At 48.4% G+C, this 194,371-nt stretch carries 177 protein-coding genes, 2 tRNA genes, 3 pseudogenes, 1 riboswitch and 1 other annotated feature; of the genes and pseudogenes, 36 read left to right on the top strand and 146 right to left on the bottom strand.

Annotated elements, in window-relative coordinates:
* The first annotated feature begins 16 nt into the window (after nt 1–16).
* The 3 genes from DWY89_RS07430 to DWY89_RS07420 all read left to right on the top strand — a co-directional run bounded on the left by DWY89_RS07430 (nt 17) and on the right by DWY89_RS07420 (nt 1,083).
* Nucleotides 17–89: transfer RNA gene (locus DWY89_RS07430), tRNA-Val, on the top strand.
* A gap of 18 nt (nt 90–107) precedes the next feature.
* Nucleotides 108–181, top strand: a tRNA-Met gene (locus DWY89_RS07425).
* A 236-nt stretch (nt 182–417) separates the two neighbouring features.
* A complete protein-coding gene (locus DWY89_RS07420) occupies nt 418–1,083 on the top strand; it encodes a phosphatase PAP2 family protein (RefSeq protein ID WP_117796303.1) in 666 nt (221 codons plus the stop codon).
* Nucleotides 1,084–1,486: 403 nt separating this feature from the next.
* On the opposite strand, the gene DWY89_RS07415 is transcribed toward DWY89_RS07420, so the two are convergent.
* The 14 genes from DWY89_RS07415 to DWY89_RS07355 all read right to left on the bottom strand — a co-directional run bounded on the left by DWY89_RS07415 (nt 1,487) and on the right by DWY89_RS07355 (nt 13,441).
* Complete coding sequence (locus tag DWY89_RS07415) at nt 1,487–2,506, bottom strand: glycosyltransferase family 2 protein (RefSeq protein WP_118524552.1); 1,020 nt, start codon at nt 2,504–2,506, stop codon at nt 1,487–1,489.
* 14 nt (nt 2,507–2,520) lie between these two features.
* The gene (locus DWY89_RS07410) at nt 2,521–3,114 is read right to left on the bottom strand and encodes a hypothetical protein (RefSeq protein ID WP_022359370.1); all 594 of its coding nucleotides are present in this window, start codon (nt 3,112–3,114) and stop codon (nt 2,521–2,523) included.
* Nucleotides 3,115–3,285: 171 nt separating this feature from the next.
* Nucleotides 3,286–4,566, bottom strand: coding sequence for a D-alanyl-D-alanine carboxypeptidase family protein (locus DWY89_RS07405; RefSeq protein ID WP_118524551.1), 1,281 nt, complete (start codon nt 4,564–4,566; stop codon nt 3,286–3,288).
* Nucleotides 4,567–4,635: 69 nt separating this feature from the next.
* Nucleotides 4,636–6,708, bottom strand: coding sequence for an aminopeptidase (locus DWY89_RS07400; protein WP_118524550.1), 2,073 nt, complete (start codon nt 6,706–6,708; stop codon nt 4,636–4,638).
* A 127-nt stretch (nt 6,709–6,835) separates the two neighbouring features.
* The gene (locus DWY89_RS07395) at nt 6,836–7,162 is read right to left on the bottom strand and encodes a hypothetical protein (protein ID WP_107000483.1); all 327 of its coding nucleotides are present in this window, start codon (nt 7,160–7,162) and stop codon (nt 6,836–6,838) included.
* Nucleotides 7,143–7,610 (bottom strand): VanZ family protein, encoded by a 468-nt coding sequence (locus DWY89_RS07390; RefSeq protein ID WP_107000974.1) that lies wholly within the window; start codon nt 7,608–7,610, stop codon nt 7,143–7,145. Before DWY89_RS07390 ends, DWY89_RS07395 begins: the two co-directional genes overlap by 20 nt.
* Before the next feature lie 106 nt (nt 7,611–7,716).
* On the bottom strand, nt 7,717–7,866 hold the full coding sequence (locus DWY89_RS14380; RefSeq protein ID WP_022359365.1) for a hypothetical protein: 150 nt from the start codon (nt 7,864–7,866) through the stop codon (nt 7,717–7,719).
* Nucleotides 7,867–7,940: 74 nt separating this feature from the next.
* Entirely contained in the window at nt 7,941–8,615 is a 675-nt protein-coding gene (gene pyrE / locus DWY89_RS07385; protein WP_107000484.1) for an orotate phosphoribosyltransferase, read from the bottom strand.
* Nucleotides 8,616–8,629: 14 nt separating this feature from the next.
* Nucleotides 8,630–9,535 (bottom strand): dihydroorotate dehydrogenase, encoded by a 906-nt coding sequence (locus tag DWY89_RS07380; protein ID WP_118293471.1) that lies wholly within the window; start codon nt 9,533–9,535, stop codon nt 8,630–8,632.
* Entirely contained in the window at nt 9,532–10,296 is a 765-nt protein-coding gene (locus DWY89_RS07375) for a dihydroorotate dehydrogenase electron transfer subunit (protein WP_107000486.1), read from the bottom strand. Before DWY89_RS07375 ends, DWY89_RS07380 begins: the two co-directional genes overlap by 4 nt.
* Nucleotides 10,297–10,306: 10 nt before the next feature.
* Nucleotides 10,307–11,224 (bottom strand): orotidine-5'-phosphate decarboxylase, encoded by a 918-nt coding sequence (gene pyrF / locus DWY89_RS07370; RefSeq protein ID WP_022359361.1) that lies wholly within the window; start codon nt 11,222–11,224, stop codon nt 10,307–10,309.
* Between the two features lie 276 nt (nt 11,225–11,500).
* On the bottom strand, nt 11,501–12,265 hold the full coding sequence (locus tag DWY89_RS07365) for a nitroreductase family protein (protein ID WP_333489839.1): 765 nt from the start codon (nt 12,263–12,265) through the stop codon (nt 11,501–11,503).
* 121 nt (nt 12,266–12,386) lie between these two features.
* The gene (locus tag DWY89_RS07360) at nt 12,387–13,079 is read right to left on the bottom strand and encodes an LrgB family protein (RefSeq protein WP_118524549.1); all 693 of its coding nucleotides are present in this window, start codon (nt 13,077–13,079) and stop codon (nt 12,387–12,389) included.
* Complete coding sequence (locus DWY89_RS07355; RefSeq protein WP_022359358.1) at nt 13,076–13,441, bottom strand: CidA/LrgA family protein; 366 nt, start codon at nt 13,439–13,441, stop codon at nt 13,076–13,078. Before DWY89_RS07355 ends, DWY89_RS07360 begins: the two co-directional genes overlap by 4 nt.
* 279 nt (nt 13,442–13,720) lie before the next feature.
* Between DWY89_RS07355 and DWY89_RS07350 the strand changes: the two genes are divergently transcribed.
* Nucleotides 13,721–14,602, top strand: a complete 882-nt coding sequence (locus DWY89_RS07350; protein WP_182434528.1) for a GNAT family N-acetyltransferase — start codon at nt 13,721–13,723, stop codon at nt 14,600–14,602.
* A 46-nt stretch (nt 14,603–14,648) separates the two neighbouring features.
* Here DWY89_RS07350 and DWY89_RS07345 read toward each other — a convergent pair whose 3' ends face one another.
* The 10 genes from DWY89_RS07345 to DWY89_RS07300 all read right to left on the bottom strand — a co-directional run bounded on the left by DWY89_RS07345 (nt 14,649) and on the right by DWY89_RS07300 (nt 23,825).
* Nucleotides 14,649–15,380 carry a GTP pyrophosphokinase family protein gene (locus DWY89_RS07345; RefSeq protein WP_118524547.1) on the bottom strand — a complete coding sequence of 244 codons (732 nt, stop codon included), beginning with the start codon at nt 15,378–15,380 and terminating at the stop codon, nt 14,649–14,651.
* Nucleotides 15,381–15,412: 32 nt separating this feature from the next.
* Nucleotides 15,413–16,240 carry an Mrp/NBP35 family ATP-binding protein gene (locus tag DWY89_RS07340; RefSeq protein WP_022359355.1) on the bottom strand — a complete coding sequence of 276 codons (828 nt, stop codon included), beginning with the start codon at nt 16,238–16,240 and terminating at the stop codon, nt 15,413–15,415.
* 309 nt (nt 16,241–16,549) lie between these two features.
* Nucleotides 16,550–17,134, bottom strand: coding sequence for a biotin transporter BioY (locus DWY89_RS07335; protein WP_022359354.1), 585 nt, complete (start codon nt 17,132–17,134; stop codon nt 16,550–16,552).
* A gap of 127 nt (nt 17,135–17,261) precedes the next feature.
* Complete coding sequence (locus DWY89_RS07330) at nt 17,262–17,825, bottom strand: folate family ECF transporter S component (RefSeq protein WP_118524546.1); 564 nt, start codon at nt 17,823–17,825, stop codon at nt 17,262–17,264.
* Between the two features lie 63 nt (nt 17,826–17,888).
* Nucleotides 17,889–17,993, bottom strand: a riboswitch (THF riboswitch).
* Between the two features lie 261 nt (nt 17,994–18,254).
* On the bottom strand, nt 18,255–18,689 hold the full coding sequence (locus DWY89_RS07325; RefSeq protein ID WP_118524545.1) for an acyl-CoA thioesterase: 435 nt from the start codon (nt 18,687–18,689) through the stop codon (nt 18,255–18,257).
* A gap of 128 nt (nt 18,690–18,817) precedes the next feature.
* The gene (locus tag DWY89_RS07320) at nt 18,818–19,093 is read right to left on the bottom strand and encodes an HPr family phosphocarrier protein (protein ID WP_022359351.1); all 276 of its coding nucleotides are present in this window, start codon (nt 19,091–19,093) and stop codon (nt 18,818–18,820) included.
* Between the two features lie 73 nt (nt 19,094–19,166).
* On the bottom strand, nt 19,167–21,644 hold the full coding sequence (locus DWY89_RS07315) for a homocysteine S-methyltransferase family protein (RefSeq protein WP_118524544.1): 2,478 nt from the start codon (nt 21,642–21,644) through the stop codon (nt 19,167–19,169).
* Between the two features lie 30 nt (nt 21,645–21,674).
* Nucleotides 21,675–22,328: a vitamin B12 dependent-methionine synthase activation domain-containing protein gene (locus DWY89_RS07310; RefSeq protein WP_118468134.1), complete on the bottom strand. Its 654-nt coding sequence runs from the start codon at nt 22,326–22,328 to the stop codon at nt 21,675–21,677.
* Nucleotides 22,328–23,188, bottom strand: coding sequence for a methylenetetrahydrofolate reductase [NAD(P)H] (gene metF, locus DWY89_RS07305; RefSeq protein ID WP_107000494.1), 861 nt, complete (start codon nt 23,186–23,188; stop codon nt 22,328–22,330). The genes DWY89_RS07310 and metF overlap by 1 nt, the downstream gene beginning before the upstream one ends.
* A gap of 166 nt (nt 23,189–23,354) precedes the next feature.
* Complete coding sequence (locus DWY89_RS07300) at nt 23,355–23,825, bottom strand: hypothetical protein (protein WP_118524543.1); 471 nt, start codon at nt 23,823–23,825, stop codon at nt 23,355–23,357.
* 236 nt (nt 23,826–24,061) lie between these two features.
* Here DWY89_RS07300 and DWY89_RS07295 point away from each other — a divergent pair, with 236 nt between their 5' ends.
* Nucleotides 24,062–25,084: a PTS sugar transporter subunit IIC gene (locus DWY89_RS07295; RefSeq protein WP_118524542.1), complete on the top strand. Its 1,023-nt coding sequence runs from the start codon at nt 24,062–24,064 to the stop codon at nt 25,082–25,084.
* Between the two features lie 105 nt (nt 25,085–25,189).
* Here DWY89_RS07295 and DWY89_RS07290 read toward each other — a convergent pair whose 3' ends face one another.
* The 3 genes from DWY89_RS07290 to DWY89_RS07280 all read right to left on the bottom strand — a co-directional run bounded on the left by DWY89_RS07290 (nt 25,190) and on the right by DWY89_RS07280 (nt 28,407).
* On the bottom strand, nt 25,190–26,044 hold the full coding sequence (locus DWY89_RS07290; protein ID WP_333491433.1) for a RelA/SpoT domain-containing protein: 855 nt from the start codon (nt 26,042–26,044) through the stop codon (nt 25,190–25,192).
* 10 nt (nt 26,045–26,054) lie between these two features.
* Nucleotides 26,055–27,560 (bottom strand): UDP-glucose--hexose-1-phosphate uridylyltransferase, encoded by a 1,506-nt coding sequence (gene galT, locus DWY89_RS07285; protein ID WP_118491591.1) that lies wholly within the window; start codon nt 27,558–27,560, stop codon nt 26,055–26,057.
* Between the two features lie 313 nt (nt 27,561–27,873).
* The gene (locus tag DWY89_RS07280; protein ID WP_118491593.1) at nt 27,874–28,407 is read right to left on the bottom strand and encodes a Gx transporter family protein; all 534 of its coding nucleotides are present in this window, start codon (nt 28,405–28,407) and stop codon (nt 27,874–27,876) included.
* A 287-nt stretch (nt 28,408–28,694) separates the two neighbouring features.
* Here DWY89_RS07280 and DWY89_RS07275 point away from each other — a divergent pair, with 287 nt between their 5' ends.
* Both DWY89_RS07275 and DWY89_RS07270 read left to right on the top strand, forming a co-directional pair.
* Entirely contained in the window at nt 28,695–29,720 is a 1,026-nt protein-coding gene (locus DWY89_RS07275) for an FAD:protein FMN transferase (RefSeq protein WP_118524541.1), read from the top strand.
* Complete coding sequence (locus DWY89_RS07270) at nt 29,701–30,045, top strand: NusG domain II-containing protein (RefSeq protein WP_182434526.1); 345 nt, start codon at nt 29,701–29,703, stop codon at nt 30,043–30,045. Before DWY89_RS07275 ends, DWY89_RS07270 begins: the two co-directional genes overlap by 20 nt.
* Nucleotides 30,046–30,114: 69 nt before the next feature.
* Here the strand turns inward: DWY89_RS07270 and DWY89_RS07265 are convergent, their stop codons facing one another.
* The 21 genes from DWY89_RS07265 to DWY89_RS07165 form a co-directional block, all read right to left on the bottom strand.
* Nucleotides 30,115–31,110, bottom strand: coding sequence for an aldo/keto reductase (locus tag DWY89_RS07265; RefSeq protein WP_118524539.1), 996 nt, complete (start codon nt 31,108–31,110; stop codon nt 30,115–30,117).
* Nucleotides 31,111–31,125: 15 nt separating this feature from the next.
* On the bottom strand, nt 31,126–31,986 hold the full coding sequence (locus DWY89_RS07260) for an SseB family protein (RefSeq protein WP_118524538.1): 861 nt from the start codon (nt 31,984–31,986) through the stop codon (nt 31,126–31,128).
* Between the two features lie 16 nt (nt 31,987–32,002).
* Nucleotides 32,003–32,632, bottom strand: coding sequence for a DUF3877 family protein (locus DWY89_RS07255; RefSeq protein WP_182427961.1), 630 nt, complete (start codon nt 32,630–32,632; stop codon nt 32,003–32,005).
* A 134-nt stretch (nt 32,633–32,766) separates the two neighbouring features.
* Nucleotides 32,767–33,264, bottom strand: coding sequence for a metallophosphoesterase (locus DWY89_RS07250; RefSeq protein WP_107000502.1), 498 nt, complete (start codon nt 33,262–33,264; stop codon nt 32,767–32,769).
* Nucleotides 33,264–33,863, bottom strand: coding sequence for an RdgB/HAM1 family non-canonical purine NTP pyrophosphatase (gene rdgB / locus DWY89_RS07245; protein WP_117796170.1), 600 nt, complete (start codon nt 33,861–33,863; stop codon nt 33,264–33,266). Before rdgB ends, DWY89_RS07250 begins: the two co-directional genes overlap by 1 nt.
* A 109-nt stretch (nt 33,864–33,972) precedes the next feature.
* A complete protein-coding gene (locus DWY89_RS07240; RefSeq protein ID WP_118524536.1) occupies nt 33,973–35,688 on the bottom strand; it encodes a lectin like domain-containing protein in 1,716 nt (571 codons plus the stop codon).
* On the bottom strand, nt 35,678–36,844 hold the full coding sequence (locus DWY89_RS07235) for a class I SAM-dependent RNA methyltransferase (protein WP_118524535.1): 1,167 nt from the start codon (nt 36,842–36,844) through the stop codon (nt 35,678–35,680). Before DWY89_RS07235 ends, DWY89_RS07240 begins: the two co-directional genes overlap by 11 nt.
* 141 nt (nt 36,845–36,985) lie before the next feature.
* Complete coding sequence (locus DWY89_RS07230) at nt 36,986–37,297, bottom strand: rhodanese-like domain-containing protein (RefSeq protein ID WP_022359332.1); 312 nt, start codon at nt 37,295–37,297, stop codon at nt 36,986–36,988.
* Between the two features lie 343 nt (nt 37,298–37,640).
* Entirely contained in the window at nt 37,641–37,841 is a 201-nt protein-coding gene (locus DWY89_RS07225; protein ID WP_022359331.1) for a hypothetical protein, read from the bottom strand.
* A 264-nt stretch (nt 37,842–38,105) separates the two neighbouring features.
* Nucleotides 38,106–38,825 carry a C40 family peptidase gene (locus DWY89_RS07220; protein WP_118524534.1) on the bottom strand — a complete coding sequence of 240 codons (720 nt, stop codon included), beginning with the start codon at nt 38,823–38,825 and terminating at the stop codon, nt 38,106–38,108.
* Between the two features lie 384 nt (nt 38,826–39,209).
* Nucleotides 39,210–40,967 (bottom strand): HAMP domain-containing sensor histidine kinase, encoded by a 1,758-nt coding sequence (locus DWY89_RS07215; protein ID WP_118524533.1) that lies wholly within the window; start codon nt 40,965–40,967, stop codon nt 39,210–39,212.
* Nucleotides 40,964–41,641, bottom strand: coding sequence for a response regulator transcription factor (locus tag DWY89_RS07210; RefSeq protein ID WP_118524532.1), 678 nt, complete (start codon nt 41,639–41,641; stop codon nt 40,964–40,966). Before DWY89_RS07210 ends, DWY89_RS07215 begins: the two co-directional genes overlap by 4 nt.
* A gap of 358 nt (nt 41,642–41,999) precedes the next feature.
* Nucleotides 42,000–43,808 carry an aspartate--tRNA ligase gene (aspS, locus tag DWY89_RS07205; RefSeq protein ID WP_118524531.1) on the bottom strand — a complete coding sequence of 603 codons (1,809 nt, stop codon included), beginning with the start codon at nt 43,806–43,808 and terminating at the stop codon, nt 42,000–42,002.
* A gap of 53 nt (nt 43,809–43,861) precedes the next feature.
* Nucleotides 43,862–45,124, bottom strand: a complete 1,263-nt coding sequence (hisS, locus tag DWY89_RS07200) for a histidine--tRNA ligase (protein WP_118524530.1) — start codon at nt 45,122–45,124, stop codon at nt 43,862–43,864.
* A gap of 148 nt (nt 45,125–45,272) precedes the next feature.
* Nucleotides 45,273–46,724 carry a coproporphyrinogen dehydrogenase HemZ gene (hemZ, locus tag DWY89_RS07195; protein ID WP_118524529.1) on the bottom strand — a complete coding sequence of 484 codons (1,452 nt, stop codon included), beginning with the start codon at nt 46,722–46,724 and terminating at the stop codon, nt 45,273–45,275.
* A complete protein-coding gene (locus DWY89_RS07190) occupies nt 46,721–47,365 on the bottom strand; it encodes an MBL fold metallo-hydrolase (protein WP_118524528.1) in 645 nt (214 codons plus the stop codon). The genes hemZ and DWY89_RS07190 overlap by 4 nt, the downstream gene beginning before the upstream one ends.
* Before the next feature lie 68 nt (nt 47,366–47,433).
* Nucleotides 47,434–49,719 carry a bifunctional (p)ppGpp synthetase/guanosine-3',5'-bis(diphosphate) 3'-pyrophosphohydrolase gene (locus tag DWY89_RS07185; RefSeq protein ID WP_022359323.1) on the bottom strand — a complete coding sequence of 762 codons (2,286 nt, stop codon included), beginning with the start codon at nt 49,717–49,719 and terminating at the stop codon, nt 47,434–47,436.
* 277 nt (nt 49,720–49,996) lie between these two features.
* Complete coding sequence (locus DWY89_RS07180) at nt 49,997–50,521, bottom strand: adenine phosphoribosyltransferase (protein WP_022359322.1); 525 nt, start codon at nt 50,519–50,521, stop codon at nt 49,997–49,999.
* A 32-nt stretch (nt 50,522–50,553) separates the two neighbouring features.
* Nucleotides 50,554–53,400: a YfhO family protein gene (locus DWY89_RS07175; protein WP_118524527.1), complete on the bottom strand. Its 2,847-nt coding sequence runs from the start codon at nt 53,398–53,400 to the stop codon at nt 50,554–50,556.
* Between the two features lie 96 nt (nt 53,401–53,496).
* The gene (locus tag DWY89_RS07170; RefSeq protein WP_118468332.1) at nt 53,497–53,934 is read right to left on the bottom strand and encodes a GtrA family protein; all 438 of its coding nucleotides are present in this window, start codon (nt 53,932–53,934) and stop codon (nt 53,497–53,499) included.
* Nucleotides 53,935–54,015: 81 nt separating this feature from the next.
* Entirely contained in the window at nt 54,016–55,302 is a 1,287-nt protein-coding gene (locus tag DWY89_RS07165; protein WP_022358449.1) for an aminotransferase class I/II-fold pyridoxal phosphate-dependent enzyme, read from the bottom strand.
* A gap of 437 nt (nt 55,303–55,739) precedes the next feature.
* Here DWY89_RS07165 and DWY89_RS07160 point away from each other — a divergent pair, with 437 nt between their 5' ends.
* Nucleotides 55,740–56,492 carry a polysaccharide deacetylase family protein gene (locus DWY89_RS07160; protein WP_243022794.1) on the top strand — a complete coding sequence of 251 codons (753 nt, stop codon included), beginning with the start codon at nt 55,740–55,742 and terminating at the stop codon, nt 56,490–56,492.
* A 2-nt stretch (nt 56,493–56,494) separates the two neighbouring features.
* Here DWY89_RS07160 and DWY89_RS07155 read toward each other — a convergent pair whose 3' ends face one another.
* The 12 genes from DWY89_RS07155 to DWY89_RS07100 form a co-directional block, all read right to left on the bottom strand.
* Entirely contained in the window at nt 56,495–57,595 is a 1,101-nt protein-coding gene (locus DWY89_RS07155) for a zinc ribbon domain-containing protein (RefSeq protein WP_118524526.1), read from the bottom strand.
* 107 nt (nt 57,596–57,702) lie between these two features.
* Complete coding sequence (locus tag DWY89_RS07150) at nt 57,703–58,536, bottom strand: RNA methyltransferase (protein WP_118524525.1); 834 nt, start codon at nt 58,534–58,536, stop codon at nt 57,703–57,705.
* A 407-nt stretch (nt 58,537–58,943) separates the two neighbouring features.
* A complete protein-coding gene (locus tag DWY89_RS07145) occupies nt 58,944–59,537 on the bottom strand; it encodes a cytidylate kinase-like family protein (protein WP_333491432.1) in 594 nt (197 codons plus the stop codon).
* Nucleotides 59,538–59,551: 14 nt separating this feature from the next.
* Nucleotides 59,552–60,919, bottom strand: a complete 1,368-nt coding sequence (locus DWY89_RS07140; protein WP_118523913.1) for an MATE family efflux transporter — start codon at nt 60,917–60,919, stop codon at nt 59,552–59,554.
* A 239-nt stretch (nt 60,920–61,158) separates the two neighbouring features.
* Nucleotides 61,159–62,118, bottom strand: coding sequence for a LysR family transcriptional regulator (locus tag DWY89_RS07135; protein ID WP_107000515.1), 960 nt, complete (start codon nt 62,116–62,118; stop codon nt 61,159–61,161).
* 94 nt (nt 62,119–62,212) lie between these two features.
* Complete coding sequence (gene atpC / locus DWY89_RS07130) at nt 62,213–62,626, bottom strand: ATP synthase F1 subunit epsilon (protein WP_107000516.1); 414 nt, start codon at nt 62,624–62,626, stop codon at nt 62,213–62,215.
* A 6-nt stretch (nt 62,627–62,632) separates the two neighbouring features.
* Nucleotides 62,633–64,033, bottom strand: a complete 1,401-nt coding sequence (atpD, locus tag DWY89_RS07125; protein WP_117796308.1) for a F0F1 ATP synthase subunit beta — start codon at nt 64,031–64,033, stop codon at nt 62,633–62,635.
* Between the two features lie 41 nt (nt 64,034–64,074).
* Nucleotides 64,075–64,977 (bottom strand): ATP synthase F1 subunit gamma, encoded by a 903-nt coding sequence (gene atpG, locus DWY89_RS07120; protein ID WP_118524524.1) that lies wholly within the window; start codon nt 64,975–64,977, stop codon nt 64,075–64,077.
* 14 nt (nt 64,978–64,991) lie between these two features.
* A complete protein-coding gene (atpA, locus tag DWY89_RS07115) occupies nt 64,992–67,064 on the bottom strand; it encodes a F0F1 ATP synthase subunit alpha (RefSeq protein WP_118523914.1) in 2,073 nt (690 codons plus the stop codon).
* A complete protein-coding gene (locus DWY89_RS07110) occupies nt 67,051–67,539 on the bottom strand; it encodes an ATP synthase F0 subunit B (protein WP_117796183.1) in 489 nt (162 codons plus the stop codon). The genes atpA and DWY89_RS07110 overlap by 14 nt, the downstream gene beginning before the upstream one ends.
* A gap of 31 nt (nt 67,540–67,570) precedes the next feature.
* Entirely contained in the window at nt 67,571–67,795 is a 225-nt protein-coding gene (gene atpE, locus DWY89_RS07105) for an ATP synthase F0 subunit C (protein ID WP_022359062.1), read from the bottom strand.
* 39 nt (nt 67,796–67,834) lie between these two features.
* Entirely contained in the window at nt 67,835–68,512 is a 678-nt protein-coding gene (locus DWY89_RS07100; protein WP_107000520.1) for a F0F1 ATP synthase subunit A, read from the bottom strand.
* A gap of 383 nt (nt 68,513–68,895) precedes the next feature.
* On the opposite strand from DWY89_RS07100, the gene DWY89_RS07095 reads away from it, so the two are divergent.
* Nucleotides 68,896–69,840 carry a LysR family transcriptional regulator gene (locus DWY89_RS07095; RefSeq protein WP_118491623.1) on the top strand — a complete coding sequence of 315 codons (945 nt, stop codon included), beginning with the start codon at nt 68,896–68,898 and terminating at the stop codon, nt 69,838–69,840.
* A gap of 68 nt (nt 69,841–69,908) precedes the next feature.
* Here the strand turns inward: DWY89_RS07095 and DWY89_RS07090 are convergent, their stop codons facing one another.
* Complete coding sequence (locus DWY89_RS07090; RefSeq protein ID WP_182434530.1) at nt 69,909–70,574, bottom strand: Crp/Fnr family transcriptional regulator; 666 nt, start codon at nt 70,572–70,574, stop codon at nt 69,909–69,911.
* Between the two features lie 244 nt (nt 70,575–70,818).
* On the opposite strand from DWY89_RS07090, the gene DWY89_RS07085 reads away from it, so the two are divergent.
* Nucleotides 70,819–72,765, top strand: coding sequence for a DEAD/DEAH box helicase (locus DWY89_RS07085; protein ID WP_118523916.1), 1,947 nt, complete (start codon nt 70,819–70,821; stop codon nt 72,763–72,765).
* Between the two features lie 9 nt (nt 72,766–72,774).
* Here DWY89_RS07085 and DWY89_RS07080 read toward each other — a convergent pair whose 3' ends face one another.
* On the bottom strand, nt 72,775–73,092 hold the full coding sequence (locus DWY89_RS07080; protein ID WP_182434524.1) for an EamA family transporter: 318 nt from the start codon (nt 73,090–73,092) through the stop codon (nt 72,775–72,777).
* 165 nt (nt 73,093–73,257) lie between these two features.
* Between DWY89_RS07080 and DWY89_RS07075 the strand changes: the two genes are divergently transcribed.
* A complete protein-coding gene (locus DWY89_RS07075; RefSeq protein WP_022359067.1) occupies nt 73,258–74,625 on the top strand; it encodes an NAD(P)/FAD-dependent oxidoreductase in 1,368 nt (455 codons plus the stop codon).
* 117 nt (nt 74,626–74,742) lie between these two features.
* On the opposite strand, the gene DWY89_RS07070 is transcribed toward DWY89_RS07075, so the two are convergent.
* Together DWY89_RS07070 and DWY89_RS07065 are read right to left on the bottom strand one after the other, a co-directional pair.
* A complete protein-coding gene (locus DWY89_RS07070) occupies nt 74,743–75,105 on the bottom strand; it encodes an MGMT family protein (RefSeq protein ID WP_118523918.1) in 363 nt (120 codons plus the stop codon).
* A gap of 2 nt (nt 75,106–75,107) precedes the next feature.
* Nucleotides 75,108–76,865 carry a SulP family inorganic anion transporter gene (locus DWY89_RS07065; protein WP_118524523.1) on the bottom strand — a complete coding sequence of 586 codons (1,758 nt, stop codon included), beginning with the start codon at nt 76,863–76,865 and terminating at the stop codon, nt 75,108–75,110.
* A 313-nt stretch (nt 76,866–77,178) separates the two neighbouring features.
* Nucleotides 77,179–77,433, top strand: a binding site (T-box leader).
* Nucleotides 77,434–77,546: 113 nt separating this feature from the next.
* On the opposite strand from DWY89_RS07065, the gene DWY89_RS07060 reads away from it, so the two are divergent.
* Entirely contained in the window at nt 77,547–79,283 is a 1,737-nt protein-coding gene (locus DWY89_RS07060; RefSeq protein WP_118523919.1) for a carbon starvation CstA family protein, read from the top strand.
* Between the two features lie 335 nt (nt 79,284–79,618).
* Nucleotides 79,619–80,221, top strand: coding sequence for a bifunctional phosphoserine phosphatase/homoserine phosphotransferase ThrH (gene thrH / locus DWY89_RS07055; protein WP_022359071.1), 603 nt, complete (start codon nt 79,619–79,621; stop codon nt 80,219–80,221).
* Between the two features lie 105 nt (nt 80,222–80,326).
* Here the strand turns inward: thrH and DWY89_RS07050 are convergent, their stop codons facing one another.
* From DWY89_RS07050 to DWY89_RS07025, 5 genes are all read right to left on the bottom strand, one after another.
* Nucleotides 80,327–81,352 (bottom strand): NrtA/SsuA/CpmA family ABC transporter substrate-binding protein, encoded by a 1,026-nt coding sequence (locus tag DWY89_RS07050; RefSeq protein WP_333489837.1) that lies wholly within the window; start codon nt 81,350–81,352, stop codon nt 80,327–80,329.
* A 13-nt stretch (nt 81,353–81,365) separates the two neighbouring features.
* Complete coding sequence (locus tag DWY89_RS07045) at nt 81,366–82,079, bottom strand: ABC transporter ATP-binding protein (RefSeq protein ID WP_118524522.1); 714 nt, start codon at nt 82,077–82,079, stop codon at nt 81,366–81,368.
* On the bottom strand, nt 82,066–82,881 hold the full coding sequence (locus tag DWY89_RS07040) for an ABC transporter permease (protein ID WP_243022784.1): 816 nt from the start codon (nt 82,879–82,881) through the stop codon (nt 82,066–82,068). The genes DWY89_RS07045 and DWY89_RS07040 overlap by 14 nt, the downstream gene beginning before the upstream one ends.
* A gap of 46 nt (nt 82,882–82,927) precedes the next feature.
* A complete protein-coding gene (locus tag DWY89_RS07035; protein WP_118293482.1) occupies nt 82,928–83,572 on the bottom strand; it encodes a hypothetical protein in 645 nt (214 codons plus the stop codon).
* A 445-nt stretch (nt 83,573–84,017) separates the two neighbouring features.
* Entirely contained in the window at nt 84,018–85,415 is a 1,398-nt protein-coding gene (locus tag DWY89_RS07025) for a sodium-dependent transporter (RefSeq protein WP_118524520.1), read from the bottom strand.
* 313 nt (nt 85,416–85,728) lie between these two features.
* Here DWY89_RS07025 and DWY89_RS07020 point away from each other — a divergent pair, with 313 nt between their 5' ends.
* Nucleotides 85,729–85,998 (top strand): hypothetical protein, encoded by a 270-nt coding sequence (locus DWY89_RS07020; protein WP_118524519.1) that lies wholly within the window; start codon nt 85,729–85,731, stop codon nt 85,996–85,998.
* Nucleotides 85,999–86,028: 30 nt separating this feature from the next.
* Nucleotides 86,029–87,078 carry a transglutaminase domain-containing protein gene (locus DWY89_RS07015; protein WP_118524518.1) on the top strand — a complete coding sequence of 350 codons (1,050 nt, stop codon included), beginning with the start codon at nt 86,029–86,031 and terminating at the stop codon, nt 87,076–87,078.
* A gap of 234 nt (nt 87,079–87,312) precedes the next feature.
* Here the strand turns inward: DWY89_RS07015 and yqeB are convergent, their stop codons facing one another.
* The 7 genes from yqeB to DWY89_RS06980 all read right to left on the bottom strand — a co-directional run bounded on the left by yqeB (nt 87,313) and on the right by DWY89_RS06980 (nt 92,530).
* Nucleotides 87,313–88,128 (bottom strand): selenium-dependent molybdenum cofactor biosynthesis protein YqeB, encoded by an 816-nt coding sequence (yqeB, locus tag DWY89_RS07010; RefSeq protein ID WP_118293485.1) that lies wholly within the window; start codon nt 88,126–88,128, stop codon nt 87,313–87,315.
* Nucleotides 88,129–88,242: 114 nt separating this feature from the next.
* On the bottom strand, nt 88,243–88,473 hold the full coding sequence (locus DWY89_RS07005; protein WP_118522642.1) for a DUF3343 domain-containing protein: 231 nt from the start codon (nt 88,471–88,473) through the stop codon (nt 88,243–88,245).
* 16 nt (nt 88,474–88,489) lie between these two features.
* The gene (locus DWY89_RS07000; RefSeq protein WP_118468193.1) at nt 88,490–89,629 is read right to left on the bottom strand and encodes an aminotransferase class V-fold PLP-dependent enzyme; all 1,140 of its coding nucleotides are present in this window, start codon (nt 89,627–89,629) and stop codon (nt 88,490–88,492) included.
* The gene (yedF, locus tag DWY89_RS06995; protein ID WP_022359082.1) at nt 89,626–90,243 is read right to left on the bottom strand and encodes a sulfurtransferase-like selenium metabolism protein YedF; all 618 of its coding nucleotides are present in this window, start codon (nt 90,241–90,243) and stop codon (nt 89,626–89,628) included. Before yedF ends, DWY89_RS07000 begins: the two co-directional genes overlap by 4 nt.
* Nucleotides 90,244–90,255: 12 nt before the next feature.
* Nucleotides 90,256–91,290, bottom strand: a complete 1,035-nt coding sequence (gene selD, locus DWY89_RS06990) for a selenide, water dikinase SelD (protein ID WP_118524517.1) — start codon at nt 91,288–91,290, stop codon at nt 90,256–90,258.
* Between the two features lie 5 nt (nt 91,291–91,295).
* Entirely contained in the window at nt 91,296–92,201 is a 906-nt protein-coding gene (gene yqeC, locus DWY89_RS06985) for a selenium cofactor biosynthesis protein YqeC (RefSeq protein ID WP_243022782.1), read from the bottom strand.
* Nucleotides 92,180–92,530: an arsenate reductase family protein gene (locus DWY89_RS06980; RefSeq protein ID WP_022359085.1), complete on the bottom strand. Its 351-nt coding sequence runs from the start codon at nt 92,528–92,530 to the stop codon at nt 92,180–92,182. The genes yqeC and DWY89_RS06980 overlap by 22 nt, the downstream gene beginning before the upstream one ends.
* Nucleotides 92,531–92,948: 418 nt before the next feature.
* Here DWY89_RS06980 and DWY89_RS06975 point away from each other — a divergent pair, with 418 nt between their 5' ends.
* Nucleotides 92,949–93,890, top strand: a complete 942-nt coding sequence (locus DWY89_RS06975) for an ion transporter (protein ID WP_182434522.1) — start codon at nt 92,949–92,951, stop codon at nt 93,888–93,890.
* Nucleotides 93,891–94,131: 241 nt separating this feature from the next.
* On the opposite strand, the gene pheT is transcribed toward DWY89_RS06975, so the two are convergent.
* The 13 genes from pheT to DWY89_RS06905 all read right to left on the bottom strand — a co-directional run bounded on the left by pheT (nt 94,132) and on the right by DWY89_RS06905 (nt 109,918).
* Nucleotides 94,132–96,552: a phenylalanine--tRNA ligase subunit beta gene (gene pheT, locus DWY89_RS06970; protein WP_118524516.1), complete on the bottom strand. Its 2,421-nt coding sequence runs from the start codon at nt 96,550–96,552 to the stop codon at nt 94,132–94,134.
* Nucleotides 96,553–96,572: 20 nt separating this feature from the next.
* Nucleotides 96,573–97,616, bottom strand: a complete 1,044-nt coding sequence (gene pheS, locus DWY89_RS06965; protein ID WP_022359088.1) for a phenylalanine--tRNA ligase subunit alpha — start codon at nt 97,614–97,616, stop codon at nt 96,573–96,575.
* 1,156 nt (nt 97,617–98,772) lie between these two features.
* On the bottom strand, nt 98,773–99,921 hold the full coding sequence (gene iadA / locus DWY89_RS06950) for a beta-aspartyl-peptidase (protein WP_118523943.1): 1,149 nt from the start codon (nt 99,919–99,921) through the stop codon (nt 98,773–98,775).
* An 86-nt stretch (nt 99,922–100,007) separates the two neighbouring features.
* Nucleotides 100,008–101,528, bottom strand: coding sequence for a putative basic amino acid antiporter YfcC (gene yfcC / locus DWY89_RS06945; protein ID WP_118468203.1), 1,521 nt, complete (start codon nt 101,526–101,528; stop codon nt 100,008–100,010).
* A 167-nt stretch (nt 101,529–101,695) separates the two neighbouring features.
* Nucleotides 101,696–101,818 (bottom strand): hypothetical protein, encoded by a 123-nt coding sequence (locus tag DWY89_RS14725; protein ID WP_022360385.1) that lies wholly within the window; start codon nt 101,816–101,818, stop codon nt 101,696–101,698.
* A gap of 25 nt (nt 101,819–101,843) precedes the next feature.
* Entirely contained in the window at nt 101,844–102,107 is a 264-nt protein-coding gene (locus DWY89_RS06940) for an acylphosphatase (protein WP_182426641.1), read from the bottom strand.
* Nucleotides 102,108–102,110: 3 nt separating this feature from the next.
* On the bottom strand, nt 102,111–103,085 hold the full coding sequence (locus DWY89_RS06935) for a Gfo/Idh/MocA family oxidoreductase (RefSeq protein WP_118468207.1): 975 nt from the start codon (nt 103,083–103,085) through the stop codon (nt 102,111–102,113).
* A gap of 25 nt (nt 103,086–103,110) precedes the next feature.
* On the bottom strand, nt 103,111–104,145 hold the full coding sequence (locus DWY89_RS06930) for an alcohol dehydrogenase (RefSeq protein WP_118468209.1): 1,035 nt from the start codon (nt 104,143–104,145) through the stop codon (nt 103,111–103,113).
* A gap of 21 nt (nt 104,146–104,166) precedes the next feature.
* Complete coding sequence (locus tag DWY89_RS06925) at nt 104,167–104,523, bottom strand: hypothetical protein (RefSeq protein WP_118468211.1); 357 nt, start codon at nt 104,521–104,523, stop codon at nt 104,167–104,169.
* Between the two features lie 295 nt (nt 104,524–104,818).
* Nucleotides 104,819–105,082, bottom strand: a complete 264-nt coding sequence (gene tnpB / locus DWY89_RS06920; RefSeq protein WP_227589623.1) for an IS66 family insertion sequence element accessory protein TnpB — start codon at nt 105,080–105,082, stop codon at nt 104,819–104,821.
* Between the two features lie 1,106 nt (nt 105,083–106,188).
* Nucleotides 106,189–108,135, bottom strand: coding sequence for a hypothetical protein (locus DWY89_RS06915; protein ID WP_118524514.1), 1,947 nt, complete (start codon nt 108,133–108,135; stop codon nt 106,189–106,191).
* 59 nt (nt 108,136–108,194) lie between these two features.
* On the bottom strand, nt 108,195–109,274 hold the full coding sequence (locus DWY89_RS06910; RefSeq protein WP_118524513.1) for an MBL fold metallo-hydrolase: 1,080 nt from the start codon (nt 109,272–109,274) through the stop codon (nt 108,195–108,197).
* A gap of 389 nt (nt 109,275–109,663) precedes the next feature.
* Entirely contained in the window at nt 109,664–109,918 is a 255-nt protein-coding gene (locus DWY89_RS06905) for a helicase-related protein (protein ID WP_347474715.1), read from the bottom strand.
* Nucleotides 109,919–109,997: 79 nt separating this feature from the next.
* On the opposite strand from DWY89_RS06905, the gene DWY89_RS06900 reads away from it, so the two are divergent.
* From DWY89_RS06900 to DWY89_RS06885, 4 genes are all read left to right on the top strand, one after another.
* Nucleotides 109,998–110,573 (top strand): hypothetical protein, encoded by a 576-nt coding sequence (locus DWY89_RS06900; protein WP_243022781.1) that lies wholly within the window; start codon nt 109,998–110,000, stop codon nt 110,571–110,573.
* Nucleotides 110,574–110,599: 26 nt separating this feature from the next.
* Nucleotides 110,600–110,977 carry a TnpV protein gene (locus DWY89_RS06895; RefSeq protein ID WP_009247523.1) on the top strand — a complete coding sequence of 126 codons (378 nt, stop codon included), beginning with the start codon at nt 110,600–110,602 and terminating at the stop codon, nt 110,975–110,977.
* A gap of 453 nt (nt 110,978–111,430) precedes the next feature.
* Nucleotides 111,431–112,975 carry an ATP-binding cassette domain-containing protein gene (locus DWY89_RS06890; RefSeq protein ID WP_009247522.1) on the top strand — a complete coding sequence of 515 codons (1,545 nt, stop codon included), beginning with the start codon at nt 111,431–111,433 and terminating at the stop codon, nt 112,973–112,975.
* 84 nt (nt 112,976–113,059) lie between these two features.
* Nucleotides 113,060–113,557: an aminoglycoside nucleotidyltransferase gene (locus tag DWY89_RS06885; protein WP_009247521.1), complete on the top strand. Its 498-nt coding sequence runs from the start codon at nt 113,060–113,062 to the stop codon at nt 113,555–113,557.
* 421 nt (nt 113,558–113,978) lie between these two features.
* On the opposite strand, the gene DWY89_RS06880 is transcribed toward DWY89_RS06885, so the two are convergent.
* On the bottom strand, nt 113,979–114,503 hold the full coding sequence (locus DWY89_RS06880) for a helix-turn-helix transcriptional regulator (protein WP_118468255.1): 525 nt from the start codon (nt 114,501–114,503) through the stop codon (nt 113,979–113,981).
* Between the two features lie 233 nt (nt 114,504–114,736).
* On the opposite strand from DWY89_RS06880, the gene DWY89_RS06875 reads away from it, so the two are divergent.
* Both DWY89_RS06875 and DWY89_RS06870 read left to right on the top strand, forming a co-directional pair.
* On the top strand, nt 114,737–114,919 hold the full coding sequence (locus tag DWY89_RS06875) for a transcriptional regulator (RefSeq protein ID WP_026650251.1): 183 nt from the start codon (nt 114,737–114,739) through the stop codon (nt 114,917–114,919).
* Nucleotides 114,901–115,266 (top strand): annotated as a pseudogene (locus tag DWY89_RS06870) (Arm DNA-binding domain-containing protein); the annotation flags it as partial. The gene DWY89_RS06875 and the pseudogene DWY89_RS06870, both read left to right, overlap by 19 nt.
* A 77-nt stretch (nt 115,267–115,343) precedes the next feature.
* Here DWY89_RS06870 and DWY89_RS06865 read toward each other — a convergent pair.
* From DWY89_RS06865 to DWY89_RS06845, 5 genes and pseudogenes are all read right to left on the bottom strand, one after another.
* Nucleotides 115,344–115,898, bottom strand: a pseudogene (locus tag DWY89_RS06865) (plasmid recombination protein); the annotation flags it as partial.
* A gap of 355 nt (nt 115,899–116,253) precedes the next feature.
* A complete protein-coding gene (locus DWY89_RS06860; protein WP_009247525.1) occupies nt 116,254–117,408 on the bottom strand; it encodes an AAA family ATPase in 1,155 nt (384 codons plus the stop codon).
* The gene (locus tag DWY89_RS06855; RefSeq protein ID WP_009247526.1) at nt 117,398–117,733 is read right to left on the bottom strand and encodes a hypothetical protein; all 336 of its coding nucleotides are present in this window, start codon (nt 117,731–117,733) and stop codon (nt 117,398–117,400) included. The genes DWY89_RS06860 and DWY89_RS06855 overlap by 11 nt, the downstream gene beginning before the upstream one ends.
* A complete protein-coding gene (locus tag DWY89_RS06850) occupies nt 117,723–118,814 on the bottom strand; it encodes a site-specific integrase (protein ID WP_009247527.1) in 1,092 nt (363 codons plus the stop codon). The genes DWY89_RS06855 and DWY89_RS06850 overlap by 11 nt, the downstream gene beginning before the upstream one ends.
* A complete protein-coding gene (locus tag DWY89_RS06845) occupies nt 118,815–119,003 on the bottom strand; it encodes a transcriptional regulator (protein WP_009247528.1) in 189 nt (62 codons plus the stop codon).
* Between the two features lie 448 nt (nt 119,004–119,451).
* Between DWY89_RS06845 and DWY89_RS06840 the strand changes: the two genes are divergently transcribed.
* On the top strand, nt 119,452–119,982 hold the full coding sequence (locus DWY89_RS06840) for a helix-turn-helix transcriptional regulator (RefSeq protein ID WP_009247529.1): 531 nt from the start codon (nt 119,452–119,454) through the stop codon (nt 119,980–119,982).
* A gap of 292 nt (nt 119,983–120,274) precedes the next feature.
* On the opposite strand, the gene guaA is transcribed toward DWY89_RS06840, so the two are convergent.
* The 8 genes from guaA to ftsH form a co-directional block, all read right to left on the bottom strand.
* A complete protein-coding gene (gene guaA / locus DWY89_RS06835) occupies nt 120,275–121,816 on the bottom strand; it encodes a glutamine-hydrolyzing GMP synthase (protein WP_118523874.1) in 1,542 nt (513 codons plus the stop codon).
* 668 nt (nt 121,817–122,484) lie between these two features.
* Complete coding sequence (gene uvrA, locus DWY89_RS06830) at nt 122,485–125,337, bottom strand: excinuclease ABC subunit UvrA (RefSeq protein ID WP_118472205.1); 2,853 nt, start codon at nt 125,335–125,337, stop codon at nt 122,485–122,487.
* Nucleotides 125,338–125,637: 300 nt separating this feature from the next.
* Nucleotides 125,638–126,441: a formate/nitrite transporter family protein gene (locus tag DWY89_RS06825; protein WP_182434520.1), complete on the bottom strand. Its 804-nt coding sequence runs from the start codon at nt 126,439–126,441 to the stop codon at nt 125,638–125,640.
* A gap of 329 nt (nt 126,442–126,770) precedes the next feature.
* Nucleotides 126,771–127,733, bottom strand: coding sequence for an ABC transporter permease (locus DWY89_RS06820; RefSeq protein ID WP_118524510.1), 963 nt, complete (start codon nt 127,731–127,733; stop codon nt 126,771–126,773).
* A complete protein-coding gene (locus DWY89_RS06815) occupies nt 127,730–128,806 on the bottom strand; it encodes an ABC transporter permease (protein WP_118524509.1) in 1,077 nt (358 codons plus the stop codon). Before DWY89_RS06815 ends, DWY89_RS06820 begins: the two co-directional genes overlap by 4 nt.
* Nucleotides 128,803–130,359, bottom strand: coding sequence for an ABC transporter ATP-binding protein (locus DWY89_RS06810; RefSeq protein WP_107000563.1), 1,557 nt, complete (start codon nt 130,357–130,359; stop codon nt 128,803–128,805). The genes DWY89_RS06815 and DWY89_RS06810 overlap by 4 nt, the downstream gene beginning before the upstream one ends.
* A gap of 191 nt (nt 130,360–130,550) precedes the next feature.
* Nucleotides 130,551–131,744 (bottom strand): BMP family ABC transporter substrate-binding protein, encoded by a 1,194-nt coding sequence (locus tag DWY89_RS06805; protein ID WP_107000564.1) that lies wholly within the window; start codon nt 131,742–131,744, stop codon nt 130,551–130,553.
* A gap of 428 nt (nt 131,745–132,172) precedes the next feature.
* A complete protein-coding gene (ftsH, locus tag DWY89_RS06800) occupies nt 132,173–134,050 on the bottom strand; it encodes an ATP-dependent zinc metalloprotease FtsH (protein ID WP_118468261.1) in 1,878 nt (625 codons plus the stop codon).
* Between the two features lie 260 nt (nt 134,051–134,310).
* Between ftsH and DWY89_RS06795 the strand changes: the two genes are divergently transcribed.
* Both DWY89_RS06795 and DWY89_RS06785 read left to right on the top strand, forming a co-directional pair.
* On the top strand, nt 134,311–134,811 hold the full coding sequence (locus DWY89_RS06795) for a MarR family transcriptional regulator (RefSeq protein ID WP_118524508.1): 501 nt from the start codon (nt 134,311–134,313) through the stop codon (nt 134,809–134,811).
* A gap of 202 nt (nt 134,812–135,013) precedes the next feature.
* Nucleotides 135,014–135,961 (top strand): tyrosine-type recombinase/integrase, encoded by a 948-nt coding sequence (locus DWY89_RS06785; protein ID WP_243022779.1) that lies wholly within the window; start codon nt 135,014–135,016, stop codon nt 135,959–135,961.
* A 476-nt stretch (nt 135,962–136,437) separates the two neighbouring features.
* Here DWY89_RS06785 and DWY89_RS06780 read toward each other — a convergent pair whose 3' ends face one another.
* From DWY89_RS06780 to DWY89_RS06755, 5 genes are all read right to left on the bottom strand, one after another.
* On the bottom strand, nt 136,438–137,190 hold the full coding sequence (locus DWY89_RS06780; protein ID WP_022360149.1) for an amino acid ABC transporter ATP-binding protein: 753 nt from the start codon (nt 137,188–137,190) through the stop codon (nt 136,438–136,440).
* The gene (locus tag DWY89_RS06775; protein WP_022360148.1) at nt 137,180–137,869 is read right to left on the bottom strand and encodes an amino acid ABC transporter permease; all 690 of its coding nucleotides are present in this window, start codon (nt 137,867–137,869) and stop codon (nt 137,180–137,182) included. The genes DWY89_RS06780 and DWY89_RS06775 overlap by 11 nt, the downstream gene beginning before the upstream one ends.
* A gap of 118 nt (nt 137,870–137,987) precedes the next feature.
* Complete coding sequence (locus DWY89_RS06770) at nt 137,988–138,821, bottom strand: basic amino acid ABC transporter substrate-binding protein (protein ID WP_118524506.1); 834 nt, start codon at nt 138,819–138,821, stop codon at nt 137,988–137,990.
* Between the two features lie 867 nt (nt 138,822–139,688).
* Nucleotides 139,689–140,159 carry an LURP-one-related family protein gene (locus DWY89_RS06760; RefSeq protein WP_118523041.1) on the bottom strand — a complete coding sequence of 157 codons (471 nt, stop codon included), beginning with the start codon at nt 140,157–140,159 and terminating at the stop codon, nt 139,689–139,691.
* Nucleotides 140,156–140,755, bottom strand: coding sequence for a methyltransferase domain-containing protein (locus tag DWY89_RS06755; protein WP_118523883.1), 600 nt, complete (start codon nt 140,753–140,755; stop codon nt 140,156–140,158). The genes DWY89_RS06760 and DWY89_RS06755 overlap by 4 nt, the downstream gene beginning before the upstream one ends.
* Before the next feature lie 327 nt (nt 140,756–141,082).
* Here DWY89_RS06755 and DWY89_RS06750 point away from each other — a divergent pair, with 327 nt between their 5' ends.
* Complete coding sequence (locus DWY89_RS06750; RefSeq protein WP_118524505.1) at nt 141,083–141,847, top strand: YwaF family protein; 765 nt, start codon at nt 141,083–141,085, stop codon at nt 141,845–141,847.
* 157 nt (nt 141,848–142,004) lie between these two features.
* Here DWY89_RS06750 and carB read toward each other — a convergent pair whose 3' ends face one another.
* Nucleotides 142,005–145,217 (bottom strand): carbamoyl-phosphate synthase large subunit, encoded by a 3,213-nt coding sequence (gene carB / locus DWY89_RS06745; protein ID WP_107000573.1) that lies wholly within the window; start codon nt 145,215–145,217, stop codon nt 142,005–142,007.
* 410 nt (nt 145,218–145,627) lie between these two features.
* Here carB and DWY89_RS06740 point away from each other — a divergent pair, with 410 nt between their 5' ends.
* On the top strand, nt 145,628–146,053 hold the full coding sequence (locus DWY89_RS06740) for a DUF3842 family protein (RefSeq protein ID WP_118524504.1): 426 nt from the start codon (nt 145,628–145,630) through the stop codon (nt 146,051–146,053).
* Between the two features lie 21 nt (nt 146,054–146,074).
* Here DWY89_RS06740 and DWY89_RS06735 read toward each other — a convergent pair whose 3' ends face one another.
* The 25 genes from DWY89_RS06735 to DWY89_RS06615 form a co-directional block, all read right to left on the bottom strand.
* Nucleotides 146,075–147,001, bottom strand: a complete 927-nt coding sequence (locus DWY89_RS06735; protein WP_118468282.1) for a bifunctional riboflavin kinase/FAD synthetase — start codon at nt 146,999–147,001, stop codon at nt 146,075–146,077.
* 1 nt (nt 147,002) lies between these two features.
* Nucleotides 147,003–147,980 carry a tRNA pseudouridine(55) synthase TruB gene (gene truB / locus DWY89_RS06730; RefSeq protein WP_118524560.1) on the bottom strand — a complete coding sequence of 326 codons (978 nt, stop codon included), beginning with the start codon at nt 147,978–147,980 and terminating at the stop codon, nt 147,003–147,005.
* Nucleotides 147,981–148,062: 82 nt separating this feature from the next.
* A complete protein-coding gene (locus DWY89_RS06725; RefSeq protein ID WP_118472218.1) occupies nt 148,063–149,034 on the bottom strand; it encodes a bifunctional oligoribonuclease/PAP phosphatase NrnA in 972 nt (323 codons plus the stop codon).
* On the bottom strand, nt 149,027–149,419 hold the full coding sequence (gene rbfA / locus DWY89_RS06720) for a 30S ribosome-binding factor RbfA (protein ID WP_022360140.1): 393 nt from the start codon (nt 149,417–149,419) through the stop codon (nt 149,027–149,029). The genes DWY89_RS06725 and rbfA overlap by 8 nt, the downstream gene beginning before the upstream one ends.
* A gap of 16 nt (nt 149,420–149,435) precedes the next feature.
* Nucleotides 149,436–152,300, bottom strand: coding sequence for a translation initiation factor IF-2 (infB, locus tag DWY89_RS06715; RefSeq protein WP_118524503.1), 2,865 nt, complete (start codon nt 152,298–152,300; stop codon nt 149,436–149,438).
* A 73-nt stretch (nt 152,301–152,373) separates the two neighbouring features.
* Complete coding sequence (locus DWY89_RS06710) at nt 152,374–152,682, bottom strand: ribosomal L7Ae/L30e/S12e/Gadd45 family protein (protein WP_107000578.1); 309 nt, start codon at nt 152,680–152,682, stop codon at nt 152,374–152,376.
* Nucleotides 152,669–152,944: a YlxR family protein gene (locus DWY89_RS06705; RefSeq protein ID WP_117796229.1), complete on the bottom strand. Its 276-nt coding sequence runs from the start codon at nt 152,942–152,944 to the stop codon at nt 152,669–152,671. The genes DWY89_RS06710 and DWY89_RS06705 overlap by 14 nt, the downstream gene beginning before the upstream one ends.
* Nucleotides 152,945–153,049: 105 nt before the next feature.
* On the bottom strand, nt 153,050–154,240 hold the full coding sequence (nusA, locus tag DWY89_RS06700; RefSeq protein WP_118524502.1) for a transcription termination factor NusA: 1,191 nt from the start codon (nt 154,238–154,240) through the stop codon (nt 153,050–153,052).
* 23 nt (nt 154,241–154,263) lie between these two features.
* On the bottom strand, nt 154,264–154,731 hold the full coding sequence (gene rimP, locus DWY89_RS06695) for a ribosome maturation factor RimP (protein WP_118468290.1): 468 nt from the start codon (nt 154,729–154,731) through the stop codon (nt 154,264–154,266).
* 135 nt (nt 154,732–154,866) lie between these two features.
* Nucleotides 154,867–155,523, bottom strand: coding sequence for a fructose-6-phosphate aldolase (gene fsa, locus DWY89_RS06690; protein WP_107000581.1), 657 nt, complete (start codon nt 155,521–155,523; stop codon nt 154,867–154,869).
* A 250-nt stretch (nt 155,524–155,773) separates the two neighbouring features.
* The gene (locus tag DWY89_RS06685; protein ID WP_107000582.1) at nt 155,774–156,472 is read right to left on the bottom strand and encodes an L-ribulose-5-phosphate 4-epimerase; all 699 of its coding nucleotides are present in this window, start codon (nt 156,470–156,472) and stop codon (nt 155,774–155,776) included.
* A gap of 3 nt (nt 156,473–156,475) precedes the next feature.
* Nucleotides 156,476–158,083, bottom strand: coding sequence for an FGGY-family carbohydrate kinase (locus DWY89_RS06680; protein ID WP_118524501.1), 1,608 nt, complete (start codon nt 158,081–158,083; stop codon nt 156,476–156,478).
* Between the two features lie 161 nt (nt 158,084–158,244).
* The gene (gene araA / locus DWY89_RS06675; RefSeq protein ID WP_022358939.1) at nt 158,245–159,684 is read right to left on the bottom strand and encodes an L-arabinose isomerase; all 1,440 of its coding nucleotides are present in this window, start codon (nt 159,682–159,684) and stop codon (nt 158,245–158,247) included.
* Between the two features lie 23 nt (nt 159,685–159,707).
* On the bottom strand, nt 159,708–160,820 hold the full coding sequence (locus tag DWY89_RS06670; RefSeq protein WP_118524500.1) for a GntR family transcriptional regulator: 1,113 nt from the start codon (nt 160,818–160,820) through the stop codon (nt 159,708–159,710).
* A 32-nt stretch (nt 160,821–160,852) separates the two neighbouring features.
* The gene (locus tag DWY89_RS06665; RefSeq protein ID WP_107000586.1) at nt 160,853–161,824 is read right to left on the bottom strand and encodes an ABC transporter permease; all 972 of its coding nucleotides are present in this window, start codon (nt 161,822–161,824) and stop codon (nt 160,853–160,855) included.
* Nucleotides 161,825–161,834: 10 nt separating this feature from the next.
* Nucleotides 161,835–163,334, bottom strand: coding sequence for a sugar ABC transporter ATP-binding protein (locus DWY89_RS06660; RefSeq protein WP_022358936.1), 1,500 nt, complete (start codon nt 163,332–163,334; stop codon nt 161,835–161,837).
* An 18-nt stretch (nt 163,335–163,352) separates the two neighbouring features.
* Entirely contained in the window at nt 163,353–164,324 is a 972-nt protein-coding gene (locus DWY89_RS06655) for an ABC transporter permease (protein ID WP_107000588.1), read from the bottom strand.
* Nucleotides 164,325–164,461: 137 nt separating this feature from the next.
* Entirely contained in the window at nt 164,462–165,664 is a 1,203-nt protein-coding gene (locus DWY89_RS06650; RefSeq protein ID WP_107000589.1) for a sugar ABC transporter substrate-binding protein, read from the bottom strand.
* Between the two features lie 456 nt (nt 165,665–166,120).
* Complete coding sequence (locus DWY89_RS06645) at nt 166,121–167,134, bottom strand: sugar ABC transporter permease YjfF (RefSeq protein WP_117796234.1); 1,014 nt, start codon at nt 167,132–167,134, stop codon at nt 166,121–166,123.
* A gap of 3 nt (nt 167,135–167,137) precedes the next feature.
* The gene (locus DWY89_RS06640; protein WP_118524080.1) at nt 167,138–168,196 is read right to left on the bottom strand and encodes an ABC transporter permease; all 1,059 of its coding nucleotides are present in this window, start codon (nt 168,194–168,196) and stop codon (nt 167,138–167,140) included.
* 2 nt (nt 168,197–168,198) lie between these two features.
* Complete coding sequence (locus tag DWY89_RS06635) at nt 168,199–169,713, bottom strand: sugar ABC transporter ATP-binding protein (RefSeq protein ID WP_117796236.1); 1,515 nt, start codon at nt 169,711–169,713, stop codon at nt 168,199–168,201.
* 189 nt (nt 169,714–169,902) lie between these two features.
* On the bottom strand, nt 169,903–170,961 hold the full coding sequence (locus DWY89_RS06630; protein ID WP_117796237.1) for an ABC transporter substrate-binding protein: 1,059 nt from the start codon (nt 170,959–170,961) through the stop codon (nt 169,903–169,905).
* 179 nt (nt 170,962–171,140) lie between these two features.
* Nucleotides 171,141–172,730 carry a histidine kinase gene (locus tag DWY89_RS06625; RefSeq protein WP_118524079.1) on the bottom strand — a complete coding sequence of 530 codons (1,590 nt, stop codon included), beginning with the start codon at nt 172,728–172,730 and terminating at the stop codon, nt 171,141–171,143.
* Between the two features lie 36 nt (nt 172,731–172,766).
* Nucleotides 172,767–173,882, bottom strand: coding sequence for a response regulator (locus tag DWY89_RS06620; RefSeq protein ID WP_118524078.1), 1,116 nt, complete (start codon nt 173,880–173,882; stop codon nt 172,767–172,769).
* Nucleotides 173,883–173,994: 112 nt separating this feature from the next.
* Complete coding sequence (locus DWY89_RS06615) at nt 173,995–174,828, bottom strand: carbon-nitrogen hydrolase family protein (RefSeq protein WP_118522978.1); 834 nt, start codon at nt 174,826–174,828, stop codon at nt 173,995–173,997.
* 347 nt (nt 174,829–175,175) lie between these two features.
* Between DWY89_RS06615 and DWY89_RS06610 the strand changes: the two genes are divergently transcribed.
* Together DWY89_RS06610 and DWY89_RS06605 are read left to right on the top strand one after the other, a co-directional pair.
* On the top strand, nt 175,176–175,958 hold the full coding sequence (locus DWY89_RS06610) for an ABC transporter ATP-binding protein (RefSeq protein ID WP_118491667.1): 783 nt from the start codon (nt 175,176–175,178) through the stop codon (nt 175,956–175,958).
* Nucleotides 175,948–176,760, top strand: a complete 813-nt coding sequence (locus DWY89_RS06605) for an ABC transporter permease (protein ID WP_118524077.1) — start codon at nt 175,948–175,950, stop codon at nt 176,758–176,760. Before DWY89_RS06610 ends, DWY89_RS06605 begins: the two co-directional genes overlap by 11 nt.
* 127 nt (nt 176,761–176,887) lie before the next feature.
* Here DWY89_RS06605 and DWY89_RS06600 read toward each other — a convergent pair whose 3' ends face one another.
* The gene (locus DWY89_RS06600) at nt 176,888–177,628 is read right to left on the bottom strand and encodes a YoaK family protein (RefSeq protein WP_118524499.1); all 741 of its coding nucleotides are present in this window, start codon (nt 177,626–177,628) and stop codon (nt 176,888–176,890) included.
* A 203-nt stretch (nt 177,629–177,831) separates the two neighbouring features.
* Nucleotides 177,832–179,337 (bottom strand): alanine/glycine:cation symporter family protein, encoded by a 1,506-nt coding sequence (locus tag DWY89_RS06595; RefSeq protein WP_118524498.1) that lies wholly within the window; start codon nt 179,335–179,337, stop codon nt 177,832–177,834.
* A 651-nt stretch (nt 179,338–179,988) separates the two neighbouring features.
* Between DWY89_RS06595 and DWY89_RS06590 the strand changes: the two genes are divergently transcribed.
* Together DWY89_RS06590 and DWY89_RS06585 are read left to right on the top strand one after the other, a co-directional pair.
* Entirely contained in the window at nt 179,989–180,873 is an 885-nt protein-coding gene (locus DWY89_RS06590) for a LysR family transcriptional regulator (protein WP_182431900.1), read from the top strand.
* 58 nt (nt 180,874–180,931) lie between these two features.
* Nucleotides 180,932–181,855, top strand: coding sequence for a LysR family transcriptional regulator (locus DWY89_RS06585; RefSeq protein WP_118524497.1), 924 nt, complete (start codon nt 180,932–180,934; stop codon nt 181,853–181,855).
* Nucleotides 181,856–181,938: 83 nt separating this feature from the next.
* Here the strand turns inward: DWY89_RS06585 and DWY89_RS06580 are convergent, their stop codons facing one another.
* Nucleotides 181,939–182,223, bottom strand: a complete 285-nt coding sequence (locus DWY89_RS06580) for a helix-turn-helix transcriptional regulator (protein WP_022360005.1) — start codon at nt 182,221–182,223, stop codon at nt 181,939–181,941.
* A gap of 314 nt (nt 182,224–182,537) precedes the next feature.
* On the opposite strand from DWY89_RS06580, the gene DWY89_RS06575 reads away from it, so the two are divergent.
* From DWY89_RS06575 to DWY89_RS06555, 5 genes are all read left to right on the top strand, one after another.
* Nucleotides 182,538–183,860, top strand: a complete 1,323-nt coding sequence (locus DWY89_RS06575; RefSeq protein ID WP_118524073.1) for a sodium-dependent transporter — start codon at nt 182,538–182,540, stop codon at nt 183,858–183,860.
* Nucleotides 183,861–184,415: 555 nt separating this feature from the next.
* The gene (locus tag DWY89_RS06570; protein WP_118524072.1) at nt 184,416–185,441 is read left to right on the top strand and encodes an ATP-binding cassette domain-containing protein; all 1,026 of its coding nucleotides are present in this window, start codon (nt 184,416–184,418) and stop codon (nt 185,439–185,441) included.
* Nucleotides 185,438–186,106 carry a methionine ABC transporter permease gene (locus DWY89_RS06565; RefSeq protein ID WP_107000614.1) on the top strand — a complete coding sequence of 223 codons (669 nt, stop codon included), beginning with the start codon at nt 185,438–185,440 and terminating at the stop codon, nt 186,104–186,106. Before DWY89_RS06570 ends, DWY89_RS06565 begins: the two co-directional genes overlap by 4 nt.
* Before the next feature lie 74 nt (nt 186,107–186,180).
* The gene (locus DWY89_RS06560; RefSeq protein ID WP_118524496.1) at nt 186,181–187,086 is read left to right on the top strand and encodes a MetQ/NlpA family ABC transporter substrate-binding protein; all 906 of its coding nucleotides are present in this window, start codon (nt 186,181–186,183) and stop codon (nt 187,084–187,086) included.
* A gap of 47 nt (nt 187,087–187,133) precedes the next feature.
* A complete protein-coding gene (locus DWY89_RS06555; protein ID WP_118524069.1) occupies nt 187,134–188,474 on the top strand; it encodes an amidohydrolase in 1,341 nt (446 codons plus the stop codon).
* 31 nt (nt 188,475–188,505) lie between these two features.
* On the opposite strand, the gene DWY89_RS06550 is transcribed toward DWY89_RS06555, so the two are convergent.
* From DWY89_RS06550 to DWY89_RS06505, 9 genes and pseudogenes are all read right to left on the bottom strand, one after another.
* Entirely contained in the window at nt 188,506–188,838 is a 333-nt protein-coding gene (locus tag DWY89_RS06550) for a hypothetical protein (protein WP_333490934.1), read from the bottom strand.
* On the bottom strand, nt 188,777–189,196 hold the full coding sequence (locus DWY89_RS06545; RefSeq protein ID WP_333490933.1) for a hypothetical protein: 420 nt from the start codon (nt 189,194–189,196) through the stop codon (nt 188,777–188,779). The genes DWY89_RS06550 and DWY89_RS06545 overlap by 62 nt, the downstream gene beginning before the upstream one ends.
* 55 nt (nt 189,197–189,251) lie before the next feature.
* A complete protein-coding gene (locus DWY89_RS06540) occupies nt 189,252–190,007 on the bottom strand; it encodes a TraX family protein (RefSeq protein ID WP_118524068.1) in 756 nt (251 codons plus the stop codon).
* Between the two features lie 18 nt (nt 190,008–190,025).
* On the bottom strand, nt 190,026–190,859 hold the full coding sequence (locus tag DWY89_RS06535; RefSeq protein WP_022359996.1) for a hypothetical protein: 834 nt from the start codon (nt 190,857–190,859) through the stop codon (nt 190,026–190,028).
* Nucleotides 190,860–190,967: 108 nt separating this feature from the next.
* Entirely contained in the window at nt 190,968–191,882 is a 915-nt protein-coding gene (locus DWY89_RS06530) for a hypothetical protein (RefSeq protein ID WP_243017786.1), read from the bottom strand.
* Between the two features lie 137 nt (nt 191,883–192,019).
* Nucleotides 192,020–192,451, bottom strand: coding sequence for an N-acetyltransferase (locus DWY89_RS06525; RefSeq protein WP_118524067.1), 432 nt, complete (start codon nt 192,449–192,451; stop codon nt 192,020–192,022).
* Between the two features lie 55 nt (nt 192,452–192,506).
* Nucleotides 192,507–193,097, bottom strand: a complete 591-nt coding sequence (locus DWY89_RS06520; protein ID WP_118524066.1) for a nitroreductase family protein — start codon at nt 193,095–193,097, stop codon at nt 192,507–192,509.
* 29 nt (nt 193,098–193,126) lie between these two features.
* Nucleotides 193,127–193,801 (bottom strand): DNA/RNA nuclease SfsA, encoded by a 675-nt coding sequence (gene sfsA / locus DWY89_RS06515; RefSeq protein ID WP_118472245.1) that lies wholly within the window; start codon nt 193,799–193,801, stop codon nt 193,127–193,129.
* 207 nt (nt 193,802–194,008) lie between these two features.
* Nucleotides 194,009–194,371, bottom strand: a pseudogene (locus DWY89_RS06505) (hypothetical protein); the annotation flags it as partial.

Genomic DNA, 194,371 nt, shown 5'->3' with positions numbered 1-194,371 from the left:
TTGTGCGAGTGTCAGCGGGATCTTAGCTCAGCTGGGAGAGCATCTGCCTTACAAGCAGAGGGTCACAGGTTCGAGCCCTGTAGGTCCCACTTTTCTAAATTTAATATGGCGAGATAGCTCAGTTGGCTAGAGCACGCGGTTCATACCCGCGGTGTCGAGGGTTCGAATCCCCCTCTCGCTATTGATAAAGCAGCTTGCAGTTGAGCAAGCTGTTTTTATTTTACTTAAAGTCCCTGTCCATCCATAAAATTTTTGTTTAACAAATTTCACATTCCATAACCTTTTTCTTAATATTTATAACAATCCCTATTTAGCCTTGAAGTTGGCGGGTGAGTGTGCTATAATCAGACGAACTTGGAGAGATGTTAAAATAATGTTAATTTATTTATGATAAAAAGAAAATCGAGGTTGATTGATATGAAACATTTTCTGAAGGAACTCCTGAAGAAATACGGGCATATATGGATTCTGGGATACGGATTTATCTATCTTCCGTGGTTTATGCATCTGGAAAAAACCGTGACCTCCAATTACCATATCATGCACTCATCGCTGGATGATATGATTCCGTTTAATGAATACTTCGTCATCCCATATTTACTGTGGTTCGCCTATGTGACCGCTGCGATTGCATACCTGTTCTTCAAGAACAAAGAAGAATATTACCGGTTATGTGCATTTTTATTTACCGGCATGACGCTGTCACTCTTAATCTGCACCCTGTTCCCGAATGGAACTGACCTGCGGACCGCTGTAGACCCGGACAAGAACCTCTGTTCCCGTCTGGTCTATATGCTCCACCAGGCTGACACGAACACGAATGTATTTCCAAGCATCCACGTGTACAATTCCATCGGAACCCACATCGCGGTCATGAAGAGTGAGTCTCTGAAAAAGCACAAAGTAATCCGGATTCTTTCCGGTATCCTGATGGTCGCTATCTGCATGGCAACTGTCTCGCTGAAACAGCACTCGGTTCTGGACGTCGCAGGCGCGATTCTTTTAAGCGCAGCTATCTATCCGTTAGTATATGCAGGAAGCACGCAGGAAGAGACAGAGAACGAACCGGAATATATTCGCTAAAGGATTTCTCAAGACAAGTAAACATAAGCTGGCGCCAAAGTATGACAGGTGCCAGCTTTTTTCTATTTTTACACCAAGTTTTCAGTTTTTAAAATCCTATACAAAATCTCATTCTAATTTGCACAAATGTGATCTATAACAATAATAGGATCAATCTTATATTTATAAAGTATTTTTCTTGTATTTTTCATTATATTTCCTGCCGCGGTCATTCCGAAAATTAGAGCTCCATAAATAACAGTGCATCACCTACTGAGGATTTCCCAATTATTGACCTAGCACAAAAAATCCGACCATCTGGAAACACTCGACTTTCCAGACGATCGGATCTTTTAATTTCACTTTTATGATAGATTTGATTTCGTTTTCTAATCCATATTATTTCAATTTTTATAATGGATTTCTAGTTAAACCCATAAAACTTCTGCGAAATCTTATAGCAGGCGATCGACACCTTCCGTCCGCCTTTTCCCGGCAGGTTTACGCCCTGTCCGAGGAAGCCCCAGCGCAGGCGCATATACAGCGTGAAATTCTGCTGTTTCAGATACTGCCACAGTTCTTTTTTCTTCTTCAGATTTTCCTCTGTCTCCGAGCGGATCGCCAGAATTGAAGTAACTGTCATCATGATCTCCAGATAGCGGACCATGTAGTGGCGCAGCTTTGGATTCTTGATCTTGGTCACATCGTAATATCCCAGCATCAGCTTCGTGACGAGTATCTGCTGATCAATACGGCTGATCATGACTTTTTCATTGACCGACTGATCGTCGCGTCCGATGAAATAACGGTAGAAATTCACATCCAGATAGTACATGGATTTTACGTGTGGAAGCGGCTGATATACAAAAATATTATCCACGTAGAACGTATGCTTTGGCAGTTCCAAGCCGCAGTTCCGAAGCATTTCCACACGGTAAATGACCGAATGCATCAGGATATACTGTCCCAGGCGGAAGCCTCTTGCACCGTTCCAGTCGATGAGCTGGCGTTTTGGGAGCGCCATGTTGTAGTTCATGACCTTTTTGTGTTTTGCGCCCTGTTTCTCATAAACGAAGTTGGTAATCAGCATATCCAGCGTCACATTGTCATGGACAAATTTGCGCAGCGTATCCAGAACCTCCATATATGCCTCTTCGTTGACCCAGTCATCGCTGTCCACGACCTTATAATAGACGCCCGTCGCATTGCGCAGTCCCGCATTGACGGCCTCACCGTGACCACCGTTTTCCTGATGAATCGCCCGGCAAATCCCCGGATAGTTTTTCTCATACTCATCCGCAATCTCCGCCGTATTATCTTTTGTGGAACCGTCATCCACGATCAGGATCTCCACCTCATCGCCGCCCGGCAGCAGGGATTCGATGCAGTTACGCATATATGCCGCCGAATTGTAGCACGGAATCGCTACCGACAACAGTTTCATTGGTTTATTTTCTCTCAAAACTCCAGTTCCTCCATCTCTTTGTTGACCCGATCCTCACAGGAGCGCATGGCAAGAATCGTCTGTTCCATCAGTTTGTCTAATTCCCAGCCAAGCTGATCAGCCCCGCGTCGGATCACGTCTCTGGAACATCCAGCTGCAAATTTCTTGTCCTTAAATTTCTTCTTAAGACTTGAAAGCTCCATGTCCTTGGTGCTCTTGGACGGGCGCATCTTCGCCGCCGCCCAGATAAGCCCTGTCAGCTCATCGGCTGCAAACAACACCTTTTCCATCTCATGTTCCGGAGCCACATCCACCCGTATGCCGTAGCCGTGGCTGACAACCGCATGGACTAAATCTTCCTCTGCGCCTCCGTCGCGCAGAAGCTCCGGTGCCCGCTCGCAGTGTTCTTCCGGATAAAGTTCAAAATCAATGTCATGCAGCAGTCCTGCCATGCCCCAGAATGCTTTTTCGTCCCCGTATCCCAGCTGCTCGGCATACCACTCCATGACGCCCTCCACGGTCAGTCCATGTAAAATATGAAATGGTTCTTTATTATACTTGCGAAGGAGCGCAAGCCCCTGTTCCCTGCTCAGTGATGTCTGTTTCATCCTCCGTGCCTCTCTTTCTCTTTCCACGTTTCCGTGTCCGGATCCTTGATTCTCAGTAATTCACACTATCTATAGTTATAACAAAATTAACCAGCAAAATAAAGCAGATTTTTGTAAAAGTATTGTGAACAAGTCGTTGCTGTTCACGCATACGTGCCCAGTAATAACAACTCAAACTCCCCACGTCTGCCACATTGACTGAAATTCTCTTTCAAAATAAGTTACGCATCGTCTTAAACACCACCCATAATCAATCTTCTCCACTGTTTCTGCCGCATAGATCGGATAAGCAGCCACCTGCTCGTCATTAATATAATAGGATGCCTGCCCGACCTCCTGTCCTTCATGAACCGGTGCTTCCAGCTCGGTCGGGTACTCATAACGGATGTCTGGCTTCTCGTCCGCGCGCAGAAGCATCAGAAACGTCTGTTTTTCCGATGGCAGATTCAGTGTGAGCGCCGTCGTTCCTTTCACGCCCCGCCTCACCTCCACCTCCGGAAATGTTTTCTCCCGGTCAAATATATCATACCAGTTATATGTATCAAATGCATACTGATCGAGTTTCCGCATATCCGCCCATTTGTACGTCTTGTGCGGCGGCCACCCGCAGCCGAGAAGCGCCACCGTAAATGCTTTTCCTTCTTTTTTTAACGCCGCTACATAACAGTACCCGGCTTTCCCGGTAAATCCTGTCTTGCCCGACAGCACCTCCGCGCACTGGCTTAAAAGCGCGTTGTGGTTTGCCAGGTAAAATGAACGGTTTCCCGACTCATCCTGAATCGTCCGTGATGCCGTACGGGTAATTTCCAGAAATGTTTCGTGGCACGGCGACTGGAACGCGCAGTAGCGCATGATCCGCGCCATATCCGCCGCCGAAGCGCTGTGTTCGTTTCCATCCGCATCCGCAACGTCCAGACCGTTCGGTGTCACGAAACAAACATTCTTACATCCTATCTCCCGCGCTTTCCGGTTCATTTTCTCCGCAAATTCTTCCACGCTTCCCCCGATGTGCTCCGCCACCGCCACGGCGCTGTCGTTGTGGGATTCCAGCATCAGGGAATAGAGTAGATCCGATAGGCGGTACCGCTCCCCCGCCCGCATATTGAGCTGGACATCCGGCATGGAGGCCGCTTTCTCTGATACCTCGACCCAGTCATCGGGATTTCCCTGTTCCAGTGCGAGAATGCAGGTCAGAATCTTCGTCGTGCTTGCCATCGGATAAGCGGTATCCGCATCTTTCCCCGCCAGAATACGCCCACTGTCCGCATCCATGAGAACCCAGGCGCGGGCGTGAAGGGGCTGTTGTAGAGAAGTCTCTTTCTCTCCCAGAATCTCTTTATTTTCTATGTTTTCACGAACAAAAACCGCCCCGCCGGCCGGAACCAACTGAATCATCGCCAGTATACTTCCTGCCAGCAGAACGGCTATCCATTTTCTGATTCTATCTCCCATCCGGCTGCTCCGGAATCCCTTTTCAGGAGATTATATGAGAATAAACCTGTTTTCTATGACTTTTTCTTTTTATTTTTCCAGCGGCTCATTCAGCTTCTCCGTCCCCGGCAGCGCAAACCGTCCGCCCGCGATGATCTTTACACTCGTTCCATCTGGATGAATCGCCTCGATCGTATCCAGCTCGGAGTACGGGATTGTAATGTCCGTATGGCAGCCAAAATATGCCTCCTGCGGGTTTTCTTTGCGTTTTGCTGAAATCTCATTTTCACGCGCCACCATCTCGCGTCCATCCGGGTTGAAGACCGGGCAGTCCTCCATCCAGCTGTAGCAGGTATCGCCTACCGCAAAGTGCGGTCCCATCTTCTCGGCAATCAGAATCGGGAATTTGTCGAGAATGCCGTAGCGCAGCGCTACCTCATACGCAGTTGTGTTGGTGCCAATCGCAAACTCGCCCATCGGCAGCGTCTCATGGTTTTTGAGGATCATCTGTTTCACTAACGCCTTATTTTCCTCTTCCGTCTCAAAGTTTTTGCAGGTATAGGAGACAGCGATACCATTTTCAAACCGAATTTCCAGATCTTTGAACTGAAATTCCCCGATATAGACGCTGCCGACATGCAGAAGCCCGTCTGTCCCAGCAAGCTGCGGGGAGGTAAAGACTTCTCCAACCGGAATATTTACATCCGCTACGCAGTTTTCGAAATTCGACTGTTTCGTCGGCTCAGCAAGCGTGTGAAGCTGTACGGTCAGATCGGTGCGGTTGCCGCCGCGTCCGCTAATGTGGACTTGCGATGCCTGATCCAGTTCGTTGATCATGATCTGCTGGATGTCGCGGTACAGCTCATAGTCCAGCGTATTGATGCGGATCGTCTCCTTGAAAATCGCCTCAAACTCCGATCCGATCTCCGGAAGCGGGAATGCAATGATTGTGAAGCTCGTCTCCGTTCCCGGAATATACGCGTCCACAATCTGCATCGCCTCATTGCTGTAGGATAACAGCAGTTTCTCCTGTTTTTCACTTAAAGAAAAGGCTGCTGCTGCATTGACCGGCTCAAATCCGGCCTCGCCGAAGGTTTCCACCACTGCCGGACCGGCATATACCGACGCCAGATCCTTGTATGTCTCATATGCCACCTTCAAAATAGACAGTTTCCGCTCACGAAAAGCCTTGTCCAGGTAAACCGCATTGTCGTAGCGGTGATCATACTCGTACTGGCGGTTCGCCGGTGTGCCATAGTAACCGTTCGTGCGCGCCGCCATCCGGTTCACCGTGCCGATGGAGGCGCGGGCAATGATCGGCTCCAGACCGAGTTCGCGGAAATTTTCCACTGCCATCCGGATCATGCGTTCAAATCCGATGTGGTAACGGATCTGCACCGTTTTCTTGCCCTCATAGCTGCGTCCGGTCGCCGCAAATCCCTTGCGGTAGCCTTCTGTGTAGGTATCTGCCATCCGGCGTACCGTCTCCTCCGGCAGCTCATTCATAAAACGTGCCGTCGCAAGCTCTGTCTCCGAGATATATTCGCCAAACCGGTACAGATAACGCAGATCGTTTAAATCACTGTCCATGATGATCGATTTTCCAAAATCCAGCGACGGATCCAGCGTCTCACGCCCCCGCCACGGAAGCATCCTGTCACAATAATCACTGACAAAATAGTAGAGCGGCTCGCGAAGCTCCGCCACCTCCGGAGTACCGCCCTCAAACAGGTTGTAAACCTCAATAAACAGCTCCTCCAACACCGTCACATCCACCAGACGGCTCTCATAGGCGTAAACGATCGCGCTGCGGATCTCCGTATAGAGAAATGACAGCCACGGACCATAGTTCTCTCCCAGCTCTTTTGCCGCATAGTCCGGGTTCGCAAAGCTCTTCCCATACGCCCCTGGAAGTATATCCGCATAAAGCGTCCGGTTAAATTCTGTTGCCTCTTTCTGGCTCATCGCCGCCAGCGTCCCATCCATCTGTTTCTGGAAGGTTTCTTCTATCAGCTCGATAAACTGGACGGTGCGCTCAAAAAATGCCCGGTATGGCTCACCAACCGTCGCTTCTTCTTTCATATGGCCGATGCGCTCCATCGCGAGCTCATGGCGCTCCGCAACCGCCTCATTTTCTTCTTTCAAAAGTTCCCAATATTTCATGTTCAGATATTTCCCTCCTTCTGCCATCGCCAAATTTCACTTTCAAACCACGCCCGCCGCAAAGGCTCTTACCGGCGTTCCATTGGTCCGGCATTCCAGGCAAGCCACGCATAAAAACCATTCATTCTTAGCCCCGGATGCCAATCAAAATCGTCACAATCCACCAGATGACCAGAAGCCCCGACAAAATCGTACCAATTTTCGCGAATATATAATTTTTTTCTTCTTCTTTAAAAGATTTCCATCCGTACATCAGCGACGCCACGGAAAATAATATGCTCGAAAAGCACATCGACAGCGCGCCGACCGGCGTATTGCCCTGGCTGCGGACACTGAATGCCATCCCTGCCACGCACAGCAGCAGACCGACTCCCGCCAGTCCCAGACAGAGATAGCCGTGTTCCGCCATCGGCTTGCGGATATAAGAAATCCGGTTATCTGTTTGACGTCCCATGCAGACACCTCCCAATTGCACGTGTAATCCACTGGCAGAGGTAGCCAGCAATTCCACCTAACGTATTTAAAAACATATCATCCACATCAAAACTTCCCACCTTGAATACGAGCTGAATCGTCTCGATGCTCAAAGTCAGAAGGAAGCTCAGAATCAACATCAGGTACCATTTTCCAAATCTCGGACTGATGATCGGCAGGAAAAATCCAAACGGCATGAAACACACCACGTTGCCAGCCGTATTTAACAGGAACGCTTCCGTCCCCACTATATCACGATAAATATAAAACCGTTTGATTTCCTTAAATAAAACGAGATTATAGGCATACTCCACATGCGGCGCGCGCCCGAATCCGTCCGAAAAAAACATAAAATATATAAGAAGCACCAGGTATGCGACAAAGAATATCCAGCACACCTTCTGATGCGTTTTTGTCCGTTTCCACATAATTCCCCACATAAACTGCCAGAAATGAGAAAAACCGTACACCGTCCCCGGTCATACGGTTTTTCTCTTTCGACTGGGCATATCTGCCCTGTTTCAAATCCAATTTTTAGAATGTAATATCTGATTTGCGTTTCAGTAAAAACGCACCGCTGACGATCGCCATCACACCGGCTGCCAGCCCTACCGTGATGATCACGCTTCCAATCACGATATTAATCACACCGGTTCCCTGCATCGTTTTGTAGATCTTTTCCATATCGATCCGCTCCTTCTTACACTCCGTCGCATGGCATTTCCCATTTCAAGCATGCCGCTCCGTGAACCAAATCTCTATTTTGCACCGTACTGCTCATAGTATGCGTCGATCGCTGCTTTCAGTGTATCATCGATCACGACCTTGCCCTGGCACTCCTTGTTGTACAGGCACTCTACGACATCTGACATCGATACGATCGCTGCGGTCGGGAAGCCGTACAGTTCCTTGATCTCATCCAGCGCACACTTTTCTCCCTTGCCGCGCTCCATACGGTTTAAAGATACCATCAGGCCTTTGATCTCCACATCTGCCTGGGATTTGAGGATCGGGAAGGTCTCCTCGATGGATTTACCGGAAGTGGTTACATCCTCGATGATAACGACGCGGTCGCCGTCCTTTAACTTGCTTCCCAGAAGGATGCCGGTATCGCCGTGATCCTTGACCTCTTTCCGGTTGGAGCAGTAACGTACTTCTTTGCCGTACAGCTCACTGATCGCCATCGAGGTGGCAACTGCCAGCGGGATTCCCTTGTAAGCCGGTCCAAACAGGACATCGAAATCCAGACCATAGTTGTCATGAATCGCCTTTGCGTAATACTCGCCCAGACGACGCAGCTGCGTACCGGTTACATATGCACCCGCGTTCATGAAGAACGGAGATTTACGTCCGCTCTTTAAGGTAAATTCGCCAAACTTGAGCACTTCGCTCTCTACCATGAAATTGATAAATTCCTGCTTATACTGTTCCATCATACTCTCCTATCTTACCGAACCGCACCAATCAGTTCATGTATATCTTCAATGCCATATTTTGCCATGTAGGCGTCGATGCCCTTCACGATCTCCTCCGTCGCATACGGATTATGGAAATTCGCCGTACCGACTGCCACCGCGCTTGCGCCTGCCAGAATAAATTCGATCGCATCGTCCGCATTCATGATACCGCCCATGCCGATGATCGGAAGCTTGACCGCCTGCGCCACCTGGTAAACCATGCGGACTGCCACTGGTTTCACTGCCGGGCCGGACAGACCGCCGGTACGGTTGGCTACCGCAAAAGTTCTCCGGTTGATATCGATCTTCATGCCAGTCAGTGTGTTGATCAGGGACAGCACATCCGCACCGCCTGCCTCGGCTGCTTTCGCCATCTCCGTGATGTCGGTAACATTCGGGCTGAGCTTCATGATAATCGGCTGTTTCGCATGGCGTTTTACCTCGCGGGTGATCGCCTCCACTGCTTTCGGATCCTGTCCAAATGCGATGCCGCCCTCCTTGACGTTCGGGCAGGAAATGTTGATCTCCAGCATATCGACCGGCTGGCTCGCCAGTTTTTCCACTACATCGACATAATCTTCCGTCGTTTTTCCACATACATTGACGATAATCTTCGTATCATACTGACGTAAAAACGGGATATCCCTCGATGCAAATAAATCATACCCCGGATTCTGTAAGCCGATCGCGTTGATCATGCCGCCGTACACCTCCGCAATACGCGGGGTCGGATTGCCTGGCCACGGCACATTTGCCACACCCTTGGTCACAACTGCGCCGAGCTTGTTCAGATCGACCATCTCGCCGTACTCTGCCCCTGAACCAAAGGTTCCGGATGCCGTCATGACCGGGTTTTTAAGCTCTACACCCGCAAGATTGACTGCCATCTGTCTCATAATTCTACCTCCTCGGCTAAAAATACGGGACCATCCTTGCAGATCCGCTTGTTGTGTACATTGCTGTGGTGGTCTACATCCTTCGACTGGCAGACACATGCCAGACAGGCGCCGATTCCACATGCCATCTTCTCCTCCAGGGAAATATAGCACTTGATTCCCTTTTCTGCCGCATACTCCTTGATAGCGCGCAGCATCGGGGTCGGTCCGCAGGCATAAATCACATCCGCCGTCAGGTTCTGTTCCCGGATCGCGTCCAGGACATTGCCCTTCGTGCCGACGCTTCCGTCCTCGGTCGCCACAAAGACTTCTCCATATGCCTCAAACTCATCCCGGAGGAAGAGATTTTCATCTCGGTATCCTAAAATGATCTGTTTTTCGCAGTTTAACTGTTTCGCCATCTCAAGCATCGGCGGAACACCGATACCGCCGCCGATCAGAAATACATTTTCGCCCTCCTGCGGGAAACCATTTCCCAGAGGTCCCATGATGTCGATCGGGTCTCCGGAAACATATTTGGAAAATTCATCCGTTCCTTTACCGGCAATCCGGTATACGATCCGCAGGCGTCCTTCATCCGGATCTGCCTCGCAGATACTGATCGGGCGCGGAAGAAGTCTGGAACCGTCCTGGCTGTAGACCGAGATAAACTGTCCCGGTCTTGCCTCATCCGCTATGTCCGTCACGATCCACATACTGAAAATGCCAGGTGCCAGTTCTTCCTGACTATATACAACTGCTGTCTCTTTCTTCTGTGCCATGAGCTCCTCCTTACAGTACGCGTCCGATGTCCGCAATCATATCGATGACAGCCTGTCTCGATGCGTCCGCAAAATGCTCCGGACCGAATTTGGCGTATGCGTCTTTCTTGTATGCTGCGATGATACCGCGGGAAGAATTGACGATCGCGCCCAGTCCATCCTCGTTGAAGCAGTATTTTAAGTCTTCTGCCGTACCGCCCTGTGCGCCATAACCCGGAACCAGAAAGTAAGTCTTCGGCATCAGCTTACGCAGAATCTTGCTCATCTCCGGGTAAGTTGCGCCCACAACTGCGCCTACATTACTGTAGTCGCCATCCATGGAAGCCTCCCCCCACTCAACGACCTTCTCCGCTACCAGCTCATAAAGCGGGCGGCCGTCCACCAGACGATCCTGGAACTCGCCGCTGGATGGGTTAGAAGTCTTTACCAGTACAAAGATACCGCGGTCGGATGCGTTGCACTCGTCCACAAATGGTTTCACGCCGTCGGTTCCCAGATACGGATTGACCGTCACATACTCGGTATTGAACGCGGAACAGGTCGTATTTCCAACCTTCACGCTGCCGAGATGACCGGTTGCGTAGGCAGCCGATGTGGAACCGATGTCGCCGCGCTTGATGTCTCCGATGACAATTAAGCCCTTCTGCTGGCAGTATTTGACAGTCCGGTCATACGCTTTCAGGCCTTCGATGCCAAACTGCTCATACATCGCAATCTGCGGTTTGACCGCCGGAATCAGATCAGCCGTCGCATCCACGATCGCACAGTTAAACTGCCAGATCGCCTCTGCCGCTCCTTCCAGGGTCTCTCCGAACTCCGCAAATGCTTTTTCCTTCACGTGCTCCGGAATATATCCAAGCATCGGATCCAGTCCTACACAGATCGGTGCCTTTGTCTTCTGAATCTTCTCAATCAATTTACTAACCATCACGTTCTCCTCCAGAGTATCTCTCATAAATAATCAACTTATTTTATCATAAGTGGAGGGCGCTTTCAAGGGCACGGAGCAAGGAAAAAAGGGTTTTTGCTTATGCCCTTTTGATTGCCCCAAAAGAAGCGCGCCAGCTGTCACGGCATCGGACGGCTGGCGCGCTTCTTTCTTGGGTGTATCGTTTCTTTGAATAATTGGTTTTAAAATTGCAAAATTAGTTTTTCTTGCTTAAATATGAACTATTTCAACATTTAATACAATGAATCAATGCATCTAATGCAGCGTCAACGTCGCCACATAATCTCCATTTTTGTAACTTTTAGCCGCAAAATGTTCCTCCGTCTCCGTCTGAAGTTCCATCCAGAGTTCTTCGGCGGCGAGCATAATGTGGGAGAGCATGATGCCGATGCTGAATTCGCGCATCGCATGGAAGCTCTTGCCCGGAAAGCGGGTTTTTAGGGCGAACACATAGATTCGGTCGGAATAGACGATGAAGCGCCACGGCTGGGTGTTCATCGCGGACGGTGCGAGACGCGCCGCACGGAGAATCGTCTTCATCTGCTCTCCGGCTTCTTCCTTGAAAATACAGAGTTCATTGAGCGGGAGGCGCTTTGCCAGCGGGCTTTCACGGTAGAGCTTGCCCTCCGGGTAGCCGAATGCGACCATCATCAGGCAGCGTTTGCCGCCGCGCACCTTCTGCGCCGGCTGCACGCTGCCCAAATAGCAGGTTCCAAGCCCTTTTGCCGTCATATAGAGCACCATCTGCTCCATCAGATAACCGGCATTGCGCTCGCAGCCTTCCTCCTGATCCGAATAGATCGCCAGATAGTAGGGAGCATCCACCTTCCAGAGTCCGTGGACATCGGCTTTTTTCTTTGTATTGTCGAATATCACTGCCTCAACCCGGATCCGGTCATTTAACCGGGAGGTCTTATCAAAATAGGACAGGATCTGCCCACGCAGCTTCTCCGTGACCTCCCGATCGGTGTATTTTCGAACTGAATGGCGACATCCTATCGCCTCATACAAATTCATCATACCTGCTCCCCTCCTATCTTTTTGCTGCCGTTATCATGCGCATGACCCGCAGTATCTTTTTCTCTGCCTCTCTATGTGCATTCCAATTTCTATACAAATTCCGACCATTTCAGCACCACCTTTAAATCAGTCCCGACATCAGTGGTACTACCACTACGGTCAAAAGACCGGCGACCGCAATTGACAAGCTGCTCATCGCACCCTCGATCTCGCCTAATTCCAGCGCCTTTGCCGTTCCAATCGCATGGGCTGCCGTTCCAAGTGCCAGCCCCTTCGCGATCGGCTCTTCAATTTTAAATATCTGAAACAGCCAGTCGGCTATAATATTTCCCAAAATTCCTGTAATTATAATGCTGATAACCGTCAGTGTCACGATACCGCCCGCTTCCTCGCTGACGCCCATGCCAATCGCCGTCGTAATGGACTTTGGAAGCAATGTCACATAGTGCGTATGCTCCAGCTGAAAGAAACGGCACATCACATAGATACTGCCGACACTTCCCGCTACCCCTGCCACGATTGCAGAAGCAACCGCAATCAGGTGCTGGCGCAAAAGCTCCAGCTGCTTATACAGCGGAATCGCCAGACAGACCGTCGCCGGTGTCAGAAAATAGCTCAGATACACCGCACCGCGGTTGTACTCCTTATATTCTATATGAAAAACAGATAAAAATGCAATCACAACTATAATTGCAACCAGCAGCGGATTTAAAATCGCCCAGCCGGTCTTCTTTTTCAGCCAGACGCCCAGCATATACGCGCCGACGCTGACCAGCATTCCAAAATAAAGAGAAGAATGAATCAGTCCATTCATGCTTTTGCACCCCCTTTATTCTTTCTGCGGATAATGCTCTGCGCCACGCACCCGGTCGCAACCATAACAAATACCGTCGAAATCACGGTAATCACTGTCAGCGGCACCAGGATGGACTCCGCCTCCTGCACGCTGTCAAGCAGGCCCACACCTGCCGGTATAAACATAATCGGCATCGTATCCAGGAAGAAATCTCCCACTTCCGCCACATCTTCTGTATGTAATGCTCCTGTGCAAAGCATAAGTAGAAGAATGAACAATCCGTATACGCCGGACGGAACCGGAAACGGAAGCAGATAGTTCAAAAATTCTCCCAGCATTGTGATACCAAAAATAATTGTCACTTCTTTCAAGTACTTCATGATGTCTTCGCCTTTCGTATTAATGCCTCTATTCTATCACTCTCAAATTTATAGGACAATATGAAAATTAGCATAAATTCTGTCAATTTCCTTGAATTTTTTGCGTCTTTTTTATACGATACAGGTAAGCTTTTCCGGTTTGGAAAATCCAGACATTTTCGATCCAAAAAACGTGAAGTTTTTATCCGCAAATACGTTTATCTTTATGAAAGACTTATCTTCTCAGCTGCTTTTGTAGCTGGTACACTTTGTATTGCAAGAAAGAAAGGATTAGAAGTTATGAATTTAATTCAGACAAACTCACTCTCTGCCAGACAGGCAGAACAGATCCTGGCACTGTTGAATGAATGCCAGAAGACGCAGCCGATCCACATTTCTTTTCCATTTGAAGACGGAAATTGTTTCCTGCTTCTTCTGGATGAATCAGAGACACTTGCGGCCATCATGGGAATGATCCTTCCACCGGATGGCTCTTCGGACGAGGAACCCGTCGAATGCATCGCCTTCACCCGCCCTTCCCTGCGCCGACGCGGATATTTTGCCGCACTCTTAGAAAAAGCCTGCGACATCTCCGGTGAGCACGATATTCTATTTCCGGTTGACCCGGAATCTGCTGATACGGCTGCCACGATGAAAGCCATTCACGCTGACCGCGTCGATCAGGAATATCAGATGAAATGGGACTTTGACCCGGCGGCCGAACGCTTTGACTCTCCCATGGTTGAAAAACGCCCGCTTACCTTTACCTGCACTTCTGCACCGGAAGGTGACGTCAACGAAAGTGTTGATCCCGACAGTTGCTGGGACTGCTTCCACAGCGCCGATGATCCAGATCCGGCCGTTACAATTCTGACCTATGAATTTTTAGAGACTCCGCTGGATCCGATGTGCTCTCCGGCTGCCGTGTGCATGGCACGTATGCAGCCCGTCCCGGACGTTCCCGGCACATTTCATGCCTGTTTCTACGGCTTCCGGGTCCATGACCTCTGCCGCGGACTGGGAATCGGTGAAGCTGCTTTCTGTCTGGTCTTAAACGATCTGATCACGCGCGGCTGCACCCGGATTGTTCTTCACGTCAGCAGTGACAATTATCCGGCACTCTCGATCTATAAAAAAGCAGGGTTCCGAATTACCGAAACCCTGTCCTATTTTATGTATTAAAGATATGGCAGGCGCTTCTGCCGCCAAAAGCCCCCCGATACATGATCTATTCGTTTACATCACGATATTCTTCCTGCATCGGATGTTTTTCCTCAATCTTCTGACGGATGCTTAACATCTTGCAATCCGTCTCCGCGATGACATCCGCGCACTTTTTCAGCTCCGCACCGATCTCTGCGGCTTCCTGGGCATCCAGCTGCTTTTTATACTTGAGCTGGTGATCCAGACTCGCCCAGAAATCCATGGCGATCGTGCGGATCTGGACTTCCACACGGATATTTTTCTTACTGCTTGAAAAGAATACCGGTACTTCCACGATCATGTGGTAGCTGCGGTAGCCGTTTTCCTTCGGCGCCTTGATATAATCCTTGATCGCAATGATGGTCACATCATCCTGGCGTTCCAGCATCCGGCTGATCTCGTAAATATCGTCCACAAACGAACATATCACACGGACACCCGCTATATCATCCAGGTTGGACTCCATCGATTCGATCGAAAGCGGAAGTCCGCGCCGCTGCAGTTTTTCTACAATACTCTTCGGCTTCTTCACTCTCGCCTTGATCATCTCGATCGGGTTTCTTGCATTCCGCATGGAAAGCTCATCGTTGAGCACTTCCAGCTTCGTCTTAAACTCTCGAATCGCGCAGCTGTACTGCATCATCGCTTCCTGAAACTGCCTTGCCGTCTCCCGGAATGTCTCAGGAATCTCAAATACCTGAGGCGTATTGACCGCGAAATGGCTCAGCTCGCTGTTGGGATTCTGAGCAATATTCATTTGTATTCTTCCACCTCTTCTATATAATTCTTTTATGCCTTCTCAACTGCGTCAGCCGCCGCATCCAGCCATGGGGATTCCACATACTCAACCAGCCCCTCGTCCACCTTGGACGCAATCGACGGATCGATCGGAATCTTCGCAAGCACCGGAATCTCATACTCGTCTGCCGTCTCCTCGATATGGCTTTCGCCGAACACAGAAATCTTCTTTCCGCAGTCCGGACATTCCAGATAACTCATGTTTTCAACCAGTCCCAGAATCGGGATATCCATCTTCTTCGCCATGTTGACCGCTTTTGCCACGATCATCGAAACCAGCTCCTGCGGGGAAGTCACAATGATAATACCTGCCAGCGGCAGGGACTGGAATACAGTCAGCGGCACATCACCGGTTCCCGGAGGCATATCGACAAACATATAATCAATGTCCTTCCAGAGTGCCTCGCTCCAGAACTGCTTAATCACGCCGCCCACAACCGGTCCACGCCAAATTACCGGATCCGTCTCATGCTCCAGAATCAGGTTCGAAGAAAGAATCTCTATCCCCGTCGAGGTCGTGCGCGGCAGCATCAGCTGATCCGCTGTCACACCTACCATGCCGTGAATGCCAAATGCCTTCGGGATCGACGGTCCTGTAATATCGGCATCGAGAATGCCGACGCGGTTATTTCTCGCACGCATCTTACATGCCATCAGGGATGTCACCAGGGATTTTCCGACGCCGCCCTTGCCGCTGACTACACCAATTACTTTTTTAACTGAACTCTGCGGATTTAACGGCACCCGGAAACTCTCCATCGTCCGGCTGGCACACGTTTCGCCGCAGCTTGAACAATTATGACTGCAATTCTCACTCATACATACTTCTCCTTTTTATCAGGTTGGATTCTGACAGTTCACTGGTTTTCGTTTTTGCATCCTCTCAGACGGTTTCCAAAACCAAAACCTGTAACGCCCAAACCTTCCCCTGTCGTAATCTCCGTACATCTTACCATATTTTCTGCAAAAATGATAGGGGCAAACACAACTGGCAGCGTTACAAAAGAATGTGCCGTTACTGGGCACGTATGCGTGAACAGTAACGTTTTCTATGAGACAAAAACAGACAGCCCGTTTGCTGCACTGCATTCAGACTGTCTGTCTTTTTTATATCCTATTCATTTTTCTCTACAGATACGCCTGTACCATCGGGCGCAGCCGTCTTGCCATGATCGCCGCCAGAATGCAGAGAATATAATCCGCCGGCATCTCCGGCAGGCAGTAAACCAGCACAATCGCTTTCCAGCCGATCGGCTGCAGGGTTACGAGATGGGTAATCAGATAGAAATAAACCATTCCCATTCCATAATATACCACATATCCAGCCGTCGCCGCCGTCATCAGCGCTCCCATTTTCCAGGAATTCAAACATTCACAGACCTTTCCCATGACCCACGCCGCAAGAAGAAATCCCAGCAGAAAACCAAAGGTCGGGCGCAGCAGATACGCCGGACCGCCGCCGCGTGCAAAGATCGGGACGCCCGCAAGTCCAATTAGCAAATAGACACCCACACTGGTAAATGCCCGTCTGGAGCCCAGAAGAAATGCTGCCAGCATCACGAAAAACCATTGCAAGGTGAAGTTCATGGTATCTGCGCCAGTCGGAATGACAACCTTGATAAATGCCCCCACGGCGACCAGCGCCGCAAACAGACCGCAAAGCGCCACATCCTTCGAATGTTCCCGGCTCCGCGAAACTGCTTTTTCTCTCATCTGTTTTCCTCCATCATGCATGATGCATTTTTTCATAAACGGTTCCTTTCATGGCATGCAGCCACCGTGCCCGCAGACTTTCGCTGTCCATGTATGTTTCCTTTTGCTCAAAACGAATCCTCCAGCATCACTCCGACTGGAATTTACGGATCATCCGCACAAGCCCAAGACTCTCCATCCGTTTTGCAATCAGATAAAAGAGTGCTGCATCCACCGGCCACTTGATGAGATTCTTAAGCACACGCATCGGCAGAAGCACCATCATTGCTTTTCCAGACATCATGCTAAGCCAGAGTGTGTTCAAAAATATGTTGCAGATCAGCGCCACCACCAGATCCGCCCAGAGCGCCCGGCGGAAGGTAATCGGTTTCCGATACAGAATTGTGCCATATAGCACGCCGCCCAGCATCGCATTCAGCGTAAATCCCGGGAAAAATGCCCCCGTCGGCTTTACGACATATTTGACCAGATCCAAGACTCCGCCATAGACCGCTCCAGCCACCGGACCGAAGAGGTAGTAGACAAACTGGTTGACCACACCGCCGAATCCGATTTTCAAATACGGACCAGCCTCAATCGTGAAGTATCCCAGAACAACGGAGACAGCCATCAGCATGGCGGCAGTCGTGAGTGTTTTCACGTGTTTCAGTTCCTGAAAGGATGCCTGATAACATACTGCAAATTTTTTCATAAAAAAATACCTCCTTTTCTGCAGATCTCTCGAACCACATCAGGAGATAGATTGTATCAACGATGCAGCGGGATGCGGAATACTGACCGCGAAACCCCGGAGGGTCTCTTCGTCCGGCTGACAACTCCCTGTTCAACCGGCACTTAACGCCTGTATTCCTACTCTGCGTTTCTTTTTTTATCTTTTACATCATACCACAATTTTCCCGCTTTTCAAGCACTTTATAAGCGCATCTGTCATTTCCGCACCAGGACGTTACTGTTCACGCATACGTGCCCAGTAACGGAATTTGCCGTGGCTTCGCATTTAAATACGACAAATTTCTGCTGCCACCACGTTTTCTTACGGCACTTTCGGTTCCAAAAGTGCCTACCCGTGAACAGTTACACCAAGACTCCTCTGGCAGTCCATTTTCGAACCAGTCAGCATTTACTCTTCTTTTTGGCCCTGTTCGCTGTATTCCCTAAACGCACGATCCATCTCGATATAGTTGCGTTTCAGGGAAACCGGCTTTCCGTCGCGGGTCAGGAAACAATGGCGGCTCTCGCCCACGCAGCGGATTGCGCCCGTTTCCTTGTCAAAAACCGTGTATTCCAGCGTCATGCGGATGCCGTTGTATTCCTTCATCTGAACCAGCACCTGCACCGTCTCGCCAAACCGCGCCATGCTCTTATAATCGCAGTGAACCGACAGCACCGGGCTTATGATCCCCTGTTTTTCCATGATGTCATATCCCATTCCCATCTGCTCCATCATGTCGATCCGCGCTTCCTCAAACCAGTGTAGGTAATTTGCATGGTGAATGATTCCCATCTGGTCGGTTTCATAATACTGCGCTTTGTGTTCGTAAATTTTCAGTTCCATAAAAACCCCTCTTTTCCATCTAAAAAGGGATACCTGCATAACTGCAATTTCTGCCGTTCTGCGATATCCCCCTCTGGTTCTGATATGTGTGTCACCGTCCGCACACTGTGCAGGCAATGGCTGATACCTTACTGTTCCAGTTCTTCTCCGAGTCCGCTCTCGATCGCCTCGGTAATCGTCTTCAGTGCTTCTTCCTCATCCGGTCCGTCGCAGGCAACCGTGATCTCGGTGCCGCACTTGATACCCGCTGCCATCACGTTCAGCACGCTCTTTGCCACAATATGTTTCTCCCCGCACTCAATCAGAGTCCGGCTCTTAAATTTCATCGCGGTCTGCGAAAGCACGCCAGCCGGCCGCAGGTGAAGTCCCGATGGATTAACCACTTTCACTTTCTTCGATACCATAGCTGTCCCTCCCTCGTCAATTCTTAGTTTTAATTACCCTAATTTTAGTCTAAGTAAGGCAGACTGTCAAGCGTTAGACCAGCACCTGCTGCGCATAATTAACAGACGCCATCGCATCGCGGCAATACGCATCTGCTCCGATCATATCCGCGTATTCCTGGGTCAGAACCGCGCCGCCGACCATGACTTTCGCCCACGGTGCTTCCTTGCGGAGCTGCTTGATCGTCTCCTCCATGCTCGGCACGGTGGTCGTCATCAGGGCGGACAGACCGACCAGTCTTACATGGTTCTTGATCGTCTCTTCCACGATCGCCTCCGGAGCTACGTCCTTACCTAAATCCAGCACATCATAGCTGTAATTCTCCAATAATACTTTTACGATATTTTTTCCAATGTCATGAATATCGCCCTTGACGGTCGCCAGCACGATCTTGTCCTTCTTCTCTCCTGCTTCCCCGGAGGACTCCATCTGGTTTTTGATGACCTCAAACGCCGATTTTGCCGCCTCCGCACTCATCAGAAGCTGCGGCAGAAAGACGGTGCCTGCCTCAAAACCCTTTCCGACCTTATCGAGTGCCGGGATCATGCAGGAATTGATGACGGTCAAGGAATCCATGGTCTTTAAGAGTTCCCCAGCTGCCGATGCCGCCTGCTCTTTTAAACCTCTCTCCACACTGACCGTAAGCTGATGCTCCGGACCGGATGCCTGGCTGCCAGTGTCCGCACTGCCGGAAGCTCCAGCTGCACCTGCCGCCGGGGCACCCGAACCTGCGCTGCCTGCTGCACCTGCGCCGGAAGCTCCGCCCGCACCTGCCTTTGGGATCGCCAGCCGCGCTGCCTGCTCAATATAATCGCCGCAGTGTTCATCCAGTGCTGCCAGAGCCCGGTAACTATAATAAGAACGCATCATTGCCGCCGAATTTGGATTGATGATCGCCGCGGTCAGACCGCTCTGCATCGCCATCGTAAAGAAATTGGAGTTGACAATCTCACGCTGCGGTAATCCGAAGGAAATGTTTGAAACGCCGAGAATCGTATTGCAGCCAAGTTCCTGACGGACACGGCGCACCGTCTCCAGTGTCACCAGCGCGCCGGTCGGCTCGGAGCTGATCGTCATACAGAGCGCATCGATCACGATGTCTTTTTTCTGGATGCCATACTTTTCCGCCTCCGCACAGATTTTCCGCGCGATCGCCATACGTCCGTCCGCCGTCGCCGGAATGCCTTCCTCGTCGATCGTCAGCGCAACCACCGTGCCGCCGTAATGTTTTACCAGCGGAAATACAGCGTCCATGACCTCTTGTTTGCCATTGACAGAGTTAATCAGTGCCTTTCCATTGTAAATACGCAGCGCCTGTTCCATCGCCTCTGTGTCAGTCGTATCAATCTGCAGCGGAAGCTCGGTCACCGCCTGCAATTCCTGTACGACCTCGCGCATCATCGCCACTTCATCGATCTCCGGCAGTCCCACGTTGACGTCAAGCACCGCAGCGCCATTTTCCTGCTGGGTGATCGCCTCGCGCAGGATATATTCCAGGTTGTGATCGCGCAACGCCTGTTTGAACTTTGATTTTCCGGTCGGATTGATGCGCTCGCCAATAATGACCGGATCGGTTCCCATCTCAACTACCGACGCGTAGGAAGTGATGAGAGTGTCATTTTTCGGCTCGATCGGCTTTCTCGTTCTGCCCTTACACATCTCTGCCAGCAGACGGATGTGCTCCGGGGTCGTACCACAGCAGCCCCCGACTGCCGAAACGCCCATCTCCAGCATTCCTTTCATTTCCTCGACAAATTCTGGCGGATCAATATCATATACGGTCTTTCCTCCCTCGCTTCGCGGAAGCCCCGCATTTGGATTGACAACCACCGGGATCGACGCATACCGAAGCAGTTCTTCCACAATCGGCTTCATCTGAACCGGACCTAATCCACAATTGATTCCGAGCGCATCCACGCCCAGACCTTCCAAAAGTGCCACAACGGACTTCGGTGTTCCGCCGGTTAAAAGTTTGCCTTTTCCATCGAAAATTGTGGTTGCAAAGATTGGAAGATCGGAATTTTCCTTTGCCGCCAGAACCGCTGCCTTGAGTTCATACGTGTCGCTCATCGTCTCGATCAGAATCAGATCCGCGCCGCCGCGCACGCCTGCCTTTACCACCTCGGTATAGATGGAGACCGCCTCCTCAAAGTCCAGATCGCCCATTGGCTTTAAAAGGCGTCCGGTCGGTCCCAGATCCAGCGCTACATAACCACGGCCGCAGTGTTCTACCGCTGTCCGGGCATTTTTCATCGCCGCATCCACGATCTCATCCAGATTAAACTCGGCTGTCTCATTGTATTTCAGGCGGTTCGCGCCGAATGTATTCGATAAAATAATATTTGCGCCCGCGTTCAGATAATCCTCATGGATCTTTACCAGAACCTCCGGATGCTTGATATTCCAGGTTTCCGGCAGTTCGCCCGGTTTCAGCCCGGCTCCCTGCAAAAGACTTCCCATTCCTCCGTCAAATACCAGTATTTTATCGTTCCAATCTTCCCGTATACCCATGTCAGCTTCCTCTCTGTTTTTGTTTCTTACTTATTTATCTCTCCGGTACAGGCAGTTTTTGTTTGAACAGACCTCACAGCCCTCTTTCACACAGCCCGCCGCTATCTTCGATACTCCGATGACCGCCGTCACCGACTTGGACGGCATCATCAAAAAACTTTCCGTCAATGTAATCCCCACCGTCTTTTCCGCTTCCAGTACCCGGCAGAAATCCGGCTGGCACGAAAGCGGAAGATCTCCATAACCTGGCGAAAAGCGGGGACGCAGATAGAGTCCTTCTTCTGCTGCCTCCGCTTTTAATTTGTCATTGATTTCATTGCAGTAACTCTCAATCCGTGCCGCCGCGCACGCCTGCAGGACAACCGCCCGGCTCATCGAAAGACGGCTGTATCGGCGCAGAAGCAGATCCACACCAGCACCCAGCGTCGCCGCAAAAAGGATGACCTCCTGGCAGTCCTTTAAATTGCGGCTGAGCGCCCGGCTTTTTACTTTAAAACACGTAAAATCAAGTTCTGAATCTGGCAGCAGCGTCAGCGGATATCGTCTGTAAAAGCTCCGGCAGTTGACGGACCGCTCTAATTCTTCCAGACAGTCCTCCACCAGATCTTTCGTCTGCAGATCCGGCTCCTGCTGCCCTTTAATTCCTAAATACCGATATATTTCTCTCCGATTGACTTCCGCCATTACAGAATCTCCGACAGGTTGTTCTTAATCTGCGCCGCTACATCCGGTTTATTCATCGAATATACATGGATTCCATTTACATGGTTCGCAATCAGATCGATGATCTGCTCAGTTGCATAGGCGATACCTGCCTGCTTCATCGCTGCCGGGTTATCACCAAAACGATCTACGATCGCCTTGAAGCGTGCCGGAAGGTAGGTGCCGGACATGCTGCAGATGCGCTTGATCTGACTTATGTTTGTCACCGGCATGATGCCTGCGACAACCGGAACCGTGATTCCTTTTTCTCGGATACGGTACAGGTAATTATAAAGAATATTATTGTCAAAGAACATTTGGGTCGTCACAAAATCACAGCCCGCTTCCACTTTTTCTTTCAGATGCCCGATATCCACCGTCTTGTTGACCGATTCCACATGTCCCTCCGGATAGCAGGCTGCGCCGATGCACAGCTCCGGGCAGGTCTCACGGATCTCGCGGATCAGCTGGGATGCATACTGATAATCTTTTTCTACCTTGCCGTCTTTCGGAATATCGCCGCGAAGTGCCAGGACATTCTCAATTCCGTGTGCCTGAATCTCGCGCAGGACACTGTGCACCTTCTCACGGGTCGAGGAGACGCAGGTCAGATGTGACAGCGCCGGCACCTGGCAGGTGCTCTGGATATCCGATGCGATCTGGACCGTATACTGGCTTGTGCCGCCGCCTGCTCCGTAGGTCACGCTCATAAATGACGGATTTAACTTTGCAATCTCAAGCGCTGCTTTCTCAACGGAAGCGAAGTTGCTCTCCTCCTTCGGCGGGAACACTTCAAACGAAAGCGTCGGCTGTCCTTTGGCTAAAATATCCTTAATCTTCATCGTATTTATCTCCTGTTCTCATCATTTCGTCCGGTTCTGCCCCGGACCTCTATTGCCTATGTATTCTATATGATTTTTGCTCAGTATACCATATTTCCCCAATGAACGCCAGACTTCCGGCAGCTATCTTCTGGATTGATTTTCTATATCTTGCCATAGACAAAATCTATAGCAACCAAATAAAATACATAAACATACGATACAGATAATTAATTCCAGACAAAGCAAACAAAATCAGCAAAATCACCAGCACAAGGCTCATTTTCCCCTTCTTTTTCTGATTTTTCCCTTGCTGCACCGCGCTTCGTCTCTGCGTTGTCTGATACGACATACTGTTCTGGTTCTGTGTCCGGACGGATGCCTGTCTGCCTGCGCCTGCTGCTTTCTGCGTCTGGGAATATGCCTTCGCCCGGTCCGCAAGCGTGCGGATGGCATCTGTGCCTGCCCTTGCACTCGTTTCCCACGAGGCAGATCCCGCATTGTGGTACTCACAGTCCGTCTCATGCGCCGGGTGGCGCTCATTCAGATAATAAGTTGCATTGACATAGTTAGGATTCCGGATCCACTGTTTACAAAAAGAACAATAATGACCATACTTGATCGGATGGTCGCAAATCGGACAAATTCGTCTCTGCATGAAATACCTCCCCTCGGATCGAACATACTTTTTCGAAAACACCTCGTCAATTATTTTTTATTGTACCATAACTTTTTTACTTTTTTCTATATTTTCTCTTGTATTTTCTCCATTTCGTGTTAAAATACAAACGTCCATTACACCTGTCAAGACAGGTGTAAGCCATTTATTTGACCGGAATGGCTGAAACGATTCATTCCGTTCACAATTATTTTACTCTGGGAGGTTCTATCAATATGGAACGTGTGAAAGCTTTTCTGAAACGGAAGCAGGTTGTCATCTCCGTTCAGACGTATCTCATCGATGCGCTGGGCGCGATGGCATTTGGTCTGTTTGCTTCTCTTCTGATCGGTACCATCTTCGGCACACTGGGGGAGAAGACAGGCGTTGTAATTTTTACCACGATCGCAGGCTACGCCAAGAGTGCGACCGGTGCAGCGCTCGGCGTCTCGATTGCCTACGCCTTAAAGGCACCGACGCTCGTCCTTTTCTCCGCCGCTACCGTCGGCATCGCGGGCAATGAACTCGGCGGTCCGGTCGGCGCGCTCGTTGCCACCATCATCGCAGCCGAGCTTGGAAAAATCGTCTCCAAAGAGACACCAGTTGATATTCTCGTCACCCCAGGCGTCACCATCATCTCCGGTATCCTGGCCGCACAGTTTGTCGGTCCGGGCGTCTCCGCATTCATGACCGCTTTCGGAAATCTGGTGAAGACAGCGACCGTCATGCAGCCGCTTTTCATGGGTATTCTGGTTTCTGCCCTGATCGGCATCGCCCTGACGCTTCCGATCAGCAGTGCGGCAATCTGCATCATGTTAAGCCTCGACGGTCTGGCAGGCGGTGCCGCCACCGCAGGCTGCTGCGCGCAGATGGTCGGATTTGCCGTTTTAAGCTTCTGTGAAAATAAATGGGGTGGTCTTCTGGCACAGGGACTCGGAACCTCGATGCTCCAGATGGGAAATATCGTCCGGAACCCGAAAATCTGGATTCCACCGACACTCGCCTCGATGGTCACCGGTCCGCTCTCCACGATGGTCTTCCATCTGGAAAATATTCCAGCCGGTTCCGGCATGGGAACCTGCGGTCTCGTCGGACCGATCGGCATCTACACCGCCATGCAGGGAAGTGGAAATTCGATGATGTGGCCGGGCATCCTGCTCATCTGCTTCGTGCTTCCGGCTGTTTTGACCCTGTTCTTCGGCGCACTTTGCCGGAAAGCTGGATGGATCAAGGACGGCGATTTGAAGCTGGATCTATAATTATAGCTCCATAAAACAGGCATTGAAATGCTCTTCATCCACCACTGTGTGGATAGCAAGCATTCCAATGCCTGTTTTTTGATCCAGTTATCTTTTCCCTATTCCTTATCGTTCTTCTTTCCCCAGCAGCTCCCGCATACTTGTGAGCAGCTTCGCCTCTTTGTCTTCCTTATATTCTCCGAGCAGGACCTCTTCAAACTCCTTCTCCACCTTCATCCGGCGGAAATACGAGCTCATTTCATCCGCCATGCCGGAGAGCCGGTTTAACAGGCGGGAGAAATCGCGCAGCATCACGTCGTCCTTGTGGTACGGATAAACAATGTCGTGGTCAACCTCACTCCATCCCTCCTCGAACAGCGTTCTCGCCTGAATCTCGACGTAGTAACCGCGGTATTTGATGATGTAGTGAAGGGAACGGTAGATACCGCCTGACTTGATTTCGATCACATTTTCATCGTAGATCCGGCTGTCCCCGTTTCGGCGGTATACCTTCGGACGCTCTGCAATGTAGCAGTGTGTCTCATCGTTGTCAAAATCGCGCTCACGGTCTTTTACATACTGCTCCGGGGCATTTTCAAACGCCGATGTGATGTATTCATGGAAATGACGCCAATCCTCACGGTACAGGAAGAATACACGGATACCGATAAGGTCCGTCACGTATTTCCAGTAATTATCAACTCCCAGCTGGGCAAATTTCTCCGGCTGCTCTTTTTTCTTGCGGATGATCTTCTCCAGAAGATGCCCCGGTGCCTTGGTACGGTAACGGTAGGAATGGATCCCCGCTTTTTCAATATCATACAGATACTTATCTACAAAATCCTTGCCAATCTCACGCAGCTTTCCCTCGATCGTCGCATAATGATCCGCGATCGCAGTCAATTCCTCCCAGGAAACGCCCGCCGCGTCAAAGTCTTCCTGTTCGATCCGATATTTTCTTAAAAATAAATCTCTCTCCATTATCTCCTCTTTATCGGAAGCCCACTGAGCGCAGGAACCGGGCAAATGCCTCCCTGCCTTCCGGCGTACACTTATATACGCCCGCGTCTTCCAGTACCTGCTCAAAGACAAGACCTACCTCTTTTTGCAGGATTTCGTTTATATTTTCACTTGTTATATGCTCATACTTCGGCAGGAACTCATCCACCCAGTCCGCATGCTTTTCAAGCTCCGGATTGGAACGGATATCGCCTCCGGAAAGGATCGCCTCCGCCAGATCGGCAAGCTCCTGTTTCAATCTGGACGGGAGCACCGCCAGACCCATGACCTCGATCAGACCGATATTTTCTTTCTTGATGTGATGCAGCTTCGCGTGCGGATGGTAAACACCAAGCGGATACTCATCCGTCGTGATGTTATTGCGGAGCACCAGATCCAGCTCATAGAAATCGCCATTCTTTCTGGCAATCGGCGTGATCGTGTTGTGCGGTTCTCCGTCCGTCTCAGCATAAATAAAAGCATCCTCATCCGTATAGCTGCGCCATGCACGCAACACCTTTTCACCCAGATCAATCAGGCGGTCCGGATTCTTGGAACGGGTCCGCAGAACTGACATCGGCCATTTAACGATTCCGGCTTCCACATCCTCGAAGCCTTCCATCTCAAATTTCTGTTCAATCGGCGCTTTTGCCATCGCAAACGTGTAATGTCCGCCCTGGAAATGGTCGTGACTTAAAATCGAACCGCCGACGATCGGCAGATCCGCATTGGACCCCAGGAAATAGTGCGGGAACAATTTCACAAAATCAAACAATTTGACAAACGTTGCCCGTTCGATCTTCATCGGTGTGTGCACACCGTTGAACACGATACAGTGCTCATTGTAATACACATACGGCGAATACTGGAAACCCCACTGGCTGTCATTGACCGTGATCGGGATAATGCGGTGGTTATTGCGCGCCGGATGGTTGACACGTCCGGCATAGCCTTCATTTTCCTTGCATAAGAGGCATTTCGGATAACCGCTCTGCTTTGCCAGTTTGGCTGCCGCGATTGCCTTCGGATCTTTCTCCGGCTTGGATAAATTAACCGTGATGTCCAGCTCCCCGTATTTTGTATCCGTTTTCCATTTCATATCCTTGGAAACACGGTAACGGCGGATGTAATTGGAATCCTGGCTCAATTTGTAATAATAATTGGTTGCCGCCTCCGGCGATTCCTCATACAATTTCCAGAAATGTCCAATCACCTCGCTCGGGCGCGGCATCAGGCAGTTCATCAGCTTCGTGTCGAACAGATCGCGGTACACCACGCCGTCCTCCTTCAAAACGCCCGTCTCATGTGCATAATCAAGCAGGGCATCCAACGTCTCTTCCAGTGAAATCTCCCTGCATGCGCCCTGTGGTTCTTCATATTCATCCAGTCCCAGAACCTCGAGAATCTGGTTCGTCGCGTAAATGCGATCCGACTCCTGAAGAAGCCCCGTATTGACTCCGTACTGTACTAAATTTCTGATTGCTTCATATACTGCCATACCCTATCCTCCTGACTGAAAAACAACCTTGCTGTTTCATTCTTATCCTTTTATCATTATAACTTTATCGTTACTGTTCACGCATACGTGCCCAGTAACGGAATTTGCCGTGGCTTCGCATTTAAATACGGCAAATTCCTGCTGCCACCACGTTTTCTTACGGCACTTTCGGTTCCAAAAGTGCCTACCTGTGAACAGTAACACTTTATCTGCCCATCTACCACTGCGCCACCTTATCTCATGGCATTTTCGGTTCCAAAAATGCCTGCATATGAACAGTCACTGTACATTCTCTTACTCTTGTGGCTTCCATTTACATAAATTTTGTCAAATCCAGACATTTTAAGCGGTTTACCAGGATTCCTCCGAGAAGCCCAATCAGCGCCCCCGCTGCCGTTCCGGCTGCCAGAAGCACCGGAAGATAGTAGAACAGACTCGCATTTTCCACCACCAGCGCCGCCACGATAAGCTGCCCGATGTTGTGTCCCGCACCACCCAGGATGCTGACACCGGTCACGCCGAACCAGTCCAACCGACGGAACACCACCATCAGAAGAAGGCTGACCGCAGCACCTGCCAGACTATACAGCATCATCGACAGGTTTCCAAACGTAAATCCTACCAGCACGATACGCACCAATGCAATCGCCGCTGCCGCACCGGCTCCCAGCAGATACAGGCTCACGATCGACGCCAGATTCGCCAGTCCCAGCTTGACCCCCGGAACGCCCAGGTTGAGCGGTATCAGGGTCTCGACATAGCTCAGCAGAAATGCCAGCGCTGTCATCATTCCATATAAAGCGATTTTTCCGGCTCTGGATGTGCCTGCTCGTCCTTTTTTCTGCATTTCTTCCTCCTCTGTATACCTCTATGAATATATTAGTAAAAATTTTTAGTTTTGTAAAGCGCGTAACGGTTCACAGATAGGAATTTTCTGAACTAAAAATTCCGTACGATACAGTTCTGGCGTTACTGTTCACGCATACGTGTACAGTAACGTTCTGGCTGCCGATGCGTTTAGTTTCTGGGCCGTAATCTTGACTTTCCTATCAACCTTTGTTAGAGTAGTTGCAGACATTTTTGCAAACATAGTTTCAAACCGAATTTTCGATATTTTTAAGAATGGAGCTCTTTATGAAAAAAAAGGATTTATCCGCGCTTCTGACACTTCTTGCCGTCGTATTTTTTGGCTGCGGCGCGGCGCTTCTTTTCAGCAAATCCCGCCGGGAGCCGATCAGCCGTTCCGCGTTTCTGCTGAATACATTTGTCAACATCACACTCTATGATTCGCAGGATGAAGCGATCCTTGACCACTGTGTGGACATGTGCCAGGAGTACGAAAACCGTTTCAGCAAGACGATCGAGGGCAGCGAGCTTTACAAGTTAAACCACCGCAGTGCCGACGAGACGACTTTTACCGTCTCCGACGATATGGCGGCGATGATTTCTGAAGGACTGCATTACAGTGAGGTTTCCCATGGTGCCTACGACCTGACGATCGAACCGCTCAGTTCTCTCTGGAATTTTACCAGCGACGAGCACGTGATCCCGGCGGAGGATGACATAACAGCGGCGGCAGAACGCGTCAACTGGAAAAATGTGAAACTTGACGGAAATACTTTAACCTTCCTCTCCCCGGACACGACGATTGACCTCGGCTCCATCGCCAAGGGCTACATTGCCGACCGCATGAAAGACTATCTGACCGAATCCGGCGTCGAAAGCGCCATCATCAACCTGGGCGGCAACGTACTCTGTGTCGGTGAGCGCACAAACCACCAGCCGTTCCGCATCGGGCTGCAGAAACCGTTTGCCGACTATGCAACGGTCTTTGCCGATCTGAATATTGATAACATGTCCGTTGTCTCCTCCGGCGTCTATGAGCGCCATTTTGAGAAAAACGGTGTCAATTACCATCACCTGTTAAACCCGAAAACAGGCTATCCGTACCAGAACGGACTGGTTTCCGTGACGATCGTCTCCCCGCGTTCGGTGGACGGCGATGTACTCAGCACGACCTGTTTCTCGATGGGACTGGATAAGGGCCTGGAACTCATCAATTCGATGGATGGCATTTATGCTTATTTTATCACGGATGATTATGAACTGATTTACTCGGATGGAGCGGAGGCATTTATTGATGAAATCAAAGAAAAATAGAAATGATTTTGTTTTGATTCTGGTTCTTCTAGCCGTCATACTCATCAGTTTTCTGGTTGTGCGCTTGCAGCGCCAGAAGGATGCTTTTACCGTCGATGTCAGTGTCAATGGAACAACCGTCGCCACCTACCGGCTGGATGAGGAGATAGACACCTGGATCGACGGGTATCAGGGGGGACAAAATCATCTGGTGATTCAAGATGGATGTGCCCGGATCGAAGAGGCAGACTGCCCGGACAAGCTCTGTGTGAAGCAGGGAACTGTTTCAGAGAGTGGGGAATCGCTGGTTTGCCTGCCGAATAGGGTGGTTGTGGCGGTTAAATAGATATGGTTTGCCAACACGGACGGAAACGCCCAGCGGGTACGCATAATTGCGCCGCTGGGCGTTTTCTGTTTATTTTATTCCACAAATTTGATCGATTTTAAGCAGCTCTTCCTCACTCAACGGTGCCCCATCCAACATTTTCAGATTATCTAATATCTGCTCCGGTTTGGACGCACCGATGAGAACGCTGGTTACCACAGGATCCTTCATGACCCATTTGAGCGCCATCTGGGAGAGTTTTTCGCCTCTCTGTCCAGCCATCTCGTTGAGGGCGCGGATCTGGCTGATTTTTTCTTCGGTGAGCTGGTCTTTTTTGAGAAATCTGCCGTCGGTCATGACGCGGCTGTCGGCTGGGATGCCGTACAGATAACGGTCGGTTAAGGTTCCCTGTGCAAGCGGGCTGAATGCAATCAGACCTTTCTTTTCTTTGACAGCGGCTTCTTTTAAGCCGTTGTTTTCGATCGTGCGGTCAAAGATGCTGTAGCGGTTCTGATTGATGACGAACGGGCATTTCAGATCGCGCAGGATCGCAGCGGCTTCCTGCATTTTTTGTCCATTGTAGTTGGAAAGTCCTGCATAGAGAGCTTTTCCGCTCTTAACTGCCTGATCGAGTGCTCCCATCGTCTCCTCAAGCGGCGTCTCCGGATCCATCCGGTGATGGTAGAAAATGTCTACATACGGAAGTCCCATGCGTGTAAGGCTCTGATCGAGGCTTGCGAGCAGGTATTTGCGGCTGCCCCAGTTTCCATAAGGGCCGTTCCACATCTCGTATCCGGCTTTCGTGCTGATGATCAGCTCGTCTCGATATGACATGAAATTTTCCTTTACAATCCGTCCCAGATTTTCCTCCGCACTTCCCGGCTCCGGTCCATAATTGTTGGCAAGGTCAAAGTGCGTGACGCCATTGTCAAAGGCGGTAAAACACAGCTTCCGCATTGTCTCATAGACGCCGGTGCTGCCAAAATTATGCCAGAATCCCAGCGAAACTGCCGGGAGTCTGAGTCCGCTGCTGCCGCAGCGGTTGTAGGTCATTCCATCATATCTTGTGCCTGCTGCCTGATACATATACTCTTTCCTTTCCTACTCCCGTCCAGCCTCTGCCTGAACCTCGCGGATAGCTGCGTCGATCTGTGCCTCTACGGATACCGGCTTCTGGACCGGTGCTTCCGGCTGCTTCTTTACTTTCTGTACGGTCAGCGGCATATTAACGCCCAGCGGATTGAGAACGATGCCCTTTGCCTCCTCCGGGAGTACCTGAGCCAGCTTGATCGCATCTACGACAACCGGGCGGAATTTCTTCTCACGGTTGAAACGCTGGAACTCGATCACATCCGTAAAGATCGGCTGGAAAATATCTCCGCTCTTTAATTTAACCAGCGGAATGCCATTTCCTTCCTCTGGAAGCGGCACGATATAGCGGCCCTTCGTGAAGTGCGCGCCGATCTCCTCCTGTAAATCGTTTAATTCCGGCGTAATCTCCTGATTTGGCTGACGGCGCAGATCCTGCATATAGTAAAGCATCGTCAGGTGCAGCTCCGGGTTCTCCACCCAGACTTTTCCATTCTTGCTCTCCTCCGGGTCTTTGCGTCTTACAAACTCGGTCAGCTGAATCATCTTCTGCTCCTCGCCCACGTGTACCTGGATAGCATTGACACCCATCGTGTAAAGGCTGGTATAGAAAAGCAGAAGGCTCTTTCTGTCTACCTTCGCGATTCCTACCGGAATCTGCTGCTCTGCCAGCTTCTGTGCGCCTGCCTTTGCGCCCTCTTCGTCCGTAAACAGCAGGATGGCATCATCCATTGTTTCCGGATCACAGTATACATACGGCTCTTTCGTACATCCGGAAAGAATGGCATATAAGGAATCTGCCTCTCTTAACTTCTGTGCGAAGATATCCGGCTCCTGTTCATTCGTATTTGTCTGCTTTGTCTCGTTTTCCATCCGTCTAATCTCCTTTTTATTGAATCGTCATCAATGCCTCAAAATCAGCCCGTGCAAATCGGTGGTAAATCGTGTGCCCCATCTCCTCACGGATGCAGTAATCATATGCATCGATGCTGCTGTCTGTAAAATAAATGACATAATCAAAATCCATGCCGTCCGGCATCTGCCGGCACTCATACGCGCCGAATTTTTCAAACACAGCGGTAATCTCTTCCTTTGTGCAGGCGTGCTTTTCCCGAAACAACTGGATCAGCTCCTTTAAAAACGGCGGTTCCGGCACCTGCTCATGGACATACTCTACAAAATCCGGCGGGATCGTAAAGACGATCCGATCGGCGTGGATCCGAATCTGGGTATCTCCCATTTTCTCCTTCTTCGCCTCCAGCTCATGCCGTATCTTCTTCGCCAGCTCCCGGATATCCGTCTCCTGCATCTCCAGCATCGCATTTAGGGAAGAAAGCGGATAATAAAGGCGCATCGTCTCCCTGGCATAACCAAGTTTTAGCTGCGCCTCTTTGATCTGATCCGTCATATTTTGAATTAAAGCTTCCAGTTTCATGTCATACTCCTGCCTCGGAAACGAAACCTCCGTCCCCGGCATCTTTATTGGGTCGATTGAATCATTGATAAGTACCTTTTTCACAATCTCTCTCATTATAACAATTTACCGAAAATGCGTCAATATGCGGATATTTGCTTTTTCGGTTTCTGTTCACGCATAGTTACTGGGCACGTATACGTGAACAGTGACACGCATATGTGCCCAGTAACAGACCTCTACAAATAGCAGGTCGTAAAATGCGCCTCGCCCTCGTCATCCAGATCCATGAGCATGTAGCTCGGGCGTCTGCCCTCCTGGCGCGGAAATGAAAGACTGCCCGGATTCAACACAGTCAGATCCCCGCGCCGCTCCAGATACGGCTTGTGGGTATGTCCAAACATCGCAATCTGCACGCCGCGATCCTGTGCCTCATCGATCAGGCGCTCCGTCCCAACCGATACGCTATAAAAATGACCGTGGGTCAGAAATGCGCGGTATTTTCCAATCGAAATCTCCTTCTCGCGGTCCAGATGGGAGAAAAAATCATTATTTCCCAGCACCATATAGACCTCGCAGTCCGGGTTCTGCTCCTTACACCACGACGTAATCATGTCCTCACTTCCCTCGGCGTCACCCAGATGAATGAACATGTCAAACGGTGCTTCATTCTGGATGACTTCCAGCAGATTACCATCCCGACGGTGGGTGTCGCTTGTAATTAATATTTTTTTCATCACTCGCCAAGCGCCTCCTTCAGCGCATCCTTCATCCGCTCCAGCGCCTTGCCCCGGTGGCTGATACGGTTTTTCTCCTCCATCGTGAGCTCTGCTGACGTTTTGCCGTACTCCGGCAGCCAGAGAATCGGATCATATCCAAATCCGCCGTTTCCAGCCGCTTCCTTTGCAATCTCGCCCTCCATCGCCGCTTCTGTGTGAAGCACTCTGCCATCCGGCAGCACTGCCGCGATATTGCACATAAAACGGGCGCTCCGCTCTTTTCCTTTTGCATCCTTCACGCGCTCAATCAAAATCCGGTTCTTTTCCTCATACGGTGTGTCCCCTAAATACCGCGCTGAATAAACGCCCGGCTCGCCGTTTAAATAATCTATCACCAGTCCAGAATCATCTGCCAGCACAATGCCGCCCGTCTTCTCCCAGACTGCCTTCGCCTTGATCTCTGCATTCTCGCGGAAGGTGGTTCCATTTTCCTCGATCTCGCCTTCAAATCCAGCCTCGCGCATCGTAACAATCTCACGGTTTAAATCCTTTAAAATCTCACGGATCTCTTTCAGCTTTCCCGCATTTCCCGTCGCAAATATAATTTTCTCGCTCACTTTTCCTCGCTCCTTTATCCTCAAACAGCACGGCTTTTCATATCCCGACATTCCGAATCACCGTTCTTCAAAAACAGCTTCCGCCATACTTTCACATCCGTATCAGCAATCAATTCCAGGAATCCACATTCCTCGTATACGCTTTCAAACACACATTGCAGTTTTGCTCCGTCTCCACGCGCTCCCAGGAGGAACCGCGGTAACTGATATAGCCTTCACCGTCGCTTAAATCGACCGTCAGTCCCTTATCCGGCGAACTGTACTCGATCGCCACCGGATGAATCGCTCCCGGCGTCGTGATCTCGACAATCACGGCAAACCGTTCGCCTGCCTCCAGCGTCACCGTCTTATCCAGCAAAACCGTATAATATCCGGCGTTCGCAACCTCCCCGGAAGCCACCTTTCTGCGCCGCCCGAACTGGGAGCTGCCCTCGGCGTCCGTCACGGTATATACCTGATACGATGTATTTTCCCCGGTTGCATAGAAGCCGACTGCCTCCAGCTCTTCTTTCTCCTCTGCCGTATAAATATTGGCAAAAAATGCCGATTCTTTTCCGTAACCGAGCTGCCCGACCCAGCCGCACAGATCTGCCTGGTAAATGTGGTCGTAATTATCTGCCGACTCGATTCCGGAATAGAGAATGTTGTGGATCCCAATATTTGTATCATAGTAGGATACGTAAAAATACCCATCGTCCCCAAATTCGCCGCCCCAGCTGTTGGCGCAGATAAACGCGCCATCCCCCTCCGGCGGCTGGTTAAAATTGTCTCTCGAATAGTGGTCATCCCAGCCGATGATCACAACGTCATGATTGGGCTTCTCATCGCCATTATACCAGTACGCCCCTGTCTCTTTCCGGTAATAATACGTGTCGTCGCGGTCACTGACCATCGCCGTATACAGGGAGCTCTGAACGCCTCCGTACAGATAAACCGCCCGTTTAACCGCCTCATAATCCTTCTCCGGCAACACCTGTATCTCCTGCACATGACAAGCAGGGCTTAAACCGTCAGGCGAATAGCCGTCGCCGTATGGATCCTGTTCTTCCAGCACCGGTCCCTGCCACGCCAGCAGATACGCCATCGACATCGTATACTCGCCCCCGGCATTCTGTGAAAAATGGAAGCTGTTCCGGAGGGACATATGATCCTCCGAAAAGCTGACATTCCACTCCGGCCGGACACGACTTTCCAGCGCCATCACCGATGCAAACGCCCAGCACGTTCCGAGACTCCCCTGGTTTTTAACCGCCGGTGCCCGGCCAGCCTTCCGGTAATCATAGGATTCCGGCAAAAACGTGGCTGGATCCTCTGACCCGGTCAGTTCCATTTTCCGGTTCTCTGCATCCCAATTTTCTTCATAGGAAAATACCTCCGTCACCGCCTCAAGCGGCACATACAGGATTCCATTTTCCCACTCTGGGGGTGCTGCAATCGTCTGGCTCTCCTCCCCAAGCAAAAGTTCCGGGCTTCCGACCGTCATCTCCGCATGAGTATTGCCGCGCTCCATCACAAGCCGGTTTCCATCGTAGAGAAGCGCCGCACAGGAAAGCGCCTCCGGCAGCATCCCATACGGTATCATAAACTGCCCGTCCTGCGACATTCGGAGGCTTCCAAGCTGCGGATCGACCATTGTTCCATCGACTTCCAGCGTGATCGGGCTGTCATTAATCTCCTCGGCCATCTGCTCATACCACTCCGGCTGCCACTCGGCGTTCTCCTCCGTCTTTTCCACCTGCTTCGGAATATGAATCAGACGGTTCTCGCGTACCAGAAATCCCAGCAGAAGCACCAGAAGCGCCCCATAAAAAACATTACGCTTCAACCTGATCCCCCGTTTTTCTTCTCGGCGGCTTCGGACCCATAAACTGATAATAATACGTCTTCATCATACCATTGTAGATTTTCCGGTTCTTGTCCGCTTTCCTGCCAATATAGCGCTCTGCGCCCTCATACGCGGTAATCAGGTACATCGACCAGGAATCCAGCGCCTTAAACCGTTCACCGATCGTCTTATAGAGCGCTGGAAGGTTCTTTTTCTCCTCGATACGCTCGCCGTAAGGCGGGTTTGTGATAATAAAGCCATATTTCTTCGGATGGCTCAGCTGCGCCACCGGGCGCTCCTGGAAATGAATCATGTGATCCACTCCGGCTCTCTCCGCATTTTCCCGCGCCGCCTTGATTACCTCTCCGTCAATATCGTAGCCCTGAATGTCTACCTTTACGGTATCATCCACCATCTCGGTCGCTTCATCGATCGCGTCGTACCAGCATTTCTTCGGAATCAGGTTTGTCCAGCTCTCCGACAGGAAGGAACGGTTCATGCCCGGTGCCATATTTGCCGCGATCATCGCCGCCTCGATTGGGAAAGTACCGCTTCCGCAGAACGGATCGACCAGAATCCGGTCCGCTTTCCACGGAGTCAAAAGAATCAGCGCCGCTGCCAGTGTTTCCGTGATCGGCGCCTTACTCGTCATCTGACGATAACCGCGCTTGTGCAGCGACTCGCCGCTCGTATCGATACCGACTGTCACCTGATCCTTATAGAAAAAGACGCGCAGCGGATATTCATTGCCCGTCTCCGGCATCCGGTCCAGATCGTAATATTCCTGCATATGACGGGCAATCGCCTTTTTCATAATTCTCTGGATATCTGACGGGCTGAACAGCTTACTCGAAATAGACGACGCCTTTTTAACCCAGCATTTACCGTCCTTCGGAAGATATTTCTCCCACGGAATCGCACGGGTTGCCTCAAACAGCTCGTCAAAGGTCACTGCCTTGAAGCTTCCCACTTTTAAAAGGACGCGCTCCGCCGTCCGCAGAAAAATATTCGCACGGCAGATCGCCTCCGCATCGCCGATAAAGGTTACGCGGCCATTTTCCACCTCGGTAACCTCATAGCCCAGATCCACTACTTCTTTTTTCAACACTGCTTCCAGTCCAAAATGGCAGGGAGCAATCAGTTCATATCGTTCCAATCTTTTTTCCTCTTATCTCTCTGTGGATTCATTGCCAAATCATTTCATGCAAAGAATCCTTTTATTTTCATTACAGTCTTCACCATTTTTATTCTAGTTGACTGGTCTGCATCTGTCAATGAAAAGCCGCGGCAAAAGTGTCTATCTCAGGCTGCACTGATACTTCCCCTGATAAAAGCGGTAACCGCCGCCCAGATTATAAACCTCATATCCCATCCGGTCATACCAGCCGCACACCAGAAGGCTTTCACTCCCCCGCGCACAGTAAAACAGAAGCGGACGTTCACCTGTAAGTGTCTGCCGGTTATCCTGAAGCCATAAAAATGGAATATTTTCCGCCTCGCAGAGGTGAGACACATTATATTCTTCCGGCGTCCGAAGGTCAATCAGCCGTCCCGTGTACCCTTGCTCCAGCCACGCGTCCAGATACCGCACCGGTATGGTCTGATACATCCGTCATCCCTCCTCATTTTATACAAAAACGGTTTCTGACAGAACCCGATTTCTTTTTTAACTCTATGTAATATTAATATATGCTTTGTCCGGCGGACAGGTGTCGGAGGAGATGCGGCAGCCTCTTCCATTGGCACGAAAGTACAAAAGACTGTGCCTTGACACATCCGGGTGTCTCGCGCGGTCGCTTGCGACATGTTTCTGCTTTGCGCAAGTGCACATCCTAGCGGAGCGTTTTTTGTTTCATAGGACGTAATTTCCTATGAAACGAACAAATGCCGGGAAACGGCGGATATTCCGCATTCCCGGCATTCACTATTTTTTCTCTTATCTGCCTGTCTCATCAGTCACAATCGCTGTAATCATCCTCTGTCTTGTCCTGATACTGGTTTTTAGAGCTATTCCTGGAACGGTTCTGGCTCTGGTTCTGCATGCGGTTCTGGCTCTGGTTGGAACCATAATTAGAGCTGTTCTCGGATGCATTTTTGCTGCTGTTTTTCTCGGCACTGTTATCATAGTTGCTGTAACTGTTTTTGCTTGACATAAGTCATTCCTCCTAAATTCCTGCCCTGTCAGGTTTTCTACGTGTCGGTTCCGGCTTCCTGTGAACAGCCGCTTAACCGTCACTTTCTTGTTACAGGTCTTAGTATGGAATTTTACTGCGAAAGTATGCAGGGTAATTCTTACTTTTTATGCCAGAAATAATTTTTTGTTTCATAGGACGCAATTTCCTATGAAATCAAAAAACATCTGCATCCAACCCTTTTTTCATAAAAAGGTTCCATGCAGATGTTTCGTAAATTCATTCTTAACCCAGCACGTTCACAATCTTAACCGGTGTGCGGTAGTTCCATGGGGAAGTCTTGATGCCGGTCCTTTCAGTTGAAGCATGTACCACTTTGCCGTCGCCGATATACATCGCTACATGGTTGATACCTCTTCCGCTTCCGTAGAAAATCAGGTCGCCCGGCTGCATCTGGTCAGCGCTGATTGCTGTACCCTGCTTGGACTGGGAAGCTGAAGAACGGTTCAGGCTCACACCGGCACCGTGCTGCATCACATATTTCGTAAAACCAGAACAGTCAACACCTGTGTGCGGGTCGCTGCCGCCAAATTTATAACGTCCACCTACAAACTGCAGTGCATAATTGACTAACTGCTCTCTGGTCGAGAGATTGCTCTGCTCTGCGACAAATGCATCTGCGACTGCAGCTGCTTCCTCTGCCTTGCTGAGCATAACGCTACTCTGAACCTTCAAATAGCCTTCCATCTCACCGGCCGCTACCTTGATCCAGCTGTCATCTGCCTTTCCAACTACGTCATAGGACTCGCCCTTTTCAGCCATCGCTACTACTTCTGAGTTTTCATCCTCATCCGCATAGATCGAAAGGTCTGCTGCCACGGTTGCCACCATGTCGCTTTCATAACCTGTAGACGGCCCCGCAAAAGCTGCCTGCGCGCTGCCAATGGTCAGCATTGAGCACACGCATACCATACTGAAAAGTTTCTTTGTTCTATTTAAATTCATGCTTCAAAACTCCTTAATTAGATTTTGTGATTCCCGCAGATATTGCTGAAACAAAAGAATCGAGTCCCAATCGCTGTGGTGTTATCTATCGTTCGAAATGTTACATAATTATTAAATCTTATTACATTGTTATTATATTTTCTTTTCTTTTCGTTGTCAAGGAAATGACGGATCTTTTATATTTATTTAAGATTTTAATTTCCGACAAAAAAGCGCAAAAATACAGGGAATTTCAACCATATTGGGACAAAATATTTTTGCCCCAGGCTGCCGAAATGCCCTGTATTTTCAAGTGTTTTTTATATCATCTCATATATAATGCAAATCACGATTCTGAAACATATTTCATAATTCTAAGATTCTGTCTCTGGCAAAATTTTATTTTCATTTTTCACTAGCCGTGTCCAGCGTAAACCAGAACTCCACACCGTTCTCATGGTTCTTCACACCGCACGCCTTATGGTGCATCTCCATGATCGCCTTGACGATCGAAAGCCCGATGCCGCTGCCGCCATATTCCCGCGTTCTCGCTTTATCTACCTTGTAAAACTTCGTCCAGAGGTTCGGAAGCGCTTCGTCCGGGATCGGATTTCCCGTGTTAAACACTTCCACGCAGACCTCTTTTCCATCGCGCCGGTGGTCAATCCGGATCTGAATCTTCTTCTCCCCGCCGCCCACATGATGAATCGCGTTCGTCAGATAATTGGTGATGACTTCCTCTATTTTAAATTCATCGCCCATGACGTAGACCGGTTCCTTCCCGTCAAAATCCACAGTCAGCTCATTCTGCTTAAGCAGCACACCGGAAGAAGAAATCACACTGGCAATCAGCTCCGTCAGGTCAAACCGCTCCACAGACAGCCGTTCTCCCCCAAATTCCAGCGCCGTCAAGGTCAGAAGCTGACGCACCATCCGATTCATTTTCCCAGCCTCGTCCATGATAACGCCGCAGTAATAATCGCGGTTCTCCTTGTCCTCCGCCATGCCCTCGACGAGTCCTTCCGCATAGCCCTGAATCAGCGCGATCGGCGTCTTTAACTCATGCGACACATTCGCAATGAACTCCTTACGCATCTCATCGATCTGCACTTTCTCGTCAATATCCTTTTTAAGCTGTGCATTCGCCTCTTTCAGTTCCCCGATCGTTGTCTTGAGGCGCTCCGAAAGCACATTCATGCTGTTTCCAAGCGTATCAATTTCCTCCGTCGAGCGGCGGCTTGTCTCATAGCGGGCATCAAAATCCAGGTTCGACATCTTTTCCGACAGCTCCGACAGCCGTTTGATCGGCATCGTAATGTGCCGGGTAATAAAATAAATCAGAATACTTCCCGCCAGAATTACCACGATTCCAACAAACATCAGAAACCGGTTTGAGATAGCCGCGCTCTCATGGATGCTCTCCATCGGCATCGTCATGATGAAAATGGTCGCATTATCCGAGAAAAATCCCCAGCTTTCCAGATAAAACGTCTTGCTGAGCGGGTCAAACGTCTTCTGAATCATGTAGTTGTCATATTCCCGCAATACATCCCGCTTCGCCCCCGCATGACCGACGATATAGCGCCGCACCCGCTCACGCATGACTTCCACATCCCGCGCCGAGGAGACGAGTGTCTGGTCACTCTCGCTGTCATATAAAAGCAGGGAAATATTCGATCGGTCACGCAGCTCGCGGATCACATTTGCCAGCCGGACACCGCCGCTCGAAGCTTCCTCCCCATCCAGTGCATCCGCCGATGCATCCTCCGAGTCATCCTCCAGCACCACCGTGTCACCTTCCGCATATTCACCCAGCGCATCCTGTGTCTCAGCGCCAGCCCTATCACCAGTTCCATTTTTACCAGACTGAGCCGAACCTCCATCCGCACTGTCCATATCAGAACTTCCATCTTTCGATTTCTGGTACTCTTTCCAGCCCGAATTCAGCTCCGCCTGTGCGTCCTCCAGCGAACTCTCGCCATTCCGGACCTCATCCTGGATAATCGCGTCAATCGCCCGATATCCCTTTTCCAGCGTATGAATCTTATAATTCTGGTAATATCCGGACAGAAACCAGTTATTGATACACCAGATAAGCGCGATTGCAACCGTCATCAACCCGGCAAATATGATTGTAAATTTCCATCGGACCGAACGTTTCATTCGCTTACCTCAAATTTGTAGCCCATGCCCCAGATCGTCTTGATGTACTCGCCTTTCTCGCCCAGCTTACTCCGAAGCTTCTTCACATGCGTATCGATCGTCCGCGCATCGCCGAAATAATCATAATTCCATACATTATTCAGAATTTTTTCTCTCGAAAGCGCAATTCCCTGATTCTCTGCAAAATACGTCATCAGCTCAAATTCTTTGTAGCTTAAATCCACCGGTTTTCCATCCACGCTGACCTGATGTGCCGTCTTATCAATGTGGATGCCGCCCACATCGATCACATCCTGGCTGCCGCCGTTGCTGCGGCGCAGGATCGCCTCCACACGTGCGACCAGGATCTTCGGACTGAACGGTTTGGAAATATACTCATCCACGCCCAGATTAAAGCCCTGCAGCTCGTCGCTCTCCTCGCCTCTCGCCGTCAGCATGATGATCGGCACCTGCGAATACTTGCGGATCGTCTTCACAACCTCCCAGCCGTCCATCTTCGGCATCATCACATCCAGAAGAATCAGCGCAATGTCCTTCTGCTGGAAAAACAGATCCACCGCCTCCTCGCCGTCCCCGGCTTCCAGCACCTGATACCCTTTAATCGAAAGGAAGTCCTTCACCAGCTTCCGCATCCTCGCCTCATCGTCCACGATCAGTATTTTAATCTTATCCATAAAATCTTCACCTCATTTATTTTACTCTGCCGTGTATGACAGAACCTCTTTCCACGCTGTCATATCCTGATTACATTCTCAATCTGTCTGTATTTTAGCAGATTCGGGTGGGAGATTCCATAGGTTCACAAAAGATTCATAGTTTCTACCACATATAGAAAAGAGAGTCCTTTTCCATCCTCCTGGGCTCCCCAATGCAAGCAATTTATATATTCAGTTGCCAAAGACAAATGGAACTTTTTCATCTCACACGCAAAACAGGACTGTCCGACAAAATCCAGTATTTCTCTGCATTTCTCATCCAGCCCTGTTTGCTTTCTATTTCACAGTCTTTCCAGGCTGTTCCATATCTTATATTTTATTCTTCGGTCTTCTCCGCTTCATTGTTCTCGACCACACCAATGGAAAGATCTTCAAGCTGTTTCGGATCAACCTGAGACGGTGCTTCCATCATCAGGCAGGAAGCATCTTTTACCTTCGGGAATGCGATGACGTCGCGGATGCTGTCTGCGCCGACCATCAGCATAACCATACGGTCCATACCGTAAGCCAGACCAGCGTGCGGCGGTACTCCGTATTTGAATGCGTCTAACAGGAAGCCGAACTGCTCCTGTGCTTTCTCCTTCGTGAATCCAAGAACCTCAAACATCTTCTCCTGGATGTCTGCCTGATGGATACGGACAGAACCGCCGCCCATCTCGGTACCGTTCAGGACGATATCGTATGCTTTTGCACGTACCTTGCCCGGATCGGTATCGATCAGCGGAAGATCCTCTTCCATCGGCATGGTAAATGGATGGTGCATAGCTACGTAGCGATCCTCTTCCTCTGAATATTCAAGCAGCGGGAACTCGGTTACCCACAGGAACTTGAAATCATCCTTCTTTAAGAGGTCAAGCTGTCTAGCGATCTCCAGACGTAAGTTTCCAAGTACATCAAATACAACTTTATCCTTGTCAGCTGCGAACAGAAGCAGATCGCCCGGCTTACCGCCCATAGCAGCCACCAGTGCATCCAGCTCTTCCGGCTTCATGAACTTGGAGAAGGAGCACTTGTAGGTACCGTCCTCATGGATTGCCAGATATGCAAGACCTTTTGCACCAAAGCCTTTTGCGTACTCAACCAGCGCATCTATCTTCTTTCTCGGCATAGCGCCCTGTCCTTCTGCGTTGATACCGCGGACAGAGCCGCCATTTTCCAGTGCACTCTTAAATACAACAAACTCGCAGTCTTTTACTACATCCGATACGTTTTTCAGCTCCATGCCGAAACGCAGATCCGGCTTATCTGAACCGAAACGATCCATTGCCTCGCGCCAGGTCATACGCTGGATCGGAAGCTGCAGATCGTAATTGCAGATCTCCTTGAAGAGCTTCTTTAACAGACGCTCATTGACATCCAGAACGTCCTCAACGTCAACGAAGGAAAGCTCCATATCGATCTGGGTAAACTCAGGCTGACGATCGGCTCTTAAGTCCTCGTCACGATAGCAGCGTGCCAGCTGGAAGTAGCGGTCATATCCAGAACACATCAGAAGCTGTTTTAACAGCTGCGGAGACTGCGGCAGTGCATAGAAGCTGCCCGGATGTACACGGCTCGGTACCAGGTAGTCTCTCGCGCCCTCCGGAGTACTTTTAATCAGAGTCGGAGTCTCAATCTCAAGGAAGCCTTCCTCTGCTAAGAATGCACGGGTCAGGATAGCCACGCGGCTTCTTGTCATCAGGTTTCTCTGGATATCCGGACGTCTCAGATCCAGGTAACGGTATTTCAGGCGAAGATCCTCTTTGGTCTTGGAGTTCTCCTCGATCGGGAACGGCGGTGTCTCAGACTCTGCCAGAATGCGGAGGTAATCCGCGCGGATCTCAATCGCACCTGTCTTTAAGTTTTCATTTACTGCACCGGAACGTGCCTCTACGCGTCCGGTTACAGCGATAACGAACTCGCTTCTCAGCTTTTCTGCCTTTGCAAAGCTCTCAGCGCCGCAGTCAGCTTCCTCGAAGATCAGCTGCAGGATACCGGAACGATCCCGCAGATCCACGAAAATAATGCCGCCTTTATTTCTGCTCTTCTGAACCCAGCCCATAACGGTTACTTTCTCACCGATATTGGCAGTTCCCAGCTCGGTACAGCGATGGGAACGTTTCAGTCCTGCCATAGATTCTGCCATGATAGTATTTCCTCCGTTTATTATAGTTTTATCTGAAAAATTCAAAAACTGAATCACTTCAAACTGTCTTTGTAAAATTCCACGATCTCCTCGTAGCCGTCCTTCGCCAGCTGCTCCTTCTGGAATTTCTTGTTCTTGTTCATCTGTGCGACTGCCACGCGGGTGCCGTTAGCGCGCTCTTCCTGTGCTTTCTTTAAGACGGCACGGAACTGCTCGCCGCTTAAACCTTTCTCATACAGGAATGCTTTCTTGCCGGCTGCCTCCGGTACTTTGAAACCGGAATCCATCAGGATCGTGATGATACGCTCAAAACCGATGGAAAATCCGCACGCCGGTGTATCGACGCCGGTAAATTTGCCGATCAGCTTGTCGTAACGTCCGCCGCCTGCAACGGAGCCGCCGAAGCCTTCCATGGAAACCTCAAAAATCGTTCCGGTATAGTAGCCCATGCCGCGCACCAGCGTCGGGTCAAATTCAAGACCGAATTCGATGTCTGCAACCGCTTTAACTGTCTCCATGATCGTTGCCAGATTCTCTGCCTTTGCCGGATCCATCACGCCGGAGAGCTTCTCGCCCAGCGTGCGGACGCCTGCCGCATCGTTCTGAATCTCTGCCAGAAGTCCTGTGTATTTCTCAACCGCCTCTGGCGCATAACCTTCTGCAAGCAGCTCTTCGCGGACACCGTCCAGACCGATCTTATCCATCTTATCGAGAATGATAAATACCTTATCGGTCTCATTTTCCGGGAATCCGCTGTAATCTGCCATGCCCTTTAAGATCGCACGGTCATTGACGCGGACAGTGTATGCCTTGTCCGGGCAGATGCGCTTCAGCGCCTTGGTAAGCGCCAGAATCTCCTCGATCTCAGCCAGGTTTGTCGCATCACCTAAAATATCGATATCACACTGTACAAACTGACGGAAACGCCCCTTCTGCGGACGATCGGCACGCCATACGCTTCCGACCTGCAGCGCCTTGAACGGCGCTGATAAATTAGCAGAATTGTTTGCATAATAACGGCTGAGCGGCAGAGTTAAGTCATAGCGGAGACCACCGTCTACAACATCTGCCTCTGTCTGTGCTGCCTCGACGTTCAGCTTCTCGCCTCTCTTTAAAATCTTGAAGATCAGCTTCTCATTGTCGCCGCCCTGCTTGCTGGTCAGGTTCTCAATGTGCTCCACGCACGGAGTCTCGATCGCCGAGAAGCCGTATCCGCGGTAGGTATCTTTGATGATATTCAGCACATAATCCCGGATCTCCATCTCGCCCGGAAGAATATCCTTCATGCCTGTAACTGGTTTTTTCTTTAAAGCCATGTGTCAAACTCCTTCTATGTCTTTCTGCGACCATATTTCCCGCGCAAAGAAAACTTCACTTTTCCATGCTGGAAACTGGATTTTTATGTTTCTCTGTTACAAAGTGTTTTTCTGCATCTGACACCCTGTATCTGTGAATTTTTCGTTTTTACTCTCTTCGTCCAAGCAGCTTCTCTTTCCGCCCGATCATCTCATCGATCCGGTCGATATACTGCTCAACTTCCTTGACGTTCTCCGCCCTCTCAATCCGGTTTTCTGCCGGGAAATAAACCTTGGTGGTCGTTCCCGCACCGCAGGCGGCGATCGTCTGTTTTTCTTCCATAATCAATATATTATAGAGACATTCCTTGCCCGGAACCGCATAACCGACATTTTCAAAATTGCCCGCCATATTTTTCTGGCGGTAGAGATAGTACGGTTTCAGTCCCATCTCCTCGGCATACTGCGCGGTCAGGTCAATCATCTCCTGTGTATTGACAATCTTCAGATTTCCGTAGCGCTCCTTATAGATATTCAGGCGCGCCGCGCGCTTGATCGCCAGCGAATGCACCGTCACGCTGTCCGGTCTGAGTGCCTTGATCTCCTCCATTGTCTGGCGGACATCGTCGATCGTCTCCTCCGGCAAGCCCACGATCAGGTCCATATTGATATTGTCAAATCCCAGCTCCCGCGCCAGCAGGAATTTTTCCTTCACATCCTCCACCGTATGACGGCGTCCGATGAGGTCAAGCGTCGCCTGCTTCATCGTCTGCGGATTGATGGAAATACGGGAAATGCCGTGATTCCGGAGCACCTGCAGCTTTTCGCGCGTGATACTGTCCGGACGTCCCGACTCAACGGTAAATTCAACTGCCTGTTCCACCGGGAATAATTCTTCCACCTTTGTCAGGATCTCATCCAGATCCTGCGGATTTAACGAGGTCGGTGTGCCGCCTCCAAAATAGATGGTCGAAAGCGGGCGATCCTTCATCTGCTCCGCCACATATTCCATTTCCTTAAAAAGCGCCTCTTTGTAGAGGTCCATCCGTTTTTCCCATTTCACAATCGGAAACGACGTAAACGAACAGTACAGGCAGGTCGTCGGACAGAACGGAATTCCCACATACAGGCTGTACCCATTCTCATAATCGATCGTGGACAGCAGGCGTCTCTCGCGCTCTGCCACGTCGATGCTCAGATCGATCTTTTCCTTGCTGGTGAAATACGTCTCGCACATATAGGTCTCGATCTGCTCGTCCGTCCAGCCATCATACAGCTTCGTGAGCGCAATCTTCGTCGGACGGATACCGGTAAGCGTCCCCCACGGAAGCTCTCTGCCGGTCTGGGCACTCAAAAGACGGTATAACGTCTGTTTGATCTCATTTTTCGTCTCAAAACGGTTGGAAAAATCCGGATAAATCAAAGCAAAGTGAACAGCTTCTTTCTTCACCGGCGTCACATCCAGTGAAAACGAGTTTCCGTCCCGGACTCCCCGCACAATCAGATCCGCCTCCCCGGCTTCCTCTTCCTTGTGCGTAAATGTCTCGCCCGGATAAAATGCCATCAGGAGTTCACGGATATCCTGTTCAAAGGACGCGTCATTTAACAAAATCGCTATCATGCTTCGCGCCCCCTGTATCCCGCCAGCGGATTGTACTGTTTTTCGTCGGCGATCGTCGTATATCCCATATGTCCCGGATATACATTCGTATCATCCGGCAGGTTCAGAAGGATATCTGCCACCGAATGAATCATCTGACGTCCGCTTCCAGTCGGGAAATCGATGCGTCCGTAAGAACCTTCAAATAAGGTATCTCCCGAAAACAGCACCTTCTCTGATTTTACATAATAACAACAAGAACCTTCCGTATGCCCCGGTGTATGAAGCATCTGGAACGTGTAGCCCGCTGCCTCGAACGTCTCTCCATCCTTCAAAAGCATATCCGCTTTCAGATGCAGACCGCCGCCCTGAAACTGGACGGACAGGTTCTTATCCGGATCCGCTAAGACCGCCTGCTCCTGCTCACAGGCATAGACCGGCACGCCCAGATCCCGTCTCAGCTCTTCCATCGCCGTCACATGGTCAAAATGTCCATGAGTCAGCAGAATCGCCTTTGCCTTCGCTCCGGTCTGCGCCAGTGCATCCTCGATCCGCGCCGCCTCATCGCCCGGATCAACAATCACAGCTTCCTTCGTCTCCGAATGCACCGCAATATAACAGTTCGTCTGGACCATTCCCACGATCAGCCGTTTTATCTCCATCTTTTCCTCCTAATAATATGTGAAACTTTCACAGGGTGTAAGTACCTGTGAAATATAGAGAGAACCGCTTATCCGGCAGTTCTCTCTATATCTAATACTCCTTCAATCTGTCTGAGTTTATCAGATAATTTATTTAATTCCTCAATTCCGTGAATATCGAACGTCATGACGATCGTCGCCTTGCCCTGCTTGCTTGTACGCACATTCATCGAGGTAATGTCGATCTGGCGCTCGGTAAATACCTTGGAAATATCCACAAACATGCCGATGCGGTTGTTCGCATAGATCTTGATTTCGGTGGAGTATTTCTCCGTGCCCGTCTGTGCTTCCGGCTGCTGCCACTCGGCTTCAATCAGGCGCTCACGCTCTTCCTGCGGCAGATTCATCACATTGATGCAGTCCGTCCGGTGGATCGAGATACCGCGTCCCCTTGTGACAAATCCGACGATCTCATCGCCCGGAACCGGGCTGCAGCACTTCGAAAAACGAACCGCCAGATCGTGGATTCCCTTGACAACGATACCGCTCTTCGACTTCCCGGCTGCGATCACCGGAACCTTGTTTCCATCCGACGCCATGTTATCGAGGATCGTCGTGTCAGTTACTTCCTTCTTTAACTTCTTGTTGCGCTCATCCAGCATCTTGTTGATGACCTGTCCCTCTTTGAGGGCGCCATGTCCGATCGATGCCAGAACGGAATCCCAGTCACGGTACGCATAGCGCTTCATGACTTTTTCCATATATTCCGGTTTGTTTAACTCCGAATAATTGATGTCCTTCGCCTTACAATATTTATCCAGAAGCGCACGGCCGCGCAGGATATTGTCCTCTTTCAGCTCGCTCTTGAACCACTGGTTGATCTTATTCTTCGCCTGTGTGCTCTTAACCAGTTTCAGCCAGTCGCGGCTCGGTCCCTTGGAATTCTGGGAGGTAATAATCTCGACACGGTCACCATTTTTAATGACATAATCGATGTTGACCAGTTTTCCGTTGACACGGGCACCAACCATTTTGTTGCCAACCGCACTGTGGATCGAATACGCAAAATCGATCGGGGTGGAACCGCTCGGCAGGTTCTTGACATCGCCCGTCGGGGTAAAGCAGTATACATCATCCGTAAAGAGGTCCAGATCACTCTTTAAGAGACTTAAGAACTCTTTATTATCGGACATATCCCGCTGCCATTCCAGGATCTCACGCAGCCAGGAAAGCTTTGCCTCGGCGCTGTCGATCGCCGCCTTGCTGCTGCCGCTCTCCTTATATTTCCAGTGTGCCGCGATACCATACTCAGCGGTACGGTGCATCTCATAGGTGCGGATCTGAATCTCAAACGGCTGTCCGCTGCTGCCAATCAGAGTCGTATGCAGCGACTGGTACATATTCGGTTTCGGCATGGCAATATAATCTTTAAAACGTCCCGGAATCGGTTTGTACATCTCATGGATGACACCGAGCGCCGCATAACAGTCTTTCACGCTCTCCACGATAATCCGGACCGCAAAAATATCATAGATCTGATCCAGCGTCTTGTCCTGGTTTACCATCTTTTTATAGATGCTGAAGAAATGTTTCACACGGCCGTCTACCTTGGCTTCGATGCCCGCATCGTCCATATGTTTCTTGACTTCATCCATAATCTTATGGATAAACGCCTCCCTGGTGTCCTTACGGAGTGCCAGTTTTTCGGACAATTCTTTGTAAACCTCCGGCTGGAGATATTTGAGAGACAAATCATCCAGCTCGGTCTTGATCTTGGAAATACCGAGACGATCAGCAATAGGCGCGTAGATATCCATCGTTTCACGCGCCTTTTCCTTCTGTTTTTCCGGCTTCATATATTGAAGCGTCCGCATATTGTGCAGACGGTCTGCCAGCTTAATCAGGATAACCCGGATGTCCTTCGCCATCGCTAAGAACATCTTACGCAGGTTTTCCGCCTGAATCTCTACTTTATCGATCGTCCACGAGATCTGGGTCAGCTTGGTAACGCCGTCTACTAAAAGTGCTACCTCCTCGCCAAAGATCGCCGTGATCTCCTCCTCTGTCATGACCGTATCTTCCACGACATCGTGCAGGATACCTGCCACCAGAGTCTCTTTATCCAGCTCCAGATCCGCCAGAATGATCGCCACACAGAGCGGATGAATGATATACGGTTCACCTGATTTACGCCTCTGGTCCTTGTGTGCGTCATACGCGATCTGGTACGCTTTCTCAATCATGCTGATGTCATCCGACGGATGGTACTTGCGAATGGCGGCAATCAACTCATTATACAGTACCTCCGGACTCGTAAAATCCGCCGGCGCTTCAATTTCCTGATCCAGCTTTTTTATTTTATCCAAATTTCCCATATATGCCTCCTGACCCTTCCGTAGATAACTGAAACGCCTGCCGTTCGGAATCCGGAAAGCGGTTCACGCAAATGAAATAAAATATTATATAGAATACCCCTATTATACGAATATTTGACAAAAAATGCAACGGCAAACTATTTTGTTACTGTTCACGCATACGTGCCCAGTAACGGAATTTGCCGTGGCTTCGCATTTAAATACGGCAAATTCCTGCTGTCGCCACGTTTTCTTACGGCACTTTCGGTTCCAAAAGTGCCTACCCGTGAACCGTTATCTATTTCCCCTCATAGGTAATTAGGGCATCCACCGCATATCCGTTCAGTTTTTCGCGTCCCTTTAAGCCTGCCAGCTCCATCACGCAGCAGATTTTTACAACCTCGCCGCCCATCTTCTCGATGAGCTTGACAATCGCCTCGGTCGTTCCGCCGGTTGCGATCAGGTCGTCAACGATAACTACCTTCTGTCCCGGTTTAATGGCATCCTCATGCATCTCCAGAACCGCGCTGCCATACTCCAGATCGTAGCTTACAGATACCGTCTTGCACGGCAGTTTGCCTTTCTTGCGGATCGGCACGAATCCCTTGTGCATCGCATATGCAACCGGCACGCCGAAAATAAACCCGCGGGACTCCGGACCAACCACGATATCATAATCCACACCCTCTAAGGATTTCTGGATTCCGTCGATCGCAAGCTGCAGTCCGTCTGCATCCTGTAAAATCGTAGTAATATCGCGGAAAATGATACCCGGCTCCGGGAAGTCCGGAATGCTTCTTACATATTCTTCCAGCTTTTTCATGATTTTAACCTCTTTTCTATAAATTTTGTATCTCAATTTCTCAGTTTTAAATCGCCATCCGGCTCTTTTTCCACCGTTCTTCTCATTTTTGCAGAAGTTTTCCCCTGCTTCTTCTTCCTTATATACATAGAAGCCACAATCACCGCCAGCACAAACAGCGCACCTCCGCTGATCAGCAGTCCCTCATGCAGTCCCTGCGGATAATACCTGAGTTCCACCGTATGGGTTCCCGCCGTCAGTTCCACGCCGGTAAATGCCTTCCAGACCGGACGCGTGATAGCTTCTTTTCCATCCACCGTGACCGTCCAGCCCTCGTCATACGGGATCGTGAGGAACAGCGTTCCGCCCTCGCCCGCGTCGATCGTGCCCTTCATCGCCTCCTCACCCAATGTTTCCAGTTCAAATGGATGCTGGTTGAGGCGCTCATAGAGCGCACGCAGCCCGGCTTCGTCAAAGCGGTACGCGCTCGCGTCCATGCTTCCGACACTGTCATTGCTCTCCAGCAGAATCAATGTGCCTGCCTTCACATATCCAGTTTCCACCAGATACCCGCGTTTCAACGTATCAATGCTGCGGCTCTCTCCGCCGACATCCAGTTTAACCGAATCAATCTGACGGTTTGCGACACTTATATAATACTCCCCATCTTCCGGTGCTGTAAAGGAAAAACGATTCCCCTGCTCCTCCCCGTCCGTGAAAATCAAGCACTCCGGCACGCCCAGCACATCCGATAAATCGTTCTGGACATCCGCCGGCGAAGAAAGATCGCGCTTCCAGCCCGTTTCCACTATGTCCGGCAGGATAAAGCCGAGCGGCAGCGTCCACGGATTCTCATAGAGGTACGTGTCACCTGAAAATGCATAGAGCGACAGGCGCGGATTGTCCTGCTTGCCCTCATAGAGTGCATATTTGATTGAAAATAACGAATCCACCAGCGGCGTACTTCCCACGATGCTGTATGCGTTCGTCGAACCTTCGCAGCCCATCTGTTTGAAGAAATCCGTCACCCCGGCATTTGCCACCGATGAAAACAGAGATACGGATGGAAAATGCATCCACGCGCCATCATTTTTCGTGCGCGCATTCGTTTTATCAATCCGGTAAAATTCCGTCTTTTTGAGCGGCTCTGTCACCGCTGCAACATCCTGATTGTCTGCCACATAATCAGTCCGGCTCGTCGTCGGAATACTCGTTGCCGCCATATTGGCAAGCGCCTCCACACTTACCAGCGCCATCGCCAGAAGCGCCGCCGTGAACGCGAAATGTTCTTTATTTTGATAGAAATAAAAGACGCCCAGATACAACAGCAGAAGCACCACTGCCACATACCAGACAACTGGCTCAAACGCATCGTCCGTCACCAGCTTTTCTGCCAGAATCACGTAGCCAATCGCGGCGGATGTCACCCCGGCAAACTGCCGTTTGGATATTTCATCCAGATATAGATACGCCCGGAAACACATCGTCAGCACCAGCGCGATATAGATAAACGACTGGCGGCACGGCAGGCTGTTCGGGTAATGGAAGCCATGCCAGATAAAATTCAGCACGTTGAACGAAAAGCTGGCATAGAAAAAGAGCAGCAGCACACCGTACACAACCTTTTCCCGGATCGCAATCCGGCGGTTCAGAAAATACAACCCCATGAAAATGTAGACTGCCACGCCGCAGTAGAGGTTCGGCCAATGGTCGAGTCCCGTCTCCACCTGTACATTTCCGATGTGCCGCGCGATCATGTCAAAGATCGGGAAGTAGATTTCCAGTGTGGTCGGAAAATTAAAATCGCCAGACGCCGTACTCTGCAGCGCCGCAATCTCCGGAAGAAGCACCGCAGCCGCCAGCGCACCCGCCAGAAGCGAATACACACCAAACAGGAAAAAGCTGTGCAGACAATCTTTCCATCCCGGCCGTTTCTCCAGAAACAGGAGCGCCACATAGTAAATCACCATGAAGAGGCATATCATAATTGATATATAGTAGTTGGACAGGATTGAAAGTCCCAGCATCAGACAGTAAAAAAGCCCTTTTTTTTCGCGCACCAGCCGCTCCAGGCCGTGCAGGATCAGCGGCAGCAGCACGATGCAGTCCAGCCACATGATATTCCAGCTATACGCCGCCATATAGCCGGACAGCGCATAGAATACGCCGAAATAGCACGCTCCAAACTTCTGTGAACCCGTGTGCTTTTTCAGGTACCACGCCATCGAAAGACCCGCCAGACCGCTCTTGAACACGATCATGTAGGTCATAAATTCGATAATCAGGGACGACGGGCATAACAGCAGCAGCCAGTTAAACGGGCTCGCCAGATAGTACGCATAGAGCGCGGCAAAGTTTACGCCCATGCCAACATCCCAGCTGTAAAGCAGGCTCTCGCCACTTAAAAGCTTATGCCGGAATTCCGAGAAAAACGGCGCATACTGGTGGTACATATCCGTCCGCAGGAAGCTTTCCTGCCCAAAGGGGAAAATACCGCGGTATGCAAAAATCAGGATCAAAATCACCACCGGCAGGAAAAATGCCGCCAGGAGATCATCCGACGGACGGAAAACCGCAGCCAGGCGGCCCATTCCGCGGGGTGATTTCTCTGATTCATCCCACTCATCTAATTCTTCCTGCTCCCAGTCATCGTCATTCAACTCATTAACGACATCTGCTCTGGACTCTGAAAGTTTAGATTTTCTGGCATCTTCTTCCTGTCTCCAGGCCGGCATTCGTTCAGCGCGTCTCATATCTGTACAGGCGGTCTCCGAATCCACGTCCGCACCTTCCCGCTCGTTCTCATACTCCTCTATTTTCCCCGTTGTTTCCGCTCCCGTAAGCTCCCTGAGTGCTTCTTCCAGTTTACTGGAACTTTCGTCTCGTTCTCTTTGCTCCATCTTCCCTCCATCCAGAATCCTGTTCAGGCGGCGTTTTCTCTACTCTTTCCGGTCTGTCTTCAGCATCCATTTCCGCTGTCATTTCCCCACACAGCCCTATTTCGAGGATTCTTTCTTTTTGAAAATAAATAATTTACTGCAAATATAATTCAACACCAGCGAGATCGCTGATACCACAATCTTACAGATCATATCCTGTTTGATTCCCATGCCGTCTACCATCACGATCATCGCCACATACGTGAACACCGATGTGAGAATACGGCAGGAGAAAAACGAAGCCATTTCCTTAAGAAGATATACAGGGTGGAAATTGTAGCTTCGGAATACCCAGATCTTGTTTGTCACATATGCAAACAGGATCGCCGCCGCCTGACAGCAGATCGTCGCCATACGGTAGTTCATGCCGTTGTGGCGGAAAACCGCATAGGAAATCCAGTCCACCAGCGTCGTCAGAACGCCGAATATCAGATACGATATCGTCTCCCTGTTTACAAACTTTCCCCAGATCAGGGATAACTTTTCCTTTATCATCACTTTTTCTCCGAAAAAAGAATTGTATGGGCAGCGGTCCTTCGACATACCCATACAATTCCTGTACTTCTTGGTTTAATATTACATTTCCTCTAACAGCTTGTTGACACTGACCAGCTTGACGCAGAGTGCAAACAGCTCGGTTGCAGTGATCAGATCCTGCAGCGGCGGATAAGATGGAGCAATACGGATGTTGCGATCCTCCGGATCCTTGCCATATGGATAAGTTGCACCGGCTCCGGTCATGACAACACCTGCTTTCTTGCACTTCGCAACGATCTCCTTCGCACAGCCGTTCAGTGAATCAAAGGAAATGAAGTAGCCGCCGTGCGGTTTTGTCCAGGTACCGATCTCCAGTCCGCCCAGCTCGCGGTCGAGAATGTTCTCAACTGCCTCGAATTTCGGGCGCAGGATGTTGGCATGCTTTCTCATGTGCTCTACCATGCCGTGGATATCCTTGAAGAAACGCACGTGGCGGAGCTGATTCACTTTATCATGACCGATAGTCTGAATCTTTAACTGTTTCTTGATATCATCCAGGTTATTGTGGGAGGTTGCGATTGCCGCAATGCCGGAACCCGGGAACGTAATCTTGGAGGTTGAAGAGAATTTGTAAACCATATCCGGGTTGCCGGCTTTCTTACATTCTGCCAGAATCTCCAGCACATGATCCTGCTCATCATCGTATAAATGGTGGATGCCATAAGCATTGTCCCAGTAAATACGGAAGTCCGGAGCTGCCGGATGCATGCGTGCCAGACGGCGGACAGTCTGATCGGAATAGGAATTACCGGTCGGGTTGGAGTATTTTGGAACACACCAGATTCCCTTTACGGTCGGGTCGGTGGTCACATACTTCTCCACCAGATCCATATCCGGACCATCTGCGGTCATCGGAATGTTGATCATCTCGATACCAAAATATTCAGTAATGGAGAAATGTCTGTCATATCCCGGTACCGGGCACAGGAATTTAACCTTGTCAAGCTTGCACCACGGGGTATTTCCCATAACGCCATGAGTCATAGAACGGGAGATGGTGTCGTACATTACGTTCAGGCTGGAGTTTCCATAGATAATGATATTGTCAGCCGGAACCTCGATCATATCCGCTAACAGCTCCTTCGCCTCGCTGATACCGTCCAGACCGCCGTAATTGCGGCAGTCTGTCCCATCTTCGCAGGTCAGATCACTGTCGCTGCTCAGTACGTCCATCATTCCCATCGATAAATCAAGCTGCTCTGCACTTGGCTTACCGCGTGACATATCCAGCGTCAGATTCTTGCCCTGAAACTCCCGGTACTGATCGCTCAGATCACGCTTAAGCTCCAGAAGTTCTTCTTTCGTCATCTCGCTATAAGGCTTCATCCTTCAACATCCTCCTTGTTTCTCTTATTTATTTCATCATAATTTCATAATCTGCTTTTCATCCAGCTCCCCTTGTTCAAGGGTTCGGATCATCTCATCTAAGCATCGTTATAATAATAACATAGGTACAAAGGGCATGACAAGCATTAATTTGTTATGTCAGCACATAAAATTTGTTATATGGTACTGCTTGGTTTTTCCGATTCGGTGCATTTCACGGACACCAAATTATAATAAAAACATGATGTTCCCCCTTCTTTCATATACTTATGAAAATATATCTTTCAGGTCACATCATGTTCATTCATTTTCCCATGCATTTTGTTCCATCACGTTTCCGGCGCATCATTTCCCCTCTGCTGGTTCCCGCCCTGTTTGCCATCTCTTTCTTCGTCGGGCAGACTGCCGCGCATTTCCTGCGCCGTCCATCCGGGCACATGGTTTCAGCGCCTGTTATCGCCTGTGGCTCGCTCCCGCCTGCCTTTGATTCCGGCTCGATTCCGGTTTCCGCAGATGGAAACTGGGGACTTGGATTTCCCAGTCCAGGGCAGACACCGGTCGGCAATGCCTCCGCCGACACTTTAAAAAACTTTGACGCTTTCTATGTAGGCGATACCTCCAAGCCCGTCATCTATCTGACCTTCGACGCCGGATATGAAAACGGCTGCACACCTGCCATTCTGGAAGCACTGAAAAAACACCATGTCCCGGCAACCTTTTTCGTCGTCGGCAACTATCTCGAAACCAGTCCTGAACTGGTAAAACAGATGATCGCAGAGGGTCACACCGTCGCCAACCACACGTATCACCATCCCGATATGTCCCGCATTTCCGACAAAGCAGCATTTGAAAAGGAGCTGACTGCCCTGGAAACACTCTACCAGTCCGTCACCGGGCAGACAATGAAAAAATATTACCGTCCGCCGCAGGGCAAATACAGTGAATCGAACCTGCAGATGGCAAAGGAGCTCGGCTACAAGACCTTTTTCTGGAGTCTCGCCTATGTGGACTGGATGCAGGATCAGCAGCCATCCAAAGAAGAAGCATTTTCCAAGCTTCTGACGCGCATCCACCCCGGCGCGATCGTCCTTCTGCACAGCACTTCGCAGACCAACGCTCAGATTCTCGATGAACTTCTGGCAAAATGGGAGGAAATGGGGTATCAGTTCGGGCAATTAGATGAATTATAAAATTATACCAGCAGCATTTTCCGGATAAACGAAAGGATCGCGCCTCCGATGCTGCAGAACAGCAGAAATCCGTGGTTCGCATTGATCGCCTCCAGCGCCGCATAGCCGCCGTCCACAATCGGCTGTAAGCTGCCCGCATTCTTCGGCATCAGGTACGCTGCCGGACCGGCTACTAATACCAGAACAAGGATGATTATAAACGGGATAAATCCGCGCCCCGTATCGTATTTTTGCAGCCGTACTTTACCACCCGCGTGCTTGCCTGACAGAATCCACAGGCACCAGATCGCGCCCATCAGTACCAGAAATACGCCAATCCCTACATAGAGCCCCAGACCATAATTTTCCTCGGTAATCATAGTTCCGATATAGCCCAGATCGTCGCCGCCATACCGAAATGCCTTCGCATTCGCCCAGGTGATTCCCGCCATCAGAAGAAAGCTGGCTGCCTGCATCACGCGCGCCATCAGCACAACCACGCCGGTTACTCCGGCTGCCGTCACATCCAGCACGGACGGACCGTCATTTGAGTCACTCTGCGTATGCGCCTCACTGCGCTCCGCCGCCCGTCTGGTGCGCTCTGCCTCCCGGGACTGGCGTTCCAGTTCCCGCTGATGGCTGCGCTCCATCCGGTTTTTCTGACGCTCTGAGCGCTCCCGCTCCGACTCCAGAGCATGAAGGCGTTTTTCCATCTGCTTCTGCTGTTTTGCATCCCGCTTATCCTCTTTCGCGCTGGAAGAAGAACGTCTCGCGTCCTGTCGTCTGCGCGATGCCGCTTCACGGTCACGGCGGGCATCCTCCTGTGCCTGGGATTGGCAGCGTTCATTGTCGCGGCGCTCTTCCTCACGCTTCTGTGCGTCCTGACTCTGGCTGCTCCGCTTTTCCTGACTGTTTCGTTTCGATCCAGAGCCGGATTCCGCCTTTTTCTCATCCGATTCCATCCGAGCTGGATTCCGCTGTTCTGAATCACCGTCGTCATAGCTATTTTCCGGCTTTCTTCCCACCTTTTCCTGTTCTCGGCGTACTGTATCATTTACAAGCGGAGTTCCGCAGTTACTGCAAAAATTTCCAACTGCTTCCTGTCCGCATTTTGGACACTTCATTCTATTTTCTCCTTCCTCCAAACGATTCTTTCCATCCATTTCCGCACTCATTTCTGGCATTTGAAACGCATTTAACCAATGTACATTTTTTTTACACAGCCAGAACTTTATTTCCTGTTTCCCATACCCAGCTGCCAGAATGCCACTGCACTCGCTGCTGCCACGTTGAGCGAATCCACGCCGTGTGACATCGGGATTTTCACGGTGTAATCGCACGCCGCGATCGTCGATGCCGCCAACCCGTCACCCTCGGTTCCGAGAATGATCGCTAATTTTTCTTCCTGCGAAAGCGCCGGATCCGCGATACTCACGGAACGGTCACTGAGCGCCATCGCCGCCGTGCGAAATCCCAGCTTCTTAAGCGTTTCCATACTGTTCTCCGCCCAGTCGCCCTTCGGAATGTACGTCCACGGCACCTGAAACACTGTTCCCATACTGACACGGCTTGCGCGGCGGTACAGCGGGTCACTGCATCCCGGTGTCAGAAGCACCGCATCCATAAAGAGCGCCGCCGCTGACCGGAAAATCGCCCCCACATTCGTAGGATTTTCTACATTCTCAAGAATCGCGATCCGTCTGGCACCTGCACAGATTTCCTCGATCCCCGGCATTTTCTTCCGTTTCACCGCACACAGCATCCCGCGCGTCAGTTTAAAGCCGGTCAGGCGCGTCAGCACATCAAATGGTGCCGTAAACACAGGCACTCCCGCACACACCGGGCGTTCCAGAATCTCCCGCCCTTCTGTCTCGATATGGCGTTCTTCCATCAGAAAAGAAACCGGCTCATATCCCGCGTCGAGCGCCCGCCCGATGACCTTCGGGCTTTCCGCAATGAAAAGACCTTCCTTTGGTTCATTATAATGAAATAACTGCCCCTCGCTCAGCCGGGCGTAGATATCCAGCTCCGGCGCTTCCAGGGTTGTAATTGAAATATGATTCATTCTGCTTTTCACCTTTTTAATATGGTTTTCATGTTCTATCGAGTATACCACATTTCTTACAAAAAGGAAGTGCCGATTATGGACGCTGACATGAAATCATTTCTCTATTCTGCCGCATTCTATCATCCTCTTTCCGATTCCGTTCTTATTTCCGTGTAAATCTATCTTCGGCAAAAGATTTGACTTTTTCATCCCTGTTTTTCATACCGCCTATCATAACGCTGAACCCCCGCTTTATGTCAATCATCTGGGCAAAGATTTCACACAAAGTTCAGAAATAAAAAATGGGTTCTGACACATCTATGTGGGACTTCCAAAACAAAAAACCAGAACTGTCGACTAAATCAGCTACACAGTTCTGGTTTTTCTGTTACTTATAAGAGCAAAAGACTATCGTCAGCCATCTCCTACCGTCCCCCACACTCCATAATAATCCTCTCACACATCTCATACCCCAGCACTGAACTGTTCAGCGACAGTGTATAATTACTTGCCATCCCCCACTTCTGATCCGTGTAAAAGCGATAATTGCTCATACGGCGCTTATCAATGTCTTCTGTCATTTTGATCGCTTCCTGTTCCGTAACATTGTATAAGCCGCAGATCCGCTTTACCTTCTCCGGCATATTTCCGTGTATAAATACGTTCAGAACGTCATCCCGATCTTTCAGAATAAAGTCCGCATTTCTACCTATTATCACACACTCTTCTCTTTCCGCAATATCCAAAATGATCTTTCTCTGCGCTTCATAGATCATGTCTTCGACAGATCGTCCCATCTGGTCGCGCCCTGAAAACGCATAGGCAAATAACCCCTTCTTGGGTGACAATTCCGCATTCTCCTGGATATACTTCGGTGAAAATCCGGACTGCTCCGCAATCTGTCCGATCATCTCCTTATCGTAGTATTTCACACCCAGTTTCTGCGCCACTTCCATACCGATAAAACGTCCGCCGCTTCCAAACTCCCGGCTGATCGTAATAATTCTTTTTCCCATCATCCTATCCTCTCTCCTTACTCCAAATGTTCCACTTTATTCGTTCTGATTTTCTTCAAAAAACCATATCCCACCAGGCAGGCGGCGAGCTCTGTGATCGGAAACGCCCACCAGATAAGCGAAACACCTGCCTGACCGTTTCTCACAAAGATTGAAAAGATGCCTGCCAACGGCAGAATAATCACAAACTGTCTGAGCAGTGAAATCACCAGCGACTGGATGCCACTGTTAAGCGCCTGATAAATGCCCTGATATGCCACATTGATTCCGGCAAAAATAAAGCTGATGGAAATGATTCTCATTGCCCCGATAAAGTATTCTCTGGACGATCCGGAATTAAATAATCCGGCAAACACCCCTGGGAAAACCTCTGTGATTGCCATGCCCACAATCATCAGAACAACCGTATAGAACAGTCCATATTTGATTCCATCCAGAATCCGCCTTCTGCTATGCATTCCGTATGCAAATGCGATGATCGGTGTGATGGCGTCGCGCAGACCAAACGCAAGGAACAATACAAACTGCTGTACTTTGTAGAAGAGTCCATACGCCGTCTGGGCGGAAGGATTGAATTTCAAAATCAGGTTCATCACATACACCATAATAGACATGAGCGCCTGCGCGATGATCGCCGGAAGTCCGATCGCGTAGATTTCCCTTATAATTCCGACATCCGGCTTCATATATGTGAAATCATGCTCAAACTCTTTGTTTAACTTCATATGAAAAACAAATAATAAAACCGCCGATATGACCTGCCCGATCACCGTTGCATAGGCAGCGCCCGCAACTCCCATCTCCGGGACAGGTCCAATTCCATAGATCATAATCGGGTCCAGAATGATATTTACCACTGCTCCCACAACCTGACCAATAGTCGAATAAAACGAACGCCCTGTTGCCTGCAATAATTTTTCAAATAAAGAGAAAAATACGATTCCAAACGAAATCACGCAGCAGATCCGAAGGTACTCCGTTCCCATCGAAATAACCTCCGGATCGACCGTCTGCGACGTGATATATGCGTTTACTCCAAAGAGTCCGAATAACAGACATACCACATAAATAATCACACCCAGAAACAGGCTGTTTCCGGCTGCCTTTGCAGCTTTTTTATTATTTCCCTGTCCCAGCATCCTCGCAAGAAGCGCATTCGTTCCCACGCCGGTTCCGATTCCCACTGCCACCATCAGCATCTGGATCGGGAACACCAGTGTCAGCGCATTCAGGGCGGCTTCGCTTCCTACCCTCATATTTCCCACAAAGGCACTGTCCACAATATTGTAGACTGCCTGCAATGCCATCGATAAAATCATCGGTATGCCCATCTGGATCATGAGCTGATTTACCGGCATATCCTTCATCTTGTTGCTTTCTGCCATTTTAAATAAATCCTCCTTTTTTCCACATAAAAAAGTGTGCACCTATCTCATAAGCTGGACTTACGCTGATAGGCAACACACTTTTTAATGGCATTTTTATAAAATTTAATAAAAAATGCACCTTGGCACATTCTTTATGGAATAATAAAAAAAGAGCAGCAAAAACTGGATTTACGCTCGTTTGCTACTCGTTTCGGTATTATTATATTTCCTGTTTTAAAAAAAGTCAAACCAAAAAATCACCTGTCGGAAACAGGAATTCTGGTTATTGGTTCACGGGTAGACACTTTGGGAACCGGCACTCCCACTCTCCGCTTCAACGCCTCAATATACAGTCCCGCAAACCGTCCCGGTGTCACGCGATTGTGGGTAATGTAACCAATCTCCATATAATCGTCCACATCAAGCGGAATCGCTACAATATTCGGTCCGTTCAGTTCCTCATTGATGACACCGCTGCAGATCGTATACCCATTCAGCCCGATCAGAAGATTAAACAAGGTCGCGCGGTCGGACACCAGGATGTCCTTGCGGCTGTCCAGCGTGCTGAGGATCTCCTCGGAGAAATAAAAGGAATTGTGCTCGCCCTGCTCATAGGACAGACGCGGATAAGGTTCCAAATCCGACAGGGTGATAGAACTGCGGCTTGCAAGCGGATTGGCCGCACCGATAAATACATGCGGTTTTGCCATAAAAAGCCGCGTAAATTTGAGGTCGTGTTCCCGCAGCGTCTTGCGGATCACCGTCTCGTTAAAACGGTTCAGATACAGCACGCCAACCTCGCTCCTAAGCTTCGCCACATCCTCAATCAGCTCATACGTCTGCGTCTCGCGGATACGGAAATCGTACTCTTCTCCGCCGTACTCGCGGATCAGATCGACAAACGCCTCAACGGCAAAGGAATAGTGCTGGGTGGAGACACAGAACTGGCGTTTCTGCGGCACAGCGCCAAAATAGCGCTCCTCGATCAGGTTTGCCTGCTCGATCACCTGTCTCGCATACCCCAGAAATTCTTCCCCGTCCGGGGAAATCACCACGCCCTTGTTCGTGCGGGTAAACAGGGAAAATCCAATCTCATGCTCCAGTTCCTTGATCGCCGCCGTGAGGCTCGGCTGTGCAATATAAAGTTTTTTTGCCGCCCCGCTGATGGTTCCGGCTGCCGCCACCTCCACCACGTATTTTAACTGAAGTAATGTCATGCCCTGTTCTCCATTCTTACTGATTTTCTGTCATTTCTTTCTGAACCGTATCTGCCACAGAATTACATCAGACTCAAATCCGCCTCTAACGCACCTAGTCCACAAATTTTTCCGTCTCTTTCAGACGAACCAGCGCTCTCGCCATCGCCGCGCGGGTGCTGTAATACTCGGAAATACTCTGTTTCTGGCGCAGCCGCTCTTTCGCACGCTCTAATGCCTCCTGCGCCCGGATCCGGTCGATCTCCTCCGGTTTCTCGATCGTATCTGCCAGCAACATAACACGGTTGTTGGCGATCTCACAGAAGCCCTGCCCGACGACTGCCGCCTCCCACGGACCGTCCTCTGTCACCTGGAAACGCATTTCTCCCGCTTTGACTGCCACGATCTCGCTCTCATGGTGCGCCATGACAGCCATCTCACCGTCCACCGCCGGAAGGATCAGACAGTGGCAGACTCCCTCATAGAATGTCCGGTTGCTGGATATGATTTTTACATGAAAATCTGCCATCCGTTCCTACGCCTCCTGTTTTTCTAAAGCCTTCGCCTTTGCCACTACATCCTCGATCGTTCCGACATTGAAGAATGCTGCCTCCGGGTACGCATCCATCTCACCATCCAGAATTGCCTTAAAGCCCTTGACGGTATCCTTTAACGGCACATACTTGCCCGGTACGCCGGTAAAGTTTTCCGCCACATGGAACGGCTGGGATAAGAAGCGCTGTATCTTTCTTGCGCGGCCGACGGTCAGCTTATCTTCCTCAGACAACTCGTCCATACCCAGAATTGCGATAATATCCTGCAATTCCTTGTATTTCTGCAAAATCTCCTGCACCCGTCTGGCCGTCTCATAGTGTTCTTCTCCGACCACATCCGGTTCCAGAATACGGGACGAGGATTCCAGCGGATCGACCGCCGGGTAGATACCCTGTTCTACGATCTTTCTGGAAAGAACCGTAGTCGCATCCAGATGGGTAAAGGTAGTCGCCGGTGCCGGATCGGTTAAATCATCCGCCGGTACATAGACTGCCTGGATTGAAGTGACCGAACCATCTTTCGTCGAGGCAATCCGCTCCTGCAGCTCGCCCATCTCATTCGCTAACGTTGGCTGATAACCAACCGCCGACGGCATACGCCCAAGCAGCGCTGAAACCTCCGAACCTGCCTGTACATAACGGAAAATATTATCAATAAATAGTAACACATTCCGGTGCATTTTGTCACGGAAATATTCTGCCATCGTAAGTCCGGTCTCTGCAACTCGCATACGGGCTCCCGGCGGCTCGTTCATCTGTCCAAATACGAGCGCTGTCTTTTCCAGAACGCCGGATGCCTTCATCTCGCTCCAGAGGTCATTGCCCTCACGGGAACGCTCACCGACACCCGTAAAGATGGAATAACCGCCCTGCTCCATCGCAATATTCCGGATCAGCTCCTGAATCAGGACTGTTTTTCCGACGCCCGCGCCGCCAAACAGACCGACTTTTCCGCCCTTGGAATATGGCGCCAGAAGGTCAATAACCTTGATGCCCGTCTCCAGAATCTCTGCGACCGGGCTCTGATCCTCAAATGGCGGCGGATCCCGGTGAATACACCAGTGCTCCTCACCATCCAGTTTTTGTCCTCCATCTACCGTCTCACCTAAAACATTAAACAAACGTCCAAGCGTCTTTTCGCCAACCGGAACGGAAATGCCTTCTCCCGTCGGTGTTACCTTCATGTCACGGCTCAAGCCCTCGCTTGCCGACAGCATGATGCAGCGGACGATATTATTTCCCATGTGCTTGGCAGCTTCCATCACACACGTCTTTCCCTGATTTTCTACTGTGAGCGCGTCCCGGATCTCCGGAAGGGGACCGCTCTCAAATTTCACATCGACAACCGGACCGGAAACCTGGACAATCTTGCCTTCCGGCAGGCTGGTTTCGGTCTTTTTTGTCTCTGCCGCCTGTTCTCCCATCACACTCTCATCTCCTCTTCTCGTTCTCGTCTCTGTGCAGCCGCGCCGCCGCATACTTCGGTGATCTCCTGTGTGATCGCCGCCTGCCGCGCCCGGTTGTACATCGTATTCAAATCTTTTAAAAGTGCATCCGCATTATCCGTCGCCGCATCCATCGCCATCATACGGGCATTCTGCTCACTGCAGAACGACTCAACCAGCGCGCCGTAGATAAATCCGGCTACATAGTTCGGAACGATCGCATTCATTGCTTCCTCCGGCGTTGGCCGGAGGGAAAACTCCTCCAGCCGCACATCGACCGGAATCGTCATTCCGTGCATATCCGGCTTGGTAATCGGAAGCACCCTTTTATCCTTCGCCACACTCTGCATCACATTTTCCATTCTTGTATACAGGACATGGATCTCATCCAAATCACCCGACAAATATCGTTCCAGAAGTATTCCAGCAATCCACCTTGCCCGGTTAAACGTCGGATCCTGCGCCGTATACTGGAAATTTTCTTCAATCGGGATGTGCTGGGAGGCAAAAAACTGCCGCCCCGTCTCACCGATGACAAACAGATGTACCTCGCGGGAAGGATCCTTTAAAAATGTATCCGCCATCTTCATGATGTTATGGTTATAAGCACCCGCCAGTCCTTTATCGCCGGAAATAACCAGCAGCCCCGTTTTCTTCGACTGGTGCCCTTCTTTTTCAAAATAGGGACTTTCCATGTTCGGCAGATGCCTCTGGATACGCCGGATGACATTTTGCAATGCATAGAAATACGGCTCCGTCTCTGCCAGTTCTTTTCTGGCTTTCTTTAATTTCGTCGAAGATATCAGGTACATCGCGTTCGTGATCTTGCGCGTATCCTGAATACTCCGGATCCGGTTCTGGATCTCTCTGAGTCCTGCCATCTTCCATCACCGCCTTACTGCTTATCCAGTTTTGCATCCGCTGTGGCTGCCTCCAGCGCATTTCCCTGTGCTTTCAGGAATTTTGCCTTGTACTCGCCCACCGCCTTCGCAATCTCGCGCTGAATATCCTCGCTGAGTGTCTTAGTCGTGCGGAGTGCATCGCCCACCTGCGGGTAGGAGCTTCTCATATATTCGTAAAGACCGCCCTGGAATGTCTTCAGCTTTTCCTTCGGAATATCTACCAGCAGATGACTCGTCGCCGCATACAGAATCACAACCTGTTCTTCCATCGAGAGCGGATGCTCAAGCGGCTGTTTTAACAGCTCCATCAGACCGCTGCCGTAGGTAAGCTGTGCCTTAGTTGCCGGATCCAGATCGGAGCTAAACTGTGTAAATACTTCCATCTCGCGGTACTGTGCCAGGTCGATACGTACGCTTCCGGCTGCCTTCTTCATCGCCTTGGTCTGCGCTGCGCCGCCGACACGCGATACCGAAAGCCCTACATTGACCGCCGGGCGCATGCCCTCGAAGAACAGCGAACTTTCCAGGAAAATCTGTCCATCTGTGATGGAAATAACGTTGGTCGGGATATACGCCGACACATCGCCCGCCTGTGTCTCGACAATCGGCAGCGCTGTGATTGAACCACCGCCCAGCTCATCCGAAAGCCGCGCCGAGCGCTCCAGCAGACGGGAATGCAGATAGAATACATCGCCCGGATATGCCTCACGTCCCGGGGAACGTTCCATCAAAAGAGACAGTGCACGGTACGCAACCGCGTGTTTCGATAAATCGTCATAGACAATCAGAACATCTTTTCCCTGATGCATGAAATATTCTGCCAGCGCCGTTCCCGCATACGGCGCGATATACTGTAAGGATGCCGGCTCACTCGCCGTCGCTGCCAGCACAATGCTGTACTCCATCGCCCCGTGTTTTTCCAGTGTATGAACCAGTCTCGATACCGTTGAAGCCTTCTGACCGATCGCCACATAGATGCAGGTCACGTCTTTTCCCTTCTGATTCAGCATCGTATCCACCGCGATTGAAGTCTTACCGGTCTGGCGGTCGCCAATGATCAGCTCACGCTGTCCGCGTCCGATCGGGAACATCGAATCAATTGAGAGGATACCGGTCTCCATCGGGGTATCAACCGACTGACGTTCGATGATACCCGGCGCCGGGGACTCCACCGGACGGTATCCGGCAGCCTCAATCTCACCTTTATTATCGATCGGATTGCCCAGCGCATCTACAACACGCCCTAAAAATCCCTCGCCAACCGGTATACCTGCCATCTTGCCGGTCCGCATCGCGCGGCTTCCTTCTCCGATGGTGTTCGCATGTCCAAAGAGGATGCAGCCGATCTCCTTCGACCGGATATCCTGTACCATGCCTCTCACATCACCGTCAAACGCCACGATCTCGCCATACATTGCGTGGTCGATTCCATCCACATAGGCGATGCCGTCGCCCACCCGGCTGACCGTACCGATCTCACGGGCTGAAATGTCGATTCCATCCAGATTTCCTTTCAGAATCCCGATGATTCCCTTCTGGGTAAGGAAATCACCCGAATCCGGCTCTTTTACCAGATTCTTTAATTTATCTGCCAGTGCCCGTTTTCTTCCCTCCGTGCTCCAGTCATATTCCTCACTTCCGACCCGGAGGATAAAACCACTTCCAAGCTCCGGCTTTTCTTCCTTCACAATCCGAAGTTTCCGTCCCGGATATTTCTCCGAGAGAAATTTCCGGATTCCGGCTGCCTGTTTTTCATCCGGCTCTTTGACATATTCCAGCACACAGCGCAGATATTTATCCGGCTTTTCAAACGTCTCCGCTTCCTTAATCAGATCCGGCATCATTTTCATTGTCTGATCCTGTGCCAGCACCTCGATGATTCCCCGGACTGCCAGCGGAAACAGGCTACGAACCAGATCTTCCCGCTTCTCACGGGTCAAATCCGGATTTTCAAGCTCTGCCGGAAGCTGCGGTGTCGCAGCCAGTATCTCAGCCGCATGCTGTAGATCATCGACAGAAATCTTCTGCCTCTTTATTTCTTGTAAATAGACATCAAGTTTCTTCATTCTCCGTCGTACCCGCTTTCTTCAAAAACTCATCATAAAGAGCGCTGTCATCCGACTTCTTGTTCATCGAACCAGCCGCCGCGTCCAGAACCAGCGACAAAATTTCATGCTTCGCCTGTTCGAGCATCTTGTCCTTCTCCCGGCGTGCATCCTCGCCCGCCTTACGGATGACTTTATCTGCCTCTTTCTGGGCGTTTTCAATCAGCTGGCGTCCTTCCTCACGTGCACTCGCACGCGCCGCATCCAGCACCTTGTTTTTCTCTGCTTCTATTTCATCCTGGCAGGCTGCGTATTTCTCTTTCTCCGCCTGCGCTTCTTCCTGCATCTTTTTTGCTTCATCATACTTTTCCTGAATGGCTGTATTCCGTTTATCGATCACTTTGTTGATCGGCTTAAAGAGGAAAATACGGATAATTGCATACCAGATTAAAAGGTTGATGATCGTAAAAACCAGGTTGATGTCCAACCGTAACATAGCCTTGCCCCACCTTTCGTTTTCTATCGTATCAGCTTAAAAGAATAATAATCAAAAGGGCAATAACGAAACCATAAATAGCAGTTGCCTCGGCAAGTGCCGCACCTAACAATAGAATCTTTGTGATTTTTCCCTCTGCCTCCGGCTGTCTTGCGACTGCCTCAGTCGCCTTAGATGTGGCGATTCCGATACCAATTCCGGCTCCTGCGCCTGCAAGAACTGCCAGACCTGCTCCGATTGCAATGATTGTACCCATAATAAAGTCTCCTTTTTGTAATTTTCTATTTCTCTTCTATTACTCGATTGATTCCTTGATAAAAAGCCCTGTCAGGAAGACAAATACATACGCCTGAATCAGACCGTCAAAGATATCAAAGTAAGCGCTGAACAATACCGGAAGCCCTACCGGAAGGATGTATTCAATCAATTTCATGATGACGAACGCGCCCAGCACGTTTCCGAACAGTCGCATACACAGCGACAACGGTTTGATAAATACCTCCATGATATTGATCGGTGTCACGATGGCGATCGGCTCTGTAAAGCTCTTTAACCATCCTTTTAAACCTTTGACCCGAATCCCTGCTGTCTCAATCAGCACAATACTCATCAGCGCCAGTGCTGCCGTGACGTTCAAATCCTTGGTTGGCGGCTTGAATCCCAGTATACCAAGCAGGTTCGCCACGCCCAGATACATCAGCACGGATGTCAGATACGGCGCATAGCCTTTTCCTTCCTCTCCGAGGATTCCCTCGCCGATGCCCTGCAGCCACGTAACAGCGTTCTCCAGAAGGAGCTGTCCGCGTCCGGGATGTTCAACTTTCAGACCGTGCGTCACAATCAGTGAAACCACGAGCACCACTGCCATCATGATCCATGTAACCACAACGGATTCTGATATGCCGATCCCGCCAATTGTAAAGGCTGTCTCACAGTTCAATTCCTTGATCAGGGTCGCACCCAGATCTCCCATACTGTCACTTCCTCTCTCCGGGTTGTTCTCCCGCGGCTGCCCCGGCTATTTTTCTTTCATTTCCCGATGCCGCCACGTGTTCTAGTTACTGTTCACGCATATGTGCCCAGTAACGTTTTCTCCTGTGTCTCCACATTCTTCCCGTCTGTTCCCGATCTTACTCCCGGAAATACAAATGGTAAAATTATATTTTTTTCCTATATCCATAGATAAAATGAATGGTGATAGTTATTGGTAATCGTTATTGTGGCTGGACATTTCTGGAAAAATACGATAAAGTGTGACTATATTTGGTAAATACACGTACAGATATAAAATCAGATAAACACTGTTTCAATCAGGCAGAAACAGTCCGACATACAGAAAGGATTTCAACTACATACATGGACATCAGTTTCGACTACTACAAGGTTTTCTATGAGGTGGCTCGATGCCAGAATATTACCCAGGCGGCTTTGAATCTCTGCCTCACGCAGCCAACCGTAACAAAATACATTCATAATTTAGAAGATATGCTTCAGTGCAAACTTTTCAACCGCTCCCAAAAAGGCGTGACCCTGACCGATGAAGGGCGGATCCTGTTCCGCCAGATCAACCGTCCCTGCCAGCAGATGGGACGAGCGGAAGAGCTTTTAAAAGAATACACGAACAGTCAGAGCGGCAAGGTTTCGATCGGTGCGAGCGAGCTGACAATGCGCTTCTTTCTGCTTCCTTATATTGAACAATTCCAGCAGCGTTTTCCGAATGTGACCGTGCAGATTCATTCCAACTCTGCGCCGATCACCGCTTCTTCCTTAAAGGCCGGGGAAAATGACTTTGCCGTCATCATTTCTCCGATCCACGAGATCATGAAGGATCTGGATCTGGTTCACGTGATGCCGGTTGCCGAGTTCCAGGACATCGTCATCGCCGGAAACCGTTTTTCCGAGCTGCAGAACCGCACACTCTCTCTCGAAGAGCTTTGTATGCACCCACTTGTCAGCATGGAGTCCGGCACAACGACGCGGCTTTTTTGGGACAATCTCTTTGAGGAACAGGGGCTGGATCTGCGCCCGAGCATCGAAGTTTCTTCCAACGACCTGATCGCCCCGACCGTCTCCCACAATCTGGGAATCGGCTTTGTTCCCTCGGAATTTGCCCGGAACTACCTGCTCAATTACCGCGTGTTCCAGCTTCACCTAAATATCCCTATCCCGAAGCGCCAGATCCTCGTCCTGCAAAACCCGATGCGCCCGCTGACGCCGGCGGCACAGGCATTTCTGGATATGCTGAAACAGCCGGTGCAGGAAAGTATAGGGAATGGACAGCCGGTCTTGTTACACCCATAGGGATTTTCACTAAAAATACCCTGTCGGTCGGATTTTAATGCTCCTGACAGGGTATTTTTGTTTGTAATCTACAAGCTTCTAACCTCTTCATATAAATGAAAGTGATTTTTTCTAAATTCCAGAAGCCCTTCCCGCTGCATTTTCCCCAGCTCTGCCGACAGCGCCGACCGGTCCACACCCAGATAGTCGGCGAGCTGCTGGCGATTGAATGGGATATCAAATCTCTCGCTCTCATTTTTTACCGCCTGATCGGAGAGATACGACAGAAGCCGTCCCCGGATGGATTTCGACGATGTATTGAAGATCCGGCGGGACAGCTGCAAGTTTTTCTGCGCCGAGATTGCAAGCAGGTTGCGGATAAGCTGCGTGTGATGTCCGCAAGAATTGGGACACTGCAACAGCATTTTTCCAACATTTAAAAACAGCACTTCCGTCACCTCCGCTGCAAACACATCGACCAGCAGCTTTTCCCCCGGCACGCACGCATATGTCTCCGCAAAAATCTGTCCCGGTTCTACCCGGTCCAGAATGCTGCGGTTGCCCCACAGATCATCGTTGACAATCATCACACTTCCGTGCATCACCACACCCAGAGATGTGACCGTATTCCCCGCACGATAAATCATTTCTTCTTTTTCATAACTGCGTTCCTCCGCCCCCAGACAGGACAGCATCTCCCCGATTCCGGATTCGCCCGCGCCTCGAAACAGGGGGCTGCGGCTTAGAAGCTGCATTTCGAAGGGAGTTAAATTCAGGCTGGCGCCCGTTTTATAGTTTGATGCCATATAGATGTTGACCTTTCTGTTTTAACTAAGTGTTCTTATTATATCAAATATTTTTATATTTTTCTGCAATCTGATTTCCCGTTCTTGCACATCCATGCAACTTCTGCGATAATAGAAACATTCCTATATCAAATGAAGCTTTAAACCAGAAGATTTATCGGACAGAATATTTACATAAAGAGGAGACTTTCAAATGATCGAGCCAAACCAGCTTCTTCAGACATATATCCGCCAGTACCAGGCGGCAAGCAAGAAAAAAAGAAAGACCAGTTCCCGCCCCCGCGATCTGGGCGAGCGGACCAACCGGCTGTTTAAAACACTGAAACGCACCAAACCGACACAGGTCACCAGCCTCTCGCTGGTGGAATGGCACCGCCAGATCAAAAATCTGGCTTATTTTGCGTACCGTTCGCACAACGATGCTGTCACAAAGCTCATTGAAACCAGCCTGCTGCCACAACTCATCCGCCTGGATGAGGCAATGTTTCTGCCCGCCCAGCGTGATGATATTTCCGTGGATTTTCTGAATTATCTGGAAACAGAATTGGATGGTCAGCTCTGCACGCAGACACTTCTGGAGCTTTACCAGATCTATAAGCGCTACGTCATCCAGTATAAAATCATGGATCTCGTCCCATCCCGCCCAGAGCTGGAATTTCCGGAGACTATGGCGATGAACCGCCGTTTCATTCTCCACATCGGACCGACCAACAGCGGCAAAACATTTCACGCGCTGGAACGCTTAAAAACAGCGAAAAAGGGCACTTACCTCGGTCCGCTGCGCCTTCTGGCGCTTGAGGTATATGAAAAAATGCACGACTGCGGCGTTCCCAGCACCATGCTGACCGGTCAGGAGTGTATCGCCGACGATGACAGCCGGATCACAGCTTCGACGATCGAGATGGCAGATTTCTCGGAGGAATACGATATTGCCGTGATTGATGAGGCACAGCTGACCGCCGATCCAGACCGCGGGCATTGCTGGACAAAGGCGATTCTGGGGCTGAAAGCTCACGAAATCCATGTCTGCATGAGTCCCGCCGCTGAATCTGCTGTCACACACCTGATCCATCTGTGCGGCGACAGCCTTGCCATCTGCCGGTATCAGCGCAAAACTGCGCTCATCTGTGAGGACACGCCATTTTCCTTCCCGGAAAGTGTTCTTCCCGGCGATGCACTCGTCGTATTTTCCAAAAAATCTGTGCTGGATGTGGCGGGACGTCTGGAAGAAGAAGGTATCAAGGCAAGTGTTATATACGGAAGCCTGCCGCCGGAGATCCGCCGACGCCAGATGCAGCTTTTTACCAGCGGCAAAACCAAGGTGGTCGTCGCCACCGACGCGATCGGCATGGGACTCAACCTGCCTGTCCGGCGTATCGTATTCGTCCAGACCCAGAAATTTGACGGTACCACCCGGCGCGGTCTGACCGTACCGGAGATCAAGCAGATCGCCGGGCGCGCCGGACGCTTCGGACTCTTTGACACCGGCTACGTCAATGCGATGGGGCAGGAATCCCTCGATTATATCCGGGAACAGCTTACTCCGGAGGAAGAACCGATCGAAAAAGTCAGCCTCGGTTTCCCGCAGATTCTCCTCGATCTGGACGAGCCGCTGGACGTTATCATCAAAGTCTGGAAATCCGTTGAGCCGACGCCTCCGTTTGAAAAGGTCAGCGTCGATGAGATTTTAAGCCTTTATGCGCAGGCAGAACGCTACAGAAACGATATCTACGGATTCGATGACAAACGGATTCTCTACCGCATGATCAGCTGTCCCATCGATATCAAGGATCATCAGGTTGTCCTGCAATGGCTGCGCTATTGCAAGGATTACCCGGCGGACAAGCGCCTGAAACACCCGGACAAAGGCGCCGGCTCCAAGCTGGGGCTGCAGAAATACGAAACATATTACCGCAAGCTCGACCTCTACTACCAGTTCTCCCACCGTTTTGACAAGATCATCGACGAGGACTGGCTCGAACAAGAACGCAGCCGCACTGAAGGCACGATCATGCAGTATTTGTCCAAGGGCAAAAAAAGCTACATCGCCCGCTGCCAGCGCTGCGGACGGATGCTGCCGGTTGGATATCCGTTTAAGATTTGTGATCCGTGTTTTCGTCACAGTTCCATTATCGCTTAGCCCCTGATTTTACCGTTTTACGTTCCGGCTGTTCAACACCACCAATGCCGTAAAAATCAAAAGAATGCCCAGCACATTTTCAACCCGCAGCATTTCTCCAAATACCACAATCCCAGCCACAGCTGCCACCATCGGCTCAGCAAACGCCAGAACCGAGGCTTTTCCTGCCTCCATCTGGCGGAGTCCCAGTGTGTAGCTTACAAACGGAAAAAAGGTAGATACAAGTCCCAGCGCCAGCCCTTTGCCAAGAAGCGCCGGAGAGGTCATCAAGCTCGAAAACACCTCCGGTAATTTTACAAAGGGAATCAGGCTGATGGTTACAGCCATAAAAAAAGCTTTATTCTGAGGTGATGATATGATAACGGAAGATGCCATGACGACATGGGGGATACTGTTTCGGGGCAGCGCATGACGCGCTGCCTATTTTTTCGAATTTATGCTATAATACAGAAAGAGGGAATCAAATTTTAGGAAAACAAGGAGAATTTCAATATGTATGATGTGTTAATTATCGGCGCCGGTCCCGGCGGTATCTTTTCTGCCTATGAGCTGATGGAACGTAAACCGGATTTAAAGATCGCTGTTTTTGAGGTAGGACATCCGCTGGAGCACCGTAAATGTCCCATTGATGGTGATAAAATCAAGTCCTGTATTCACTGCAAATGCTGCTCCATCATGAGCGGATTCGGCGGAGCCGGTGCATTTTCTGATGGAAAATACAACATTACCAATGATTTCGGCGGCACTCTCTATGAGTATATCGGAAAAAAGACAGCCATTGAACTGATGGAATATGTGGATGGAATCAATCTCCGTTTTGGCGGGGAGGGCACGAAGCTGTATTCCACTGCGGGAACAAAATTTAAGAAAACCTGTATGCAGCACGGCCTGCATCTTCTGGATGCTTCGGTCCGCCATCTGGGTACGGATATTAATTATATTGTTCTGGAGCACCTCTATGATCATCTGAAGAATAAGGTGGATTTCTATTTTGACTGTGCCATCGAAACCGTGGAGAAAACCGAGAAGGGTTACAAGGTTTACAGCGATGATACAACCTTTGAGGGTACGAAATGTATCATTTCCGCCGGACGAAGCGGCAGTAAGTGGATGCAGAAGGTATGCAAGGATCTGGATATCCATACGAATTCCAACCGCGTGGATCTGGGGGTCCGGGTTGAGCTGCCGGCTGAGATCTTTTCGGATCTTACGGATGAACTCTATGAGAGCAAGATCGTGTATCGCACGGAAAAATACGAGGATTACGTGCGCACCTTCTGTATGAATCCCAAGGGAGCTGTGGTAAATGAGAATACCAACGGCATCGTAACGGTAAATGGCCACAGCTACGAGGATCCTGCAAAGCAGACCCATAACACGAACTTTGCCCTTCTGGTAGCGAAACATTTTTCAGAGCCCTTCAAGAATTCCAATGAATATGGAGAAAGTATTGCAAAACTCAGCAACATGCTGGGCGGTGGTGTAATTGTGCAGCGTTTTGGAGACCTGATCCGCGGAAAAAGAAGCACGCAGCAGCGAATCAATGAATCTTTTACGGTTCCAACCCTCAATGCGGCTGCCGGTGATCTGAGCCTGGTTCTCCCGAAGCGGATTCTGGACGGTATTATCGAGATGATTTATGCCCTGGATAAGGTGGCACCGGGTACGGCGAATGATGACACTCTTCTCTATGGAGTGGAGGTAAAATTCTACAACATGGAGGTGGAAGTGGATCACAACCTGATGACCTGTCATGATGGACTCTACGTCATCGGTGACGGCAGCGGTATTACCCATTCTCTTTCCCATGCATCTGCCAGTGGTGTCTATGTGGCACGGCAGATCGCGGAGGCAATTTAATAATAAACGATCAAAAATGGATAAGATGCAGCCCCTATCATCTGCCATCTTATCCATCTCATTTCACTTCTTTATCTTATCAACATCTCATTCAGATGCAATTTCCTTGATTCCCACTCAGATCTCCAACTTCCGAAACAACGCATACAATTCTTCTGCCTCGTCCATCGAAGGTTTCCATCCATATTGTTTTAAATCGACGCGGTCACCGTCCTCGGTGAAGTCCACCCGTATTCCATCCTGTTCCAGCAGTTTTTTCTGCTGTCCCGGATAGTCGAACGCCGCTGCGCCGCTTAGAAAGCCCTTGGAATTAATCACCCTGAATGCCGGGACATCGCCCAGGCGGTTGGTGCGGAGCGCATATCCCACCTGACGGGAATGGCGCGGTGCACCGCACAGGAGCGCGATCTGACCGTAGGTCGTCACGCAGCCGTCCGGAATGCGCCTAAATACTTCTTCCATTCTTCGATAGATGTCCATAATTATTTTCCCAGCACCTCGTCCGCATGGTCAAGTGCTGCCTCGATATTCGGGCAGAAATGATCGCGTCCGACCATATCCACAAATCCTGCTTTCTCCATCACGTGCATCGGCTGCTCGTTGACATGGGACAAAATCAATGTGACGCCGTTCTTCTGGCAGCGCTCATAGAGGGCAACCATCGAATTCATCGCTGTACTGTCAACTGCCGGAACAGCACGCATACGAAGAACCAGGCATTTCGTCTCCTCGCGGGTTTCAATCTGGTTGATGCGGTCTGCTGCACCGAAGAACAGAGGTCCTGTAATCTCATAAACAGCCAGTTCTCTCGGGATCTCCCGCAGACGTGCCTGTTCTTTCATGGCTGCTTCTTCATCTTCTGTAGCTGCCGCTAAGAGCTGTGCCTCTTCCACTGAAAGCTCTTTTCCGGCTTTTTTCGCTTTTCTTACTTCCTGCTCTTTGCGCTTCTGCTCCTCTACTTCTTCGACATAGAGCCAGCTTCTGACGCCCGTCTCATCGCTCATCCGCTTCATAAACAGCAGGCAGGATAACAGCATACCGATCTCGATCGCTACAACCAGATCGAAGATAACGGTTAAGAAGAAGGTCAGCACCAGAACCGCAATATCACTCTTCGGAGCCGTCTTGGTCAGACGGACGAAGGTTCTCCACTGACACATATTGTAGGCAACCATAAACAGGATTGCCGCGATGGTCGGCATCGGGATCCAGCTTGCACACGGCATCAGAACTACCAGAATCAGAAGCAGGACAACCGCATGAACCATGCCTGCAACCGGGGTACGGCCGCCATTTTTGACATTGGCTGCGGTACGCGCAATCGCGCCCGTCGCCGGAATACCGCCAAACAGGGCGGAAACAATATTACCCGCGCCCTGTGCCACCAGCTCCGTGTTGGAACGGTGTTTTCCGCCGATCATGCCGTCCGCTACCACGCAGGAAAGCAGAGACTCAATCGCCGCCAGAACTGCAATCGTAAACGCATCCGACAGGGAACCCCGAATCACATCGTAGCTAAACACCGGCAGACGGAACGCCGGAAGCTTGTTGCTGACCGTGTAAAGGTCGCCGATCGTATTCACATGCAGCGGCAGGAATTTTACCATTAAAATACCTGCAATAACCGCTACCAGCGATCCCGGAATTTTTTCCGTGATCATCGGCATCACAATCAGAATCGCCAGACACACCACGCCGACGATAATCGCGTGCAGGTTGACACTTCCGAATCCAGCTGCGAACGCTTTCAGCTTCTGCATCGTCTCGATCGTCTCCATGCCTGTCGGATAGGTTACGCCAAAGAAATCCTTCAACTGACCGATGACGATCGTCACCGCGATACCGGAGGTAAAGCCGGTCGTGATTGTAAACGGAATAAACTTAATCAGTGAACCAAAATGGCAGAATCCCATGATAACCAGGATAATACCTGCCATGATCGTCGCAACTGCCAGCCCTTCCACGCCGCTCTTCGCCACGATACCTGCCACGATCGTTGCAAATGCCGCCGTTGGACCTGCAATCTGTACCTGGCTGCCCCCTAAAAATGAAATCACAAATCCGGCTGCAATCGCCGTGTAGATACCCTGTTCCGGACCTACCCCAGAAGCCAGCGCCAGCGCGATCGAAAGCGGCAGCGCGATGATCGCTACGATGATACCCGCTACCACATCTGACATCAGCTGTGCGCCGGAATACTTCTTCAATGTTGTAAACAACATTGGACGTACTTTTTCCATACCCCAAACTCTCCCTTTTTCTTCCCAATTTAAATAAAAAGTAATTGCCAGCCCTAAAAAGAACCGACAATTACCTATTATACAGCAAAATAAGGGTGTGTCCAGTTTTTTCGAAGTTTTAACACAGGAATGCTTCCGACTTGTTACTGGGCACATAAGCGTAAACAGTAACTCTGACTTCTAGATAAGCAGTTGTTAAATTTCTTGGTTGTGATTTTTTTGTCAAAATGACGGATTTGTAAAATTTCTGTCACAAACTTCCGGCTATTTTTTCGATTGACTTTCCTTTAAAAAAGTCTATAATTCGTACTTGTAAAAAGCATTGAGCAGGACACGATTTCCAATTCTCCACGTTTTCAGAGAGCTGCCGGGCGATGAAAGACAGTAACGCCGATGGAAATTATCCCCTGTGAGCTGATCGGACAAACGCATGCAGGATACCAATAGTCCGGTTCGGATTCCTACCGTTAAAGAGGAACATATTCAGAATGATGGATATGGCTGAGAGATCGGCTTTACAGCCGGTAAAAGAAGTGGTACCGCGGATGCTTATGCCTCCGTCTTCTTGAACTTTTAAAAGTTTCAGGAGGACGGAGGCTTTTTTGTTTCCCCGCTCCCGAAACTCCGGCAAACTGCCGGGACACTAAAAACCATTTGACCTATGGGAATGGAGGTATCTTTATGAACACATTAGTTATCGTAGTTATCGCAGCCTGTTGTCTGGCGGCTGGTTATCTGCTCTACGGCAGATGGCTCGCCCATAAATGGGGCATTGATCCAAACGCCAAAACACCGGCTGTCACAAAAGAAGATGGTCAGGACTATGTTCCGACCGATGGCTGGGTTGTATTTGCCCACCAGTTTTCATCCATCGCCGGTGCCGGTCCTGTCACCGGTGCTATTCAGGCAGCTGTCTTTGGATGGGTTCCGGTCTTTCTCTGGATCATCCTCGGCGGCATCTTCTTCGGCGCTGTTACCGATTTTGGTGCCCTGTACGCCAGCGTTAAAAATGAAGGCAAATCGATGGGACTTCTGATTGAACAGTACATTGGCAAAACCGGTAAAAAGCTGTTCCTTCTGTTCTGCTGGCTCTTTACTTTAATTGTAACCGCCGCTTTTGCCGACATGGTTGCTGGTACATTCAATGCATATGAGACGGTAGACGGCGTGACCAGCTTATCCGCCGCCGCAACTGTCAACGGCGCAGCCGGAAGCATTTCCCTTCTGTTCATTGCCTTTGCCGTTGTATTTGGACTGATTCAGAAAAAGGCTCAGTTCCATGGCTGGAAACAGACCTTGCTCGGACTTGTCTGCACGGTAGCTGCTTTCGTCATCGGCATGAACTGCCCGCTCATTACCACCAAGGCGAACTGGTCCTACATGGTATTCGCTTACATTTTCCTCGCAGCCGTTCTTCCGATGTGGCTTTTGATGGAACCGCGTGACCTGATGACAACCTTTATGTTTGCCGGTATGATTATCGGTGCCGTCGTTGGACTGCTTGTCGCACATCCGGCAATGAACCTGGCGCCTTACACTGGTTTCCACAATGAGAAATCCGGTGACCTGTTCCCGATTTTGTTTGTAACCGTTGCCTGCGGCGCCGTATCCGGTTTCCACAGCCTGGTTTCCTCGGGTACTTCCTCCAAGGCAATCACCAATGAAAAGGATATGCCGAAAGTTGGCTTCGGCGCTATGCTTTTGGAAAGTTTACTGGCTGTCCTGGCTCTGTGCGTTGCCGGTGCTGCCGCTTCCGCTGATGGCACGCCTGCAGCCGGTACTCCGTTTGCTATCTTCTCCTCCGGTGTTGCCGGATTCCTGGAGATGTTCGGAATCCCGGTTTACGCTGCCCAGTGCTTTATGACGATGTGCGTCTCCGCACTTGCCCTGACAAGCCTGGATTCCGTTGCACGTATCGGACGTATGTCCTTCCAGGAGCTGTTCAGTATCGATGACATGGAACACGCCGAAGGATGGAGAAAACTTCTCTGCAACAAATATTTTGCAACTGTTATCACCTTGGTATGCGGCTACATTTTAACCCAGATTGGCTACTCCAACATCTGGCCGCTGTTTGGCAGCGCCAACCAGCTGTTAAGCGCTCTGGTTCTCATCACCCTGTGCGTCTTCTTACGCGTCACCGGCCGCGAAAACCGCACGCTGCTGGTTCCGCTGGTTGTTATGCTGTGCGTTACCTTCACCGCACTCGTTGAGCGCTGCATCGCACTGGTAAAGGCTTACAATGCCGGAACCGCTGTCTTTATGGTAGAAGGACTGCAGCTTATCATCGCGGTTCTGCTGATGGTTCTGGGTGTCATTATTGTGGTTCATTCCGGTAAAGTACTGTTTTCGAAATCGACTGCTTCGAAGACAGAAAACGATAAAAGATCTGAAATGAATAAACCGGCGCATTGCTAATGATTTCATCAAAATCAAATTATAACCCGACTATAGGTGCCAAAAAGGGAGTCTCTCGCTCACGAAACGAGACTCCCTTTTTTGGTATTTTTAATTCTATTGATAACCACTCTGCTGCTATATGATGCCAACTCTTCACTTCTGAATCTTTCTCACCGCGAATAATTGGCACTTTTGTTACTGTTCACGCATACGTGCCCAATAACGCACTTTTTTCTATTCTTTCATCTTTTCTCAAATTTCTCTGGTATTTCCCCTGCATTTCGTCTATAATAGGAAGCAAATTTTTCAACCGAGCACAGCGCTGACAGGCGTTGTATCAGACAGGAGGAGACATGGATATTGTATGTTTAGATCTAGAAGGTGTATTAGTGCCGGAAATCTGGATCGCATTTGCTGAAGAAACCGGAATCCCAGAGTTAAAACGCACCACCCGCGATGAGCCGGATTATAACAAACTGATGAATTACCGTTTAAACATCCTGCGCGAGCACGGACTGGGACTCAAGGAAATTCAGGAAACGATCTCTAAAATTGATCCGCTTCCGGGCGCAAGGGAGTTTTTAGACAAATTAAAAGAAATCACTCAGGTAATCATCATCAGCGATACCTTCTCCCAGTTTGCCGGACCTCTGATGAAGAAACTTGGCTATCCGACCATCTTCTGCAACTCTCTGGTTGTCAGCGAAAATGGTGAGATTACCGATTTTAAGATGCGCTGTGAGAAATCCAAATATACAACCGTCAAAGCACTCCAGTCCTGCGGCTTCGAGACGATCGCCAGCGGCGACAGCCACAACGACCTCGCCATGATTGAGGCAAGCAAGGCGGGCTTCCTCTTCCGCACGACGGAGGAGATCAAGGCAGAATATCCGCAGATTCCGGCTTATGAGACGTATGATGAGCTGTTAGAAGCGATTAAAAAGGTATTAGCGTAAACATTCCGTATTTTCATAATTGCATATGCAATCGTAAAAGCAGCCCCCGGAATCCACACTCCGGGAGCTGCTTTTCAATCGTTTATCCTCTCAAATGTTCACTGATTATTTTTCAATAAATAACTGTTTTACATCAAATGCCTCGTCGATCATGCCGGATTCATACATGAAATCAGCGGTCTTCTGGAAGCCTTCTTTGTCATCATCTGTGATCTCGGTAGAGAAATCATAGAGATCGTACATGCTTTTGACTGCATCGGTGTCCAGATCCAGCTCATCGGCTACGATCTGCATCGTCTCATCCGGTTTTTCTTCCATGAAATCAGCAATCTCGGTCTGTGCTTCTTCCAGCTTCTCGATGATCTCCGGGTGCTCGTCATAGAATTTCTGTGTCACTGCCACTGCAATGATCGCCTTAATCAGGCCTTCGCCGTCGGCTACCAGGTGGTAACCCTGCTTCCCTGCATTGTAAGCAGTTGCGCCAGCAACCAGAGCCACGTCTACACTGCCGCCGTCCAGACCTGCTTTTGCATCCGGGATCGACATATTGACATAGTTGACATCGTCGATCGTCATGCCAGCCGTTGCCAGATAGGAAACGAGAAGCTCATGCAGGTTGGTTCCGGTCGGTCCTGCGATTGTCTTTCCTCTCAGGCTTTCCGGCGTCGTCAGGGACTCATCCTTAGAATACATACAGAATGCCTTCGGAGAACGGCTGTACATATTTAATACCTTGATATCCGCTCCATTTGCTGCAGACAGAATCACCGAAGTACCGCCAACCGCATACAAAACCTGCACATCGCCGGAAGCCAGCGCCTGTGTCTGATCTGCCCCGGAGGTCAGCTCCGCATAATCAACCTCAATCCCCATATCGCCAAATGTTTTTTCAAAAATACCCTGATTTTTCTCGATGATCGTCGGCACATTGAGCGGAGAAGTTACATACGTAAAGGTCAGCTTATCCAGATCAGATTCTTTCGCTGTCTCCTCCTCGGCTGCCGCCTCCTCTGCGCTGGTTTCTGCCTCTGCCTGCGTGCTCTCAGCCGCATCTTTTGTACCGGAGCAGCCTGCCAGGGAAGCTGCGGTAAGGCAGAGTGCCATTCCCATTGCCATCCATCGTTTCATCATAATCGTTCCTCCTCTAAATAAAATGTAAATTATTTATAATATCCCTTTTCAGGGTTATCATCTCATCCTCCAAAAGATTCCTCTCTTCCTGCGGCGCCTTGACCTCATAGAGCGCCTTGACCATGCCCTTTTCAATGACCGCAATCTGGCTTCCCAGAATCAGTGCCTCATCGATACTGTGCGTCACAAACAGAATGCTCGCACTGCGCTCCTGCTGGACGCGCAGAAGCTCTTTCTGCATCTGTTCCCTTGTAAAATAGTCAAGCGCGGCAAACGGCTCATCCATCATGATAAAGGTCGGCTCATACGCCAGCGCCCGCGCGATCGCCGCCCGCTGCTGCATTCCGCCGGAGAGCTGTGCCGGATATGCTTTTTCAAATCCAGATAATCCGACCGTGCGGATAACCGCTTCTATTTTCGCCGGATCTGTCTCCTTTTTTGAAAGCCCGAACACCACATTTTCCCAGACGGTCAACCACGGCATGAGGCGCGGTTCCTGAAAGACAAATGCCGTCTTGTGGGCGCTCTCCCAGCGGATCTCTCCGCTGTCCGCCGTCTCCAGTCCTCCGGTCAGCCGCAGAAGCGTCGTTTTCCCACATCCGCTCTGCCCCAGAATCACGGTGATTCTCCCCGTCGGAAGCGACAGGTTGATCCCGTTTAAAACGGGAATCTCCCGGTTATCCACCCGGTATGTTTTATGAATATCAATCAGTTCAATTCCAGCCATTTTCCCCGGATCCTTTCAGCACAAATCCTATCATCCATCCAAACAGGCGGTCCGTCACATATCCGACTGCCCCGATCGCCAGAATCCCCACGATCACCTTGTCGGTCCGCGACATCTGCTGTGCAAATAAAATCATATGTCCAAGCCCGGTGGACGCCGCCACCATCTCCGCACCGATAATGGCGCGCCAGCTATAGCCAAGCCCGATCCGCATTCCGACCAGAATATCTGCCATCGCATAGGGCAGAATGATGCGGAAAAATTTGCGGCGCTTCGAGTAGCCGAACATATCGCCCACTTCCAGAAGTTTCGAATCGCACCCGGTAAATCCCTTCACGATATTTAAGTACATCGGGAAAAATGACGCCAGCACAATAATCACCGTCTTCGTCATCTCTCCGATTCCGCACCAGAGAATCAGCAGCGGAATCATGCTGAGCGGCGGGACATTGCGGAAAAACTGCACAATATACTCATAGTAAACGCTGCTGCCCGGAAACAGCGCCCGGAACATTCCCAGCACAAAGGCAAACAGGAACGCAATCGCAAATCCCTTCATGACACGCAGGAAACTGATTGAAATATCCCCCCACAGCTCCCCGGTTTTCACCATTTTTAAAAAGCTCGTCCACACCCGCGCCGGGGACGGCAGCACATACGCACTGACCATCTCCATGCGGCAGACCAAATACCAGATCAGAAATACCGCTCCGATTCCCAGCGCCGGACCGAAATATTTCTGCCAATTATCCTTGAATTTCTTCGTTTCTTTCATTCTTCCCATTCTTTTGCCGCAATTCATGCATTTTCCGCTTCCTCAAGCGTTTTCCATGAACCGCAGATTTCTCTCACTCTGTCTGCACGCCATCCCCGTGATGGCATCCATCCTTACAATACAAAAGTTCCAGCAGATCCGCCTGCTTCCAGCTTCCGCTCTCCACATATGCCCGGATTTTCTCCGGACTGCTGACACTCTCTACCTTCGCCGCCTGTCCATCTTTCCGGCAGATTCCCGCAAAATACCCCGGCGGAATCGGGCTGTCTTCGATCGCCCGGACGCGCACCTCACCGCCTGCCAGACGATTCCATGCGATAAACCGCGTATTCTCAAGTCCCAGCGAATTTCCAAGCACCGCAAGACTCTGGCATGGCGTCGTGATGATCTTCTCCCCATCCGCCAGATCCGGACGCGTGCTTAATTCCCGCGCACAGTGAAGTAAAATCGGCTCGATCGGGGCAACTTTCAGGTTTTCAATTCCAGATTCGTTTTCCGGCTCCTTCTGTATCTCTTCAAGCAGCCGAACCGCCTCCGGACAGCGCGCATCCGCAAGCGTCACGCCCGCCCGCAGACTAGCTTCATATCTTTCCCGGACGATCCGTCCCCAATCGCCCCGGCACTCGACCCGCGTCAGACCATGCCGTTCTAAAAAACGCTTCAGCGAATCTTCCTCACACATCCCGGCAGAAACCGGATTTATCCACAAATACTGCATTGTTTCTCCACTCTATCCAATCAGGCTGCCTAGCTTTCACACCTATGCACCTAGTTTACTTCGTTTTCACGTTCCCTGCAAGTTAGTTTTTTCTAACTAGCTTATCATAGCAAAAAATCGATATATTGTCCAGTTTTGATTGTAAACTTTTACAATTTTATAAGTTGACACTAGCCGGTAAAAATGATAAAATCGGTTTTAATGATTCCTATTTTCATACATCTTTAATAGGTTTTGCTCCGAACGGATTCCTGTTTTTATTGAATCCTATAAAAAAAGCAGGCGGACAGGGCATCAAGGATACAATTCAGGCGATCGAAAATGCCGGATATACCTATGAGATCGAGTCGGATGACCGTGAAGAATAATGGGACGCATTTTTCTATAAAAAAGGTTTTAACCAATTCTCGCACTTTCCGTGAAAATCGGCTAAAACCATTTTTCATTACAGCATATTAATAAACCCGGTCGATACCAGGAAAAGAACCAGCATGACAGCCGGCACAATATACCGGATTAAGAAGCTGTACATACCTGCTCTTGAAAAATGTTCCCCATTTTTCTCGACTTCTTCCACGATCCACTTCGGTCCGACCACCCATCCGATCAGGATGCTGGTTAAGAAGGAAATGATCGGCATAAGGAAGCTGTTGCTGATATAATCCATCACATCAAGCAGCTGTCCGGTGGAACCGTTCGGCAGCTTCAACTCAAAATACAGAACATTGTAGCCCAGACAAATGAGAACCGCCGTGATCAGGGAATAGATTCCGACCATCACACACATCTGTTTTCTCGTCTTTCCAAACACTTCCATGCAGTTGGCAACCAGCGTTTCCATGACAGAAACGCAGGATGTCAGCGCCGCAAAGCCAAGCATCAGGAAAAATGCAAGTCCCACGATATGACCGGCGCCGCCCATCGCCTGAAATACCTTTGGAAGCGAAATAAAGGTCAGACTCGGACCGGACGCCATGCCGTCGCGTCCTAAAAATACAAAGACCGCCGGAATAATCATCATACCGGACAGAAGCGCCACACCTGTATCAAAAAATTCAATCTGGTTGGTCGCCTTGTTCAAATCGATCTCATCTTTGACATAAGAACCATATGTTACCATAATTCCCATCGACACACTCAGTGAGAAAAAGAGCTGGCTCATCGCATCCAGCAGTACTTCCAGAAATCCTTTTACCGTCAGTCCCGTAAAATCCGGGCGCACGTAGACGAGGAATCCCTGTATTCCCGTCCGGACCGTCCCATCCGCGTCCGTGTAGGAAAGCGTCAGTGAAAAAATCGCGATTCCGATGACTAACAGGATCAGTCCCGGCATGATAAAACAGGAAAATTTCTCAATTCCCTTCTCCACACCTCTGTATACAACCCAGATTGTGAGCGCCAGAAAGATTCCCGTGAAAATCAGCGGCGCATTCTTTTCCGTGATAAACGATGTAAAATATCCGTCCTCCGCCACATCCCTGCCGGATGTCGTCAAATACTCAAAGAAATATTTCGTGATCCATCCGCCGATGACCGAATAATACGTCATAATTAACATCGGAACCAGAAACGTCAGGTATCCGACAAATTTCCACTTCGGATGCAGCGTTCCAAACGCCTGCAGCGCATTCTCCTTCGTTCTTCTGCCGATCGCCACATCCGTCGTCAGAAGTACAAATCCAAATGTCGCCACCAGCACCAGATACACCAGCAGGAACAGTCCGCCTCCGTCTTTCGCACATAAATACGGAAAACGCCAGATATTTCCTACACCGACGGCACTTCCGGCTGCTGCCAGCACAAACCCCAGCGAACCGCTGAAGCTGTTTTTCTTTTTTGCCATTTACTTATAACCCCCGTGATTGTAACTTTTATGTCCGTCTCCCGAGGACATAGACAGCTTCTATTCTACCTGTTTTTATTAGAATTACAAGTATCTGCCGGCAATTTTCTCCTCAAATTTCTCCCCCTCCCGCTTTTCTTCCCAGCCGCCCCATCGTTACTGTTCACGCATCATGCCCAGTAACGGAATTTGCCGTGGCTTCGCATTTAATTTATTTTTCCCCCCTTCATCTCTACTTGCCTGCCTTATCATCTTCTGCTAAAATTAAAAAGACAAAAACAGGAATTTTCCCATGGAATGAGGCATATACACAATGAACAGCAATCAAACATTCCCGCGTCTTTGCCGGGTTTTAGAAATATACGAAGCCGATTTTGGCTGTGAAGAACGCCCGGACGGACAGGAAACGATGGTCTGTGTCCGTCTGCTGGACACAACTGAAAATGCAAACCTCTCAGAGCATCCAGAATACACGATACGCACCGCGGATCAGGCACTCTATGATGCCGGAATCGATGAGTGCGATCGCGTCTGGTTTGACCCGGAATCCGGGCAGATTGAGAAAGCGGCTGAATCACACTAAAATATAAAGAGGTTACAAAGGAATATCAAAATGGAACCATTTTACTATAATCACATGAACAAGAACCAGCAAGCCGCCTACCGCGCCATGCAGCAGGGGCTTACCAATCTCTCCGACGAATTTCAGATTCCGCGCCTGGAGGGAAAGGATTTAAGCAATGTATTTTTTGAACTGCGGCTCGATCACCCGGAGATTTTCTGGGCTTCCGGCTTTAAATATAAGTATTACCCAGATTCCCCGAATCTGATCCTGATACCGGAATACCTCTTTGACAAGGGCAAGATCCGCGAACATCAGAAAGCGATGGGCGCCCGCGTCGAAAAACTTGCCCGCCCAGCAATGAAGCTGACTGAACTGGAAAAAGAACGCTATATCCACGATTTTATCTGCGAACACGTTCACTATGACAAATTAAAAAAGCCCTACTCCCATGAGATCATCGGACCTCTGGGACAGGGCGTCGGCGTCTGCGAGGGCATCGCCAAATCGGTCAAAATTCTTTGTGATACGCTCGGCATCTGGTGCATGATCGCGCTCTGCGGCAATAACCCTGAAAAGGGCATCAAATACCGCCATACCTGGAACATCGTCAAGATCGGGAAAACGTACTACCATCTGGACGCTACCTTCGACAACAGTCTCGGCAAATGTCTCCAGACCGGCGAGGAAATCCGCTACGATTACTTCAATCTCGACGACAAGGCGATCTTCCGCGACCACGAACCGCTCATCGCCCCGGCGCCTGCCTGCACGGACAGCGATCATTTCTACTACAAAGAAAAGAAGCTTTCCTTTACCAAACAGGAGGACGTTTACAAGCGCTCCTTACAGGCGGCCAAAAAAGGAAAAACACTGACGTTTCACTGGCGCGGCGGCTATCTGACAAAGGAAGTTCTGCGTGAACTGCTCGACCTAATCGAAAAAGCCGGAAAAGAACGGCAGAAAACAGCTCTCATTAAGCTTAACTGGCCGCAGGCAGTTCTGCGCGTCCGCTACACCGATGAGGCCATCCAGCCGATTGTCACCATGGAGGAAGCCAATGAAGGGGAAGAAAACCCGGAAGGCACAGCGTCTTTATAGTTCGCTGTGCTTTTCCGCGGAGCATTTTTGTGTCATAGGACGAAGTTTCCTATGACATGAAGATTCTAACAATCATAGGGATCATCTTCCAAAACCAGATCCTGATGTTTATCAAAGCTGCCTGCCAAAGGAGCTTATCCAGAAAGTTTTACGCTGTTTTTTTGCTATACGTCAATGATTAGGATGAAATTTCTTAGAATTTTTCTCAAAGGAACTATTGCTATAGTCTCTCTTTTACTTCCATAACTGGGCACACACCAACTCCAGTACACTTCCCGCGATACATCTCGCCTTGTCCGAGATCAGAAAACAGTTGGAAAGTTCCTCTTTTCTCGGATCGACATCTGCTACCTTGAAATGTTCCGTCACCCGATAACCATCCCGCAAAAGACCTCGCAGAATGCCCGTGATCTGTGTCTGAACCAGAAGTTTCGTTCCGTCCTCCTGCCAAATCTCCGCGATCGTGTCCCCGGCTTCAACGATATCACCGATCACACGCACATTTTTGAAAATACCCGCTGCCTGCGCGTGAATCACCCGCTCTGCACCGTATCCGCCGATCACGCCCGGAATCCCCGTATTCGGGATTGCCGCACCCTCGCGGATAATTCGCCCCAGCCGGTGACCGCGCTTTGTCTCCACCACAACATCCACATCCTCACCCGCCGTAAAGCCCGGACCAAGTGCAATCGTGAGCGGTGCCATATCCCGGCGGGTTCCAAGATTTCGCTTTGCCAGAATCGCATCGATCACAACAGCCGGTTTCAACGCTCCAATCGACACGCCTTTCGGATCAATCAAAATCGGCACGCTATTTTCCTGCCAGACCGCTTCTGCCTCCTCATATCGATCAATCCGGACAGCACGAAGCCCCTCGACCTCAGTTGTTTTTGTATAAACCGCCTCACACAGAGCTACCTGTCGCCGGATCGCCGCCGGATTTTCAATCTCCAGCACCAGCACCCGAAGCCCTGCCGCCCAGAGCCGATGAATCGTTCCAGTTGCCAGGTCACCGCCGCCGCGCACAATAATTAAATCATCTCGTTTCATGAGGATGCCTTCTCCTATCTCACTTTTGTTACTATTATTTCCATTACCTGTTTATGCAGCTTCTTCTTCAAATAATTCCTTTGATTGTGTTTTCTACTTTTAGAGTAATTCTTTTTACTGCCACACACACGACACCTTATCATAAACAGAAGTGTCTACCCGTCCGCTCCACTGCTCCCACTCTTCCGGACGCATCCGCCACGCAAGACCACAGCCGGCAGAAATCTCCCTCGGAAGTGGAATTAAACGTCCCGGAATGCCCGTTTCCATACATCGTTTTTCCCATTCCATCGCCGCCACAGTTGTCTGAAAGGACAGTACGATAAATGGATGTTTTTCTCTCATACTACCAATTTCTCCCCTACGCTTCCTCTGCCAGTGCCCGAACTGCTTCTGCTGCCCTCTCAATCTCCTCTTCCGTATTAAAATGCGAAAAACTGAACCGCACCACTCCCTGACCGACCGTTCCAAGCGCCCGGTGCATGAGCGGCGCACAGTGTGCCCCCGCGCGGACGCAGATGCCGTATTCCTCCCAGAGTGCATCCGCCACACGTGCCGAATCTTCCCCGGCAAGGTTGAGAGAGACGATCGGCGCATGACATTTTGCCGCCGGATCTCCATACACAATGATACCCGGAATTTCCTTCACCTGTTCGTAAAAACGGCGTGTTAAATCCCGCTCCCTTTTCTGCAATTTCTCGATCCCCTGATCCATCCGGTAACGGATGCCTGCTGCCAGCCCCGCCAGACCATGGACATTGAGCGTCCCGGCTTCGAGTGCCGTTGGCATTTCCTTCGGATGGTGTTCATCATAACTGTGAATGCCGCTGCCGCCAACCAGAAGTGGTTCCACCGAAAGTCCCGGCTTCACATACAGCCCGCCGGTTCCCTGTGGTCCCAGAAGCGCCTTATGCCCGGTAAAACAGAGCACGTCGATTCCGAGCTTCTGCACGGAAAACAATTCTTCCCCTGCAGTCTGCGACGCATCCACAATCAGAAGCAGTCCATTCCGTTTAACAAACGAAGAAATATAGGAAAGATCCGTCACATTTCCTGTCACGTTGGACGCGCCGGTAATTACCACCGCACGCGTCTCTGGGCGCAGACATGCTTCCAACTCTTCATATTTTAGATTTCCACGCGCATCCACACCCACAAAACTAAGCATCGCTCCCTGATCACGCAGACGATAAAGAGGGCGCAGCACCGAATTATGCTCACAGACCGTCGTGATCACGTGATCGCCCGGACGAATCAGCCCGGAAATGGCTATGTTCAGCGCCTCCGTTGCGTTTGCCGTAAAGGCAATCCGCGACGCATCTTCCGCATCAAACAATTCTGCTGCTGCCGCACGTGCCCCGTACACCAGTCTTGAAGCATGTAAGGTTGCCTCATGCGCGCCGCGCCCCGGATTTCCTGCGGTGCGAAGCGCCTCAAGGACTGCCTGTTCCACCTGCAGCGGCTTTTGACGCGAAGTCGCCGCATTGTCCATATAAATCATGGTTTTACCACATTTCCAGCGCCCAGCATTTTTTCAGCGATGACATACATGTTGGTTACACCGCCGACTGCCAGCTTCTCGGTCAGACCATAGAAATTCAGGCAGGTGCCGCAGGTCAGGATCTCCACACCTTCTGCCTCCAGTGTCTTCAGATCCTCCAGCATCGGAGATCCTTCACAGGTCAGACTGGCTCCGCCGTTATAGAAAAGAATGGTTTTCGGCAAGTTGTCCTGCTGGGTCAGGGCAAATGTAAATGCCTTCAAAAGCGTCTTTCCAAGTTCCTCACTGCCCTCGCCCATCTTATCATTGGCAATCACAACCACGGTATCGGTACGGCTGTCCGGAATACAGGCTTCGCATCCGGCTCCTGCCTGTGCTTTTTCCTCTTCTGTCTGTTCACCCACCGTAAAGATAACCTGATATTCCTGATCCGCCAGCTTCTTTGCACTGCTCTGATAGCCCTTCTGCTCTGCCATTTTCGTCAGATTCTGAACTGCAATCTCATTATCCACCAGCACTTCCACCTGTCCGGCACCCGAAAGTTCCTCTATCGCGTGTTTTGCCTTTACGACCGGAATCGGGCATGCGTCTCCTCTTGCATCTACTTTCTTCATTTCTGTTTCCTCCTATCCTCGTACAAAAATTTCAATCTCTCCCGGTTCCGTGATCGTTCCCACGATCCGCGCCGGAAGCCCGGCGTTCTGCAGCTCCTGTTCCAGTTTCTCCGCCTCATCCGGGGCAGCTGCCATCAGAAGTCCGCCGGAGGTCTGCGGGTCAAACAAGACCTCTTCCATTGAAAACGGTACATTTTCAAACTGCACCGCCGCCCCGACATGGTTGCGGTTTCTCTGTCCTGCCGCCGTGTATAAAAACGCATCTGCCGACTCACGTGCGCCCGGAAGCACCGGAATATGGTTCACATCAATCTCGCACGACAGCCCGCGCCCCATCATTTCATGCAGATGCCCCAGAAAACCAAACCCAGTCACATCTGTGCACGCGTGAACCGTGTACTTCCGGCTGATTTCCGCCGCTGTTTTATTGAGCGTCGTCATCGACTGTACCGCCCCGTCCATCTGCTCTTTTGTCACTTCTCCGACGCGGTTTGCCGAACAAATCAGCCCAACCCCCAATGCCTTTGTCAAAATCAGGCGGTCGCCCGGCTGTCCGGCATCATTGGCGTACAGCTTTTTCGGATTTACCAGTCCCGTCACGGACAAACCGTATTTCACGCCCGTGTCCGCGATCGAGTGACCGCCCGCGAGAATGCCGCCTGCTTCTGCCACCTTCTCCGCGCCGCCCTGTAAAATCTGTCCCAGAACATTCAAATCCATTGATTCCGGAAAACACACCAGATTCAGCGCCGTCTTGACCTCACCGCCCATCGCGTACACGTCGCTCAGCGCATTTGCCGCTGCAACCTGTCCAAAAATATACGGATCGTCCACCATCGGCGGGAAGAAATCAACCGTCTGCACCAGCGCCAGATCCTCCGTGACCTGATACACTGCCGCATCGTCCCGGCTGTCATATCCGACTAAAAGATTCGGATCCTTCTCGCCGCGCGGTAGTTTTTCCAAAATGCGGCTTAAAACACCGGCTCCCAGCTTTGCCGTACAGCCTCCGCCCGTACAAAATACGATATCCTTTTTCTCACTCATCTCTCTCACTCCTGATTTCGTTCTGGTCCTGAAAAGGAAGTTAAAATTCCCTGAATTCCGTAGCTATGTTTCAGGATATCCAGTACCTTTCTGCCATCCTCCCGGCGCTCCGACGTGTCCGCCTGGTTTAGAACCACAAAAAACGAACGCCCCGATATATCTTTTCTGGCACCGTTTTCGCTACCAAGAAGCCATGCCAGAAGTTCTGGGGTCAAAGACGTATCTTTCGAAATAGGCACTTCTTTGAGCAGCCTTTTTCCTTCTTTGGGATAAGCTGCGTCCCCATACTCGCACACATCCCTGTTCCACGCCTCAATCGCCAGTTCCGCCCGGAAGCACACCTCCCCCAGCGGACGATACAGGGCACTCAGCCCCGCGACCGCCAGCACGATATCGCTCTGCGGCAGTATCACCGGCTCATGCGCCGCCGGGAATTTACACGGAAGACATTTCGCGCCATCCGCCTCCAGAAATGTGATATCTGCATCCGAAATCCACTCGCTTCGAATCGCTTCTGGCAGAATTGTCAATTTTTCGTGTGGGGCTGGGGTTCCGGCTACGACGTAGGTTCCCTGCTGCCAGAGACGATCGCGCTCTTTTCCGGCATTCTCCCACGCGGTATTTTCACACACACATTTTATACCGACAGACGTTTTACACTCACTAGATTCACATTCTAGCGAAGCAGTCTTTTCTTCCTCATTTACCGCAATCCACGGCACATTTACCGGCTTCCGAATATGCGTCGTCGTCGTCGTCAGCACCCGCCATCCCTTCGCCGTGCAGTACGCCGACAGCGCATACAGAAGCGTCGTCTTTCCGCCTCCGCCAATCAGCGAGACCACGTGTCCTTTTTCACGTAAGAAAGGAAACTTCTGCTCCCAGTCCATCACCGCAGCTTCTCTTCCCATTCCTTCTCCCGAAATCCTGTTAAAACAGTATCTCCATCCACAATGACAGGGCGTTTTACCAACATCCCATTGGTGGCAAGCAGCTTCAACTGTTCGTCCTCGCTCATCTGCGGCAGCTTATCCTTTAACTGCATTTCCTTATATAGCATCCCGCTCGTATTGAAAAATTTCTTGATCGGCAGCCCGCTTCTCGCCTGCCACTTCTTCAATTCCTCATACGTCGGATTTTCCTCCACGATATGGCGCTCTGTATATGAAATTTCCTGTGCATCCAGCCATTTTTTCGCTTTCTGGCAGGTACTGCATTTTGGATAATAAATAAACAGCATCTTATTCCTCCTTTGTGAGCATGCTTGCTATTATACGGCACCTTCTATATTTAAATGCGACCGTTCTAAACAAAGCATTTTACCTTTTTAAATTACCTACGGAAATTATACCCAGACACCAGAAAGATTGCAAGGGATGCCTGAAAATGATACAATAATAATATCTGCAACTATATTCAAGTCGAACGTCCGTGAGACTTGGCGCGTGATCCTGGTCAGCGAAGCTGACATATTCCTATCAGGATCACTGCGCATCCTCGCGGAGCGTTTATCTCAGTCGGAGACAAGGCTTCCACTGAGACAAATTTGCTATTACTCACCTCCTGAAGAGGTAGGAATCTTCTCGACTGAGATACCCCCCTCTTTTATACCAACAGGGAAACACATTCACCCAAAAATTATTATAAAAATATCCACTATGAAAGAAAAAATATTTAACATCATCCAGATCGGCGACAAGAGCAACCGTATCAGCCGTGCATTCGATATTTTCATCACCTTCACGATCATCTGCAATATCATTGTCACGTTTCTGGAAACATTCGATCAATTAACATCCTTCGGTGGTCTGTTTACCATGCTGGAACATGCCAGTGTCCTGATTTTCTGTATTGAATACGCGCTACGCATCTGGACTGCCGACTATCTCTATCCAGAAAAAACACCGGGACGCGCCCGGTTCTGCTTTCTCATTTCCTTTGATGGAGTGGTGGATCTGCTGACGATCATCCCTGTCTTTTTTCTGTCGGGCTTCATCATTTTCCGTATGCTGCGCGTGGCGCGGATTTTCCATCTGTTCCGGCTCAATGCGAAATATGACTCGTTCAACATCATTACCACCGTACTCTATGAAAAACGGAACCAGATCATTTCCTCTGTGTTTATCGTCATGGTGCTGATGCTGGCGAGCAGCATGTGCATGTATAGTGTCGAGCACAACGCTCAGCCGGATATTTTCCGCAATGCATTCAGCGGTATCTGGTGGAGTATGTCCACACTTCTGACCGTCGGTTACGGCGATATTTACCCGGTCACAACGCTTGGGCGCGTGATGGCGATCTGCATCGCCTACCTCGGAGTCGGTGCCGTCGCGATCCCAACCGGTATCATCAGCGCCGGTTTCGTCGAACAGTACCAGCGCAAGAGCAGCCTGTCCAGCATGAAGGACGCGGATATTCAGGAAATTGCCGAGGTTTTCGTCGATAAACGATATGCCGGAAAAACCATTGAAGAGATGGAAGAAGAGCAGAATATCAAGATATTTCTAGTGCTGCGCGATGATCTGTCGGTGCTTCCGCAGAAAAATATGGTTTTGAAATTAAATGATATTATGATTATACGAATAGAAAATGAAGCGTAATCAAACTTATCATCAAACATTTTTTGTGAACATTTTATGAACGTGAAAAAGAATGTGCCTTGGCACATTCTCGCGCCGAGCGCGGTCGCTTGCGACATGTTTCTGCTTCGCGCGAGTGCGCATCATTGGCACGTTAGTGCCTTTTTGTGTAATAGGGAATTCCAAGGAATTTCCTATTACACAAAAAGACTGCCGTCCAAAGTTTCTCTCTCTGGACAGCAGCCTTTTCTTTTCTTCAAAATCAGCTTCTCAGCTCAATTCCATACATCTTATTCAGCTGTTTCAGCACTTTCTTGACATATCCGTCAACGGTATCTGCCTTGAACGCCTCTTCCTTCGGAGTGAAGAGAACGGTAAATGCCATCGATTTCTTATCGGCTGCGATCTGTCTGCCCTCGTATACGTCGAACAGGCTAACATCCTTGACGTAAGCACAAGCCTCGCGGATACAGCCCTCAACCTGTCCGCAGGTGATGTCTTTGTCCATAACCAGCGCCAGATCACGTTTTTCCTCCGGGAATTTTGGAAGCGGCTCAAATACTTTGGCTTTTCCATACCATTTCTCCAGCGCTTTCATGCTGATCTCCAACACATACGCATCTTCGCGCATTGCCTCTTCCTTCATGATCTCATATTTTACCTTACCGAGGTAACCAATCTCCTCGCCCTCGCAGAAGATCGCTGCGGTCTGATACGGATGCAGGAACGGTTTCTCTGCTTTTTCATAGTTAAAAGTAATATTTAAAACATTGGCAACTGCCTCTGCCATTCCCTTTAAGGTAAAGAAGGACTCTTCCTTACCAAATGCACCGATGCACAGCGTCTCTCGCTCTTCCGGATATTCCGTCAGAGGCAAGGACTTCGGAATAAATGCATTTCCAATCTCGAAGATACGTCCCTCGAAGATGCCTCTCTTCTGGTTGCGTCCCATCGCATGAATCATCTGCGGTGCCAGTGTTGTTCTCATCAGGGACAGATCCTCGTTGATCGGATTCATGATGCGGATCGCCCTGCGCTCTGGCGCGTCCTCTGCAAATCCCATTTCATCCAGATCCGACGGGGAGAAGAAGGAATAGTGGATTCCCTCAAATGCGCCAACACTGCACAGCGTTCTCTTTACTTTCAGAATTGTTCTCTGACGCAGGTTGCTTCCACCGATCGTCACCTTAGCACTCGGCATGAAGGTCGATGTGATGTGATCGTAGCCGTACATACGGATCACTTCCTCGGCAACATCCGGATAATCTTCCATATCCTCGCGGTATGCCGGGAAATGCATGGTCAGTTCGTCGCCGTTGATCTCCGGCTGGAAGTTTAAGCCAGTCAGGATGCGTAAAATATCCTCGTCCGGAACGGTAATACCCAGAACAGCGTTTACCTTCTTAACACTTGTCTTGAAGGTAGTCGGCTCTAAGGAGTTTCCGGTATTTACATTTTTATGGGTCTTGGAAATCTTACCAACTCCCAGCTCCTCAACCAGGTGCAGGACACGTTTCATCGCCATCTCGGTTGTGTACTCATCGACACCCTTAGAATATCGCTGGCTCGCGTCGGATCCCTGTCCTAATGCACGGGAGCTTCTGCGGATGTTGTCACGGGCAAATTTAGCTGCCTCAAACATCACTTCCGTCGTGGTATCACGGATCTCAGAATTTAAACCACCCATGATTCCGGCAAGTGCTACCGGCTTTTTGCCGTCGCAGATAACCAGATTGTTCGGATTTAAGGTAAATTCTTTCTCATCCAGCGTCACGATCTTCTCGCCCTCGGCCGCGCGTCTTACGTTGATCGCATTGCCCTCCAGATAATCGCAGTCAAACGCATGAAGCGGCTGACCTAACTCACGCATGATATAGTTTGTAATATCAACAATATTGGAAATGGAATTATTCCCTACCAAAGCCAGACGTCGTCTCATCCATGCCGGGGACTGACCCAGTTTTACGTCATATACATAGTGTGCAATGTAACGAGGGCAAAGATCCTGTGCCTCTACCGTTACGTTGAAGCCTTCTTTCTCAACTTCTGTCTCAGTGTAATCCAGTGCCGGTGTCTTGAGCGGCTCGCCCAGTGCGGCGGCAACCTCTCTTGCCAGACCGAAAATACTCTGGCAGTCCGGACGGTTTGCCGTGATAGAAACATCGAAGATCCAGTCATTTAAGCCGGTCAGCTCTTTGACATCCGAACCAATTTCCGCATCCTCCGGCAGAACCAGCAATCCGTTGTAACCAGCACCCGGATACAGATCCTCGTTTAAGCCAAGCTCGGTACCGGAACACAGCATACCCTGGGACTCATAACCTCTCAATTTACCCTTTTTAATGGTGGCCACGCCCTCGATCGTCACATGATCTTTTGCAGTTGCATATACTTTCGCGCCAATCATGGCAACTGGGAATTTTCCGCCAGCTTTTACATTGTCAGCGCCACAGCAGATCTGTAAGAGTTCCGGACCACCTACATTGACCTGGCACACATGAAGATGTGTTTCCGGAATCGGCTCACAGGAGTCAACATAACCAACGACGATGCCGCTGATATCCTTGCCAACCTGCCATTTTTCTTCTACCTCAAATCCACAGTCAAAAAGCTTCTTCTCCAGCTCATCTGCGGAAATATTAATATCTACATAATCTTTTAACCAGCTTAACGGTACAAGCATTTCTAATCCTCCTGTCCTGATCAGTCATCGATCTGATCCAGCACACGCAGATCAGACTCAAAAAGCATCTTGATGTTGTTGATGCCGTATTTCAGCATTGCGATACGCTCCAGACCCAATCCGAATGCGAATCCACTATATTTATTGGAATCAATGCCGCAGTTTTCCAGTACCTTCTTATTTACCACACCAGCGCCGAGAACCTCGATCCAGCCTGTTTCCTTGCACAGACGGCAGCCCTTGCCGCCGCACTGGAAGCAGCTTACATCGACCTCAACAGACGGCTCCGTGAACGGGAAATAGGACGGACGAAGTCTCGTTTTTGTCTGCTCACCGAAAATTCTCTGAACAAACATATCCAGCATACCCTTTAAATCACACAGGGTGATGCCCTCATCAACAACCAGGCCTTCCATCTGGCTGAACATCGGAGAATGGGTCGCATCATCATCAGAACGGAATACTTTACCCGGGGAAACAACCTTGATCGGCGGTTTTTTCGCTTCCATGACATGAACCTGTCCAGCCGATGTCTGGGTACGGAGCAAGAACTCCGGAGACAGGTAGAATGTATCCTGCATATCGCGTGCCGGATGATCCTGAGGTGTATTTAAAGCCGTAAAGTTATAATAATCAGTCTCGATCTCGGTTCCCTCATATACCTCAAATCCCATAGAGGTGAAGATATCCGTCAGCTGATTGCGGACCGTCGTAACCGGATGCAGATTACCGTAACGGATTTTAACCGGCGGCATCGTGATATCAATCTTCTCCGATTCATAGCGCTGCTGCTGCTCTTTCTCCTTTAATTTCTGATCCAGCTCGTCAAAGAAATTGTTTGCCCACTCCTTGGCGCCGTTGATAGTCTTACCAAATTCCGCTTTCTGGTCATTGGCAACATTGCGCATTTCTTTCATCAGCAGACCAATTCTGCCCTGCTTATTATCCAGAAAGGTCTTCTTAAACTCATAGACACTCTTGGAAGTCGTCAGAGCATCCGCACCCTGGCGGATTTCTTCTTTGATCGCAGTGATCACTTCATTCAGTTCTTTTAAATCCTGCATGATTTCTCTCCTTCTATTACTTTTGTTGCTTTTTATCTTGATATTGCTTTAACTTGTGGACACGAATTTGTGCATAAAGGATGTTCTCTGGCACATTCGGGCGTCTCGCGCGGTCGCTTGCGACAGGACATAAAAAAATCCCTTCGCACAAAACGTGCAAAGGGACGATCATATCTATACCGCGGTACCACCCAGCTTTCTGTCGGCAGGTCATTTTTTCGTCTGCCACAGACACTTTCCGGTATGTAACGTACACCAGACGGCAATGCCTACTCTAAATTTCAGCAATGCAGCTCCCGTGGGAAATTCGGATATCTGTCTGAACGGAAAAAGGCTCACAGCCGCTGACCTCTTCTCTCTGACCGGAAACAGTATCTTATAGAACACGATCATAGCTTTTGGTTTGTTTGGTTTGATTGATCTCATGTATGCAATCTGTTTATTATTTTAGGCATGTTGGTGGGAAATGTCAAGGGCTTTCTTTCCTTGATATTTTCATTGATATTTTCATCTTGGTATTTTCAAATTATAAGAAATTTTACTTACTGCAAGCATTTTGCAAGCACAAAGCCCAGAAACCTCTAAAAAAGCAGATGTTTCAGTTTGAAAACTTCCGTGTAAGGAAGCTCACTGCAATCAATGCCCTAAATTTTTATATTACCCTGTGCATGGCATTTCTGGCACATATGTCCATGAAATCAGAAACGCATGCCCTGAAGGTTGCAATCATACAGAAAGCAGACCCTATAAAAGAAAAAATCCATTTCAGCTATTATCGGCTGGCTAAAGGTATCTCAGGCATACTGTCGTATGTAAAAGAAGGGATCAGGCTATGGTTTCGGACAAAACGTCCGATATACCGTCAACTTTGCCTTAAGTTGGTCGCTTAAATAGATAAAAGAATAACTCTCCCAAGTAGTGAAAGGAATCATCCATTTATTATTTATCTCCTTCTTCTATCATATAGAATAATTACAATTCAAACATTTAGAATGTGTAATTATATTTGTGGTGTATGTCAACAACTTTTTTTCTTTTTAATTCTACCAGTAGACAGCATCTCTTTTTATGCAAGGTTATCATTTTATCAACTGTATAAGCACGCAAAAAAGCACCAGCCAACTAAGTGACTGATGCTTCTCACATCTGATATCCTTTATTTTTTATAAACTGTATTCCCTTTTGCAATCACTTCAACAAGCTGAAGTTCCTGGTCGAGAATACAAAGATCCGCATCATAGCCCTCTTCAACCTTACCTTTTTCCTTAAGACAAAGAATATCTGCTGGATTCGATGTAATTGTAGAAATTGCTATTTCTAAAGGAATTTCTGTTTTAAATACACATTCCTTTACTTCCTTCAGAAGGCAGCTGGACTGTCCAACGCCCATTCCAAGGAATTTGCCATCACTACTGTACATCGGAAGGCTTCCCTGCCCGTCAGAAGAAATTGTTATGCGGTCAGGATTTACTCCTGCATCTAACATCCGTTTGATACCATTACATACACGTACCTCATCACAGATAGTTTCCCAATAGTCCATATCTTCATTTCCAGTAAAGTCTACTGCTCCGCCTTTCAGTGCATACTCAATCGACTTGCCAAAAAGCATCTCATTTCGATTGATATGTGTTGGCAGTATTTGAGTTGCCGGTATCTCTGTCTCATCGACTACTCGTTCAATCAGATCTAAGCATCTCGGACTATCGCCCAGATGAACATTTACAATGCCAGCTTTCCCGGAAAGAACACCACCAAGCCTTGTATCCGCAATGACACGTGCAAATTCCTCGAAAGTCGGCTGTGAAGAACGATGATCAGAGATCGCGATTTCTCCCGTTCCAATGATTTCCTGAATCATCATAATATCTTTCACAATACTGTCAGTCAACGTGCGGACCGGAATCTGATAACTTCCGGTATAACAGTATGCAGACATTCCCTGCTCATTCAATCCTTTTGTCTTTGCAACCAGTGCACACATATCACGACCGATTCCATCTGTTCCAAGGCAGCCAACAACGGTTGTCACTCCAAACTTCGTAAGTCCTTCCATGGTTGCTTCCGGAGTACGATTGGCGAATCCGCCTTCGCCACCGCCTCCGAGTACATGAACATGACTATCAATGAATCCCGGAGTTAAAAGTAGCCCCTCTCCATTGATCCTTTCTGCCTCAGAAAGAAATCCGTCTGCGGATATAGAACCCGCATCTTTAATCTTAACAATCTTATCATTGATTATAAGTACATCTTTTTTCCCCAGATGCTGTGGAGCATAAACATCAATATTCTGAATTAATTTCATCACAAATCACTCCCACTAAGACAAATTTGCTATTACTCGCCACCAAAAGAGGTGGGAGTCTTCTCGACTGAGATAAAATACATATTTTAGAATCCAATTCCAACTGCAACAAGAACTGTAATGATTGCACCAATCATTAAGACGCCAAGGAATTTCCACATAAATTTAATCCAGTTAGACCACTCAATCTTTGCAATTGCAAGAGATCCAATCAAGCATCCGGATGTAGGAACAATCAGGTTTGTAAATGCATCACCAAGCTGGAATGCAACTACAGCTGTCTGACGCGAAACACCTAACAGGTCTGACAGCGGAGCCATGATCGGCATTGTGATGGCAGCCTGTCCTGTTCCGGATACAACGAAGAAGTTAAATACGGACTGGAACAGATACATAAGTACGGCTGCAACTGCTCCGGAAACTCCAGACAATGCATTTGAAATATTATACATAATTGTATTAATAACTGTAGGTGTTGTCGGATCAGAACCACCAAGAACCTGCATGATTCCCTGTGCCATAGCAACGACAAGGGCAGCACCGATCAGGTCTTTTGCTCCATCTTTGAAAGATGTTGCAATATCATTCAGTTTCATATCATTCAGTTTAAAGATAACTCCAAACACACCGGAAACAATTCCCATAATAAAGAACTGTGTTGCAATCTCCGGCATGTAGTATCCCTGAGTCATAACTCCCCAAACTACCCATACTACTGTAACAGCCAGTGTCAGAAGGACTAAAATGTGTCCAAGACCAAATGAATGTCCTTCGTCAATTCCTGTTGTTTCATTCTGCTCACGGAAATATGAATCCGTCTTATATGCGATTGAGATTGTCGGATTCTTTTTAATCTTTGATGCATAGAACATAGTCATTCCACAGCCGAGTGCTGTAAATACGACCCACATTACCATACGGAATCCTGCACCGGAGAATACGTCAATACCTGCAATACCCTGTGCAATGCCTACAGAGAACGGATTCATCCAAGATGAACCGAAACCAATCTGTGTGGCAACATAAGTAACAAGAACTGCGATAACTGAATCATATCCAACTGCTACAAACAACGGACAAAGAATCATAGTAAACGGAAGCGCTTCTTCTCCCATTCCGAAAACTGCTCCACCAAGAGAAAACAGTACGAAAAGTATCGGAATCAGTAGTTTTTCTGCTCCCTTGGCCTTACGGATCAATCCGATCAATCCAGATTCAATCGCACCTGTACGGATCATGATACCAAATGCACCACCTACTACCATAAGGAATGCGATAATCTCGATTGCAGAACTATTTACGATTCCGTTATACATATAGTTGAAGAATCCTGTTCCACCATCTCCGCTAAAGAGTGCTACTCCTTCTGTTACTACATTTCCTGCATCATCTGTCAGATACTGGAAACTTCCGTCCTTGATTACTGTACGGGTTTTCTCAACACCATTGATCATATATGAAATATCCTGTGTTTCGTAAAATCCCTTTGGTACAAGAAATGTCAGAAGTGCTGCGATAACGACTACTAAAAAGATAATAATGTAGGTATCTGGCACTTGGAATCCCTTGTTAAAGGACTTTAGCCCTTTTTCTTCTTTTTTGCTCATTTTTGAGTCTTCCTCCCATTTTTTGATGTACCATATTAGTGTACCATAGAATGCTAAAAAGCCAACTAAAAATTTACATGTTTTTTGTCATTTTCCTGTATTTTTATACACCCAAAAATGGAATTGGCTCTGGTAATGCAAATCATGACCACTGGCTTAGCCAGTGATTAGACTGCGCCTTCCGGAACCTGCGGAAAGGCCAGATCCTCAATCGTTCCATACTGAAGAGCCGCATTTCTCTCTTCCTCTGCCCAAAGTCTGCTTGGATGATTGGAAAAATTGATAAACATAGTAACATCCCCCTCATTTTTATCTCTATCTTATCTTAAATCCTCTTTCTTCTTCACAGGGAATCTCTGTGATCTCCATATCCGCCACGTTGATCCATCTCTGTTGCTGAATCCGATCTAACATTTCCCGAATGGAAGCTTCGCTTCCCTGCACTTCCATCTCCACTCTTCCGTCCCACAGGTTCTCCACCCAGCCGGCCAGGCCAAGGGACTGGGCGATATAAAAGGAGCGGTAGCGGAAGCCGACGCCCTGGACATCACCTGAAAAAAAGATGTGTTTTCGTACCATAATTTACATCTCCTCCGGATACTGAAATTCCCATTCTTTTCTGAATTCCGTCATCATACCCATCACATCTTTTGTATAATCCAAATGCATGCATTCTGCATCCCCACGGATGGCTTTCTCCATATCCGCCAGCTCATAGGCCAGCGCATCTGCATGCTCACCGGTCTGAATCACTTCCGTTTCTCCGGAATCTGTATAGGTGATTCTCGCTTCCCAGGCTCTCGGATATTCCATGATTTCTATATATCCCTTTTCACAGGATACCATGCCTCTTTTCGGCTGCTTGGAATGCAGCGACAACATGACAGATGCCATCTGGCCTTCCTGATTCATCAGCAGCAATCCTGCCTGTTCATCCACTCCTGTAGGTGCCGGTTTTACCTGGGATAAAAGCTGATCCGGCTTGGAATCCATAAACCAACGGATAAAGGAAAGCGCGTACACCCCGATATCCAGCATGGCACCTCCTGCCAGGTTTTTATTAAAAAAGCGGTTGTTCATATCATATTCTTTGAAGCTTCCAAAATTCATAGTAATCAGATTCACCTTTCCAAGTTTCCCTGACTCAAGAATTTCCTTCAGTTTTTTATAAATCGGCATATGATAAATCGTCATGGCCTCACCTATGACAACACCCTTTTTATCCGCCAGAGCAATTGCCTCATCCAGTTCCCGGCTGTTTAAGGTGATAGATTTTTCGACCAGAATGTGCTTTCCATTCTCAATTGCCCTGCGCATAAAATTAATATGGGTATTATGGGGAGTTGTGATATAGATTACATCAATATCCGGGTCTGTAAACATGTCATTATAATTATCATATACCTTTTTTATCCCATATTTTTCTGCAAATGCAACCGCTTTCTCATGGGTTCTGTTACCCACCGCATCGATGTTTCGCCCGTTTTTCTTTAAGGCCACGGCCATTTCATTTGCAATCACTCCGGTTCCAAGAACTGCCCATCTGATGTTCTGCATGTATCTCTTACCTTTCTTTATCCAACTAGCACTCCACCGCTACCTTAATCACTCCATCTTTCTTGTTCTCAAAAAGCTCGTATGCATCTTCGATCCGGCTAAGCGGATAGGTATGGGTAATAAGCGGTTCCGTATCGATCTTGCCCTCTGCAATGAGGCGAAGCGTCTCCTCACAGTCGCATCCATCTACACCGCCGATTTTAAAGGTAAGATTCTTGCCATACATATCCGGAAGCGGCAGCGTCTGGGCTTCGTCATAGAGCGCTACCACCGTGACGATTGCATTAGGCCTTGCACATTCCCAGGCTAACCGGAAAGTAGAGGATGCTCCTGCCACCTCAAGAACCACATCGGCTCCGTCATGATCACTGTTTTTCTGAACATATTCCAGACATTCCTCCGGTAAAACGGTGTATACATCCGGATAGTGCTCCTTTATAAAGCGGACGCGGTTTTCATCTTTCTCGCAGACAATAATTCGTTTCGGTTTCTTTAACATTACGCAGAGAAGGGTACAGATACCCGTCGGACCGGCACCGATGATCAGAACTGTATCTTTCTCCGTGATCTCAGAGATTCTCGACGCCCAATAACCGGTCGCCAGCACATCTCCCACAAACAGTGCCTGCCGGTCTGTCACTCCATCCGGAATCTTATTTAATCCCTGATCTGCAAATGGAACCCGCACATATTCGGCCTGTCCGCCATCGATACGGCATCCCAGGGCCCAGCCGCCATTCTCGTCCGTACAGTTATTTACATATCCATTTTTACAGAAAAAGCATTCACCGCAGAAGGTCTCTACGTTTACAGTGACCCTGTCCCCCGGCTTCACATGGGTCACCGCTGCCCCAACTTCTTTCACAATTCCTACCATCTCATGGCCGACTGTAATTCCAGGGACCGCCCGCGGCACACTTCCGTGTTTGATATGCAGATCACTGGAACAGATGCTGGCCAGTGTTACCTTTACAATCGCATCCCGTTCGTGCATAAGCACCGGTTTTGGTTTTTCCACTAATTCAAACTTTCCCTTAGAAATATATGTATATGCCTGCATTGCTTAACCCCCTTCTTTCTATTATTCATACTGAATCCTATTATAGGCGAAACCTGGGGTTATTAGCAAGATTTGCCGTAAAAAACATGCTTCTGCTTCATTGAAACATTCCGCGTACATGATGGCTAGTTCCAACTGCTGGCAGGCTCCGGTATCATATGTCATTTTTTCAGAAGAACGTCCAAAGCGAGTTGCCTGCGCAAGGTTCCATTTTTCAAGGATCACCTGCATCTGCTGGTTTGTCCGTTTCAACTCATCCGTAAGAACAGCCAGCTGGCTACGTAATTCTTTTTCCTGCTCCATGCTTTCAAGCAAGAGCTGCAGGATATCTTTTTTATTCAGTTTTGCCAGCTGTTCTTTTGATAACGCAAGTGCCATACGGACGATCAGTCTCCTTCGCTTTTATGGATCCAGTATAACAGAAGAAGCGAAAAAACACAAAAATCAGACCGATATCTTTTCGGTATTTTGACGGTGGAAAACTCCTGCTCCAAAAGCAGTTCTTTCTGTAGAGAATACCTTCCAGGCTGCCTGAAAACAGGTGGATCCGGCTTACTTTTCATGTAGCAGAGAAGACTGTCCACAATTCATGTTAAGCGGATAAAAAACAGAACTTTTTATCCCCATACAGGCTTTCGAATCAAACAGAAAACTTCTCTGTTTTGTACCAAAGTCACACTGGATGTTTTGGATCGATCTTATGGACAGATGGAGCTATGGAGTATCCGCTCATGAGCAGATGATACTGCTCCGAAGTGATGTTCCGGGCTTCCGCTTCCGATCGGGGCCATTGAAAAGTTCCCGCCTCCAGCCGCTTATAAATAAGCAGGAAGCCGTCTTCCTCCCAGACCAGCCCTTTGATCTTCCGGTTACTGGAACCACAGAAGAATTTGAGCGTTAACATTTCATTTGGATCAGCTGTTACAGACCTCTGCACAGGGAACTGCTTTGGCTGCGTTACTTCAGCAAAGCCGCTTTCTACAAGCAGGGCCTCTTTCACTTTGCGGAGCCAGTAATAATAAGAGTCTCATGAAAGCTGATGCTGTGCACAATAATCTTTGACAGACAGACCAGATTCGTTGCGCTCCTGAATAATAGCAGCCCAGTTTTTTACACGGATCTGTGCTGTGGCAAGTTTGGTGTTCATAATTGACCTCCTAGTGTGAAAAATGGGAAAAGTGTATTGTACAACTTTTCCAACATTATCTCAAACTTGGAGGTGTAGTTCTAGAGATGTGTGGTTTACTATTTACGATCGAAATGTTCCAAGACAAACTCAAACCAGATAAATAAGCACGACAAAAGCCCTTAGCTATGAGTTTTATACCCACAGCTAAGGGCTTTTTAGATAAATATGGATTTATTTGTTGCACAACCACCTGTCAATCATTCTCTAACCCTAAAACCACTGGATTACAAGAATAATGGCTCTCATGCAACCGTTATCAAATTGTTATCAAAAGACTTTTAAAAGTGCTGCAAACCCGCATAAACGCTGGATTTACTAAACATTTTTGTTTATTCAAACTCAATATGTCCCAGGTCGCACTTAACTTATTTTGTTTAAGTTTTAGTCTTATATGGGGCATATTTATATATCAATTACACTATTTATTTTGACCTACTGAATGGTTGTTGCCAAACTGTTGCCACGAGGATATTATAGTGTGGATGAGGATGAAATGCAACTGAATTATTTAGAAATTATCTGTTATCTTTACCCATTGGTATGACGTTAATGCAAAAGCATTATCACCAATTTTCGCCTTAAACCTATTGAATTAAATAGATTTAGAATTAGAATTATTCGTTTACTATCACATGCTAAACAAATCCGCTAGCATTCCTATATCAATCAAGGTCAGCGTCAAGACATCTTCTTCATATGTAAAGCTTGCTTCACACCGCTTACACGGCAAGATCTTGACAAATGAAGCCAATATAAGTTTATGTCACCTAAGCAGAATTAAGTTGGTTTCTAACATCCGGAATATCGGTTTCCAATTTTCCAGAATTGTGGTTTCTTGAATCAAGAATATTCATTTACCTTTGTAAACTTATCTTTTCAATAATTTTTCTCATCCTTATTCCTTGTTCGAAACTAAAACCCGTAATACATCTTCGAAGTATATACATCGAGCTCCTTGACAGTTCAATATGAATACCTTGATTTAAAATTTCCTCCCATAATTCAAGATAGCTATTAACAATTTGATTTGGCTTTTCTTTATTTACAACACACACATAATACTCCATAACACTTAGGAGTTCCTTTTCCTCATCTACTCCTTCTTTTTCTTTTTTACAATGTTCTATTATCCATTCTTTTATTAACAATAAATATGTTTGTAAATCCTCGCCTTCAAAAAAATACATTTTTTTACAAATACTTACTATCTCATTACCACTTGCATGTTGTAAATTGGTTAAACTAAAATACTCAGTTATCTCTTGTTCTATTCCAGCTTTTTCTTCTTGTGAGATGACATTATTTTTAAAATTATCAAGGAATCCCATACTATCATTTAGCTGTAACAACCAATTTGACAATTCTTGTAAAGTATACTTTAGCCTCTTGCTTTCATTTAATTGAGTAATTTGTGTTAGTACAATATCTGAAAAATAATTTGCAACAACAAGAGAATCTTTTTCTGTAAAAGTCAAATAAGTCTCACTTCTCCTAAAATAATTATATATGTATATAATCAATTGACAAAATATATTAAGGACATTTTTGTCACTATCTTGTAACCATTGATTCCCCCTTTTAAATACATCATCCTCTGAATTATTCGCTAGTACATTCTCAAATAATTCTATACTATCCGGAAATAAATCTTCTATGGAAAACAATTGAGTTTCATTTTCCAACATATAACGAATGATGTATACAATATAATCTTCTCTCGATTTTATTTCTGACACAACCTTATCAACTATCTCTCCCCAATTTTTGCGATTTAGATTTCTCTGGCATTCTTTCATATCTAAATCCGTAATAAAGCTACTCAGAGAGAGCAATCCTTTTGTTCTCAACAGAGCATCTTGACAGAGTAACATTGCTTGATCAATTCTAAAGTAATATATTCTCTTATTTCTAGCATCGTCAATGTATTCAATCCTAAACCCTTGGTGAAACAACTCATTTACAATGAATGTTATTGTATATTCTCTCTTCGTTGTTTCGTTTGTTCTTATGATACTACAATCAATTCCCTGTTTCATTGCATCCTCAAGCCATTGATTAAAATGTTCTCGTAGAATAAAATCTTTTTCTCCTAAATAAACAAAATTATCCTCAAATTTTTCTATTATTGGTGCTATTGATGCATTTTTTCTGATCAGATTTCTATAGTATTCTGGCATATCAGCTGTTACAGATAAAACTAACATTCCAATCCCAATATCTTTATATGGAGTGCCACTTTCATGTCTATATACTTCACTTATAAGATTAGCTAATGATTGTATTAGTCTATCCTCTAAACCATTTTTCCATTGATTATTTTTGCTAAACCAGTTAAATAACCAACTATAATATTCTTTCCTATATGAATTACCCGGAATTTCACAAAAACCTGAAAACAAGAAATTTGAAAGTTCTAACTCATAATAATTTTGATTACCACTGTCAACACTCTCGTTCATCACTGTGCGATATGAAAAGACAGAATAATTAGCTAATAACCAATCTGATACTTGGCATTTCCATAACTCACCTCGTTCAGTACACCATACATATTTCATAAGCTTTGTTAATTCTCTTTGCAGGTTATACATGTATCCGGCAGATTCTGGCATTACACCCTGATGTATCATATCATCATCTAATTTGCTTTCTGATGCCGTTATATAAACCAAATAATCACACATTATAGAGAGTTCTTCTGGAATCTCTTGACTAACATCCTTTCCATCTGGCACTTGTTCCAATAACAATTTCATATATTCAAATGGCGGAACAATATATGCATAACCTTCATTAAACATTTGTGTAATAACATTAATATACTTCTCATCCGAAATAATTCTTTGCTCATGTAGTAACTCTACAATATCAGTAACGGAATCTTTGCCAATGTTTCTATATCAGGATGATTATACTTTTCTGAATTTGTTGAAACCAAATATGTATCGGATTCTATACATTCAACAAAATCATCACTAATATTATTTGCGGAACCATGATGTGGTAATTTTACTAATGAATACCCCCTGTCTTCTTGTGATAAATACTCTAGAACATCATCAGCTATATTGTCCGCCAAAAACAAGAGCTTCTTATTTCTATATCTAATTATTACTGAAATAGAAGACCTATTCGTAATAGAATTATCTTCACTCATTGGTTCCCTAGAAATTTCTTCAATAGTCATTTCTTCTGTATTATGGTTCGAGTAACATATCTTTTCATTATTTCCATTTCCATCTGTTGGCATACAACGACAATAGTATTCGAAAGCGTCATCAAATAACTTATCTTCCGAAAATACAAATGAGTATTTTGATTTCTTTAAATCTATCTTCCATTTCTTACCAAGTTTCTCTAAGTCAGAAATATTGGGTTTTAATACTGATATAAAACATTCTTTTCCAAACTGATAATTTATTCCATTATTAATGATAGCCTGCCCTTCAGATTGTTCATTCCAATGATAGTAGCCTTCAAATATTAACCCAGCAAGTGTTGTTCCCTGTATTGCACTAATCGGACTACTCTTACCAACATTGTAATTTAAGGAAACTTCCCCATTAGCAATAATCTTATTCAATATATTTTTTTCAGATTTACCTAACGTCTGATTTTTATCAAACTGTAAATGCCTGTAACTATTATGCCATATATTTTTAATTCTGATTATTTTGGAATCCATATCTGAGCCATTTTCCTTAAGCAGCTCAATTATTCCTCCTGTATGATCGTTATCAATATGTGTAACAATTAATAAGTCAATTTCCTTTCCTTCATTTCTTAACTGTATCAAACGAGTTTTTAAATAATTTCTATATGTCTCTGCAGTTCCACCATCTATAAGTATATGTATATCTTCTTTTTCAATTGTAATTAATATACAGTCCCCCTCATTCGCTGGTAATACTTCTATTTCTATTTCACTTTTCTTATACATATATAAATTTCCTCTAGATAATAATCACATGAAATGTAATATCTCATACTTGCAAACAAATACTACAATCCGTGTAATTACTATTGTTGCTATAATTTGTTTCACTTTATATTGATGTATTGACTCTAATCTTCTTTATAAAGTATACCTCCATATATATCAAATTAAAAACTTCAGTCTTCTTCCATAGATAGTGACAAAGCTCCCCCTCTGCACTCTTTTCAATGCTTCATAAAGAAGGTACTTCTCTGATTTCATTGCATCTTCTTTTGTTACTGGACCCAAAATCAAAACTACATTTTTCAAAGTACGCCTATCATCAACAACTACTACAGATAGCCTTTATTTTCCTCTGTACTTCCTCCGACTCTATCAACGCCCTCATCTTCTCACTTCCATGCTGAAGAAGTTCCGCCAGCAGCTTCTCCTCTAAGTGCCCGTCCTATCATCTGTGTCATAAGGATTGTAGAAACAGTTGGTCTTGCTAAAAATACTGTTTTGGTTTGTGGCAAGTCCACTCCCTCTGTCAAAATATTTACATTCACAAGTACCTTTACTTTTCCTTCTCTATATTCTTCTAATTTCCTCTCGTTGTCTTCTTTGCTGATTCTCACTCCTGTCACAGAATCTTTTACATCAGACACAATGAACTCCGACTTTATTCCCTCTTTATTAAACAACGCACTTAGATGAATTGCATGAACTACATTGATTGCGGCGGTGATGGAACGTTATGGGATTGAGTGGGAACATTTAGGCACACACGAAAAACATCTTTCTGTTTTGGATTATAAAAAGCAGGAAAGAGAAAAAGAAGTGGCGGCATTAGGTGCGAAAATCGAGCAGAAACAGATTGAATTTGATGTGTTGTCGGAACGAGTATTGAACTATGATAAGGCAAAAGACGAGCTGTCAAATCTTGAAATAGAGCTTGATACTGCACCGAAATATCAGTTGCCAGAACCAGAGAAATTTATGACTGCAAAGGCATATAAAACCAAAATGGCAGAGCCGGTTGTAAGGAAATTGAAGCAACTTGTCAAAACGGTGCTTGCCCGCTGCTTTGAGGGGTGGGACAACTATCATAGGCTGAATACAGCGAATGCACAGTTATACCGCACCAATCAGCGTTTGGAGAAAGTCAATGAAAGATTGACCGAAGAAAACAAAATCCTAAAAGCAGAAAATAAAGATTACAGCCTGCTCCGTAAGGTTTTTGGTCGCAAACAGATAGATGATTTGTTGGAGCAGGCAAGAACAGTTAAAGGTCGCAAGCGTGATAATACACGATCACGATAGACAAAAATCACAGGAGGAAAAGGAAAATGACAAAGACAATTTTTGAAGAAATGGGCGGAACTTATAGACAGGTGGGTGATTATTTATTGCCGAACATCACAGTACCAGCCGAAGAAGAAATAGAGCCGATTGGTTTATGGGGGAAACGACATGCAAGGCATTTAAAGGAACACTATAAAGTGTTATATATGAACCTGCTGACAAGCGGAAAGCTGCATAGTTATCTTGCAGAAGTCGATAAGCAAGCAGAGGATATGTTTCTTCGACTGGTAAAGGAATATGCCGACAGACAAGATGTGACGGAACAATTAAAGAAAGATAATCCCTACGAATGGATTGGAAGAATGAATAATATTCAGGCTTGTGTGAGGGAAGTTGTAGGAACGGAGTTGATTTACACATAAGCGTTTTACGGTATGGTGCTCCTGCGTTTGCTGGAGTGCTGTGGTTGTGGTTGTAAAGAGGTTGTGAAAGATTGAATTTCGTAATGGTTGGATGTATAATTAGGAAGTGAAAATTTTAATTTGCACTTCCATAAGGTGAAATGTATTGACACAAAAAATACAGTATGATAGTATTGCCATTAGAAGAAAGAAAGGCACATTTTGTGTAAGGTGAGGAAATGATTAATAGATAATTTGATTTAAGTAAGACACATATAGTTATTGAGCCTGTAGAGAATAGGTTTGTTTTGTGTACGCTTAAGTTGGATTATCGCAAGAGGCATTTCCTTTGTTTTCCTTTTGGAAAAGAAATAAGGGGCTATTTAGCGAGTCTATTTTTGCGTATGCAAAAAAGACTCGTTTTTGTGTGTTCAAAATAATAATTGGCTCAGACTTCGAAAAGGAGAAACTTTAATGTTGCAGATAAAAAAATTAAATTTAACACATAAAAAAGACCTGAGAATAATTCTTAATGATTTCAACCTTGTGCTAAATGATGGAGATAAGGCAGTTATTATTGGAGAAGAGGGAAATGGGAAATCGACATTAATGAAGTGGATATACAATCCGTCGCTTGTAGAAAACTATATAGAAGCAGATGGGGAAAGGATAATGGGACACGAACGTCTTGGTTATCTTCCGCAGGAGATGCTCGATGAAGATAAGGAAAAAACAATATACGAATATTTTTCTGAAGAGGAAATATTCTGGGAGAAAACGCCTAAAGAATTGTCTGTTATTGCGGGAAAATTTGGAATGAAAAATGATTTTTTCTACAGTAACCAGACAATGGGTAGTCTTTCAGGAGGCGAAAAAGTCAAGACACAACTTATGAGGCTTTTCATTCGCGATGTTTCTGTGCTGTTGTTGGACGAACCTTCCAATGACATCGACATTGCGACGCTTACATTACTGGAAAAAATCATAAATGACTGGAAGCACATTGTGCTTTTTATTTCACACGATGAAACGCTGATAGAGCGTACTGCCAACATGGTGATACATATCGAGCAGATTATACGAAAAACAAAGGCGAGATATACCGTGGCAAAGCTTCCCTATAGACGCTATGTGGAAGAACGGCTTCATAAATTTGAAATCCAAAAACAGCGGGCACTGAGTGACCGTAGGGAGAAAAAGATTCGCGATGAAAAATATCAAAGAGTTATGCAGAGTGTACAAGGTGCATTAAGAAGTTGTACCAGACAAGCACCGTCTGTTGCCAAAAACTTAAAGGACAAAATGCATACGGTTAAGGCAATGGAACGAAGATTTGAAAAAGAAGATGAAAATATGACTCAGATGCCGGAACAGGAAGAAGCAATCTTTGTCAAATTAGGGGATGAAAACTCACACATTCCCGCAGGAAAAACGGTCATAGAATATGAACTTTCAAAGCTTGTGACTCCGGATGGCAAAAGAATTTTAGCAGAAGGAATTCATTTAAAAATAAAAGGTTCAGAAAAAATCTGTATGATAGGAGCCAACGGGGCAGGAAAAACGACTCTTCTAAAAAAGATAGCGGAAGAACTCCTAAATCGGAATGACATTAAAGCAGAATATATGCCTCAAACTTATGAAGACCTGCTGGATTTGGATGTTACACCGGTTGATTACCTTGATAAAACAGGAGATAAAGAAGAGCGTACAAGAATTAGAACATACCTTGGTTCACTTAAATACACACCAGATGAAATGGAGCATCCGATTCGGGAGTTATCAGGCGGACAAAAGGCGAAAGTGCTTCTCTTGAGGATGAGCTTAAGTGGTGCAAATGTTCTTATTCTGGATGAACCGACAAGAAATTTTTCACCATTGTCCGGTCCGGTAATAAGAAAAATGCTCCGAGAATTTCCGGGGGCTGTCATTAGCATTTCTCACGATAGAAAGTATATTGAAGAGGTGTGCGATAAAATATATCAGCTAAATCCTAATGGATTACAGCTAATTGGTGATTGATAACAAAAAGGATGAAAGACTGACAAATTTCAGGCTTTTAGTGAGTTGGAAAGCATACAAAGATTTGAATTTGGAGGATAGATTATGGTACGTACAGAAGATGCATGTGAAATTATAAAATATGCTTTGCAAAACGAAATTAAAGTATATTTAGATGGCGGATGGGGTGTTGATGCACTTCTTAAAAGAGAATCAAGAATACACAATGATATTGATTTGTTTGTTGAACTGAAACATTATCATGATTATATTTATGTGATTAAGCAGCATGGATTTGAGGAAGTAAATACTGATTATACAACGGATGGTCATACTGTCTGGAAAGATGATAAACAAAGAATCATTGATTTACATTGTTTTGAATTTACAGATGACGGAATTGTTTATGAGGGAGATATATTTCCATCAAAAACTTTTTCCGGTATTGGAAAAGTTGGAGATATAACTGTTTCTTGTATTGAACCATTGAGTCAGGTAATGCTTCATTTGGGATATGAACACGATAAAAATGATGTGCATGATGTGATGCTGTTGTGTGAAACATTTCAAATAGCAATACCAGATGAATATAAGGAAAAGTAAAATTTCAGTTTTGTGTTGAATCTCTAAGCAAAATAGCTTATAATTTGACATGCTACATATAGTTATTATCCACAGTTATCGAGTAGGTGTTATCAATGCCGATAACAAAATGATAACATTAGCTCGTATAGGCAGGATAATATGGATATATCAAATAATCAAAAGAACGAGAAACATTACAGAGAATAATTCCTAAACAAAAAGCGTTAGTCTTTGTAGAGTTTGAATAATCCACACAACCAAAAGAAACCAGTATTTATGCGGGTTGCAAGCAAATTTGCTTAGTGATTGGCAACAAAATGGCAGCATTTTGTGATTATTCAAGAGATAGAAATTTTATTTCATAACGTATATAAAGAAACCTTACTGATTTTCAGAAGTAAAAAACTGAATATCGGTAAGGTTTTTCTATTCTCTTCTTTTATTTTTCTTTTTTAGTCAATTCTTTTACGAGGTAATCACTCAGCTTCTGAGATGGTACCTTGGCACGTTTCTGGTAAGTATCCAGTTCCGGGTACTTATATCTCCATTCATCATATTCTTCCTTGCTGATTTCATCGTTTTCCAGTTTGTCAGATTGTTCCATCCATGCACGAAACATTTCATCGACAGATGAGCCGGGAGCAGATATGGAAGAGTCAAGGCAGAGATGAGGTTGTCCATCTACATTTTTTACCTTCAGACCATACATATCTTCCAGTGCAAATAGTGTATGCATCAGACCTATGTGAGTATCAATATCTGGAACTGTTAAGGCATGAGTATTGATATCAAAGATCTGAGACATTTGTTTTACAAGATCAATCTTAGGAACTCTGGCTTCAGATTCATACTGAGCCATGCGGACATCTGAGGTTTTTCCCATGAATCCCAGTTGTTCTCCGAGTTGCTTTTGTGTCATGCCTTTGCGGTTGCGAAAAAATTTGATACGTTGTCCGATTGCCATTCTTGTTTGCCTCCTTATAGTGGTCATTCGTGTTGCCGTAATTAATTGTGATAGAAAATAAAACAATTCTGTTTAGGTTCAGTATAGCATGAGCAATTTTGGATAGCAAGAAGAACTTAAACAAAAAAATTTAATGTCCTCATAAAATCGCTTGACTTAAATTAAAATGTTTAGTATCATGCAAATGTAGTAACTTAAACAAAATGCGTTAAGATAGAAAGGAGAGATGAGATGTGACGAACAGAACTTTTATGACAGTAGAAGAAGTTGCAGCGGAACTGGGAGTTTCCAAGTCTTATGCTTATAAGATTGTCAAACAGTTAAATGATGAATTACAGAAGCTGGGTTATCTTACGGTAGCTGGCAGAGTAAACACCAATTATTTCCGCAAAAAAGTATGTTACAGCGAAGTGTAAGAGAGAGGAGAATTTGTATGAGTATTTACAAAGATAATGTCACTGGGAAGTGGCGAGTGGTTTATCGGTATACCGACTGGACAGGGAAAACGAAACAGACTTCAAAACGAGGATTTCCTACGAAGCGAGAAGCGCAGATGTGGGAACGAGAGCTATTGCTGAAGAAAGAAGCCAAATTGGATATGACTTTCGAAAGCTTTTATGAGATTTATGTGGAGGATATGCAAAATCGAATTCGTGATAATACCTGGGGAACGAAGACAAATATTGCCAGAACTAAAATTCTTCCTTATTTCGGAAAGCGTAAAATAGGAGAAATTGAGCCAAGGGACATTATTGCATGGCAGAATGAATTGCTTGCGATCCGGCAGCCAAATGGAAAGCCATATTCCACCTCTTATCTGCAGAAAATTCACAGTCAGTTAAGCTGTTCTTTTTCGGACTGTATCCATTGCGACCACTCCGTATCGCCACGACTGCCGCCCTTAAAACCTTGCGTTGCAAGAGCCTGCTTTAGTGACACTCTTGTATCAAGTCCACGCTTGCTGCCTGTGGTAAAAGGTACAAAATCTATGTGCAGATGTGGTGTAGCTTCATCCATATGCAGATGAGCCGAGAACACCCGAAGCTGTGGATTTCGCTCCTGAAAACCCTGATAGTATTCATCTAAAATCTGCTTTGCCAGTTCTCCGTTTTCCGTATCGGCGTTCATATTTCCCTTACCGCCCACCTGTAAAATGATTTCGTGGAACGGTTTTTCCTGCTTGGAACTTCGGATTTTTTCATAATAATCTTTTATCTTTCGGTCTGACCTTATCTGCTTGGCATTGTATCTTTCCAATGCTTCATCAAACAATTCGTGATAAACTGTCTTTATATTTTCATTGCAGTAGTCGATATTGAGATGAGTACGAGTTCCGTCTACATTTTCTGCTCGGAACTTTCGGCTATTGTGATTGACCGAGCCTTTACCGACCATTGCACTTATCGTTCTCTGCATTTTTTCATCTCCCATCTGTAAATTTCAACATTCTCAGGTTTTGTTACTTTTGTCAAAAGTAACGCAAAAGCACTTTTGACGGGTACACCCATCAAAAATGCGACCTGTAAACAGGTTTTGCGTTCTCCGAAGGCTCTCCGAGGGGTGAGCGTGTGCCGGTGGCACACACGCCTGCGAACCGACCGAGCCAGCAGGCGAGACCAAAGAGCCGCCTTTGAAAAGGCACTCTCTGCACACTCCCCTAAACTTTATCCGGTGTCAAAGTGTGACGATGGTGACAATGTTTTTCACAGCGTGCTGCTCTCAAAAACATTGACACCTTTGACACCGTTTGTCACGCCGTCTGCTCGGTTTCTTTCCAAAGTGAAACCTTTCTTCCGTCGTGTGTGCGGCTGTTCTGATAACGGATACCGTAATCACGAAACAGCCTGCTTGCGTTGATACTGAGCCTTAAAGAAAGTACATTCGGCTTTATATCCACCGCAAGCCTTTCGCAAAGTTCCGAAGCAGTTCCTTCCCATCTGTCACTTTCCGAAAAGAGCGTATCCGCTATCTTCTCAAGCAGAGGTTCGGGCGGTTCTTTCCACATCTCCGTTTCCGATTTTGCAAAGTTCCACACCAATCGCTCGCTGTCCCTTACAAGATGGATTTTCATATCCTGCTGGTCTCTGCCAGCAACATCAAGTGTGGCATTGTTGGAAGTACGCTTGTCCTTACTGAGAACAAATGCACCGTCTGCCGCACCCATCAGACCATTCGTGCCTGAAATCATATCGAATATATCTTCCGATTTTTGTTTGCGTGTATGATGAACAATAAGCATTGAAACCTTGTAACTGTCTGCCAACGCTTTCAGCCTTGCCACAACATCATAATCACTTGCGTAGCTGTAATCTGCTCCGCCTGCTTCACGCACACGCTTTAAGGTGTCTATGATAATCAAGCCTGTGTCTGGGTGTTCCCTCATAAACCCTCTTATCTGTTCTTCCAGTCCGCCATTGACCGTTTTACATTCCGTTGCGAAATACAGATTGCCTGTCTCCTTTGCACCGAACATCTGAAACAATCGCTTCTGCAAACGTGGGTAATCATCTTCAAGGGCAAAATAAAGCACCGTTGCCTTACGCACCTTATACTCCCAAAGCGGTGTGCCTGTGCTGATATGATAGGCAAGCTGTGCCATCATAAAGCTCTTTCCCACTTTCGGGGAACCTACGAAAAGGTAAGTTCCCCTTTGGAGCAGACCGTCGATAAGTGGTGTCTGAACCTCAAACACCGTATCATACAGCGTTGTCATTGATACTGTTTTCAGATAGGAAGGGTCTAACTGTCTGAGTATTTCCCTTTGCATTTCTTCAAAAGATTGCTCGTACCCCTTGAAATCCGTATCCTGATTGACTATACTATTGTCAGTACATTTGGAAAGTGACTGTTCCGCATCTGTTGCCGCAGATACATTTGGAATAGTCATTTCTTTTTTATTCTCCATTCGCATCCTCTCCTTTCAAACCGCCGAGAATAATGGAAATCAGTTCTATTACACTCAGCAGTTCATCATCCACACCTTTTCCTGCTTCAATCCTTTTCAGTTCCGCAAGGACTGTGGCAAATTCCGTTTTCAACGCCTTATACACTCTCGGATTGCCCTGTACCACCACATCCTGATTTAAGCAACGGCGGTAACAATACTCCTGTTTTGGCAATCCTGATAGAGCTACAGCTCTGTTAATGAGTTCGTTTTCTTCGGGCGATACTCGAAACCCTACTGTGATATTCCTCCAACGATTTTTGTTATCTCTGTTCTTAGCTGACATTTTCAAAATCTCCTTTCCCTAAATCATCTAATTTTTCTGCCATCTCAATCTGCTTTGACGGAAAGAGGTGTGCGTACTGATAAGTAATATCAATACTTTCGTGACCAACTCGGTCAGCAATCGCCACCGCAGAAAAGCCCATATCAATCAAGAGTGAAATGTGGCTGTGACGGAGATCGTGAATGCGGATACGCTTCACGCCTGCCGCCTTTGCCCCTCTGTCCATCTCGTGATGAAGATAGCTTTTCGTCACCGTAAAGATACGGTCTTTCTTCTTCAATCCGTAAAGCATACCGAGATATTCTTTCATTTCCTCACACAGAAACTTCGGCATTTTAATCGTGCGGTTGCTCTTTTTCGTTTTCGGAGAAGTAATCACATCCTGCCCTTTCAAACGCTGATAGGATTTATTGATTGTGACTGTTTCCTTATCAAAGTTGAAATCTGCCGGAGTCAAAGCTAACAGCTCGCCCTCTCGGATACCGCACCAGTAAAGCATTTCAAACGCATAAAAGGAAACAGGCTTGTCCATCATCTCAAAAGAGAATTTCTTGTATTCTTCCTTTGTCCAGAACAGCATTTCCTTGTGTTCCTCACGTCCCATATTTCCCACCTTTGCCGCAGGATTGGAACGCAGTTCATAGTAGCGGACAGCGTGATTGAAAATGGCGGACAACTGATTGTGCAGCGTTTTCAGATACGTCTGTGAATAAGGCTTTTTCTTCTCATCACGATAGGCAAGCATTTCATTCTGCCAAGTAATAATCTCCTTTGTGGAAATCTCGCTGATTTTCAGTTTCCCGAAATACGGAAGTATCTTTGTGCGTATGATATGCTCTTTGGTAAGCCACGTGTTTTCCTTCAAACGGTTCTTCACATCATTGATATAAAGCTCCGTAAAGGCTTCAAAACTCATATCAAGGTCTGAAGAAGTCTGCAATTTGAACATTCTTTCCCATTCCTGTGCTTCTCGTTTGGTAGCAAAGCCACGCTTGCATTTCTGCTTGCGTTCCCCTTTCCAGTTCACATACCTTGCCATCACATACCAAGTACCGTTATCTTCATTCTTAAATACCGGCATTTACATTTCCCCCTTTCCTGCTCCGTAGAGCCTTTCGTAAAAATACTGGCGATTTACACGCCCTGCAATCGTAATAAAGCCCTTTGCTTTCAATTCCTCATTTAATTGTCTGATGAGTTTATATGCATAAGGTTTTGATACGTTTAGTTCCTGAGCCACATCTTCGGCTCGGATAAATCTGTTTTCCATATCCTTTTTCTTCCTTTCTTAAAATAATTTTTTGCTTGCCGCTTTCTCCGTGTTAAAGTTCCAACAGGCACTCCTGCTTGTCGGCAGGCGCTGTGCTGTCCCAATGCACCGCAGTACATCAGGCGCTCGCTCGTATAGGGGTTCCCGAAAAGTCGGAGACTTTTGGGGAAGAGGAGGAGCAGTGCAGCGAATGAGCTTTTGTGCTTGCACACAAGCGAACGATACGGAACTTGCTCCGACGAGGTCTTGGCGGTTTGGCTTTTCGGACGGTCATTCAGTTGTCGCATTAAGCATATTTGTTTAATTCGTAATTTATTTTACTAAACATATTTGCTATTGTCAAGTGGTTGCAAAGAAAATATTAAACATTTTTGTTTCGGTTTTTCTTGACTTCCACTAAACATTTCTGCTATACTTATTTCACTAAATATAAAAGGAGCGTATCATTATGGCTATCAGCGAAAGAATACATTTTTTCAGACTAATGCGTGGTATGACACAAAAGTATCTCGGTACAGCAATCGGTTTTCCAGAAAAGAGTGCTGATGTGCGTTTGGCACAGTACGAAACTGGTACACGCAAACCGAAAGCAGACCTTACAAATGCATTGGCACAGGTGCTTGATGTTTCTCCACAGGCTCTTGATGTTCCTGACATAGACAGCTATATCGGTCTTATGCACACTCTGTTTACCCTTGAAGATATTTACGGTCTTACTGTCAGTGAAGCAGACGGAGAGGTATGCTTAAAGGTCAACAAGGACAAAGGCAGAGAAGCATATGAACTCCTCAAAATGCTGTATGCTTGGAAAGAACAGGCAGACAAGCTATCTTCCGAAGAAATCAACAGAGAAGAATACGATAACTGGCGTTACCATTATCCAGAGTTCGACACCACACAGCGTTGGGCAAAAGTTCCATCACAGGAATTAAGTGACGCTCTCGTGGAAGCATTCAAAGACCACTTGAAAGATAAATAAGCACCTACAGGACCTGCCACTGGCAGCTCCCTACAGATGCTTTGGCAACGACAAAAAAGCCCTTAACTATGGTTATTAACCACAGCTAAGGGCTTAGTTTATAATATGGAATTTGTTCAGAGCCAAGCTCCGAACTTTAGTCTGCAAGCCACCTGTTAATTGTTCCGTTACCCATAAACCACTGGATAACAAGAATAATGGCACTTGCTATGACTGTTATCAATTTGTTATCAAAAGACTAATCGAAATCGCTGAAACCCGCATAAACACTGGCTTTTTTAAGCAACTCGATTTATTCAAACTCAATCGTAGCCGGCGGTTTCCCCGTACAATCATACAGTACGCGGTTTACACCTTTTACCTCATTGACAATTCGGCTTGTGACTTTTCCAAGTACTTCCCACGGAAGTTCTGCGGATTCTGCGGTCATGAAGTCGGATGTGAGGACGGCACGAAGTGCGATGGCATAGTCATAGGTTCTGACATCGCCCATGCAGCCTACGGAACGCATATTGGTCAGGGCTGCGAAGTACTGACCGAGTGTGCGGTCGATACCTGCTTTTGTGATCTCCTCGCGGTAGATAGCGTCTGCATCCTGTACGATGCGTACCTTCTCTGCGGTTACCTCACCGATGATACGAACGCCAAGTCCCGGACCCGGGAACGGCTGACGGTATACCAGATTTTCCGGAATACCAAGCTCCAGACCGGCGCGGCGGACCTCATCCTTAAACAGCATACGCAGCGGCTCGATGATCTCCTTGAAATCTACGTGTTCCGGAAGTCCGCCTACGTTGTGGTGGGACTTGATAACAGCGGATTTTCCAAGACCGGACTCAATTACATCCGGGTAAATCGTACCCTGTACGAAGTAATCTACTTTGCCAATCTTCTTTGCTTCTTCCTCAAATACGCGGATGAACTCTTCGCCGATGATCTTACGCTTGCGCTCCGGATCGGTTACACCTGCCAGCTTGTCGTAGAAACGCTGCTGTGCATTGACACGGATGAAGTTCAGCTTGTACGGACCGTTCGGACCAAATACTGCCTCTACCTCGTCACCCTCGTTTTTACGAAGCAGACCGTGATCGACGAATACGCAGGTCAGCTGGTCGCCGATCGCTTTCGCCATCAGGACGCCTGCTACGGAAGAGTCTACACCGCCGGACAGAGCCAGAAGGGCACGACCATTTCCTACTTTTTTACGGATTTCTTCGATGGATTTCTCTACGAACGCATCCATCTTCCAGTCACCTGCACAATGGCAGACACTGTATACGAAGTTATGCAGCATCTTGGAGCCTTCCTGTGTATGAAGTACCTCCGGATGTGCCTGGATGCCGTACCAGCCTTTTTCTTCATTTTCCATACCTGCAATCGGGCAGACCGGAGTATGGGCTGTCACACGGAAACCTTCCGGCATCTTGGAAATATAGTCGGTATGGCTCATCCAGCATATGGTCTTCGGGGATACATCCTCATACAGCTTAGATGTTGTGTCTACCTCTACCTCAGTCTTTCCGTATTCGCTGACCGGTGCTGTGGCAACCTCGCCACCTAACAGGTAGGACATCAGCTGTGCGCCATAGCAGATACCCAGTACCGGGATTCCCAGATCAAAGATTTCCTTTGAACATCTCGGAGATTCCTCCTTGTATACACTGTTCGGTCCGCCGGTGAAAATGATACCCTTCGGGTTCATCTCTTTGATTTTTTCCAGCGGCAGGGTGTAAGGATGAACCTCACAATATACGTTACACTCTCTTACTCTTCTGGCAATCAACTGATTGTACTGTCCGCCAAAGTCCAGTACAATGATCATCTCTTTCTCCACGAGTATTCCTCCTATAATTTTATGCTGCGATCCGTACTTCATCAACTTGTAGCTTCGAATCAACTTCCAGGATTTATGGTCACACGCTTGCACAACATGTGAACTGTAACAGTCATACTGCTGCCGCAGGTAATCACTCCGTTCCAGCTCCATCGCCGCCAATCGAAAAATAACCGGTCGCAATCTGTTCAGCAGCTATACCACGTTCTCTTCCTGTCAATTCCTGTAACTTTTATTATAAAATACCCGGCAATTAAAGACAAGCCATTTTTACGGTATTTTCAGGCACTTTTTTCAGAAAAATGCTTTTCGATTCAATTCAAGTCGAACATCCGTGAGACTTGGCGCGTGATTCTGGTCAGCGAAGCATCGGCAAAATCCGCTACCAGTATGATATCGTACGGAATTTTCAGTGCAGAAAATTCCTATCCGCAAGTAAAAATGCATATTCTATGCAGAATCACTGCGCATCCTCGCGGAGCGTTTATCTCAACCGGAGACCTAACTCCCACTAAGACAAATTTGTTATTACTCGCCACCTAAAGAGGTGGGGGCTTCTCAACTGAGAGCAAAGGATGAAAATTATTATACTATTTGCATTGTGCAGATATGCACACCCTGCGCTTTCATCTCGGTAATTGAATTGCCGAGGATTCCCGCTTATTGTCCTAAACATTTAAATATTTCTTCACATACTTCCCCGTATACGATCCCGGCGTCGCTGCCACCTCTTCCGGTGTTCCTTTCGCAATCACGGTTCCGCCGCCCTCGCCGCCTTCCGGTCCGATGTCGATCAGGTAGTCAGCAGTTTTGATGACATCCAGGTTATGCTCAATGACAACCACGGTATTTCCACCATCCGACAAACGTCTTAATATCTCAATCAGACGATGTACATCGGCAAAATGAAGTCCCGTAGTCGGTTCGTCCAGAATATAGATCGTCTTGCCGGTTCCACGCTTGCTCAGCTCCGTCGCCAGCTTGATTCGCTGTGCCTCACCGCCGGACAGCTCGGTGGACGGCTGTCCCAGGCGGATATAGGAAAGTCCTACATCGTAGAGTGTCGCAATCTTCCGGTGTATGGACGGCACATTTTCGAAGAATTTCATCGCCTCCTCGACCGTCATATTGAGGACATCATAGATGCTTTTCCCTTTATATTTGACCTCCAGCGTTTCCCGGTTATAGCGCTTGCCGCCGCAGACCTCACACGGCACATAGATATCCGGCAGGAAATGCATCTCGATCTTGATGATACCGTCGCCGGAGCACGCCTCACAGCGCCCGCCTTTTTTATTGAAGCTGAAACGTCCTTTATTGTAGCCTTTTGCCTTGGCATCCGTAGATGCCGCAAACAGATCCCGGATCAGATCAAATGCCCCCGTATAGGTTGCCGGATTGGAACGCGGCGTCCGCCCGATCGGAGACTGGTCGATCGCGATAATCTTATCGAGCTGCTCGACGCCCTCGATGGATTTATGTTTTCCCGGAATCGTGTGTGCTCGGTTCAGCTTCTTTGCCAGCGCTTTATAAAGAATCTCATTGACAAGTGAGCTCTTTCCCGAACCGGAAACGCCGGTGACGCAGGTCATCACGCCCAGCGGGAATTTGACGTCGATATTCTTAAGATTATTTTCCGCTGCGCCTTTCACCGTCAGCCAGCCGGCCGGTTTTCTCCGCTCGGACGGCACCGGAATCTGAATGCGCCCGCTCAAATATGCACCGGTAATCGATTTTTCATTTTTCATGATCTCTTCCGCTGTGCCGATCGCCACGACCTCGCCGCCGTGTTCGCCTGCGCCCGGACCGATGTCCACGATACAGTCTGCCGCGCGCATCGTATCCTCGTCATGCTCAACCACCAGAACTGAATTTCCCAGATCCCGCAGGTGTTTCAGGGTATCCAGAAGCTTGTCGTTGTCCCGCTGGTGAAGTCCGATACTCGGCTCGTCCAGAATATATGCCACACCGACCAGACCGGAGCCGATCTGGGTTGCCAGGCGGATTCGCTGCGCCTCGCCGCCGGACAGCGTGCCAGTCGCACGCGACAGGGAAAGGTATTCCAGACCGACATTGATAAGGAAGCTGATCCTCGCCCGAATCTCTTTCAAAATCGGCGCACCAATCGCCTGCTGCATCGGCGTCAGCTCCAGCGCATCGATAAATTCGCGGAATTTGACGATCGACATATCGGTCGCCTCGAAAATATTTTTCCCGCCAACCGTGACTGCCAGAGATTCCTTCTTTAATCGCTGCCCCTTGCAGGCTGGACACGGCGTGATCCGCATAAATGTCTCATATTCCGCCTTCATTGAATCAGAGAACGTCTCACGGTATTTGCGGTTCATGCTCTGAATCAGCCCCTCAAAGGCAATATCATAAATTCCCTCGCCACGCTGTCCACGGTAATACACCTTCACAACCTTGCCGCCGGTTCCGTAAATTAAAATATCATGGATCTCCTTCGGATAATCTTCAAACGGGGTATCCAGACTGAAATCGTATTCTTTTGCCAATGCATTTAAGATCGCGCCGGAAAAGCTCGTTTTGTCCGTGCAGGACTGCCATCCCATCGCCGTGATCGCACCCTGATTGATGCTCAGGCTCTTGTCTGGAATCATCAGATCCTCATCAAACTCCATCTTATATCCCAGACCGAAGCAGTCCGGGCACGCACCAAATGGGTTGTTGAAAGAGAAGCTGCGCGGTTCGACCTCATCCACGCTGATACCGCAGTCCGGGCAGGAAAAATTCTGGCTGAACGTCAGGGTATCGTGCTTTTCTTCGCCGTTTTCATCCCGCACCGCCGTATCGGTCAGCATCAGACCATTGGAGAGACCCATGACCGTTTCAATCGAATCCGAAAGGCGTTTCTCAATCCCCGGCTTGACCACCAGGCGATCGACCACAATCTCAATATTGTGCTTGATATTTTTATCCAGCGTGATCTCCTCGGAAAGCTCGTATAAGCTGCCGTCCACCCGCACACGGACATAACCGCTCTTCTTTGCCTGCTCCAGCACTTTCTCGTGGCGTCCTTTCCGCCCGCGCACGACCGGGGCAAGAAGCTGGATCTTTGTGCGCTCTGGCAGCGCCATGATCTGGTCAACCATCTGATCGACCGTCTGGCGGCGGATCTCACGACCGCACTTCGGGCAATGCGGAATACCGATCCGTGCGTACAAAAGACGCATATAATCATAGATCTCCGTCACTGTGCCGACCGTCGAACGCGGATTCCGGTTCGTCGATTTCTGGTCGATAGAGATCGCCGGGGACAAGCCCTCGATGCTCTCGACATCCGGCTTTTCCATCTGACCTAAGAACTGACGCGCATAAGACGACAGGGACTCCATATACCGCCGCTGCCCTTCGGCATAGATCGTGTCAAATGCCAGAGATGATTTACCCGAACCAGAAAGTCCGGTCAGGACGACCAGCTCATTTCTCGGAATATCAATGGAAATGTTTTTCAGATTGTGCTCATTGGCACCTCGTATCTTTATATATTGCTTCGCCATATCTGTACCTCAATTATCATTGACTCTGCTCTGTTTTATCATGTCGCTGCTGACTTATTTTATAGTCATTATAGTCACAGTCTTCCCTGTAATTATGCTTAGTATAACACATTCCAAAAGCCTTTGCAAACATTTGTTCTGTTTGATAAAATTGAATCAGCTAAACATAGATATTCCTTGGGAATAGAAGTCAAACTTTTCATCAATTCTAATACAAAAAGGGCACCTCCGCCCGACTCCAAACCTAGCATGGAGACCAAACAAAAATACCCTTTCGTCCTATTTCATTTTTTCACGCATTCATTTTATTTCACGATTTTTCGTTTCCCGAAGATACACCAGCCAGTACCCGCCTCCAATCACCAGCATCCCGCCGATCATATTTCCGATCGTAGCCGGAATCAGATTATTGAGAATAAAGGTTCCGATCGTCAGCCCTTCCGCTGCCAGACCGTACTCGCCCATGATCATCAGCCCCGCCGGGATGTAAAACATATTGGCGATGCAATGCTCGAAGCCGCAGAGAATGAAAATCGCCACCGGCGGATAAAGCGCTAGAATTTTGCCAGATACCTGCTCGGAGCTCATCGCCGCCCAGACTGCAATACAAACCAGCACATTACAGAGAACCGCACGGCACAGCACCTCCGGCAGAGTCAGGGTCACCTTGGAAACGGCTGTATTCAGAAGAACCTGCGCCAGATCGCCGCCGTACAGGCTTGGAATATGCCCGTAGACAAATAAAACCGCCACAAAGATCGCGCCAATCAGATTTCCCAGATAGACAAACAGAAGATTTTTAAACAGACCGCCCACGGAAATCCGTTTCTGCAGCGCCGAGATCGTCATCAGGCAGTTCCCAGTGAAAAGTTCCGCCCCGGTGCAGACCACCAGCGCCAATCCTGCCGGGAATACGAGTGCCGAAGCAATCCGCGATGCCGAGGCATTTGTCATTGCTGCCGAGGCAACCGAAGCCCCCGCGCCTGCCAGCGCGATGAACATTCCGGCGAAAAAGCCGAGTATCAGCATATGAGACACCGGAAGTTCCGCCTTTTTTCTGCCCGTCTCCACATAATTTTCTGCAATCTGTTTCGATGCAATCATAGATTTTCCTCCCATCAGCCTTTCTATGTCCGAAATTCATTTTTCAAATTCTTCCTTTTATCTTCTGAATTTCCGAACTTGCCACATCGTTTTATAACCTTTCCTTCCATTTCAAACAGAAAAAGACGGTTTTCGTCCGATCTTTCTGTTCTATCCCTTTAAAATCTTTGACAAACAACCGTCTTTTCTATTATTTCTATATCATTTCTGATGTCGTCCTATCATCTCAAGCCGCCATCTGACATCACCTATCAAGGGCTTCCCTTATTATTTCATGTGACTACTTTTTGCAGCCCTCCCACAAATCCTATAAGTTCCCCTTCATTTTCCTACCGTTCCTCCCGGAAATAATTCTCGCCCAGATGCGCCGGGATATGCGCCCCTTTATTCTTACGCATCGACGCGATCACCAGCACCAATGCGGTGATAATGAACGGAAGGGCATCGAAAAATGCCGTTGGAATCGCATACGTGTTTTTCGGCACATAGTATTTCAGCACGCGCAGAGCCCCGAAAATAAAGGAACCGTAAATAACATTGATCGGCTTCCACGCCGCGAAGATAACGAGGGCAACGGAAATCCAGCCAAGACCGCCGACGCTGTCGCGCAGCCACACACCGCCGTTGATGATCATGGAGCAATATGCACCGCCGATGCCGCAGATGGCACCTGAGAGCAGGATATTGATGTATCTCCACTTCGTAACTTCGATTCCCACTGCGTCCGCTGCGCCCGGATTTTCTCCGATCGCCTGCACATTTAAACCAACCTGTGTTTTATATAAGTAGAAACTCGCCACAATCGCGATGATGATTCCAAGATAAACGAACGGGTTATAGGAAAATAATAATTCTCCGACCACCGGCAGATCACTGAGTCCCGGGATGTGGATGTTACGCATCTGTGCCGTCACCGCATCCGGAAGTTTCAGGGTGCCGTTCTCTGATTTTTCCAGCATAAAGACGCCGATAAAATTGGCTAATCCGACGCCGAAAATCGTCAGGGTCAATCCCGTTACGTTCTGATTTGCCATAAATGTGACAGTCAAAACACCGTAAATCAATGCCGACAGCATTCCAGCCACCGCCGCAGCTAACAGCGCCGCAACAAAGTTATCCGTCTGATAGCCGACCATGAATCCGGCGCACGCGCCAATCGACATCATGCCCTCGACGCCCAGATTCAGATGTCCGACCTTCTCACTCAAAATTTCGCCAACCGTGCCAAACAGGAAAGGCGTACCCGCCAATACAGCCGCCACCAGAAATTTAATTACGATCTCGCTGCTCATGCGCGTGTACCTCCTTTTCCGCGAAATACAAATTGATACCGGATAAACAGTTCACATCCCAGAATGAAGAACAGGATGATTCCCTGCAGCACATCCGCACAGTCCGAGGACAATCCGAACGAAGACTGAACTACGCTGCTTCCTTTTTCCAGTACGCTGAACAAAAAGGTAACCAGCAGAATTACCGGCGGATTCAACTGTGCCAGCCATGCCACGATGATCGCCGTAAATCCGACACCTCCGGCAACTGCCGTCGTCAGCGTGACATCCGAACCGGTCGCCTGCACCATGCCGCCGATGCCGCAGACAGCGCCGGACAGAAACATCGTCCGCAGAACCACTTTTTTTACATTCATGCCGGCATAGCGAGCCGTCTCCTGGCTCTCTCCCACGACGCTGATCTCATATCCCTGCTTGGAACGATTTAAGTAAACCGCTATCACTGCCACCAGAATCAGCGCAATCACCCAGCCGAACTGGATGCCGAACACCTTATCGAGCGCCGCATTCTTATTGAAACGGGCAATCTTCGCATATCCCTGGGAACCTGGGTCACGCCATGCGCCCTCTCTCAAAAATACGATGACATTCAACGCGATATAGTTTAACATCAGCGTAAACAGCGTCTCGTTCGTATCATACCGGGTCTTAAACCACGCCGGAATGAGTCCCCACAGACCTCCGCCGATCGCGCCTGCCAAAAACATCACGAGCACCAGCAGCCAGTGATTCCAGTTCGCATGGAACAGTGCAAAATACGAGGCAAAAATACCGCCCATAATGATCTGTCCCTCGGCTCCGATGTTCCAGAATTTCATTTTAAATGCCAGCGTCACGCCCAGCGACGCAATTAAAAGTGGAATCATGATTTTGACCGTCGCCTGTATCGCCATCTCGCTTCGCAGCGCTCCGGTTACAATCGTCTGATAAATGACAAATGGATTCTGCCCAATCAGCAGGATAAAGAATCCGCCTGCCACCAGAGCCAGCACGATCGCCTCCAGACGGAGGATCAATGTTTCTCTTTTTCCAAGTTCCGCCTTTTTTACAACGCGGATCCACGGTTCTTTCATGCCTGTTCCTCCTTCTTTTCGGATGCCATACTCTTATCCAGCCCCAGCTCGCCCGCTTCGGTACCGGTCATCATCAGTCCCAGCTGTTCTTTCGTGAGCTTCTTCGCATCCACAATACCCGTGATCTTTCCATGGCAGAGTACCATGATCCGGTCTGAAAGCTCCAGAAGCACATCCAGATCCTCGCCGATATAGACAACCGCCACGCCCTTTTTCTTCTGCTGGTTCAGGAGGTCGTAAATCAGATAGGAAGAATTAATATCAAGCCCTCGCACCGGGTAAGCCGTGATCAGCACCTGCGGGCTCGACTCAATCTCACGTCCCAAAAGTACCTTCTGGACATTGCCCCCCGACATCATACGCACCGGCGTATCAACGCCCGGCGTCACGATTCCCAGTTCTCCGATCAGGCGTTCTGCCATCTCCCTCGCCGGTTTCCGGTCTACAAACAATCCTTTCCCTTCCGAATAGGACTTGAGCAGCATATTATCAACCATCCCCATTGAAGCAACCAGTCCCATGCCGAGACGATCCTCCGGCACGAAACTCATACTGATTCCGAGGCGGATGATCTCCGCCGGAGTCTTACCGATGATATTTTCCTTACGGTACAAAATAGCGCCCTTTTTCGCGTCCATCAACCCAGTCAGCGTCTCGCAGAGTTCTTTCTGACCGCTTCCGGCAACACCGGCAACGCCCAGAATCTCGCCTGTTTTAATCTCAAAAGAAATATCATCCAGCGCCACGCCGCCGTCACTCTTATCGACGGTCAGATCGACAATCTTCAAAATAGTCTCTCTCTTCTCCATCTCCGGGCGCTCGATATTCAGGCTGATTGGTCGTCCAACCATAAGCTCCGTAAGTTTCTTCTCATCACATCCGGCGGTTTCTACCGTCTCGATGCTCTTTCCTTTTCGCAGAATCGTGACACGGTCACTGATAGAAAGGACCTCATTTAATTTATGGGTAATAATAATAATCGCACAGCCCTGTTCCCGCATCCGGCGCAGGATTTTAAACAGCCGCTCCGTCTCCTGCGGCGTCAGGACTGCCGTCGGCTCGTCCAGAATCAGGATCTGGGCGCCTCTATATAATACCTTCAGGATCTCGACCGTCTGCTTCTCGCTGACCGACATGTCGTAGACCTTTTTCTCCGGTTCAATTTCAAGTCCAAATGACTGTCCAAGCGCTTCAATTTTTTCCCGCAACGCCTTTCTTCCCAGCCGTTTTCCCTTGGTTCCCAGCACGATATTATCCATCGCACTGAACACATCCACCAGTTTGAAATGCTGATGAATCATACCTATTCCTAAATTTCTCGAATCTACCGGCGAATTTATGGAGACTTCTTTTCCTCCAACCAGAATCGAACCGGCATCTGGGTGGTAGATACCGGAAAGCATGTTCATGAGCGTTGTCTTACCGGAACCATTTTCTCCCAAAAGTGCCATAATCTCGCCGTACCGGACGGTCAGATCAATCTTATCGTTCGCCACGACGCTTCCGAATGCTTTCGTGATCTGCCTACACTCAATGGCATACTGTTCTGTCATATCGTCACCTCAAATGAATATTTAACCAATTTTTTATCAATTTCCTAAAAAAGAAAAAAGAGGTGCCGCAAATGAAAGTGGATCCATTTGAAGCTGCCTCCTTTTATCTGTTATATACTCTTGAAATCTGCAACACCCGGAAGTGTTTCCGAACCTGTTTCAGCATCGCTTCCAGGTATATAATTCCGTGATTATTTCTCTACGATGTTCTTGAAGTACCAGTGAATATTGCCTGTGATATCTGCATCAGACATATGCTCGCCCTCGGTGCCAACGGTGGTTCCGTCGTTGCACTCGATCACGCCATCAAATACATCCCAGTCGCCAGACTCGATCTTCGCACGTGCCTCATCGATCTTCTCCTGCGTACCATCTACGCACAGGTCAGATAACGGGGAAATGTCTACCAGACCTTCCTCCAGACCGCCGAAGTAGTTCTCGCCTGTCCATGTACCATCAATCAGATCCTGTACAGCTTTGGTATAGTAAGCGCCCCAGTTCCAAACGGTGGAGGTCAGAACTGCCTTCGGAGCATCCTTGCTCATATCAGAGTTGTAACCAACACCAAATACGCCAGCTTCCTCAGCTGCCAGCTGCGGGTTCGGTGTATCGCAGTGCTGTCCAATGACATCACAGCCCTCGTTGATCAGGGCTACGGCTGCCTGTTTCTCACCTTCCGGATCGTACCAGCTGTTGGTGGTCTTGATGTAAACGGTTGCATCCGGGTTTACAGAATATACACCCATTGCAAATGCGTCACATCCGCCGGTAACCTCGGCATTGTCCTTGCCCCAGGCGCCGACATAACCGATCTTATTGCTCTCTGTCTTTAAACCAGCCGCGATACCAGTGAGGTAACGAGACTGATAAATCCGTCCAAAATAATTGTTAAAGTTCACACCGTTGGATTTGTAGCCGGTTGCATGGGAGAAGATAACGTCCGGATATTCTTCTGCCAGTGCCTCGCATGCATCCATGTAGCCCCAGCTTGTCGCGAAGATAATCTGGCATCCTTCCTCGACACACTCGCGCATTGCTGTCTCGATGGCAGTCTGATCATCGTCCGCTACGTTGTTCTTGCGGATAATCTGATCATCCTCCAGACCAACGGCTTTCTGCATCGCTACGATACCCTGATCATGCGTATAGCTGTAACCGGAACCATCCGCCGGATTTCCAATATGAATCACTCCGACCTTCAGATCCTCTTTAGCAACTGCCGGCATCACGCCCTCTGCTGCCTCGCCTGCTTCTGTGTCTGCCGCGTCAGCTCCCTTTTCCTCCGCTGCCTTCGTATCTGCTGTATCAGAAGACGAAGAAGAACAGCCTGCACACAGGGACAGCGCCATGGCAGCGCTCAGTAACACGCTTACTACTTTTCTCATAACATTTCCTCCTAAGAATGCCTGCGAATGCGGTTCTTTCCCTTTCTCATCGTTTGTCAGAATTCCCTCGCGGAACCTGAAATCCGAAAATAAAACCGCATTCCCGAAAATTTGGATCGATACAGGAGATATTATTGCATATTTACAGACGATTTTCAAGGAATTTGCCTGATTTTTACTGTGATATTTATTAATTTCTTTTCATAAGTTTTACTTATTTCTGTTTTCCTCCTGTAATCCCCCGATATGCAGGAAGGGAACACCGGAGGAATCAGCTGCCAGCATCTTTTTTCGACGCAGATAACACAAAAACAGGCACCAGACATTTCCTTTCAAAATGCCTGATACCTGCTCAGCTCACTGTAACTGATTTCTCTTATAACTTCGGCAAACACGTAACCGTCCACCTTATAATACACGGCTCTGTTTTAAGCCTCTGCCTCGCCATCTTCTTTCTTCTCTTCCAGAATCTTCATAAACTCCTCACCGGTGATCGTCTCCTTATCCAGAAGATAGTCTGCCAGCTCATGAAGCTTATCCTCATGCCCGGAAAGAATAGCTTTCGCTTTCTCATACGCGCTCTTTACCAGCGCAATCACTTCCTCATCGACCCTCGCCGCCGTCTCTGCCGAACAAGCCAGGGAAGTATCGCCGCCTAAGTAGGCGTTGTTGACCGTCTCGAGCGCTACCATGCCGAAATGGTCACTCATGCCGTAACGCGTCACCATCGCACGGGCGATCTTGGTTGCCTGTTCGATATCATTCGAAGCCCCTGTCGTGATAGAATGGAAGATCAGCTCCTCCGCCGCACGGCCGCCGGTCAGTGTCACGATCTTGTTGAACGCCTCTTCCCTGCTCATCAGGAAGCGCTGATCCGCCTCCACCTGCATCGTATATCCGAGTGCCCCGGAGGTTCGCGGCACAATCGTGATCTTGTGGACCGGAGCCGAGTGCGTCTGCAGCGCCGCTACCAGCGCATGACCGATCTCATGGTAGGAGACAATCTTCTTCTCATCCCCGGAAACACCGGCATCCTTCTTCTGATATCCGGCAATAACCGTCTCGACACTCTCTTCCAGATCCTGCTGGGACACGGTCTTTCGTCCCATCCGGACTGCCCGCAGCGCCGCCTCATTGACAATGTTTGCCAGCTCCGCGCCGCTCGCACCGTTGGTGGCACGGGCGATCTCATTGTAATCCACACTCTCATCCACTTTAACCTTTTTGCCATGGACTTTCAGAATTGCCTCACGGCCTTTCAGATCCGGCAGCTCTACCGGAATCCGGCGGTCAAAACGTCCCGGACGAAGCAACGCCGGATCGAGGGATTCCGGACGGTTGGTCGCCGCCAGAATGACAACACCCTTCTTGCCGTCAAAACCATCCATCTCAGTCAGAAGCTGGTTCAGCGTCTGCTCGCGCTCGTCATTGCCGCCCATGCCGGCGCCGTCACGCTTCTTACCAATCGTATCGATCTCGTCGATAAATACGATACACGGCGCTTTTTCATTGGCCTGTTTAAATAAATCACGCACCTTCGCCGCACCCATGCCGACAAACATCTCAACAAATTCCGAACCGGAGATCGAGAAGAACGGAACGTGTGCTTCCCCGGCAACGGCCTTCGCCAGCATCGTTTTACCGGTTCCTGGAGGTCCGACTAACAGGGCGCCCTTCGGCAGCACCGCACCGATCTCCGAGTATTTTTCCGGCTTATGCAGGAAATCGACAATCTCTTTTAATGCATCCTTCGCCTCTTCCTCGCCAGCCACATCTGCAAATGTGATACCCGTCTCGGATTCTGCATAAATCTTCGCATTCGACTTGCCAAACGTCATTGCGTTGCCAGGTCCGCCACCCATCCGTTTCATCAACGAACGTCCCATGAGCTGTCCGATTCCCACAAAGAGAACCAGCGGCAGGATCCAGGTCAGCAGGAAATTCAGCAGCGGTGACGCCTGTGTGTTGATCTCCGCACTGTATTTCACATCCTTACCATCCAGCAGATCATACAGGTTGACACCCGGAATCTCGCCGGTTTTATAGGTGACATTCCACGCTGTGTTTTTATTGTCATTTTTTAGCGTATAAACGATCTCATTGTTCGTCGTCACATACACTTCATCGACATTATCTTCCTTCAACTGATCACTGAACTGGTCAAACCGCACCTGCTGCGTCCGATCCATCATAGATGGAAAGAGGAAAATATTTAACAGCATGACAATCAGCATAACCAATCCATAATAATATAAAAATGATTTTCTGGGCGGCTGCTTTCCGCCGCCGTTCGTGTTCTCTACCATAGATTGTTCTCCTTATTGTGAGTCTGTGACAGATGGTTTCTGTGTTTCTGTCACATCGTTTCGTGATACATTAACATATACAGCATTCTTTGTTATTTGTCAATCCATAATAGTAAATATTTATTTACTTTTTATATTTGTTGACCTTTTTGTCTGGATGTGCTAGAGTACAAGTAAATTGATGTTTCCTTGTTTGCAATTTATGTTTGTGAAATGGACCGCATTTTATTACTTTGATATTTAAATTTGGAGGTTTTCCTATGAATCCAGGCAAAAAAAATTCAAATCTTTTAAAAAACACCGGTATCCACTTCCTGGAGTTTGCACTCGGCTTTCTCTCCCTGGCGAAATGCCACTACCAGCCAAGCCATGATATGAAAGTCAACTCGCTTCCATTTTTTGCCCTGATCGCGCTCGACAGCTGGGCAGATCAGGACTATACCATGTCTGAGCTGGCGGACAAGCTGAGTATCACAAAGCAGCAGCTCTCCCATATGATCAAGGTTCTTGAGGAACGCGGTCTGGTCGAGCGGATCCATGATACAGCCAACCGCCGCCGCGTCTACATCCGCATCTGCGATTCCGGCCGTGAGATGATGAACCAGATGAAGCAGGAAATGCTGTCTTCCACCCTGTTTGGGCTGCGCTCTTACACCCCGGAAGAACTGGCATCGATGGACGAGTGCCTGTGCCGCCTGATGGAATTAATGAAGAAATTCAACTGTGAAACCGATGAACCTGCGAAGAATGTATCCGTATGATAAAGACACCGGAGACACTTTTTTCTCCGCTTTCTTTTAAATCCTGTATAATTGACTTTTGTAACGTCCAGCAGCATTCCGGATTGATTTCTCTGCCATTTCATCCTTTCATCCGTTCCGGTGTGTTCCACACCTCGGCAGAGTTTTCTTTCTGTGCCAATGGACGTTTCTCAATGATACAGAAAGAAGGTTCCTACATATTATGCCACAAATGATAGAAAATCATATTTTTCCACACGCTGCTCATAGCAAGCACACTCTCCCCCTCTCATCCAGGCAAACTTCTGCTGCCATTCCACGCCTTTCCGGTCAAACGCGTGCTGCCGCACCTGCAAGAGCCCAAAAGGCCGCGGACGAATTTGCCCGCTACCTGCTCACGCGCAACCTTGCCGATGAGACACTCCGCGCTTACACTTATGCGGTACGGCAGTATTTTACCTATTACCGTGACATTACCTACCCCAATTTAAAGCTATACAAAATCTTTCTGCTCGAACACTACAAGCCGCAGACCATCAACCAGCGGATCCGGGCTTTGAATGCCTACCTGGATTTTAAAAAGCTCTATCCCGGGCATCTTCCCATGGTAAAAATCCAGCAGAAAACCTATCTGGATCACATGATCAGCGAGGCGGATTATGAATACCTGAAACGCTGCCTGCTTCGGGATGAACGGTACACTTACTATTTTCTCATCCGTTTCATGGCGGCAACCGGCGTCCGGGTCAGCGAAGTGATTCAGTTCCAGGCAGAAGATATTTTCTCCGGCTATAAGGACATCTATTCCAAAGGAAATAAAGTCCGGCGCATCTACATCCCACAGTCACTCCGAACCGATACCCTCAAATGGCTTTCCTTTCTCCACAAATCCCACGGTCCCATCTTCCTCAACCGCTTCGGTTCCCCCATCTCTCCAGGCGGCATCCGCAGCCAGCTCAAAACCATCGCCCTCTCCTACCACATGACACCGGAAATGGTACATCCGCATGCATTCCGCCACCGGTTTGCCAAGAGTTTTATCGAAAAATGCGGCGATATTTCCCTGCTGGCGGATCTGTTAGGACACGATAGCATCGAAACAACCCGGATTTACCTGATGAAATCGAGTCAGGAACAGCAGACGGTGATTGACCGGGTGGTGACGTGGTAGGCACAGGCGTGTGAAAACCATAAAAGGGGAAAGAACTGCCATTTTCCACAATTCTTTCCCCTTTATTATAAATTTATTTTTTCTCTGCTTCCACAATCACGAGCTCATATGGAAGTGCTTCCTCAGCGCTATCGGTTCTAATGTTTTTAACTGACCGTTCTACCGCATTCTTTTTTTCTCTTGCTTCCCACTATCCAGCTTTGTCTCAACATTCTGTTCCGCCTTCTTTTCAGAATCTTCCTCCTTTTCTGCTGTTCTACTAATAAGACGATGGGAAATTTCATTTGGTTTTACATATTTGCAATTTTTTTAACAACTTTTCTTTCCAAATAAATATTTTTCAAAACGGAAGTTAGAAGAACCAGATGGATAATAGAAAACGCATAAAGATATTACAGGCATAAAAAAAGCCCGGCAGAAAGAAAATGTGCTATGACATTCTCTCCCTACCGGACTTTTCCTAATATTAAATTTTCTTACAGCACCTTACTCAAAAATGCCTTCAATCTTTCGCTCTTTGGATGCTCAAAGAACTCCTTCGGTTCGTTTTCTTCGATGAAGTTGCCGCCCTCCATGAACATAACGCGGGTTGCCACCTCGCGGGCGAAGCCCATCTCATGGGTAACCACGACCATCGTCATGTGTTCCTCGGCAAGCTGACGCATTACGTTTAATACCTCGCCTACCATCTCCGGGTCAAGCGCAGAGGTTGGCTCGTCAAAGAGCATCACATCCGGATGCATTGCCAGTGCGCGTACGATCGCCACACGCTGTTTCTGACCGCCGGAGAGCTGTCCCGGATAGGCGGATGCCTTTTCCTTTAATCCGACACGCTCCAGAAGTTTCAATGCCTCCGTCTCCGCCTCGTCCTTCGGGCGTCCGAGCAGTTTCATCGGTGCTAGCGTCATATTATCAAGAATCGTCATATGCGGGAACAGGTTGAACTGCTGGAATACCATTCCCATTTTCTGACGGAGTTTGTCAATGTTTGTCTTCGGATCCGTGATATCCGTTCCCTCAAAATAGATGTGTCCGCCGGTCGGTGTTTCCAGCAGGTTCATGCAGCGCAGAAATGTGGATTTACCGGAACCGGATGGTCCGATCACGCAGACAACATCCCCCTTGCGTATCTGGGTGGAAATATTGGTCAGGACCTTTAAATCACCGAACGCCTTGGAAAGGTCATTGATGTCAATTATCACTTCTCCGTTTTGTACGTTATCGTTCATTCTTTCTCAGGCTCCTTTCCAGATTCTGTGCAAAGTGGTTGAAGATCATCGTCAGCGCCAGATAAACAGCAGCCACGATCAGAAGCGGTGTCCACGCGTCATACGTTCTGGAACGGATGATATCACCGCCCTTTGTCAGATCCTGCACCGCCACGTAACCGGCTACCGAAGTCTCTTTCAGAAGAACAACAAACTCATTGCAAAGCGCCGGAAGTACGTTTTTAAACGCCTGCGGCATAATAATATAACGCATCGTCTGGACATAGTTAAAACCAAGGCTTCGACCTGCCTCCATCTGTCCCTCGTCGATCGACATGATACCGGAACGGAAGATCTCCGCTACATATGCCGCCGAGTTAAGACCAAACGCGATCACACCGACAAAGACGCCGGCAAATACACGCGATACAAAAATACAGTAATAGAAAATCATCAACTGAATGACAACCGGCGTTCCCCGGATGACCGTCAGATATACCTGGCAGACACCATTTAAAAATTTCATTTTACCGGTTTTGTCGTGAGTCGCACGGACAATCGCAATCAGCAGACCAAGGGCAATGCCGATCAGGGTCGCAAATAACGTGATGATCAGGGTATTTTTCAGGCCCCCTGTCAGATACTGCCACCTGTCATCCTTGATCAGGTTTAAATATAAGGCCTGCTTGAGTTTCTCCAATCCGTTTTCCTCCTTGTAAGATGATATAGACCCGAAAAAGGGCTGCTGCCGAATTTCATCTTTTTCATTCTGCAGCAACCTTTTTCTTAATCAAACAGATGTAGCTTTTTCTGTCAAATTATTCAGCGGTAATGTATTTTGCAACGATCTCGTCCAGTTTTCCAGACTCTTTCAGGTTTGCGATGGATGCGTTGATAGCGTCCAGAAGCTCTGTATTGCCCTTCTTAACTGCGATTGCGTACTCTTCTTCTGCGTACGGTGTTTCCAGAAGCTTTAAGCCGTCATTCTCGTCTACAAATACCTGTGCCGGTTTGTTGTCAATGATAACTGCATCGATCTTGCCAGTGGACAGTGCCTGTACTGCATCTGCGCCCTTGGAAAATCTCTGTACACTCTCCTCGCCGAAATCATCGGTGGAATAAAGGTCACCGGTGGTACCCTGCTGAACACCGATCTGTTTGCCCTTTAAATCATCCAGGGATTTGATGTCGCTGTCCTCGGTTACGATAACAGACTGAACGCCGGTTGCGTAAGTGTCAGAGAAATCCACCTGGGTCTGACGATCCTCGGTAACAGTCATGCCTGCTGCTGCGAAATCAGCTTTGCCAGACTGAACCTCCGGGATGATAGAATCGAATGCTACGTCGGTGATTTCCAGAGATGCTCCCATATCCTCGCAGATAGCGTTTGCAATATCTACGTCGATACCTACGATATCATTTCCATCGTGGTACTCATACGGTGCGAACTCAGCGTTGGTGGACATAACCAGAGTCTTTCCTGCAAATGCGCTGTCGCCAGCCTCTGCTGCCTCGCTGCCCTCTGCTGCCTCTGCGGTTGTCTCCTCATTCTCCTCTGCGGCTGCGGTTGTCTCTGCCGGTTTGGAAGAGCATGCTGCTAACGATGCTGCCATAGCAGTTGCCATAGCGATTGCTGCTAATTTCTTTTTCATAATAAATTCCTCCTCATTTCTATTCGCTGCTTTTGTATTTTTATGCAGTAAATACGAATATTCTTACTTTTATTACTGTATCTAGGAATACATTATACCGCATTTTTATAAATAATCAAGCCTGAATTCCTGTTTTTTACAGGGTTTTGTATGATTATGCATTCTTTTCCAATTTGTACGGTTCCAGTTACGGACAGATCTTGTTGTTAATTCTTGGCACGGGAGTTTAATAGTTGCATAATCAAAAAACGCAGAGTCTTTTTATATTTGTCATTCCTACACGAAAGCAAATGCCCGCACTTCTTACTCCGTATGTACGGATCTTCTGGATGATTCGGTTGGTGAAATTTTGAAAGTAAATGAAAGCAGATGACAGCTCGAAGAATGTTTCCGGTTTCCGAACGGATTATCAATTCATAACGAACAGTAAAATGAGAACAATTCCAAAAATGGACAAGGAAGAAAAAAATACTATAGTCTGCAACAGCAACAAAAATCGCTGCACCCCAGCAAATACAAGGGTTACAGCGATTTTATTTTCACTCAACTGCCAAAGACTGGTGTATCTGAACCTGGCTTTTCTATGGTCTTTCCGATGAATAGCTTGGCTGGCTTTTCATTGAGATTTCTTATGCTTTTTTTCGTTGACATTTAATACTGTTCAATGTATCATATAATCAAGAAATGGGTTTGTTACCGTACAGCTATTGCTCAAGCGGGGTGCTCGTTTCTTTTTTTATGTTCACCATGTCATACAGATATAAATTTCCGTCTGCAGCATTTCGTATCAACATTTCTATCCTGAATATATTAAATCATTCAAGAATACCTCGGTGCTCTTGTATCCAAAAGCAGACGCACCCTTTCTTACTTCCTCGAACATTTTTCCGCATCGATCGCCAGCACAAACATCAATGCATCCAATGCATATTCCGGCTCATTTACCTGAATAACATACGTGTCCGTCATATGGAACAGCTCTTTGCTGACACTGGCAACCGAATATCCCCTTTGATCGAGGATATTATAATCCCATTCCATAATCGAACCGTCGATATGCCAGCCATTGTAATCAATATTGTAATGCGGCATCAGGAAAGAGAATTCTTTACTCAAGCATCCGATATAGGTGCCTTTTTTATATATCTCAAATTTTGGCAGAAATGTCAGTACACGCTGAACAACCATTCCAATTTCATTGCCGTCTGCATCATATATCACCAACTTATGGCCCCAGGACAACTGGCCTTTTACCACATATACTGTATTGCCAAACTCATCATAAATATCATAACTGTCAAACCACGAAAATAACCGCTGTTTAAATAAAAGCTTCATAAAATCACCTCAAATATCATAATCCGTTCTCTTTTGTCCTCGCCCGGAAACAAATCCGATGTGTCAATCTCATCATAAAACATTAGCTGTTCCTCCGTCATCAGACAACTGATATATTCCTCCGATGGATAATAAAAAAACAGCAGTATCTCTCTCGGATTTTCGTAATAGGACTCATATATCCTGGCAAGAACAGAGTGCAATATCTCTACCGAAAATGGATTGAAAAAATAACACCGGTCCACTTCTGGAGGAAGCTCATAGTTCTCCGCACTGCTTAAGATAAAGGAAGTACGGTTTCCGGACACTGCCGTCTCCTTATTTTCTGCTGCCCCCTGATAAATACGTTCATCGTATTCGATTCCGATTGTTTTACTCCTTGTCTGATAGGACAAGTAAAAACAGACTCTTCCCTTGCCGGTTCCATAGTCCAATAAGGTATTATTCTTCCGAATTAATCCGCTGTTCGCCAACCGTTCCAGAACCACGTATGCCGTCGGTTCGTATGGGTATCGGTATTGATCCGCATGCGAATCATCTCTGCCGCTTGTTCGGATTTTCAGAAATCTATCCCATTGGGTCTCATTTTGGTTCATGGTATATCTCCCGTATCATTTACTCGATTCTTATATCTACAGAATATAGGAAATTGGCGGCGCTTGTCAACTTGCAGCTTTGGAAAGAAAAAAATTGCAAATATGTAAATCTCCCATCGTCTTATTATGGGCAGATCTTGTTGTTAATTCTTGGCAAATCTAATATTTCGTACTATAACTATTCTGTACCGTTTTCTCTGTACTGGGCATCTGCTTCCGTAAAGAGAATGTGCCTTGTCACATTCTCTCGCCGGGCGCGGTCGCTTACAGCATGATTCACAAGATACGGAACCATTCCTTAGGTTTTATTACGAAAGAAGGCTTTTTATGATTTCCCGTCTACTTACCTTAACTGCCTGGTCCATGACACCGCCCGCAGTCTGGTCTCCCTTTCATTTAGCATTTATGCTGATCGGCATCCTGCTCGCCGCCTTTGCCGCATGGAAATTGCGGACGCGCTCCGAAGCGTTCCGTCTGCATCTGCTCTTTGCCTGCGGTGTTTTTCTGGCATTTTCCGAGGTCTACAAACAGCTTTTTCTCTATTACATAGAAAACAACCGGCACTACGACTGGTGGTATTTTCCATTCCAGCTCTGCAGCCTGCCGATGTACCTCTGCCTGCTACTGCCCTTTGTTCCGCATAAATATCAACGTATTTTTTGCACTTTTATGTATAATTACAACCTGCTCGGTGCCGTCATGGTGTTCGTCGATCCGTCCGGTCTGATGCACCCGTACTGGACGCTGACCCTGCATGGATTTATCTGGCATATCCTTCTGATCTTCATCGGGCTGCTCATCGCCTTTTCCCGCATGGTGCTGCCAACCGCCAAAGGATTTTGGCAGTCTACAGCTGTATTTGCAGTCGGATGTGTCATCGCAACCATCATCAATGTTACCTCGCATCCGTATGGAAACGCGGATATGTTTTATATCACGCCGTACTACGCGACCACGCAGATTGTGTACTCCCAGATCGCTGCTAAATTTGGAATTTTTGCCGGAAATGCAGTGTATGTGCTTTCGATCATCCTGGGTGCCTGGTTGCTGCATCTCGTATATGAAATTCTCTCCCACAGAACCTGCCACTGACAGCCTCTTCCAGATGCATGGCAACTTTAAAAGAGCGCCAGCCCCGCATTCACAGCCGGGCAGACGCTCTTTTCTATAACAGCTCAATTAATTCACTGTCACGGTAAAATCCACTGAAACGACTCTGTAACAATGGATTTTACCCTTTTATTTTTATTTACTGAATCTCGCTATGGAACTCCTGCAGGGACTTAACCTCCAGATGTCCGTTCTTCTTGATACTTCTCAGAGCCTGTACGGTAGCCTTTGCTGCTGCCATGTTGGTGAAGTACGGAATCTTCGCCTTTACAGCTGCCTTACGGATGTAGCTGTCATCGCCTCTGCCCTTCTTATCGTTCGGGGTATTGATAATGATTGCCACTTCTCCGTTGGTAATCTTATCTAAAATGTTCGGACGGCCTTCGTTGATCTTGCATACCTTCTCAGCCGGAAGTCCTGCTGCTACCATCACATCACAGGTTCTGCCTGTACCCATCAGGGTAAAGCCACACTCGTAGAAGCCTCTTGCAACCTCGATAAGCTCTATCTTATCCTTGTCATTGACACTCAGGAGGACAGTTCCTGAGGAAGGAAGACGTGTCTGGGTTGCTTCCTGTGCCTTGTAGATAGCCTCACCAACGCTGGTGGACATACCAAGAACCTCACCGGTGGAACGCATCTCCGGTCCAAGTACCGGATCAACCTCCGGGAACATCTTGAACGGGAATACCGGCATCTTAACACCGTAGTGCGGAATCTTCTTCTCTTTCAGTGCCGGAACCGGTGACGGACGGCCTGTTAAGTAGGAAGTCATGATATCCGTTGCCAGTTTTACCATCTTGATGTTGCATACTTTAGATACCAGCGGCACGGTACGGGATGCTCTCGGGTTTGCCTCCAGCACGTATACTTCGCCGTCCTCGATTGCATACTGCATGTTCATCAGACCTACAACGTGCATCTCTTTTGCAATACGGCTTGTGTAATCACGGATTGTCTCTACCTGATCCTTGGTCAGATTTCTGGACGGAAGGATACAAGCGGAGTCACCGGAGTGGATACCTGCCAGCTCGATATGCTCCATAACAGCCGGAACAAATACGTTCTCGCCATCGCTGATAGCATCTGCCTCACACTCGGTTGCATGATGCAGGAAACGGTCAATCAGAATCGGACGATCCGGAGTTACACCGACAGCTGCTCTCATATAGAAGGTCATCGCTTCATCGTCATGAACAACCTCCATGCCGCGGCCGCCAAGTACATAGGACGGACGAACCATAACCGGGTAACCGATCTTATTCGCAATCTCTAATGCGTCATCAACGGTAACTGCCATGCCTGACTCCGGCATCGGAATCTGCAGTTTATCCATCATCGCACGGAACAGGTCACGATCCTCTGCCATGTCGATGGTTTCCGGAGTTGTACCCAGAATATTGACACCATATTTCTTCAGGTCTGCTGCCAGGTTCAGCGGTGTCTGACCACCAAACTGTGCGATAACTCCCAGCGGTTTCTCCTTATGATAGATGCTTAATACATCTTCCAGAGTCAGCGGCTCGAAATACAGTTTATCGGAGGTATCATAGTCTGTAGATACGGTCTCTGGGTTGCAGTTAACGATAATTGTCTCAAATCCAAGCTCTTTCAGAGCGATAGCTGCATGTACGCAGCAGTAGTCGAACTCAATACCCTGACCGATACGGTTCGGACCGCCGCCCAGAATCATGATCTTCTTGTTGTCGCTGCACGGACTCTGATCCTTGATGTGATAGCTGGAGAAGTAGTATGCAGAATCCGGTGTGGCACTTACGTGTACGCCCTCCCAGCCTTCTACGATACCTTCTTTGGTTCTTGCATCGCGGATCTCTTCCTCTGTAACGCCTAACAGCTCGCTTAAATATTTATCTGCAAAACCGTCCAGCTTCGCCTGGCGGAGAACCTCAACCGGCGGAACCTCGCCCTTATACTGCATCAGGCTTTCTTCCTCTTCTACCAGTTCTTTCATCTGCTGGATGAAGTAATGTTTAATCTTGGTTAATTCGAACAGCTCGTCTACGGTAGCGCCCTTACGAAGTGCCTCGTACATAATGAACTGACGTTCGCTGCTCGGAACATGCAGCATCGCAAGCAGTTCTTTTTTTGTCTTCTTATCGAAGTCTTTCGCATGACCAAGACCGTAGCGGCCTCTCTCCAGGCTTCGGATCGCCTTCTGGAATGCCTCTTTGTAGGTCTTTCCGATACTCATAACCTCGCCGACTGCCTTCATCTGGGTTCCCAGCTTGTCCTCTGCGCCTTTGAACTTCTCAAATGCCCAGCGTGCAAACTTGATAACAATATAGTCGCCGGACGGAACATACTGATCCAGAGTGCCGCTCTTGCCGCATGGAATCTCATCCAGAGTCATACCGGTTGCCAGCATCGCTGATACCAGTGCAATCGGGAAACCAGTTGCTTTGGATGCCAGTGCGGACGAACGGGAGGTTCTCGGGTTGATCTCGATAACAATATCACGGTCTGTCTTCGGATCGTGTGCCCACTGTACGTTGGTACCGCCGATTACCTGGATTGCTTCTACGATCTTGTAGGATTTCTCCTGCAGACGTTTCTGTACTTCTTCCGAAATGGTTAACATCGGAGCAGAACAGAAGGAATCTCCGGTGTGTACGCCCAGCGGATCAATATTTTCAATAAAGCAGACAGTGATCATGTTGTTCTTCGCATCGCGGACAACTTCCAGCTCAAGCTCTTCCCATCCAAGGATAGACTCCTCTACCAGAACCTGACCAACCATGCTGGCCTGCAGGCCTCTTGCACACACGGTCTTCAGTTCTTCTACGTTATATACAAGACCGCCGCCTTCGCCGCCCATGGTGTAAGCCGGACGAAGAACAACCGGATAACCCAGTTTATCTGCGATTGCCAGTGCATCCTCAACGCTGTAGGCAACCTCACTTCTAGCCATCTCGATACCCAGGCTTTCCATTGTATGCTTAAACTCGATACGGTCCTCACCACGCTCGATAGCATCAACCTGAACGCCGATTACTTTAACATCATATTTATCCAGAACACCTGCTGCTGCCAATTCGGAGCAGAGGTTCAGTCCGGACTGTCCACCCAGGTTCGGGAGCAGCGCATCCGGGCGCTCTTTTTCAATGATCTGAGTCAGACGGTCTACGTTCAGCGGCTCAATATAAGTCACATCTGCTGTCTCCGGATCCGTCATAATCGTAGCCGGATTGGAATTGACCAGCACAATCTCATAGCCGAGTTTTCTCAGTGCCTTGCACGCCTGTGTTCCCGAATAATCGAACTCACACGCCTGTCCGATAATGATTGGACCGGAACCGATAATCAATACTTTGTGAATGTCATTTCTCCTCATGTTTTCTCCCTCTCATTGTCTGCTGTTTTTTGGCTTTAAAAAAGCGGCCTCCCGGATCAACTAAAAATCAAGCACCTCCGCGGTGCCTTCACGCGCGTCTGTCTGATCTTCCGTCACCCTGACAGCCTCCGCCAATCGCAGCTCTGCCAGACCCCAGTTAGCCATTATCAGCATTATAATAGAAAGCGCTTTATTTGTAAACAAAAAATTTTACAAAAATCGATCTTTTTCGCTTTTCAAATTTGATCTTCTATGATATTATAGGAAAGATATACTGGGGTGTTTATTTTGTCAAAAAGGCAGATTTAGACCCTCTTATTTTCGTTCCTGCGCGAGAATGTGCCAAGGCACATTCTTTTTTATTATCTTGTCCTACGAAAATCCTACGAAAAAGAAAGGGGTTATCCATTATGAAAAAAGTTGTCATCATCGACGGTCAGGGCGGACGCATGGGGCGCGCCCTCGTAGAAGAAATCCATAAACTCTGTCCCGGACAGCCGCTTCTCGCGCTCGGTGCCAACACCACTGCCACTGCCGCGATGATGAAAGCCGGAGCTGCCATGGGCGCCACCGGAGAAAACCCCGTTCTCGTCGCCTGCCGCGATGCCGACCTAATCATCGGACCAATCGGCATCGTCATTGCAGACTCCCTCTTAGGAGAAATCACCCCCGCCATGGCAGCCGCCATCGGACAAAGCCGCGCCCAGAAAATCCTGATTCCTGTCAGTGGAAGCTCCTATTGCCGCCATATTTTAGTAGGAACACAGAATTTACCAATGAATGAATATATCCATTTGGCGGCAGAGGAAGCAGCTGCCTACCTGAATCATATTTAAAAAATGCACGAAGCTGAACTCTCATCGTTCCGCTCCGTGCATTTTTCTCCCGGTCTCTTTATCCTTCAAAACCTGCATCTTCAACTCATCCACCCCGGAAAATTTCATCTCCGGCCGCATAAAATCCAAAAAATGAACCTCTATCTTTTTCCCATACAGGTTTTCATCCAGATCATAGATATATGTCTCCGCCCCCGCTGGTCGTTCTCCGGCAATCGTCGGTTTTTTTCCAATATTCGTGATACTTCCATAAGAAGCACCATCAATCACCGTCCGGGAGAGATATACCCCGAACGCCGGAAGATGTTTCTGGATTCCCGGCAGGATATTCGCCGTCGGAAAACCTAGGGTGGAACCTAAATGCTCCCCGTGTACTACCTGTCCGCTGATCCGGTACTCGTATCCCAACAGTTCATTCGCCTTGCGGATATTTCCCTTCGCCAGCTCTTCCCGGATATAGGTGCTGCTGATCTCGCGATCGCCGTCCATCGCCTTTTCAACGATCGACACCTCATATCCATATTTCGGTGCCAGTTTCCGAAGCAGTTCAGCATCGCCCTTCCGCTGGTAGCCAAAATGGCAGTCCGGACCGGACACGATCGCCTTTGCGCCCATCTTGCCGACCAGAATCTCGGCAACAAACTGTTCCGGGTCCATATGTGCGACTTCCTGGTTGAACGGATATTCCACCAGATACTCCACCCCCGCCTCGCGCAGGTTCTCCTCGCGCTCCTCGTTGGTCGTGATCATCGTCTGCAGCTTTCCCCGGATCAAGGTTCCCGGTGCCGTCTCAAAGGTAAACACCGCTGGTTTATATCCTTTTTCCCGATACCGCATCACTTCCCGCAGCAGCTTCTGATGCCCTCTGTGAAGACCGTCAAACTTACCGATCGTGACCGCAGTCGGCTCTTTTATCTGAAATTCTCTGGTTCCGGCAAAATACTGCATCTTACTCTCCTCCCAGAAAGATCTTACGTGGTTTCCATTGTTTCTTCTCCGGCTGATAGGCATAGAGACCGATAAACTGGTTTGCGCTGTCATAGACGCGGATGATTCCAGAATCCGGAAGTACCATCTCTGAGTTTCCATCCGCAGAAACCTGGTGTTCAGCCAAACTGCTTCCGATCTGCACTAAGCAGCCGTCTCTCGGTCCCAGCCCCTTCGGGAATGGATTTCCATTCTGCAGAAGCTTATCCAGAACTTCGCTCTCCGATACATACGCCGGGCAGTCCTCAAACATTCCATCCACCGTCACGATCCTATCCTCGATCTGACCGGCTTTCGCCAGCGCTTCCACCTCGGACAGGCGCAGGCTGTCCCCGATCGCAAATCGATCGACGCGGGTGCGGATCAGTTTTTCCATACAGCCGCCGCATCCCAGCTTTTCACCGATGTCATGGCACAGGGTACGGATGTAGGTTCCCTTGGAACAGGTCACGGTCATCGTCACACGCGGCAGTTCCACCGCATCTATCTGAAGATCATAGATTTCCACCGGACGCGCTGCCCGCTCTACCTCTTTTCCGGCTCTCGCCAACTCGTAGAGCTTCTTTCCGTTGACCTTGAGCGCCGAATACATCGGCGGTACCTGCATATATGGACCAACAAAGCTCTCCGCCGCCCCGCGGACTGCCGGTTCTGTCAGCTGTTCCGTCGGTTTCTCCGAAAGAATCGTTCCTGTCATATCCTGCGTATCGGTTTCGGTTCCCAGCAAAAGAACTGCCTGATACGTCTTCCTCTTATCCGTCAAAAGGTCGCACAGCTTCGTTCCCTTCCCCAGACATACAGGGAGTACGCCCTCCGCTGCCGGATCGAGCGTACCCGTATGACCGATCTTTTTCTGTCTCAAAATGCCCCGGAGCTTCGCCACCACATCGTGGGACGTAAACCCCGGTTCTTTATAAATGTTTATCACACCGTGAAACATAAAATCTCCTAAAAAATCAGAACTATTACCGTCCATGCGCTGTGCACCTGAAAGCAGGCAGCGCAATCAGCAACAGAACCTCCTATTCCTCCCTACGGGCATCCATCTGTTTCTCAATATGTCCCGTCAGGTTGTTGATCACATCCCTCGGATGTCCCTGCATCGTGCAGCCCGCCGCGTGGATGTGTCCGCCACCGCCGAAATACGCCGCCACCTTGCTCACATCGACATAGTCGTTGGAACGAAGGCTGACCTTGTACTCGTTGAACGCCTTTTCATAGATGAAAATGGCACATTCCACTCCTTCGGTAATCCGGAGCTGATCGATAATGCCATCCAGATCGTTCGTATCGACTCCGTAAAACTCCATTTCTTTCTGGGAAACCACACTGAAAATACATCTTCCATCCAGAATCCGTGTACTGCTAAGCAGCGCTTTTCCGAGAATCTGGTTCTGTGCGTAGGTCTTGCGGTAAAAGCTGTCGTCGATGATCTTCGCCGCGTTCACGCCTTTTTCCATCAGCGCGCCCGCGATTTCCATCGTTTTCCGGGTCGTTGAATTGTACTTAAATACACCTGTGTCATGCACAATTCCGGTATAGAGACACTCTGCCGCCTCCCTGCTGATCTTTGCCTCATCAAGAAGCGTGTATAACACTTCGCTGCAGGAGCTTGCGTCCGGAATGATGTAATTTTGTTCTGCAAATCCTGTATTGGTTCTGTGATGATCGATACAGAGTGTCTTGGCGGCGCTGTCAAAATAGACCGCGTAGCCGCCCAGACGCTCTTTGTCGCTGGCATCCAGCGTAATGCACAGATCAAACTGTTTTTCCGGCACAATCTCGGTATGAATTTTCTCAAAATCATTCATATAAGAAAATTTAGCAGCCGGATGGTCGAGAAACAGTTCTGCCTCTATCTGCGGATAATTCTCCCGCAGATAGTTAAGCAGTCCCAGAGTCGTTCCGATACAGTCCCCGTCCGGATGGATGTGACCAAGCAGTACGATGTGCTCCGCCCCTTCCAGTGACGCCTCTAAGATATTTTTACTCATTTTCTTCCTCATCTCCCGATTCTGAGTCTCTGAGGTTTTCAGTTACTTCATCGATCAGGCGGGTCATGTGTACACCGTACTCAATCGACTGATCGAGAATAAATGTAATTTCCGGCGTATTCCGTAAATTAATGCGTTTTGCAAGCTGGGTGCGGACAAATCCGACAGCACTTTTCAGTCCCTGGATCGTATCCTTCGCCGCTTCCTCGTTGCCTAACACGCTGATATACGCCTTGCAGTACTTGAGATCCGGAGTTACCTCCACGGAGACAACCGTTGTCATCGGATGAATCCGCGGATCTTTCAGCTCACGGCTGATGATGGAACTCAGCTCTCTCTGTACTTCACTGTTAATTCTTGTATTTTTAATGCTATTTTTACGCATGAATCCCTCTGCCTTTCTAGCGCGGAACCTCTACCATCGCATATGCTTCGATCATATCGTCTTCCTGCAGATCGTTGAACTTCTCAAATACAAGACCACACTCGTATCCGGAAGCAACTTCCTTCACGTCGTCCTTGAAACGCTTTAAGGATGCCAGCGGACCATCGAAGATCTGCTCGCCGTCACGGGTAATACGTGCCTTGCAGCCTCTCTGGAATTTACCATCCAGGACGTAGGAACCAGCGATAGTACCAACGCCGGAAGCCTTGAAGGTCTGACGTACAACGGCGTGACCGATTACCTGCTCCTCGTAGATCGGGTCAAGCATACCCTTCATCGCTGCCTCGACATCCTCGATTGCCTGATAGATGACGCGGTAGAGACGAACGTCTACTTTCTCACGCTCTGCGATGGACTTCGCGGTTGCGTCCGGGCGCACATTGAAACCAATAATGATCGCGTTGGATGCGGCTGCCAGACTGACGTCGGACTCGTTGATCGCACCAACACCGCCGTGGATGACCTTGACTACAACTTCCTCGTTGGACAGCTTCATCAGGCTCTGTTTTACTGCCTCGACAGAACCCTGTACATCTGCCTTGACGATCAGTGGAAGTTCCTTTACATTTCCTGCCTTGATCTGGGAGAACAGATCGTCCAGGGAAAGCTTCATCTTTGTATCTTCAATTAACTTATTCTTGCTCTCAGAGATAAAGGTTTCTGCAAAGCTTCTTGCCTCTTTCTCGTTCTCCGGCTGTACAAATACCTCGCCGGCGTTCGGCACGTCATTAAGACCCAGAATCTCGACCGGAGTGGACGGACCAGCCTCTTTGACGCGGCGTCCCTTATCGTCCATCATCGCACGGACACGGCCGTAGCAGGCACCTGCCGCGATCGGATCACCGACATGCAGGGTACCCTTCTGTACCAGGACGGTTGCAACCGGACCTTTACCCTTATCCAGCTCCGCCTCGATGACAAGACCTCTCGCATTACGGTTCGGGTTTGCCTTTAACTCTTTGACCTCTGCGGTCAGAAGGATCATCTCAAGCAGTTCCTTGATACCTTCCTTGGTATGTGCAGATACCGGAACGAAGATGGTGCTGCCGCCCCAGTCCTCCGGAACCAGTTCGTACTCGATAAGCTCCTGTTTTACCTTCTCAATATTGGCACTCGGCTTATCGATCTTGTTGATCGCTACAATGATCTCAACCCCTGCTGCCTTCGCATGGTTGATCGCCTCGATGGTCTGCGGCATAACACCGTCATCTGCTGCAACAACGAGGATTGCAATATCAGTGGATTTTGCACCACGCATACGCATTGCGGTAAATGCCTCATGTCCCGGCGTATCGAGGAATGTGATCTTCTGTCCGTTGATCTCTACCATGTACGCACCGATGTGCTGGGTGATACCGCCTGCCTCTTTTGCAGTTACATTGGTCTGGCGGATTGCATCCAGAAGGGAGGTTTTACCATGATCGACATGACCCATAACGCATACAACCGGCGGACGGGTTACCATGTCCTTCTCATCCTCTTCTTCCTCTTTCAGAAGTTCCTCGATGACGTCAACCTTGACCTCTTTCTCACAGAGTACGTCAAACTCCATCGCGATCTCTTCTGCCTGCTCGTAATCTACTTCCTGATTGATGGTGACAACCTTGCCCTGTAAGAAGAGTTTCTTTACAATGACAGACGGCTGAAGTTTCATCTTGTCTGCCAGATCCTTGATGGTAATTACCTCCGGGATCGTGATTGTCTTGATCTCCTCAACCTTTGCCTCCTTCTTCTGCGGCGGCTGAACAGCGCTCTTTACGTTCTTTCCGCCTCTTCCCTTGGAGTGCATCTCTTCCTCATGGTCGATCTTGCTGTATTTATCGTTCTTGTAATTATTCTTATTCTGCTTGTTGTTCTGCGGTTTCTGTACAACCGGGCTGTCGAAGGATGGCTTCGGAATATTTAAACCGCCGCGTCCATCGCGTCCGCCTCTCTGACCATCACGACCGCCCTGATAGCCGCCGCTTCTCTGTCCGTCACGGTTTCCCTGATAGCCGCCGCTTCTCTGGCCGTCGCGGTTTCCCTGATAGCCGCCGCTTCTCTGGCCGTCGCGGTTTCCCTGATAGCCGCCGCTTCTCTGTCCGTCACGGCTTCCCTGGTAGCCGCCGCTTCTCTGTCCGTCGCGGCTTCCCTGATAGCCGCCGCTTCTCTGTCCGTCACGGTTTCCCTGATAGCCGCCGTTTCTCTGTCCGTCGCGGTTTCCCTGATAACCGCTTCTCTGGCCGTCACGGTTTCCCTGATAGCCGCCGCTTCTCTGTCCATCGCGGTTTCCCTGATAGCCGCCGCTTCTCTGGCCGTCACGGTTTCCCTGATAGCCGCCGCTTCTCTGGCCGTCGCGGTTTCCCTGATAGCCGCTTCTCTGTCCATCACGGTTCTCCGCTGGAGCTGCGCTCTTAGCCGGCTCTGCGGTCTGCTCTGCACTTGCTGCTGCCGGACGGCTTGCCGGTGCGCCGGTCTTGGCTGCGTTTCCTGTATTGGCCTTGCCTGCCGGACGGCTTCCTCTCTGTACGCTGTTCTGCGGACGATAAACCGCTGCAATCCGCTTTTTCGGCGGCTCAGTTGTCTTCTCCGCCTCTTTCTTCTCTGCCTCTAACGGCTCTTTCTTTATATCTTCCACTCGATTTGTTTCCGCCTTTCCTGTATCTGTCTTTGACGCTGTCGTCTGTCTCTTTGCTCCTGCAAGGAAACATCTGACTGCTTCTGCCTGTTCCTCCGTCACCTTGGAAGAATGGCTTTTTACGTCAAAATGATTTTTCTGCAGTATCTCTAAAACTTCTTTATTTGATTTGCCAATCTGTTTTGACAACTCATTAACTCTCATGTTTTGCTACCTCCGTTCCGGCACTGCCTTCCCGTTCTGCATAAGCTCCTAAAAGAGCCCGCCCAGAAAAGCGTTAATCATCTAACTTCTCTCTTAACGCCTTTGCAAAACCGGAATCCAAAACGGCCAGAGACGCTCTCATCTCTTTTCCCATCGCGTGTCCCAGCTCTTCTTTCATGCCGAACTGGTACACGGGAACCTTGTAGTATGCACATGAATTTTCAAACATCTTTTTTGTATTGTCTGACGCTTCTTCTGAAACGATCACCAGATACGCTTTTCCACTCTTGATCGCTTTCTCGGTCATGAACTCGCCGCTTGCCGTCTTACCGGCGCGCGTCGCCAGTCCCAGAAGATTCAGCACCTTTTTACGATTCTCCAAACTGCTCCATCTCCTTTTCCAGCGCCTCATAGACTTCCTTCGGAATCGCCATCTTGAGCGACCGCTCCAGTCCTTTGCTCTTTACCGCCTTTTTCCAGCAGTCCATCGAAGGACAGAGGTAGGCGCCGCGTCCATTCCTACGGCCTGTCGCGTCAATCTCGATCGTATCGTCGGCTGTCTTTAAAACGCGGATCATTTCTTTTTTGCTCTTCATTTCTCCGCATCCGATGCACTGTCTGAGCGGCACTTTCTTTGCTCCCACTGTCTATCACTTCCATTTCTGTCAAATCCCGGTTCTGCTGCTTTCTTTCTGCCAAATCTGCTCGTTCCGCCCGAAATCAGCATCCCCGCACATTATCTGTCAGGATTATTCCTGCTCCGCTGCCGGCTCTTCTGTGCCCTCAGCCGTCTCATTTTCTGCTGCCTCGGCTGCGTCTTCCTCTGCCACGCTGATCAGCGGGTCATCGGTGTAGCCCTCGAAGCCTTCCTCATAACCGCTCTCAAGCTCATCTAAAAGACCGGACTCTCTTGCCTGTGTCTCGCTCTTGATATCAATCTTGAAGCCGGTCAGGCGGGCTGCCAGGCGTGCATTCTGCCCCTCTTTACCGATTGCCAGAGAAAGCTGGTAATCCGGAACGATCACCTGTGCCTCGCGTGCTTCCTCATCTGCTGCAACCAGGATAACCTTTGCCGGGCTTAACGCGTTCTCAATCAGGAATGCAGGGTTGTCATCCCAGTTGATGATATCGATCTTCTCACCGCGCAGCTCATTGACAACCGCGCTGACACGCGCGCCGTTTAAGCCGACACATGCACCGACCGGATCGACGTTCGGGTCGTTGGAGCTGACTGCCATCTTCGTACGGGAACCTGCCTCACGTGCGATCGCCTTGATCTCTACGGTACCGTCTCGGACCTCGGCAACCTCAGACTCAAAAAGGCGTTTTACCAGATCTGGATGGCTTCTGGATACGGTAATACGCGGGTCGCGCTGTGTCTCTTTTACTTCGATGACATACAGTTTGATACGCTCGGTCGGTTTGAATACCTCGCCCTTTACCTGCTCACTCTCGTTCAAGATCGTGTCGATCTTGCCTAAGTTGATGCTGATGTTGCGTCCTACATAGCGCTGTACGATACCCGTTACGATATCTTTTTCTCTGCAGTGCCACTCCTCATACAGGGCGTTGCGCTCTGCCTCACGAAGCTTCTGTAAGATAACATTCTTCGCGTTCTGAACGGCGATACGTCCAAACTCCTTGGAATTGACAGAGAACTGAACGATGTCGCCCAGCTCATACTTGCTGTTTAAGAGCTTTGCCTCTGCCAGGCTTACCTGGGTCATCGGATCCTCTACGGTCTCCACAACCTCACGCTCTGCCACGATGGAAAAATCTCCTGTTTCACGGTTGATGTTTACCTTGACATTATCTGCCCGGCCATAATTGTTTTTGTATGCTGTCAGCAGAGAATTTTCAATTGCTTCTAAAAGAACATCTTTGCTGATATTGTTTTCTTTTTCCAGCAGATTTATTGCCTCAATCAACTCTTTATTCATTTTATTTTATCTCCTCCTACCGTCTAAAAATCAAAGGCTAAACGAATCAAAGCAATCTCTGATTTTTCAAATGTACGCTCGCTGCCGTCCTCCATCGTGATTGTCACAGAATCTGCGTCATAGGACGTAAGCGTTCCTGTAAATTCCTTCTGTTTGTCGATCGCTTTATACAGGCGGATCTCCACATCTTTGCCGATGCTTCTTGCAAAATCTTTCTCTTTCTTCAGAGGACGTCCCAGTCCCGGAGAACTCACCTCCAGTATATAGCTGTCCTCGATGAAATCTTCCTTATCCAGCCATTCACCAAGCAGACGGCTGATTACCTCGCAGTCATCAACGGTAATACCGCCCTCTTTGTCAATGTAGCACCGCAGATACCAGACGCCGACCTCGCGGACATACTCCACATCAACCAGCTCAAACTGATGCTGCTCCAGAACCGGCGTGATCCACGCCTCTACCCGTGCTTCGTACTGCTCTCCCTTTGCCACACCCCCACCACCTTTCTATGAAATTAGAAAGAGTGGACTTTTTTGTCCACTCTTTCCAGTCAGTCTATTATGTTATCGTACCTAGTATAACATGCTTTTTTCGGAAGTTCAAGAGGTATTTCCTATTGTTTCTCTTTATTTACCGAATACAGCCTCATAATCTGCTTTGAATTTCTCGATACCAGCATCGGTCAGCGGGTGTTTTACCATCTGCATCAGAACCTTGAACGGAACAGTTGCGATGTCAGCACCAGCCTTCGCGCACTCGATGATGTGCATCGGATGTCTGGTGGAAGCACAGATAATCTCGGTGGAAATCTCCGGATAATTGTCAAAGATCTCTACGATATCGTAAATCAGGTCTGTACCGTTGGTGGAGATGTCATCCAGACGGCCTAAGAACGGAGAAACGTATGTAGCGCCTGCTCTTGCAGCCAGAAGTGCCTGGTTGGCAGAAAAGATCAGGGTTACGTTGGTCTTGATGCCCTCAGCGGACAGAGCTTTCACAGCCTTTAAGCCCTCGGTAGTCATCGGGATTTTAACAACCATGTTCGGATGAATCTTAGCGATCTCACGGCCCTCAGCGATCATATCCTCTGCCTTCACAGTCGTAGCCTTAACCTCACCGGAAATCGGTCCATCTACAATGCTGGTAATCTCTTTGATAACCTCATTAAAATCACGGCCTTCTTTTGCAATCAAAGACGGGTTTGTGGTAACGCCACAGATAATACCCATATCATTCGCTTCACGGATCTCATCAACATTCGCGGTATCAATAAAAAATTTCATTTCTCATATCCTCCTAATTTTTATAAGATAGATAGCCAGTATCTCCTATATCTACTATGCATAAGTATACCATACTTGTCCCATCTATTTCCATACTTGTATCTATATTTTACAAATTGTTACTGTTCACGCATACGTGCCCAGTAACGGAATTTGCCGTGGCTTCGCATTTAAATACGGCAAATTTCTGCTGCCACCACGTTTTCTTACGGCACTTTCGGTTTCAAAAGTGCCTACCCGGGAACAGTAACTACAAATTCCCTTGTCCGTAATACGCCCCCGGACCATGCTTCCGCAGATAATGTTTATCCTGCAGGCACTGCGGCGCTTCCTTCACATCCGGATTGATCATCTCGCAGCGCGCCGCCATCTTGGCAACCTCCTCGAGTACAACCGCATTGTGAACCGCCTCATGTGCATCCTTGCCCCAGGTAAACGGTCCATGGTTCTTGCAGAGCACACATGGCACCGCCATCGGGTCGAGCTTCCTCTCCTCAAACAAATCTGCAATCAGCACGCCTGTGTTCCACTCATAATTCTTTAATTCTTCCTCATTTAAGTTTCTCGCGCATGGAACGGAACCGTAGATATAATCTGCATGGGTCGTCCCGTAGCACGGAATATCGCGTCCCGCCTGCGCCCAGGAAGTCGCCCACGGGCTGTGCGTGTGAACCACGCCGCCGATCTTCGGAAAACGGTTATAAAGAATCAGGTGAGTTTTTGTATCAGAGGACGGATTCAGCGTTCCCTCAACGCGGTTTCCTTCCAGATCCATGACAACCATATCATCTGGCGTCAGTTTGTCATAGTCCACGCCAGACGGTTTGATGACAAACAACCCCTTCTCACGGTCAATCCCGGAAACATTGCCCCAGGTAAAGGTAACCAGACCGTATTTCGGAAGCAGCATATTGGCTTCGTATACTTCTTTTTTTAATTCTTCCAGCATCGATTAAAACCTTCCTTCTACGGCGCCTCTCTCGGCAGCCAGACCATTGATATAGCTTGTCATAAACGCATTGAAGCCCTCGACATCCTTTGCATCCGGCTCCATCGTCTCCGCCTTTGCATCTGCAAATACCTGCTCATTTAAGTAATCGGACAAGCTCTGTCCCGGCTTCTTATCCTTGCGGTACGCCGCCAGAACCGCGATACCCCAGGCACCGCCCTCACCGGCTGTCTCCATAACGGATACCGGCACGTCAGCCGCTGCCGCCATGATACGCTGTCCAACACCCTTGGTCTTGAAGAATCCGCCATGACCCATCAGTTTATCCAGTGTCACGTGCTCTTCCTTGAACAGAATATCCAGACCATATTTCAGGGTTGCCAGGGAACTGTATAAGTGGGTACGCATGAAGTTTGCCAGTCCCAGCTTGCTGTCGGGATGGCGCATAAACAGCGGGCGTCCCTCCTCGAAGTCGGTGATCGGCTCGCCGGAGAGGTAGCAGTAGGACATCAGTCCTCCGCAATCTTCATCGCCCTCAAGCGCCTTGCGGTACAGGGTTCCAAACAGGGTGTTGCGGTCTGTTTTCTGACCCATCAGCTCATAGAACTCTTCAAACAGACCTACCCAGGCATTCAGATCGGAGGTACAGTTGTTGCAGTGAACCATGCCGACCAGATGACCGTCCGGCGTAGTTACCATGTCAATCTCCTGGTGAACCGTCTCCAGAGTCTTTTCCAGAACAACCATTGCAAATACGGAAGTTCCGGCAGATACGTTACCGGTGCGGACTGCCACACTATTGGTTGCAGTCATACCGGTTCCTGCATCGCCCTCCGGCGGGCACAGCGGAATGCCAGCTTCCAGATTGCCGCTCTCATCCAGCAGCTTCGCGCCTTCCTCAGTCAGCGTTCCCGCCTCATCGCCAGCGCTCAGAACCTTCGGCAGAAGGTCGCGCAGCTTCCACGGATATCCCTTCGGAACCATCATTTCTTCGAATTTATCCAGCATTTCAGCATCATACTGTCCGGTTGCCGGGTCGATCGGGAACATACCTGAAGCATCGCCGACGCCAAGTACCTGCTTACCGGTCAGTTTCCAATGTACATATCCAGCTAAGGTGGTCAGAAAATGCACGCGGGATACATGCTCCTCGCCGTTGATCACCGCCTGATACAGGTGTGCAATACTCCATCTCTGCGGGATATTGTAGTTAAACAGGTCCGTCAGGCGTCTTGCTGCCTCGGCGGTCATCGTATTTCTCCAGGTACGGAACGGAACGAGCAGCTTTCCGTCCGCATCAAATGCCATATAGCCGTGCATCATGGCGCTGACGCCCATCGCACCAACCCTTTTAAGCGTTAAACCGTATTGGTTCTTCACATCGGCAGCCAGATCCGCATAGCAGTCCTTTAAGCCCTTCCAGATATCTTCCAGGGAATAGGTCCAGATACCATTTTCCAGACGGTTTTCCCACTCATAGCTCCCCTGCGCGATCGGCGCGGTCGTGCCGTCCGTCAAGACTGCCTTGATTCGGGTCGAACCAAATTCAATTCCGAGCGCTGTATTTCCGCTCTCTATGTCTTTCTTGATCTCTTCCGCACTGCGGCCCATATCCATCCTCCTCATTGTAGCAAAAAGCGCACCGCCGCCGGAATTTTCATCCCCTTGGCTGCGGCACGCCCCGTCATTCATAACTATTCTATTTTCACAGTTGTGGCAAAAACTTATGCAGTTACGTCTTTTTCAAAAATTTTTATCTTTCAAACGCCCTATTATTTCATAAAGAATTTCTGTAAATCAGCCTCTGTCGTATCTTCGCCGATTGTAATTAACTCGGTACCGGTCAGACGCGCGAACATAGCGATGTCATCTCTCGTCAGAGCGGTAGATACAACGGAGTGATGAGCGCCGCCTGCGTAGCACCATGCAGCCGTACCGATCTGGAAGTTCGGTTTATGACGGTACATAATTCTCGCTACCGGAAGTTTTGGCATCGGTTTCGGCTGTTTTACAAGCTCGATATCTGCACAGATGATGCGGAAATGATCGCCCATATCTACCATCGTTACCTGGATACCATCGCCGGTCACGCCGTCGAAAATCAGTCTTGCCGGATCTTCCTTGCCGCCGATACCCAGCGGAATTACATCGATCTCCGGTTTGGTTGCTGCAAATGCCGGCGGAACCTCCAGCATATGGGAAGCTAACTCTAACTCCTGTCCCGGGGTCAGATCGTAGGTATAATCCTCGATAAAGCCGGTTGCTCCCTCTTTGCCCTCGGACATCTTCATCAGGACTGCAGACAGAGCGGAAATCTTGTAATCGCCCTCCGGACCAAAGCCGATGCCTTTGCCCATCAGGTTCTGTGCTGCGATACCCGGAAGCTGCTTTAAGCCGTGCAGATCCTGGAATGTATCAGCGAATGCGCCGATTCCGTTCGCGGAGAGAAATTTTTCCAGACCTACTTCATATTTAGCCTGCTCGCGGACAGAATCAATGCGGTCGGTCTTCATTGTATACTTATCGGTATACTCTTTCATCTTCGCGTCGATCTCTTCCTCGGTTACCTGGTTGATGATGTCAACCAGATCGCCCAGTGCGTAATAGTTGCACTCCCAGCCGTATTTGATCTGGCTCTCTACGCGGTCGCCGTCGGTAACCGCCACCTCGCGCATATTGTTGCCGAAGGAAGCCACCTTTAAGGACTTGGAGTAGGAGATAGCCTTTGCAACAGATGCAAACTGGCGGATCTTTGCTACCACATCGTCATGTTTGTAATATCCAGCTACAACCTCATGCGGAATACCCATTCTGGCAACGATGAAGCCGTACTCACGGTCGCCATGTGCGGACTGGTTCAGGTTCATGAAATCCATGTCGATCTCATCATACGGAAGTTTCTCATTTGCCTGTGTATGTAAATGAAGCAGCGGTTTTCTTAATTCCTGCAGACCCTTGATCCACATTTTTGCAGGGGAGAAGGTGTGCATCCATGTGATAACGCCGACACAGTCATCATCATTCGAAGCTTTCCGCATATCCTGAATACAGATTTCAGAAGTCTCTACGGTTGGAAGAAGTTCGATCTCTGCCAGATCGCCCACTTTTTCGTTTAAGAATGCAACCATCTGACGGCTGTCTTCTGCAACCTGTTTCAGGCATTCCTCTCCGTATAAGTCCTGGGAACCCACAATAAAGTATAACTTTTTCATTTTAATCTGCCTCCTTGTCATTTTCAATGTATATCCCGAACCGAATTTCCGTTGTTAAACATCACTGGAAACCGGTACGAATACTTCTTTTCCTGCCAGTCCGGATCCTCTATCATCCGCAGAAGATTGCGCGCTGTCAGCCGCCCAAGATTGTACTTGGGATGAATCACGGACAGGATCGTGAGATCCCCCTCCTGCGCCGGTCCGGCATCATCAAACGATACCAGGGAAATATCTTCCGGCACACGCAGCCCGCGATCCTTTAAAAAATCCATATAGCTGCCTGCCACCTCGTCGTTGTAGAGGATCATCGCGGTACAGTCCTTCGTCCGGCGGTACATCCGCTGGAGTCCTTTTTTGCTTAATTTCTCTTCCATATCCCGGGTCGAATACCAGCGGATCCAGTCCTCCTGGAAATCGATCCCGAAATCCGACAGGCACTCGATAAAGCCGCGGTAACGCTCGATCCCCTGCCAGTCATCGTATTTGAAAATACCGCCGATCCGGGTATGTCCGTTCTGTATCAAAATCCGCGTCAGCTCATAGCCCGCGCGCGCATCCGACATCTCCACGCTGTCAAACGTCTCATTCTGGTAATGATTGTGAATAAACAGCGTCGGAATATTTCTCCGCCGTATCTCCTTGTAAAGCCGCAGATTCGGATTCGGGAAACTGGAACGCGTCCCCTCGATGATGAGTCCGGACACATTGCGCCCCAGCATCCCCTTGAGATACATGGCCTCATCATTTAAGCGGTTGCGCGTGACCGAAACGCTGATCTCATAACCTTCCTCCCGCAGGACGGACTCGATTCCCTCATACACCTGCGGAAACAGGTAATCTGAAAAATAACTGAGAATCAGTCCGATGCGGGGACGTTCTTCCTTATCCTTCTCCGGCGCGTAGGAAACGTAGGTGCCGCTTCCCTTGACCCGGGCAATCAGCCCGTCCTGCTCCAGGCGGTTGAGCGCATTGCGGACCGTCTGGCGGGAGTATCCAAATTTATTCTGGAGCATATGCTCGGATGGAAACTTGTCCATATTCCGGAGCACCCCGCTCATAATCAGCGTCCGACCCCAGTTGTAGAGCTTCTGATATTTAAGTCCATCCTGATTCCGGCTGCTGTTCTCCCTCATACTGTAACCTCCAGATGTCGCTTTTGTCTGTCCTATTTGATAACCTGCAGGGACTGACGGTCTGCGAATACAGCTACGAATATCAGGAATACAACACCCTGGATGAGCTGCATCATCTGTGTGGTAAAGCCCATCATCGTCAGACCACTGTTCAGGACGATGTACAGAAGAGAACCAACGATGATATTCTCAAAACGTACCTTCGCACCACCGGAAATCGGCATACCGCCCAGTACCAGTGCAATCAGGATCTGGGTCTCAAGCTGGTTACCACCAGAAGAAGTAACCGAACCAACCTTGATAACATTGATAAATGCGGCAAATCCTGTGATCGCACCTGCCAGTGTGTAGATAAGGAACTTCATGCGGTCGGTACGGATGCCGGAGAACATCGCTGCTTTCTCACCTGCTCCGATCGCCTTTAAATAGGTACCAAACTTGGTAAAGCGGAATAAAATAAATCCGATAATCAGGACCACCAACGTACAAGCCAGCTTTAATTCAGTGCTATCGAAGTTGATTAACATCGCAGAGCCGGCTACCGGCGCGTTGGTCGTCAGATATTTGATAAATCCACGGAATAAGAACATCGTACAAATCGTAACGATGAAGGATTTAATCTTGCGGTATACATAGAAGTAACCGTTGATGGCGCCGATCGCTGCACCAACCGCGATACCTGCCACAATCGCCAGTGGAATGCTGGTCTTGGAAACCATGCAGACAACAATCGATGCAATACCAAGAATGGAACCCTGGGAGAAATCCAGACCGCCCATCGTCATGATAAAGAATACGCCGGTTGCCGAAATCATGGTGACATACACCTGGGAAAGTACCAGAGGAAGGTTATTCATCATCCGGAAATTCGTCAGGGCATTGAACATAAGAAAGATGATAATCAGTCCCGCAATCGGCAGAAGCGAACGGATCATCGTCATTTTTGATAACTTTTTGAGCTGCTGCTCTTTATTTTCCGTACTTGTCTTAACTTGATTCTCCATTGCATCCTCCTTATACCATCATCGTGATCAGGCTGTTCTCATCCATCGCCTCATCACGTTCCAGCTCACCGCTGATCTTGCCGTCCTTCATGATAATGATGCGGTCGCACATACCAATCAGCTCCATCAGCTCCTCGGAAATCATGATAATCGATTTTCCGTTCTTTCTCATCTGGTTCATTAACTGGTAAATGTCCTGTTTAACCTTGATATCAATACCACGGGTCGGACTGTCGAGAACGACAATATCGGAATCTTTTCCAATCCATCTTGCCAGAACGACCTTCTGCTTATTACCACCAGAAAGCTCCGAAACAAACTGGTTTACGTTTACCATCTTGACGGACATCTGTTTTGCAAACTGGTTGGAAAATTCTCTTAATTTCTTATCGCTCAACAGGTGAAGCTTGTTTGCCAGCGAATCCAGGGACGGCAGGCAGATGTTGTCGCCGATGCTCTGGTTTAAAACGACCGACTCATTATCACGATCCTTCGACGTATACGCGATGCTGTGCTTGATCGCGCCCGGGATATCGTTGATCTGCGTTCCGTCTGCCAGCTGTACCGTACCGGTTCTGTCATAGGAAGCGCCGAAGATTGCTTTGCCGATCTCATGCATACCGGACTCGGACAGACCGCCAAAGCCAAGGATCTCGCCCTTGTGAAGATCAAAGCTGACATCCTCGATGAGTCCCGGAACCGTCACGTTCTTAACAGAAAGAACAACTTCATCTGATACCTTCTCGCCGTAATCTGCACGGTAATAATCACCGGTTACCTCACGGCCTACCATCAGACGTTTCAGATCGTCCTCGGTCACATCCTTGCTCTTGACGGTATCAATGTAAACGCCGTCGCGCAGGATCGTGATGGTATCTGACTTCTCCAGAATCTCCGGAAGGTCATGGGAGATAAAGATAACCGTGTTGCCGCTCTCACGGATGCGGTTCATGTGTTTGTAAAGTTCTTCACGGCCTTCCTGGGAAAGTGCCGTGGTCGTCTCATCGATGACAACAATCTTCGGATTGAAGTAGGTTGCCTTTACGATCTCGACCAGCTTCCGGTCCTCGAAATTGTAGTTGTCGATAATGTCTGCCGCCTTGATACGCTCGAAGCCGTACTGTTTCAGAAGCTCCGTCGCCTTTTTATTCATGGCATTTGTATTTTTAATTCCCATATGTACGAACTGATCTTCGTGTCCCAGGAATATATTTTCCGCTACTGTAAGTCCCGACAGGGTTCCTAACTCCTGTACGATAATAGAAACACCCTCGTTGTTGGCTTCTACCTGATTCTTCGGATGAATCTCTTTCCCATCCAGAATGAAGGTACCGCTTCCGATACTGTAGATGCCGGTCAGCATGTTGGTCAGCGTCGATTTACCGGAACCATTCTCTCCGATCAGCGCGTGAACCTCGCCTTTATTGACATTAAAAGACACATTCTGAACTGCCTTCGTGATACCGAAGGACTTGCAAAGATTTTTTACCTGTAATCTTACCTCGCTCATTGCATTTCCTCCCTCGATTTACTTGACAATCTCGCCTTTTTCCGCTTTTGTGGTCAGCGTGATTATGATTAACAGTGCCAGACCTGTGATAACGTCCTGAATTGCTGTCGGTGCGCCCATCGCGATGAAACCAAAGAAAATAATGTTGATAACAAACTCGCCGATGACGATCGCCTGCAGCGGCATGCCATATTTCTTAAACGCCAGACCGAAGAAGCATCCCATCGTCGGAACGAAGTTACGGCTCATCGACGCCATACCGGTTACCGCTACCATGGAGGAACCGTAGCTGATCGTTAAAATCGCCATAACGCCTAAAAATGCGCCGCTTAAGATAAATGCAAGTACTTTGTACTTATTAACATTGATACCCATGTTTTTCGCTACGAACTCGTTGCTGCCGATCGCATATGTATACGTACCAATCTTTGTATAATTTAAGAAAATGTAAGCTGCCACACATGCCAGAAGTGCCAGAATAATGTTCCACGGCATCTGTCCGAATGCACGGAGGTTGGACGGAAGCGTCTGCTCCACGCCGCCTGCGATGTAGTTGGCAACCGACTCATAGATAAGAGCCAGACCCGTCGTTACAATCATGGACGGGATACGGAGTTTTACATAAAAAACACCGTTTAAAAGTCCGACAATCGTACCAGTCAGCACGCTGCCGATGATAAGACCGGCATATCCCATGCCGAAACGAGAGGCAAATACACAGCCTACAATCGCTGAAAGCATGATGTTCGCGCCGATGGAGAAATCGAACATACCCATAACCATAACAAAGTAAAAACCAACAGCGCCAACCGTCGCGATCAGGCTGGCCTGAAAATAACTCAGCATATTGGCCGGAGAACCAAAATTGCCCGGCGTCAGAGCTTTAAAAATCGCCCAGGAAAGCACTACCAGACCCACCAGGATGATATAACCCTTGGCAGTTCCCGAAAGTTTTTTCTTTCCGGTTGTTTCAACAACAGAAGAACCCATATTTTATACCTCATTCATAACTGCTCAGTTTCTTTTTTCTTTTAAAGAAAAGACCGGCATCGCGCCGTGCGATACCGGCCTTTTCTATTACATTCAGCCTCTTAAAATTCTATAATTTGAATCAGTTTCTGAACTAATTAGTTGCCTGCTCTCTGTGCAGCATCCTCGATGGAGATACCAGCTGCAGTTGCTTTCAGGTCATCCAGGCTAAGCTCGGACATAGCTACCAGTTCCTCATCGGTGTATGGAAGCTGATCTACGAAGTACTGCTCATATGCTTTGTAGTCGTCCGGAGAAGATACATACAGATACGGGAACGGAACATCCTCGAAGTTGCCCTCGATACCTGTGTAGTTGCCCTTGATTGCGTTGTAAACCATCATGAAAGCGATAAGCGGATCGCAGTAATGTCCACCGGACTCACCGGCCATAGAACCATTTTCAAGTCTCTCGCCCAGATCCGGAAGGAAGTCTGTGGAAACGATGTCGATATCCTGAGTCTTGCCTGCACGCTCAACTGCTGCGATAGCGCCCTGAAGCGGGTCACCGCCGCCGCCTGCCGGAATCAGTGCATCCAGAGTCGGATCTGCGGACATCAGAGCCTCTGCTGCCTTGGAACCACCCTCAGAAGAAGTACCTGCGTACTGCGGCTCAGACAGTTTTGCCTGATCATCCGGATGCTCTGCGTTCCATTTCTCAACACCAGCTTTGTAGCCTTCCCATCTGCCAAGCCAGGTAGCGTCGCCCTGCTCCCAGCCGATCAGACCGATGTTTCTGTCGCCCTTGTCCAGAAGAATCTGAACTAATTTTTCACCGTTCTCCGGCTCGTTCTCATGAACAGCGCCGATGTAGTACGGTGATGCGGTTGCTAAATCATAGATATCCTTGCTGTTCTCCTGGCTGATAACACGGAAGAACTGTGCCAGATATACTTTATTGTCATTACATGTCTTAATAGCGGATGTCATCTCTGTATCAGAAGAGTTGCAGATGATGATACCCTGGCATCCTGCTGCTGCTAACTGCTCTACGGATGCGGTAACCTTCTCCGACACATGACCCTGGTCAACATACTGAACCTGAACGCCCAGAGCCTTTGCTGCCTCGTCGATGATCAGCTTACACTGGGAACCAAGTACATCGGTGGAGGACCAGATGGAAACACCGATCTTAATGTCTTTGTTGTCGATCGTCGAAGCTGCTGCCTCGCTTCCTTCTGCTGCAGAAGCATCTGCTGCCTGTGTCGCATTTGCTGCTCCAGAGCCGCCACATGCGGTCATGCTCACTGCCATCGCTGCTGCTGTCATGGATGCAGCGGCACGTTTGAACATTTTTTTCATTCTAACTACCTCCCATAAAATTTTCTTTGCAAGCGGCACCCCAGCCGCACTGCTTTGTTGCTTTTCACAACTTTTAGTAACTTTATTATAACAATCCAGGACAAATTGTGCAAGTAAATACAAGAGCATTTTTTCATAAAGTTGTATTTTATTTCGTATATTGTTATAAATTTAACGCCTGATTTTGACATCATTTTAGTAGAAATACAAATGATGCATAAATTAAAGCGGCTGTTTTCGCTAAACATTTATGCATCATGTATAGGTTTGCTGATTTCCTCTCGAATTATGTCGAATCAAGAGAATACAGCTTTATATTGTTTCTAATATGTACTGTACTTTTTTCAGATGTCTTCTCTCTCTTTGCATGGATATTTCCCGTCATTTTGACTGTTCTATCTTGATGCTGTCATAGCAGACATTCATGCCGGTTTGTCTGTCTCCGGAAGAGAATTTCTACTTTTTCTTCTTTACCATCGCAAGGATCGACTGAAGCACGATGAAGAAGCATAAAAGCGCCGCGATCGTGATACGGGTCCACCAGGAAGAAAGTGTTCCCTGGAAAGTGATAAATGCCTCGATCGTCGCCTTGATAAGGACGCCAAACAGGGTTCCGAATACATTACCGACGCCGCCGGTCAAGAGCGTGCCGCCGATAACAGAGGAAGCGATCGCATCCATCTCGAAGCCCTTTGCCTGCTCAACGAAGCCGCCCAGCGTATTCAGACAGAAAAGGACACTGCCGACGCCGCAAAGGAAACCGTCCAGGATATAGGCTTTCAGTTTTACCCGGCGCACATTCAAGCCCATCATCAGCGCTGACTGCTCGTTGCCGCCGATCGCATAAATGCTGCGTCCAAATTTCGTATATTTCAGCATGATAAATGCCAGAACCAGAAGAACCAGCGCAATCACAACCGTCGGATAGATATATGGATAAATCATCATGCCTTTTTTGTTGAGATAGCCGCCGAACGGAATATAAAGTTTCATCTTCGCCCATGCCATGAAAGTTTCATTCGTAATACTGATCATGTCCTTGGAAATGATCGCAGTCATGCCGCGGGCAAAGAACATACCCGCCAGGGTAACAATGAATGGCTGGATATCCATGTAGGCAACCAGGAATCCCTGTACCAGACCAAAGACAATCCCGGTCACCAGCACGATGAGAACCGCCGGAACCGCACCGATACCGCCTTTTTCCATCATCCATGCCAGCATCATACAGCCCATCGCCACGAAGGAACCGACGCTGATATCGATACCGCCGGTGATCATGACGATCGTCATGCCGATACCGATGACAATCAGACCCGCATTGGAAATAAAGAGGTTTAAGAAGTTCTGTGTCTTGGCAAAGCCCTGTGCATTAAAGAGCACGCAGCCGATCGCGTACATCACGAAGAACAGCAGGATCGTGACAAGAAGCAGGAACGTGTTCTGATTTAATTTCTTCTTTTCTTTCATGATTTATGCCGCCTCCTTTCCTGCCGCGCTCAGTTCTTTTTTCTGTGCCAGGGATTTTCTCCATCTAGCAAATCCCGGAGACTGGAGTGCTACGATGATGACAACCACGATCGCCTTGTAAACCGGAACCTGATCCGAGGATACGTGCATCGCATACAGGGTGGTCGTCAGCGCCTGAATTGTATACGCGCCGATGACGGAACCTGCCAGCGAGAATTTACCGCCGCCGAGGGAGTTTCCGCCGATGGCAACTGCCAGGATCGCATCCAGTTCCATATTAAGACCGATGTTATTCGCATCCGCCGAGTAGATACGGCTGGAAGCAATCAGACCGGAAAGACCGGAACAGAGTCCACAGTACGCGTAGGTGAGGAAAATAATCATAACCGACTTGATGCCGACAAGCTGGGACGCCCGTTTATTGATACCGACCGACTGGATATACATGCCCAGTGCCGTTTTCTTCAAAAGTAACGAAGTCAGTGCCACAACGACAACCGCCACGATAAACGGGGTCGGAACCGGGAATCCCGGAAGGGAAGCGCCCAGAGTGCGGTAGCTGTCCACGCGCACATAAGTAATCTGTCCATCCGTGATCAGCTGTGCGATACCGCGCCCGGCAGTAAACATGATAAGAGTCGCTACCATCGGCTGGATGTTTAACTTTGCAACCAGAAAACCGTTGAAGCAGCCGATCGCCGCGCCGACGATGAGCGCTGCCAGGAAGCCAAGAATCAGCGGATTGGCATATGCAGTTGCTGCGCGCTCGCCGCCGGTTAAGATGTTGCAGCAGACTGCCGCACTGACCGCCATGATCGCACCGACGGAAATATCCGTTCCAGCGGAGGACGATACGACAAGCGTCATGCCGACTGCCAGAATCACCAGCTCTGACGCACGGTTGATGATATCGATTAAGTATCCGTAGAGAACGCCGTTCCGCACCTCGATCGCGAAGAAGTTCGGCGTCGTGACGATATTTACCAGCAATACCAGCGCAAGGCAGAAAATCGGGAGAAACAGCCTCTGCGAGGTAATTTTTTTGAACGTCATATTTTTCATAGCTACTGTCCTCCTGCAATGGTTGACATGATGTTGGACTGGTTCATCTCATCCTCGGAAAGTTCTCCTACCTTTGCACCATCACGCATAACGACCATGCGGTCGCAGGTACGGAGCATCTCCTCGATCTCGGAAGAAATAAACACGACTGCCATGCCCTGTTCTGCCAGTTTTACGACCAGTTTCTGAATCTCTGTCTTGGTTCCGACGTCGATGCCACGGGTCGGCTCGTCCAGAATCAGGAAATCCGGGTTGGTCAGAAGCCAGCGTCCGATGATTACCTTCTGCTGGTTGCCGCCGGAGAGTGATTTGATCGGTGTCTCACGGCTGGCGGTCTTAATCTGCAGCATATCAATGTATTTATCGGTAAATTCTTCCTGCTGCTTGCGGCTGAGCAGGTGGAACATACCGCGTTTTGCCTGAAGTGCCATGATCAGGTTCTCACGCACGGATAGATCCGAGATGATACCCTCGTTTTTCCGATCCTCCGGCAGATATGCCATGCCGGCATTCATCGAAATCAGCGGGTGGCGCGCCGCGATCGGTCTTCCCTTGACGCTCAGCTCGCCCTCATCCGGCTTTTCCGCTCCATAGAGAACACGGACCGTCTCAGAACGTCCCGAACCCAGAAGCCCGGTAAATCCGACGACTTCACCCTTGTGAATCACCAGATCAAACGGCTTTATGTATCCTTTCTTTCCGAGTCCCACCGCCTTGATGACGATGTCCGCTTCGCCGTGTTTCTCCTCACTCTTGGAATCCTTGATCGCTGCCAGATCATCGAAATCCTTTCCCATCATCTTGGCAACCAGCTGGACTCTCGGAAGCTCCGCCGTCGTAAATTGTCCTACCAACTGCCCATTCCGAAGAACGGTGATCTTATCGCAGACTGCATACACCTGCTCCAAGAAATGTGTAACGAATATGATGCCGACGCCTTCGGATTTCAGGCGGCGCATCAGATTAAAGAGCTTTTCTACCTCTCCATCATCGAGGGAGGAGGTCGGCTCATCAAGAATCAATACCTTTGCCGACATATCGACTGCACGGGCGATCGCTATCATCTGCTGAATTGCAATCGAATAATTGTCGATCGTCTGTGTTACATCTGCATGTATGTCAAGGTCCTGCAGCAGTTTGCTGGCCTTTTTATTCATTGTTTTCCAGTCAATCAATCCGCCTTTTCGCGGTTCGCGTCCGATAAACAGATTCTCTGCAACCGTCAGGTTCGGACAGAGATTGACTTCCTGATACACGGTGCTGATGCCCCGGTTCTGTGCCTCCTGCGGGCTGCGGTTGATGATCGCATGATCGCAGCCGTCTATCATGATTTCCCCTGTTTCAAACTCCTCTACACCCGTCAGGACTTTGATCAGCGTGGATTTTCCTGCGCCATTTTCCCCCATCAGGGCATGAATTTCGCCTTTTTTTAAGGTAAAATCCACATTCTGCAGAGCTTTTACACCCGGGAATGTCTTATAAATATGCCTCATCTCAAGAACGGAATCCTTTTCCATAAAAGCTTTGCCTCCTTATTTTTTGAAAAAGAAAGCGCAGGGACGGAAACCTAAGCCTCCAGCCCCGCGCCTCCTGATTGCCAAGTGCCTGCCGTCCGCCGAAACCTCCGGTCTGACACTCATTCACTTACGGTCAAAAGCGATTGCCTGTCCGATTATTAACATTTAAAAATACCATTCAATAGCGAATTAGTAAGCTCTTGTCTTTAAGATTTCTTCCAGATCCATGCTTGTATCGAAGTATGCTTCGTCTACGTACTGAATCTTCTCAACCTCTTCGCCTTTTTCCAGTTTCTGGATGATTTCAGCTACACGCGGACCATGAAGCGGGTTGCACTCGAAGGTTGCGTTTAAGTCGCCAGCGATCATGGACTCGAAAGCTGCCTTTACGGAGTCAAAACTTACAACGATGATGTCGCCGTCCGGACCACAGGTCTTGCCTGCTGCCTTGATAGCATCGATGGCACCAAATGCCTCGTTATCATTCTCACAGATAACAACGTCGATGTCATCATAGCTCTTTAAGAAGGACTCCATAACTTCCTGTCCTTTTGCCTGGGTGAACTCACCAGACTGTCTGTCAAGCATCTTCCAGTTGGAGTGCTCTTTCAGCTTGTTGTCCATACCTTCCGTACGGCCAACCTGTGCGGATGCACCGATGGTACCCTGAATGGTAACCATGTTGATCTCTTCGTCGCCGCGTCCCTGATCCTCTAAGTATTTAGCCAGCCAGTCGCCGCAGGTCTCGCCTTCTTTTACGAAGTTTCCGCCTACCCATGCCTCATACAGGCTGTCATCAGAAAGCTGCATCTGACGGTCAGAAAGGATAACCGGGATACCAGCCTCTTTTGCTTCTTCCAGAACGGTCTCCCAGCCAGTCTCAACAACCGGAGCAACTACGATGTAGTCAACACCCTGCTGGATGAAAGAACGGATTGCCTTAATCTGATTTTCCTGTTTCTGCTGTGCATCGTCGAAAATCAGTTTGTAACCATTTTCCTCAGTAAATGTAGATTTGAAAGATTCGGTGTTGGCTGTTCTCCAGTCAGACTCAGCACCAACCTGTGCATAACCTACGGTAATCAGATCGCCGTCTGCTGCCGCTTCTTTCTCTTCGCCCTCTTCTGCTGCCTCTGTATCAGCCGGAGCTGCTGCCTCCGTCTCTTTCTCAGCCGGATTGCTTGTACAAGCGGTCATGGATAACGCCATTGCTGCTGCTAAAGCTGCGGACACTAATCTTTTTCTCATACTGTTTCCTCCTTATAAGACCCAATATATTTGTTTTTGCGTATTTATTATAACAAAGCACCCCGCATCATGGATACGGGGCATCTTTGGAAAAAGGTATATTATTTTTTTGAGATGTTTGTCGTTTTCTGTGTTTTTCCAGGTGTACCCTTAAAAAAATACAATTTTTTTTGAAAAAGTTATGATTTTTTTTGATTTCCCAAATAAACCTTAAAGCAGGTGCCGATATTCTTTTCAGATTCAACCAGGATCTCAGCCTGATCGCCATAATACATCTGAATCCGCTGCACCACATTATGTAGCCCAAATCCGCCGCTGCCGATCGGGGCAAGTTCCTCTTCCGGCTCCAGGGTCAGCTTGGCGCGCACGGCGGCAAGTTCCACCTCATCCATGCCAATCCCATCGTCCTCCACCTCAAAGACAAGCCCGTTCCGATCCTCATAGCCGCGGATCACAATGCATCCGCCGCCGCGCTTATTTTTGATGCCGTGGTAGAGGGCATTTTCCACCAGCGGCTGCAGCAGCATTTTCAGCACAATCCGGCGCCGGATAGACGGCTCGATCTCGATCGAATAGTCGAGAATGTCCTCGTACCGGATCTTCTGAATCTTTAAATAGCTCCGGATGTGTGATTCTTCCTCCTCGATCGTGATGAAATCGCGCCCGCCCGATAAAACCGTGCGGAAAAAGTCGCTTAAATCCGTCGTCATCTCCACGACCTGGCGGTTGTTGCCGCCCTCTGCCATCCATACGATCGAATCAAGTGTATTATAGAGGAAATGGGGACTGATCTGCTCCTGGTGGAGGCGCAGCTCCAGCTCCCGCAGGTTCTTCTGCTCCTGCCTCGTCTTATCAAGCAGCCGCCGGATGCGGTCGCTCATCTGGTTAAACGCCCGTGCCAGCACGTTAATCTCTTCCAGCCCGCCCGGTCTCGCCCTCGCATTCAGGTTCCCGCGGCCGAGCTGTTCTGCCGTCCTCTGTAACTGCTGCAGCGGTTCCGTGATGGACTTCGTGATCGTAACTGCCAGAAACATACCCACCACCAACACCACCAGAAGAAGCGCCAGATAGCTCTGCACCTGATCCGCCATCTGCACCTTCAGTTCTTTCTGAAGCTGCTCCATGTTGATCATTTCATAATAGGTATACTGCGTAATGTAATCCTGAATCATCGAGCAAAGACCCTGGATGTCATTCTCCCAAATATTGACATTTTCATCGTAATATCCACCGGCGGCGGCATTTCCAATCATTTTATCCACTGCCCGCTCCAGGGAATCCAGACAGGAGAGGATACCTCTTATCTTGATATCACAGTCCGACCCCGGTTCCCGCTCGATCGTCGTTCCGAACGCCTGTCTCGCCGACGCAATCAGGCTGTGGGGATTCTTGACCACCGTCGCATACTTCGTCTCGCCCTCGACAATATCTCCATTTTCGAACTGTTCCGCGTCGATCAGCCCGATCATAACACGGTACATCGAATACTCCATATCCGATTTGAACTTTATGTTGTACTCATTCGCCGTCTTTAGATTCGCCAGAATCGCGTCATAGGAAGCAGAATAGGAGGCGATCATCTTCTGGAACCCGAGCGCCATGCCTGTTAATGGAATGGCAATCACGAAGAGGAGAAGGATCAGACGGGCGCGGAGAGAAAGAGGGCGATATGGACGGGCAGCGGATAACGAATCAACGCCCGGATCCTGATTTTTATTCAACTCTGCCATCTCTTCTGTTTTTCCAATCTGCCCCTGCTCCACTCCCATATCTTTCCTCCCTTTTTGAACACCTATGTACTTTCCTTACTCCTGCCGCGTCTGGCTCGCCTTATACTCTTTCGGCGACTGCCCCATCGCTTTCTTGAATGCCGCGCTGAAATAGTGTGAATCGTTGTATCCCACCTGCTCCCCGATTTCGGACGTCCGGTAGGAGGTACATTTCAAAAGTTCACACGCCCGTTCCATCCGCACCTGCGTCAGATACTCCACAAAGGACTGCCCCGTCTCCTGCTTGAAAATCGAGCTGAAATAGCTCGGACTGACGCCAATGTGCACGGCAATCCGGTTCAGCGACAGGTCGCTCTGGCTGAAATTTGCCCGGATATATTCCTTTGCATCCCGGATCACGCTGCCATAACGGTCGTTCGACGCCCGGTCGCGCGCCTGCAGAGCAGCCGTAAACTCCTCAATCAGATAGGCTTTCGTCATCTCCACGCTCTCGATCACCTTCGGAACCCGTTTTATGTCAACCACGCTTTCCGAAACCTCCGGCGGCTCCGCTTTCAATTTCTTCAAAAACTCCTGCACACAGTAAAAAATATCCATCGTCATATACTGACGCAGCAAGAGCGATTTGTAATTATGTTCACCGATCGCTGCGAAATACTCCTCGACAAACGGACTGCACTCTTCGACTGAGCCGAGCTTTAAAAAATCGTTGATGAGCTTCCGGTCAACACCGCTGTAATCCGTTTTGTCCAGAAATTCTGTATATTTTTCGTAGCTGACAAAATACCGCTCCAGAAGCCTCGATTTTTCTCGTTCTTCCCGGATCTCGTCCGCCGCCTTTTTCAACGCATCGATGAGTCCCGCCGAGGATACCGGTTTCAGCAGATAATCGCTGATTCCTATCTTGATCGCCTCTTTTGCATATTCAAATTCATTGTAGCCGCTGAGCACGATGATCCGCGTGCGCGGAAGCGTCTTTTTCACCAGACGGCTCAGCTCCAGCCCGTCCATAAACGGCATCTTGATATCCGTTACCAGAATATCCGGCTGTGCCTTCAATATCAGCGGATACGCGTACTCGCCGTCGCCCGCCTCCCCCGCAAATTCAAATCCGTGGCTCGCCCAGTCAATATTATCCCGTATACCGTGCCGGATGATCGCCTCATCCTCTACCAGAAACACCTTTACCATGGTTTTCCCCCCTGGACTCCATTTTTCTCTGTCCTTTTTATCCATTTGCCCGAATACACCCGTTTTTCATTTCCGTCCACACGCCATTTTGCCGGCTGAAAATATTCACGCCTTACTTCTTCTCACTCACTTCATACAAATCACTCCGCCGGTTTTCCAGCGACGGAATCTGCTTCCGTATCTTCTCCAGATAATCTAAATCAATCTCCGCATAGGTGATCCCCGGTGCATCCTTTGACCGTGCAATCACCGTTCCCCACGGATCTGCCACCAGGCTGTTGCCGTATGCCGCATATGCCGGTTTCTGTCCAATCTGTCCCGGTGCCACGATGTAACAGCCGTTCTCGATCGCCCGCGCCCGCAGAAGAACCTCCCAGTGATCCTTTCCCGTCGGCATCGTAAAGCTCGCTGGAACAAAGATAACCTGCGCCCCACGAAGCGCCATGAGCCGGTAAATCTCCGGAAAACGCACATCATAGCAGATCGACATTCCAAAAATGCCCAGCTCCGTCTCCACCGTCACAATCGAATCGCCCGGTTTGACCCGGTCCGACTCCCGGTACGGTGTGCCGTCCGCCAGCGTGATGTCAAACATATGCAGTTTGCTGTATGTCGCCAGAATCTTCCCCTCCGGCGAAATCAGCACACTCGTATTTGCCGATCGTTTTTCCCCCGGAAGTGCCTGCGTGATACTGCCCCCGTGAATATAGACGCCGTGTTCCTTCGCTTTCGCGCAGAGGCGCTCGGTCGTGTACCCCGGAATTTCCTCGCGTCCGCCGCCTTCACCGATATTTTTGCCGATCAGATTCATCACCTCCGGGAAACAGATAAGCTTCGCCCCTTTTGCCGCCGCCTCGTCAATCCAGGCGCATGCCGTCTCCAGATTCTTTCCTTTATCATTCTGTGTATCCATCTGCATCAATGCCACTGTATATCTGCGTATCATAAATACCCCCTGTATCCTGTCTATAAGCGCTTTTCTCTCCACAATTACCTATATTTTATTATAGCATCTCTTTTCCACACGGGTCAACCAATGCAAGGCACGTATGCGCGAACAGTAACCCGGCTGTTACTGTACACGCATACGTGTCCAGTAACGGAATTTGCCGTGGCTTCGCATTTCAATACGGCAAATTCCTGCTGCCACCACGTTTTCTTACGGCACTTTCGGTTCCAAAAGTGCCTACCCGTGTACAGTAACCCGGCTTTTCACTTCCGCATATTATAAAGTAAGAATGTTTCAAGGAGCGTAACTGTCCCACTGATACACAGTTACCCAGGTATTTGCTTATGCCGCCCATTCTGGAAGTTTCCGGGCTTTCCTACTCCTACCACACGATATCCGGGGAGACGAAAGCCCTTTCTGATATATCATTTCAGGTAGAAACCGGCGAATTTATCGCCATTGTCGGACCGTCCGGCTGTGGAAAATCCACGCTGCTCTCCTTAATCAGCGGGCTCCTGCCGCCGGAAGAAGGTTCCATTCTTATAAATGGGGTTCCGCTCTCGAAAAGCCAGTGCCGCATCGGTTATATGCTGCAAAGCGACCAACTTTTCGAGTGGAGGACGATCATCCAGAATGCTGCCCTCGGGCTGGAAATTCAGAAAAAAATGGATCATGCCGCGGAAGACCGCCTCCACCGGCTCTTAAAAATCTACGGACTGGAACAATTTGAGCATTCCCGCCCCTCCGAACTATCCGGTGGAATGCGCCAGCGCGCCGCCCTGATCCGGACACTGGCGCTAGAACCGGAGCTTCTGCTTCTCGACGAACCATTTTCGGCGCTCGATTATCAGACACGCTTAACCGTCTGCGACGATATCAGCACCATCATCCGGGAGCGCCGCAAAACAGCGATTCTGATCACCCACGACCTCTCCGAAGCCGTGAGTGCCGCCGACCGCATCCTGGTTCTGACTAAACGCCCCGGAACCATCTGCCGCATCCTGCCGGTTACCTTCCCGCTGTCCGCTAACCGACCGCTGGAACGCCGGAATGATCCGGCTTTTTCTCTTTATTTCAATGAACTATGGAAGACACTGCAAGGGGAGGGCAAAAAGTATGAAATGTAAGAAAGAGTCCACCGCCCAGAAAGCCTACCTCCGCCGCCAGCTCCATCGGCGCCGTCTGGTTCTCTTCTGCCGGATTTTCTTATTCGTTTTCTTTTTAATATGCTGGGAAATGAGCGCCCGACTGGGGCTCATCGACGCGTTTATTTTCAGTTCCCCGTCACGCACCGTGCACTGTTTCCTGCGGATGATGCAGGACAAAAGCATCCTCATCCACACCGGCGTGACGCTCTATGAAACGCTGATCAGCTTTACACTGGTCATCCTCTGCGGGATGATCGGCGCGGTTCTCCTCTGGTCGAGCCGGAATCTTTCAGAGATTCTGGAGCCGTACCTCGTCATGCTCAACAGTCTGCCGAAATCTGCCCTCGCCCCGATTCTCATCGTCTGGCTTGGAAGCAACATCCGCACGATCATCGTTGCCTCCATCTCGGTCGCTGTCTTCGGCTCGATCCTGACACTCCACAACGGATTTTCCTCGATGGATCCCGACCAGATCAAATTAATCCGGTCCCTCGGAGGAAACCGGATTCATATTTTAACCAAAGTCCTGCTGCCAGGCTCAATCCCACTGATTCTCGCCAACATGAAGGTCAACATCGGTCTCTGCCTGGTCGGCGTCATCATCGGTGAATTTCTCGCTGCCAAACAGGGACTCGGATATCTGATCATCTACGGCTCACAGGTATTCCAGATGGATATGGTTGTGATGAGTATTATTCTTTTATGTATTATGTCTGCGGCGCTATATCAAGTAGTAGGAATACTGGGAAAATTTTTACAGCAACAATATCACCAGCATTAAATCTGTCCACTGCTTCACGTTTGCTGTTCTTAAGCGCCTGCATTTTTCCGCATCCTGTTCCCGCCGAAGCCTGTTTCCTGCCGCTTTTCTTTCCTGCATCTTGTAGAAAACTTGCAGGGAACAGACTTTACAGCTTCTGCTCCTTCTCCAGCTTCTCTGCTTCTTCCATCTCCTCTGCCGCCTCGACTGCCGTCTCCTCCGGAGTCTCGCTTTCAAGCGGAGCCGTACCGACCGCGATAAAGGTTCTCGCAGCCGCCAATGGCAAAAAGCCTACATAGGCGCTGTAGATGCCGAACTGACCGACCGCCCACGCTCCGAGTACCACGCCCAGGAAAAAGCTGATGACCGTATAGGTATAAAGAATTGCTTTTCTCTTAAATTCCTTATCCTTTGTCAGACCGTACTGCAGCCAGCCAAGCACCGACTGTTTGAAGTTGTTCGTCATAAAGATCGTCGCGCTGTTAAATCCGTCGGCACCGGAATAGACGCCCCACTGAAATGCGGATGCAAAGAAAATCGGATAAATTCCGACCAGCGCCGGTTCAAGCGGCAGCATCGACGCCAGTGCCAGCGCAGCCGCATCCACCCAGAGGGCAAGTTTCCGCATGTTTATCTTCGTAAAGTTCGTGAGCAGATATGCGGATGCCACGCCCAGTCCAAACAGCACCAGCGCAGCCAGACGCAGAAGGACGTTAAACCATTCCATCGATACCAGTTCCACTCCCATCTCCATCAGGTTGCCTGTCTGAGCAGAGCCAAAGTTTCCGGCATGAAGCAAAATCGCATAGGCTCCGAGAAATCCTCCGACCAGGGATATATTCCAATGAAGGATCGCATCCAGGCGATCCCGAATCACTTTCTGTACCATACCATTACCGCCTTTCGCGGTTGATTGTATCGCGCGGCGGCTGGATCGTCAATGACAATTTACAAAAAATTACCATTTCTATCATAGACATTATCTATATAATGGCAAAAAAGCAGCCCCTGCCACACGACAGGGACTGCCTTTTATATTAGACTCTAAGAGTTAAGCTCTATATCTAATAATATGTAACGATTCACATTCGATTATTTATCTTCTGCGATACGTTTTTTGTTGATGTCTTTCCACATCTCAACGTCTACGCCCTTCCAGCAAAGCTTATCCGGGTTGTAGTACGGGTCTTTCTTTGCTTTCATCTGCTCTTCGTAGTCTTTGTACAGTGCAAATACCTTCGGAGACAGAAGCAGTACAACTAACATGTTGATCCATGTAGATCCACCAAGTGCAAGGTCGGAAAGATTCCAAGCCAGACCGGAATCGATATTGCCCCAGATGAAGATAAGGATAGGCATAACAATCTGCATAATTCTGATAACTACTTTACGGGTAGCTGCTTTATCATCGCCCTGGAACAGGTAAAGAACCGAAGTCTCGCCCTCGTAATAGTAGCTGATTAAGCATGTAAAGGAGAACAGAGCCAGCATGATAGCAACGAACAGCGGAGCAATACTTCCCATAACGGTGCTGCAGGCATTCTGAACGAAGATAACGCCATATGTTCCATCTGCTGCTAACTGAGCCATCTGATCGTGCATTGCACCGGTACCACCGATGTAACCAAACTGTGTATTGTAGCATCCGCTTAAGAGCATCATCAGACCAGAAGCGGTACATACGATAACGGTATCCAGCCAAACACCAGCTGCGTTTGCCATACCCTGTTTAATCGGGTGGCTGGTCTCTGCTGCTGCTGCGGTCGGCATGGATTCACCCATACCAGATGCAGATGAGAATGTGCCTCGTTTAACACCCTGCTGGATAGCGATACCAACGCCGCCGCCCAGAAGAGCTTCTTTGGAACCAAATGCACAGGATACAACCTGAGCGATAACGCTCGGAATCTGACCTGCGTTTGCGATTAAGATAACAACGGTTGCAATCAGGTAAATGCCTACCATCGGCGGAACCAGCATAGATGCTACAGAACTGATTCGTTTAACACCACCCATAACTACAACTGCCATAGCCAGTGCGATAACCAGAGCTGAAATCCACATCGGAATACCTAAAGCGTTCTTAAATCCATCGCAGATTGTATAGGTAGCTGCTGCCGGCATGAATAATACAACGCCCAGTCCGAAGAATGCTGCATAGAAGGCACCATAAGCTTTCCAACCAAGACCTCTCTCAGCACAGTAAGCGCCGCCGCTTCGATACTGACCATCGATACGGTTCTTATAAAGTACGGATAATGTACACTCAGTAAAGCAAACAGCAGAGTTTGTCATACCAGCGATGATCATCCAAAAGAGTGCGCCAGGTCCGCCCATGTAAAGAGCTACGGCTACACCGGCTACGTTACCGGTACCAACACGCATCGCCATGGTTGTACAGAAGGATGCGAATGAAGAAATACCGGATTCAGACTCCGACTTGTCAATGATCCGGCTCCACATATCTTTGAAATGAACAAACTGGAAAAAGCCGAGACGGATTGTAAAGTATAAACCACTACCAACAATCAGAACTAACATTCCAACGCCCCAAATGGGTCCGTTCAACATACCGACAATGTTGTTAATTGCTTCCATATAAAGTTCCCCCTTTATTTGATGTAGTGCCGCGCGCTGGCTAAGCAAGTTTTTCAATTCGCTCAAAAAACTTCTTGCTTTTGAAAAAATTATATCACTAAAGTGAAATTTGTTCAATAACATTATTTGAATTTATTATGCAGGATTTTCATAAAATAACGCAAAGTCATGAATCCATCTGTTTTTTTCATGAAATAAATTGCACTTTTTCGAGCGTCAATTAGTATAAATGCACAAGATATCATGATATTTTGTCTACAACTGCGCCATTTTCCGTTAGACTCCCGTTCAGAATTTTGTCCATTTTCTTTCGGAGTTTCATGAATTTTGTTTACCATTTGTTTATTTTTTAACTTTTTGTGTGTTTCATTTAGATGAATTTTTTATGTTGTATTTGAGATCGTAGGCATATTTCTATCTTTTTCTCCCATTTCTTTCACGAATATGATATACTAGGGACACTTGGCAGAGCCATCGGAATGAATGTCCGCCGCACACGCACCCATGTAATCCGCCCGGATATTCCGTATGAATCAGATTCGCATTCTACATAATTCTTACAAATCTTCTCATCCTCCTTTGGTATCTGTCAGCTCTGTACATTTTATGAATCAGACCGAACGCTTATTACGAAAATGGAGGGAGTATTTTTTGGATCTCAAAGATATGCGGCTTTTTTTAGCCATTGCAGAAGAAAATAACCTGACGCGTGCCGCCCAGAAAAACGGTTACACACAGTCGGCGGCAAGCCATATGCTGCGAAATATTGAAACAGAACTCGGGTTTTCCCTGTTTTCGCGTTCCCAGAGAGGACTTGCCCTGACGCGGAACGGCGAGGCACTGCTTTCCCCGATCCGGCGGACGCTGGCAGCGGCGGAATATTTTGATCAGACAGCTGCCTCCATCCGGGGTGTCCAGACCGGGCACATCCGGATCGGCGCTTACTTAAGCGCTTCCGTCCAATGGCTGCCGCCCGCCCTCAAAAAGTTTCTTACCGATTACCCGGATATGACCGTGGAAGTGCTGGAGGGGTGTTCACAGGAGATTGAAGGATGGCTGGAAAATGGCTCCATCGATTTCGGCATCGTCGGCCCCCACCCGGACGGAAAGATGGACTGGCTTCCCCTGAAAAAAGAACCCTACCTGGCTGTCTGCGCGAACGATTCCCCTTATGCAGAATATGAGCGCTTTGACTTAAAAGATCTCCCCAAGGTTTCTTATATAGAAGAAAAAGGGGAAACCGACCTGCTGCGCCAGTTCCAGCAGCTCGGTATCGCACCGCCCAAGCCAGTGTTTACCTCGCAGAACACCTACTCCATGCTCGCGATGGTCAGCCACAACCTGGGGGTCTGCATCCTGCCGGAGCTGGTCGTCCGCGATATCTCTAAAAATGTTGTCCGGCTGCCGCTCAATCCGCCGATGGAGCGCGTGCTCGGCGTCCGGATTCCGTCAGCAAAAAAAGCGTCCCCAGCTGCCAGCCTGCTGATCGCGCAGCTGCAGCGGACAGTGTTTGAGTTGGAAGGACCACTTTTATAGTCAGATGCTTTTTAGAAACTTAAGATGAAAGTTTTGGGAAAAGAGGAGTCATTCGAATATGAATTTTCAATCAATGGAATATTTTGCCGCGGTTGCGAAAAACCGCAGCTTCACTAGGGCCGCCGATGCGCTGCATATTACCCAGCAGACATTAAGCGCCCATATCGCCGGAATCGAGCGGGAGCTTGGATGTCCGCTCCTAATCCGTCACATCCCGCTGGAGCTTACCTATGCGGGGGAGGTATTTCTGCGCTATGCAACGGAATTTAATACAAAATACGACTGTATGCTTCACGAATTTGGCGATATTTTAAATAACCAGACAGGAAAACTGCGGATCGGCATCGCATTCACGCGCGGACACGCCATCATGCCGAAGCTGATCGCCGCCTTTCAAAAGGAATATCCCGGCGTGGATGTGGAACTCGTCGAATCTTCCAACGATGTGCTGCAAAAATACCTGCTGGACGGCACAATTGATCTGGCGATCGCCAATTTTTCAGTTCGCATTCCCGGCATCATTCTGCGGGATTTCTATGAGGAAGAGATGGTTCTCATCGTCTCCACTGCCCTGCTGCAGAACATTTACGGCAAACAGACCGAAGCCATTATCCAGGAAGTCAGCCGCCATCACCGCTACTCCCTTCTGGCTCCGTGTCCGTTTCTCCTAAACCGTGAACATGATCTAGTCGGACGCATCGGGCGGAATATCCTCGCGACAGACAACTTCGTCCCCTCGGTTCATGCCTGCTCTGACAACATCGCTACCCTGCTTGCCCTCTGCGCGATGGGAAAAGGTGCCTGCATCAGCCCGAAAAACCTCGCATTTTCTATTCTCAGCAAGGAACAGCTGGATACACTCCATGTCTTTACGCTCGGGGAAGAAGCGCGGTACCCGATCAAATTTGCGTGGCTGGAACAAAGCTATGAGTGGAATATGATTTCACGGTTTATTGAATCGTCGCTGAAATGCACTCATTAAAAACAGGGGAGACAGCCTCACACACACCGCTGTCTCCCCTGTTTATTCCCCAAATGGTCCCTGTGCGCCCCGGCGCACGCCTCTTATTCATCTACCAATGTAATCTGTACCCGTTTCCCCATCGCCGCTGCGATCTTTACCATAAAATCCAGCGACGGATTGTAGCTGCCGCTCTCGAAGCGGGTGATATTCGGCTGGGAAATCCCCGCCTTTCTGCCAAGCTCCGTTTGTGTCATGCCGTTTAACTTACGATTCTGCTTAAATCCCTCGATCGTCGCCTCCCGCGCCTCCTGCTGCCAGCGCTCCATCCACTGTCTGTATTCCGCATCCGTCTGAAACGTCTCCGGAATCCTGTTTGCGTTTTTCATTGTGCTACCTTCTCCTTTTCGAATCTGCTCTGCCGCGGCGCCACCCTCCCAAAGCCCGCCGCTGCCGTCCTCTATAGAATACCATCTTTCCACCCTATAAATCAAGGTATTTCCCTGTAACGGTTCACCGGCAGTTACTTTAGATCGCCTTTTCCCCTAAAACATACGATTCGCGCGCTCTGCCACTTGAAAGCAATGCCTCTCTTCTGGTATAATAGATGGACTTATGCAAACATCTGCCTGACCGCTTCCAATCGGCGGACTCCCAGATATTTGCGGCAAATCTTATATAATGTTTGAGGAGTTACAATTTCATGGAAAAAAGAGAATCTTTCAACAGTAAGTGGGGCTTCATCCTCGCCTGTATCGGCTCAGCGGTCGGCATGGGAAATCTCTGGATGTTTCCCACCCGCGTCTCCCTGTACGGCGGCGGCTCGTTCCTGATCCCGTACTTTATCTTCGTCGCCCTGATCGGCTCCACGGGTGTCATCGGGGAAATGTGCCTGGGACGCGGCACCCGCTCCGGTCCAATCGACGCGTTCGGCGCTGCCTGCGAGACACGCGGCAGGCGCAAACTAGGTGACGCGCTCGGTTTCATCCCGGCAGCCGGTTCCCTCGCGATGGCGATCGGCTATACCGTCGTCATGGGCTGGATCCTAAAATATGCCATCGGAGCCTTTACCGGTGCCACGCTTGCCCCGGCTGACACAGACGGTTTTGCCTCTGCTTTCGTCTCGATGGCGTCCGCATTTGGAAACAATGGCTGGCAGCTTGCCGCCCTCTTCTTCTGCATTCTGATTCTGATGTTCGGCGTCGGAAGCGGAATCGAGAACGCCAACAAGCTGATGATGCCGGTATTCTTCATCCTGTTTGTCTTTTTAGGCATCTACGTAGCATTCCAGCCGGGTGCGATGCAGGGCTACCGCTACATTTTCCGCATCGATCCTGAGATCCTCGCAGACCCAAAAACATGGATTTTCGCACTGGGGCAGGCATTTTTCTCCCTGTCCGTCGCCGGAAATGGAACCTTAATCTACGGTTCCTACCTCTCCGATGAGGAAAACATCCCGGCATCTGCCGCGCGGGTTGCCCTGTTTGATACGATCGCCGCGATTCTCGCCGCCCTCGTCATCATCCCGGCAATGGCAACCACCGGTGCAAAACTTGATCAGGGTGGTCCGGGACTTCTCTTCATCTACCTCCCGAACCTCATCCGCTCAATGCCGGGCGGTACGTTGATCGCGATCATTTTCTTCGTAGCCGTTCTCTTCGCTGGGATGACCTCCCTGCTCAACCTCTACGAAGCACCGATCGCCACCGTTCAGGAAAAACTCCACCTCGGCCGCGTCCCTGCCTGCGCGGTTATCGGTATCATCGGAGCTGCCGTCTCCCTGTTAATCCAGGGCATCGTCTCCGACTGGATGGACGTTCTCTCCATCTACATCTGCCCCCTCGGTGCCGGACTCGCCGGAATCATGTTCTTCTGGGTATTCGGAAAAGACTATGCAGAAACGCAGGTCAACAAAGGCCGCGAAAAGAAATTTTCAAAATGGTTTGTACCGGTGTGCCGCTATATTTATATTCCGGTATGTGCGCTGGTATTAATATTAGGCATCGCATTGGGCGGTATTGGATGATATGAAAAAGAATGTGCCTTGGCACATTCTCGCGGAGCGTTTTTTATTTCTTAGGACGCAATTTCCTATGAAATAAAAAAATGATTGACAAATCTCATTTCCGCGCTATAATAAGAATAATCATTTAAAACCCACAAAACAAGTAGGAAATATATTTTTATAATCGTTTATGAATTTTAAGGAAAGGAGGAAACCATCATGAGAACATCTTATTCAGTTATGTCTGCTATGTGTTGTTGTATGGAGTGTATGTGCTGCTGTTGCTGTGACACTCTTACTTTTGTTGTGCAGACAGATAACTGGATGATATCTTCATGAGGTTTTTCTCATCTTTCTTTCACTGGAAAGTGATAGATACAATCCAATTTAGGAGGTCTGGACAACCAGACCTCCTTTTTTGTACCTATTTATATTTTAGTATGCAAAATCAAACAATTATATTGCATTCAAATATATCATTCGTATAAAAAACGCGACACATACAGAAGTCATTTTTCAGGAATTATCCCTTAAAAATGTGCTTCCCCAGATAAACAAAGTTAAAGGAGACCAGAAATGATTCGATTTGAACATTTAAGTAAAACATTCCAGACGAAAGACGGTGCATTTGAAGCACTGAAGGATGTGTCCTTCGAAATCGAAAAGGGCGATATCTACGGCGTCATCGGTTACAGCGGTGCCGGAAAATCCACCCTGATCCGAATGGTAAACGCCCTGGAAAGACCGACTTCCGGAAAGATTTTCGTCGAAGATAAGGACATTGGAAGCCTGAGTGCAAAAGAGCTTCGCAGCCTCCGAAAGGGAATCGGAATGATTTTCCAGCAGTTCAACCTCCTGGAATCCAAGACAATTTACGACAACGTCGCGATTGCCCTGAAACTAAACGGTACCCCGAAAAAAGACATCGAAGCGCGTGTGAATGAGCTGCTGGAGTTCGTCGAACTTTCCGATAAGAAGTCCTACTATCCGGGACAGCTCTCCGGCGGACAGAAACAGCGCGTCGGTATCGCAAGGGCGCTTGCAAATAATCCGTCGATTCTTCTCTGCGATGAGGCGACCAGCGCCCTCGACCCGAAAACGACCGATTCCATTCTCGATTTGCTAAAGAAGATTAATGAAACTCTTCATATTACAATTGTGATTATCACACATGAGATGAATGTCATCCAGAAAATCTGTAATAAAGTCGCCGTCATGGATTTCGGTAAAGTCGTAGAAACGGGCTCTGTCATCCAGGTTTTCTCAGACCCGCAGTCCGATATCGCCAAACGGTTTGTCGGCAATCTCATCCGCGACGTTATTCCGGAACCGCTCGTCGAGAGCATCCGACGTGAAACGCGGAACAGCCGTCTGCTCCGCATCAAGCTGGAAAATACAGACAGCACCGAGCCGCTTCTCTGGGATATCAACCGGCGGTTTGAGGTGGAAACCAACATTCTCTACTCCACCATCAACGTCATTCAGGGCATCGTCGTCGGCATCATGCTCGTCCTCTTCATCGGAAGCGACGAGGAAATCAAAAAAGCCGAGCGCTACATTCTCGAATCAAACGAAGAATATAAGGAGGTTATATTACCATGATTCAGCAGTATTTAGGCATTTCGCCGGACAAACTCATCAAGGCCGGTTGGGAAACCCTGTATATGGTCGGTTTTTCCCTGATTATCGGTTCCATCGTCGGATTTTTCATCGCCATTGTCTTATGGCTGACCCGCAAAGGCGGGCTCAAGGAAAATCCATTGCTTTACACGATTTTAAACGGTTTCATCAACATCATCCGAAGCACACCGTTTATCATCCTTCTGGTATGTGTAATGCCCTTTACGAAAATCATCGTCGGCACCCGGATCGGTACCAAGGCGGCTATCGTGCCGTTAGTTATCTATACCGCCCCATTTTTAGCAAGACTTCTTGAGACATCGCTTCTGGAAGTCGGCGGTGGCATCATCGAGGCAGCCCAGTCGATGGGAGCGACCACGTTCCAGATTATCGTTCATTTTGTGCTTCCGGAAGCATTTGCTTCGGTTATCCTGGCTCTGACAACCGGCACCATCGCCCTCATCGGAGCAACTGCGATGGCTGGCTACATCGGAGGCGGCGGCATCGGAAACATCGCCCTGACCTACGGCTATCAGACCTTTAACTTCCCGCTGATGTTTGCGACCGTTTTCATCCTGATTGCATTTGTCTGGATCATCCAGAGTCTGGGAAATCGGCTGTCACAGAAGAGACGGACACATCAGTAAACCAAATCATATCATAAAAGCTATTAAATTATTTTATATACAAAATAATAAAACGAAAAAAGGAGAACCCCATTATGAAAAACGTAAAAGCCTATGTAAGAACCACCCTGACCGCCGGTCTGATCCTCGCAGCTGCTGTTCTGGGAGGCTGCTCAAAGAGTGATGCTGGAAGCTCCGCTGCTGATACTGCCGCTGCTTCTTCCGGCACCGAATCTGCTGCTTCCGCCGATGCTTCCAATTCTAATAAGAAGGAGCTCAAATACGGAAAAGCTGCCGGTCCGTACACTGTCTTATTTGAGGATGCCATCAAACCAATTCTGGAAAAAGAGGGCTATACACTCACCGAGGTTGATTTCTCTGACCTTCTCCAGAATGACCTTGCTTTAAATGACGGCGAAATCGATTTCAATGTAGAGCAGCATACCGCTTATGCCGAAAATTTCAACGAAGCCCAGAAAGGTAACCTGGTCCCTATTTCCCCGATTCCTACCGTTCCGGCTGCCATCTTTTCTGCCACCGAAACCTCTCTGGACGCCATTCAAGACGGTGCCAAAGTAGCCGTTCCGGACGATGCCGCCAACACAGCCCGCGCTTATGTACTCTTACAGAAAGCCGGATGGATCACCTTAAACCCGGATGTGGATCTCTCCACTGTCACCCAGGCGGATATCACGAAAAACCCTTACAACATCGAATTTACCGAAATGAACTCCACCAATATTCCAGCTGTTTTAGACGATTTTGATTATGCGGTTATCACCGGAAGTATTGTATACAATGCAGGAATTGATCCATCCACTGCCCTTCTTCAGGAAGATATTCTGCCCCATCTGCTTCTTCAGGTCGTTGTAAAAGAGGAAAATAAAGATGCTCAGTGGGCAAAAGATATCGTTGCTGCTTACCACTCCGATGAATTCAAAGAATATTTAGACAAGAATAACAATGGTTTATGGTTTGTTCCGGAGGAACTGTTTAACTAATAGGAAACAGCATCAGAAGGCACCAGCAGGAAACAGGAGGATTTCACATGGCTCTCATTTTAGATAAAACCGAACAAAAAATTGTCGATATCATCGACGCACACCGCAACGAGATCATCGAATTCGCCAAAGATATCTACACCCATGCAGAGCTGGGTTATAAAGAATACAGAACTGCAGAAAAATTTGCTTCTTTCATGAAAAATCTGGGTCTTGAGACAAAGGAAGGACTGGCTGTCACCGGTGTCAAAGCCTACTTAAATGAAGAAGAAAAAACGAATGTAAGTCTGGCTCTCATCGGGGAACTGGATGCGCTCCGCATCCCGGAACATAAATATGCCAATCCGGAGACTCAGGGAGCTCACTGCTGCGGACATCATGCCCAGCTGGCCGGTGTCATCGGTGCAGCCCTAGCTCTGACCAATGAAGATGTAAAAAAAGAGCTGGACGGACAGGTTGTATTCTTCGCCGTACCGGCAGAGGAATATGGTGAGATTGAATTCAAGAACTCCCTGACCGCCCAAGGAAAAATCAAATACGGCGGTGGAAAATGTGAACTCATCCGCATCGGTGCTTTTGATGACATCGACCTGGATATCGTCCACCACACCGGTGATAAAGATATCAGTGTCGGTTCCCACTCCAACAATGGTTTCGTCTCCAAGGTCATTCGTTATAAGGGACTGGCTGCCCACGCAGCCGGTGCCCCGCATCTGGGAGTCAATGCATTAAATGCAGCTTCCCTCGGACTTTCTGCCCTGGCTTACCAGCGCGAAACCTTCCGGGATGATGACCATGTCCGGATTCATCCCATTATCACAAAAGGCGGAAATCTCGTCAATGTAGTACCGGATGAGGTGGTAATCGAAACTCTGGTACGTGCCGCCAACAAGGATGCCATCGCCGATGCTGCTGCCAAAACGGACCGTGCCTTCAAAGCCGGTGCCATCGCCGTCGGTGCCGCCTGCGAAATCACCACCATGCCCGGATACCTTCCGGCTCTGAGTGAAAAAGCCGATGAATCCATCCTGGCAGCCGCTGAGATTGCCGCACAAACCAGTGAAAAAGATTACCAGATCGTCCAGGAAGATACCCTCGCCTACAGCGGCGGTTCCACCGATGTGGGGGATGTACAGCATCTGCAGCCGGTCCTTACCTTCAACACCGGCGGTAAAGTAAGCGGCCTCCACTCCGTTGATTTCGATATCGTGGATGAAGAGCTTGCCTATGTGGTCACTGCAAAAATCTTCGCCCTCTCCGCTTACCGCCTGCTTCGGGACGAGGCTGTGAAAGCAAAAGAGATTGTAGCGAATTATCAGCCCATCTTTACCAAAGAGGAGTATATCAAATATATGGATTCCTTTATTAAGACGGAGACGTATCAGTAAGATAACAGAAAAGAAGGACGGGAGGTACTTTTTACAGCACCTTCCGTCCATTTACAGTCAACTTAAAGGTCGTTCCCAGTATCTCCGCCGATTTCCGGCAAAGCATCATTCTTCCCAGGAAAATCTCGAAATAATCATACATGGAACATATCTTTTCATCTACCTGAAGATTCAGGGCAATAACTGAACGATCCTTTTCAATCTTAAGTTTGGACTCTGTTATCGCATAATTCACACGGTCGTGGATATCAAAAGCGGCTCTCTCTTTTTCACGAACACGGCTTCTTCGCACATCCGTCTTATCAGCGATAATCAGAGTTGCGGATATTACATCCTCCGCACTTCCGGCGTGCGGCAGTCTCACCGTAGACACCGGCTCCGTGGGAACAGAAGACCGAGCCGCTTGGGTTTGCCAAATCCGCATCCGGATCATAACCGGCTGCTTCGATGACCTCTTCCTCATTATGGCAGGGTCCATATCCATCTAGGGATGAAACCGGTGCACAGCCGGTAAGTATCGCCTGTCCATCCTCCAGAACCGGTTCTTCAAAAACCGCAAACCGGCGTTCCAGATCCGTCATTGCACGTCCTACCATCTTGTCCGGTATCGTCAGATGAAATGCATAAAATGGCTCCAAAAGCATCGAATGTGCCTGCATCAGGCCATGACGGATAGCCCGGTAAACCGACTGACGTAAATCACCGCCATTCAAGGTATTCACAGGCAATTTTACTACCTGTTATGATACCATGAATGGCGGGGATTATAAAATTTTATCATCGGTTGATGAAATTCAGTACCACCACAAGCAGCAATATATGAACTGGATAAAATGCATAACAAAGATACTGGAATGGTTTACTGTGGTAGCCTTGTCTGCCGCGGTACAGCCAGATGGGGATCAATGCCAAAAGCGCAAGCCCCTGCTGGCACAGTTCAAATTCCATGCCAAAGAGCTGAACCGGATACATCAGACCGCCCAGCAGTTCCACATTCAGCCAGTATAGGGCAGCCAGCTGTCCCAAGAAGCACCACCATTTCCGCCCATGTAGGAAATAGAACACAAATACCGTCAGAACACCAACCCCGTAGTAATCCACCATGCAAAGAGTTCCCAGTACCAGACCTGCCGGCACAACCAAAACGCACACCAGCAGATACATCCAGGTTTTTCCTTTTTTCCGTACCTGTTCCATAAGCCAGACACCTAAAAGGCCCAACAGGAATGTCCAGAGGACATTCTGGTGAACCGGATAAAACCAGGTACCGCCGTACATCAAATCAAAGGGAATTTCTGAAAGCACTGCAAACAGCAGCATCCGAAGGATGTACTTTTTAAAGCTTCTGGTGTGGAAGTACCCCTCCACCGCCATAAAAGCGAAGATAGGAAATGCCACTCTTCCGGCACAGGTAAGCCACTCCCTAGCAGGAAGAAGCGTCGCCCAAAGGTGATCCATCAGCATAAGTGTCATGGCGATAATGTGCAGGACAGCTGCAGTAAGTTCAAAGTTTTTTGAAGCAGATGAATCCATTCAGTTCTTGTTCCTTTCCTATTGCATTTCTATCGTATAATTATAGCTGTATGTGTGAACATAAAGCATATTGTCCTGAGGCACCAGAAGATCCGGCTGTTTTTTCAGCTCCAGGCTTGCAATAACCTCGCCGGTGTGAAGGTTGAGCTGATAAAGATAATCCTTTTCCGAGGTAAAACCATACCCGCAGATAATAACGTCCTTTTTTACAATAAAATTCATGGTGTTACAGGTCTGATCCCCACTTCGCCAAAGAAGCTTGTTATTTTCCAGATCATAGGCAAACATAAAGCAGCTATCCGGCTGTGCGTAACCATTTGTCACACTGATGCCATAAAAGATATCATCCAGGAGGCAGGCATTATTGCCATTGATATACCATTTATCCGTTGGATACTCCAGCACATACAGACAATTTCCGGAAATATTTTCATAAATATACAGCGCATCCCCGGACCAGATATACTGATATTCGTCATCATAGAAATTATTCCATTCCTTTCCGACCATAGGAAGGGATAACTGTTTGCTTTCATACCATTCGTTCGCAAAATCGATTCCATTTTCCTCTTCCGACACAATTTTTAACGTTAACGGTGAAACTGCATCTCCCTTCGGATGAATCTCCCCAACTCCGGATAAGTCAATGGTGATATACTTAGTTTCAGGAGCCGCATTTTCCCCTTCCCCTGCATCCTCATTTTGAATCAATACGGACTCCTCACCGGTCTCCCGGACACTTTCTGCAACACTTGACTCATTTTGCATCGTATAATCCATGTCCTTCTTGCCACAGCCAGCCAGGGTAAGCAAACAAGTCCACACAATCATAAAAGTTAGAAGTTTTTTCATATATATCCATTCCTCTATGCTCAAAAAGATGTTATCACTTTGGATGAACTTTCTTCTGAGCCATTTCTATTTGAACACGTTGAGAAGTTACCTTAACTTATCTCTATATCAAAACATGCCCGGCAGTTTCGCCGCCAGGAATAATCCAGCACCAAATGAGATCAGATTGGCCACAAAGGAATACAGGATATAATATGCATCCTCCTTTTTCTTTTCTGATAGCCTCTTAAGAATTGTGCAATACAACACTGCCTCCAGAGCAAATACAATCAGCTCAAAAAGTACATAGAAAAATGTAAATGCAAGAGGGCCGGAATTATAATTAATCACATTGAGCAGCACATTTAAGATAATTTGCGTAATAATGTTGACAACAGCCAGAATCAACAGCTGTTTTTTCTGTCTGAAACCAAACAGCAGCGCCACCAGCATTTCGATTAAAATAGTAAGGACGATCCTTGCCCCAAGAGCCAGCATCTCCTGCCGGTAATTATACGAACGGTAGGCCTCAATCCGCTCATTGGTACTCAAATCATCATTGTATTCCACCGAACCGATATCCACACCATCCATATCCACTGTATAATACGTATCAAATGCATAACGAGCATAAATTCCACTGGATACAAAGGTTTCCGTTTCCGGATAATACAGAAGAATCTTAAAATCACCCGGCGGATAATAGGTCCATGCAAGCTCTTTGCTTTCACTTACCTTCCAGCTCCGCTGCAGAAAATAGTATCCATCCGGATCCTTGTAATTCACAAAGATCTCCCAGATACCAGGATCCATGTACTCTTTTGGGGCACTCTCCATTCTTCCATCCCAGGCACTTGCCGGACCAGTAGATTTCTCCTTCGACAGCAAAGTTCCATAACAGAGCTCATCCCCCATATGCTCAAACTGAATCCGAACAGAGGCCTTTGGTCCCATATCGGCATTGACTGTCATCGGAAATGCTGAAACTGCCATTATCATACACAAAAGCATTATAAAAACAAGACTGTATTTTCTATTTTTCATACCAAAAGCCTCCCTTCAGATATTTTTATTCTGGTGAAAAATCTCATCGGCATTCTTGCTGCAAAATACTACATCCGATGGGAATTATCTTCCATCTTGTAAACAAACAGGCGGTTCATCCCCTCCGCCATGGGTATTCAAATTCCAGACGATTCCCAATTCATCACATATTCTTTTTCTCCTGTGAATTCGTCCATCTCTTCACTCTGAATAGTAAATCCTTCTCGTTGATAAAAAGACATTGCCCTGACATTCTTCTGGTATACCTTTAACTGTAATCTGTCTTTTTTATCCTTGATGTAATCCAACAATATTTTACCTATGCCACGTGACTGCATTTCATCAGAAACAAAAATACCTTCTATATATTCATCATTTATTCCTATAAAGCCTTGAATCATTTTATCATCTTCATACACATAAACTTCCGCCTGTGGCAGCATTTCCTTCACGAATTCATAATTACTTATCCAGTATTGTTCAGGAATAAAAAAATGTGCTTTCAGATTAGTTTTCAACCATATATCAGCGGCTCTATTTATATCTGCCTTCTGCAACTTTCTAATCATAACGATTATTCTCCATCCAACCTGATTATAACACGATTAACTCATTACGATTTACCTATCTGTACTCAACAATTTCTTCGAAAGGTTTCCTTGGTCTTTTAGCCGGAACTTCATTGGCAAAGCCAATCGCAACAATTCCTGTCAATTGGCTGTCTGTTCCGATAAAATCCATCAGCTCATTATAGGCAAAACAAGTATTGGCAATCCATAAGGTGCCCAATCCATATCCCGTTGCTGTCAGAATCATATTTTCAATCGCCGCACCTATGGACAGTGAATCACATATTTCAACAATTCGCTTTTCATTTTCAATGCTTGCAAATGGAGTATGCTGGTTGGTATTAAGCACTGCTATAAGGCATGGGGCCTCCTGCATGATTCTAACGGTATTCTCAGCATCCGGTATGGCAAATGCCCATTCCGGCATAAGTTCATGGGTCATTTTTTCTGAATTTATACCATGACGCATGACATCAACCAGTTTATCTTTTTCTTTCCCCTGATATACAATAAATTTCCAAGACTGCCTGTTTTTAGCAGATGGTGCAAGGGAAGCACTGTATATGATCTCGTCAATTAACTTCCTTTCGATCTCATCTGGCTTATATTTTCTTATACTTCTTCTATTCTCAATTTCACGTATCATAGATTTCTCTCTCCTTTAGAACCTTGCCCTCAAGACTCATCTTCTCCTATGATTTCCAACCCATCCATCCCAACATGACATTTCAGGAAAAGCACCTCAACACCTGCTGCCTTTGCCTCGTGAAGTGCAGCGCCAAATTCGGGATGCGTTTCCGTATTCGGCCTGACTTCACTAATGCCTTCCATTTGAATCACAAATGCTATCAAACATTTATATCCTTGTCCGCACGCAGCTGCAAGTTCCCTTAAATGCTTAACTCCTCTTTCCGTCGGGGCATCTGGAAAATATCCAACTCCGTCTATCTCAAGGGTGCAGCCTTTGACTTCCATTAGATATTTTTGCTTTCCTTTTTCCATATAGAAATCCAGCCGGCTATTTCCAAAGGTATACTCTGGTTTAATAGAATCATACCCCTGTGTCATCAGCCATTCTTTTACCACTTTATTCGGTGCCTGAGAATCAATGTTAACCCATATCTTATTCTTCTTAACTGCAATCAAATCATAGCGAGTCTTTCGATTTGGATTCTTTTCTATGCAATCTTCCAAAATCACTTCCGCCCCCCGCAGCAGTAATTCACGACAACGTCCCGTATTCTTTACATGAACCGATTCTACCTCTTCCGAGCCATCAATCTTTACCCGCGCAATAAAACGATTGGGACGTTCTATGAAAATTGCTTTCACTATCTTATCATATTTCATGTGACGTTTCCTATTATATGTACTGAAACATTCATTTTACACGATTGGATTCACTGACAGCGGCCTGTGCTTTGCAGTATAATAATCACAATCAATTCGAATAACAGTGAACTACTCGGTAACTAAGTTACCAAAGCATCTGAAATCTGGTGGGATACCGCCTTTTTTCAGGGTGCGTCCATGACACCACTACCGCTTACCTTTCGGCTATACAGCTACTTTTATTATTTCTGGATTCTTTAGTCCGGTTACGGACAGTTCTTTCTGTTTTCCGGATACGGAAAGATGTTTACGCAGGATATTAAATGCTCCTACTGCATCCGCATTATATCTTACTCCATCCGTTATATACATGCCCCGCTCTTTTCTGTTTGATGCTTCTGCATATCTTTTTGATATTTCTGGTGAAAACGGGCTGCACTGGCTGGTATCGCTTTCCAGTTCTGGTTCTTTGACCTCATAGATAACGATAAGGTCACATTTTCCATCTTCCGGTGGATAGATCCGCAGTTGCTTTATGTGATCCATGTTCCTGAAAATCTTATTTTCAAGATATAGAAATTTTTCATG

This window comes from Clostridium sp. AF27-5AA (assembly GCF_003478415.1).
GTDB lineage: Bacteria > Bacillota > Clostridia > Lachnospirales > Lachnospiraceae > Otoolea > Otoolea fessa.
Note: the sequence above shows the minus strand (reverse complement) of the source record. Positions and strands in the feature narration are given on the sequence as shown.

Bases quoted from the DNA above. Each gene is read 5' to 3' on its own strand.
- atpA (WP_118523914.1), bottom strand. From the start codon at position 67,064: ATGAAGAAACTTGATGTCTATTTACAAGAAATAAAGAGGCAGAAGATT.
- pheT (WP_118524516.1), bottom strand. From the start codon at position 96,552: ATGCTTGTACCGTTAAGCTGGTTAAAAGATTATGTAGATATTAATATT.
- atpG (WP_118524524.1), bottom strand. From the start codon at position 64,977: ATGGCAGGACTCAGAGAGATCCAGAACCGGATCCGGAGTATTCAGGAT.
- DWY89_RS06680 (WP_118524501.1), bottom strand. From the start codon at position 158,083: ATGGGCCGCAGTGCGGAAGAGATCAAGAAAGACATAGAGAGCGGAAAT.
- DWY89_RS07265 (WP_118524539.1), bottom strand. From the start codon at position 31,110: ATGTATCAGGCAGCAGGCACAAGATATGATGGAATGACCTACAACCGC.
- DWY89_RS07095 (WP_118491623.1), top strand. From the start codon at position 68,896: ATGGACATCAGTTTCGACTACTACAAGGTTTTCTATGAGGTGGCTCGA.
- DWY89_RS07100 (WP_107000520.1), bottom strand. From the start codon at position 68,512: ATGGGAGATCTGGGTGCGACCCTGATCAAGGAATTGAACTGTGAGACA.
- DWY89_RS06770 (WP_118524506.1), bottom strand. From the start codon at position 138,821: ATGAAAAAGAAATTAGCAGCAATCGCTATGGCAACTGCTATGGCAGCA.
- DWY89_RS06885 (WP_009247521.1), top strand. From the start codon at position 113,060: ATGGTACGTACAGAAGATGCATGTGAAATTATAAAATATGCTTTGCAA.
- DWY89_RS07050 (WP_333489837.1), bottom strand. From the start codon at position 81,352: ATGATGAAACGATGGATGGCAATGGGAATGGCACTCTGCCTTACCGCA.
- DWY89_RS07325 (WP_118524545.1), bottom strand. From the start codon at position 18,689: ATGGAACTGAAAATTTACGAACACAAAGCGCAGTATTATGAAACCGAC.
- DWY89_RS06910 (WP_118524513.1), bottom strand. From the start codon at position 109,274: ATGTATAAGAAAAGTGAAATAGAAATAGAAGTATTACCAGCGAATGAG.
- DWY89_RS07210 (WP_118524532.1), bottom strand. From the start codon at position 41,641: ATGGATAAGATTAAAATACTGATCGTGGACGATGAGGCGAGGATGCGG.
- DWY89_RS07040 (WP_243022784.1), bottom strand. From the start codon at position 82,881: ATGAATTGCGGCAAAAGAATGGGAAGAATGAAAGAAACGAAGAAATTC.
- hemZ (WP_118524529.1), bottom strand. From the start codon at position 46,724: ATGATAGCGATTTTGTTAAATGACGCGTCCTTTGAACAGGATATCCGT.
- DWY89_RS06650 (WP_107000589.1), bottom strand. From the start codon at position 165,664: ATGAAAAAAATGTTCAAACGTGCCGCTGCATCCATGACAGCAGCAGCG.
- pheS (WP_022359088.1), bottom strand. From the start codon at position 97,616: ATGCAGGATTTAAAAGAACTGAATGAAGTGATCACTGCGATCAAAGAA.
- atpC (WP_107000516.1), bottom strand. From the start codon at position 62,626: ATGGCAGATTTTCATGTAAAAATCATATCCAGCAACCGGACATTCTAT.
- DWY89_RS07310 (WP_118468134.1), bottom strand. From the start codon at position 22,328: ATGGCGGAAGTCAATCGGAGAGAAATATATCGGTATTTAGGAATTAAA.
- DWY89_RS06655 (WP_107000588.1), bottom strand. From the start codon at position 164,324: ATGGGTTCTTCTGTTGTTGAAACAACCGGAAAGAAAAAACTTTCGGGA.
- DWY89_RS07270 (WP_182434526.1), top strand. From the start codon at position 29,701: ATGAAATCAAAGAAAAATAGAAATGATTTTGTTTTGATTCTGGTTCTT.
- DWY89_RS06585 (WP_118524497.1), top strand. From the start codon at position 180,932: ATGAATTTTCAATCAATGGAATATTTTGCCGCGGTTGCGAAAAACCGC.
- DWY89_RS14725 (WP_022360385.1), bottom strand. From the start codon at position 101,818: ATGTTTATCAATTTTTCCAATCATCCAAGCAGACTTTGGGCAGAGGAA.
- DWY89_RS07190 (WP_118524528.1), bottom strand. From the start codon at position 47,365: ATGGAGATAAAACGGCTGATCGTGGGAATGGTCCAGACGAACTGTTAT.
- DWY89_RS07075 (WP_022359067.1), top strand. From the start codon at position 73,258: ATGTATGATGTGTTAATTATCGGCGCCGGTCCCGGCGGTATCTTTTCT.
- DWY89_RS06820 (WP_118524510.1), bottom strand. From the start codon at position 127,733: ATGAGCAGCGAGATCGTAATTAAATTTCTGGTGGCGGCTGTATTGGCG.
- DWY89_RS06860 (WP_009247525.1), bottom strand. From the start codon at position 117,408: ATGGAGAATAAAAAAGAAATGACTATTCCAAATGTATCTGCGGCAACA.
- yfcC (WP_118468203.1), bottom strand. From the start codon at position 101,528: ATGAGCAAAAAAGAAGAAAAAGGGCTAAAGTCCTTTAACAAGGGATTC.
- DWY89_RS06530 (WP_243017786.1), bottom strand. From the start codon at position 191,882: ATGAAAAATAGAAAATACAGTCTTGTTTTTATAATGCTTTTGTGTATG.
- DWY89_RS06595 (WP_118524498.1), bottom strand. From the start codon at position 179,337: ATGGAAGCAATTAACAACATTGTCGGTATGTTGAACGGACCCATTTGG.
- metF (WP_107000494.1), bottom strand. From the start codon at position 23,188: ATGAAGATTAAGGATATTTTAGCCAAAGGACAGCCGACGCTTTCGTTT.
- uvrA (WP_118472205.1), bottom strand. From the start codon at position 125,337: ATGGCGAAGCAATATATAAAGATACGAGGTGCCAATGAGCACAATCTG.
- DWY89_RS07175 (WP_118524527.1), bottom strand. From the start codon at position 53,400: ATGGAGCAAAGAGAACGAGACGAAAGTTCCAGTAAACTGGAAGAAGCA.
- DWY89_RS06575 (WP_118524073.1), top strand. From the start codon at position 182,538: ATGGAAAAAAGAGAATCTTTCAACAGTAAGTGGGGCTTCATCCTCGCC.
- DWY89_RS06620 (WP_118524078.1), bottom strand. From the start codon at position 173,882: ATGGTAAAGGTGTTTCTGGTAGAGGATGAGGCGATCATCCGGCACGGT.
- DWY89_RS06645 (WP_117796234.1), bottom strand. From the start codon at position 167,134: ATGAAAGAAAAGAAGAAATTAAATCAGAACACGTTCCTGCTTCTTGTC.
- DWY89_RS07375 (WP_107000486.1), bottom strand. From the start codon at position 10,296: ATGGCACAGAAGAAAGAGACAGCAGTTGTATATAGTCAGGAAGAACTG.
- DWY89_RS07140 (WP_118523913.1), bottom strand. From the start codon at position 60,919: ATGGCAGAAAGCAACAAGATGAAGGATATGCCGGTAAATCAGCTCATG.
- DWY89_RS06660 (WP_022358936.1), bottom strand. From the start codon at position 163,334: ATGAGCGAGGTAAGATTACAGGTAAAAAATCTTTGCAAGTCCTTCGGT.
- DWY89_RS06615 (WP_118522978.1), bottom strand. From the start codon at position 174,828: ATGATACGCAGATATACAGTGGCATTGATGCAGATGGATACACAGAAT.
- DWY89_RS07035 (WP_118293482.1), bottom strand. From the start codon at position 83,572: ATGCAGTATTTGTGGATAAATCCGGTTTCTGCCGGGATGTGTGAGGAA.
- DWY89_RS06605 (WP_118524077.1), top strand. From the start codon at position 175,948: ATGAAATGTAAGAAAGAGTCCACCGCCCAGAAAGCCTACCTCCGCCGC.
- DWY89_RS06665 (WP_107000586.1), bottom strand. From the start codon at position 161,824: ATGGAGAATCAAGTTAAGACAAGTACGGAAAATAAAGAGCAGCAGCTC.
- DWY89_RS07365 (WP_333489839.1), bottom strand. From the start codon at position 12,265: ATGATGAATTTGTATGAGGCGATAGGATGTCGCCATTCAGTTCGAAAA.
- DWY89_RS06630 (WP_117796237.1), bottom strand. From the start codon at position 170,961: ATGAGAAAAAGATTAGTGTCCGCAGCTTTAGCAGCAGCAATGGCGTTA.
- DWY89_RS06915 (WP_118524514.1), bottom strand. From the start codon at position 108,135: ATGTTTAATGAAGGTTATGCATATATTGTTCCGCCATTTGAATATATG.
- DWY89_RS06880 (WP_118468255.1), bottom strand. From the start codon at position 114,503: ATGGCAATCGGACAACGTATCAAATTTTTTCGCAACCGCAAAGGCATG.
- DWY89_RS06785 (WP_243022779.1), top strand. From the start codon at position 135,014: ATGCCACAAATGATAGAAAATCATATTTTTCCACACGCTGCTCATAGC.
- DWY89_RS07180 (WP_022359322.1), bottom strand. From the start codon at position 50,521: ATGAAAAAGCTGGAAGAATATGTAAGAAGCATTCCGGACTTCCCGGAG.
- DWY89_RS07340 (WP_022359355.1), bottom strand. From the start codon at position 16,240: ATGAGTGAGAATTGCAGTCATAATTGTTCAAGCTGCGGCGAAACGTGT.
- DWY89_RS06670 (WP_118524500.1), bottom strand. From the start codon at position 160,820: ATGAGGGAGAACAGCAGCCGGAATCAGGATGGACTTAAATATCAGAAG.
- DWY89_RS07165 (WP_022358449.1), bottom strand. From the start codon at position 55,302: ATGAAGCCTTATAGCGAGATGACGAAAGAAGAACTTCTGGAGCTTAAG.
- DWY89_RS07080 (WP_182434524.1), bottom strand. From the start codon at position 73,092: ATGGCTGTAACCATCAGCCTGATTCCCTTTGTAAAATTACCGGAGGTG.
- DWY89_RS06895 (WP_009247523.1), top strand. From the start codon at position 110,600: ATGACAAAGACAATTTTTGAAGAAATGGGCGGAACTTATAGACAGGTG.
- yedF (WP_022359082.1), bottom strand. From the start codon at position 90,243: ATGAAGAAAGTAGATGCAAGAGGAGACGCATGCCCGATTCCGGTCGTA.
- DWY89_RS07345 (WP_118524547.1), bottom strand. From the start codon at position 15,380: ATGAATATTGCTCAGAATCCCAACAGCGAGCTGAGCCATTTCGCGGTC.
- DWY89_RS07020 (WP_118524519.1), top strand. From the start codon at position 85,729: ATGAACAGCAATCAAACATTCCCGCGTCTTTGCCGGGTTTTAGAAATA.
- DWY89_RS06940 (WP_182426641.1), bottom strand. From the start codon at position 102,107: ATGGTACGAAAACACATCTTTTTTTCAGGTGATGTCCAGGGCGTCGGC.
- DWY89_RS06565 (WP_107000614.1), top strand. From the start codon at position 185,438: ATGATTCAGCAGTATTTAGGCATTTCGCCGGACAAACTCATCAAGGCC.
- selD (WP_118524517.1), bottom strand. From the start codon at position 91,290: ATGAGTGAGAAAAAGGATATCGTATTTTGTACGGGCGGAGGCTGTACG.
- DWY89_RS06845 (WP_009247528.1), bottom strand. From the start codon at position 119,003: ATGGAAAACAGATTTATCCGAGCCGAAGATGTGGCTCAGGAACTAAAC.
- DWY89_RS07160 (WP_243022794.1), top strand. From the start codon at position 55,740: ATGGTTTCAGCGCCTGTTATCGCCTGTGGCTCGCTCCCGCCTGCCTTT.
- DWY89_RS07420 (WP_117796303.1), top strand. From the start codon at position 418: ATGAAACATTTTCTGAAGGAACTCCTGAAGAAATACGGGCATATATGG.
- DWY89_RS06935 (WP_118468207.1), bottom strand. From the start codon at position 103,085: ATGCAGAACATCAGATGGGCAGTTCTTGGAACCGGAGTGATTGCAAAT.
- DWY89_RS06625 (WP_118524079.1), bottom strand. From the start codon at position 172,730: ATGGGAGTGGAGCAGGGGCAGATTGGAAAAACAGAAGAGATGGCAGAG.
- DWY89_RS07355 (WP_022359358.1), bottom strand. From the start codon at position 13,441: ATGAAGTACTTGAAAGAAGTGACAATTATTTTTGGTATCACAATGCTG.
- DWY89_RS07025 (WP_118524520.1), bottom strand. From the start codon at position 85,415: ATGGCAAAAAAGAAAAACAGCTTCAGCGGTTCGCTGGGGTTTGTGCTG.
- DWY89_RS07320 (WP_022359351.1), bottom strand. From the start codon at position 19,093: ATGGTATCGAAGAAAGTGAAAGTGGTTAATCCATCGGGACTTCACCTG.
- ftsH (WP_118468261.1), bottom strand. From the start codon at position 134,050: ATGGTAGAGAACACGAACGGCGGCGGAAAGCAGCCGCCCAGAAAATCA.
- infB (WP_118524503.1), bottom strand. From the start codon at position 152,300: ATGAGAGTTAATGAGTTGTCAAAACAGATTGGCAAATCAAATAAAGAA.
- galT (WP_118491591.1), bottom strand. From the start codon at position 27,560: ATGGCAGTATATGAAGCAATCAGAAATTTAGTACAGTACGGAGTCAAT.
- yqeC (WP_243022782.1), bottom strand. From the start codon at position 92,201: ATGGGAAGAGAAGCTGCGGTGATGGACTGGGAGCAGAAGTTTCCTTTC.
- DWY89_RS07085 (WP_118523916.1), top strand. From the start codon at position 70,819: ATGATCGAGCCAAACCAGCTTCTTCAGACATATATCCGCCAGTACCAG.
- DWY89_RS07225 (WP_022359331.1), bottom strand. From the start codon at position 37,841: ATGTCAAGCAAAAACAGTTACAGCAACTATGATAACAGTGCCGAGAAA.
- DWY89_RS07380 (WP_118293471.1), bottom strand. From the start codon at position 9,535: ATGAGACAGATGGCAGTCAATCTTGCGGGTGTAGAGCTTAAAAACCCG.
- DWY89_RS07000 (WP_118468193.1), bottom strand. From the start codon at position 89,629: ATGATTTATATGGACAATGCGGCGACTTCGCGTCAAAAGCCGCTGCAG.
- DWY89_RS06810 (WP_107000563.1), bottom strand. From the start codon at position 130,359: ATGACAGAACAGTATGCCATTGAGTGTAGGCAGATCACGAAAGCATTC.
- DWY89_RS06815 (WP_118524509.1), bottom strand. From the start codon at position 128,806: ATGAAAGAACCGTGGATCCGCGTTGTAAAAAAGGCGGAACTTGGAAAA.
- DWY89_RS06560 (WP_118524496.1), top strand. From the start codon at position 186,181: ATGAAAAACGTAAAAGCCTATGTAAGAACCACCCTGACCGCCGGTCTG.
- DWY89_RS07330 (WP_118524546.1), bottom strand. From the start codon at position 17,825: ATGAAAAAATTTGCAGTATGTTATCAGGCATCCTTTCAGGAACTGAAA.
- aspS (WP_118524531.1), bottom strand. From the start codon at position 43,808: ATGGCAGAATCTATGGCAGGACTGAAACGTTCCCATCGCTGTACCGAG.
- pyrE (WP_107000484.1), bottom strand. From the start codon at position 8,615: ATGGAACAGTATAAGCAGGAATTTATCAATTTCATGGTAGAGAGCGAA.
- iadA (WP_118523943.1), bottom strand. From the start codon at position 99,921: ATGAAATTAATTCAGAATATTGATGTTTATGCTCCACAGCATCTGGGG.
- DWY89_RS07275 (WP_118524541.1), top strand. From the start codon at position 28,695: ATGAAAAAAAAGGATTTATCCGCGCTTCTGACACTTCTTGCCGTCGTA.
- truB (WP_118524560.1), bottom strand. From the start codon at position 147,980: ATGTTTCACGGTGTGATAAACATTTATAAAGAACCGGGGTTTACGTCC.
- DWY89_RS07395 (WP_107000483.1), bottom strand. From the start codon at position 7,162: ATGGGACGTCAAACAGATAACCGGATTTCTTATATCCGCAAGCCGATG.
- DWY89_RS06540 (WP_118524068.1), bottom strand. From the start codon at position 190,007: ATGGATTCATCTGCTTCAAAAAACTTTGAACTTACTGCAGCTGTCCTG.
- DWY89_RS06780 (WP_022360149.1), bottom strand. From the start codon at position 137,190: ATGAACGATAACGTACAAAACGGAGAAGTGATAATTGACATCAATGAC.
- DWY89_RS07150 (WP_118524525.1), bottom strand. From the start codon at position 58,536: ATGAATCATATTTCAATTACAACCCTGGAAGCGCCGGAGCTGGATATC.
- yqeB (WP_118293485.1), bottom strand. From the start codon at position 88,128: ATGAAACGAGATGATTTAATTATTGTGCGCGGCGGCGGTGACCTGGCA.
- carB (WP_107000573.1), bottom strand. From the start codon at position 145,217: ATGAGGAGAAATGACATTCACAAAGTATTGATTATCGGTTCCGGTCCA.
- hisS (WP_118524530.1), bottom strand. From the start codon at position 45,124: ATGGCTTTAAAGAAAAAACCAGTTACAGGCATGAAGGATATTCTTCCG.
- DWY89_RS07185 (WP_022359323.1), bottom strand. From the start codon at position 49,719: ATGGGAAATTTGGATAAAATAAAAAAGCTGGATCAGGAAATTGAAGCG.
- DWY89_RS06740 (WP_118524504.1), top strand. From the start codon at position 145,628: ATGAAAAAAGTTGTCATCATCGACGGTCAGGGCGGACGCATGGGGCGC.
- DWY89_RS06735 (WP_118468282.1), bottom strand. From the start codon at position 147,001: ATGCAGTATTTTGCCGGAACCAGAGAATTTCAGATAAAAGAGCCGACT.
- DWY89_RS07335 (WP_022359354.1), bottom strand. From the start codon at position 17,134: ATGAGAGAAAAAGCAGTTTCGCGGAGCCGGGAACATTCGAAGGATGTG.
- DWY89_RS07220 (WP_118524534.1), bottom strand. From the start codon at position 38,825: ATGAATTTAAATAGAACAAAGAAACTTTTCAGTATGGTATGCGTGTGC.
- DWY89_RS07350 (WP_182434528.1), top strand. From the start codon at position 13,721: ATGAATTTAATTCAGACAAACTCACTCTCTGCCAGACAGGCAGAACAG.
- DWY89_RS06525 (WP_118524067.1), bottom strand. From the start codon at position 192,451: ATGATTAGAAAGTTGCAGAAGGCAGATATAAATAGAGCCGCTGATATA.
- DWY89_RS07315 (WP_118524544.1), bottom strand. From the start codon at position 21,644: ATGGGTATACGGGAAGATTGGAACGATAAAATACTGGTATTTGACGGA.
- DWY89_RS07410 (WP_022359370.1), bottom strand. From the start codon at position 3,114: ATGAAACAGACATCACTGAGCAGGGAACAGGGGCTTGCGCTCCTTCGC.
- DWY89_RS06600 (WP_118524499.1), bottom strand. From the start codon at position 177,628: ATGGTACAGAAAGTGATTCGGGATCGCCTGGATGCGATCCTTCATTGG.
- DWY89_RS07300 (WP_118524543.1), bottom strand. From the start codon at position 23,825: ATGCAGAGACGAATTTGTCCGATTTGCGACCATCCGATCAAGTATGGT.
- DWY89_RS07045 (WP_118524522.1), bottom strand. From the start codon at position 82,079: ATGGCTGGAATTGAACTGATTGATATTCATAAAACATACCGGGTGGAT.
- DWY89_RS07360 (WP_118524549.1), bottom strand. From the start codon at position 13,079: ATGAATGGACTGATTCATTCTTCTCTTTATTTTGGAATGCTGGTCAGC.
- DWY89_RS07400 (WP_118524550.1), bottom strand. From the start codon at position 6,708: ATGAAATATTGGGAACTTTTGAAAGAAGAAAATGAGGCGGTTGCGGAG.
- pyrF (WP_022359361.1), bottom strand. From the start codon at position 11,224: ATGGTTAGTAAATTGATTGAGAAGATTCAGAAGACAAAGGCACCGATC.
- DWY89_RS07110 (WP_117796183.1), bottom strand. From the start codon at position 67,539: ATGTTACGGTTGGACATCAACCTGGTTTTTACGATCATCAACCTTTTA.
- DWY89_RS07250 (WP_107000502.1), bottom strand. From the start codon at position 33,264: ATGAAAAAAATATTAATTACAAGCGACACCCACCGTCGGGATGGTAAT.
- DWY89_RS07070 (WP_118523918.1), bottom strand. From the start codon at position 75,105: ATGGACATCTATCGAAGAATGGAAGAAGTATTTAGGCGCATTCCGGAC.
- DWY89_RS06760 (WP_118523041.1), bottom strand. From the start codon at position 140,159: ATGAAGCTTTTATTTAAACAGCGGTTATTTTCGTGGTTTGACAGTTAT.
- DWY89_RS06930 (WP_118468209.1), bottom strand. From the start codon at position 104,145: ATGCAGGCATATACATATATTTCTAAGGGAAAGTTTGAATTAGTGGAA.
- DWY89_RS06755 (WP_118523883.1), bottom strand. From the start codon at position 140,755: ATGAACCAAAATGAGACCCAATGGGATAGATTTCTGAAAATCCGAACA.
- thrH (WP_022359071.1), top strand. From the start codon at position 79,619: ATGGATATTGTATGTTTAGATCTAGAAGGTGTATTAGTGCCGGAAATC.
- DWY89_RS07170 (WP_118468332.1), bottom strand. From the start codon at position 53,934: ATGATAAAGGAAAAGTTATCCCTGATCTGGGGAAAGTTTGTAAACAGG.
- DWY89_RS06900 (WP_243022781.1), top strand. From the start codon at position 109,998: ATGGAACGTTATGGGATTGAGTGGGAACATTTAGGCACACACGAAAAA.
- DWY89_RS07090 (WP_182434530.1), bottom strand. From the start codon at position 70,574: ATGCAGCTTCTAAGCCGCAGCCCCCTGTTTCGAGGCGCGGGCGAATCC.
- DWY89_RS06850 (WP_009247527.1), bottom strand. From the start codon at position 118,814: ATGCCGGTATTTAAGAATGAAGATAACGGTACTTGGTATGTGATGGCA.
- DWY89_RS06805 (WP_107000564.1), bottom strand. From the start codon at position 131,744: ATGAGAAAAGTAGTAAGCGTGTTACTGAGCGCTGCCATGGCGCTGTCC.
- DWY89_RS06635 (WP_117796236.1), bottom strand. From the start codon at position 169,713: ATGGAAAAGGATTCCGTTCTTGAGATGAGGCATATTTATAAGACATTC.
- DWY89_RS07060 (WP_118523919.1), top strand. From the start codon at position 77,547: ATGAACACATTAGTTATCGTAGTTATCGCAGCCTGTTGTCTGGCGGCT.
- DWY89_RS07230 (WP_022359332.1), bottom strand. From the start codon at position 37,297: ATGTATCAGACCATACCGGTGCGGTATCTGGACGCGTGGCTGGAGCAA.
- DWY89_RS06520 (WP_118524066.1), bottom strand. From the start codon at position 193,097: ATGATACGTGAAATTGAGAATAGAAGAAGTATAAGAAAATATAAGCCA.
- DWY89_RS06750 (WP_118524505.1), top strand. From the start codon at position 141,083: ATGATTTCCCGTCTACTTACCTTAACTGCCTGGTCCATGACACCGCCC.
- DWY89_RS07215 (WP_118524533.1), bottom strand. From the start codon at position 40,967: ATGAAACGTTCGGTCCGATGGAAATTTACAATCATATTTGCCGGGTTG.
- DWY89_RS06570 (WP_118524072.1), top strand. From the start codon at position 184,416: ATGATTCGATTTGAACATTTAAGTAAAACATTCCAGACGAAAGACGGT.
- DWY89_RS07135 (WP_107000515.1), bottom strand. From the start codon at position 62,118: ATGACATTACTTCAGTTAAAATACGTGGTGGAGGTGGCGGCAGCCGGA.
- DWY89_RS07290 (WP_333491433.1), bottom strand. From the start codon at position 26,044: ATGGAGAGAGATTTATTTTTAAGAAAATATCGGATCGAACAGGAAGAC.
- DWY89_RS07155 (WP_118524526.1), bottom strand. From the start codon at position 57,595: ATGAAGTGTCCAAAATGCGGACAGGAAGCAGTTGGAAATTTTTGCAGT.
- DWY89_RS07015 (WP_118524518.1), top strand. From the start codon at position 86,029: ATGGAACCATTTTACTATAATCACATGAACAAGAACCAGCAAGCCGCC.
- atpE (WP_022359062.1), bottom strand. From the start codon at position 67,795: ATGGGTACAATCATTGCAATCGGAGCAGGTCTGGCAGTTCTTGCAGGC.
- sfsA (WP_118472245.1), bottom strand. From the start codon at position 193,801: ATGAAATATGATAAGATAGTGAAAGCAATTTTCATAGAACGTCCCAAT.
- fsa (WP_107000581.1), bottom strand. From the start codon at position 155,523: ATGAAATTTTTTATTGATACCGCGAATGTTGATGAGATCCGTGAAGCG.
- DWY89_RS06980 (WP_022359085.1), bottom strand. From the start codon at position 92,530: ATGCTGTTTATTTATTATCCAAAATGCAGTACCTGCCAGAAAGCGAAA.
- DWY89_RS06535 (WP_022359996.1), bottom strand. From the start codon at position 190,859: ATGAAAAAACTTCTAACTTTTATGATTGTGTGGACTTGTTTGCTTACC.
- DWY89_RS06610 (WP_118491667.1), top strand. From the start codon at position 175,176: ATGCCGCCCATTCTGGAAGTTTCCGGGCTTTCCTACTCCTACCACACG.
- DWY89_RS06640 (WP_118524080.1), bottom strand. From the start codon at position 168,196: ATGAAAAATATGACGTTCAAAAAAATTACCTCGCAGAGGCTGTTTCTC.
- DWY89_RS07280 (WP_118491593.1), bottom strand. From the start codon at position 28,407: ATGCAGAAAAAAGGACGAGCAGGCACATCCAGAGCCGGAAAAATCGCT.
- DWY89_RS07065 (WP_118524523.1), bottom strand. From the start codon at position 76,865: ATGGAAAAAGTACGTCCAATGTTGTTTACAACATTGAAGAAGTATTCC.
- DWY89_RS06825 (WP_182434520.1), bottom strand. From the start codon at position 126,441: ATGATTGCATCGAAACAGATTGCAGAAAATTATGTGGAGACGGGCAGA.
- DWY89_RS07405 (WP_118524551.1), bottom strand. From the start codon at position 4,566: ATGGGAGATAGAATCAGAAAATGGATAGCCGTTCTGCTGGCAGGAAGT.
- DWY89_RS06890 (WP_009247522.1), top strand. From the start codon at position 111,431: ATGTTGCAGATAAAAAAATTAAATTTAACACATAAAAAAGACCTGAGA.
- nusA (WP_118524502.1), bottom strand. From the start codon at position 154,240: ATGAATAAAGAGTTGATTGAGGCAATAAATCTGCTGGAAAAAGAAAAC.
- DWY89_RS06855 (WP_009247526.1), bottom strand. From the start codon at position 117,733: ATGTCAGCTAAGAACAGAGATAACAAAAATCGTTGGAGGAATATCACA.
- DWY89_RS06840 (WP_009247529.1), top strand. From the start codon at position 119,452: ATGGCTATCAGCGAAAGAATACATTTTTTCAGACTAATGCGTGGTATG.
- DWY89_RS14380 (WP_022359365.1), bottom strand. From the start codon at position 7,866: ATGGAAAAGATCTACAAAACGATGCAGGGAACCGGTGTGATTAATATC.
- araA (WP_022358939.1), bottom strand. From the start codon at position 159,684: ATGAAAAAGTTATACTTTATTGTGGGTTCCCAGGACTTATACGGAGAG.
- DWY89_RS07260 (WP_118524538.1), bottom strand. From the start codon at position 31,986: ATGGAAAACGAGACAAAGCAGACAAATACGAATGAACAGGAGCCGGAT.
- DWY89_RS06795 (WP_118524508.1), top strand. From the start codon at position 134,311: ATGAATCCAGGCAAAAAAAATTCAAATCTTTTAAAAAACACCGGTATC.
- DWY89_RS06975 (WP_182434522.1), top strand. From the start codon at position 92,949: ATGAAAGAAAAAATATTTAACATCATCCAGATCGGCGACAAGAGCAAC.
- DWY89_RS06580 (WP_022360005.1), bottom strand. From the start codon at position 182,223: ATGAAAAACGCAAACAGGATTCCGGAGACGTTTCAGACGGATGCGGAA.
- DWY89_RS07390 (WP_107000974.1), bottom strand. From the start codon at position 7,610: ATGTGGAAACGGACAAAAACGCATCAGAAGGTGTGCTGGATATTCTTT.
- DWY89_RS07145 (WP_333491432.1), bottom strand. From the start codon at position 59,537: ATGATGGGAAAAAGAATTATTACGATCAGCCGGGAGTTTGGAAGCGGC.
- DWY89_RS07415 (WP_118524552.1), bottom strand. From the start codon at position 2,506: ATGAAACTGTTGTCGGTAGCGATTCCGTGCTACAATTCGGCGGCATAT.
- DWY89_RS07295 (WP_118524542.1), top strand. From the start codon at position 24,062: ATGGAACGTGTGAAAGCTTTTCTGAAACGGAAGCAGGTTGTCATCTCC.
- DWY89_RS07005 (WP_118522642.1), bottom strand. From the start codon at position 88,473: ATGAGAGAAAAACATCCATTTATCGTACTGTCCTTTCAGACAACTGTG.
- DWY89_RS06925 (WP_118468211.1), bottom strand. From the start codon at position 104,523: ATGGCACTTGCGTTATCAAAAGAACAGCTGGCAAAACTGAATAAAAAA.
- DWY89_RS06555 (WP_118524069.1), top strand. From the start codon at position 187,134: ATGGCTCTCATTTTAGATAAAACCGAACAAAAAATTGTCGATATCATC.
- DWY89_RS06685 (WP_107000582.1), bottom strand. From the start codon at position 156,472: ATGCTGGAAGAATTAAAAAAAGAAGTATACGAAGCCAATATGCTGCTT.
- rbfA (WP_022360140.1), bottom strand. From the start codon at position 149,419: ATGCGTAAAAATAGCATTAAAAATACAAGAATTAACAGTGAAGTACAG.
- DWY89_RS06725 (WP_118472218.1), bottom strand. From the start codon at position 149,034: ATGAGTAAAAATATCTTAGAGGCGTCACTGGAAGGGGCGGAGCACATC.